The sequence below is a fragment of the Pseudomonas sp. Ps21-P2 genome (assembly GCF_039672565.1).
In the GTDB taxonomy this organism is placed as follows: Bacteria; Pseudomonadota; Gammaproteobacteria; order Pseudomonadales; family Pseudomonadaceae; genus Aquipseudomonas.
This window is the reverse complement of sequence record NZ_JBDFPL010000010.1, coordinates 113,184-287,467: the sequence shown is the minus strand read 5'-3', so window position 1 is coordinate 287,467 and position 174,284 is coordinate 113,184. Positions and strand designations below refer to the sequence as shown.

127 protein-coding genes and 1 pseudogene (1 of these 128 only partly in view) are annotated in these 174,284 nt (G+C 59.5%); 70 read left to right on the top strand and 58 right to left on the bottom strand.

Annotation, left to right across the window (positions count from 1 at the left end; genetic code table 11):
* Positions 1 to 245 precede the first annotated feature (245 nt).
* The 6 genes from msrQ to ABEH28_RS24105 all read right to left on the bottom strand — a co-directional run bounded on the left by msrQ (position 246) and on the right by ABEH28_RS24105 (position 6,228).
* Positions 246 to 866, bottom strand: a complete 621-nt coding sequence (gene msrQ, locus ABEH28_RS24130) for a protein-methionine-sulfoxide reductase heme-binding subunit MsrQ (protein WP_346631273.1) — start codon at positions 864 to 866, stop codon at positions 246 to 248.
* A complete protein-coding gene (gene msrP / locus ABEH28_RS24125) occupies positions 866 to 1,879 on the bottom strand; it encodes a protein-methionine-sulfoxide reductase catalytic subunit MsrP (protein ID WP_192174628.1) in 1,014 nt (337 codons plus the stop codon). Before msrP ends, msrQ begins: the two co-directional genes overlap by 1 nt.
* A gap of 71 nt (positions 1,880 to 1,950) precedes the next feature.
* Positions 1,951 to 2,799, bottom strand: a complete 849-nt coding sequence (gene pssA / locus ABEH28_RS24120; protein WP_192174627.1) for a CDP-diacylglycerol--serine O-phosphatidyltransferase — start codon at positions 2,797 to 2,799, stop codon at positions 1,951 to 1,953.
* 147 nt (positions 2,800 to 2,946) lie between these two features.
* Positions 2,947 to 3,963, bottom strand: a complete 1,017-nt coding sequence (gene ilvC, locus ABEH28_RS24115; protein WP_037018564.1) for a ketol-acid reductoisomerase — start codon at positions 3,961 to 3,963, stop codon at positions 2,947 to 2,949.
* Between the two features lie 46 nt (positions 3,964 to 4,009).
* Positions 4,010 to 4,501, bottom strand: a complete 492-nt coding sequence (gene ilvN / locus ABEH28_RS24110; RefSeq protein ID WP_093469284.1) for an acetolactate synthase small subunit — start codon at positions 4,499 to 4,501, stop codon at positions 4,010 to 4,012.
* 2 nt (positions 4,502 to 4,503) lie between these two features.
* Positions 4,504 to 6,228, bottom strand: coding sequence for an acetolactate synthase 3 large subunit (locus ABEH28_RS24105; protein ID WP_192174626.1), 1,725 nt, complete (start codon positions 6,226 to 6,228; stop codon positions 4,504 to 4,506).
* A gap of 411 nt (positions 6,229 to 6,639) precedes the next feature.
* Here ABEH28_RS24105 and ABEH28_RS24100 point away from each other — a divergent pair, with 411 nt between their 5' ends.
* Entirely contained in the window at positions 6,640 to 7,068 is a 429-nt protein-coding gene (locus tag ABEH28_RS24100; protein WP_346631272.1) for a DUF4124 domain-containing protein, read from the top strand.
* 3 nt (positions 7,069 to 7,071) lie between these two features.
* On the opposite strand, the gene ABEH28_RS24095 is transcribed toward ABEH28_RS24100, so the two are convergent.
* From ABEH28_RS24095 to mrcB, 3 genes are read right to left on the bottom strand one after another with little or no spacing between them, the layout of a single operon-like run.
* Positions 7,072 to 7,401 (bottom strand): YqcC family protein, encoded by a 330-nt coding sequence (locus ABEH28_RS24095; protein WP_346631271.1) that lies wholly within the window; start codon positions 7,399 to 7,401, stop codon positions 7,072 to 7,074.
* Complete coding sequence (locus ABEH28_RS24090) at positions 7,394 to 8,149, bottom strand: hypothetical protein (protein WP_346627726.1); 756 nt, start codon at positions 8,147 to 8,149, stop codon at positions 7,394 to 7,396. Before ABEH28_RS24090 ends, ABEH28_RS24095 begins: the two co-directional genes overlap by 8 nt.
* Before the next feature lie 31 nt (positions 8,150 to 8,180).
* Positions 8,181 to 10,502: a penicillin-binding protein 1B gene (gene mrcB / locus ABEH28_RS24085; protein WP_346627725.1), complete on the bottom strand. Its 2,322-nt coding sequence runs from the start codon at positions 10,500 to 10,502 to the stop codon at positions 8,181 to 8,183.
* Between the two features lie 133 nt (positions 10,503 to 10,635).
* On the opposite strand from mrcB, the gene ABEH28_RS24080 reads away from it, so the two are divergent.
* The 3 genes from ABEH28_RS24080 (at position 10,636) to ABEH28_RS24070 (ending at position 13,139) form a co-directional block, all read left to right on the top strand.
* The gene (locus ABEH28_RS24080; protein ID WP_346631270.1) at positions 10,636 to 12,171 is read left to right on the top strand and encodes an AAA family ATPase; all 1,536 of its coding nucleotides are present in this window, start codon (positions 10,636 to 10,638) and stop codon (positions 12,169 to 12,171) included.
* Positions 12,172 to 12,273: 102 nt separating this feature from the next.
* Complete coding sequence (locus ABEH28_RS24075) at positions 12,274 to 12,618, top strand: pentapeptide repeat-containing protein (protein ID WP_192174620.1); 345 nt, start codon at positions 12,274 to 12,276, stop codon at positions 12,616 to 12,618.
* Positions 12,619 to 12,860: 242 nt separating this feature from the next.
* Positions 12,861 to 13,139 carry a TfoX/Sxy family protein gene (locus ABEH28_RS24070; RefSeq protein ID WP_346627723.1) on the top strand — a complete coding sequence of 93 codons (279 nt, stop codon included), beginning with the start codon at positions 12,861 to 12,863 and terminating at the stop codon, positions 13,137 to 13,139.
* A gap of 190 nt (positions 13,140 to 13,329) precedes the next feature.
* On the opposite strand, the gene deoC is transcribed toward ABEH28_RS24070, so the two are convergent.
* The 4 genes from deoC to ABEH28_RS24050 all read right to left on the bottom strand — a co-directional run bounded on the left by deoC (position 13,330) and on the right by ABEH28_RS24050 (position 16,992).
* Positions 13,330 to 14,106, bottom strand: coding sequence for a deoxyribose-phosphate aldolase (gene deoC, locus ABEH28_RS24065; RefSeq protein WP_346631269.1), 777 nt, complete (start codon positions 14,104 to 14,106; stop codon positions 13,330 to 13,332).
* Positions 14,107 to 14,297: 191 nt separating this feature from the next.
* Positions 14,298 to 15,065: a heme ABC transporter ATP-binding protein gene (locus ABEH28_RS24060; protein WP_346631268.1), complete on the bottom strand. Its 768-nt coding sequence runs from the start codon at positions 15,063 to 15,065 to the stop codon at positions 14,298 to 14,300.
* Positions 15,065 to 16,048 carry an iron ABC transporter permease gene (locus tag ABEH28_RS24055; RefSeq protein WP_346631279.1) on the bottom strand — a complete coding sequence of 328 codons (984 nt, stop codon included), beginning with the start codon at positions 16,046 to 16,048 and terminating at the stop codon, positions 15,065 to 15,067. Before ABEH28_RS24055 ends, ABEH28_RS24060 begins: the two co-directional genes overlap by 1 nt.
* Before the next feature lie 50 nt (positions 16,049 to 16,098).
* Positions 16,099 to 16,992 carry an ABC transporter substrate-binding protein gene (locus tag ABEH28_RS24050; protein ID WP_346631267.1) on the bottom strand — a complete coding sequence of 298 codons (894 nt, stop codon included), beginning with the start codon at positions 16,990 to 16,992 and terminating at the stop codon, positions 16,099 to 16,101.
* Between the two features lie 168 nt (positions 16,993 to 17,160).
* On the opposite strand from ABEH28_RS24050, the gene ABEH28_RS24045 reads away from it, so the two are divergent.
* Positions 17,161 to 17,490 (top strand): Rieske (2Fe-2S) protein, encoded by a 330-nt coding sequence (locus tag ABEH28_RS24045; RefSeq protein ID WP_346631278.1) that lies wholly within the window; start codon positions 17,161 to 17,163, stop codon positions 17,488 to 17,490.
* Here ABEH28_RS24045 and sfsA read toward each other — a convergent pair.
* Positions 17,468 to 18,211: a DNA/RNA nuclease SfsA gene (sfsA, locus tag ABEH28_RS24040; RefSeq protein WP_346631266.1), complete on the bottom strand. Its 744-nt coding sequence runs from the start codon at positions 18,209 to 18,211 to the stop codon at positions 17,468 to 17,470. The genes ABEH28_RS24045 and sfsA overlap by 23 nt on opposite strands.
* A complete protein-coding gene (locus ABEH28_RS24035) occupies positions 18,211 to 19,383 on the bottom strand; it encodes a pyridoxal phosphate-dependent aminotransferase (protein WP_346631265.1) in 1,173 nt (390 codons plus the stop codon). The genes sfsA and ABEH28_RS24035 overlap by 1 nt, the downstream gene beginning before the upstream one ends.
* Before the next feature lie 350 nt (positions 19,384 to 19,733).
* Between ABEH28_RS24035 and dksA the strand changes: the two genes are divergently transcribed.
* The 10 genes from dksA to pgi all read left to right on the top strand — a co-directional run bounded on the left by dksA (position 19,734) and on the right by pgi (position 32,455).
* Positions 19,734 to 20,177, top strand: a complete 444-nt coding sequence (gene dksA, locus ABEH28_RS24030; RefSeq protein WP_346631264.1) for an RNA polymerase-binding protein DksA — start codon at positions 19,734 to 19,736, stop codon at positions 20,175 to 20,177.
* A gap of 176 nt (positions 20,178 to 20,353) precedes the next feature.
* A complete protein-coding gene (gene gluQRS / locus ABEH28_RS24025; protein WP_346631263.1) occupies positions 20,354 to 21,241 on the top strand; it encodes a tRNA glutamyl-Q(34) synthetase GluQRS in 888 nt (295 codons plus the stop codon).
* Between the two features lie 121 nt (positions 21,242 to 21,362).
* Entirely contained in the window at positions 21,363 to 21,539 is a 177-nt protein-coding gene (locus ABEH28_RS24020) for a hypothetical protein (protein ID WP_002552060.1), read from the top strand.
* The gene (locus ABEH28_RS24015) at positions 21,523 to 24,477 is read left to right on the top strand and encodes a sensor histidine kinase (protein WP_192174612.1); all 2,955 of its coding nucleotides are present in this window, start codon (positions 21,523 to 21,525) and stop codon (positions 24,475 to 24,477) included. The genes ABEH28_RS24020 and ABEH28_RS24015 overlap by 17 nt, the downstream gene beginning before the upstream one ends.
* Positions 24,478 to 24,499: 22 nt before the next feature.
* Positions 24,500 to 25,939: a sigma-54 dependent transcriptional regulator gene (locus ABEH28_RS24010; RefSeq protein ID WP_133776134.1), complete on the top strand. Its 1,440-nt coding sequence runs from the start codon at positions 24,500 to 24,502 to the stop codon at positions 25,937 to 25,939.
* A 757-nt stretch (positions 25,940 to 26,696) separates the two neighbouring features.
* Positions 26,697 to 28,097 carry a polynucleotide adenylyltransferase PcnB gene (locus ABEH28_RS24005; RefSeq protein WP_346631262.1) on the top strand — a complete coding sequence of 467 codons (1,401 nt, stop codon included), beginning with the start codon at positions 26,697 to 26,699 and terminating at the stop codon, positions 28,095 to 28,097.
* Positions 28,098 to 28,103: 6 nt separating this feature from the next.
* Positions 28,104 to 28,586 (top strand): 2-amino-4-hydroxy-6-hydroxymethyldihydropteridine diphosphokinase, encoded by a 483-nt coding sequence (gene folK, locus ABEH28_RS24000; protein ID WP_192174610.1) that lies wholly within the window; start codon positions 28,104 to 28,106, stop codon positions 28,584 to 28,586.
* Between the two features lie 210 nt (positions 28,587 to 28,796).
* The gene (gene panB, locus ABEH28_RS23995) at positions 28,797 to 29,597 is read left to right on the top strand and encodes a 3-methyl-2-oxobutanoate hydroxymethyltransferase (RefSeq protein ID WP_192174609.1); all 801 of its coding nucleotides are present in this window, start codon (positions 28,797 to 28,799) and stop codon (positions 29,595 to 29,597) included.
* A complete protein-coding gene (gene panC, locus ABEH28_RS23990) occupies positions 29,594 to 30,445 on the top strand; it encodes a pantoate--beta-alanine ligase (protein ID WP_346631261.1) in 852 nt (283 codons plus the stop codon). The genes panB and panC overlap by 4 nt, the downstream gene beginning before the upstream one ends.
* 345 nt (positions 30,446 to 30,790) lie before the next feature.
* Positions 30,791 to 32,455 carry a glucose-6-phosphate isomerase gene (gene pgi, locus ABEH28_RS23985; RefSeq protein ID WP_192174607.1) on the top strand — a complete coding sequence of 555 codons (1,665 nt, stop codon included), beginning with the start codon at positions 30,791 to 30,793 and terminating at the stop codon, positions 32,453 to 32,455.
* 71 nt (positions 32,456 to 32,526) lie between these two features.
* On the opposite strand, the gene ABEH28_RS23980 is transcribed toward pgi, so the two are convergent.
* Positions 32,527 to 32,814 carry a hypothetical protein gene (locus ABEH28_RS23980; protein ID WP_346631260.1) on the bottom strand — a complete coding sequence of 96 codons (288 nt, stop codon included), beginning with the start codon at positions 32,812 to 32,814 and terminating at the stop codon, positions 32,527 to 32,529.
* Complete coding sequence (locus ABEH28_RS23975) at positions 32,790 to 33,017, bottom strand: hypothetical protein (RefSeq protein WP_346631259.1); 228 nt, start codon at positions 33,015 to 33,017, stop codon at positions 32,790 to 32,792. The genes ABEH28_RS23980 and ABEH28_RS23975 overlap by 25 nt, the downstream gene beginning before the upstream one ends.
* A 401-nt stretch (positions 33,018 to 33,418) precedes the next feature.
* On the opposite strand from ABEH28_RS23975, the gene ABEH28_RS23970 reads away from it, so the two are divergent.
* A complete protein-coding gene (locus tag ABEH28_RS23970) occupies positions 33,419 to 34,600 on the top strand; it encodes an acetyl-CoA C-acetyltransferase (RefSeq protein ID WP_346631258.1) in 1,182 nt (393 codons plus the stop codon).
* Between the two features lie 192 nt (positions 34,601 to 34,792).
* On the opposite strand, the gene mgtA is transcribed toward ABEH28_RS23970, so the two are convergent.
* Positions 34,793 to 37,528: a magnesium-translocating P-type ATPase gene (gene mgtA / locus ABEH28_RS23965; RefSeq protein ID WP_346631257.1), complete on the bottom strand. Its 2,736-nt coding sequence runs from the start codon at positions 37,526 to 37,528 to the stop codon at positions 34,793 to 34,795.
* Between the two features lie 763 nt (positions 37,529 to 38,291).
* On the opposite strand from mgtA, the gene ABEH28_RS23960 reads away from it, so the two are divergent.
* The 3 genes from ABEH28_RS23960 to ABEH28_RS23950 all read left to right on the top strand — a co-directional run bounded on the left by ABEH28_RS23960 (position 38,292) and on the right by ABEH28_RS23950 (position 42,697).
* A complete protein-coding gene (locus tag ABEH28_RS23960; RefSeq protein WP_346631256.1) occupies positions 38,292 to 39,308 on the top strand; it encodes a class I SAM-dependent methyltransferase in 1,017 nt (338 codons plus the stop codon).
* 111 nt (positions 39,309 to 39,419) lie between these two features.
* Entirely contained in the window at positions 39,420 to 42,380 is a 2,961-nt protein-coding gene (locus ABEH28_RS23955; protein ID WP_346631255.1) for a DUF748 domain-containing protein, read from the top strand.
* Positions 42,380 to 42,697, top strand: coding sequence for a DUF2845 domain-containing protein (locus tag ABEH28_RS23950; RefSeq protein WP_346631254.1), 318 nt, complete (start codon positions 42,380 to 42,382; stop codon positions 42,695 to 42,697). The genes ABEH28_RS23955 and ABEH28_RS23950 overlap by 1 nt, the downstream gene beginning before the upstream one ends.
* A gap of 144 nt (positions 42,698 to 42,841) precedes the next feature.
* On the opposite strand, the gene ABEH28_RS23945 is transcribed toward ABEH28_RS23950, so the two are convergent.
* The 3 genes from ABEH28_RS23945 to ABEH28_RS23935 are packed head-to-tail and all read right to left on the bottom strand — an operon-like array spanning position 42,842 to position 47,757.
* A complete protein-coding gene (locus ABEH28_RS23945; protein WP_192174600.1) occupies positions 42,842 to 44,215 on the bottom strand; it encodes an HlyD family type I secretion periplasmic adaptor subunit in 1,374 nt (457 codons plus the stop codon).
* Entirely contained in the window at positions 44,205 to 46,358 is a 2,154-nt protein-coding gene (locus ABEH28_RS23940; RefSeq protein WP_346631253.1) for a type I secretion system permease/ATPase, read from the bottom strand. The genes ABEH28_RS23945 and ABEH28_RS23940 overlap by 11 nt, the downstream gene beginning before the upstream one ends.
* 49 nt (positions 46,359 to 46,407) lie before the next feature.
* Positions 46,408 to 47,757 carry a TolC family outer membrane protein gene (locus ABEH28_RS23935; RefSeq protein WP_192174598.1) on the bottom strand — a complete coding sequence of 450 codons (1,350 nt, stop codon included), beginning with the start codon at positions 47,755 to 47,757 and terminating at the stop codon, positions 46,408 to 46,410.
* A 402-nt stretch (positions 47,758 to 48,159) separates the two neighbouring features.
* Here ABEH28_RS23935 and ABEH28_RS23930 point away from each other — a divergent pair, with 402 nt between their 5' ends.
* Positions 48,160 to 63,750, top strand: coding sequence for a retention module-containing protein (locus tag ABEH28_RS23930; RefSeq protein WP_346631252.1), 15,591 nt, complete (start codon positions 48,160 to 48,162; stop codon positions 63,748 to 63,750).
* An 83-nt stretch (positions 63,751 to 63,833) separates the two neighbouring features.
* Positions 63,834 to 64,172 (top strand): hypothetical protein, encoded by a 339-nt coding sequence (locus tag ABEH28_RS23925; RefSeq protein WP_037018113.1) that lies wholly within the window; start codon positions 63,834 to 63,836, stop codon positions 64,170 to 64,172.
* A 555-nt stretch (positions 64,173 to 64,727) separates the two neighbouring features.
* Here ABEH28_RS23925 and ABEH28_RS23920 read toward each other — a convergent pair.
* From ABEH28_RS23920 to lapG, 3 genes are all read right to left on the bottom strand, one after another.
* Positions 64,728 to 65,048 carry a YceK/YidQ family lipoprotein gene (locus ABEH28_RS23920; protein WP_346631251.1) on the bottom strand — a complete coding sequence of 107 codons (321 nt, stop codon included), beginning with the start codon at positions 65,046 to 65,048 and terminating at the stop codon, positions 64,728 to 64,730.
* A 300-nt stretch (positions 65,049 to 65,348) separates the two neighbouring features.
* Complete coding sequence (lapD, locus tag ABEH28_RS23915) at positions 65,349 to 67,295, bottom strand: cyclic di-GMP receptor LapD (protein WP_346627707.1); 1,947 nt, start codon at positions 67,293 to 67,295, stop codon at positions 65,349 to 65,351.
* Positions 67,296 to 67,303: 8 nt separating this feature from the next.
* Complete coding sequence (gene lapG / locus ABEH28_RS23910) at positions 67,304 to 67,960, bottom strand: cysteine protease LapG (RefSeq protein WP_336620215.1); 657 nt, start codon at positions 67,958 to 67,960, stop codon at positions 67,304 to 67,306.
* Between the two features lie 209 nt (positions 67,961 to 68,169).
* Here lapG and ABEH28_RS23905 point away from each other — a divergent pair, with 209 nt between their 5' ends.
* Positions 68,170 to 69,330, top strand: a complete 1,161-nt coding sequence (locus ABEH28_RS23905; RefSeq protein WP_346631250.1) for a glycosyltransferase family 1 protein — start codon at positions 68,170 to 68,172, stop codon at positions 69,328 to 69,330.
* A gap of 11 nt (positions 69,331 to 69,341) precedes the next feature.
* Here the strand turns inward: ABEH28_RS23905 and ABEH28_RS23900 are convergent, their stop codons facing one another.
* Genes ABEH28_RS23900 through ABEH28_RS23890 form a run of 3 tightly spaced genes read right to left on the bottom strand, consistent with a single transcriptional unit; the run spans position 69,342 to position 73,859 of the window.
* A complete protein-coding gene (locus ABEH28_RS23900) occupies positions 69,342 to 70,754 on the bottom strand; it encodes a TolC family outer membrane protein (protein WP_346631249.1) in 1,413 nt (470 codons plus the stop codon).
* Positions 70,751 to 72,076: an HlyD family type I secretion periplasmic adaptor subunit gene (locus tag ABEH28_RS23895; RefSeq protein ID WP_346631248.1), complete on the bottom strand. Its 1,326-nt coding sequence runs from the start codon at positions 72,074 to 72,076 to the stop codon at positions 70,751 to 70,753. Before ABEH28_RS23895 ends, ABEH28_RS23900 begins: the two co-directional genes overlap by 4 nt.
* A 13-nt stretch (positions 72,077 to 72,089) precedes the next feature.
* Positions 72,090 to 73,859, bottom strand: coding sequence for a type I secretion system permease/ATPase (locus ABEH28_RS23890; RefSeq protein WP_346631247.1), 1,770 nt, complete (start codon positions 73,857 to 73,859; stop codon positions 72,090 to 72,092).
* A 968-nt stretch (positions 73,860 to 74,827) separates the two neighbouring features.
* On the opposite strand from ABEH28_RS23890, the gene ABEH28_RS23885 reads away from it, so the two are divergent.
* The 20 genes from ABEH28_RS23885 (at position 74,828) to ABEH28_RS23790 (ending at position 108,765) form a co-directional block, all read left to right on the top strand.
* Entirely contained in the window at positions 74,828 to 75,649 is an 822-nt protein-coding gene (locus ABEH28_RS23885) for a hypothetical protein (RefSeq protein WP_346631277.1), read from the top strand.
* Between the two features lie 19 nt (positions 75,650 to 75,668).
* The gene (locus ABEH28_RS23880; protein ID WP_346631246.1) at positions 75,669 to 77,102 is read left to right on the top strand and encodes a DUF4214 domain-containing protein; all 1,434 of its coding nucleotides are present in this window, start codon (positions 75,669 to 75,671) and stop codon (positions 77,100 to 77,102) included.
* 146 nt (positions 77,103 to 77,248) lie between these two features.
* Positions 77,249 to 79,717, top strand: a complete 2,469-nt coding sequence (locus ABEH28_RS23875; protein ID WP_346631276.1) for a glycosyltransferase family 2 protein — start codon at positions 77,249 to 77,251, stop codon at positions 79,715 to 79,717.
* Complete coding sequence (locus tag ABEH28_RS23870) at positions 79,717 to 82,107, top strand: glycosyltransferase family 2 protein (protein ID WP_346631245.1); 2,391 nt, start codon at positions 79,717 to 79,719, stop codon at positions 82,105 to 82,107. Before ABEH28_RS23875 ends, ABEH28_RS23870 begins: the two co-directional genes overlap by 1 nt.
* A gap of 79 nt (positions 82,108 to 82,186) precedes the next feature.
* Positions 82,187 to 84,043 carry a hypothetical protein gene (locus ABEH28_RS23865; protein ID WP_346631244.1) on the top strand — a complete coding sequence of 619 codons (1,857 nt, stop codon included), beginning with the start codon at positions 82,187 to 82,189 and terminating at the stop codon, positions 84,041 to 84,043.
* Positions 84,044 to 84,114: 71 nt separating this feature from the next.
* The gene (locus ABEH28_RS23860; protein WP_346631243.1) at positions 84,115 to 88,743 is read left to right on the top strand and encodes a glycosyltransferase; all 4,629 of its coding nucleotides are present in this window, start codon (positions 84,115 to 84,117) and stop codon (positions 88,741 to 88,743) included.
* Positions 88,743 to 89,717, top strand: a complete 975-nt coding sequence (gene galE / locus ABEH28_RS23855) for a UDP-glucose 4-epimerase GalE (protein ID WP_192133595.1) — start codon at positions 88,743 to 88,745, stop codon at positions 89,715 to 89,717. The genes ABEH28_RS23860 and galE overlap by 1 nt, the downstream gene beginning before the upstream one ends.
* Before the next feature lie 70 nt (positions 89,718 to 89,787).
* Entirely contained in the window at positions 89,788 to 91,011 is a 1,224-nt protein-coding gene (locus ABEH28_RS23850; RefSeq protein WP_346631242.1) for a hypothetical protein, read from the top strand.
* A 515-nt stretch (positions 91,012 to 91,526) separates the two neighbouring features.
* On the top strand, positions 91,527 to 92,969 hold the full coding sequence (locus tag ABEH28_RS23845; protein ID WP_346631241.1) for a mannose-1-phosphate guanylyltransferase/mannose-6-phosphate isomerase: 1,443 nt from the start codon (positions 91,527 to 91,529) through the stop codon (positions 92,967 to 92,969).
* Positions 92,970 to 93,224: 255 nt separating this feature from the next.
* Positions 93,225 to 94,019 carry an ABC transporter permease gene (locus ABEH28_RS23840; protein WP_133776109.1) on the top strand — a complete coding sequence of 265 codons (795 nt, stop codon included), beginning with the start codon at positions 93,225 to 93,227 and terminating at the stop codon, positions 94,017 to 94,019.
* Positions 94,016 to 95,233, top strand: coding sequence for an ABC transporter ATP-binding protein (locus ABEH28_RS23835; protein ID WP_346631240.1), 1,218 nt, complete (start codon positions 94,016 to 94,018; stop codon positions 95,231 to 95,233). The genes ABEH28_RS23840 and ABEH28_RS23835 overlap by 4 nt, the downstream gene beginning before the upstream one ends.
* Positions 95,230 to 96,831 carry a methyltransferase domain-containing protein gene (locus ABEH28_RS23830; protein WP_346631239.1) on the top strand — a complete coding sequence of 534 codons (1,602 nt, stop codon included), beginning with the start codon at positions 95,230 to 95,232 and terminating at the stop codon, positions 96,829 to 96,831. Before ABEH28_RS23835 ends, ABEH28_RS23830 begins: the two co-directional genes overlap by 4 nt.
* On the top strand, positions 96,831 to 100,553 hold the full coding sequence (locus ABEH28_RS23825) for a glycosyltransferase (RefSeq protein ID WP_346631238.1): 3,723 nt from the start codon (positions 96,831 to 96,833) through the stop codon (positions 100,551 to 100,553). Before ABEH28_RS23830 ends, ABEH28_RS23825 begins: the two co-directional genes overlap by 1 nt.
* A gap of 250 nt (positions 100,554 to 100,803) precedes the next feature.
* Positions 100,804 to 101,886, top strand: a complete 1,083-nt coding sequence (gene rfbG / locus ABEH28_RS23820) for a CDP-glucose 4,6-dehydratase (protein ID WP_192133584.1) — start codon at positions 100,804 to 100,806, stop codon at positions 101,884 to 101,886.
* Positions 101,883 to 102,698, top strand: coding sequence for an NAD-dependent epimerase/dehydratase family protein (locus ABEH28_RS23815; RefSeq protein ID WP_346631237.1), 816 nt, complete (start codon positions 101,883 to 101,885; stop codon positions 102,696 to 102,698). The genes rfbG and ABEH28_RS23815 overlap by 4 nt, the downstream gene beginning before the upstream one ends.
* A gap of 27 nt (positions 102,699 to 102,725) precedes the next feature.
* On the top strand, positions 102,726 to 103,688 hold the full coding sequence (locus tag ABEH28_RS23810; protein ID WP_192133580.1) for a glycosyltransferase family 2 protein: 963 nt from the start codon (positions 102,726 to 102,728) through the stop codon (positions 103,686 to 103,688).
* Between the two features lie 11 nt (positions 103,689 to 103,699).
* Entirely contained in the window at positions 103,700 to 104,467 is a 768-nt protein-coding gene (gene rfbF, locus ABEH28_RS23805) for a glucose-1-phosphate cytidylyltransferase (RefSeq protein WP_192133578.1), read from the top strand.
* 8 nt (positions 104,468 to 104,475) lie between these two features.
* Complete coding sequence (locus tag ABEH28_RS23800; protein WP_192133576.1) at positions 104,476 to 105,483, top strand: lysylphosphatidylglycerol synthase transmembrane domain-containing protein; 1,008 nt, start codon at positions 104,476 to 104,478, stop codon at positions 105,481 to 105,483.
* A 27-nt stretch (positions 105,484 to 105,510) separates the two neighbouring features.
* Positions 105,511 to 106,821 carry an NAD(P)/FAD-dependent oxidoreductase gene (locus ABEH28_RS23795; protein WP_346631236.1) on the top strand — a complete coding sequence of 437 codons (1,311 nt, stop codon included), beginning with the start codon at positions 105,511 to 105,513 and terminating at the stop codon, positions 106,819 to 106,821.
* Between the two features lie 12 nt (positions 106,822 to 106,833).
* On the top strand, positions 106,834 to 108,765 hold the full coding sequence (locus tag ABEH28_RS23790; protein WP_346631235.1) for a hypothetical protein: 1,932 nt from the start codon (positions 106,834 to 106,836) through the stop codon (positions 108,763 to 108,765).
* 111 nt (positions 108,766 to 108,876) lie between these two features.
* Here ABEH28_RS23790 and ABEH28_RS23785 read toward each other — a convergent pair whose 3' ends face one another.
* A complete protein-coding gene (locus ABEH28_RS23785; protein ID WP_346631234.1) occupies positions 108,877 to 110,010 on the bottom strand; it encodes an acyltransferase in 1,134 nt (377 codons plus the stop codon).
* Between the two features lie 342 nt (positions 110,011 to 110,352).
* On the opposite strand from ABEH28_RS23785, the gene gmd reads away from it, so the two are divergent.
* The 3 genes from gmd to ABEH28_RS23770 all read left to right on the top strand — a co-directional run bounded on the left by gmd (position 110,353) and on the right by ABEH28_RS23770 (position 113,537).
* A complete protein-coding gene (gene gmd / locus ABEH28_RS23780; RefSeq protein ID WP_192174574.1) occupies positions 110,353 to 111,384 on the top strand; it encodes a GDP-mannose 4,6-dehydratase in 1,032 nt (343 codons plus the stop codon).
* A complete protein-coding gene (locus ABEH28_RS23775) occupies positions 111,384 to 112,280 on the top strand; it encodes a GDP-mannose 4,6-dehydratase (RefSeq protein WP_346631233.1) in 897 nt (298 codons plus the stop codon). The genes gmd and ABEH28_RS23775 overlap by 1 nt, the downstream gene beginning before the upstream one ends.
* Positions 112,281 to 112,415: 135 nt before the next feature.
* Complete coding sequence (locus ABEH28_RS23770; protein ID WP_346631232.1) at positions 112,416 to 113,537, top strand: glycosyltransferase family 4 protein; 1,122 nt, start codon at positions 112,416 to 112,418, stop codon at positions 113,535 to 113,537.
* 257 nt (positions 113,538 to 113,794) lie between these two features.
* On the opposite strand, the gene ABEH28_RS23765 is transcribed toward ABEH28_RS23770, so the two are convergent.
* Both ABEH28_RS23765 and yedA read right to left on the bottom strand, forming a co-directional pair.
* Positions 113,795 to 115,132 carry a DEAD/DEAH box helicase gene (locus ABEH28_RS23765; protein ID WP_192133561.1) on the bottom strand — a complete coding sequence of 446 codons (1,338 nt, stop codon included), beginning with the start codon at positions 115,130 to 115,132 and terminating at the stop codon, positions 113,795 to 113,797.
* 60 nt (positions 115,133 to 115,192) lie between these two features.
* On the bottom strand, positions 115,193 to 116,092 hold the full coding sequence (gene yedA / locus ABEH28_RS23760; RefSeq protein ID WP_346627685.1) for a drug/metabolite exporter YedA: 900 nt from the start codon (positions 116,090 to 116,092) through the stop codon (positions 115,193 to 115,195).
* Between the two features lie 546 nt (positions 116,093 to 116,638).
* On the opposite strand from yedA, the gene ABEH28_RS23755 reads away from it, so the two are divergent.
* On the top strand, positions 116,639 to 118,936 hold the full coding sequence (locus ABEH28_RS23755; RefSeq protein WP_346631231.1) for a DUF4214 domain-containing protein: 2,298 nt from the start codon (positions 116,639 to 116,641) through the stop codon (positions 118,934 to 118,936).
* Positions 118,937 to 118,957: 21 nt separating this feature from the next.
* Here the strand turns inward: ABEH28_RS23755 and ABEH28_RS23750 are convergent, their stop codons facing one another.
* The 3 genes from ABEH28_RS23750 to ABEH28_RS23740 form a co-directional block, all read right to left on the bottom strand.
* The gene (locus ABEH28_RS23750; RefSeq protein WP_192174568.1) at positions 118,958 to 119,572 is read right to left on the bottom strand and encodes a 3'-5' exonuclease; all 615 of its coding nucleotides are present in this window, start codon (positions 119,570 to 119,572) and stop codon (positions 118,958 to 118,960) included.
* A gap of 502 nt (positions 119,573 to 120,074) precedes the next feature.
* A complete protein-coding gene (locus tag ABEH28_RS23745; RefSeq protein WP_108121635.1) occupies positions 120,075 to 120,554 on the bottom strand; it encodes an NYN domain-containing protein in 480 nt (159 codons plus the stop codon).
* A gap of 164 nt (positions 120,555 to 120,718) precedes the next feature.
* On the bottom strand, positions 120,719 to 121,528 hold the full coding sequence (locus tag ABEH28_RS23740; protein ID WP_346631230.1) for a DUF2076 domain-containing protein: 810 nt from the start codon (positions 121,526 to 121,528) through the stop codon (positions 120,719 to 120,721).
* A gap of 189 nt (positions 121,529 to 121,717) precedes the next feature.
* Here ABEH28_RS23740 and ABEH28_RS23735 point away from each other — a divergent pair, with 189 nt between their 5' ends.
* Complete coding sequence (locus ABEH28_RS23735) at positions 121,718 to 122,371, top strand: YciC family protein (RefSeq protein WP_346631229.1); 654 nt, start codon at positions 121,718 to 121,720, stop codon at positions 122,369 to 122,371.
* A 4-nt stretch (positions 122,372 to 122,375) separates the two neighbouring features.
* Positions 122,376 to 123,470 carry an endonuclease/exonuclease/phosphatase family protein gene (locus ABEH28_RS23730; protein WP_346631228.1) on the top strand — a complete coding sequence of 365 codons (1,095 nt, stop codon included), beginning with the start codon at positions 122,376 to 122,378 and terminating at the stop codon, positions 123,468 to 123,470.
* 78 nt (positions 123,471 to 123,548) lie between these two features.
* On the opposite strand, the gene ABEH28_RS23725 is transcribed toward ABEH28_RS23730, so the two are convergent.
* Positions 123,549 to 125,612, bottom strand: coding sequence for a TonB-dependent siderophore receptor (locus tag ABEH28_RS23725; protein WP_346631227.1), 2,064 nt, complete (start codon positions 125,610 to 125,612; stop codon positions 123,549 to 123,551).
* 196 nt (positions 125,613 to 125,808) lie between these two features.
* Positions 125,809 to 128,340, bottom strand: coding sequence for an ATP-dependent helicase HrpB (gene hrpB, locus ABEH28_RS23720; RefSeq protein ID WP_346631226.1), 2,532 nt, complete (start codon positions 128,338 to 128,340; stop codon positions 125,809 to 125,811).
* 144 nt (positions 128,341 to 128,484) lie between these two features.
* Here hrpB and ABEH28_RS23715 point away from each other — a divergent pair, with 144 nt between their 5' ends.
* Complete coding sequence (locus ABEH28_RS23715; protein WP_122536914.1) at positions 128,485 to 128,910, top strand: polyribonucleotide nucleotidyltransferase; 426 nt, start codon at positions 128,485 to 128,487, stop codon at positions 128,908 to 128,910.
* A gap of 24 nt (positions 128,911 to 128,934) precedes the next feature.
* A complete protein-coding gene (locus ABEH28_RS23710) occupies positions 128,935 to 129,840 on the top strand; it encodes a cation diffusion facilitator family transporter (RefSeq protein ID WP_192173741.1) in 906 nt (301 codons plus the stop codon).
* A gap of 179 nt (positions 129,841 to 130,019) precedes the next feature.
* Here ABEH28_RS23710 and ABEH28_RS23705 read toward each other — a convergent pair whose 3' ends face one another.
* Positions 130,020 to 130,754: a DUF6515 family protein gene (locus tag ABEH28_RS23705; protein ID WP_192173742.1), complete on the bottom strand. Its 735-nt coding sequence runs from the start codon at positions 130,752 to 130,754 to the stop codon at positions 130,020 to 130,022.
* Between the two features lie 12 nt (positions 130,755 to 130,766).
* On the opposite strand from ABEH28_RS23705, the gene ABEH28_RS23700 reads away from it, so the two are divergent.
* Both ABEH28_RS23700 and ABEH28_RS23695 read left to right on the top strand, forming a co-directional pair.
* Complete coding sequence (locus ABEH28_RS23700) at positions 130,767 to 131,228, top strand: hypothetical protein (RefSeq protein WP_346631225.1); 462 nt, start codon at positions 130,767 to 130,769, stop codon at positions 131,226 to 131,228.
* Between the two features lie 409 nt (positions 131,229 to 131,637).
* Positions 131,638 to 132,117 carry an Lrp/AsnC family transcriptional regulator gene (locus ABEH28_RS23695; RefSeq protein ID WP_074893299.1) on the top strand — a complete coding sequence of 160 codons (480 nt, stop codon included), beginning with the start codon at positions 131,638 to 131,640 and terminating at the stop codon, positions 132,115 to 132,117.
* 181 nt (positions 132,118 to 132,298) lie between these two features.
* Here ABEH28_RS23695 and ABEH28_RS23690 read toward each other — a convergent pair whose 3' ends face one another.
* From ABEH28_RS23690 to ABEH28_RS23675, 4 genes and pseudogenes are all read right to left on the bottom strand, one after another.
* Complete coding sequence (locus tag ABEH28_RS23690) at positions 132,299 to 132,931, bottom strand: rRNA large subunit pseudouridine synthase E (RefSeq protein WP_346631224.1); 633 nt, start codon at positions 132,929 to 132,931, stop codon at positions 132,299 to 132,301.
* Positions 132,932 to 133,013: 82 nt separating this feature from the next.
* A complete protein-coding gene (gene amn / locus ABEH28_RS23685) occupies positions 133,014 to 134,477 on the bottom strand; it encodes an AMP nucleosidase (protein WP_065988354.1) in 1,464 nt (487 codons plus the stop codon).
* Between the two features lie 93 nt (positions 134,478 to 134,570).
* Positions 134,571 to 136,217, bottom strand: coding sequence for an acyl-CoA dehydrogenase family protein (locus tag ABEH28_RS23680; RefSeq protein ID WP_346631275.1), 1,647 nt, complete (start codon positions 136,215 to 136,217; stop codon positions 134,571 to 134,573).
* 227 nt (positions 136,218 to 136,444) lie between these two features.
* Positions 136,445 to 138,373 (bottom strand): annotated as a pseudogene (locus ABEH28_RS23675) (7TM diverse intracellular signaling domain-containing protein); the annotation flags it as partial.
* 401 nt (positions 138,374 to 138,774) lie between these two features.
* On the opposite strand from ABEH28_RS23675, the gene ABEH28_RS23670 reads away from it, so the two are divergent.
* The 4 genes from ABEH28_RS23670 (at position 138,775) to ABEH28_RS23655 (ending at position 142,327) form a co-directional block, all read left to right on the top strand.
* On the top strand, positions 138,775 to 139,572 hold the full coding sequence (locus ABEH28_RS23670; protein ID WP_192173744.1) for a hydroxymethylpyrimidine/phosphomethylpyrimidine kinase: 798 nt from the start codon (positions 138,775 to 138,777) through the stop codon (positions 139,570 to 139,572).
* A gap of 23 nt (positions 139,573 to 139,595) precedes the next feature.
* Positions 139,596 to 140,222 carry a thiamine phosphate synthase gene (thiE, locus tag ABEH28_RS23665; RefSeq protein WP_346631223.1) on the top strand — a complete coding sequence of 209 codons (627 nt, stop codon included), beginning with the start codon at positions 139,596 to 139,598 and terminating at the stop codon, positions 140,220 to 140,222.
* Between the two features lie 56 nt (positions 140,223 to 140,278).
* Positions 140,279 to 141,562: a glutamate-1-semialdehyde 2,1-aminomutase gene (hemL, locus tag ABEH28_RS23660; protein WP_346631222.1), complete on the top strand. Its 1,284-nt coding sequence runs from the start codon at positions 140,279 to 140,281 to the stop codon at positions 141,560 to 141,562.
* 198 nt (positions 141,563 to 141,760) lie between these two features.
* The gene (locus tag ABEH28_RS23655; protein WP_192173747.1) at positions 141,761 to 142,327 is read left to right on the top strand and encodes a tetratricopeptide repeat protein; all 567 of its coding nucleotides are present in this window, start codon (positions 141,761 to 141,763) and stop codon (positions 142,325 to 142,327) included.
* A 6-nt stretch (positions 142,328 to 142,333) separates the two neighbouring features.
* Here ABEH28_RS23655 and ABEH28_RS23650 read toward each other — a convergent pair whose 3' ends face one another.
* Positions 142,334 to 142,660 (bottom strand): DUF1820 family protein, encoded by a 327-nt coding sequence (locus tag ABEH28_RS23650; protein ID WP_065988358.1) that lies wholly within the window; start codon positions 142,658 to 142,660, stop codon positions 142,334 to 142,336.
* Between the two features lie 131 nt (positions 142,661 to 142,791).
* Here ABEH28_RS23650 and miaB point away from each other — a divergent pair, with 131 nt between their 5' ends.
* The 5 genes from miaB to lnt all read left to right on the top strand — a co-directional run bounded on the left by miaB (position 142,792) and on the right by lnt (position 148,302).
* A complete protein-coding gene (gene miaB / locus ABEH28_RS23645) occupies positions 142,792 to 144,120 on the top strand; it encodes a tRNA (N6-isopentenyl adenosine(37)-C2)-methylthiotransferase MiaB (RefSeq protein WP_346631221.1) in 1,329 nt (442 codons plus the stop codon).
* Positions 144,121 to 144,382: 262 nt separating this feature from the next.
* A complete protein-coding gene (locus ABEH28_RS23640; protein ID WP_346631220.1) occupies positions 144,383 to 145,399 on the top strand; it encodes a PhoH family protein in 1,017 nt (338 codons plus the stop codon).
* The gene (gene ybeY / locus ABEH28_RS23635; protein ID WP_192173750.1) at positions 145,392 to 145,907 is read left to right on the top strand and encodes an rRNA maturation RNase YbeY; all 516 of its coding nucleotides are present in this window, start codon (positions 145,392 to 145,394) and stop codon (positions 145,905 to 145,907) included. The genes ABEH28_RS23640 and ybeY overlap by 8 nt, the downstream gene beginning before the upstream one ends.
* 5 nt (positions 145,908 to 145,912) lie before the next feature.
* Positions 145,913 to 146,755 (top strand): HlyC/CorC family transporter, encoded by an 843-nt coding sequence (locus tag ABEH28_RS23630; protein ID WP_037018000.1) that lies wholly within the window; start codon positions 145,913 to 145,915, stop codon positions 146,753 to 146,755.
* A 26-nt stretch (positions 146,756 to 146,781) separates the two neighbouring features.
* Complete coding sequence (gene lnt / locus ABEH28_RS23625) at positions 146,782 to 148,302, top strand: apolipoprotein N-acyltransferase (protein ID WP_346631219.1); 1,521 nt, start codon at positions 146,782 to 146,784, stop codon at positions 148,300 to 148,302.
* Between the two features lie 218 nt (positions 148,303 to 148,520).
* Here the strand turns inward: lnt and ABEH28_RS23620 are convergent, their stop codons facing one another.
* Positions 148,521 to 149,282 carry a YdcF family protein gene (locus ABEH28_RS23620; protein ID WP_346631218.1) on the bottom strand — a complete coding sequence of 254 codons (762 nt, stop codon included), beginning with the start codon at positions 149,280 to 149,282 and terminating at the stop codon, positions 148,521 to 148,523.
* Between the two features lie 86 nt (positions 149,283 to 149,368).
* Positions 149,369 to 149,740, bottom strand: coding sequence for a hypothetical protein (locus tag ABEH28_RS23615; RefSeq protein WP_346631217.1), 372 nt, complete (start codon positions 149,738 to 149,740; stop codon positions 149,369 to 149,371).
* A gap of 300 nt (positions 149,741 to 150,040) precedes the next feature.
* On the opposite strand from ABEH28_RS23615, the gene leuS reads away from it, so the two are divergent.
* The 5 genes from leuS to ABEH28_RS23590 all read left to right on the top strand — a co-directional run bounded on the left by leuS (position 150,041) and on the right by ABEH28_RS23590 (position 156,099).
* On the top strand, positions 150,041 to 152,647 hold the full coding sequence (gene leuS / locus ABEH28_RS23610; RefSeq protein ID WP_346631216.1) for a leucine--tRNA ligase: 2,607 nt from the start codon (positions 150,041 to 150,043) through the stop codon (positions 152,645 to 152,647).
* Between the two features lie 88 nt (positions 152,648 to 152,735).
* Positions 152,736 to 153,341, top strand: a complete 606-nt coding sequence (gene lptE, locus ABEH28_RS23605; RefSeq protein ID WP_192173755.1) for an LPS assembly lipoprotein LptE — start codon at positions 152,736 to 152,738, stop codon at positions 153,339 to 153,341.
* A 42-nt stretch (positions 153,342 to 153,383) separates the two neighbouring features.
* The gene (gene holA / locus ABEH28_RS23600; RefSeq protein WP_346631215.1) at positions 153,384 to 154,421 is read left to right on the top strand and encodes a DNA polymerase III subunit delta; all 1,038 of its coding nucleotides are present in this window, start codon (positions 153,384 to 153,386) and stop codon (positions 154,419 to 154,421) included.
* A 95-nt stretch (positions 154,422 to 154,516) separates the two neighbouring features.
* On the top strand, positions 154,517 to 154,675 hold the full coding sequence (arfA, locus tag ABEH28_RS23595; RefSeq protein ID WP_037017982.1) for an alternative ribosome rescue factor ArfA: 159 nt from the start codon (positions 154,517 to 154,519) through the stop codon (positions 154,673 to 154,675).
* A gap of 86 nt (positions 154,676 to 154,761) precedes the next feature.
* Positions 154,762 to 156,099, top strand: a complete 1,338-nt coding sequence (locus tag ABEH28_RS23590; protein WP_346631214.1) for a lytic murein transglycosylase — start codon at positions 154,762 to 154,764, stop codon at positions 156,097 to 156,099.
* Positions 156,100 to 156,186: 87 nt separating this feature from the next.
* On the opposite strand, the gene lipA is transcribed toward ABEH28_RS23590, so the two are convergent.
* The 12 genes from lipA to ABEH28_RS23530 form a co-directional block, all read right to left on the bottom strand.
* Complete coding sequence (lipA, locus tag ABEH28_RS23585; RefSeq protein ID WP_244655991.1) at positions 156,187 to 157,248, bottom strand: lipoyl synthase; 1,062 nt, start codon at positions 157,246 to 157,248, stop codon at positions 156,187 to 156,189.
* 1 nt (position 157,249) lies between these two features.
* Positions 157,250 to 157,897: a lipoyl(octanoyl) transferase LipB gene (gene lipB / locus ABEH28_RS23580; protein WP_346631213.1), complete on the bottom strand. Its 648-nt coding sequence runs from the start codon at positions 157,895 to 157,897 to the stop codon at positions 157,250 to 157,252.
* The gene (locus tag ABEH28_RS23575; protein WP_074892711.1) at positions 157,897 to 158,172 is read right to left on the bottom strand and encodes a DUF493 domain-containing protein; all 276 of its coding nucleotides are present in this window, start codon (positions 158,170 to 158,172) and stop codon (positions 157,897 to 157,899) included. Before ABEH28_RS23575 ends, lipB begins: the two co-directional genes overlap by 1 nt.
* A 98-nt stretch (positions 158,173 to 158,270) precedes the next feature.
* Positions 158,271 to 159,431 carry a D-alanyl-D-alanine carboxypeptidase family protein gene (locus ABEH28_RS23570; protein ID WP_282367192.1) on the bottom strand — a complete coding sequence of 387 codons (1,161 nt, stop codon included), beginning with the start codon at positions 159,429 to 159,431 and terminating at the stop codon, positions 158,271 to 158,273.
* Between the two features lie 195 nt (positions 159,432 to 159,626).
* Positions 159,627 to 160,676 carry a septal ring lytic transglycosylase RlpA family protein gene (locus tag ABEH28_RS23565; RefSeq protein WP_346631212.1) on the bottom strand — a complete coding sequence of 350 codons (1,050 nt, stop codon included), beginning with the start codon at positions 160,674 to 160,676 and terminating at the stop codon, positions 159,627 to 159,629.
* Positions 160,676 to 161,686, bottom strand: coding sequence for a lytic murein transglycosylase B (mltB, locus tag ABEH28_RS23560; RefSeq protein WP_282367188.1), 1,011 nt, complete (start codon positions 161,684 to 161,686; stop codon positions 160,676 to 160,678). The genes ABEH28_RS23565 and mltB overlap by 1 nt, the downstream gene beginning before the upstream one ends.
* A 17-nt stretch (positions 161,687 to 161,703) precedes the next feature.
* Positions 161,704 to 162,807: a rod shape-determining protein RodA gene (gene rodA / locus ABEH28_RS23555; protein WP_346631274.1), complete on the bottom strand. Its 1,104-nt coding sequence runs from the start codon at positions 162,805 to 162,807 to the stop codon at positions 161,704 to 161,706.
* A gap of 31 nt (positions 162,808 to 162,838) precedes the next feature.
* Positions 162,839 to 164,737, bottom strand: a complete 1,899-nt coding sequence (gene mrdA, locus ABEH28_RS23550; RefSeq protein WP_346631211.1) for a penicillin-binding protein 2 — start codon at positions 164,735 to 164,737, stop codon at positions 162,839 to 162,841.
* A gap of 31 nt (positions 164,738 to 164,768) precedes the next feature.
* Positions 164,769 to 165,236 carry a 23S rRNA (pseudouridine(1915)-N(3))-methyltransferase RlmH gene (rlmH, locus tag ABEH28_RS23545; protein WP_037017961.1) on the bottom strand — a complete coding sequence of 156 codons (468 nt, stop codon included), beginning with the start codon at positions 165,234 to 165,236 and terminating at the stop codon, positions 164,769 to 164,771.
* A 9-nt stretch (positions 165,237 to 165,245) separates the two neighbouring features.
* Entirely contained in the window at positions 165,246 to 165,665 is a 420-nt protein-coding gene (gene rsfS, locus ABEH28_RS23540) for a ribosome silencing factor (RefSeq protein WP_192173763.1), read from the bottom strand.
* A gap of 66 nt (positions 165,666 to 165,731) precedes the next feature.
* Positions 165,732 to 166,376 (bottom strand): nicotinate-nucleotide adenylyltransferase, encoded by a 645-nt coding sequence (gene nadD, locus ABEH28_RS23535; RefSeq protein WP_108121747.1) that lies wholly within the window; start codon positions 166,374 to 166,376, stop codon positions 165,732 to 165,734.
* 82 nt (positions 166,377 to 166,458) lie between these two features.
* Positions 166,459 to 167,733: a glutamate-5-semialdehyde dehydrogenase gene (locus ABEH28_RS23530; protein ID WP_346631210.1), complete on the bottom strand. Its 1,275-nt coding sequence runs from the start codon at positions 167,731 to 167,733 to the stop codon at positions 166,459 to 166,461.
* A gap of 449 nt (positions 167,734 to 168,182) precedes the next feature.
* Between ABEH28_RS23530 and ABEH28_RS23525 the strand changes: the two genes are divergently transcribed.
* On the top strand, positions 168,183 to 168,866 hold the full coding sequence (locus ABEH28_RS23525) for a DNA-3-methyladenine glycosylase (protein ID WP_346631209.1): 684 nt from the start codon (positions 168,183 to 168,185) through the stop codon (positions 168,864 to 168,866).
* Between the two features lie 4 nt (positions 168,867 to 168,870).
* Positions 168,871 to 170,187 carry a bifunctional DedA family/phosphatase PAP2 family protein gene (locus tag ABEH28_RS23520; RefSeq protein ID WP_346631208.1) on the top strand — a complete coding sequence of 439 codons (1,317 nt, stop codon included), beginning with the start codon at positions 168,871 to 168,873 and terminating at the stop codon, positions 170,185 to 170,187.
* A gap of 62 nt (positions 170,188 to 170,249) precedes the next feature.
* Here ABEH28_RS23520 and ABEH28_RS23515 read toward each other — a convergent pair whose 3' ends face one another.
* Genes ABEH28_RS23515 through ABEH28_RS23505 form a run of 3 tightly spaced genes read right to left on the bottom strand, consistent with a single transcriptional unit; the run spans position 170,250 to position 171,941 of the window.
* Entirely contained in the window at positions 170,250 to 170,855 is a 606-nt protein-coding gene (locus ABEH28_RS23515) for an LON peptidase substrate-binding domain-containing protein (protein ID WP_192173767.1), read from the bottom strand.
* 10 nt (positions 170,856 to 170,865) lie between these two features.
* Positions 170,866 to 171,582, bottom strand: coding sequence for an LrgB family protein (locus ABEH28_RS23510; RefSeq protein WP_346631207.1), 717 nt, complete (start codon positions 171,580 to 171,582; stop codon positions 170,866 to 170,868).
* On the bottom strand, positions 171,579 to 171,941 hold the full coding sequence (locus tag ABEH28_RS23505) for a CidA/LrgA family protein (protein ID WP_065988384.1): 363 nt from the start codon (positions 171,939 to 171,941) through the stop codon (positions 171,579 to 171,581). The genes ABEH28_RS23510 and ABEH28_RS23505 overlap by 4 nt, the downstream gene beginning before the upstream one ends.
* 287 nt (positions 171,942 to 172,228) lie before the next feature.
* Between ABEH28_RS23505 and ABEH28_RS23500 the strand changes: the two genes are divergently transcribed.
* Both ABEH28_RS23500 and ABEH28_RS23495 read left to right on the top strand, forming a co-directional pair.
* Positions 172,229 to 172,684, top strand: coding sequence for a MaoC family dehydratase (locus tag ABEH28_RS23500; protein WP_346631206.1), 456 nt, complete (start codon positions 172,229 to 172,231; stop codon positions 172,682 to 172,684).
* A 172-nt stretch (positions 172,685 to 172,856) separates the two neighbouring features.
* Positions 172,857 to 174,284, top strand: partial view of a C13 family peptidase gene (locus tag ABEH28_RS23495; protein WP_346631205.1) — the 5' portion only. It continues 267 nt past the right edge of the window; the window shows 1,428 of its 1,695 coding nt (coding positions 1–1,428); it begins with the start codon at positions 172,857 to 172,859; the stop codon falls past the right edge of the window.

The following is a 174,284-nucleotide window of genomic DNA, read 5'->3' as shown; positions in this document are numbered from 1 at the left end:
CTCATCAACTTCAACCACTTGCGCTTCGTTCGACTTAACGTCTCACGTCAGCGGGAGGCGAATTCTACAGCGTTACAACCTGCTGTCAACTGCCTTTTTCACCGCTGTCGATTCAAGCATCTGAACCTAAGCATTCCTCGCTGCTTACTTCGTCCAACTCTTTGATTATCAAGGAGTTTTCCGTTTCGTCTGCGCCGGAAGTGGGGCGAATTATAGACAGATCCAGAGGAGCGTCAAGCACTTATTTAAACTTTGGTGGCAACATTGCTGCTCTTGGCCCGACGACGCTGGATACGCCCAGCAATTACGGGGATCCTAAGCACAAGAAGCAGTGCGCCGATCGTTGCATATATAGCCCACTCTTTCAGATCAGCCCGCACAATCCACAGCATGTGCAGTAAACCCAGCCCCAAAATCAGGTAACTAAGCCGATGCAGCTTCTTCCACCGCGCGCCCAAACGGCGCTGACTATAGCGATTGGAGGTGACCGCCAGCGACAACAGACCCAGAAAGCCCAGCGCGCCGACAATGATGTAAGGCCGCTTGACCAGTTCAACGCCCAATTGCGCCCAGTCGAATCCAAGGATAAAGAAGCCATAACCCAGCATGTGCAGCGACACATAGGTGAAACACCACAGCCCCAGTTGCCGGCGAACAGCGATCCATCCGGGCCAGCCCGTCGTGCGCTGCAATGGGGTCATCGCCAGCGTGATCAAAAGCAGGGTCAATGTCCCGAGGCCCAAGCGATCAACAAGCACTTTCCCGGGATCCGGCCCCAAAGCAAAAATCCACGCCTGGTAGAGCCAATACATGGGGACTACCGCTGCTGCGATGAAGACCGACACTCGCCAGTAGATGAAGCGCATCAATAGTTTTTCCGGAGATCCAGGCCTGTATAAAGAGAAGCAACCTGCTCCCCATACCCGTTGAACATCTCAGTCTGGCGAATATTCGGGCTGAACAGCCCGCTAGGCAAACGTCGCTCGTGCGCCTGGGTCCAACGGGGGTGGTCAACCGTCGGGTTCACATTGGCGTAAAAACCGTACTCGCTTGCCGCAATGCTTTGCCACGTGGTTTTCGGCTGCTCGCTCGTCAGGCTGATGCGCACGATGGACTTCGCGCTTTTAAATCCGTATTTCCAAGGCACGATCAGACGCAGCGGCGCGCCGTTCTGATTGGGCAGCTCCCGTCCATACATGCCCACCGCCAGAATCGCGAGGGGATTCATCGCCTCATCCAGGCGCAGACCTTCTACATAAGGCCAGTCGATCAATGCAAAGCCGGAGCGCTGGCCAGGCATGGTCTTCGGGTCCTGCAGCGTTTCGAAGCGGATGTATTTGGCATTCGCCGTGGGTTCAACCTGCTTGAGCAGCTCGGAGATCGGGAAACCCAGCCAAGGGATCACCATCGACCACGCCTCTACACAGCGCAGACGATAGATACGCTCCTCCAGCTGATAAGGCTTCATGAAGTCTTCAAGCGCGTAGCGGCCAGGCTTGGCCACCTCCCCGTCGATGACAACGCTCCACGGCTCGGTTTTCAGGGAGCCGGCGTTTTGCGCAGGATCGCCCTTGTCGGTGCCGAATTCGTAGAAGTTGTTGTAGTGGGTCGCATCCTTGAACGGCGTGATCGTCTCGTCCTTGACGGTAACGGCTTGCCACTTGGTCGCAGGCAATTTGCCTTTGAACCAGTCCGGCGCGGCGCCGGCTTCAACGTCGGCGTAGCGCGAGGCTTCCTCGGCTTGGGCCCAACGAGGCATCGCACTGACGGCGAGCCCTGCAAGTGAGCTGCCGAGCAACGCGCGGCGAGAGAGATAAATGGATTCGGGCGTGACATCCGATTCTTTGCAATCAGATGTGGAAGGGATCTTGATCAGCATGATGACTCCGCAGTTATAGAGAACTGAAGCATCTATAGCTGCGGAGTATGCGGGAAATGCAGGCCGACTAACTACCTCTGGCGACGCAGACGCAGCAGGTACTGGATCGGACCAGACGCTGCGTAGCCGAGGAATATCAGCAGCAGAATACGCGGAGGATCACTGAACACGACGGCAAACACCAGAACCACCGCGAGGATCGCAACAAACGGCACTCGCCCCTTGAGATCCAGCTCTTTGAAACTGTTGTATTTGATGTTGCTGACCATCAGCATCCCGGCAGCAGCAACCAATAGAGCGACCAGGAACGACAATTTCGACCCCTGAATGCCGTAATCGCTGAAGGCCCAGACGGTGCCTGCGACTACGCCCGCCGCGGCAGGACTTGCCAGCCCTATGAAGTAACGCTTGTCCGCCTTGCCTACCTGAGTGTTGAAGCGCGCCAGACGCAATGCTGCGCCCGCGACATAGATGAAGGCGACCATCCAGCCGACCTTGCCCATGTCGCCCAGCGCCCAGCCAAATGCCAACAACGCCGGCGCCACGCCAAAAGCAACCATGTCGGAAAGCGAGTCGTACTCTGCGCCGAATGCGCTCTGGGTGTTGGTCATCCGCGCGACGCGGCCATCCAGACCGTCCAGGACCATGGCAACGAAGATGGCGATGGCGGAAAACGCAAAATATTTACTCGCGCTCACCTGATCACCTGCACTCAATGCGCTCTGCGCACTCATGGCGCTGATGATTGCGTAGAAGCCGGCGAACAGATTCGCGGTGGTGAACAGATTGGGCAGCAGGTAGATGCCGCGATGACGGACCTGGCGCCCTTCGGCGTCGTGGCCCTCTTCAATGTGTTCATCGATCGGTAGCAGGCTTTCGGCGTCAGAAGCCTTGTTCGGCTCTTCGGGACGTTCGCTCATGGACAATACCTTGCAGCTGAAGAATTTCGACAAATGCTTGTGGCCGCTGGGCCGACAAACGATGCAGCTTTATACCAGATGAGCCCCCATAACGAAAAAACGCGACCCGAAGGCCGCGTTTTTTCCTGCAAGAAATGATCTGTGATCTTAGTTCTTGGCTTGGTCGACGATCTTGTTCTTGGCGATCCAAGGCATCATCGAGCGCAGTTGCTCACCAATGATTTCCAGACCATGCGCCTTGTTGTTACGACGCTTGGCGGTCATCGACGGGTAGCCGCTGGCGCCCTCGGCGATGAACATCTTCGCGTATTCGCCGTCCTGGATGCGCTTCAGAGCGTTGCGCATGGCCTGACGGGATTCGGCGTTGATAACTTCCGGGCCGGTCACGTACTCGCCGTATTCGGCGTTGTTGGAGATCGAGTAGTTCATGTTGGCGATACCGCCTTCGTACATGAGGTCGACGATCAGCTTCAGCTCGTGCAGGCACTCGAAGTAAGCCATTTCCGGCGCGTAGCCGGCTTCCACCAGGGTTTCGAAACCGGCTTTGACCAGTTCAACGGTACCGCCGCACAGAACGGCTTGCTCGCCGAACAGGTCGGTTTCGGTCTCGTCCTTGAACGTGGTTTCGATGATGCCGGTACGACCGCCGCCAACACCCGACGCGTACGACAGAGCGACGTTCTTGGCGTTGCCCGAAGCGTCCTGGTAAACGGCGATCAGGTCAGGGATGCCACCGCCTTTGACGAACTCGGTGCGCACGGTGTGGCCCGGTGCTTTTGGCGCGATCATGATCACGTCGAGGTCGGCACGTGGAACAACCTGGTTGTAGTGAATCGCGAAGCCGTGGGAGAAGGCCAGTGTTGCGCCCTTCTTGATGTTCGGCTCGATTTCGTTCTTGTACAGCTGAGACTGGAATTCGTCCGGGGTCAGGATCATGACCAAGTCTGCAGCGGCGACAGCGGAAGCCACGTCGGTCACTTTCAGGCCGTGAGCTTCAGCTTTGGCGACAGTGGCCGAACCCTTGCGCAGGCCAACGGTGACATCAACGCCGGAGTCTTTCAGGTTGCACGCTTGAGCGTGACCCTGAGAACCGTAACCGATGATGGCAACTTTTTTGCCTTGGATGATCGAAAGGTCGCAGTCTTTGTCGTAATAAACTTTCATGAAATTCCCCTGATAACTTGGCCGCAAGGCCATTTGCAAAATTAGGTTAGATGCTCAGCACTTTGTCGCCGCGGGCAATGCCCGTGACGCCGCTTCGTACGGTTTCCAGAATGGCGGTGGTGCCAATCGCCTGGATGAAGCTGTCAAGCTTGTCGCTTGTCCCGGTCAACTGCACGGTATAGACGCTGCTGGAGACGTCGACGATCTGGCCGCGAAAGATGTCGGTGGTACGCTTGATCTCGGCACGTTGTGCGCCAGTGGCTTTCACCTTGATCAGCATCAGCTCGCGCTCGATGTGGGCGCTTTCCGACAGATCGACAAGCTTGACCACCTCGACCAGCTTGTTGAGGTTCTTGGTGATTTGCTCGATCACTTCATCATGTCCAACGGTGGTCAGCGTCAGACGCGACAGGGTCGGGTCCTCGGTTGGCGCCACCGTCAGGCTCTCGATGTTGTAATTGCGCTGCGAAAACAGGCCGACCACACGAGACAGCGCGCCCGGTTCGTTTTCCAGCAATAGCGAAATGATGTGGCGCATGGTTATGTCCGCTCCGTCTTGCTCAGCCACATGTCACGCATGGACCCGTCTCTGATCTGCATCGGATAAACGTGCTCGCTGACGTCGACCTGGATGTCGAGGAACACCAGGCGATCTTTCATGGCGAACGCTTCTTCCATCTTCGGCTTCAGGTCCTTCAGATCGGTGATGCGCATGCCGACATGACCGTAGGCCTCGACCAGCTTCACGAAGTCAGGCAGCGACTCCATGTAGGAGTGCGAGTGACGGCCGCTGTAGCTCATGTCCTGCCACTGACGGACCATGCCGAGCACGCCGTTGTTGAGCAGGATGATCTTCACCGGCAGGTTGTACTGCAGGCAGGTCGACAGCTCCTGAATGTTCATCTGAATGCTGCCTTCGCCGGTGACGCAGGCGACATTGTCATTCGGGAAACTCAGCGCAACGCCCATCGCGGCAGGCAGGCCAAAACCCATCGTGCCGAGACCGCCGGAGTTGATCCAGCGATTGGGTTTGTTGAAGCGATAGTACTGAGCCGCGAACATCTGGTGCTGACCCACGTCGGAGGTGACGTAGGCATCGCCTTTGGTCACTTCGCACAGCGTCTCGATCACGGTCTGCGGCTTGATGACGCTTCCGTCGCCACGGTTGTACGGGAACAGGTCACCGCCGGCGCGCCACTCTTCGATCTGCTTCCACCACGTCTCGACCGAATCCTTGTTTGGGGTTTCGGCAAGCTCTTTGAGGGTCGCAACCATTTCGGTCAGGACGCTTTCCACCGGACCAACGATAGGCACGTCGGCCTTGATGGTTTTGGAGATGGAAGCAGGGTCGATGTCGACGTGAATGATTTTGGCGTTCGGGCAGAACTTGGCCGGGCCGTTGATGACGCGATCGTCGAAACGTGCGCCGACCGCAAGGATCACGTCGGCGTGGTGCATCGCCAGGTTGGCGGTGTAGCTGCCATGCATCCCCAGCATGCCGACGAACTGGCGATCAGTGCCCGGGTAGGCACCCAGCCCCATCAGCGTGTTGGTGACCGGGGCGTTCAATTGCTGCGCCAGTTCGGTCAATGGCGCCGAACCGTTGCCCATGATCACACCGCCACCGGCATAGATGACCGGGCGTTTGGCCGCGACCAGCATTTCCACGGCTTTGCGGATCTGGCCGGAGTGGCCACGGACCGCCGGGCTGTAGGAACGCAGCTTGGCTTTCTTGGGGAAGATGTATTCGAACTTTTCCGCCGGGTTGGTCATGTCTTTCGGGATATCGACAACGACAGGACCAGGACGACCGGATTGGGCGAGGTAGAACGCCTTTTTCAGGACTTCCGGGATTTCCGACGGGTGCTTGATCATGAAGCTGTGCTTCACGATCGGCCGGGAGATACCGATCATGTCGGTTTCCTGGAACGCGTCGGTACCGACCATGTTGCTCGGGACCTGGCCGGACAGCACCACCATGGGAATCGAGTCCATGTACGCGGTGGCGATGCCGGTGATGGCGTTGGTTGCTCCGGGACCCGACGTCACCAGTACGACACCTGCCTTGCCGGTGGCGCGGGCGTAACCGTCCGCCATGTGAGTCGCGGCCTGTTCGTGACGAACGAGGATGTGGCTCACAGCCGGTTCTTTGAACAGCGCGTCATATATATGCAGGAGGGCACCGCCAGGGTACCCGTAAATATGCTCTACGCCTTCGTCACGCAAAAAGCGGACGACCATTTCAGCGCCAGATAAAAGCTCCACGTTGTTCACCTCTAAAACGCCAGAATACCGTCCACACAAGCGAGGAGACGGGTCTTAATAGGTTTACTGCAAAGCAGAGCATGAGCGACGGTGGTCGCCGACTACGTCAGCACTGACTGAGCAAGTATTGGGATCGCCCCTTTAAGTGTTTCGGGGTCTTCCCACCCAGCGCGAGGTAACGCGTTGCGGGTGTTACGGGTCGGCGCGGGTGTGCGCCTCATGATCTACCGAGACGGTCTGCTTCTGGCAGTCCCTCTACAGCGAACTTTGGATTGTTCGGATTCGCCCCCCGCAAGTCAAGTCATCGATGCGCTTTCTTCGTTCACCGTCCGCCAAAAGGCACCGAATGAGGTCGTGGCGCCGCGCTTGTGATAGGTTTCCGGCCAATGCCACAGAAGTAAGGAACCGGGAATGCGCTGGATGATGCTTGCAGCGACGCTGACACTTGCCGTCGCCCCGGCGGTAAGCCAGGCCGCGCAGATATACAAATGGGTCGACGCTCAGGGCGTCACGCATTTCGACGCCCAGCCGCCTGCCGGGCAGGCAGCACAGGAAATCAATACAGCGAGCCCCGTCACCGCACCCCCTGCCCCGCCGCCACAGAACCAGGACGGGGTACGGGAGCAGGAGGCGGTCGATGCCAAGGTCAAGAAGCAGGTCGCCGTTCAGGAAGCGAAGCTTAAAGAAGCGTGTGACGGGCAGCGCACCAACCTTGCCCAACTGCAGAACAACCCTCGGGTACGACAGGAGGTGAACGGCGAGTTCCGGCGGTTCACGGAAGAGGAGCGCCAGGCTCGCATTGCCGAGGTCAAGAAGTACCTCGACGATCAATGCAACTGAGGGTCAGACCGCCTCTGTGATCAGGCGGTCAAAGCCTTTCAGCAGGGCAAGCAACTCGCGCGCTTCCCCGATACGGCTGGCGTACACCATCTCGGCCATTTCCAGAATACCGGATGCCGTGGGCAATGGCAGATCACGCTCAAGGATGATCTTCATGCGCGGCAGGAAGATCCATTGCAACCACTGATCAAAATCCAGCGTGTCGACGCAGAAGGGTTCACGGCTGGACAGCGACTTATCGCTGGGCGGCACATCCTTCCACCATCCCAGCACTCGCAACTCGCGCTCGATCAATAGCAACTGGTCGGCGATTTTCGGGAAGCGTTTATCCATTGGCTTTCTGCCGCGCCAGCGCCGCGCCGGCGGCGTCACCCTGTTTTTCACGCGACTGGGCAATCAACCCCCAAAGACTGGCTTGAAGGCTGGCACGGCCATTGGCGTAGGTCAGACCGCGACGCGCCAGTTGCTCGGCCTGAGGCGCATCGCCCTGAGCCAGACGCACTTGCGCCAGACGGTAAAGGACCTGTGGCTCACGGGGAGCAACGCGCTGCGCCCGCTCAAGGCTTGACGCCGCGCCGTTGAGGTCACCACCGGATTGCTGTTGCTGAGCGGTGGTCAGCAAGGCCAGCACCGGGCCATCGAGTTGCTCATCTTCCGATAATCCGCCGCTGGACGCAGACGGAATGCCAGTCGGCGCCGACGCCGGCATGTTGTAGGTATTGCTGGTCGCTGGCGGCGGTGTGTACGTGTTGTTCACCGGAGCCTGATTGACCGGCGACGTGCTAATCGGAGCGGTGCTGATCGGCGCCGTGGTGGGCGGCACGAACGTCGATATCGGCGCGCCACTGGCGTTGGCGCCGCCGGGCACCATGACCGTGACACCGGAATCTTCCTGGATCGATTGGGACTGCGCTGGCGCCTGCACGGGCGCGCGGTAGGTGTTGTTGCGTGTCGACGAAACACGCTCGCCGTTTGAAACGCGTGACCCTGAGTCCACCACCGGAATCGCACTGCGCGTCTGGGACGCGCAACCGTTGAGCAAAGCCAGAGCCGTTACAGCCGGAATCCACCACTTGTTCACGTCACATCCTCTTTGCTTAATTCAACCAGGCTCAGTTCAACCAGCCCTTGACCCAGTCCATCACCGAATCGGCGGGCGCTGCAGGCCCACCGCACGTCGGGCCGGGTTGCGGCTCACTGCCGCGAATATACGGCATCTGTACGGCGTTCGGGCAGCTGGCGTCGGTGCCTTCACCAGTACTGGCATTGACCCAGGCCTGCACGACGTTATCGGGCATCGCCATGTCCAGCGGCAGCGGATCGGCCTTCTTCATGAAGCTGGTCCAGATCTGCAAGGCGCCGGTGGCCCCAGTGAACGGCGTCTTGCCGTTGTCGTCGCGGCCCATCCAGACGATCGCCAGCAAATCCTGACTGAAACCGGCAAACCAGCTGTCGCGGGAATCGTTGGTGGTGCCCGACTTGCCCGCCAGATTCAGGGTGCTCGGCAGCACGTTGTACACCGATTTACCCGTGCCTTCGCGCATCACCCGCTGCATGGCGTTCTGCAGCAGATAGATCGAACCCGGGTCGAAACGTTGTTGAATCTGGAAAGGGTAGCGCTTGAGCGGCTCCCCCTCTGCAGTCAGTACGCTGCGAATCCCGCGCAATGGCGTATTGAAGCCGCCGCTGGCGATGGTCTGATACATCGTCGCCACTTCGATTGGCGTCAGCGCGCCAGCCCCCAGGAGCATCGACGGGAAAGCCGGCCACTCACGGGTCACGCCCAGCTTGGTCAGGGTTTTGAAGACATTCGGAATGCCCAGGTCCAGACCCAGCTTCGCGCTGGACAGGTTGTAGGAATGCGCAAGGCCCTGATACAGGAAAATATTGCCGTGGGCTTTGTGATCGTAGTTCTGCGGCTTCCAGATCTGGCCGTCGGCGCCTTTCACCTGGAAGGGTTCATCGGGTACCCAACTGGTCAGCGTGTATTGCTGCGGACGTTCGAGTGCAGTGAGGTAGATGGCCGGTTTGACCAACGACCCAATCGGCCGAACGGCATCCAGCGCCCGATTGAACCCCGCAAAGCCTGCCTGGCGACTGCCGATCAGCGCCTGAACTTCGCCGGTTTCCGGATTGGTCACGACCATGGCCGTTTCCATCTCGTCCGCGCCTTTTCGGCCCGAAATCTTGGCGAAGCTTTCGCGCACGGCGGCTTCGGATTTCATCTGCAGAATCGGGTCGAAGCTGGTGAAGATCCGCAGGCCTTCCTCGGTCAAGTCTTCGTCACGGTAGTCCTGACGGAGTTGGCGTTTGACCAGATCGAGGAAGTCCGGAAACGAGCTGTCGGCCAGCGATCCGACTTTGCTCACGCCCAGCGGCATCTTCTTCGCCGCCGCCACCACTTCCGGCGTGGCGACACCCTGCTGTTCCAGCAGATCGAGGACCAGATTGCGACGCTCCAGCGCACGCTCGGGATTGCGGCGCGGGTTGTAATACGAAGGCCCCTTGACCAGACCGACCAGCAAGGCGACCTGATGCAGCTTCAACTCCGACAGCGGCTGACTGAAGAAATACTGACTCGCCAGACCAAAGCCGTGGACCGCGCGCTGGCCGTCCTGCCCCACGAACACTTCGTTGAGGTAGGCCTCGAGAATCTCCTGCTTGCTGTAATGAATCTCCAGCAGAACTGCCATCATCGCTTCGGTCAGCTTGCGGGTGATGCTGCGCTCGTTGGTCAGGTAGAAGTTCTTGACCAGTTGCTGAGTCAGCGTCGATCCGCCCTGGCGCATCTGGCCAGCGGATGCGTTGATCCAGAAAGCGCGCACGATCCCCTTTGGCGATACCCCAAAGTGATGGTAGAAATCGCGGTCTTCGACGGTGACGAGCGTGTCGAGCAAATAAGGCGGCGCCTGATCGAGCTTGATCAGAATCCGGTCTTCGAGATTCTTCGGGTACAAGCCGCCGATCATCAGAGGCTCAAGCCGCGCAACAGCCAGCTTGGCGCCATTGGCGGCGGTCAGTTCCGCGACATAATCGCCGGAGAAGCGCACATGGATCTGCTGTGCCGGATCAGCGCCTTCATAGAACTGGAAGCCGCGGGTGTTGAGATCAACATTGTTGCCGTTGACCGCAGCAGCGCCCGGCCCGTTGGCCACGGCTTCGCGGCGATAGCCGAGCGCATCGAGCTCCAGAAGGAAGTCGTCGCGTGAAAGCTTCTGGCCGACGAACAGCTCCAGCGGTCGCGCATAGACCTTGGCCGGAATGGTCCAGCGCTTGCCGGAGAATTTTTCCTGGACGATGGAATCCAGGTAAACGGCGAAGCAGCCAAGGATCACCAGCCCGACAAGACTGAGTTTCAGGGCCCAGCCCAACAGGCTGCGCAGGCGGCTGTTGGTGGGTTTGGGGGATTTTTTCGGGGTGCGGGATCGGGTCATGGCGGCGGATTATACGCACTTTCAAAGCCCCCGACAGACCACCCTTTAAGCGGTTTGCAGCAATGTCTGTAGCGGCCATAATGGCCGCCTTTCGCTACTTCTCTATCGACTTATCACCTTTCAAGGATCGTCCGTGAGCCAGACACTGATAGCCGCGCTGCAAAACCCCGCCCTGTTTCCTCACCCGGTCGAACAGTTTCAGGTCATAGAGACGCATATTTCCTGGGTGCTGCTTACCGGCCCTTACGTTTACAAGATGAAGAAGCCGGTCAATTTTGGCTTTCTGGACTTCACCAGCCTGTCGGCGCGACAGCATTTCTGTGAGCAGGAGCTAATGCTCAACCAGCGCCTGACGGAGGATCTGTACCTGGAAGTGCTGCCTGTCACCGGCAGTATCGACGCTCCGCAGCTGAATGGTGAAGGCGAAGCGATCGAGTACGTGCTGAAAATGCGCCAGTTCCCGCAGGACGGCCTGCTCAGCACGTTGCAAGCCAAAGGCGAACTGACCACCGCGCACATCGACGACATGGCACGGCAGATCGCCGAGTTTCATCTCAAATCGCCCAAAGTCCCGATGGAAAACCCACTCGGCAGTGCTGACAGCGTCATGGCGCCGGTCACGCAGAACTTTGAGCAGATTCTGCCCTTCCTCAGCGAAAAGTCTGACCTCATTCAGCTGGAAGCGCTGGAAGCGTGGGCCAACACCAGCTTCGAGCGCCTCAAGCCATTGATGAACCAGCGCAAGCTGGACGGGTTTGTCCGCGAGTGCCATGGCGACATCCACTTGGGCAACGCAACGCTGATCGATGGCAAGGTCGTGATTTTCGACTGCATCGAATTCAACGAGCCCTTCCGCATGACAGACGTCTATGCGGACATCGGCTTCCTGGCCATGGACCTTGAGGATCGCGGCCTGAAAAGCCTGTCCCGTCGATTCGTCAGCCAGTACCTGGAGCTGACCGGCGACTACGCGGGCCTGCAGCTGCTGAATTTCTACAAAGCCTACCGCGCACTGGTCCGCGCCAAAGTGGCGCTGTTCAGCCTGAATGCCGATGCTGACCAGGTGCAGCGCGCCGCAACCCTGCGCCAGTATCGTAACTACGCCAACCTGGCCGAGAGCTACAGCGCGATCCCGTCCAATTTTCTGGCCATCACCCATGGCGTTTCTGCGGTCGGGAAAAGTCAGGTCGCGATGCGGCTGGTGGAAGCGCTGGGGGCGATCCGTCTGCGTTCGGATGTCGAGCGCAAGCGAGTATTTGCCGACCATAACGACCTGTATTCCGCCGATGTCAGCGCTGCCACCTATCAGCGCCTGAACGAGCTGGCCGGTGTCGTGCTCCGCGCAGGCTTGCCGGTGGTCATCGACGCAACTTATCTGAAGCTCGCACAGCGTCAGGCAGCCGCGCAGATTGCCGAGGCGATGGGCGTTCCTTTCCTGATCATTGATTGCGCTGCGCCAAAGGCAGTTATCGAGGGTTGGCTAGCGCAACGTCGGGCGCAGAATCAGGACCCTTCCGACGCAACGATGGAAGTCATTGAAGCGCAGCTGGCCAGTCGCGAAGCGCTGACCGCCGACGAGATACTGCGCAGCCGGCACGTCGAGACCAACGTCAGCGGCGATCTGGACAAGCTGGTCGCGGACATCCGTCAGCATCTGCCGGGCCTGTAACACGCCGGCCAAACCAGTGGTCGAGTCGTGAAGGATATCGCTTCACGGCTCGCCACTAGTGGCATTATAGTGGCGTCAGAATTCCAACAAAGGAGACGTCAGATGAACCAGCCCAAGCAGCTCGACTCGCCTCTGTTCGCATTGCTGCGAAAAGACGACGTGACCGCCTTCAACCTCGAACGGCCCAAGCAGGGCCCTGTCGATCTTTCGGCTGGGGATTTCCGTGGTCTAGACCTGCGTGAACTCAACGCTGAGGAGGTCGATTTCAGCGACGCCTACTTCAGATCTGCGGACCTGCGTGGCGTTGACTTCCGGACAACCAGGCTCGAGGGTGCAAGCATCGCCCACGCGCAGATATCCGGGGCGTACTTCCCGCCAGAGCTCAGTGCTGACGAAATCCTCATGTCGGTCAATTTCGGTACGCGCCTGCGCTATCGCACCCGCTAACCTCATCACAGCCGCCAAACCTCGCTCTATGCCTCGCCCCGCATGCGCCGCCGTGCCGGGCCCGTGCTCGCCTTTCCTCCTCACCTGACCCCTACCGTTCGGCGGCGTGGCCCGCGTTCCGATGACATTCTCCCGCAGCTTGACTCGAGGTCGTCTACGCTCAAGGGCATGGCTCGCCTTTTCAGTTTGTGTCGAGCCTACGGAGAAGTTATTACACGGAATGACTGGAAAGGGCTGCAATCATGGACGATGAGTTACTGGGGATGAAGAATCTTGGGAAGACCTCGGTTCAATGGCTTCACGCTGCGGGCATTCACACTGTCGCCGACCTGCGCCGTCTTGGCGCGATCCAGGCCTACCGGGCCGTCAAGGTCAGGGGTTTCCGAGCATCCAAAGCGCTGCTGTATTCACTCGAGGGCGCGTTGTCAAATCGCCTTTGGAGCGAGCTGCCTCAAGAATACAAAGATTCCCTGGACACCGAATTGAGGAACGTAAGCCCTGGGGCAATCGGGGAACGCTGAGCTCGCACAGCAAAATAGTCTGCAGAACACTGTTGACTTACAAATGAGAATCACTATGATTATCACATCCGGTCGCGAGACTGGCCGATAACCTGAAAGGCTCCTTGGTTCGGACTCTCAGATTATCTCCTCATCAGGCTAATCACGGTTTTTGACCCGGCTCTTTGCCGGGTCTTTTTTTGCCTGCGATTTAATGGCCCACACCCAGACGGACCAACAGATCATCCAGCAGGCTGGTCGCCCCGAGCCGCAGTCTCCCCTGCTCAAGCCAGCGGGGGCCGAATCGTGCCCTGACCAGATCCATGTGCACCCGCGCTTCATCAAGCGTCCGCACATTTCCGGAAACGTTGATGCCCACATGGGCGCCTGACTCGGCGATGGCCGCAATCAAAATTCGGCTGGCCTGGGGCGTTGCGTTGATGATGTGTTTGCCCGTGCTGGTTTTCAGAAAATTGGCGCCCTCCTCAATCGCCACACAGCTTGCACCGTGAATGACCTGCGGATCACGCAGCACGCCGGTTTCCAGCGTGACGGTCAATGCTGCCCGAGCACACCTGGCTTTGCAGGCACTGATGATGTCTGCGCCAATCTGCCTGTCCCCGCCAAGTAGCGCATGGAAGGGATAAACCAGATCGATTTCGTCGGCACCCGCAAGAATTGCCGCCTGGGTTTCCGACTCGGCGGAGCTGACAGAAGGCGAACCGCTGGGGAAATTGACCGCGGCCACGACCTTGATCTCCCGCGCATGAAGCCTGTCGAGCGTGCGCCGCGCCAGTCCTGCGAATCTGGGCATTACGCAAACCGCGGCAACATGCCCCACAGGTGTCAGAGCTCGATGACACAACGCAGTAATCTTTTCAGGCGTGTCGTCGGCATTTAACGACGCCAGTTCCATCAGTCCAACAGCCAGTTGCGCCAGCGACGCTTCGACCTCATACACGTCAATTGCTTCGTTTAGGTCGTTCATCACACACCCTCAATGTCTTTGCCTGGGGCGACGATAATCGAGAACAGCTGTGCCTGAACGGTCACAAAGACGCAAAAGAGCGGGCCTACGTGATTACAAGAATTGTCCGAAGGACGTTGCCCGCACGGGCATCGAAAATGGGGCTGCTGCGTTGACATGGGCAGCTTATAGCGGTCGATCCGAGCCCCATTTCAGCGAGCGATCACCAGCGGATGCCCACGCTCGGGATGGGGCTGTACCAGAACATCCAGGCCGAATACCGACTTCAGCGCTTCAGGCTTCAGCACTTGCTGGGGTGTGCCGGATAGATGTGCCCGCCCCTGATTCAGCAACAACAGGTGATCGCAATAACGGGCGGCCAGATTCAAGTCATGCAGGATCACCATCACCGCGCCGCCACGGTCGGCGAATGCGCGAACCGCCAACAGCGTGGTGTGCTGATGCAGCGGGTCAAGCGCCGAGGTCGGCTCGTCCAGCAGAAGGATCTGGCCCTCCTCGCCGGGCCACACCTGAGCCAGCACTCGCGCCAGATGGACGCGCTGACGCTCGCCCCCCGACAGCGTCAAATAGCTGCGACCCAGTAGGTGAAGCCCATCGGCGGCCGCAAGAGCGTACTGGATAATTTCCCCGTCACGCTGCTGACCGCTGTCATGGGGCAAGCGGCCCATCGCAACCACTTCCTCGACCTTGAACGCGAAGCTCAACGTCGAACTCTGCGGCAGTACAGCCAGCCGCCGCGCCCGCTCGGGGCCACGCCACTGATTGAGGGGAATGTCGTCCAGCAACACCTGGCCGTGGGTCGGGGCAAGCTCGCCGCACAGGGCAGCCATCAGCGTACTTTTCCCTGCACCATTGGGGCCCAGCACGCCAAGCATCTGACCGGGCGCCAATGCCAAGTCGATGTTGGCGACCACCTGTTTGCCATCACGCATGATGCCCAAGTCATTGGCGATCAACATCAGCTACGCCCTCGGACCAGCAGGAATAGAAAAAACGGCGCGCCAATGAACACGGTGACAATCCCGATCGGCAGCTCCGCAGGGGCCATCACCAGTCGGGCGAAGATGTCCGCGAAGAGCAGCAGCGTTGCGCCTGCCAGCGCCGATGCGGGAAGAACAACGCGGTGGTCCGGCCCGGTCAGCAGTCGCACCAGGTGCGGCACGATGAGGCCGATGAAACCGATCAGCCCCGCCGCCGCAACGGCGGCGCCCACGCCGAGGGCGATGCACAAAATCAGCTCACGCTTGAGGCGTTCGACCTCGATGCCCAGGTGACGCGCCTCCGATTCTCCCAGCAGCAACGCATTGAGCGCCTTGGCTCGGCGCGGCAGCCAGAGAATCACTGCCACGCAAACCAGCAAAAGAGGCCAGAGCCGGGCATAACTGGCGCCGTTGAGCGTGCCCAGATTCCAGAACGTCAGCGTCCGGAGGCTGGCGTCATCGGCCAGATACGTGAACAGGCCGATGATCGAACCGGCCAGCGCAGTCATCGCCACCCCCGCCAGCAGCATGGTGCTGACGCTGGTTCGGCCATCGCGGCGTCCGAGCCGATAGACGATTGCGGTAACACCAAGCCCACCGGCGAAGGCGCAGATGGACAGCAGATACGGCTGGAACACCTCAGGCAAACCTCCCAGGGATGCTCCGGCGACGATGGCTACCGCCGCCCCCAATGCCGCGCCACTGGAAACCCCGACCAGACCGGGATCCGCCAAGGGGTTGCGGAACAGACCCTGCATCGCCACGCCGGACAAGGCGAGCACTGAACCTACTGCCAACCCGAGCAACGTGCGAGGCAGGCGGATCTGGCCCACGATCAGTTCCGCCTGTTGCAGGTTGTCCTCCGCCACGGGCACGCCCACCAGATGAAGAAACGCGCGCAAGGTGTCCATCATTGGCAGACTGACAGGCCCGAGCGCAAGGGACAGCCATATCGCCAGCAAACAGGCCAGGCCCAGTGCGATGAACAGCGTTTTGGGGGCGAGATCAAGCTTCATTGAGCGTTCGAGACCCTGGCGTTGAGCGCTGCGGCGTGAGGATAGAAGGCGTCTGCCAACGACTTCACGGCGTCCGGCAATCGAGGCCCAAGACCGCCCACCAGTAACGTCGGGTCAATCTCGATTACGCGGTTATCCCGGACGGCCCTGGTTGCCCCGAGCAGTGGGTTTTCACGCAGCAATGCCTCGCGAGGCTGGACACCGTTTTGAGCCCGATCGCTGACAACGAGCACTTCAGGATTCAGCCCGCTCAGTGCCTCATTGGAAAACACTTTATAGCCAGTGTGGGTAGCCAGGTTGCGGCCACCCGCCTGGGCGATCAGCCAGTCGCCGACAGTGCCTGCGCCAGCCAGCATCGGCGCGCTGCCTGCATGACTGACCAGCAACAGAACACCGGGCGCGGAACGCTTCAGTTGCATCACTCGCTCATGCTCCGCCGCGAGCCGCTGGATGTATTGGTCGCTCAACTGCCGCGCCTCGCCTTCCTTGCCCAATAACGCGCCAAGGCTTTCAAGATTGGCTCGCAGCGCCGGCAACTCTGCACTCGCCGACAGCACCTCCACCTGCACGCCGGCCGTGCGCAATTGCTGGATGACCGGCGGAGGCCCCATTTCTTCGGTGCCTATCAGAATCTTCGGACGCAACGTGAGAATACCTTCCGCCGACAACTGCCGCTGGTAGCCAATGCCCGGCAGCGATTTGACCGATGGCGGGTGCTGGCTCGTGCTGTCCACGCCCACCAGATGCGATTCCCCGCCCAGCGCGACGATCCATTCCGTCAAGGCGCCGCCGGCACTGACCCAGCGTTGCGGCTCGGGTGAAGCGGCCGTTGCCAGATGGGCAATAAACAGCCCTGTCACGATCGCGATCAGCTGGGCGGTGAAGCGCATAAAAGGTGCGTCCTCTATAAAGGAAGGCGCAGTCGATCACTCAAGGCGCGACTGGCTGGATTTCGTTCATCGACTGACGGGTTTGACTGCTGGCAGAATGCACAGCCTGCTACGGCCAGGCATTTGATAATTATTTGCATTTGAGCGTCAGGCGCCAAGGAGACCACGCTGAAATACCTGTGTGACAGCGCTGCGCTGATTGAAGGCAAAAGCCTCGGGTTTGAGGTTGATGAGCTCAAGATTCTGGCCGTCCGGCGAGGGGGTCAGGTTTATGTGTACGCCAATCGGTGTCCCCATCGTGGAGTGGCGCTGGAATGGCAGCCCGATGAGTTTCTCGATGCCAGCGCCAGCCTGATCCAGTGCGCCACTCACGGTGCGCTGTTCCTGATCGAGAACGGCGAGTGCGTCGCCGGCCCTTGCGAGGGCAAATCCCTGAGGGCTATCGACTGCGGCGAAGACGCTCAGGGCATCTGGATCAGTCCAGTGGCACCGGACTGAGCGGGCGCGTTTCCGTGAGGTGAATCTCAAGGCGCCGATCAATGCGCACTTCGTCAGGGGTCAGCTCCACACCATACGCCAGGACTTCAACCCCTGCCGCAGCCGCCTCAAGCAAGGCAGCGGCGTAGGCCGCGTCAATTTCGGCGGCGGGCCGCACGGCATCGATGTCTGTGAGGTTCACGCAATACAGCAACACGGCGCGCACGCCTTCCCGCGCCAGGGCCGCCAGTTCACGCAGGTGCTTCGCGCCGCGCTGAGTGACCGCATCGGGAAACGCAGCGACACGACTGTCATCAAAGCCCAAAGTCACGCTTTTGACTTCCAAGTACAGCGGGCCATCGGGGTAATCCAGACGGAAGTCGACGCGGCTGTTTTCCTGGCCATAGGCGACCTCGCGCTTGAGCGCCGTAAACCCTTGCAACTCTGTGATCACGCCGGCCAGAAGTGCTTCTTCCACCAGCCTGTTGGCGCGCGCGGTGTTGACGCAGGCGAGCCGCCCCTGTGGTGTTTCGGTAATTTCCCAAGTGCCCGGCAGCTTGCGCTTGGGGTCATTGGAGCGGCTGAACCAGACCCGCCCCCCCGGCATCATGCAATTGAACATCGAACCCGTGTTGGGACAGTGAATCGTCAGCCGCTCGCCGCTGGCGGTCTCGATGTCGGCAAGGAAGCGCTTGTAGCGCTGAATCAGCCGGCCTTCGTCAAGTGGAGGTGAGAAACGCATCAGCCTTGCCAGCTCCGCAGACCCCGACCTATTCGCTCGACCGCCTCCTGAAGCCGAGGCAGGCTTTGGGTGTAGGCGAAGCGCACATGATGGCCGGCGCGGTACCGACCGAAATCCAGCCCGGGAGTAAATGCGACGTGCTCGGTTTCCAGAAAGTGATGACAGAACGCGAACGCGTCGCCACCGAACGCGCTGATGTCTGCGTATAGATAGAAGGCGCCTTCTGGCTCCACGGCAATGTTGAAGCCCAGTTCGCGCAGCGCCGGAAGCAAGAAGTCGCGACGCCGGGCAAACTCGGCACGACGTTGCTCGAGGATCTCCAGGGTCTGCGGCTCGAAACAGGCGAGTGCCGCACTTTGCGCCATGCTCGGCGCGCTGATGTAAAGATTCTGCGCAAGCTTTTCCAGATCACCGACCGCCGCCTCGGGGGCAACCAGCCAACCGAGGCGCCAACCGGTCATGCCGAAATACTTGGAAAAACTATTCAGCACGAAGGCGTCGTTATCGACTTCCAGCACGCTGCTCGCGTCCATTCCGTAGGTCAGGCCGTGATAGATCTCGTCCACCACCAGGTGCCCATCCCGTGCCTTGAGCGACGCCGAAAGCGCGGCAAGCTCGTCGCGGTGCAGCAAGGTCCCGGTCGGATTGGCTGGAGAAGCCACCAGCGCGCCGACGCTGTCCTCGTTCCAGTATTGAGCGACCAGATCGGCCGTCAGTTGATAACGCACTTCCGGCCCCACGGGCACCAACTGCGCAGCCCCCTCCACAAGGCGCAGAAAATGCCGGTTGCACGGGTAACCCGGATCGGCCAGCAGCCAGTGTTTGCCGGGATCGACCAGCAGACTTGCCGCCAGTAGCAGTGCACCTGAACCGCCTGGCGTAATCAAAATTCTGCCCGGATCGACGTTCACGCCGTAACGCTGAGCGTAAAAGCCCGAGATGGCCTCGCGCAGTTCCGGCAGACCACGGGCCGCCGTGTAACGGGTCTTGCCAGCGGCCAACGCCGCCTGACCGGCCTTGATGATCGGCTCGGCCGTGGTGAAATCCGGCTCGCCGATCTCCAGGTGGATAACGTCATGCCCCGCCGCTTGCAGTTCATTGGCCCGCGCCAGCAGCGCCATGACATGAAAGGGTTCGATGGCGCGGCTGCGCGCACTGTAGGGCTGTGGCATGGGCCTTCCTTTGGTGAGGGGTGGCGAGATAAGTCGCCGATTCTACTCATCCGCCCGGGCGGGCTACAGCGTTTATCGGCCTGAGCAGGAGCGACTTGCAGCCGACAGTCCAGAAAACCGGGCGCTCGCGCCGCAGGCACTAAACTCAGCGCTGTGGAAAATAGATAAAACCGGGCGCTCAGGCTGCGGTCATAGTCCACGTGCGTGCTGCGGGCCATCCTCGACAACCGGGAGTAGCGCGCTCCGATTCGATCTGGTAAGTTCGCCCGCTTGCAGCCGCAGGGCCGGCAGGTGTCGGCGATGGATCTTAACCTGTGTAATGGCTTAGAAGAGTGAGAGGCGGTCCGTTCATGCCCACCGAAGAAAAGCAAAAGAGCACCCCGGCAATCAGTGGTTTCGAACCCTACGTCCCGACGAAGGGTGAGGAATACATGGGCGACCCCATGCGCAAGCACTTCACCAAGATCCTGTCCAAGTGGAAACAGGAGTTGATGGTAGAAGTTGACCGCACGGTTGTTCACATGAAGGACGAGGCGGCTAACTTCCCTGACCCTGCAGACCGTGCAAGTCAGGAAGAAGAGTTCGCGCTGGAACTGCGCGCCCGCGATCGTGAGCGCAAGTTGATCAAGAAGATCGACAAGACGCTGCAGCTGATTCAGGACAAGGAATACGGCTGGTGCGAATCGTGCGGCGTCGAGATCGGTATCAAGCGCCTTGAGGCCCGCCCAACGGCCGACATGTGCGTTGACTGCAAAAGCCTCGCTGAAATCAAGGAAAAACAGGTCGGTAAGTGATCCTGTTGATCCAGTAAAAGGACGCCTCGGCGTCCTTTTTTGTTTCCCCGCATTGACCGGCCGAGCACCCGACGGGGTGGGCTGGAAAGCGCCCTACGGGGGCGTCGCGTTTTCCCACACTGCACGACAGGTCGTCCGGTATTTCGTACGTTTTATTTCCAGTACCATCAGCGCCCATGAAAACCCCTTCTTATATAGGGCGCTTTGCGCCGACCCCCAGCGGTTATCTGCACTTCGGCTCTCTGGTCGCAGCGCTGGCCTCCTATCTCGACGCCCGTTCGGTCAGCGGAAAATGGCTGATGCGCATGGAAGATCTCGACCCTCCCCGCGAGGTTCCGGGTGCCCAGGCGGGGATACTCCAGACCCTCGAAGCCTACGGGTTCGAATGGGACGGCGAACTGGTGAGGCAAAGCGACCGGCATGATGCTTATCAGGCGATCATCCATCAGTGGTTCAGCCATGGGCTCGCTTACGCCTGCACCTGTTCGCGCAAGCAACTGGAAGGCTACAACGGCATTTACCCGGGTTTTTGCCGGAACGCCGGGCACTCACCCGAAGACGCGGCCATCCGCATTCGGGTGCCTGAGCTGGAATACCGCTTCGAAGACCGCGCGCAGGGCGAGTTTCGGCAGCATCTGGGGCGCGACGCGGGCGATTTCATCATTCGTCGCCGCGACGGCTTTTACGCCTACCAACTGGCGGTGGTCCTCGACGACGGCTGGCAGGGCGTGACCGACATCGTACGGGGCGCTGATCTGCTCGACTCCACGCCACGTCAGCTGTACCTGCAGGAACTGCTGGGCCTGCCGCAACCCCGCTACCTTCATGTGCCTCTGATCACCCAACCCGACGGCCATAAACTGGGCAAATCCTACCGTTCGCCACCCCTGCCATCCGATCAGGCCACGCCGTTGCTGCTTCGAGGGCTGCGCGCGCTGGGGCAAAAGACGCCGGATGAACTGAAACACGCTACGCCCCGAGAGGTACTGGATTGGGCAATTGCCCACTGGAATGCCGATTCGATACCCCGCCTGGGCTATATCGAGGAAGCTCGAATAGACTGAGCTCGCGCAGCCGATTCACAGGGAGGCAGCACAAAGCTGGCGGAAACGTCGCTTGCAGCCCCATCGCCATCCGTTACCATGCCGCTCCGTCATCTTCTGGTCAGTCAACCTGGGAGGCCAAATGTATATTTATCGATTGGTCCTGCTGCTGGTGGTGGGTATCTACCTGTTTTCCCCGGCCATCATGGACTGGTGGATCGATGCCACCGGCGCCTGGTACCGGCCGTACATGCTGTGGCTGATCCTGATCGTAGTGACCTTCATTCTGCAGAGCCAACGAGATGCCGATGAGCTTTAGCCTGACCCAGATGATTCTGGTCAGTGCCGCCTACCTGACGGTGCTGTTCGGCGTTGCCTGGATCAGTGAACGTGGCCTGATCCCGCGCTGGATCATTCGTCACCCCCTGACCTACACGCTGTCACTTGGCGTCTACGCCAGTGCGTGGGCGTTTTACGGCACGGTGGGGCTGGCTTACGAATACGGCTACGGTTTTCTGTCGAGTTATCTGGGGGTGTCCGGCGCTTTCCTGCTCGCGCCCGTCCTGCTCTACCCCATTCTCAAGATCACCCGCACCTACCAGCTCTCGTCACTGGCCGATCTGTTCGCCTTCCGCTTTCGCAGCACCTGGGCGGGTGCACTGACCACCATCTTCATGCTGATCGGCGTTCTGCCGTTGCTGGCACTGCAGATCCAGGCCGTTGCCGACTCCATCGGCATTCTGACCCGGGAGCCGGTGCGCAACTACGTGGCTTTTGCGTTCTGTGTGCTGATCACGCTGTTCACCATCTTCTTCGGGTCCCGTCACATCGCCACGCGGGAAAAACACGAAGGGCTGGTATTCGCCATCGCCTTCGAGTCGGTCATCAAGCTGGTCGCCATCGGCGGCATCGGTCTGTACGCGCTGTATGGCGTGTTCGATGGGCCGCAGAGCCTTGAGCAATGGCTGCTGCAAAACCAGAGCGCACTGGCGGCCTTGCACACGCCACTGCAGGAAGGCCCGTGGCGTACGCTCCTGCTGGTGTTCTTCGCCTCGGCCATCGTGATGCCGCACATGTATCACATGACCTTTACCGAAAACCTCAATCCGCGCTCGCTGGTCAGCGCCAGTTGGGGTCTGCCACTGTTTCTGCTGCTGATGAGCCTGGCGGTACCCCTGGTGCTGTGGGCCGGTTTGAAACTGGGCGCCACCACCAGCCCTGAATATTTCACTTTGGGTATTGGCATCGCCGCCCACAGCAAGACCCTGGCCTTGCTCGGCTATATCGGCGGGCTTTCTGCGGCGAGCGGGCTGATCATCGTCACCACCCTGGCGCTGTCCGGCATGGCGCTGAACCACTTGGTGCTGCCGCTTTACCAGCCGCCTGCCGAAGGCAATATCTATCGCTGGTTGAAGTGGACACGGCGCGGGCTGATTGTCGCGATCATCATGGCCGGCTTTGGCTTTTATCTTCTGCTTGGCGCCAAGCAGAATCTGGCGAATCTGGGCATCGTCGCGTTCGTTGCGACATTGCAGTTCCTTCCCGGCGTGCTATCGGTGCTGTACTGGCCGGCGGCCAACCGACGCGGCTTCATGGCTGGCCTCATTGCCGGCATCGCGGTCTGGACCATCAGCATGCTGCTGCCGCTGATCGGCGACTTCCAGGGGTTCTACATCCCGCTGCTGAACATGATTTACGTGCTGGATGACACCAGCTGGCACATGGCGGCAATTGCCTCGTTGGCGGCCAACGTGCTGGTGTTCACCCTAATTTCGCTGTTCAGCAATCCCAGTCCCGAAGAGGCGAGTGCGGCCGAGGCCTGCGCAGTGGACAACGTTCGCCGCCCACAGCGTCGCGAGCTGCATGCCGCTTCACCCCAGGAGTTCGCCACTCAACTGGCCAAACCCCTGGGCGCGAAAGCTGCGCAGAAGGAAGTCGAACAGGCGCTGCGGGACCTTTATCTGCCGTTCGACGAGCGCCGGCCTTACGCCCTGCGGCGTTTGCGCGACCGTATCGAAGCCAATCTTTCAGGGCTGATGGGGCCAAGTGTGGCGCAGGACATGGTTGAGACGTTTCTGCCTTACAAGTCCGGCAGTGAGAACTATGTCACCGAGGATATTCACTTCATCGAAAGCCGCCTTGAGGATTACCACTCCCGCCTCACCGGCCTGGCTGCCGAGCTCGACGCCCTGCGCCGTTATCACCGCCAGACCCTGCAAGAGCTGCCGATGGGCGTGTGCTCCCTGGCCAAGGATCAGGAGATCCTGATGTGGAACAAGGCTATGGAAGAGCTGACCGGTATCGGCGCTCAGCGCGTTGTCGGGTCACGGCTCGAAACCATCGTTGATCCCTGGAAGCAGCTGCTGCTGGGGTTCATCAATGTCCCGGACGAGCACTTGCATAAGCAGCGCCTGGGCCTCGACGGTCAGACTCGCTGGCTCAATTTGCACAAGGCGGCCATTGATGAGCCGCTTGCGCCGGGCAACAGCGGGCTGGTGATTTTGGTCGAAGACCTGACTGACACGCAGATGCTGGAAGACAAACTGGTGCACTCCGAGCGTCTTGCGAGCATTGGTCGACTGGCTGCCGGTGTTGCCCACGAAATCGGCAACCCGATCACCGGCATCGCCTGCCTGGCGCAGAACCTGCGCGAAGAACGCGAAGAAGACGCCGAGCTGACGGAAATCAGCAGCCAGATCATCGAGCAGACCAAGCGCGTTTCCCGCATCGTGCAGTCGCTGATGAGCTTCGCCCATGCGGGCGGACATCAACACGCCGACGAACCGGTGTGCCTGGCAGAGGTGGCGCAGGATGCCATTGGTCTGCTGGCGTTGAACCGGCGCAATTTCGAAGTGCAGTTCTATAACCTGTGCAACCCGAACCACTGGGTGGACGGCGATCCACAGCGGCTCGCACAGGTGTTGATCAACCTGCTGTCAAACGCCCGCGACGCATCGCCCGCCGGCAGTGCGGTACGGGTGAAAAGCGAGGCTTCCGAACACACGGTCGACCTGATCGTGGAAGACGAAGGCAGCGGCATTCCGAAAGCCATCATGGACCGCTTGTTCGAACCTTTCTTCACCACCAAGGATCCGGGCGAAGGAACAGGACTGGGGCTCGCGCTGGTCTATTCCATCGTTGAAGAGCATTATGGACAAATCACCATCGACAGCCCGGCTGACCCCGAGCACCAACGCGGAACCCGAATTCGGGTGACCTTACCGCGACATGTCGAAGCGACGTCCGCCGTGAACTGAGACCGTCGAGAGAACCGAATCAATGCCTCACATTTTGATCGTGGAAGACGAAACCATCATCCGCTCCGCCCTGCGTCGACTGTTGGAACGTAATCAGTACCAGGTCAGCGAAGCCGGATCCGTGCAGGAAGCTCAGGAACGTTTCAGCATCCCTTCGTTTGACCTGATCGTCAGCGATTTACGTCTGCCCGGCGCACCCGGCACAGAGCTGATCAAGCTCGGCCAGGGCAAGCCGGTGCTGATCATGACCAGTTACGCCAGCCTGCGCTCGGCCGTGGATTCGATGAAAATGGGCGCGGTGGATTACATCGCCAAACCTTTCGACCACGACGAAATGCTTCAGGCCGTCTCACGCATTCTTCGTGATCGCCAGACGCTGCAAAGCATGCAGGCCGAACGCGCCGCCACCGCAAAAACGGCGACGGGCGACAAGTCCGGTCCGGACAACAGCAATGGTGAGATCGGCATCATCGGCTCCTGCCCGCCGATGCAGGACATGTACAGCAAGATCCGCAAAGTCGCGCCAACCGACTCCAACGTGCTGATTCAGGGAGAGTCCGGTACGGGCAAGGAACTGGTGGCCCGCGCGCTGCATAACCTTTCCCGTCGCGCCAAGGCCCCGATGATTTCGGTCAACTGTGCGGCGATCCCTGAATCCCTTATCGAATCCGAACTGTTCGGCCACGAAAAAGGCGCCTTCACCGGTGCCAGCGCCGGGCGTGCCGGTCTGGTCGAAGCGGCGGACGGCGGCACTCTCTTCCTCGATGAGATCGGCGAGCTGCCCTTGGAAGCTCAGGCGAGACTCCTGCGCGTCCTGCAGGAAGGCGAAATTCGCCGCGTGGGCTCGGTGCAGTCGCAGAAAGTCGACGTGCGCCTGATTGCAGCGACTCACCGAGACCTCAAGAGCCTGGCCAAAGTTGGCCAGTTCCGCGAGGACTTGTACTACCGCCTTCACGTGATCGCGCTGAAGCTGCCCGCATTGCGTGAACGCGGTGCGGACGTCAACGAGATCGCCAATGCGTTTCTGGCGCGGCAAAGCCTCAAGGCCGGCCGCAACGACCTGCGTTTTGCACCGGACGCCGAGCAGGCGATTCGGCACTATTCGTGGCCAGGCAACGTGCGGGAGCTGGAGAATGCGGTCGAGCGCGCGGTGATCCTGTGCGAAAGCCCGGACATTTCCGCGGAGCTGTTGGGCATCGATATCGAGCTGAGCGATCTCGACGTCAACGAGTTCATCGGCCTTGCCCCGCAAACGTCTGGCTCGTCGAGTTCCACCGCCGGCGAGCCAACCGAGGACTTGTCGCTGGAGGACTATTTCCAGCACTTCGTCCTGGAGCATCAGGACCACATGACCGAAACCGAGCTGGCGCGCAAGCTGGGCGTCAGCCGCAAATGCTTGTGGGAGCGTCGCCAGCGTCTGGGCATCCCGCGGCGCAAGACCGGAGTGGCCAGCGAAACGTGAGTCCGTCCCTGCGCGGGCTCTGGCACGCGGGTTACGGGGAATGTGAAAAAACTGTTACCTCAAAAACGGTGGCGTAACAAAACCGGGGCGTACGGTAACGAACCCCCGGTTTTTTTTCGCCTGCGCAAAATAGCGTCAATTTGCCACACCCTTGAATTCAAAGACCTGCAGCTCGTTTTGCAAAAGTTGGCACAGGTACTGCTATAGGTATTCGTACAAGAACAACAAAAATCAGTCACCTGAAACACCAACATAATAAAAACAAGACGAATCGACTCACGCATAACAAAAACAACACGGCGGAGGCGCAGCTAACTGATTCTTTTGGAGAGGCGTTGCATTTGGGACTTGTCCCGCAACCAGGCCGAGAACAACAAAAACTACCCTTAGGTAGAGCCTGAACTGGTTGGATCGATAGATCACTGCCGCACAGCGACCAAAGCAATCCGTTTGCTCTTGACTCCCGATTGGGAGGTTTCACAGGCGAAAGCCGTGAATTGGGCGGTCAACAAAAATAAAAAGCCCATCAGACAATAAAAATAAGAGCACGCACTTTGGGGGAGCTTCGGCTCCCCCAGTAGCATCTGCACTAAACACTTCCCCCCGCTCGACACCCCGCGCCACGCAGCGCATTTAGTACCCGCACGCACCCATCGCGCTGCCTCCTACACCATCCCCCGACTAAATGCTAGAATCCCCGCCCATCGTGCGGTCACTCTTCGAAATTGGCCGAATATTCCTTCAAACAGTGCCTCCCATGCTGAAGAAGCTGTTCCAGTCATTCCGTTCCCCACTGCGCAAGCCGCAGCAACATGTGCGCACAACGCCTGAAGTGCTCAGCAGCAGCCAGCATTCGTTGCAACGCAATCAATTCAGCCGCTATGCGGTGAACATCGTCGAGCGCCTGCAGACCGCCGGCTACCAGGCCTATCTGGTGGGCGGCTGCGTCCGCGACATGATGCTCGGCATCACTCCCAAGGATTTCGACGTCGCCACCAGTGCCACGCCCGAGCAGATCCGCGCCGAGTTTCGCAACGCCCGCATCATCGGCCGCCGCTTCAAATTGGTTCATATCCACTTCGGCCGTGAAATCATTGAAGTCGCGACGTTCCGCGCCAATCACCCGATCGACGACGAAGACGAAGACAGCAACCAGTCTTCACGCAACGAGAGCGGGCGCATTCTGCGTGACAACGTCTACGGCACCCTCGAAGACGACGCCCAGCGTCGCGACTTCACGATCAACGCCCTGTATTACGATCCGGTCACCGAGCGCGTCCTCGATTACGCCAATGGTGTGCACGACATCCGCAATCGCCTGATTCGTCTGATCGGTGATCCGCAGCAGCGTTATAAGGAAGACCCGGTGCGCATGCTGCGGGCCGTACGTTTCGCCGCCAAGCTGGATTTCGGTATCGAGAAGCACAGCGCCACGCCTATCCGCCCGCTGGCGCCCATGCTGCGCGACATCCCTTCGGCGCGTCTGTTTGAAGAAGTCCTGAAGCTGTTCCTCTCGGGTTACGCCGAAGCGACGTTCGAGATGCTCGTCGATCTCGAATTGTTCGAGCCCCTGTTTCCGGCCAGCTCCAAAGCGCTCGAATACAATCCGACCTATACCCACACGCTGATCAGCGAAGCGCTGGCCAACACCGATCTGCGCATCAAGCAGAACAAACCGGTCACTCCGGCGTTCCTGTTTGCCGCATTGCTGTGGCCTGCCCTGCCCGCTCGCGTGCTGCGTCTGCAAGAGCGCGGTATGCCGCCGATCCCGGCCATGCAGGAAGCGGCCCACGAACTGATCACCGAACAGTGCCAGCGGATCGCGATTCCGAAACGCTTCACCATGCCGATCCGCGAGATCTGGGACATGCAGGAACGTCTGCCCCGCCGTTCGGGCAAACGCGCCGACCTGCTGCTGGAAAACCCGCGCTTCCGTGCCGGCTACGATTTTCTGTTGCTGCGTGAACTGGCCGGCGAAGAAACCGACGGGCTGGGTGAATGGTGGACGGATTATCAAGACGCCAACGACTCCGAACGCCGCGACATGATTCGTGACCTGGGCAGCAAGCCAGACGCTACCGGCCAGGCTCCGCGCAAACGCCGTCGCAGCAGCAGCAGCGGCAAGCGCAAACGCGCCGGCGTCGACGGGGCGGAATAACACCCGATGATCGAGCGCGTTTACATCGGCCTGGGTAGCAACCTGGCCGACCCTGCCGAACAGTTGCGAGAAGCGATCAAGGCTATGGGCCTGTTACCGCAGAGCAGTCTGTCAGGCGTTTCCTCCTTTTATGTCAGCGACTCGCTGTTGCCGGGTCAGCCGCGTTACACCAATGCGGTCGCGGCGCTCGACACGTCGCTCCCCCCTCTCACGCTGCTTGATGCCTTGCAGGGCATCGAAAACGATCAGGGCCGCGAACGCCTCGAACGCTGGGGGCCGCGCACGCTGGACCTCGACATCTTGCTGTTCGGCGATCGCCTCATCGATGAGCCGCGCCTGAAGGTGCCGCACTATCAGATGCAGGTGCGCGCGTTTGTGCTGTACCCACTGGCCGAGCTGGCGCCGGGGATCACCTTCGCCGATGGCCGCGCGCTGAATGATTTGCTTGCCCAGTGCCCGTTCGAAGGCCTGGAGCGATTGCCGAGCTGACGCCTTTCTGCAGGTACGTTCAAACCGGTAACACCCGGAATTGACTTCCCGCCCCCTCCTCACGAAGATAAGCGTCCCAAAGCCGGGCGACCGGCCACAAGGCGCGGATCAGGCCGTTGCAAACATCGCGAAACGACGATGTGCCTGCCTCCCAAGATGAATCACGCGTTGCTCGCCGCAGTATTCACAGCGCCTGAATGAGGACTTTCCATGCCCGATATCACCGTTACGTCCCTGCTGGCTCTGAAGCAAAAAGGTGAAAAAATCACCATGCTGACCTGCTACGACGCGACTTTTGCCCACACCGCCAGCCAGGCCGGCGTGGAAGTGCTGCTGGTCGGCGACTCGCTGGGCATGGTCCTTCAGGGCCACGACAGCACGCTGCCCGTCACCACCGCTGAAATGGCGTACCACGTGGCCGGCGTCAAACGCGGCAACCAGGGCGCGCTGATTCTGGTGGATCTGCCGTTCATGTCCTACGCCACCCCCGAGCAGACCTTTGCCAACAGCGCCACGCTGATGCAAGCGGGTGCGCACATGGTCAAGATCGAAGGCGCGGCGTGGCTTGCCGACTCGATCCGGCTGCTGGCCGAGCGCGGCGTTCCGGTGTGTGCGCACATGGGCCTTACGCCTCAAGCGGTCAACGTGCTGGGCGGCTATAAAGTGCAGGGTCGTCTGGAGTCGCAGGCGCGGCAAATGCGGGCCGACGCGATTACCCTTGAGCAGGCCGGCGCCGCGATGATTCTGCTGGAATGCGTGCCGAGCGAGCTGGCTCAGGAAATCACCCACGCCGTGAAGATTCCGGTAATCGGTATTGGCGCCGGCAGCGCCACAGACGGTCAGGTGCTGGTGCTTCATGACATGCTGGGGCTGTCGATCACCGGCCGCGTGCCCAAGTTCGTGAAGAATTTCATGGCCGGTCAGCCGGACATTCAGTCAGCGATTGGCGCGTATGTCAGCGCGGTCAAGGACGTCAGCTTCCCCGCTCCAGAACACGGATTCTCGGCATGAACACAGTTAAAACCGTTCGCGAGTTGCGCGCCGTCGTTGCCCGCGCACGCAGCGAAGGCAAGCGCATCGCCCTGGTGCCCACCATGGGCAACCTGCACAGCGGCCATATCGCCCTGGTCACTAAAGCCGTTCAACGGGCTGATTTCGTGATCGCCAGCATCTTCGTCAACCCGCTTCAATTTGGTCCCACCGAAGACCTTGCGTCGTACCCGCGCACTCTCGCCGCCGATCAGGAGCAATTGCTCCAGGCCGGCTGCCACCTGCTGTTCACGCCGACGGTCGATGAAATGTACCCCCATGGCATGGCTGATCAGACCATCGTGCGGGTGCCGGTGGTGTCCGAAGGACTGTGTGGCGGCAGCCGTCCCGGTCACTTCGACGGCGTTTCGACGGTGGTCAGCAAGCTGTTCAACATGGTGCAGCCGGACATCGCGATTTTCGGTCAGAAGGATTTCCAGCAACTGGCCGTCGTCAATGCGCTGGTGCGTGACCTGAACATGCCCATTCAAATCATCGGCGAACCCACCGTGCGTGCCGCCGATGGCCTGGCCCTGTCGTCGCGCAATGGCTACCTGACTGAAGACCAGCGCGCTACAGCGCCTGCGTTGTACCGCGTGATCAAACAGATCGGCACGGCATTGCAGAATGGCGAACAGGATCATCAGCAGTTGATCGGCGATGGCGTCAAAGCCCTGGAAGCCGCGGGCTTCCGTCATGATTACCTGGAGATTCGCAACGCAGTCAGCCTGCGTCCTGCGACCCCGGATGATCATGATCTGGTGGTGCTGGGCGCGGCGTTCATGGGCAAGACGCGCCTGATCGACAACCTGCATCTGGTCAGGGAATAACCTGCCCGCCCGGCTGAAGAACGCATCCGGTCACGTGTAAAGCAAAAGTCACGTGATCGGATGACCATCTGCGCCTATGCTCACTGCGCGAAACCGAGTGTGAAGCGCAGGCCTCGGCCTTTGCAGGGCCCTGGCGATGAACTTAGCCACACCCGCAATGCCATACCGATACAGTTCGTGTCAGACCAGCAACTCTACTCCGTGAGAAAAAGTACCGAGCAAAGGTAAAGCAAGGCGCAGACATCGGCGTTGCCGGGGACTAGTCTCTGATGCGTCCACGAATTCATGTCCAATCCTGCTTTTCAGTGTCCAAAAGGCAGTTCAAGTACAAGGAAACCCGCAGCGATGGCGTACTACCGCACTCCTCATGACGTCACTACCCTGCCCGCCTGGCAGGCGCTCAAAGATCACCGCCAAGCGATGCAAAATTTCAGCATGCGCGAAGCATTCAACGCAGACCCCAAGCGTTTCGACGAATTCACGCTCAGCAGTGCCGGTCTGTTCCTCGACTATTCGAAGAACCTGATCACTGCCGAGACCCGTCAGTTGCTGGTCAATCTGGCCAATGAAGTCGGCCTGAAAGACGCCATCAAGGCGCAGTACGACGGCGAGCTGGTCAACGCTTCTGAAGGTCGCCCTGCGCTGCACACCGCCCTGCGTCGTCCGGTGGGCGACAAGCTGCTGGTCAACGGCGTCAACGTGATGCCGGAAGTGCACAAGGTGCTGAACCAGATCACGGATCTGGTCGGGCGCATCCACGACGGCCTGTGGCGCGGCTACACCGAAAAGCCGATCACCGACGTGGTCAATATAGGCATCGGCGGCTCGTTTCTGGGCCCTGAGCTGGTGTCCGAAGCGCTGTTGTCTTACGCGCAGAAAGGCGTTCGCTGCCATTATCTGGCGAACATCGACGGCACCGAGCTGCACGAGCTGACTCAGAAGCTGCGCGCCGAGACCACGCTGTTCATCGTTTCGTCCAAGACCTTCACCACCCTCGAAACCCTGAAGAACGCCACCGCTGCCCGCGCCTGGTACCTCGCCCAAGGTGGGTCCGAAGCCGAGCTGTATCGTCACTTCATCGCGGTGTCGAGCAACAACGCCGCGGCGGTTGCGTTCGGGATTCGTGAAGAAAACATCTTCCCGATGTGGGACTGGGTCGGCGGCCGTTACTCGCTGTGGTCGGCCATCGGCCTGCCTATTGCGCTGGCGATCGGCATGTCCAACTTCAAGGAGCTGTTGTCCGGCGCCTACACCATGGATCAGCACTTCCAGAACGCCGAGTTCGAAGAGAACATGCCGGTGCTGCTGGGCTTGCTGGGTATCTGGTATGGCAATTTCTGGGGCGCGCAAAGCCACGCGATCCTGCCGTACGACCATTACCTGCGCAACATCACCAAGCACCTGCAACAGCTGGACATGGAATCCAACGGCAAGAGCGTTCGCCAGGACGGCGTGCCGGTCAAAACTGACACGGGCCCGGTCATCTGGGGCGGCGTTGGCGCGAACGGCCAGCATGCATACCACCAGTTGCTGCACCAGGGCACCCAGATGATCCCGGCCGACTTCATTGTGCCGATCGTCAGCTTCAACCCGGTGTCGGACCACCACCAATGGCTGTACGCCAACTGCCTGTCCCAGAGCCAGGCTTTGATGCAGGGTAAAACCCGCCCCGAAGCCGAAGCAGAACTGCGCGCCAAGGGCGTACCGGAAGACGAAGTGCAGCGCGTCGCGCCGCATAAGGTCATTCCGGGCAACCGTCCAAGCAACACCATTGTCGTCGAGCGCATCAGCCCTCGCCGCCTTGGCGCGCTGGTCGCGATGTACGAGCATAAAGTGTTCGTGCAAAGCGTGGTCTGGGGCACGAATGCCTTCGACCAATGGGGCGTTGAACTGGGCAAGGAGCTGGGCAAAGGCGTTTACAGCCGCCTTGTCGGCACCGACGAAACTGTCGCTGAAGACGCTTCGACCCAGGGCCTGATCAACTACTTCCGCGGTCGTCACCGCGGCTGATCTGCCGTCCTGTAACACCCTCGAAACCCGCTCTCTCGCAAGAGGCAGCGGGTTTCGTGTTTCTGGGTTTCTCAGTCTTCTATGTCGGGAAGCACCGTCGGGTCGAGTTGAACGGTGTGCTGCGCCGGATTGCGCACGCCAAGGAACTGATCGTCACGCGGCCCTTCCTTGGGACCGACGCGGCGCAGGTGCATCAACGATCCGCACCAAGGACATTGCGCAGTCAGACGATTCACCCGCAGCCGTCCGGTCTGGCTGATTTCAAGATAGTGCCGGGAGCCGAAGAAATGCTCGAACTTGCGTCGACGGAGCAAGGCTGACAGTGCGACGGCCATCACCGCAACGATGAATGAAAACATGAACAACGTTGACCACGAGCTCTGCCGCCCAATGGCGGCTGGAACAGGGTGAAGTACAGCCCGATCAGGCTGGCGATTCCCGTGATATACCCAAAGACAGAGGCGTTGCGGCTGTCGAGGCTGCGCCCGCCAAACGCCGGATGGCGCTCAATGTGCAATTGCTCGGGTGTGAAGGTGGGGCGCTCGTTGTGACTGATGTTCACGTTGGCGCCACGAAAGTCGCCGACGCCGACGTTCAGGCTGTGGTCGCCGCTTTAATCGCCATGATTGTCGTCTGGCAAAGGGGGGCTCCTGGGAAATGGACGCTGAAATGGCCGGCGATTGTCCCTGCCTTCACACTTGACAAAAATCAGCCGCTTCCCGGGTTTGAGTGGGAACCTGAGACACTTCCTGTCATATGTTTTCCGTAGGAGCCATCCGCAGACCGGTCCAGGGATGGGGGGCGTTTGATCGCCATCGCTGCAGCATCCGGGCGACAAAGGGCTTAAATTATCATCGTCATTCATGCAACCATGCTCTCCCTTGATCCGGCTGCCCGCGCTGTTTTCTTCACCTTTTCAAGCCCGGGCCGGCGCCGCGTCGCACACCACTGAGGATTCGCACCATGCAAGATGTCGTAATCGTTGCCGCCACCCGCACTGCGGTGGGCAGTTTCCAGGGTTCGCTGGCGCATATTCCTGCAGTGGATCTCGGCGCTACCGTTATCCGTCAACTGCTGGCGCAGACCGGTCTGGACGGTGCGCAAGTCGATGAGGTGATCATGGGCCAGGTGCTGACGGCGGGTGCCGGGCAGAATCCTGCACGTCAGGCTGCGATCAAGGCGGGCTTGCCGTTCACAGTGCCCGCCATGACGCTGAACAAGGTCTGTGGCTCGGGCCTCAAGGCGCTGCATCTGGGGGCCCAGGCGATTCGTTGCGGTGACGCGGAGGTGATCATCGCTGGTGGCCAGGAAAACATGAGCCTGTCCAACTATGTGATGCCGGGCGCGCGGACCGGTCTGCGCATGGGCCACGCGACGATGGTCGACACGATGATCAGCGACGGTCTGTGGGACGCTTTCAACGATTACCACATGGGCATCACTGCCGAGAACCTGGCCGAGAAATACGATATCAGCCGTGAGGCGCAGGATGCGTTTGCTGCTGCGTCGCAACAGAAAGCTGCGGCGGCCATCGAGGCCGGGCGCTTCGTGGATGAAATCACCCCGGTCCTGATTCCTCAGCGCAAAGGCGATCCGCTCTCTTTCAGCATCGACGAGCAGCCACGTGCGGGCACCACTGCTGAATCACTGGGCAAGCTCAAGCCGGCGTTCAAAAAGGACGGCTCGGTCACGGCAGGCAATGCGTCATCGCTGAACGACGGTGCGGCGGCGGTCATTCTGATGAGCGCCCGCAAAGCGGAAGAACTGGGCTTGCCGGTGCTGGCGCGGATTGCGGCTTACGCGAACGCGGGTGTTGACCCGGCGATCATGGGCATCGGCCCGGTGAGCGCAACCCGCCGCTGCCTGGACAAGGCGGGTTGGTCGCTGGAGGAGCTCGATCTGATCGAAGCCAACGAAGCCTTCGCCGCCCAGTCATTGTCGGTTGGCAAGGAACTGGGCTGGGACATGGACAAGGTCAACGTCAACGGCGGCGCCATCGCCATCGGCCACCCGATCGGCGCATCGGGCTGCCGCGTGCTGGTGACCCTGCTGCACGAAATGATCAAGCGCGACGCGAACAAAGGCCTGGCGACGCTGTGCATTGGCGGCGGACAAGGCGTGGCGCTGGCGTTGGCCCGGCCATAACAGCCTGGCCGAGACGCAAGTGTAGGACCAGTCCCACTAAACGCCGCGGTCAGTCAGTGGGACCGGCTTCAGCCGGGAAGAGGCCGGCGTGAACACCCTCACTATCGCGGTGTGACGCCTGACGCATTCCCGGCTAAAGCCAGTCCCACTAAAAGCACGCGGTCAGTCAATGGGGCCTGCGTCACATGGAAATCACTGCCAGCCAAACCTGCGGACATAAAACCCCTTCACCGCCTGGGTCAGCACCACGTACCCGATCAGGATCAGCGGCAGGATGGCGAAGTACAGCGGGGGCAGTGCCTGCAGTTTGAAGTAGTGCGCCAACGGGCCCATCGGGAGGAAGATGCCCACGGCCATGATCACCCCGGTCATCACCATCAACGGCATCGCCGCGCGGCTTTGCAGGAACGGGATTTTCGGCGTGCGGATCATGTGCACGATCAGCGTCTGCGTCAGCAGGCCCACGACAAACCAGCCCGACTGAAACAGCGTCTGATGCTCTGGCGTGTTGGCGCCGAACACGTACCACATCACCGCAAACGTGGTGATGTCGAAGATCGAACTGATCGGCCCGAAAAACAGCATGAAGCGTCCTACATCCGCAGGCTGCCAACGCTGAGGTTTTTTCAGCAGTTCCTCATCGACGTTATCGAACGGAATGGCAATCTGGGAAATGTCGTACAGCAGGTTCTGCACCAGCAGGTGCATTGGCAGCATCGGCAGAAACGGGATGAACGCACTGGCGACCAGCACCGAGAACACGTTGCCGAAGTTGGAACTGGCCGTCATCTTGATGTACTTGAGCATGTTGGCGAAGGTCCGGCGCCCTTCCAGCACACCCTCCTCCAGCACCATCAGGCTCTTCTCCAGCAAAATAATGTCGGCGGCTTCCTTGGCGATGTCCACCGCTGTGTCCACGGAAATACCGATGTCGGCCGTGCGCAGCGCAGGCGCGTCGTTGATGCCGTCGCCCATGAAACCCACCACGTGCCCGTTGGCCTTGAGCAGCCGTACGATGCGCTCCTTGTGGGAAGGCGTCAGCTTGGCGAACACATTGGTCGTTTCGACCGCGACCGCCAGCTCAGCGTCGCTCATGCGCTCGATATCACCACCCAGCAGCAGGCCCTGACGCTCCAGACCGACTTCGCGGCAGATCTTCGCGGTGACGCGCTCGTTGTCGCCGGTCAGCACTTTCACCGCCACGCCATGCTCGGCCAGCGCTTTAAGCGCCGGCGCCGTGCTTTCCTTCGGTGGATCGAGAAACGCGACATAGCCGATCAGGGTCAGGTCGCTTTCGTCTGCCAGGCCGTAGGTGTCGCGGCCCGCCTCCATAGGACGCGCGGCCACAGCCACGACGCGCAGGCCTTCTTCGTTGAATGCAGCGGTGACGTTCAGAATGCGCTCGAGCAGCTCAGGCGTGAGCGCTTCTTCGGCATCGCCATGGCGCACGCGGTTGCACACGCTCAGCACCTCTTCCAGCGCGCCTTTGCAGATCAACAGATGCGGTTCGCGCTGCTGTTGCACCACCACCGACATGCGCCGGCGATTGAAGTCGAACGGGACCTCATCGACTTTGCTGAACGCAGTGCCGACTTGCAGCTCGCGGTGAATCTCGACGTGCTCCAGCACCGCGACGTCCAGCAGGTTTTTCAGCCCGGTCTGGTAGTAGCTGTTGAGGTAGGCCATTTCCAGAACGTCGTCGGACTCATCGCCCCAGACGTCAACATGCCGTGCCAGAAAAATCTTGTCCTGGGTCAGCGTGCCGGTCTTGTCGGTGCACAGCACGTCCATGGCGCCGAAGTTCTGGATGGCGTCGAGGCGCTTGACGATGACTTTCTTGCGCGACAGGAACACCGCGCCCTTGGCCAGCGTCGAGGTGACGATCATCGGCAGCATTTCCGGCGTCAGGCCGACCGCAATGGACAGCGCGAACAGCAGCGCTTCCATCCAGTCGCCCTTGGTGAAGCCGTTGATGAACAGCACCAGCGGCGCCATCACGAACATGAAGCGGATCAGCAGCCAGCTGACTTTGTTGACCCCGGCCTGAAACGAGGTCGGCGCACGATCGGTAGCGCTGACCCGCTGCGCCAGTGCGCCGAAATAAGTGTTGTTGCCGGTCGCCAGAATGACGCCCGTCGCCGCGCCGGACACCACGTTGGTGCCCATGAACAGGATGTTTTCCAGGTCCAGCGGGTTACCCGTGTCGACGTCCTGACGCCGCGCGAATTTCTCCACCGGCATGGATTCGCCGGTCATCGCGGCCTGGCTGACGAACAGGTCCTTGGCGCTCAGCACGCGACAGTCCGCAGGGATCATGTCGCCGGCAGACAGCACGATGAGGTCGCCCGGTACCAGTTGCTTGATCGGCAGCTCGATTCGTTTTTGCGTTGCGTTATCGGCAGCGTCGAACGTGCTGTCGGCGCGGCGCATGACGGTCGCGGTGTTGCTGACCATCGCTTTCAGCGCGTCGGCGGCCTGATTGGAGCGCGCCTCCTGCCAGAAACGCAGCAGTGTGGAGAGCACGACCATGGAGAAGATCACCGTGGCGGCTTTCATGTCTTCGGTCAGCCACGAGATGAACGCCAGCAGCGTCAGTAGCAGGTTGAACGGGTTTTTGTAGCAGTGCCACAGGTGCACCCACCATGGCAGGGGCTGTTCGTGCTCGACTTCGTTGAGGCCGTATTGCTCGCGCAGGCTTTGCGCTTCGGTTTCGGTGAGACCGTCGGCGTGGCTGCTCAGGCGCGCGAGCAATTCAGGCACATCGCTGCTGGCGCCCCGGGTCAGGGTTTGCGCGAGGGTGGGCGGCACTTCGCGGCTGACGGTTGCGTCGGTCACGCTGTCGAGCGTCGCCAGCCGACGAAAGTGCCGGCCGAGTTTGCGGGTGCGGACGAAGTCTGCGAGGAATTCTTTCAGGAGGGTGTACTTCATGGTTATGTCCCCTGGACTGAAGGCTGCTGGAGCTGAAAGCACAGGAACCTTGAGCGGGTACGGCCGACCTCAGGCGCCGCGCTCGTTCATGAGCAGGCGCCGCAGGTTGGCCCGCGCAGCAAAAGCCGCGCGCGTCCGATGCGCAGACGAACGACAGACGCGTCGGTCATCACGCAGGATTGGGCGTCAGGGAAAGGACAGGACAGCGGGCTCTGATCAGAGTCCGCCGGCACTGCCGCTTCTCACGTTGTCGGCGAGATAGCGGCAGTGAAAAAGACTGCGCGTTATCGTGCCGAGGATTGGCCGGTCGTCATCACCGGCTGACGTCTGTCACTCGAACAAGTACCCACTGTGGGTCTCCGCATTGGTTGAAAACGGGCGAAGCATACGCCCGGGTTTTATGAGAGTAAATCGCCAGTACGGAGGGTGTGGGGGTTTTGCAGAAGTCTTCAGGAACGGTTCAGGAACCGGGGATGACGCCCCTTGCAGGGGTGAGCTTGCTCGCACATGCGTCATATCTGAGACCCCAAGGTTGAACTGATTCACCTCAGTTTCTGTAGGAGTGAGCTTGCTCGCGATGGCGTTATGTCTGCGAAGAGGATGTCGTCTGACACGCCGCTATCGCGAGCAAGCTCACTCCTACAGTGGTTTGCAGCGAGGGCAGTGCGAAAGTCCGTAGAAGCTTGCTGGCGAACAGGCGGCAACACCGGCATTGGCCTTGCTGATAAACTCGCACGCCCTCATTCCTGCCCCAAGGCCGAGCATGTCTTCGTTGAATCAGGCGCTCAGCGTCGCCCTCGATAATCGTCAAACCCTGCTGGCGGAACTGCACGCCCAAGGCACCGACTGTTATCGCCTGTTCCACGGCAGCCAGGAAGGCGCGAGCGGGCTGACGGTCGACCGCTACGGCCCGCAACTGCTGGTGCAGAGTTTCCACAACAGCCTGGATCTTGATTCGCTGCTGGCGCTGCATACTGCCGTCAATGCACGTCTGGGTCTGGAGCTGTTGCTGGTCTACAACGACCGCTCCCAGGGCAACTCGCGCGTTGACCGGACTGACCCGATCTATAAAGCCGACGACGCTGCGCTGGCCGATCTGGTCGGCCATGAGTGGGGCCTGAATTACCGGGTGCGCGGTCGTCATGCCGGGCAGGATCCATTGCTGTTTCTCGACCTGCGCAACGCCCGTGGTTGGGTCAAGCAACATGCCGCCGGCAAGAGCGTGCTCAATCTGTTCGCCTACACCTGCGGCGTCGGCCTGAGCGCAGCGGCGGGTGGCGCGCGCGAGGTGTGCAACCTGGATTTCGCCGAGGGCAACCTGGCGGTCGGGCGCGAGAACGGCCTGCTCAATCCGCAGCTGCCGACGATGCAGTTCGTCCAGTCCGATTACTTCCCGGCCATTCGCCAACTGGCCGGGCTGCCCATCGCTTCCCGTCGCGGCCACAAGCTGCCGAGTTACGTACGCCTTGAGCAACGCCAATACGATCTGGTCCTGCTGGACCCGCCGGCCTGGGCCAAGAGCGCCTTCGGCACGGTGGATCTGCTGCGCGATTACCAAAGCCTGCTGAAGCCCGCGCTGCTGACCACCGCCGAAGACGGCGTGCTGATCTGCTGCAACAATCTGGCGAAAGTCAGCCTGGACGACTGGCGCGAGCAAGTGTTGCGATGCGCGAGCAAGATCGGCCGCCCCGTGCGCGACTGCCAGGTGCTGACCCCGGGCGCCGACTTTCCGTCACAGGATCAACAGCCCCCGCTCAAGACATTGATCTTGCAGCTGTGATGCTCAAACGAGCCTGAGGAAATTTCCCACACGGATTGAAGCGACTGGATTCGGAACCAGATTGGCGTGCCATACTCCAAGGACCTCCTATCGAGAGAGTCGGCGACCTACATGCCCAAAGGATTGAAACGCGCCATCGGCGCCCTGCTGGCCGTCTTCGCCATTTACAGCGTGCTGGGGTTTCTGATCCTGCCAGGCGTTGCATTGCGAATCATCAATCAACAGCTGGCCAATTACAGCACGGTGCCGGCCAGGCTCGACCGCCTCGAACTCAACCCCTACAGCCTTGAGGTCACCTTGTGGGGCCTGAACATCGGGGCACCGGGCAAGGAGCAAATCGGTTTCGCACGGCTTTACGCCAACCTGCAAATCGACAGCCTTTGGACCAAGGCTCTGCACCTCAAGGCCGTCGAACTCGACAAACCCAAGACCGAGCTGCTGTTCGCCAAGGACGGAACGCTCAACCTTGCCGGCCTGTTCAAGCTGCCCGCCAGCGAACCCGCAACACCAGACGAACCTCCAGGCAAGCCATTTCCGCTGCGTATCGGCGAGATCAAGCTGGCCGACGGTTACGTGCATTTCCAGGACATGCGCCCCAGCGAGCCCATCGAGTTTCTCTACGACGCGCTGAATTTCGAGCTGAAAAACCTCAGTACACTGCCGGAAGACAACGCCGACATGACCCTCGTCGCCGCCGGTCCTGAAGGCGGTCAGATCGACTGGGTCGGGCGCATCAGCCTGGTGCCGATCGCGTCGGAAGGCACGCTCAAAGTCACCGACGGCAAGATGAAAGTCTGGTGGCCCTACGTACGCGATGCCCTGCCGCTGGTGCTCAAAGACGGGGTACTCAATTTCAACACCCACTACACACTCAGCCTGGCCAAGGAGACCGAGCTGCTGCTGGACAACACGTCCTTGAGCGTCGCGCCCTTCGCCATCGATGCCCCGGACGGCAGACCGCTGGCTCGCCTGAAAAAACTGAGCGTGAGCGAGACGTCGATCGATCTGGCCAAGCAGTTGGTGACCGTCGGCAAGATTCGCAGCGAAGGCCTGGAAACCTGGGCGACGCGTGAGTCAGACGGTGAGCTGGACTGGCAGAAGCTGTTCGCCAGCCAGCCTTCTAAGGCGCAGGCGAAAAAGGTTGAGGCTGAAAAACAGCAGCCCGCCACCGCGAGCAGCGCTGAAACCACCGCCAGCGCAAAACCAGCGGCGCCGAGCAAGCCGTGGCAGGTGTTGCTGCGCGATACGCAGCTGCGCGACTACCGCATTCACCTCACCGACAAGGTGCCTAAAGAGCCTGTCGCGATTGATGTCGGTCCGCTGAACCTCGACCTGACCGGCTTCGACAGCCTCAACAAGTCGCCCTTCAAACTCAAGCTCGACACCGGCGTGGGCAAGCAAGGCAAGCTGACCGCCGACGGCGAGGTGAATCTGGCGCCGGTTCGCGCCAATCTCAACGTCACCACCCGCGACATCGACCTGCGTGTCGCGCAGTCCTACGTCACGCCGTTCATTCGTCTGGAAGTCCGGAGCGGCATGCTCAACAGCGATCTGGCGGTCGACCTGAAAAGCACCGAGCCCTTGGCGCTGGGCATTACCGGCAAGGCGCAGGTCGACCAGTTGCACACCCTCGACACCCTCAAGTCGCGGGATTTCGTGAAGTGGCAACGGCTGAATGTCGACGGCCTGAATTTCCAGCTCGGCGACAGCCTGACCATCGCCACGATCAACATTGATCAACCCTATGCCCGATTCATGATTGCCGACGATCGCTCGACCAATATCGACGACCTGCTGATTCCTCAGCCTGCTGATCAACCCCCTGCCACGCCGAGAGCCAAGGCTGCCGCCAGCAGCGAAAAGCCGATAGGCATTCGCATTGGCGAGGTCAACATCACCAACGGGTCGGCCAATTTTGCCGACTTCAGCCTCACGCCAAACTTTGCCACGGCCGTGCAGCAGCTCAACGGTAAGATCGGCACGCTGGATAACCGCCAGGACAAACCGGCGACGGTGAATATCAACGGCAAGGTGGATCGTTATGCGCCGGTGACCATCAAGGGCGCGCTGAACCCGTTCAACCCGATGGCTAGTCTGGATATCGCTACCAGCTTCAAACGCGTGGAACTGACCACGTTGACGCCCTACTCCGGCAAGTTCGCCGGGTATCGCATCCGCAAGGGGCGTTTGAATCTGGACCTGCATTACCTGATCACCAAAGGCCAGCTCAAAGCCGAGAACAAGGTGGTGGTCGAGCAGCTGCAATTGGGCGAGAAGGTCGACAGTCCGGACGCGGTGAATCTGCCGCTGAAACTGGCGATCGCCCTGCTCAAGGACACCGATGGCAAGATTTCCATCGAGCTGCCCGTAACGGGCGATCTCAACAATCCGCAGTTCAGCGTGATGCCGATTGTCTGGCAGACCCTGCGCAATCTGGTGGTGAAGGCAGCGGCGGCGCCGTTCAAATTCATCGGCGGATTGATCAGCGGCGGTGGCGGCTCTGAAGACCTGGGTACGGTGGCCTTCGCGCCAGGGGTTGATGAGTTGAGCCCTGAAGCCATGGCGTCGCTGGACAAGCTGGCGGCGGGATTGAAAGCGCGTCCGGCGTTGCGCCTGGAGATTGAAGGCACCAGCGCTGAAGCGAGCGATGGGCCACTGATTGCCCAACAGCGCCTGGAGCGCGAATACCAGAGCACGTACTACAAGATTCTCCAGCGCCGTGGCGACAAGGTGCCGGCGCAGGCGAGCGATTTGACCGTGCCTGCTGACGAGAAGGCGCCGATGCTCGAGGGGATTTATCGCACGCGCCTGAAACAGCAGCCGCCGGCCGAGTGGGTGAATCTGGGCAAGGAAGAGCGTCAGAACAAGCTGCGCGAGGCGGTGCTCAAATCCTGGAGTTCGAGCGCGCTTCTGTTGCGTCAGCTCGGTCAGGCGCGGGCCGGAAGCATCAAGGACTATCTGGTCGACAAGGGCCAACTGGCAGACGAGCGGGTGTATTTCATCGACACCACCCTCGGCAAACCGGAAAAGGACGGCCGCGTCATCAGCCCCCTGCACCTCGACAGCGAGTAATGATTTTGAGAAATGCGATAACGAGGGTGGCGTTGGTTCTCGGTGTGACAGCGCTGGCTGGCGTTGCCCAGGCGGATACGTTGCGCTGCGGCAGCCAGTTGATCAGCGTGGGCGACCGGATGTTTGAAGTGCAGCAGAAATGCGGCCAACCGGTCAGCCAGGAGATCATCGGCTACAAGGAGACCGTCAATCACTACCGCCAGGTGGATCAGGTGCAGGTTCAGGAATGGATCTACGGCCCGAGCAACGGGATGTACCAGTACCTGAGATTCGAAGGCGGGCAGTTGGTGAGGATTGATAGCAAACGCGGGAGGTGATGGCGCCTCCTTGTGGGACCGGCTTTAGCCGGGAAGAGGCCCGGGTGAACACCATGCATTTTTGGTGTAATACCCGACGCTTTCCCGGCTGAAGCCGGTCCTACAAAGGAAGAGGCCAGTCTACCGGCCATCAACCATCAGCCATCAACGCTCGTGCAATGCCTCGGCGCGGGCTTTCAGCACGGGTTTGAGCAGGTAGCTCAGGATGGTTTTCTTGCCGGTGATGATGTCCACCGAGGCGACCATGCCGGGGATGATCAGCAGCGGGTGCTCATCAGTACCGAGGTGGCTGCGGTCGGTGCGCAGTTTGATCACGTAGAAGGTGTTCTTCTTCTCTTCGTCCTGAATGGTGTCAGCACCGATCTGCTCCAGCTTGCCTTTCAGCCCGCCGTAGATCGTGTAGTCATAGGCCGTGAACTTGATCATCGCTTCCTGCCCCGGGTGCAGGAAGGCGATGTCTTGCGGACGAATGCGCGCTTCTACCAACAGCGTGTCATCCAGCGGCACCACTTCGGCAATGTCGCTGCCCGGCTGGATAACGCCGCCGACGGTGTTGACCAGCATCTGTTTGACCACGCCGCGCACCGGCGATGTCACCATCGTGCGATTAACGCGGTCTTCAAGGCCCTTGGCCGTCGACTGCGCTTTCGAAAGATTGGTGCGCGCTTCGTTCAGTTGGGTAAGCGCGTCGCTGCGAAATTTGCCACGGGTTTCATCGATCTTGCGCTGCACTTCGGCAATCGCCGCCTGTGCGCGAGGGATCGCCAGCGTGGTGCCGTCGAGCTGACCACGGGTTTCCACCTCGGAGCGTTTCAGCCGCAGGATGTCCACCGGCGACACGGCGCCTTGGGACACCAACGGCTCGGACATGCCGATCTCCTGGCGCAACAGGGCCAGGCTGCTGCGGTATTGCTCCTGCTTGGAGCCGAATTCACGCAATTCCTGCTGACGCTGAATCAATTGCTGCTGCAAACCACCAATCTCATCCACCAGTTGCTGACGGCGGCTTTTGTACAGCGACTCTTCGTTGGCTGCCTGATTCGGCACCAGCTTGCGCGCTTCGGCGCTGATGTTCAGCGGACGGTCATCGACCTCGGCGCTCAGACGCTCAACGCGCAGCTGCATGGCCAGACGATCAGCCTCGGTTTCGCCAACGTTGGACGCAAAGCGCGTGTCGTCGAGACGAATCAGCGGGGCGCCGGCGTCGACGATCTGGCCGTCGTGGGCGTAGATCTGCGCGACGATGCCGCCTTCCAGGTTCTGGATTTTCTGGATCTTGGTCGACGGAATGGCCTTGCCCTCGCCCTTCGTCACTTCATCGATCACGGCGTAGTTAGCCCAGACCAGCAAGAAGACGAAGAACAGGATCACGGCCCAGATGGTCAGCCGCACGATGCGCGGGGCGTCGTCGACCAAAGCCTTTTTGACTTCCGGCAGCGCCTGGCCTTCGAGAGAAGGCGAGCCTTTGAAATAGCCGAAAATGCCGCCACCGGAGTTTTGACCTGACTTAAGCAACACTGATCTGCCCCTTCTTCAACGCTTCCATAACGGCGGCTTTCGGGCCGTCGGCCACGATCTGGCCGCGGTCGATGACCACCAAGCGATCAACCAGGCTGAGCAACGAAGCTCGGTGTGTCACAAGAATCACGGTCTTTTTCTCGATGACGCCATGCAGGCGCTGCTTCAAACGTTCTTCGCCGGTGTTGTCCATGGCGCTGGTGGGCTCGTCGAGCAACAGGATCGGCGGATCGAGCAACAAGGCCCGCGCCAGGGCAACGTTCTGTCGCTGACCACCGGACAAATTCTGCCCGCGCTCACCCACTTGCAGCTCGTAGCCCTGGGGATGCAGGCTGGCGAATTCGTGCACGCCGGCTAATTCAGCGGCCTGCAGCACCATTTCGTCGTCCACGTAACGCGCGCCGGAAATCAGGTTGTCGCGCAGCGTGCCCGACAACAGTTGTATGTCCTGGGCGACGTAGCCGATGTTGTGGCGCACTTCGCTGACGTCGATCTGGCGAATGTCGACGCCATCCACCAGCAGCGAGCCTTCATCCGGCTGATACAAACCGACCAGCAGTTTGGCCAGGGAGCTTTTCCCCGACCCGCTACGGCCGATGATGCCGACCTTCTCGCCCGGGCGGATCACCAGATTGATGTTGCGCAGCGCCAGGTTTTGCTGGTTCGGGTAAGTGAACTCAAGGTTGCGGAATTCCATGGCGCCCTGCAGCACCTGACGGCTGAGGGGACGCTCGTCGAAGTTACGTTCCTGGGGCAGCTCCATCATTTGATCGACTGACACCATGGTCACTTTGGCTTGCTGGTAACGGGTCAGCAGACCGGACAGTTGCGCCAGCGGGCCAAGGGCGCGGCCGCTGAGCATGTAGCACGCCACGAGGCCGCCCATGCTGAGGACGCCGTCCATGATCATGTAAACGCCGAAACAGATCATCGCCACGCCCGCCAGTTGCTGGATCAGCAGGGTGATGTTCATGGCGAGACCGGAAAGGACTTTGACGCGCAATTCCAGGCGGCTAAGCGTACCGATGGTGTGCTCCCACTGGTATTGACGCTCGCTTTCGGCGTTGTTGACCTTCACCGCATCGAGGCCGGCGAGGGTTTCGATCAGGCTCGACTGACGCTCCGCACCCAGCGCCATGGTGCGCTCAAGGGTGGAGGTCAGCGGTTTTTGCAGGAAATGGCCGATGCCCAGCGCCAGCGGGAAGGCGATGATCGGAATCCACACCAGATGCCCGCCCAGCAGCGCAATCACCAACAGGATGATCAGCGTGAACGGCAGGTCGATAAGGCTGGTCAGGGTCAACGACGTGAGGAAGTCACGCATGCCCTGAAACTCATGAATGTTCTGAGCGTAGCTGCCGACCCGCGCCGGGCGAAACTTCATCGCCATGCCGACGATGCGTTCGAACAGCGTGGCGGAAATGATCAGGTCGGTTTTCTTGCCGGCCAGGTCCAGGCACAGACTGCGCAGGCCCTTGAGCAAAAGATCAAACAGAAACGCGCCACAGATACCGGTCGCCAGCACCCACAGTGTGGCGGTGGCCTGGTTGGGCACGACGCGGTCGTAGACGTTCATCACGAAAAGAGGGGTAGCCAGCGCGATCAGGTTGATCACGAAGCTGGCAGCGATCGCGTCGACGTAAAGCCAGCGAGACAGCTTGAGGGTGTCCTTGAACCAGGAACGAGCGCGCGGGATGAGCGAGCCCTGGGTCACGTCAAATTTATGTTGCGGCTGTGCGAAAAACACCCGACCGCTGTAATCCTGCGCCAGCGCTTCGGTCTCGATCAGCACTTCGCCGCCGTTACTTTCGCTGATCAGCAGGCGGGCCGATTGGCCCTCCCAACCGAGCAGAACGGCAGAACGCCCGTCTTTCAGGAGCAGCAAGGCGGGCAATGCGATCTCGGGAATCTGGATGAGTTTGCGTTGCAGTAAACGCCCCTGTAAACCCGCCCGGGCTGCGGCGCGGGGCAGCAAATCCGGGCTCAGGCGCTGGTCGGGCAATGGCAGGCCGGTGGTCAGCATGGCCCGGCTCGCCGGTTTGTGATGCAGGGCACAGAGTGTCAACAGCCCGTCGAGTAGCGGATCGTCGTGCTGGCTGCGTGGATCATGACCTAATTGAGCCGAAGGTAATTCCAAGTCCACGCTGACACTCTCTTTCTTAACGGTTAAAAGAACCTGACTCCGTCAAGAATCAGTTCATGCCCGGCAGCTGAACTGTCGGTTTCACATCGTTCTGCACAACCGATGCCATCGGCGCCACGACACCCTGGCTTTTCAGCAATGTGCCCATGTCCGCCTTGATGCGGTACTGGGTGTACGTCTGCAGGTTTTTCAGCTGCACCAGACGCTGTTGCGCGGTGAACAACTCGTTCTCGCTGTCGAGAAGGTCGAGCAGGGTACGCTCTCCCAGACTGAATTGCTGCTGGTACGAAGTACGCACGCTGTTGGCCCGCTCGACGTACTGCTGAGCGATCGGCACCTGGGCGTTGGCGTTGTTGTAGGCGTTCCAGGCCAGGCCCAGTTCTTCGTTCAACTGACGCAGCGCGTTGTTGCGGATATCCAGGGCCTGACTCGACAGGTACGACTTGGATTGCAGGTCAGCCTTGTTGCTGCCACCGGCGTACAGATTGAAGCGCATGCGGACCATGGCTTCCCAGCCATTGTTGTGGCCTTCGTCGCCGCCAATGTTGTTATCGGCATTGCGGCCCAGTTCTGCATCGAAACGCGGGTAGTAATTGGACTGCGCCGAGGTGTACTGCTTTTCAGCGGCAACGATGTCGGCTTCGGCCGAACGCAGCACCGGGCTGTTCTCGAGCATCTGGCGGCGAGCTTCGTTCAGATCGGCAGGCATCATGGCGAACGGCGACGGCGCTTCCAGCTGGTCAGCTTCCAGACCAACGGCACTGAGGTAGTTGGTCTGGGCGTCGGCCAGGTTCGTTTGTTCGGTGATCAGGTTGTTACGGGCCTGTGCCAGACGAGCATCAGCCTGGTCCATATCGGCCATGCGACCTACACCGCGGGAAGTGCGCAGTTTGATTTGGTCGTAAATACGTTCGTGACTCTTCAGGTTTTCTTCGGCCAGCCGAACCATTTCACGTTGAGTAAGAACATCGAGATAGACCTGCGCAACTGTCAACGCGGTACGTTCGGTTGTATTTAACAGCGAGTATGCCCGGGAATTGGCGGTGGCTTGTTGACGCGCAACTTCGTTACTTGTTGCGAAGCCATCAAAGAGCATTTGCTGAAGACGGATTTGCGACTCGCCACGGTCCAGCGTCTGGTAATCGTGACGACCGGTCGAGGCACGGGTGCTTGGCGTATCGGAACCGGCCCGGCCGTAGCCCGCCGTGACATCGACACGCGGCAGGTAGCCGCCCTTTGCAGCACGGAGTGCGTAGTCCTGGGCGATACGGGCATTGATGCCGGCCTGCACCTCGGGATGCTCGTCCATGGCTTTCTGCATGGCGGACTGTAGCGTCTGGGCCTGAACGAAACCGGCACAAAGGATGAGGGGTACAGCAGTGAAGAGGTGCTTACGCATTTTGGTGATTTCCCGAGAACGTACTTGTTCAAAATGCAGCAATACGCACTGCCGCATCGTAAAAATGGCCATTGAAGTGATCGTCTCGAGAGTGTTCTGAAGGGCGCTTGCGATCACACTGCAGAAATCCGCGATCTCATCAAATATCAATGTGACATTACGGAAGCGATTGTTTAGGATGTCGCCGAATAGGTCAATACTTTGGCAGAAAGTTAATTCCGGTGCCGACCTGCTGTTAATAAATTGACGCCAGATTACGAGCAACTTAATAAGTTCCCTAACTTGTTATCTGGCAATGAAACAAATGCGAATCTTTACGTCATCCAGTAATGAAGCGGCGTTAGTTAAGGCCGGTCGGCATGATGGATACCAACTGAACGGTAATTTCGGAGAGTCACCCCCATGAGCAGTGTTGTTGCCATCGTCAAAAGCATTGTTGGCCAGGTAGTAGCAGTTTCCCCGGAAGGGATTCGTCGTGTGCTCATCGAGGGTGACCGGTTGTTCACCGGCGAGCAGCTTGAGACAGGCCCGGGAGGCGCAGTCACGCTGCAGCTTGCCGATGGCCGTCAGCTGGACATTGGCCGTGACAGCCAGTGGAGTGCCGACGCACCGGCGTCCACTACCAACCTTGCCGAAGCCAGCGCGCAAGCGGCACCGTCAGTTGCCGAACTGCAGCAGGCCATCGCGGCCGGCGCCGACCCGACCAAAGACCTCGAAGCCACTGCAGCAGGTCCGCAAGCAGCCCCAGGTGATGGCGGCAACGCAGGCGGCGGCCACAGCGTGGTGATGCTCACCGAGACGGCGGGCGAAGTGAATCCGACCATCGGCTTCCCGACCAACGGGCTGGGGACGACGACCACGCCGCCGCCTACGCTGAGCAACGGTCTGGCGATCGACAACGGCAACGACAACGGCGGTACCCCCGTCGCGCCGCAACCGACCGGCACCCTGACACTGACCGCCACCCAGACGCTGACCGAAGCCGGCGGCGCGCTGGTTTACACGGCGAACATCACTCAGGCACCGACGTCGGACCTGACGGTCACCCTGTCCAACGGTTCGACCATTGTCATTCGTGGCGGCGACACGTCCGGCTCAACCACTGTTCAACTGGCTGACAACAACACGCCGTACATTGACCCTTCCGTTATCAGCACCACCATCACCGGCACAACGGGCGGTGGCGGTCTGGTCGTGACGACTGATCCGACGCCGGCGGTGACCACCATCACCGACACCATCGACACCACCACGGTCAGCCTCAGCGCTGCGCCGACGTCTGTCGAAGGCACCTCGATCACCTACACCGCTACGCTGACCAACCCGGCACAGACCCCGGTCAACGTCACCTTGTCCGACGGTTCGACCATCACCATCCGTGCGGGCGAGTCCACCGGTACGGTTGTCGTCGCGGCCCCAGCGAATGACGTCTACAACACCAACACCGTTATCAGCACCACGATTACCGGCGCAACCGGCGGCAACTTTGAGAACCTGGTGCCTAACACGGCGCCGGCTGTGGTGCAGATCGTCGACAGCATCGACACCACCGTTGCCAGTATCACCGGCACCCAGTCGGTGGTTGAAGGCCAGGCTGCCACGTACACCATTACGTTGAGCAACCCGGCGCAGACCGAAGTCACGATCAATCTGACCTACAGTGGCACCGCATCCAACGGCTCTGACTACACGCAAGTGGTCAGCGTGAAGATCCCTGCCAACAGCAGCAGCGTCACCTTCGACCTGAACACCCTTAATGACACGATCCCGGAAGGCGTTGAAAACGTCACCGTCGCGATCGGCGCCATCACCGGCGGCAACTTCGAGAACATCGTTGCCAGCGCGACCAATGGCAGCGTCACCACCACCATCATCGACAACGACGCTCTGCCGGTTGTCGATCCGAATGGCGGCGGTAACGGCACCAATAGCGAAACCACGTTCACCGAAGGCCAGGCTGGCGTTTCGATCGCCGACCAGTTGACCGTCACTGACGCCGACAGCCCGACCCTGCAAAGCGCGAAAGTCACCCTGACCAACGCTCAGGACGCCGACACATTAGTGGTGGGCAGCCCGAACGCGAACATCGCGGTCACTACCGCCACCGTCAACGGCCAGATCGTACTGACCCTGACCGGTGCCGCCACCGCTGCCGAATACGAAGCCGTGATCAAGTCGATCACCTTCCAGAACAGCAGCCAGGACCCGAGCGTCGCGGACCGCACCATTACTGTGACCGTCAACGATGGCCAGAACGATTCCGTGCCGGCCACCAGCATCGTGCACGTCGTTGCCGTCAATGACGCCCCGACCGTCTCGTTCACCAGCACCGATTACGTCGAAAACGGCGCACCACAGGCACTGGTCAACAACCTGCAGATCGGCGACGTCGACGGCGGCCAGTTGAGCGGCGCGAAGATCACCGTGACTGGCGTTCAGGCCGAAGACCTGATCGCTTCGCCGTCCTTCCAGGGCGGCAACACCGGCACCACGGCCTCGGGCATCAGCTACACGCTGGGCAATGACGCCAACGGCAACGTTGTCATTCAGTTGAGCGGCAACGCCTCGATCGCCGACTACACCACGCTGATCAACTCGATCACTTACGCCAACAGCAGTGACGCCCCGATCACCACCCCGCGCGGCGTGACGATCGAAGTAACTGACGTGGACACCCACGGCACCAACAACCTGACGGGCAGTGCCACCGGCGAAGTCGACATCACCCCGGTCAACGATGCACCGACCGTCACCGACGCATCGGGCAAAGGCGACGAAGACACCACCATCGCGGTCAAGCTGACCGGCGCTGACGTCGACGGCACCATCGATCACTTCAACCTGGTGAGCCTGGCAGCCAACGGCACGTTCTACGCCGATGCCGCCGGGACCCAGGCGCTGACCAACCTCAGCAACATCGCCGCCACCGCCAACGGCGCGACGATCTACTTCAAACCGAACGCCAACTGGGCGGGCGACACCAGCTTCACCTACACCGCGGTCGACAATCAGGGCCAGCCAGCCGGCGTGCCGGCCAACGGCATCATCAACGTTACGCCGGTGGCCGATGCGCCGACCGTGACCGTTGCCGACGCCCAAGGTAATGAAGACACCGCGATCAAGCTGACCCTGAGCACCGCGCTGGTCGACACCGATGGCTCCGAATCCCTGGGCCCGTTGGTTGTGTCCGGCATTCCGGTCGGTGCCGTGCTGACTGACGGCACCCACAGCTACACCTCGATTCCGACAGGCGACGGCGCCGTCTACATCGACGGTTGGGACTTGAACAACCTGACGATCACGCCGCCGAAAGACTTCAACGGCCCGATCACCTTGCAGGTGAGCTCGACCTCGACCGAAGCCGCCAACAAGGATGCGGCCACCACGACGCAGTCTCTGATCGTCAACGTGACGCCCGTGAACGACGGCCCGGCGGTCAACTTCGACAGCACGACCTACACCGAAAACGGTGCGCCGGTCGCGCTGGTCAACAACTTCAGCATCACCGACATCGACAGCACTCAACTGAGCAGCGCGAAGATCACGCTGACCGGCATTCAGGCTGAAGACCTCGTTGTGTCCCAGTACTACAAAGGTGGCACCACTGGCGTTACCGACCTGGGCATCACCTACACCCTGAGCAACGACGCCAACGGCAACATCGTTATCGACCTGACGGGCAATGCCTCGGTCGCCAACTATGAAACCCTGATCAAGTCGCTGACTTACGCCGACAACAGCGAAAACCCGAGCACCGTCCCGCGCGGCGTGAGCATTTCCGTCACCGACCTGGACGCCAACGGCACCACTAACCTGACCGCCGTGCACGACGGCCAGATCAACGTGATTGCCGTCAACGACGCCCCGACCGTGAACGCGGCACTGGGCCAGGGCGACGAAGACACCGCCATTGCGGTCAAGCTGACCGGCGCTGATGTCGACGGCACCATCGACCACTTCAACCTGGTCACCATGGCCGAGCACGGCAAGTTCTACGCCGACGCAGCTGGTACCCAGGAGCTGACCAACCTCAGCAACATCGCCGCCAGCAACAACAGCGCGACCATCTACTTCAAACCGGATGCCAACTGGGCCGGTGATACCAGCTTCACCTACACCGCTGCCGACAACCAAAACCTGCCTGCAGGCGCGCCGGCGAACGGCATCATCAACGTTACGCCGGTAGCCGATGCTCCGATCGTCACCGTTGCCGACGCACAAGGTAATGAAGACTCCGCGATCAAGCTGAACGTGAGCACCGCGCTGGTCGACACCGATGGCTCGGAATCCCTGGGCCCGTTCGTGGTGTCCGGTATTCCCGTGGGCGCCGTGCTGACTGATGGCACCCACAGCTACACCTCGATTCCGACAGGCGATGGCGCGGTCTACATCAACGGTTGGGATTTGACCAACCTGACGATCACGCCGCCGAAAGACTTCAACGGCTCGATCAACCTGCAAGTGAGCTCGACCTCCACCGAGCTGACCGGCCAATCGGCCACCACGACTGTGCCCCTGACTGTCACCGTCGGTCCGGTCAACGATGCACCGACCGTCACCTTCACCAACCCTGACTACGTCGAAAACGGCGCACCTCAGGCATTGGTCAGCAATCTGCAGATCGGCGACGTCGACAGCGCTCAGCTGAGCAGCGCGAAGATCACGCTGACCGGCATTCAGGCTGAAGACCTGATCGTTTCCCAGTACTACAAGGGCGGCAACAGCGGCACCACCGACCTGGGCATCAGCTACAACCTGAGCAACGACGCCAACGGCAATATCGTTATCGATCTGACCGGCAAGGCGTCGATCGCTGACTACACCACGCTGATCAACTCGATCACCTACGCCAACAGCAGCGATAACCCAAGCACTGCCCCACGTGGCGTGACCATCGAAGTGACCGACGTTGATGCCAACGGCACCAACAACCTGTCGGGCAGCGCCACCGGTCAAATTGACGTGACCGCGGTCAACGATGCACCGACCGTTAACACAGCGTCGGGTGCTGGCAACGAAGACACCACCATCGCCGTCAAGCTGACTGGCTCTGACGTCGACGGCACCATTGGCCATTTCAACCTGGTCAGTGCGCCTGCACACGGCACGTTCTACTCGGACGCCGCCGGTACTCAGCCGCTGACCAACTTGACCAACATCGCCGCCAGCAACAACGGCGCGACGATCTACTTCAAGCCAGACGCAAACTGGGCAGGTGATACCAGCTTCACTTACACCGCTGTCGACAACCAGAACCTGCCAGCCGGCAACACGGCAACTGGCACGATCAATGTCACGCCGGTGGCTGATGCGCCGATCGTTACCGTCACCAACGCCCAGGGCGCCGAAGATTCGGCGATCAAGCTGAACGTTAGCACCGCGCTGGTCGACACCGATGGCTCCGAATCCCTGGGCCCATTCGTGGTGTCCGGTATTCCGGTGGGCGCCGTGCTGACTGACGGCACCCACAGCTACACCTCGATTCCGACAGGCGACGGCGCGGTCTACATTAATGGTTGGGATTTGACCAACCTGACAATCACGCCGCCAAAAGACTTCAACGGTTCGATCAACCTGCAAGTGAGCTCGACCTCGACTGAGATCACCGGTCAATCGGCAACCACGACTGTGCCCCTGACTGTCACCGTCGGGCCGGTCAACGATGCGCCAGTGGTCAACTTCGACAGCACCTCGTACACCGAAAACGGTGCACCGATCGCGATAGTCAATAACCTCAGCATCAGCGACGTCGACAGCACCCAACTGAGCAGCGCGAAGATCACGCTGACCGGTATTCAGGCTGAAGACCTGATCGTTTCGCAGTACTACAAAGGTGGTACCTCTGGCGACACGAGCCTGGGCATCAAGTACACCCTGAGCAACGACGCCAACGGCAATATCGTCATCGACCTGACCGGCAAGGCTTCGGTTGCCAATTATGAAACCCTGATCAAGTCGATTACTTACGCCGACAACAGCGAGAACCCGAGCACTGCGCCACGCGGCGTGACCATCGCTGTGACCGACGCTGATGCCAACGGCACCAACAACCTGACCATCGTTCACGACAGCCAGATCAATGTCATTTCCGTGAACGATGCGCCGGTAGTCAACGCCGCTTCGGGTGCAGGCAACGAAGACACCACCATCGCCGTCAAGCTGTCTGGCTCCGATGTTGATGGCACCATTGGCCATTTCAATCTGGTCAGTGCGCCTGCACACGGCACGTTCTACTCGGACGCCGCCGGTACTCAGCCGCTCACCAATTTGACCAACATCGCCGCCAGCAACAACGGCGCGACGATCTACTTCAAGCCAGACGCCAACTGGGCGGGTGACACCACCTTCACTTACACCGCTGTCGACAACCAGAACCTGCCAGCCGGCACCCCGGCGACCGGCACCATTAACGTCACGCCAGTGGCGGATGCCCCGATCGTTACCGTCACCACCGCCCAGGGCGATGAAGACACCGCAATCAAGATCAGCGTGGGCACTGCACTGGTCGACACCGACGGTTCGGAAAGCCTGAGCGGCCTGACCGTGGGCGGTATTCCGGTCGGCGCTGTGCTGACCGACGGCAAAAACAGCTACACCTCGATCCCGACCGGCGACGGCAAAGTCATCATCGATGGCTGGGACCTGACCAAGCTGACCCTGACGCCGCCGGCTGACTTCAACGGTTCGATCACGCTGCAAGTGAGCTCGACGTCGACTGAGATCACCGGCCAATCGGCAACCACGACCCAGTCCCTGACTGTGAACGTCGCGTCGGTGAACGATGCACCTGTGGTCAACACCGCCACCGGCAATGGCAACGAAGACACTATCGTTGCGGTCAAGCTGACCGGTTCGGACGTCGACGGCACCATTGACCATTTCAACCTGGTCAACACGCCTGCCAACGGCACCTTCTACTCCGACGCTGCTGGCACCCAGCCGCTGACCAACCTGAACGACATCACCGCGACCAACAACGGTGCGACGATCTACTTCAAGCCGGATGCGAACTGGAATGGCAGCACGCCGTTCACCTACACCGCCGTTGACAATCAGGGCCTGGTTTCCACCACCCCGGCCACCGGCACCATCACGGTCACGCCGGTCAACGACGCGCCTGTGGTCAACTTCGGCAGCATCACCTACACCGAAAACGGTGCGCCGATCGCGATCGTCAAAGACTTCAGCATCGCTGATGTCGACAGCACCGAACTGAGCAGCGCGAAAATCACGCTGACCGGTATTCAGGCTGAAGACCTGATCGTTTCCCAGTACTACAAAGGCGGCACCGATGGCACCACCGGTACCACCAGTCTGGGTATCAGCTACAAGCTGAGCAACGACGCCAACGGCAACATCGTCATCGACTTGACCGGCAAGGCTTCGGTTGCGAACTACGAAACCCTGATCAAGTCGATTACTTACGCCGACAACAGCGAGAACCCGAGCACTGCCCCACGTGGCGTGACCATCGCTGTCACCGACGTGGATGCCAACGGCACCAACAACCTGACCGTTGTTCACGACAGCCAGATCAACGTTATTGCCGTGAACGACGCTCCAGTTGTTAACGCCGCCACCGGCAATGGCAACGAAGACACTATCGTCGCGGTCAAGCTGACCGGCTCTGACGTGGACGGCACGATCGACCATTTCAATCTGGTCAACACGCCTGCCAACGGCACGTTCTACTCCGACGCCGCTGGCACTCAGCCGCTGACCAACTTGAACGACATCACCGCGACCAACAACGGCGCGACGATCTACTTCAAGCCGGATGCGAACTGGAACGGCAGCACGCCGTTCACCTACACCGCTGTCGACAATCAAGGTTTGCCCGCCGCCACTCCAGGCACTGGCACGATCAACGTCACGGCCGTCAATGACGCGCCGGTTGTGAACTTCGACAGCACCTCGTATACCGAAAACGGTGCACCGGTTGCGATCGTCAATAACTTCAGCATCACCGACGTCGACAGCACAGAGCTGAGCAGCGCGAAAATCACGCTGACCGGTATTCAGGCTGAAGACCTGATCGTGTCTCAGTACTACAAAGGCGATAACAGCGGCGATACCGGTCTGGGCATCAAGTACACCCTGAGCAACGACGCCAACGGCAACATCGTTATCGACCTGGTTGGCAAGGCTTCGGTCGCCAACTACGAAACCCTGATCAAGTCGATCACCTACGCCGACAACAGCGAGAACCCGAGCACCGCGCCACGCGGCGTGACCATCGCGGTGACCGACGCTGATGCCAACGGCGCCAACAACCTGACCGTCGTTCACGACAGCCAGATCAATGTCATTTCCGTGAACGATGCGCCGGTAGTCAACGCCGCTTCGGGTGCAGGCAACGAAGACACCACCATCGCCGTCAAGCTGTCTGGCTCCGATGTCGACGGCACCATTGGCCACTTCAACCTCGTCACTGCGCCTGCACACGGTACGTTCTACTCGGACGCCGCCGGCACCCTGCCGCTGACCAACTTGACCAACATCGCCGCCAGCAACAACGGCGCGACGATCTACTTCAAGCCAGACGCGAACTGGGCGGGCGACACCACCTTCACCTACACCGCGGTCGACAACCAGAACCTGCCAGCCGGCAACACGGCAACTGGCACGATCAACGTCACGCCTGTGGCGGATGCCCCGATCGTTACCGTCACCAACGCTCAGGGCGATGAAGACACCGCCATCAAGCTGGACCTGAGCGCTGCACTGGTGGACACCGATGGTTCCGAGTTCCTCGGCCCGGTCATTGTGGGCGGCATCCCAGTGGGCGCGGTGCTGAGCGATGGCAACGGCCACAGCTACACCTCCATCCCTGTTTCTGAAGGCGGCGATGGCGAGGCGTACCTCACCGGCTGGAACCTGAGCACCCTGACCATCACGCCGCCGAAAGACTTCAACGGCTCGTTCAACCTGCAAGTGAGCTCGACGTCGACCGAAAGCGCCAACAACGACTCGGCCACCACGGTTAAGTCGCTGACCGTTAACGTCGCATCCGTAAACGATGCGCCGGTAGTCAACACCGCCACAGGCAATGGCAGCGAAGACACCCTCGTTGCGGTCAAGCTGACCGGCTCCGACGTCGACGGCACCATTGACCACTTCAACCTGGTCAACACGCCTGCCAATGGCACTTTCTACTCCGACGCCGCTGGCACCCAGCCGCTGACCAACCTGAACGACATCACCGCCACCAACAACGGCGCGACGATCTACTTCAAGCCAGATGCGAACTGGAACGGCAGCACGCCGTTCACCTATACCGCCGTTGACAACCAGGGTCTGGCTTCCACCACCCCGGCGACCGGCACCATCACGGTTACGCCTGTCAACGACGCGCCTGTGGTCAACTTCGGCAGCATCACCTACACCGAGAACGGTGCAGCGACGCCGATCGTCAAAGACTTCAGCATCACTGACGTCGACAGCACTCAGCTGAGCAGCGCGAAAATCACGCTGACCGGTATTCAGGCCGAAGACCTGATCGTGTCTCAGTACTACAAAGGCGATAACAGCGGCGATACCGGTCTGGGCATCAAGTACACCCTGAGCAACGACGCCAACGGCAACATCGTTATCGATCTGGTTGGCAACGCTTCGGTCGCCAACTACGAAACCCTGATCAAGTCGATCACCTACGCCGACAACAGCAACAACCCGAGCACCACGCCGCGCGGCGTGACCATTGCTGTGACCGACGTGGATGCCAATGGCACCAACAACCTGACCGTCGTTCACGACAGTCAGATCAACGTGATTTCCGTCAACGATGCGCCGGTGACCAAGCCAGCGACGGCGACGGGCGACGAAGACAACACCGTGGCGGTCAAGCTGACCGGCACCGATGTCGACGGCACCATCGACCACTTCAACCTGGTCAACCTGGGTCAGCACGGCACGTTCTTCGCCGATGCCGCAGGCACTCAGGCACTGGACGGCACCAGCGTCATCAAGGCGACCGGCAACAGCGCCACCGTCTACTTCAAGCCGGACGGCGACTGGAGCGGCAGCACCCAATTCACCTACACCGCCGTCGACAACCAGGGTCAGGCAGACACCACTCCGGCAACCGGCACCATCAAGGTCAATCCGGTCACCGACACCCCTGCCCTGTCCCTCGTGGACGACCAGACCGTGGCTTCGCTGAATGTGAACGGCGCGACCACGACTGTGATCGGCAACATCGGCAGTGGCGCATGGCACACCGACAACAGCGGCGGCACCGTTGAGATCCACACCCCGGGTACCTACGGCGTTGCCGGCAACAGCAACAACAGCCAGGTGCTGGAACTGGAGCGAAACAGCGGCGACCCGAGCAACCTGTACACCAACATCGACGCCAAAGCCGGCGCGACCTACACCGTTTCGCTCGATTATTCGGTCCGTGCAGGCGCGGTCGACAACTCGCTGATCAACGTCTTCTGGGGCGGCAAGCTGGTCGGCACGCTGACCAATACCGTGGTGGGTCTGAAGACCTACACCTTCGACGTGCCGGTCACCACCGACGGCAGCGCGAAGCTGGAATTCAAGGCTGGCGACGCGAACTCCCTCGGCGGCGTGATCAACAACATCAGCGTCACCGAGCACCTGAACAGCGGCCTGGAAGACAACGCGATTCTGCTGTCGACCATCAAGGCAGCGACCACCGACGTCGACGGTTCCGAAACCCTGACCGTCAGCATGAAGGGCATTCCGGTTGGCGCTTCCCTGAGCGACGGCACGCACACCTTCAACGCCACCGCCGGTGCAACCGCCACTGACGTGACCGATTGGGACCTGAGCAAACTCAAGCTGACCCCGCCGGCCAACTTCAGCGGCGACATCGCTCTGACCGTCACCGCTACCGCCCAAGACGGCGCAGCGGCTCCGGTCAGCAAAGACCTGACGTTCAACGTCCATGTGGCACCGGTGGCAGACGCCCCGACCGTGATCGCGCCTGCCGTCACCGGCCCGGAAGACACGGCCATCCACCTGAACATTGGCACCACGCTGGTCGATACCGACGGTTCCGAGAGCCTGACCCACCTGACCGTTTCCGGCGTTCCGGTCGGTGCCGTTGTCACCGATGGCACTCACAGCTACACGTCAACTGCCGGCGGCAACGGCACTGCGGCGCTCGACGGCTGGGACCTGACCAAGGTGACCATCACGCCACCGGAAAACTTCAACGGCCAGATCAACCTGACCGTCAACGCGACGTCCACCGAACTGAATGGACCGTCTGCGACGACCCAACAGCCGCTGACCGTTAACGTGACGCCAGTGAACGACGCACCGGTCGTGAATTTCGGCAGCATCACCTACACCGAAAATGACGCCCCGACCGCGATCGTCAAAAACTTCAGCATCACCGACATCGACAGCACCCAGCTGAGCAGCGCGAAAATCACGCTGACCGGTATTCAGGCTGAAGACCTGATCGTTTCCCAGTACTACAAAGGCGATACCAGCGGCGATACCGGTCTGGGCATCAAGTACACGCTGAGCAACGACGCCAACGGCAACATCGTCATCGACCTGACTGGCAAGGCTTCGGTTGCCAACTACGAAACCCTGATCAAGTCGATCACCTACGCCGACAACAGCGATAACCCGAACACCGCGCCACGCGGCGTGACCATCGCTGTGACTGACGCCGATGCCAACGGCACTGACAACCTGACTGTGGTTCACAACAGCCAGATCAACGTGATCGCCGTGAACGACGCGCCGGTCATCGGCCACACCGGGACGGGCAAAGAGTTCGGCAACACCTGGAACGAAACCGCCGTCGGTGGCGATGTCACCGCGCCGGGCAAAGGCCCAGGTCAGATCGCTCGCGATTTCACCCTGAACGACGCCGACAGCACGACGCTGAAAAGCGCGACCGTCACGCTGACCAACTTCAAAGACGGCGACGTCCTGAATGTCGGCAAACCGGGTGCCCTGACCTATACCCTGAGTGATGTAAAAGACGCCTCCGGCGCAGTGACCGGCAAAACCATCACGTTCGGCGCAGGCACAGCTGCCCAGTACCAGACGGCGATTCAGTCGATCACCTTCGACAGCACGTCCCATGATCCGTCGAAAGACAACCGCATCATCAACATCACTGTCGATGACGGCAGCGCGGTCAACAACATCGCGTCCACGACCTCGACGATCCACATCACCACGGTCAACGATGTACCGACCGTGAGCACTGCGTCGGTTGCCTTTACTGAAAACGACGCGGCGGTCTCGATCGTCAAGAACCTGAACCTGGCCGATGTCGACAACACCACCCTGAGCAAGGCCGTGGTGTCGGTCGATGTGAAGGCAGGCGACGTACTGACCTTCACCGGCACTGCGCCGAAAGGCGTCAGCGTGGTGGAAACCCACAACGATGCAGGCCTGGTGAACGGCTTCAAGATCAACGGCATCGCGACCATTGACCAGTACAAAGCGCTGATCCAGTCGATCACCTTCAACAGCCCGGGCGACAACCCTCAGGCGGGTGACCGTGCCGTGACAGTTCAAGTGACCGACTCCGGCGCAAAAGGCGACGGTACCGGTACGCAGGATTCGCTGGTTGCCGGCAGCAAGATCTCGGTCACCGCCGTGAACGACGCGCCCGTCATCGGCCACACCGGCGATGGCAAGGACTTCGGCAACACCTGGAACGAAACCCTGGTCGGCGGCGATGTCACCGCGCCGGGCAAAGGTCCAGGCCTGATTGCTGCAGACTTCACCCTGAAAGACGCCGACAGCCCGACGCTGCAAAGCGCCACTGTCACGCTGACCAACTACAAGGCGGGTGATCTGCTGGCGATCGGCAACACCGCTGGCCTGAGCGTCACCACCACCGACATCGTCACCAACAACGTGGTGACCGGCAAGGTCATCACGTTCGGTGCGGGCACGGCGGCGCAGTATCAGACGGCGATCTCGTCGATTACCTTCGACAGCACGTCTCACGACCCTGTCAAAGACGATCGCATCATCAACATCAGCGTCAACGACGGCAGTGCCACCAACAACATCGCCAACACCACCTCGACGATTCACATCACGACGGTCAACGATGTTCCGGTGGCCAACGCCACGACCGGCAGCGGCAACGAAGACAGCCCGGCCATCGCCGTGACGCTGAGCGCGACCGACGTGGACAGCAAAATCGACCACTTCAACCTGGTCGACATGGCTGCGCACGGCACGTTCTACGCGGATGCTGCGGGCAAGGTCGCGTTGACCAGCCTGAGCAACATCGTCGCCGTCGGCAACGCTGCAACGGTGTACTTCAAGCCAGCCGCCGATTGGGCGGGCAGCACGTCGTTCACCTACAAGGCAGTGGACGATCAGGGTCTGGCGAGTTCGGTCAAAGCCACCGGCACCATCAATGTGGCGCCTGTCGCCGACCAACCAGTGGTGACGCTGGGCTCCGGCATCGTTCAGTCGACCGGCCTGGTGAAAGACGTTTATGTCGGCACGCTGAAGAACATGGGAACCGACGGCAACGGCGCCAACGAAGCGACCATCAAGGCCGGCTTCAACACCACCGTTGCATCGACCTCGCACACCGTCGCCACCGCTGCACAGGACTCCTCCGTCGCGGTCGGCACCGGCACCAAGTTGTCCGGCCTGATCTACATGGAAGCCGGCCACACCTACACCTTCTCCGGTACGGCAGACGACAGCCTGTTGATCACCGTGGCGGGCCAGACTGCGGCCAACGCCACATGGGGTGCGGGCGGCAAGATCCAGAGCGCGGGCTTCACGCCGACGGAGTCTGGCTACTACACCCTGGACATCTACCACTACAACCAGGCGGGCCCGGGCAGCTACAGCATCAATCTGGTCGACAAGACCATCAGCACCGGCGCGACTCAGACCGTGGCCCTGAACGGCAGCAACGTGCTGCTGTTCGCAACGGTCGATGACCTCAAGGCTTCCGGCCTGAACGTCTCGCCATTGCACGAAGGCACGGTTGGCAGCGGTGAGGGTTATTACACCGGCTACGAGCTGAACCACGGCACCGAAGGCGCCGCGATCAAGCTGAGCCCGATCCAGGCGGTATTCGGCGACAGCCTCGACGGTTCGGAGACTCACGTCACCACCCTGAGCGGCGGCGCACCGGCCGGCTCGATCCTGACCGACGCCGCAGGCCACACGGCCACCGTGACGACCCACGTCGAAAACGGCAAAACCGTGATGGACACGATCGACGTCAGCCAATTCGACCTGTCGACGCTGAGCATCACCACGCCTGACTACTTCAGCGGCAAGTTCACGCTGAACGTCACGGCGACGGCGACCGAAGCGACTGTGCCAGGCGTTCCAAGCGCCGTGGCCAGCGCCAGCGACAGCAAGGCGATCACCGTTACCGTCGAGCCTCAGACCTACACCTCGAGCGAAGGCCTGGCCGGCACCGACCCGACGCCAATCAACGGCACCACCGGCGGCGACATCATCGTTGGCGACGTCAGCGGCACGACCATCGTGCAGGGCAAGAGCTACAACATCGCCTTCATCGTCGACAGCTCGGGCAGCATGGGCAAATCCCTCGATACGGCGAAAACGCAGCTGCAGTCGGTCTTCGAGAAACTGGCGAACGGTGCTCAAACGGCCAACGCCGGCAAGATCAACGTGCTGTTGGTGGATTTCGACACCAACGTGCGCTCGACCGTCTCGGTGGACATGTCTGACAAGGCCGCTGCGCTGAAAACATTGGCCGCTGCTCTGGCGACCATGACATCGGGCGGTACCACCAACTACGAAGATGCCTTCAAGACCACGGCGAACTGGTTTGCCGGCTTGAACAGCACCAACCCGACGGGCGAGAACCGCACGTACTTCATCACCGACGGCGAGCCTAACGTTTACCAGAACACCAGCACGGTGCTCGGTACGGTGAACGGCACGGCTGTCACACTGGCGATGGGCCTGGAAAGCTGGCATCTGGGCAGTACGTATTCGGTGAACGGCAAAGTCGCCATCGACACCGTGGGCCATGTTTACAGCTACGCCAGCAGCACGACCGGCAAGCTGGTGGGCACCCTCGCCAGCCACGCCGACGGCAAGGGCGGTCAGGAATACAGCCTGAACTCACCTGAAACCAACGGCAGCAGCGTTGTGCTGGCTGAAGCGGACACCGGTTACGCACTGTTGCTGAAGCAGTCGCCCACCATCGAAGCGATCGGCCTGAACTCGGCGGTCAAGACGAGCACGCTCAATCACTACGACAGCGACGGTCACGCGCAGACCAACGTCAACGCCGATGACCTGGCGAAAGCGGTACTGGGCGACCAGAAAGATATCGCTCCGGGCAGCGACACCCTCAACGGTGGCGACGGCAATGACATCCTGTTCGGTGATCTGATCACCTACAACACGCAGGGCGGCATTACGGCGCTGAAGGCGTTCGCGGCAGATACCTTGCACGTGAATGTGTCGACCATCGATGACAAGACGCTGCACTCGTTCGTGACCAACAATCTTGACGCGGTGGCTCACCTGACCAATTCGTCGTCGACGTCCCAGGACGGCAACGACACCCTGCTGGGCGGCAATGGCAACGACATTCTGTTCGGCCAGGGTGGCGACGACATCCTCAACGGTGGCAACGGCAACGACATTCTGATCGGTGGTAAAGGCAACGACATCCTTACCGGTGGCGCAGGTGCCGATACATTCGCCTGGAAAGCAGGCGACACCAACAGCGGTGGCTTTGACGTGATCAAGGACTTCAACAAGGGCGAAGGCGACCGGATCGACCTGCGTGACCTGCTGCAAGGTGAAGACACCGACACCCTCAGCAAGTACCTGCAAATCACCAACGATGGTCATGACACCATTCTGCAAGTCAGCACCACCGGGCAGTTCGCGTCGAATGTCTCTGCGGCTGCCGCGGCGACCACGGCCGATGTGCACATCAAGGTGGAAGGCGTGACCTGGAGCAATGCCATGGTCAACTCGCTGGTGAGCGGTGCGGATCCGACCATCAAAGTCGATCACCACTGATAGCTGAGTCGCGAGAGCTGTTGTACTGTGCTGGCAGCCGTCCCTGACGGTTGCCAGCACCGTTACTCCCTGAGGAATGAGCCATGTTTTACGTTCAGCGCGATGCCGATGGAACGCTAGTTCGCGTGGAAGCAACGGCGTTCGCCGAAGCGAGCGAGCAACTGCCGCCCGATGACCATCAGGTGCAAGCCTGGTTTGCCAACGAAGTGGTCGAGAAAAGCCTGATCCAGCTCAAGTCCAGCGACATGGACATGATCCGGGTACTGGACGACTTGATTCAGGTCCTGACCAGCAAAGGCATCCTCAACATCACCGACCTCCCCGCCGCCGCACAGGCGAAATTGATGGATCGAACCCAGGCCCGGGAAACACTGGGCGGCCTGAGCGACCTGATCAATGATGATGAACAACGGCTGATCTGAGGCCTCTCTTTCTCGCGCGCCGTTTGGCAACGGCGCGCTGTCGCGCGGCAAACCCCGATGCTTGTTTCTGACAGCCTGCTATCCCCCAGCAAATGGTGCACATGTGGGAGTGACCGGGGTGGCGCTCCACCTTGCTCACGAAGACGGCATTTCAGCCGCTGAAGATTTGGCGGATGTATTGACCTCTTCGCGAGCAAGCTCGCTCCCACAGGATCTGCGCCAGCTGATACATCTCTGGTGGTCATGATTGAGCAGAGCCCATCTTTCAGATGCGCTGCTACTCCGCGGCAAACGATGCACTTGTGGGAGTGACCGGGGTGGCGCTCCACCTTGCTCACGAAGACGGTGTTTCAGCCGCTGAAGATTTGGCGGATGTACCGGCGCCTTCGCGAGCAAGCTCGCTCCCACAGAATCTGCGGCGACTGATACATCTCTGGTGGTCATGATTGAGCAGAGCCCATCTTTCAGATGCGCTGCTACTCCGCGGCAAACGGTGCACTTGTGGGAGTGAACTTGCTCACGAAGCTTTCAACCCCAGGTGACGGCGCAGACCGATCAGTATTGCTTGCGTCGGACCTTGATATCGCCCTGCTGGTATTGCTGATACCCGGTATAGGGCAGCAGCACGGTATCGGCGACGGCGGATAGGGCCATGTCCAGTGCAATGGTGGGCGCAGACCAGTGTGGGCCGGAAACCGGCGGGGCGTTCAAGGTGCAGAACTGGTAAACCGCACCGCTGTACGCACGGGGGATGGACTGGCAATTGGAGCTGTGGCGCGCCAGTGTATCCGCGGCCCCTTTTTCGTCGTTGAGGGTCTTGATGGTGCCGCACCCTGAGAGGGTTGCCATCATTAATACTGCAGTCCATAGCTTCATAAAAGTGCTTCCATTGTTTGATGTGAATAACAGCTCGGTAGGTGTTTCAGCCGCTGAATATTTAGCGGATGTATTGACCTCTTCGCGAGCAAGCTCGCTCCCACAATTTTTGTACTCGCATTCAACATCAACGTCGAACGCAAATCCCCTGTAGGAGCAATCGGAGGTTACGACGGTCGCGAAGCGGCGGGTCGGTGACATCCATGCCGTCTGGCACGCCGCTTTCGCAGGCAAGCGCGCTCCCATACTAGCGCGTCAGCCATCGATATTGAGAAAACAGCGGGCGCGTTCCTTGGTTCGTTACTTCCACGGCGCAGGGTCACCGAACAGCCGCCCTTGCACCCCTTCGATGCCCATTTCCAGGATCACCCGGTGTTCGCCTTCGGTCTCAACCCGCTCGGCAATCAGCGGCAGGTCGATACTGTGTGCCGCGCGCTGGACCGCTTCGATAAACAAGCGCTTGTGGCTTTCCTGATCGATGGTGCGGATGTAGCTGCCATCGATCTTCAAATAGGCCAGCCCCAAATGTGCCAGGTTGCCGATCATGCTGAAACGCCCACCAAACCGCTGCAGCGCCAGGGAGTAGCCGGCTTCCTGCAGACGGCGGGTCAACTTCTCCAGCACCGCCTGTTCGGGCACCTGTTCCTCGCCGATCTCGAAGGTCAGGCGTGCGCCGAGTTTCGGGTGCTGGCGCAGGGCGTTGAATACCTCATTCAGCGCTGACGGATCGTTAAGCGTGGCCGCCGACAAGTTCAGCGCCAGTCGCTCATTGTGCGTGCCCAGATGCGCCAGCACCTGCTGCAACATCAGTAAATCCAGCCGGCTCGACCAGCCAAAGCGTTCCAGCCACGGCAGAAAGCGCCCGGCAGGAATCGTCTCGCCGTCAGCATCGACCAGCCGTGACAGCACTTTGTAATGCAGCACTTTCGCCCCATCACGAGACTCGACCACCGGCTGAAAGAACAGCTGAAAACGCCCGTGCTCAAGGGCATGGTCCAGCGTCCTGTGCCACGCATGCTGATCTTCACCCAGATCACCAATCGCCCCACGCTCGATGCAATACCACGACTGCTCGCCGCCGCTTTCGGCCTGGGACAGCGCCTGATCCGCCAGCGCCAGCAAGGTCAGCGACGCATCGCCCGGGCTGTACGGCGCGAGCCCCATGTGCGCGACAGGCGAGACATCGGAGGCGCCGGTGGCTTCCAGACTTTGCAGCGCCGCCTCAAGATTCTGCACCCACTGCACGGCTTCATCGTGAACCATGCCTGGCGCCAGCACGGCGAACTCCCCGCCACGGCTGCGACTGATGAGGTTGCGGGTTTCAGGGTACTTCTCACAGTGACGCACCAACTGCTCCGCCACCGCCACCAGCAAGGCATCGGTGCGCTTGCCGCCGAGACGCTGGTTCAAGCCGGCGAGGTCGTTGACGCGCAACATCATCAAATACCCCGCACGGCCGTCTTCCAGATGGCTGACGTGGGCGTTGAGCTGCATATCGAAATAACGGCGGTTAGACAGCCCGGTCAGGCTGTCCTGATACGACTCGATGCGCAGTTTCTCGCTGCGCTCGGTGCTTTCCTGAAACAGCGCCTTGAGCTTCTCGACCATCTGGTTCATCGCCTGCACCACCCGGCGCAACTCAGGCGTGCGCGGCAGTTCGGGCAGAACGAGGAACTCGCGACGGCCAATCGCCTGGGACTGCGCCACCATGTAGTCCAGCGGCTTGAGCTGCCGGCGCAACAACATCGCGCCCAGAATCGCACTGACCACACCGCACACCAGCAACCAGCCAAGGCTGCCCAGTGCGCTCTGCCACAACTTCGCGAGCGCGAACATCGGATGGCTGACCACCTCGACCCGCGCCGTCTGCTGCCAGCCACGGCTGACAATCGCCTCGCCGCCCGCCGGCTCAAGCCCGATGGCGTTGATGAACCACTGCGGCACGCCCTGATTGTCCGGCGTCGCACTGCGCTCGACGATCGCGTCGCCACTCGCCAGGTCCACCACGCGGATGCTCGCGTAGTAACCGCTGTCGAAAATCGACGCCACCATCAGCTCGACCATCGCCGGGTCGTCGATATTGGACGTCAGCGACAGCGCCAGCGACGTCGCAGCGTCCTGGGCGTGGGAGCGAAGCTGATTGACGTACTGCGCCCGGGAGCTTTCCAGGCTGACGACAAAACTTCCCGCAAAGGCAACCACCATGAACAGACAGATCGCGATCAACAGCTGTTTGAACAGAGACATCAGTACTCCTAATTCTCGGGCTCGGTGGGGAAGCCTTCTGCGGTCATTTTTTTCAGCACGTCCTGCCACCGGGACAGACGTTTGGTGTCGCTCACTTTCTTGTTGCCCTGCGCACCCGGCAGCCACAGTCCTTCAGCGTTGAAGGCATACACCGGCAACAGGTCCGTGCGTTCGCTGGCAGGTTTGATGTCGTCGATCAGGCTGTCGAGCACCAGCGGCATGGCGTTCGGGCTCGAGTAATAGGTCAGCACCATGTGCGCGCGGTTCAGGCGCAGCGCCTTGACGTAGGTGATCAGCAGCTTCTCGCTAGGCACGCCGAGGCGGCGCAGGCTGAAATACTTGGCGATCGCATAATCCTCACAATCCCCCGCGCCCTTGATCAGCGACTCGATCGGCGTCGCCCAGTAATCGACCTCATGCCACAGGTCGATGTCTTCGGCGTAGCGCATCTGCTTGTTGAAGAACAGGTTCACGACCTTGAGCTTGTCCATTTCGCTGACCTGCTTCTCGGTCGCCAGCAAGTTCTGCCAGGCATCGATGCGCTGCTTACCCGCTCCCAACGGTCCGTACAGTGCTTCGGCACGGCGGCTGATCAGGGAAAAATCCCAATCCGCGCTCAGATAGCCGACACACGCCGTGCACGTCAGTGCAAGCGCCAGAAGCATCCATAATCCAGGGCGCTTTTGAGCCGGGCGTGTCGCCAATTTGTCTAGTCCATCAGGCCATGGATAACGGAAAGGGATGGTGAGGGGTTGAGGGAGGAAACGCAATGGCGCGGTGAGATCATGCGCAGAAGCAAATGCCCGCAAACGCGACTCATGATAGGCTCGCGCCCCTTGATTTCATGACTGGCTGGGTTGGTTTGGAAACGCGTATGGATATTGGTTTGAGCTGCACCGTCTGGGCGATGTGTGAACGTGCCGGTCATCTGGATGGGATTGGCGTGTACACCCGCTCTCTGTGGCAGGCGATGGAAGCGCTCAAACAAAGCGAAGACCCAGGCATCACCGTCAAACCCTACGCGTTTGGCCGCAATCTGCCCCAACTCGCGTGCGGCGTGCCCAAGACGCTCTCGGCAGACTTCCGGATTCAGGTGCTGGCGAGCGGTTTGCTCAGCCTGCCGCTGCCCAACTCCTCCGCCATCGCTCGCGATGTCGACATCGTCCACGCCTCCGATCACCAGATCCCGCGCATCAGCGGCGTGCCCGTCATTGCCACGGTCATGGACGCTATTCCGCTGATCCATCCCGAGTGGATCAGACAGAACCTCAAAACCCTCAAGGGTTGGCTGTTCGCGCGAAGCGTGCACAGCGCCGATCACCTGATCACCATCTCCGAACACAGCAAGCAGGATCTGGTCACGCACATGGGGATTGCCCCCGAGAAAATCAGCGTGACGCCCCTTGGCGTGGACCCGGTCTACTTCGAGCGCATTCCCCTCGAAACCCGTGACGCTGTGCTGAACAAGCATCAGATCAAACCCGGTTTCTTCCTGTTCATCGGCACGCTGCAGCCTCGCAAGAATCTGCCGAAGGTGCTGGAGGCGTTCAACGCGCTGCCGGAGGCAGTGCGCAAAGAGCATCCGCTGATTGTGGTGGGACGTGACGGCTGGGCCAACGAAGACCTGATTCCGCAGCTCAAGGCGCTGGAAGCAAAAGGCGAAGGGCGCTGGCTCAGTTACCTGCCGCAGTCCGACGTGTTCGCACTGCTCCAGAGCGCCAGCGCATTGGTGTTTGCGTCTTTGTACGAAGGGTTTGGCTTGCCGGTGATCGAAGCATTCGCGGCGCAGTGCCCGGTCATTGCGTCGAACACCACGTCCCTGCCGGAAGTCACCGGCAATGCCGCCTGGGCGGTCGACCCGCTGGATGCGTCGAGCATCTCGGCGGCCATGCTCGACGTGTTGAGTAACGATGCGCTCAGGATAGAGCGAGTTGAAATAGGGCTGGAACGCGCCCGTCAGTTTACCTGGCAGGAATGCGCGCGGCAGACCCTGGCGGTGTACCGCAAAGTGTTGGCGGCACACCCCAAGGCGTAAGTCGCTGCAGACTACTTAGGGGTTACTTTGGTGTTACTGGGGGCTGAATTATTCAAGTCCTTTAGCGCTTCCGAATCATCGCCGCCCAGCCACACGTTCACGCTGGCAACGCTCTCTTGCGACAGCTTGCCGGCCCAACGATTCAGGATGAACAGATTGGTGATGAAGTCGTACTGAGATTTCAGCAGGTCGCTGCGCGCCTTGAACTCGTTCTGCACGGCGGTCAGGACGTCGACGGCGTTAACCACACCATAAGTGAACGCCTTCTGCGCCGCGATGCTCGACTGTTTGGCCGAGGACAGCGCGTTCTGGCCTGCGCGGATCTTGTCTACGGCAGATTGAGCAGTGAGATAGGCGTTAGTGGTTTCCTTCACCACTTGCCGGCGCACCCCCTCAAGGTCCTGCTCGGCCGCATATTGGTCGTCATACAGGCCGCGCACACGCGCAGAGGTCGAGCCGCCGCTGTAGATCGGCACTTTCAAGCCGATGGTTGCAACGTAACTGTCGCTTCGTGGGGTCAGCGTGTTGTCGTAACCGACGTCACTCTGTTGAGCGCCCAAGTTAAAACTAAGTGAAGGATAATGCCCGCCTTTGCCTTCACGCACCGCCGCATCGGCCGCCGCCAGGTTGCTTTCATAGGCTTTGAGCAAAGGGTTGCTGTCGAGCGCCTGGGCGATCCAGGCGTCCAGCGGCAACGTCGGCGCTTCAAGCGCGATGTCATTACGGATCCGGCTCAAGCGATCATTAATAGGGCGCCCGACAATTTCCGACAACCCTTCCCGTGAAAGACGCACCTGATTGCGCGCTTCGATTTCCTGGGCCAGCAATGAGTCGACCCGCGCCTTGAGATCCAGCATGTCCGTGATCTTGGCCATCTGCTTGGCATACATCGCGTTGACACGGTCAAGACTGCCCTGAGTGGCGCGCCGTTCGGCCACAACCAACTCCAGCGCATCGTCAGCGGCCAGGGCGGCGAAATAACGCTTGGCCAGATCCACCGTCGCTTCGGCCTGAGAGTCCTCGGACTGGGATGCCTTCTGCAACGTTACACTCTTGGCCTTCTGATACCGCTCCCACGCCTCCTTGTTATAGATGAACTGGCTAAGGTTCAGCCCATAGCTTTTGTTGTCGTAGATCTCTCGCGACTGTTCATCCTTGCGCAAAATCCGGTTGAAGTTGCTGTCCGCCGACACCTGGGGCAGCAGCCCGCCAAAGGCTTCGCGCTCCTGCTGTTTGGCAGACCGCGCATGTGCATAGGCCGAAAGGATGCGCGGATCTTCAAGCCGCGACTCTTTGTAGAGCGTCATCAGATCAAGCGAATAGGTCGAGGCACTAACCTGCTGCGGGGCTACAGGCTGTGCGGCATGAGCATTGAGTGCAAACAAACCAAACAGCAAACCGGGAAGAAAACGTACCACTGTCATTCCTCGATCATCGACTTGGCGAACATGTTGCGCGCAGGCTTAAGCAGGTACTGCAGCATCGTGCGGTCGCCCGCGTTGATCAGCACTTCCGCCGGCATACCCGGCTGCAGTTTGCGGTCGCCCAGGCGCTTCAGGCCGTCATCGGTGATTTTCACTCGCACCAGGTAGTAGCCCTCTCCGGTTTTCTCGTCGGTAAGACGGTCCGCCGAGATTCGCGTGACCTCCCCCTGAATGACCGGGGTGGTAGCGCTATTGAACGCGCTGAAGCGCACGTCCGTGAGTTTGCCAAGGGTGATGCGGTCGATGTCGTTCGTCGAGACGTGCGCCTCCACGACCAGGTCCGAAGACTCCGGCACGATGTCCAGCAACGGTGTTCCTGCGCTGACAACACCGCCGATGGTGTGCACTTTCATGTCCAGCACCATGCCGTCTTCCGGCGCGCGGATGACGATGCGCGACAGCCTGTCCTTGAGCGCGCTGGCCTTTTCCTGCAAGTCAAAGACCTGCGCCTGCACGTCGCTCAAGTCCTTGGCGACATCGGAGCTGAATTTCTGGTTGGTCTGGACAATCTGCATTTCGGTTTCGTTGATCTGCAGACGCGTCTTGGTGATGGTCGACTGGTGGTCAGCGACCTCAGACTTGAGCATATCCAGCTTGCGCTCCTGCTCCAGCAAACGCTGGTTATCGACGAAGCCCTGGCGCAGCAGATCCTTAAGCTCGGTGATCTCGCGGGTATAGGATTTCTCGAGATTGACCTTGGTGCCGATCATGTCGTTAAGGCCAATGATTTGCTGCTTCAACTGGCCTATGCGCTCTTGCTGCACCGAGATTTCGCCCAGGCGCGCGTCATGCCGGGACCTGAAGACCTGGGCTTCACCATCAATGGCTTCACGGGCGCGATCGCTTTCGACGCCATCGATTTTCAGTGCAGGGATGGCTGGCAAGTCGTCACGCTCGGCGCGAAGACGGGCCTCTTTGGCGCGAGCCGTAATGAGCTGGTTACGGGTGGATTCGTACTCTGAACTGAGCTGGCCATCGTCAAGGATGATCAACGGATCGCCCTTGTGCACGGTGTCGCCGTCACGGGCGCGCAGTTCTTTTACGATCCCGCCTTCCAGATGCTGAACGGTTTTGCGGTAGCTCTGCACGGTGACAACGCCGGTGCCGTAGACCGCGTTGCCCAGCGGAGCAAAAGCTGCCCACGTGCCGAACAAACCGAAGGTCACCAGGACAATGGTCATCCCGACCCGGCGGATGCCGCGGTCAGAAGTCGGCATATCATCAGACGGCTCGTCGAGCACGGTAATCGCGTTACTGGTCATTCATGAATTCCTTTCAGGCGCTGGGCTGAATTGCGCCGGTCGCAGCTGGAGCTGGAGCAACACGAGGCGGGGTTTGACCCTGCGTCTGGGCTTGAGCTTTGGCCTGTTGCTGAGCCAGTTCGGCGATCACTTGATCACGCGGGCCATACATCGTCATCGCGCCGCTGTTCAGGACCATGATCCGGTCCAGCCGCGAAAGGACATTGGGGCGGTGCGAAATAATGAACACCGTCGCGCCGGTCTCTTTCATCTTCTGCAGTGCCACGCCCAATGCACGCTCACCGACCTCATCAAGGTTGGAGTTGGGCTCATCCAGCACGATCAACCGAGGGTTGCCATATACCGCACGCGCCAGACCAATGCGCTGGCGCTGGCCGCCGGACAGGTTGACGCCTTCGCTGCCGATCACCGTGTCGTAGCCGTCCGGCAATTGCAGGATCATTTCATGGACGCCGGCAATGCGTGCCGCCAACACGGTTTTCTCGGGATCGACCTTGGTGAAGCGAGCGATGTTATCGCTGATGCTGCCTTCGAACAGCTCGATGTCCTGGGGAAGGTAGCCCAGGTGCGGACCCAGCTTTTGCTTGTCCCACGTACTGATGTCGGCGCCGTCGAGCCTGACCACACCGTGCTGCGGCGGCCAGATGCCGAGCAATGCACGGGCCAGCGTCGATTTGCCCGCCGCGCTTGGCCCGACAATACCGACGATGCTGCCGGCGGGTGTCACAAAACTGATGTTTCTGATCACCGCCGCTTTCGCACCGGGTGGTGCCACAACGAGGTTTTCGACTTGCAGATGGCCTTCCGGGTCCGGCAGAGACATACGCTCTGGCTCGGCGTTGAGCTTGTCCAGCGTGTCGTTCAGCCGCTGGTACTGCACGCGAGCCGCAACGAAGCCTTTCCAGCTGCCGATCATCAGATCGATAGGTGCAAGTGCGCGGCCCAGCAAAAGGGAGCCGGCCATCATCAATCCGGGGTTTATATCGTGAGTGACCACCAGGTACGCGCCCGCCGCCAGCATCATCGACTGCGCCCAGGCCCGGAATGTTTTGGAAATCGACGTGATGATGCCGCTCTTGTCGCTGGCGTCCGACTGCAGCACCAGGACGCGTCGCTGCCTGACCGCCCACTTGCCCATCAGCGTGTCGAGCATGCCCATCGACTCGATGACCTCGGCGTTGCGCAGGCTCTTGGTCGTGTGCAGGTTGGCGGAGAGGCTCTGCTTGTTGGCCTCTGCCAGCGCTTTGCCGGTGTAGCGGTGGTTGAGGTATGCCAGAAACACCAGCACAACGGCCGCGATCACGGTCATCCACCCGAACCATGGGTGAAACATGAACATCACAGCGGTGTAAGCCGGGAGCCACGGCGCATCGAAGAACGCAAACAGCCCGTTACCGGTCAAAAACTGCCTCAGGGAAGTAAGGTCATTGAGCGACTGTGCCGACGCATCCATGCCGCCGCTGCTCAACGCTTTCTTGAAGCTCGCCCGGTAGACATCACGGCTCAGCAGCACATCCAGACGGTTGCTGATGCGCACCATGATGCGCGATCGGACCCACTCGAGAGAGCCCAGCGTAATCATCAGGACGGTGAGAATAAGGGTGAGCATGATCAGGGTGGAGGTGCTGCTGCTCGGCACCACCCGACCCGAAATCTGAATCATGTAGAAGGTAGGGACCAGCATCAACGTGTTGACGAAAAAACTAAAGAACCCGACCGAGAGGAAGCTTGCGCGACAAGCCTTGAGGGCGGCCTGCAGGTTGTTTTCGTGTGAGCGACTCATAGAATCCATTACTGATGAGAAAAGGCTGCGAGCCAGGGAGTGTACCAGCGGAGGATCAGGCAGGCAGCATTAAAGGGCCAGCAGCCACCGAAGAGTTGAGCTTTCTAGATTAATTTTTCTTAATGTTTCCATACTGGACAACAGCCCCCATTCGGATGAAGTTCAAAAAAACCAATAAGTTCATAATCTCGATATTCAATCGGATAAAGTGCCACTGTCTAGCGCGAGTAATGTTGCAGGCATTGTGCGCGTCATGCCACTACCGTTGCTCGTTTTACAACACATCAGCGACGTTAAACCAGTGACCGTATTAGCCATCATTGCAGTGGCCTTGCAGTTACTCAGCCAGGCTGAGTGAGCAACCTTGAAGGCACCCGCAAGGATCTGTCACGACCCGATGGCGCAGCCCCAGGCCATTTGCGGACTCCTCGGGATCCAAAAAAAAAGAAGAGGCAGATAGAAGGCTAGCTTCAAACGCCCGCGCTAGAGCGGCTGACGTTTTATCGACCTTGCGGCAAAGCGGCCGATCGGCTGTCAGTACGCCCTTTCGAAACGACGAGACGAGCTCCTCGCCGACCCATCCCTCGAAGCGAATGGGGCATGAAACCGTGACCGAGATTGCCGGCGAAGCCGTGGTTCGCCCAAGGTTCGGGACAACAGGCGCGCTTCTGACAAACGGTAACCACAATCGAGTGAATCCATATCACTATGCCCACAGCCAACTCGCACTGGGAAAGGGGAATATTCCTACATTCTGAATTGACATTTCTGAGGGATCGATTAACCTCGGCCTTCGGCAGATGCCACCAGTGCGCCACTAAGTTGTGCAGTACGATTACAGCGTTGATGGATCAAATAATCGCTATCAGCTGCTGGTAACTCGGGATAAGAAGGAAGCTTATTGAGTGCAGTCGCAAACATTAGATGGCCTGAAAATTACGTCTCGCGTGACGCTCCTTGAGCCTGGGATGTACATTTTTCGTTATGCCTCACAGCCCATCGGCGAGCGAAGCGTCTGCATCGCGTTGCAACAGGCGCCTCTGGGCAAAGGCGTCATCGACTTCTTCCCTGCCGAAGGCGTCTCCAAGAACATGCTCACCCGACTGGGCGACTGCATTATCGGTCGTGTCAAAGGTGGCGTTTCAACCGTTCTGATCACTGAATATTATCTGGCTGATGTCGAAATCGACCCCGTCGACCTGCGTATAGATCGCATCGACACGTCTTCGGCGATCATGCGCAACTTCATGCCCGCTACCCCAGCACCAGAAGCCGTGGCTTTTTCCGCGACAGTCCCCGTGCGCGCCGTTCTGAAACTCATTGGCCATGTCGAAGGCAAAGGCGATGTTTCAGTAGCAGACGAATGCCTGGGAGATGAACTTGGCACCACTCGCCTGGAAGGTTTCTCTGTCCATTGGGACAACAAACCGACCGGGGTTGACCTTGCGTATACCAGCACTATTGCTGGAGCAGGCCCTAGCCAGAAAGTTCTCACCGGCAGCTTTACCGGCGCGCGCAATAAAGGCGCAGCACTCGTCGCCGTAGGTTTTGGCTTGACGGGGCCGGATCGCGCACTCTACGAATTGACGGGCTATGTGGTTTTTGCAGGCGCAGCGCCGCAAGCCATCGTTGCCGAACAAATGCTTTTTGGACCGAGCGGCAGTGAGCCGCTGGTTGCACTACAGCTTTCAATTACTCCCAAAACCGAGATCAACGCTCTCCGCCATAAGTCTCTCAGGGAAAAACCTGCGATTACGCAGACAGATAGCAACATAGGCCAATTGGCCTGAAACATCAGGAATATGACTCATGGCACTGCAATATGATGCTCCTACCACTGGCGCTGATTTCAAAGACGCTATCGTTGGCAACCCAGACATCTCGGCTGCTACCGCTGCCGCTATCAGCTCGCTGCTGGGTCTGGACAACGCCGGTTCGTCCGTAGTTCTGGCTGGCTGGGATGGCGTTGGCGCTATCACTGCTCCAGAAGGTCAGGCTGTTGACGTTCTGGCAATCAAAACCACCGGCGCTGCCGGCACCAACACTACTCTGGTTCTTCCAGACAGCGTTGCCGATGCAAAAGTCATCATCATTGACAGCGAAGCAAACGTCAGCCTGACCGTTACCGAGCAAGCTGCTCCTGCTGCTGAGGCACGTCTGTTCGCAGTTGAAGCTACTGCTGCAACCGAGCTGGTCATCAACGGCGGCAACGGCAGCGACAAACTGACTTACGCTGGTACTGCGAACGTCACCCTGGATGGCGGCGCGGGTAACGACGTTCTGATCACTGGTAGCGGCGACGACGTCGTCACCGGCGGCGCGGGCAACGATCACATCGAAACTGGCGCTGGCAACGACATCATCAACACTGGCGAAGGCAACGACGTTATTCTGGCTGGCGCAGGCCGTGACGTGATCAACGTATCCGGTGCAAGCACTGATTACACTGTTGACGTCACCGGCAGCTTCCTGAACCTGACCGGTACCAACAACGTCACCATCCAAGGCGGCGAGTTCGTCACTTTCACCGACAACCACACTCTGGCAATCGTTGAAACCGACGCTGAAGCAGCTGCTCTGCGCCTGTTCGATGGCCTGCTGGGCCGCGACGTCGACAACGCAAGTGCCGAGTTCTACAGCACCGCAGTTCAGAATGGCGCTTCGTTGAGCACCATCGCGAGCAGCTTCCTGGCTTCGAACGAGTACAAAGCTTCCGTCAACGACGGTTTCCTTGATCAGACTTACTCGCTGCTGCTGGGTCGCGTAGATGGCGCTGATGATGCTGCTCAGACCTACTGGCAGGATCAGTTGGCTTCGGGCAAAACTCAAGCCGAAGTGGCTGCAGCCATCAGCACCTCCGCTGAAGCTCAAGCTCACGCGCAGTCGAACGACGACTTCATCTCGTCGCTGTACTCCACTGCTCTGGGCCGTGCTGCAGACGCCGCTGACACCAGCTACTGGGTTGGCACTCTGATCGGCGGCAGCACTCGTGCTGACGTTGCAACTTCGATCTACTCTTCTGCTGAAGCGTCTCACCACGCCAACGCCGAGTTCATCGACTCGCTGTACAGCAACGCACTGGGCCGTGACAACGTTCCAGACACCGACGCTGGCAAGGCTGCTTGGATTGCCGCTGTCGACCAAGGCGCTGTGACTCAGGCTGACGCTGTTATCGGCATCGTCGGTTCGCCAGAAGGCGTTGAGCACAACTCCAACGTTGTAGTGGTACACGGCGCAGTCTAAACACTCGCACCGTTGCAACTTTGAATACCCTCAGCCGCAAGGCTGGGGGTACTCGGAAAAAGGGGCACCTTTGGGCGCCCCTCTTTATTTTTATGCGAACCCCCATGGCCCAGTCAGAACACAACGACCTTGAGCGTGGAACGCTCATGGAGCAATTTCACCATGCACGCCAGATTGGCGAACATGGGAGTGCCATGTTTTTAATTGATAAAGCGCTCCAGACACCCGAATACCGACCCGAAGCTCTGATCTGGAAGGGCATCGAGGCCCTGCAACAACAACGCTTGCACCACGCCTTCCTGTTCCTCGGTTCCGCTGCTCAGGCATTGCCGGGCCGCGCCGATGTGCGGGCGCTCGCTGGTCGCAGCGCCCTGGCACTTCAACAGCCAGAACTCGCAACTCGCTTGTTGGCCGCTGCATGGCAACAGATGCCTACGGACCCGGGCCTGCGAATCATGTTGTGGCACGCCCGCAGTCAAAGCATGCCACCTGCCAAACTGCGTCGATTGATCTTCACGCACTTACCTGAGATAGACGACGCTGCCGAACTGGGGCTGGTGCTGAAGATGCTGGCCGCCCAGCCCGACGCACCGGCCGAAGTCGGCGTTGCGCGTTTCGACCCGCAGAGCAATGAGGTCACAGGGTGGGCCGTGAGCCTGCGATCCCCTGCTTCGGTTGTTTCCATTCAGATCGAATCCGGGGGGCAGCGCATCACACACTTCGCTGACCTGCCGCACCCACTGCTCTTTAAAGCAGGCATTTGTGAAGCACACGGAGGTCTGCGCGTTCGAGTGGCCGACCCTGCACCAACGCTGCACGTCCGGTGCACCGACGGCACGCCCCTTATTGGCAGTCCACTTTCCAAACTCCCGCCTTTCAGTCCCCCTTCGCCAGTGGGCAAAAAAACCAGTCGCCTAGAGCCGGTCGACATTCTCGTCCCGGTGTACGACGGTTACGAAGAAACACTGGAGTGCATCAACAGCGTGTTGCGCAACCGAAGCCTGAATCGGACCGCGCATCGGCTGATCGTGCTCGACGATGCGACTCCGAACGCGGAGCTTCGCACAGCCCTGCAAAGGCTGGCCGATGATGGCCAGATTGAACATATCCAACATGCTTCCAATCTGGGCTTCATTCGCAACGTCAACCGCGGAATGGCACTGCACACCGAGCGCGATGTGGTGTGGCTCAATGCCGACACCCGCGTGCATGGCAACTGGCTGGATCGACTACGCGCCGTTGCCTACAGCGACAAGGACATCGCCTCAGTCACGCCTTTCACGAACAACGGTGAACTGATGAGCTTCCCGGTCAGCCGCGTCAGCCATAACATGCCCACCGCCGAACAACAGGCCGAGCTCGACCAACTGGCGCAGACTGCCAATGCGGCCGCTATGGAGATCGAAACAGGTTGCGGGTTTTGCCTTTATATAAAGCGCGATGCGATTACCGAGGTGGGTTACCTCGATGAGGTACACCTGCTGCGCGGCTATGGCGAAGAAACAGACTGGTGCTTGCGTGCTCGCTCACTGGGATGGCGCCACATGGGGGCACCCAATGTGTTCGTGGCCCATCAGGGAGGCATTTCTTTTGGCGAGGAAAAATCGCTGCGGGTGGCCCACAACAACGCCATCCTAAAACGACGCTATCCGAACGCATCCGACCGTTACCAGGCTTTCTGCCTGCGAGATCCGATCAAGCCGGCGCGCCAGGCGTTGCAACGCGCACGCCTCAGCCACCTTTCGGCGCACTTGGCGACATCTTCAGCCGAAAAAGTGCTGACCCTGAAGAGCTTGCACATTCACAGCGCTGACGTTGATGAACCCTTGAGCCTCACGTGGCGCCATCAGGGTTCACGCAGCGTGGCGACCCTGCGCGCAAAATGGGCCCCTCTGGATCTAACCCTGGAATACCAGCTACCGGAACATGCTGACCAACTGGCCACGGACCTCCGCGGCCTGGCGGTTGATGAAGTCGTATACCACCACCTGGCAGGCTGCCCTCCAGAACTGCTGACACTCGCGTCGCGGCTCGATAGGCCTTATCGCATCAGCTGCAGCGATGACGAGCTGCTGGCACGGCGCGAGGATCGTGAATGGACGAAATTTGCGCGCCAGGCACAGAGTGTCAGTCTGCCTTGGCAAGCCCTCCGCCAGCGCTACGCAGCGGCACTGCCGAATGCACGAATTGTGATCGACAAAAAAGCGAAGGTGGTACGTGCAAAAGGGCGACCACCGCAGACCCTGTTGATAGCAGATGACTTGCGCGGCGCGGAAATCGCAGGACGCTGGATCGACTTCGCCAGACGTGTGACTCGGGAAAACCTTCCCGTAGTCCTTCTCGCCGATGGCGACCACCCGTGGTTGAAAACCCTGATCGCCACTGGCGCGGTTCATGCATTGCCTGACGTGCAAGGTTTGGACAAGACCAACTGCCTATTGCTGGCGGGTTGCGAAGCAGCATTGAGCCTCAATGCCGCGCCCGGTGCAGGTTGGAACGCGCCGGCCCTTGCCTCAACCCTAGGACTGCCGTTGTATGCGATCACCAGCGCAGTAGCCAAAGAAGCTGGCGCGCTGCCGATGAACCACCTTCCCTTTTCACTGAGCCGGGCGTGATGTCAGAAGAAGTGCTAACGAAACCAACTGCCACTCGCCAAGCCAGTCAATCGTCCACAATGCGCGGCGCAACTACTGGCCTCTATGGCGATGTTCTGCAAGGTTGGGCGCTGGACGATGCACAGCCGGAGCAGCGCCTGGTCGTCGAAGTGATGGTCGATGGTGCCTGCGTAGCATTAACCCGCGCGGATCAGTTTCAACCGAACGCCGAGATCGGTGACCACTTCCATGGCTTTGCCGTACAACTGCGGCAGAGCTGGCTGGACGGGGCGAAACACATCAGCGCTCGCGTTGCAAATCAGGACTTTTCCCTCGCCGGCGATCTGCAAATGCCGACGCGGCCCAGTAAAGAGCCGGCCCCCGTGGCCTCGCGAGTCTGGCACAGCGGCGGACTGCGCCTGAACGGCTGGTCCTGGGACCCGGATGCGCCTTCGCGTCATGTTGAAGTAGTCGTTCGCGAGGGCGATCGAGTCGTGGGTCGTGCTTCCTGCAACATCCATCACCATGCGCTCGCTGAGCGACCGACCAGCGACCACGGCTTCAATCTCGACCTTCCGTGGGAACTGGCAGATGGTGAGGTCCATACCCTGCACGTTGAGAACGACCTCGGCCATCCTCTTTCAGGCAGCCCGATCAGAATGTGTTGCTGGCCCGAGGGTATTGAAGGGTTGCTGCGTCAACATGACGATCACGGCCCTGACGAACAGACCATGGCGCTGCTCACCCAGATCGCAAGGGAGCAATCACTCCACCTACCGAAAAGCGCCGGCTTCCATCATTACCCGCAATGGTTCGAGGTCTTTCAGCACACGCCTCCACGAAATGCGCGCCCCCTGAAAAACAAGATCGGTGTACTGCTGATCAGTGACGGCGACATGACGCTGGAGGGGCTCAGCCTCGCGAGTTTGCGCGCGCACAGCGCTGCGCCTCTGAAAGTCGCGAGGACGTCGGTGGATAACCTGCTACCAGAGGTGAAAGAGCTGCTGGAAACGGGTTGCGACTGCATCGTTCCCATAAGGGCAGGTGATCACTTCGCGCCTCGCGCATTGGACCATCTGGTTGGCATGCTCGACGAGGGCGTTGCATGGGGTTACGCCGACTGCGACCGCGACGGGCCGCAAGGTGAACGCACCCTCCCCTGGCTCAAACCCGTATGGGACGTAGACCTGTTCGTTGGCGCAGACATCTTTACCCCCGGCGCTATCTTTAGCGCAGACATCGTGCAGGCGGCACTTTCATTGCTGGCGCCTGCCAACGAATTGCACTCGCTGAACTGGGATTTCCTCATCGCAGGCATCGTACTCGCCACCGAGCGGCTTCAAGCCAGCGTGGTCCACTTGCCGCAGGTCGTCTACCACCGACACCACCAGTGCCCGGCCAGCCCTGAACTTGCGTGGCCGGCGATGGATCGGCATCAGGCGATCGGCTGGCTGTGCCAGAGCATGACACCGGGCACAACGGTCAGCGCGCTGCCGAACTACCCGGCATTGCTGCGCGCTCGCTGGCCCCTGCCGCTGACGCTGCCTCGCATCAGTCTCATCGTGCCGACGCGCGACCAGGTGGGACTGTTGCGAACGTGCATCGAAGGTCTGCTCAACAACACTGATTACCCGCAGCTGGAAATCATCGTTGTCGACAATCAGTCGAGCGACCCTGAAGCCCTGGAATACCTGCGTTACCTGCCAACCCAAGGCGTGAAAGTGCTTCCGCACCCGTTCCCGTTCAACTACTCGGCGATCAACAACCGCGCGGTGGAACAGGCGAGCGGGGAAATCATTGGCTTGGTCAACAACGATATCGAGATCATCGAAGCGGGCTGGTTGAAGGAAATGCTCAGCCAATTGCTGCGGGATAACGTCGGAGCAGTGGGCGCCAAGCTGCTATGGCCAAACCGGATGGTGCAGCATGGCGGCGTTGTCGTCGGTATCAATGGCCTGGCTGCCCATGCAGGCAATAATCTTGAAGAAAACGACGCGGGCTACCTGGCGACCAACCAGCTCACTCGGCGCCAAAGCGCTGTGACCGCGGCTTGCTTGTTGATGCGCAAGTCGCTTTTCGAAGACCTCAATGGCCTGGACGAAAAAGCATTCCCGGTGGCGTTTAACGATGTCGATCTTTGCCTTCGTATTCAGCAACAAGGGCTGAATCTAATCTGGACGGCCTTTGCAAAGTTGATTCACGCAGAATCGGCGAGCCGAGGGAAGGATCAGACCCCGGAGAAGCGAGCACGGGCCCATCGCGAGCAGCAGGGGTTTATCGAGAAATGGTCACTGCACGGACAGGTCGATCCTCATTATCATCCGGCGCTGAGTCATGATTATCTAAGCGGGGCTTATGGTGGCCTGGCTTTGCCAGCAAAAGATCTCAAAGCTCGAAAACCAGCTCGTTGAGCACCTCGTACTAAACCGATTTTTGACCTACTTGGCATCTTGTTTTTCAACAAGCTGCGACATAATGAGCAAATGATTGATGAAGAGTAAAAGCACAGTAAAAAAGGCTCAAAAGGCAGAAGTCATTAAAAACTTTTGTATCGTGGGAAACTGTGCCGGGAGGACAGCTTGGTTTGCTGAGCTACTTCACTCCAAAGCTACGCCATTGGGACAGCTCACTGACGTCACCTCAGATTTCGAGCATCTGCAGGATTTTGGTGCCAACGCCCACGGGTTAGATGCTAAGACAGATCTAGAACTTATATTCAAACGCAATAATGCGACTTTTGAGGCTTGGTACTGGCAACCCAAGATGATCGAGGAAGTAGTTAAGTCCTGGGAAGACTTGGGTAAACACACTCAGTTTGTCCTAGTTTACACTTCACCTGTGGAAACATTGAATGCCGTGACATCAGGCTCTGGGCAACTGATAGTCGATGTGGAGGGTACTCTTAAGAAATGGCGTCAGGATACTGAACAGTTGATGTTGTTATCTCAACGAATCCCGGACCGCTGTCTGATTGTCAGCGCGGATACGCCGCAAGCGATTCGAGCAGGCCTTGAAAATCTGAAAAACAAGCTGAAGCTTGTCCTCGAGCATTCTGTTCCATCTGAAAATCCTGTGTCGAATGAGGTGTCTGACAAGTTTGAAAGCTATATAGCCAATGAGTCCAGAATTGCACAGCTGCACAGTCAACTTTACCAAAGCGTGCTTCTGAATACCTCACCCTTAGGCTTGGATATGGTCGGAGTTGGGCATAATGATCGTGCAGCGAAGTCAGTAGACGACGAAGGATGCCCGTCGAAGGGAAGTTATGGCGACGACTACTCAGGCATCGGGGATGAATTGCTAGATTTACAAGAAGAGAATCGAGAGCTGACGCAAAAGCTACATATGATCCAGGAAGAACTTGAACAAAAGCTGGTATCAAATAAAGAATATCTTTCATTAATAACTGCCCAGCGTCTAGCCTTGGAAAAGGTATACAGTGCATTCCCTGATTACTGGAGTGTTGAAGCGATATCCACCAGCATATTGAAAGAGAGTGAGCCCAACAGCGTTGTCGAAATACGCCTCACTAATGCCGAAGTGAACTATAAGATAGTTGAAGGTATTACAATCAGGGTCTCGCTCAACCCAGATATGCCCAGCATTAGCGTTAAGCCGACTACTTTAGACTGGCTTAGCTGCATGAAGAACTCCGCGACTGAGTGGCTGACAATCGAGCCGCGTCAAGGCGCGCTTTACCAAGGGCCGAACGCAGTCATCAGTCGTTTGGGCCCAACGGATTGGTCGTCACTTTTAGAGCTGCTAAAAAAGCTAAAGTCTTATGTCAACTCAGGTGCGAACAAGCACCAATTTCCAACTAAGTTATCTCAGATCAGAAAAGCACTAAGCGCTCTCTACGAGACTCTAAACGCATGGCCTATGGTGCCTAGATACGACAAAATCACTCTAAAGGATACCCTTCAGCAGGGAGACTATCGCAGCTTGGGCATCTCGATATCCAACTTAACTATTGGCACATTCAGCTGGGGCAGGCTGTCTTATCGCCTGGCGACGCTAGACGACTCAGGGGTTACTTTTGGCACTAATCCCCGATTGGAATTTCCACAGGACTCGAAATCTGCACTGCAAAATTGGTTTGCAGAGACAGAGGACGCCAGAGGTCAGCGTTTGGAGTTGCGATTCGCAAAACCTGATGCGATGGATTTACAAGTGTGGAGCGCGCTAGCGGAAAACGACAAATTATTAATCGCGGGACTCATCAGCAGTCTCGGAAACCAGTTAAGTGATCTCGAGCACTCTAACGAGCTGGTTAAAACGGATTGGAACGAGTGGCAAATGTTGGCGAATTCTATCAAACAAATTGCCGCAAAGAAAATAACCGCCTGATAGGCCAACACCATGAATTCCAAAATGATTTATGTGCTCAATAAAGAACTTTTAATGCTGGTGCTGATTAAATGACAAGCGAATATATGACTTCCACCCTATCACAGGCGAACGCAGCTTTTCGAAACGGCGAATACGCGCGTGCGGTCTCATATTATGAGAAAGCTGTACAGGAAAATCCTGAGCTCGCTGAAGTCATTGACATCAATATCAGGATGGGACGTAAGCATTGGCTACGCAGCAACGACCCAGAAGGCACAGCGCAGTCAATATTCACCACCGGTTCTGAACAAGGTAGAACGGAAGAGCGCGCGGCCAACGATATTGGACCTCATTACACCTCCGAGGATCATGAATTGATCGCGCTGAGCGGTCTTTTCAGCCATAACTATTACTACGAAAACTATGAGGACGTAGCGGCATCAGCCGCAGACCCAATAGAACATTACTGTCAACACGGCTGGAAAGAGCACAGGAATCCTAATAAAGAATTTAACACACATTATTATTTAGGAACCAACGCGGACGTTGCACAAGCTGGAGTGAATCCATTTGCTCACTGGGTGCAATACGGGCAATTCGAGCTAAGAAAAATAAAAAAAGTTGAAGTCGATCCTTTATATGACCCTGGCGCTCATCAGCCGACAGTTATTTTTTTGAGCCATGAAGCATCTCAGACAGGCGCACCAGCGGTTTTGTTGTCTCTAATGCGTTGGGTGAAAAAAAATACTAGTATTAAATTTTCAATCATTATTGGTTCCCAAGGGGTCTGGAACAAGCGATTTGAGGAAATCGCCCCTTGTTTTTATTTAGACCACGCACACAAGAATGGCTTGACCGCAGAACTTCGGGACTTTTGCGGCAGCAACGTTCAGTCAATCTATGTCAACACAATCGCATCCGGCTCTTATGCAGAACATTTGAAATATCTAGGGGCTGAATTCATTACTCACGTTCACGAGATGGAGAACGTGTTTGAAGTTTTTGAAGCTCAATTCCTGTCCTTATCGAAAATATGCAATAAATACATTGCGGTTTCCCCAGGATCAGTGGAGTCACTTAGAAAAAGGAATGTAGACGACCGTGAGATTTCTTTTCTAAAGCCCTTCATTGAGCCTTTCGATTTCTATCGTTCAAAAAGGCATCTCAAAAGCAAAAAAACAATAATATTCGGCTGTGGCGCTGTGGAGAAAAGGAAGGGGTTTGATCTATTTTGTGAGACAGCACTGACCTTACTCCGGCGGGGTGTATCTGACTTCAAGATGATTTGGATCGGATCTGCCAGTGGTAAAGACCTTAATCCTGAAAGCGAAATTGAAAGCCGTCATTTAGCAGGTTTCGTGGAGTGGGTTGGGCCAAAAGAAAACCCGCGAGAATATTTTGCATCAGGCGATATTTTCCTACTTACTTCTCGGGAAGATCCTTACCCATTGGTATGCATGGAGGCTGCTGAAGCGGGTATGCCGATTGTGTGCTTTGGTAGCGAAGCAGGCGGGATGCATACCTTTGTAGAAGATGATGCTGGGATCGTCGTTAAATACCTAGATGTCGGAGACATGGCGTCCAGCGTGCTCGAATTAATCAAGGACATTGACAAAAGGTTGTCAATGGCCGAGCGCGCTCGAACAAAGGTTTCTGAACGTCATTATGTAGATAGCGTCGCGCCAAAGATCCTCGAACTTCTACCTGATGGAATCTACCATTCGGACTCGGATTACGAAGCTTTTATCAAAAAAATCGACGAATGCCGAGTCGTATCGTTCGACATATTTGATACGCTGGTAACAAGGCAGTTCCGTGATCCAGAAGTAATTTTTGACCTGATAGAATATCAGCTTACGGAACACGAGCCAGCAGCGCTGCCCTTACTGAAAGAGCGCATGGATACCGCAGGGATGGTACTGGGGCGCCATCTGGGGGAGAAGGATGATGTATCCATCGACTCTATTTACGAGCATATGTCCTTTTTCAACAATTCCGCCATCGAAAAGTCTGTCGAGCTCAGCGTCTGCGTTCCCCATTCCCTCGGAAAGAAACTGTATGACTACGCCAGAACGAAGGGAAAAACAATATACATCGCAAGTGACATGTACTTGGACCAACATACAATAGAAGCTATTTTACGGAACTGCGGCTATTCCCATTGGGACCATTTACTCCTGTCATCGACGCTAGGTAAGAAGAAAGAAACCGGCAAACTTTTCAATTCGCTAATTGATATCGCTGGCAGGTCAAACTATTCCCCAGCGGACATTTTCCATATCGGGGATAACTGGGAAGGTGATGTCCGCCAACCTAAGCTAGCAGGGTTTGACACAAAGAGGTTTTCGCCTATCGGAGAGCACTCCCGGAAAATCTTCAGACTGTCTCTCGATCAAAAAAAGAAGCTCTCTCAAAAGGGCAGAATCTGGGATAGCTACTGTGAACAGCAGAGCGATCTTTGGCACAAGGAAGCGCCAGGCATTTCATGCGACTTTTATACTCAGATCGGGTTCGAGATAACAGGGCCTTTGGCGGCCATGATGGCGATGTACGTAAGGTCGCAAGCTCAGGATGCAGGCATACACAAAATTGTATTCATGGCTCGAGATGGCCGAATCATAAAAAAAGCGTTCGACATACTTTACAAAGATCAGCTAGCGTCGGATGAAATCTCATCGTGCTATATGCATCTTTCTCGTGCGACGGTTATTCCCGCAACTTTTCAAAACCCACTATCATCCAACGACATAGCATTTATTCTTGATGGGCTCCATCTTCAAGAAAAAGACGTCTCGTATTTTCTGAAAAAATCAGGACTCAACCCGCACGATAGTGGAGTCAGAGCAATACTTCTGGATAGTTTTCAATCCGAAGATTACGTGCCTGGATGGCAGGATTACCATAGCCTAAGCCGTTTACTTACTCAGCTTTCAGGCCGCATCCACTCTGCAAACGTAAAAAATCGTGAAAACCTTGAATTATACCTTTCAGAAAATGGCATTCTGAACGAAAAATCCGTGCTGTTCGTAGATGTCGGGTGGCTATTAAATATTCAATCTCGGCTGGAATACTTCCTCGGAAAACTAGCCTCGAAAACAAACGTCAGGGGATGCTATGTTGGTTCTCGCGAAAGGGTGAGCAAGGGTGTAGTTCACTCTGGATTCTTGTTCGAACAGGGAGACCCTTATGTTTATGCTGACTTCATAGAAGCAAATACCACTCTTTTTGAAATTCTTTTTTCTGCACCAGAACCATCGGCCAGGGGAATACTAACAAACCCGGTTTCGGGTAGAGCCAATATATCATTCAAAAAGATTCCAAATCCTCTCTCGAATGAATTCGTCGTTGCCCAGAAAATTCATTTAGGGGCGGAGGCTTTCTTCGAAAGATTTGGCAAAGCTCGGTCCTCGTTCTTCCCTGAAATAATCTCTAGAGATTACTTTTTTCAACTTTTTCAATCCCTTGCACAATCAGAGAACTTGGTTGCCAAGGCTGCCCTGGGTAATTTCGAAGTTTCGCTCGGGGGGGATCATGAGTTTACAGTCAAACAGGAATTAATTAAAAATGATGACCCACATACAAGCTATTGCCTGAAGGAAAAAGCTGACTACTTCGACCCTGTCCATTTCAAAATTCCACTAAAAACCTGTAATGCTCTGATCTTTAGCTCGGCAGGCCTGGATAATGGGTCAACCCGTTACAGATCAATCCACCTGGCTGAATCCCTTGGGAGTATTGGAGTAGAGTGCACCGTTGCGCACGTCGCCTTGGATATCGGCGACGCGGCGCCATTGATAGATCGAACTGATGTCATTGTCTTTCAGCGATGCTTTATGGAGCAAGGGAACGTTGCCGAGTTTTTTGAATATGCTCGAATGAATGGCAAACGGTGCGTCGGAGAAATTGATGACTTAGTGTTCCCTAAGTTTGTAGCTACGATTGGTTCAGTGACAGGCGGCGAGTGGAATATCGATGAAGCAATGTTCGTTGCCAGTGCGTACGAAAACTTCATTAAGCTAATGGACGGATGCATTGTTTCTACCCCACTGCTAAGATCCCACATAGCATCGGAATATAAAATCCCTTGCGAAGTCTACCGCAACAAGGTTAAACCGTTCACTTCAACCGATGCTGTCCTCGCACCAGATTCTTTAAAACTCATCTACGCATCTGGAACGTTTTCTCATAAGGAAGACTTCGACATCATCGAAGAGACGCTGTTTAATTTTTGCCTGAAAAATGCAGACTGCAAGCTTTCAGTACTCGGTGCGGCACAAGTTTCTGAACGATTACTTGCACTCGCGAACGTATCAAGTTACCCCATATTAGATTATAACGGGATGCTAGGATTTATCTCCAAACATGACTTGCTGCTTGTCCCACTTGTCGACAACGTGTTCAACCGCGCAAAATCAAATGTGAAATTTATCGAAGCGGGTTCGGTAGGAGTTCCTGTTCTGGCATCGGAGGTAGGCGAGTTCAAGCTAAGCATCAAGCATAAGACTAATGGCTTCCTTGCGAAAAATCCGCGAGACTGGGCCGCAATTCTTGAGCAGCTTCGGCTGCAGCCCACACGCTTAAAGTCTGCGGGCACTCAGGCCCAGTTGACAGTTTTGAAACGCTACACCACTGCTCAATGTGAATTGAAAACGAAGTTCCTGTGCGGCAATTTAAAGCAACAAACCACTAAGACCACGCTTTCACGGGTTGAAATCTGATGCAAGTACTGATTGTAGGTGGGGCGGGGTATATCGGCTCCCACATGGTGCATACCCTTATACGATCCGGATACGAGGCTATCGTACTGGACGACCTCAGCGGGGGCCATGCAGATGCTGTAATAGGCGCTAAACTCTTCGTCGGTTGCTGTTCAGACAAAGCATTGCTTGAGCAATTATTTAAAGACCACGACTTCTGTGCCGTCATGCATTTTGCGTCATTCATTCAAGTTGGGGAGTCCTCAATAGATCCGGCAAAATACTATGCTAATAACTTCTGCAAAACGGCCAACTTGCTCAATACGATGATATCAGCAGGGGTTAGCAACTTTGTATTTTCGTCAACTGCGGCGGTTTATGGAAATCCCATATCCGCCATCATCCAAGAAGATCACCCGAAACATCCCATTAACCCTTACGGGCGCAGCAAATGGATGGTAGAGCAGTTGCTTGAGGACTACGATACTGCCTACCAGTTCAGATCAGTGTCGTTGCGTTATTTTAACGCTTCTGGCTGTGCACCCGACACTGGATTAGGGGAGCGCCATGACCCAGAAACTCACCTGATTCCGCTGGTCCTGCAAACCGCGTCGGGTAGAAAGAAAGCAATCTCTATCTTTGGTGACGACTACGAAACGCCAGACGGCACCTGTGTTCGAGATTACATTCACGTGCTAGATATATGCAGCGCTCATCTGCTGGCAATGCAATATCTGCTCGACGGTGGAAAAAGCGACCAATTCAACTTGGGAAATGGCTCGGGCTTTTCCGTAAAGCAGGTGATAAACAGCGCCAGGGAGCTAACGGGGCGCGAGATCCCCGTAGTCACCCTGGCGCGTAGGTTGGGTGATCCGGCGCGTTTGGTCGCTGACGCTTCTAAAGCCTCACAAATATTACGATGGCAGCCCGGCAGATCTGATCTGAACACGATTATTTCTGACGCTTGGAGCTGGGAAGTTGATCACTGCTGGTAATTGAAAATTCAGCCCGAGAGGATTGGTGTTAAGATTCTGACAGTAATGATATCTGATAACGGAGAGTTCCATGATAACTGGCTGGATAGAGAGAAATGAAGGCAGCAGATTTTTTGGCTGGTTTTCCTGCAGCGACGAGTTGCTTGTAAAGCACAAAGCCCTTCATATTTACTTTTCCGGCGAGCTAAGATGGATTAAAAAAATAATCATTAAACCAGCTGACAGGCCGGACTTAGCAACATACGCCAATGCCTTTCTGTTCGAATTCGATCTGAGCACGGAAGATTTTCATCAGGGGGCCTCTACCTGTTCAATAAATTTTAAGCTTTCGTGTTCAGATGTCAGCTACCCGCTCTTGGTAACTCCTCATTTAGTGTCGCAGTCTGTTGCGGTTGCGGATAGCCTTAAACAGGGACTCTCGTTTGGCCGAATCTCGTCTGACGGCGCCGCTATTATAGGTGCAGGAGGTAAGATTTTTCTTAGAGAAGGCACTAACAATGTTGAAGGACTTTACAATGGCGAAACCTTTATCGACAGCAGAGGGTGGTTGCAAATCTTTCAGTCAAGACACGCTCGCTCTATCAGCAGCGGCTATGACTATATCCAAATTATCATCCCTGAAAAATCCTCCGTAATGTATTGGAATGCTCCATTCCATGCAACAAAGGGATCTCAAGGCTTACAATCAATAGTGGATGGCGTACAAAATCTACCGGATATTCGTAGAAGCCTAATCTATAGCGCCGACTATATTCCGGATGAAGTCCACGCTGAATCTACTTTCAGGGCATTTGATACTCATATGTCGACGTATGGCAGCAAGCTTCTAATAGATGCTTTGCTCGACCGCCTAGCACCTCAATCCTACTCTGTATATCGGTTGGGCCCTGTTATGCACGGCGATGCTCCTGGTGATCTTGGCATTCGATTTTCCGAAGATGGTTACATCGTCGAACGCCCTCCACTGTACGAGAGTTTGCTGGATCAAAACGGCGACATTCTGACACCTGAGGCAATAGACGAGTTTGACCCATCAGAAGGCAATATTGGACTACGACGCATCTGGCGATGCAGTAATGCACCCATCCAGAAACGTGTCATTTGCTTCGGGGGGTCTTCGTTTGAGCGTGGAGAGGTCTCAACCACTCTTTCTTGGTGGTGCTCACGGCTTTTCGCTGAATTCCATTTCTATTGGGGTCCAGATTGTCTATCTGAGATTGTAGATAGCCTATCGCCAGATATCGTTATATGCCAAACAATTGAAAGGTTTCTGACTGTAGTGCCTAGGCAATAAACTAAAGTAGTCCGACATATAGGCTGGAAACTTCTCATTGACGTTGACCAGCCCCTTCGCGGGACATCTTCATATGTGATAAGCGCTATTCTGATTGTTCCTTTAAGGCTCCATTGCTTCGGATGTAAGGTTCGACCATGTTTGTATCGGGCAAGGTTCATCACGTGTTGCTGCAGCGTTTGCCTGAGGCCCGCGCTCAGCACCCCAAATCACTTTATTAGCGAACACCTGCCATTCCGGGCAACCTTCTGCTTTCCATGACCAACCTGCCCTTCGTGAGCGAACAACGCGTTTCCCTCGGCGAACCAAATCTGCGTACCGTTGCATTGGCAGCTTAGAGTGCGAACCGTTCTCTGGTACCCTTGCGCGCACGAACATCCCGGATTCCAGATAGGTCGCTTTCCCTGGCATGGTTTTCACCCTTGGCATGCCTACCTGCCATAGCGCAAAGCGGAGATGTCCAGTCTCTCCGCCTTATCATCAGTTAGCTGTCAGTTTGCATGAGGTTTACCAAGATGGATTTGATACCCGTAATTTTGTCAGGCGGCGTCGGCAGCCGGTTGTGGCCCGTTTCTCGCGAGGCCCATCCAAAGCCGTTCATGATGCTGCCAGACGGTCAGAACCTGATTCAGAAAACCTTCCTGCGCGCTTCTGCGCTGGCGGGTGTCTCCCAAGTCCTGACAGTGACCAACCGCGATCTGCTCTTCAAGACCGAGGATGAGTATCGCGCTGTGAACAAAAAAGGCCTGGCTCAAGCCTTCATCCTTGAGCCTTTCGGGCGTAACACCGCTGCAGCGGTCGCGATGGCCGCGCTGCAGATCAAGGAATTGCAAGGTCCAGACGCTCACATGCTGGTCCTGGCCGCCGATCACCTGATTCAAGACGAGAAAGCCTTTGCTGCCGCGGTTGATAACGCTGTGCGGCTTTCCGAAAAAGGCTGGCTCGTTACGTTTGGCATTCAGCCGCAGTACCCGGAAACAGGCTTTGGGTATATCGAGGCCGGTGAATCCACGGGTCAAGAAGGCGGCTTGAAAGTCGCGCGGTTCGTCGAGAAGCCCGATCTCAAGACCGCTGAATCCTATGTGGCGGCTGGTAACTATTACTGGAACTCGGGCATGTTCTGCTTCCAGGTCGGCACCGTGCTGGAAGAGTTCGCCACCCATGCTCCCGACGTGCTTGAAGCCGCTGCGGCGTCGATCGCATGCTCCCGTCTGACCGAGGGCACTGATTACCAATGCCTGTCGCTCGACGTCGACTCCTTCGCGAAGGTCCCGGACATCTCCATCGACTATGCCTTGATGGAGCGCTCCAACAAGGTTGCCACTGTTCCCTGTGACATTGGCTGGAGTGACATCGGTTCGTGGAACGCTGTGAGCGAACTGACCGCTCAGGACGATGACGGCAACCGGTTCGAAGGCGAAGTGTTGTCCCATGGCTCGCGTAACAACTATGTGAACAGCGAAGAGCGACTGACGGCACTGGTGGGTGTCGAGGATCTGCTGATCATTGATACGGCTGACGCACTGATGATTGCGCACAAGAACCACGCGCAGGACGTCAAACATATCGTCACGCAGCTGAAGAGCTCAGGGCACACGCTTCACCAGTTGCACCAGACCGTCCACCGCCCGTGGGGGACCTACACCACGCTGGAAAACGGTGAGCGCTTCAAGATCAAGCGCATCGTGGTCAAGCCTAAAGCGTCGCTGTCGTTGCAGATGCACCATCACCGCAGTGAACACTGGATTGTCGTCAGCGGTATGGCCGTTGTGGTCAACGATGATCAAGAGCTCATGCTCAATACCAACGAGTCGACCTTTATTCGTGCTGGTCACACGCACCGACTGACCAATCCGGGTGTCATAGACCTGGTGTTGATCGAGGTGCAGAGCGGCGACTATCTGGGCGAAGACGATATCGTGCGTTTCGAGGATGTCTACGGCCGCGCTGGTCAGTAAATCATCACCCTCCGCGAACGTTATAAACAAGGCGCCTGGCGATTGCCGGGCGCTCTGGCATGCGCTCGACCTCCGCGACACCTGCCTTTCTGCCAGGGGCGATCCCTCAAGACGGGATTACCAGTATTCCCACATTGCCCGGCCACTGCCTTCCCTCTGATTGGTCAGGAGCGTTAGCATTCGACGCCCGCCGCAGGGAAGCCATTGCCAGAAGAGAGAGCCCCATTTGAAGCTTCAGGATTTAAAGGTGAACACATGTTTGGATTGTTGAGAGGGCTGTACAGCTACAGGAGCTTTATCGGCACCTCTATCCGCAACGAATTCGTATCTCGGTTCTCCCGCAGCAGCCTGGGTGGGTTGTGGATGATCATCAACCCGCTGGCGAACGTGCTGATCTACGCGCTGATCTTGTCCAACGTTCTTGCCGCGAAACTGCCCGGCATCGAAAACAAATACGCCTACGCGCTGTACTTGATGGCAGGGACGCTTGCGTGGAGCCTCTTCTCGGAGATCATCAACCGATGCCTGACGCTCTTCATCGAGAACGGCAATCTCATGAAGAAGATGAGATTCCCGCGGATCACCCTCCCCTTCATCGTTTTGGGCTCGGCGTTGCTGAATAATCTGCTGCTGCTGCTCTCCGTGCTTGCTGTCTTCATTTGCCTCGGCCAGTGGCCGACCTGGGAGATGCTGTGGGCCATCCCCTTGATTCTCATCGTCGCGGCGCTGGCAGTCGGGCTGGGCTTGATCCTCGGTGTGCTCAACGTATTTGTGCGTGATATCGGTCAGGTCATCCCTATCGTGCTGCAGATCCTTTTCTGGTTCACGCCGATCGTCTACCCGATCAACATCATCCCCGAAGACCTCAAGTCGCTGATCGCTTGGAACCCGATGTACCCGATCGTGACGGCGTACCACGATGTCTTCGTTTACAACGTGGCGCCTGACTTCTCGCAGATAGGTATCACTGTTCTGATCACATGTCTGCTGCTGGGCTTCGGCCTTTACATCTTCCGCCGAGCAGCGCCTGAAATGGTGGACGCCCTATGAGCCTGTTGCGCGCGAAAGACCTCGGCAAAGCCTACCGAACCTACCGCAGCGAGTGGCAACGTATTGGCCGCTGGCTGGGCATCAAGAGCGCTCCCCGCGAAGAGCATTGGGTGCTTCAGCACATCAATTTCGAGATTAATGCAGGCGAAGCCATTGGCATTGTCGGCCAGAATGGTGCGGGCAAGTCGACGCTGCTGAAGATGCTTACCGGCACCCTGCAGCCGACAACGGGCTCCATTGAGGTGCACGGCCGTATCGCTGCGATTCTGGAACTGGGCATGGGTTTCAACCCGGAGCTGACGGGTCGCCAGAATGTCTATCACGCTGCGGGTTTGATGGGTTTTACCACTCAGCAGATTGATGAAGTGATGGCTGAGATCGAGGCGTTTGCCGAAGTAGGCGAATACTTCGATCAGGCAGTTCGCACCTATTCCAGCGGCATGCAGATGAGGGTCGCGTTCGCTGTTGCGACTGCCAAGCGCCCGGAAATCCTGATCGTGGATGAAGCGCTGTCGGTAGGGGACAGCTACTTTCAGCACAAAAGTTTCGACAGGATCCGTGAGTTCCAGGATCAAGGCACCACGTTGCTGATCGTTTCCCATGATCGAAGCTCGATCCAGGCGCTGTGCGACCGTGTGCTCCTGATTGAAGGGGGCACGGTTATCAAGGACGGTGCACCGGAAGAAGTGATGGATTTTTACAACGCCATTATTTCCGAGAAAGAGAACGCCACCGTTCAAGTGCACAAGCTTGCCGACGGGAGCGTGCAAACGCGTTCAGGCTCCGGCGAAGCGACCATTGACAGTCTTGCGCTCTACAACGAGCAGGACGCCCCAATCGAATTCGTATCCGTCGGGCAATCGCTCAGCCTGAAGATAAAAGTCAGCGTCAACAGCCCCATTCCCGAGCTGGTCGTGGGCTACATGATCAAGGACCGCCTGGGCCAGCCTATTTACGGCACCAACACCCATCATCTGGACAAGAAGATGGGCGCGCTCGAAGGGGGTACCCAGTTGGAGTATGTCTTCAGGTTCGACGCCAATATTGGCGTTGGCTCATACTCCATCGCTGTCGCCCTGCATACGGCGGACACTCACCTCAACGCAAATTACGAATGGCGAGATCTGGCACTGGTGTTTAACGTGATCAACGCGGACAAAATTCCTTTCGTGGGCTCAGCCTGGATACAACCCACTGTGGAGTGCATTCAGTGACCCAGCAGTTCTATCGCGCCTTTGAAGACAAGCATCGCGGTTCTCACGAAACCATCAAGCAGCGATTGCAGGTTTACCTTCCGTTCATCCTTCCGCTGCAAGGTCTGTATGACGACTGCCGCGCGCTCGACGTAGGCTGCGGGCGCGGCGAGTGGCTGGAAACGTTGGTAGAAAACGGCTTTAACGCCACGGGTGTGGATCTGGACGAAGGCATGCTGGAAGCCTGCCAAGCCCGCCACTTGCCTGCTGAGAAAGCCGACGCCCTGCTCTATCTGAAGGCGATGCCAAGCGACTCACTCTGTGTGTTAACCGGTTTTCACATCGTCGAGCACATCCCCTTCGACGACCTGAAACAACTGGTCGCCGAAGCGAACCGAGTCCTTAAGCCTGGTGGCCTGCTGATTCTCGAAACCCCCAACGCAGAAAACCTGATTGTGGGGACGCAGAATTTCTATCTCGACCCCACTCACGAAAAGCCGATTCCACACATGCTGCTGGAATTCCTCGTGTCCTTCAGTGGCTTTACTCGTTCGAAGCTGCTGCGCCTGCAGGAAAACCCAGCGCTGGTGGACAGTCCTGCCGTCGGCCTGATGGACGTGATCGGCGGGACGAGTCCGGATTACGCGATCATTGCTCAAAAGGAGGCAGGGACGCTTGATATTTCGACATTCGATCCAGCGTTTGACGCGGCTTACGGATTGAGCCTTGATGAGCTGGCACGTCGTTTTGAAGAAGGTCAAGCGGCAAAGCTCGGTGAAATGGAACAGCGGCTGGCAACAAACCAAACGGTGACGCTTGGTGAGCTGCAATCCCGTCTCGAAGCCAATCAGGTAGCTAAGCTGGAGGAGCAGCGGGAGATCGTCAGCAGTACAGCCGCGCTGCTGAATCATCGTGTCGATCACGTTGAGCTAGAGTACTCGGCGATGACTAACCAGGTGCAAGACGTCAAAGCTGCGGTCCTCGATTTCAAGGTGGACAAGCTCAAGGCTGCCAATGCCTCCCTGGAAAGTGCCAATACTTCGCTCGAGTTCGCGAACGCCTCAATGGTGAAAATGCTCGATGAGTCCTCCCGAAACGCGCACATGTGGTACACCGAGGCGGAAAGCCGCCTCAGCCAGATCAATGCGTTGAGAGACGATGTCGCTCACAAGGATGAAAGAATCAGAGCGTTAAGCGCCGAGCATCACCAGCTAAACGAGTACGTCAGCCAGCTGAAAAACAGCACATCGTGGCGGGTCACCGGGCCGTTGCGTGGTGGCGCAATGCTGGGCAGATCGGTGACTTCATCGCCGTCGCGGACACTTAAGCGGGCAATCAAGAAAGTCCTGAAAGGCGTTCTGAATCGGCCCGGCCTGCGCAAGAACGTCAAGCGCGTGCTGTTTCGCATCCCCGGCCTGCAAACCAGATTGCAAGCCCTCGCCGCTCGTCTCCGGGCGGAAACAGTGGTGACGCCGCAGACGGTCCAGTACCCAGAGCCTACGCCGACCTTTACGCCTGATCCGAGTGATGTCCCTATTGCTCCGGCTCACCTCACGGAAAATGCGAAAGCTATCTACACCCGCCTCAACAGCAACGAACAACGTAAGGATTCGAATTGATGCGCGTCGTTATTGACCTTCAGGGCGCCCAAGCGGAAAACAGGAATCGGGGCATCGGGCGGTACGCGCTGTCGTTCACCAAGGCCTTCATCAAAAACCGTAGCGACGTTGAAGTCTTCGTCGTCCTGAATGGGCTGTTCGGCGATGCTGTCGATCACATCAGGGACGAGCTTTACGGCCTTCTGCCTGCCAGTCATATCCAGACGTGGGTGCCGAACAGCAAGGTCAGCGCGCTCAACCCGGATAACACATGGAATCGGCATGCCTCCGAATTGGTGCGGGAGGCGTTCATCGCCAACCTGGACCCGGATCTTGTCTTGGTTTCCAGCCTGTTTGAAGGCCTGGTAGACGACGCCGTGACCAGCATCAAGATGCTGAACTCTTCGATTCCTACAGCCACGATCGTCTACGACCTTATCCCTTACATCAATCCTGACGCCTACCTGGGCTCACCGCCGGTTCGCAGCTGGTATGAGACCAAGCTTCAGCACTTGCGCCGTGCCGATCTGGTGCTGGCGATTTCAAGCTCGTCACGATCGGAAGTCATTGACCACCTTGGGTTCGCACCCGAGGAAGTCGTCAATATTTCCACCGCCATCGACACAGATCATTACCGCCCCCTCCCTGACGATCAACGGGATGCCGTTCTCAAGACGCGGCTGGGAATTGACCGGCCATTCGTCATGTACACGGGCGGCATCGACCCGCGCAAAAATATCGAGGGCCTGATCAGCGCATTCGGCAAACTGTCGAAACCGGTGCGTCGTGCTCATCAGTTGGTCATCGTCTGCAACATTCAGCCCGATGAACGCACCCGTCTTCAGGACCTGGTTGTCAGCAGCGGCCTGAAGAAAGCGGATGTATGTTTCACCGGGTACGTCAGCGAAGACGACCTGATTGCGCTCTACAACGCGTGCAAGTTGTTTATCTTCCCGTCGCTGCACGAAGGGTTTGGGTTGCCTGCGCTGGAAGCCATGTCCTGCGGCAAACCCGTCATTGCGTCCAATACATCCAGCCTGCCGGAAGTGCTCGGCAACCCGGATGCGCTGTTCGACCCGTACCAGATCGACTCCATCACGGCGAAGATGGAACAGATACTGGTCGATGATGCGCTCAGGGCTGGGCTGGCAGAGTTGGCCATCGAGCAGGCGCGCAGATTCAGTTGGGACGAGACTGCCATTCGCGCCGTGCAGGCGATCAAGGAACTGATCGCAGGCCGCCGTTCGATCCCGAATCCGGTGCGTGCGCCGAAGCGACCTCGCCTGGCTTATGTGTCCCCGCTCCCGCCTGCCCGTAGCGGGATCAGCGACTACAGCGCCGAACTGCTGCCTGAACTCGCCGCCCACTACCAGATTGATGTGATCGTGGCTCAGGAGTCGGTCTCGCCCGCAGACGCAGGAATCAATTACAAGCTGCGCTCGGTCGCGTGGTTTGAAGAAAACGCACACGTGTTTGATCGCGTTATCTATCACTTCGGCAACTCCAGCTTTCATGAACACATGTTCCACCTGATCGAAAAGATCCCGGGGACCGTCGTCCTACACGATTTTTTTCTGTCGGGCATTGCGGCACACATGGAGGTTCATTTAGGGCATCAGGGTTTCTGGACGCGTGCGCTTTACCTTGGACACGGCTACAAGGCAGTCAGCCAGCGTGTCAGTGGTGCTGACACGGCCGATGCGGTGTGGAAATACTCGTGCAACCTGCGAGTCCTTCAGCAAGCCGAGGGGATCATTGTTCATTCCCATTACTCGATCCGACTGGCACAACAGTGGTATGGAGAAAACTCTGGCCTGAAGTGGGCCGAGATCCCCTTGCTGCGCACACCTCGCTTCCCCAACGCGCGCACCCACGCAGAGACGAAAGCGAAACTGGGTTTCTCTGAAAGCGACTTCGTTGTCTGCAGTTTTGGTCTGCTGGGCCCGTCCAAGCTGAATGATCGCCTGCTGGATGCCTGGCTTGAATCCGAGCTGGCGCAGGACGAGAACTGTCACTTGGTCTACGTCGGGCAGAACAGTGAAGGTGAGTTCGGCGAAAACCTGCTCAAGAAGATCAACGCCAGCCCCTGCCGCGACCGTATCAAAATCACCGGCTGGGCAGATGCCGACATGTTCAAGGCGTACCTGGAGGTCGCCGATGCGGCGGTCCAGTTGCGGACGCTATCGCGCGGCGAAACCTCTGCCGCCGTACTCGACTGCCTGAATTACGGCATTGCCACGATCGTGAATGCTAACGGCAGCATGTCGGACATACCGACCTCCAGCCTGGTCAAACTGCCTGATGATTTCGACGACGCCGAGCTGTCTGACTCGCTGAATCTTCTGCGCCATGACACTGCCGCGCGTGAACGTATCGGCGCGCAAGGCCAGCAATTGATTCACACTCGACACTCTCCTCGGGCCTGCGCATTCCTCTACAGGCAAGCCATTGAGAGGTTTCACGAAGATTCCTACCACTCCGTGTCGGAGGTTGTGACCTCGATTGCAGGCCTCGAAAAACAAGGCTTCAGCTACGAAAGCTCAATGGCTGTTGCAGAGTCCATTGACCAAAGCCTGAAGCCTACGATCTTCAAACCTCAACTGCTCGTGGACATTTCCGAACTGGTTAATCGCGATGCCAAGAGCGGAATCCAGCGCGTTGTTCGGAGCATCCTCGAAACATGGCTGACGACGCCTCCAGGTAATTATCGTGTCGAGCCTGTTTATGCCACCGAGGACGAGGACGGCTACCGGTACGCACGACAGTTCACCCTGGGTTTCCTGGACTGCCCGACTCATCTTCTTCAGGACGAGCCGGTGGTTTTCCACTCCGGCGATCATTTCGTCGGTCTGGACCTGCAGCCCGTCGTTGTTCCAAGACAGCGGCAGGCACTTGCAGACATGAGGCGCCGTGGCGTCACCGTGCAGTTCGTGGTTTATGACTTGCTGCTTAAAAAGCTGGCGCAATGTTTCCCTGCCGGCGCGGCTGACATCCTGGATGAATGGTTGAAAGTCGTTGTCGAGTCGGACGGTGTGATTTGCATCTCTCAAGCAGTTGCGGATGAAATGGCTGAGTGGGTTGCAGAACATCGCAAACCGTCCAAACGGCCTTTCAATATCTCGTGGTTCCACTTGGGGGCAGACATCACCAAGCCGACCAGCGCTGAAGGTACGACGGCCATTCCCAAAAATGTCCTCTCCAGCCTTCAGGCGCGTCCGTCATTTCTGATGGTGGGCACTGTAGAGCCAAGAAAGGGACATGCTCAGGTGCTGGATGCCTTCGAACTGCTTTGGGCAAGCCAGCAGGACGCCAATTTGCTGATCGTCGGGAAGCAGGGCTGGATGGTTGAGGCGCTTGTCGAGAGGCTGAGAGAACACCCCGAATCCGGGAAGCGACTGTTCTGGTTTGAGGGCATCGACGATGATTATCTGTCCAGCCTTTATGCACAGTCCGATGCGTTGATTGCTGCATCGCTTGGTGAAGGTTTCGGCCTGCCACTCATTGAGGCGGCGCAATACAAGTTGCCTTTGATCGCCCGGGACATCCCTGTGTTTCGCGAAGTGGCAGGCGAGCACGCCTTCTATTTCCAGGGAGAGCAGCCTCAAACGCTGTGTGACAGCCTGACTGCCTGGCTTGGTCTGCACCGCAATGCGGAGCATCCGAAGTCTGAATCCATGCCTTGGCTCACGTGGGATCAAAGCGCGAAACAGCTGTTTCTCGCTTCTCAGATGCTGGCCGAATAGGGCTCTAGCCTTGGCCCTCCTCCGGCCCGGAGGAGGCCGGGCATGAGCACTGAAGCTAACGACCAAGCCTACATTTCAAACGAATAATACCTCGCGTGCATACGATCATCGCGGCCCCTCGTCGATCCCCTCCGATCGAGCGGCCCTCGCGTCTGCACAAGCTGCAGCATTCAAGGTATTATTCGCGCCACTTTAAAGGTCGCCCGTGCAAGGGTTGGGACCGATACATACCAATGACGGTGCGAGTTAAATGACATCCAGATTGCAGTTTGAAGACCGACTCGTTGGTAAAAAGATCCTGGTGACCGGCCACACCGGCTTCACCGGAGGCTGGGCCTGTCTTTGGCTGAAGTCTATCGGTGCAGAAGTGGCGGGTTATGCGCTGGCACCTGATACCACCCCTTCCTTGTTCACCCAGCTCAATCTCGAACCGGAAATGACGAGTACGTTGGGGGATATCTGTGATTTCGACGCCCTGTTGAATGCAGTTGAAGCCTTCCAGCCTGATCTGATACTCCATCTCGCTGCTCAGCCCCTCGTCCGTAAATCCTACCGCGAGCCTGTGAACACTTTTCTGGTCAATGCTCAGGGCACGGCGCATGTGCTGGAAGCCGCCCGCTTGGTGAAGAGTGTGAAGGGTGTGCTGTGCATCACGACTGACAAGGTCTACAAAAACAACGAGTGGGCCTGGCCGTATCGAGAAAATGACCCATTGGGCGGCAAAGATCCTTACAGCGCCTCCAAAGCAGCAGCTGAAATGATCATCCAGAGTTACGCAGCCTCGTACCCGGCCTCGGAAGGCAAAGGTCCGGCGATTGCGACCGCTCGCGGCGGCAACATCATTGGCGGCGGCGACTGGTCAGAAGACCGTTTGATCCCTGACTTTGTTCGAGCGGCTATAGACGGTGGTGCAATGACATTGCGCTATCCAGACGCGACTCGACCATGGCAGCACGTTCTGGCGCTGGTTCATGGGTATCTGGTGATTCTGGCTGGCCTGTTATCCGATCAGCCGGAGCGGGTGGCGAAGGCCTGGAACCTGGGGCCTCAAGAGCTGAAACAGTATTCCGTAAGAAACGTACTTGAGCTGATGAGCGCGCACTGGCAGCGTCCGGAGCTTCAATATATGGACAATCCTCTGCCAGAAGCCGGCTCACTGGCACTGGACAGTTCCATCGCGCGAAACCAGCTGAACTGGATTCCCGTCTGGGACACTGACGAGGTCGTGCGGCAGACTGCTGTCTGGTACCGCGACTTCTATGCAGCGCCCGAAAAAACACGGGAAATTACTTTGTCGCAGATTAATGAGTGGCGTGCAGGCATCCAGGAATGATCTTCATCCTGGGTAGCCGAGGTCGCTTGGGGCAGGCGATAGCTGCTCAATACGCGCCAAGCGAAGTCACCTGCGTAGATCGAAGCGTATACGAGCCGTGGTCGATGGCAGGCGAGCACGCCGGGATAAGCGAATACTTCGCCCAGTGCCCGCCTGAACGTTCGGTCGTTTACATTTGCTCCGGCCTTCTGGACCCCCGACTCAGCGCCGAAGAGTTACTGGCGGTCAACTATCATTTGCCTCGCAATGTGATCGGCAGCCTTGCGCGGTCGGGCATCCGGGTCGTGACTTTTGGCACGGCCATGGAGCACACCCTGACCAGCAATAGCTACGTTCAGAGCAAGCTCAAGCTGAGCGAGTATGTCGAGGACGCCAACGCTGACGGGGCACTGGCCACCCACGTGCGTATCCACACGCTGTACGGAGGCGGCGAGCCAAGCCCGTTCATGTTTCTTGGGCAGATCCTGACGGCCATCCGCACGGAATCGCCATTCGCCATGACCCAGGGTCGACAGCTGCGTGAGTATCATCACGTGGATGACGATGCGCGCGCGGTCAAGTCGCTGGTCGACGCAGAACTTATCGGCCTCGTTGACCTCGCCCACGGAAACCCGATCACCCTCAGAAGCCTGGCGGAAGCCATATTTGGCGCATTTGGCAAGACTCACTTGCTGCAACTGGGCGCCTTGCCAGAACCCACTCAAGACAATTTCGATCTTGTGTTCGAGCGGCCGCAGGCGCTGAAGGACTCAACGTTTCGAGAGGCCATACCAGCGGTCATCGAATACTTGAAGTCCAGGATGAATGCTTGAATGCACGGATTTGATAAGGAAATAACAATGTCAGAAAAGCGGCCTCTGATTTCGATATCGATCCCGGTCCTCAACGAGTCAGGCAATCTGGACAACCTCTACAAGCGCCTCGATGCCCTGGCCTTGAAGATGAGCGACCGGTGTGATCTTGAGTTTGTCTTTTCGGACAATCATTCAGACGACAACACGTGGGCCATGCTCGCTGACCTCGCGAGCAAAGACCCCCGCGTGAGAGCGATCCGGTTCTCGCGCAACTACGGCTTCCAGCGTTCAATTCTCGCCAACTACATGCACACACGCGGCGACGCGGTGATGCAAATTGATGCCGATCTGCAGGATCCACCCGAGCTTCTTGAAGAGTTTTTCGCACGTTGGCAGGAAGGCCACGAAGTCGTCTATGGCGTGCGACGCAAACGACCGGAAGGTTGGCTGCTAAACAACTTCAGGCGTCTGGGCTATTGGGCCATCGACAAGGTTAGCGAACACCCGATTCCACGGGATGTGGGCGACTTCCGCTTGATGGACCGCAAGGTCATCGAAGTGCTGTTGAAGAGCAAAACCGCCAACCCGTATCTGCGCGGGATGATCGCTGGCATCGGTTTCAATCAGACCGGGATTGCCTACGACCGTGATGCGCGCATCGCTGGCGAGAGCAAGTTCAACGTAAACAGGCTGATCCGTCTGGGGTTGACTGCGGTTCTCAACCACTCGACGGTTCCCCTTCGTGCGGCCTCTTTCGTCGGCATTTTGATACTGGCGGCCAGTTTAGTGGGCGCCGCTTATTACCTGCTGTTGCGTTTTGCTCATCCCGATCTTCCCCAAGGCCTGGCGAGCATCCACATACTGGTGTTGTTCGGAATAGGGCTTAACTCTTTCCTGCTCGGCATCATCGGTGAGTATTTGTTGCGCATCTATCTGGTCCTGCGCGCAGACCCTGTTGCCGTTATTCAGCAAAGCCTCAACTTTGAACCCGCAGACCTGAAACTATAAGGATTGTTAGCATGAAAGCTGTAATTTTAGCCGGTGGTCTGGGAACCCGCATTGCGGAAGAGTCCGACACTAAACCAAAGCCGATGGTAGAAATCGGCGGCAAGCCATTGCTGTGGCACATCATGCGTACCTACGCCAATCACGGGATCAAGGATTTCGTTATTTGCCTGGGCTACAAGGGCTACGTCATCAAAGAGTTCTTCTTCAACTACTACCGTCACATGTCAGATATGACTATCGACCTGACAACTGGCGATACCCAGATTCTCAACAGTCAGGCCGAAGACTGGCGCATCACGCTGGTAGATACCGGCGCTGAAACCATGACCGGCGGACGTCTCAAGCGCGTTGCCCCTTACCTGAACAATGAGACTTTCTGCCTGACTTACGGCGACGGCTTGTCTGATATCGACATCAGCGCCGAGGTGGCCTTCCACCGTCAGCACGGCAAGCTGGCTACCGTTGCAGCTGTTCAGCCGCCAGGCCGTTTCGGTGTGTTGAATATCAACGAGCACAACAGCGTGTCCAGTTTCGAAGAGAAACCAAGCGACGAGATTGGCTGGATCAACGGCGGTTTCTTCGTGCTGGAACCTGAGGCGATCAAGTACATCGACGGCGACGCGATTTCCTGGGAGCGCGAGCCCCTGATGCAGTTGGCTAAAGACGGGCAGCTGAGCGCGTTCCATCACACCGGTTTCTGGCAGCCGTGCGACACGCTGCGCGACAAGCGCGAGCTCGAGGCTCTCTGGGCCGCAGACAAAGCTCCTTGGCGCATTTGAGAAAAACGATGACAGCAGCAACGCAACCCAAGCAAAAGCGCTGGATCAAGCATGTTATCGGGGCCGCTGTAACCCTCGTCTGCCTGCTGGCCATTGCGCGACTCGTGAACTTCTCGGAAGTCATGGACGCGCTTGAGCACTTCCGCTGGCACTACTTGGTGCTCGGAATCGCATCACTGGCCTTTGGATATGCCGTGCGTATCTTCAGGTGGTCGGTGATGCTCTCCGCCGCTTCACACGCCGTCGGTTTCCGGAACTGCGCCGCACCGTTTCTGGGTGCAATTGCACTCAACAACGTTCTGCCGCTTCGCCTGGGCGATGTGATCCGGGCGCTGGTCTTTCCCGGCGCGATGGGCGTCACCAAAACCGTCGCCACCACAAGTCTGGTCGTCGAGCGCCTGATCGATCTGGTCACACTGATCGCGTGCCTGGCACTGGGCATTCTGGCAGTGAGCACGCTTGATATCCCGCCGGCCATCAGGCAGACGGCTGTCATCCTTGCGGCACTGGGTGGCATTGCATTGGCTCTCGGTTTCTTCTTTTCGGGCGTTTTCGCGCGGCTGTTCACAAAGCTGGGAAATGACCAGCCCACCAGTAAGATTCCGCCTAAATTACAAACCGTTTTCCGCACGGTAGGCGGTCTTTTCGAGAGTTTTGAGGTGATGTCGAGGCCGCGCGTTCTGGGTCTTATGTTGCTGCTCTCGATGCTTGTCTGGCTGGGGGAATCCGGCCTGTTCTATTTTGCGCTGCTGGGACTGGGTCTGGATGCCAGCCCGCTCATGGCGCTGTTGGTCATGGCGATTGCCACGCTGTCGACACTGGCGCCGTCATCGCCGGGTTACGTAGGCCCATTTCATCTGGCGGCGTTTACCGCAGTGACCCTAATAGGCGGTACTTCTGCGCAAGCGGGTAGTTATGCAGTAATCGTCCATTTGGCGCTCTGGCTGCCGACGACGATCGTCGGCGCCTTGGCAATATGGTCCCGCCCTGCCCTGTTCAAAGCAGCCACTCAGTGACTGCGAAAACTTACATTGGAATAACAAATGAATAACTATGATGTTGTGATTGTCGGGGGCGGATTTACAGGCCTCACGGCAGCCTATGTGCTGTCGAAGCAGGGCAAGCGGGTACGGGTTCTTGAAGCAGATTCCACTCCCGGCGGTCTGGCCGGCATCTTCGAATTCGAAGACGGGGTGCGGGTCGAGAAGTTTTACCACCACTGGTTCAACAACGACGTATTCGTCCCGGAGCTCGTTAAAGAACTGGGCCTTGAGGGCGACGTTATCCTGCTGCCAACCCGCACAGGCATGTACTTCAATGGCCGGATGTGGAAGCTGTCGACGCCATTGGATCTTCTGCGTTTCAAAGCCCTTTCGCTGGTGGATCGTATCCGTCTCGGCCTACTGGTGTTTCAAGTCCGTCGCATCAAGGACTGGAAAACCATCGAGCACTTGAGCATTCGTGAGTGGCTGGAAGGGATGTGCGGCAAGTCGGTTTACAAAGTAGTCTGGGAACCGCTGATCAACTCGAAGTTTTCCGTTTATGCAGAGGCTGTCAACGCCGTCTGGATGTGGAAGAAACTCGTGCTGCGCGGCAGCACTCGCAACGACAAAGGCGGCGAAGAGCTGGCTTACTTCAAAGGCGGGTTCGGTCGCCTGGCTGAAGCAATGGTGTCCGCCATCCACGCCAATGGCGGGGAAGTATCGTTTGGCAGCAAAGTGACCGGCCTTGTAACGGCAGGCAAACAGATTTCAGCCGTGATGACTGAAAGCGGTCCGGTCGAGGGCAGCAAGTTCCTGTTCACGCCGTCCTTCCCGCTCATCGCTGACATGTTCCAGAACTCGGCAGATGACGCCTGGCTGGCCAAGCTGCGTCGCGTCAAATATCTGGGCAACATGTGCCTGGTATTGAGGCTCAAGCAGAGCCTGTCCGACACCTACTGGCTGAACGTCAACGACCCTGGATTCCCTTTCGTAGGCGTCATTGAGCACACCAACTTTGACACCCCGGAAAACTACAAAGGCAGCCACATCGCCTATCTTTCCCGCTATTTGGCGACTGAAGACCCGGTATGGCAGTACTCGGACGCGGAGTATCTCGATTTCGCCCTCACTCACCTGAAGCGCATGTTTCCGCATTTTGAAAAAGACTGGATCATCGACTTCAAGGTCTGGCGTTCGGAGTATGCGCAGCCAGTGACCGAGCGTAACTACTCGCAATATGTACCTGATGCTTCCACGCCTTATGACAATGCTCTGATCTCGACCATGGCCCAGATTTATCCGGAAGACCGTGGCACGAACTACGCCATCCGTGAGGGTCGTCTGATCGCCAAAAAGCTAAGCAACGGATAAGGAAGTCTGGACGTGGATCGAATGTGGCTGCTGCCATCGCGTTTTCTGTGCTTGGTACTGCTGTTGGTAGCAGGGCTGATGGTGCTCATCAACCTTGACTCGCTGTGGAGTCAATCGGTGGACCTGGCGCATCACTATGCGCTGACCTATCGCATCTCAGAGCAATTTCATTTGATGGACTCGAATGATCCTACTCTGGGGGAGATGAATTACTACCCGAGGCTGAGCCATGTATTTGCGGCCATCGTCGGGTGGCCACTCAACTCGAACTTGCTGGGTATCCAAGTCGTCACCCTGCTGTCTCTGAGTGCCATATGGGGTGGATTCGTCTACCTGTTGAACACGCTGCCGAAACCGCTTGGGTGGCTATCCACCGCAGCCTTGGCGGCGGCGCTCTTGCTTAACAGGTTCACGCTGAAACTTGAGGTGCACGGCGCAGAAGTCGTCAGCAACTTTTTCTATTCCCAGTTAGTGGCGCAAGCCATCATCGTGCTTGCCATAGCGGGCGCGGTGTATCTGGAATCGAAGAAGGGACGTTGGGCCGCATACGTGTTCCTGATCGGGGTCATTGCGCTCAACACTGGTGTCCATCTGCTGCCTACGCTCGAACTGCTGGCAATGCTCGGGGCCATGACACTGTTCAATGGCTTCCAGGACATCATTCAGAAGAAAAGCCGGACGACCGCTCTCGCAGGCCTCGTCGTTCCGGTGATTGCTCTGTGTGGCGTGGTATTGAACCCGGCATTTTCCGCCATGCGAAAAATCGCCGAGAACGACGGCGGGCTCGAACTTCAACGTGTCAGCTACCCATTGGGGCTGGGGACACTTTGCGTTTTGGCTTTGGTGATCTCAGCGGGATTGATCATCGCCCACATGAAGCCCGGCAGTAGGCTGTCTCATCCCGCCGTAAAATACATTGCGTTGTATGGTGCGGGAGTCGCAGCACTTTGCCTGCTTCAGATGGTGTTAGTGAAGTTCGGGTTCGGCTCCAACTATGCAGTGAAGAAGTATGGATTCGGGATCATCAGCTACCTCTTCGTGGCCATGGCCATCGTTGCAGGTGAGTTTGTGCTGCGGGTGGGTCCGACGGTACTGACAACCCTTCGCATGCCCTCAGCCGCAGAAGCGTTGATTGCTGGCGGCTGCCTGTGGGTAATTATCAAATCTGTGATCATTCCGTATCAGGTGATCGATTTCTCTGAGCTTCTGCAGACTGAGAAAAAGATCATCAACATCACCTCAACCGACATCCCGAAAATACCCGGCAAGGCCAATGCGGTAATCGGCCTGGCGGGCTATTACAAGACATTCAACTATATGTTTTCGCTGGCAATGGCGCACACGCCGCGAACGCTGGCGATCCCCGACGTTCTACTGGCGGACAAGCTGGATGATTATTCCAACTATGGCTACATCGTCAGCAGCGAGGGCTCAGCGAAATACGACATGATTGAGTGCGAGGTAAGTCGGCAAGGGGGTATCACCATCAACAATGCCGGCTGTATCGCCGAGCAACTCAAGCAAACAGATGCGTGTCGGAACACAATTGACTTCTCAAGCGCAGGCCTTGTGGATTCAAACCGTGTCACTGGATTTGGTGCCGCCGAATCTGATGGGCGCTGGATCAACAGCAAGGTGGGGACTTATACCTGCGATGTTCCGAAAAGAGCGCCTGAAGCGCTCGATATCGAGATGCACCCGCTTCTCACCGCGTCGTTGAAAAGCCAACGGATCAAAATTCTCGCCAATGGGCAGCCTGTCTATGACGCGAGCATTGATCACGTTTCGGACGAGCCTGTCAGGGTGCAACTCCCGGCTCCGGATGCTTCGGGCAAGTTGGTTATTACCTTCGAAACGCCGGACGCAACGTCTCCAAAGCAACTTGGGGTGGGACAGGATGACCGTACGCTAGGCTTCTTCGTGAAATCGATCAGGTTTCAGTAACCACTCACTGCGACTCCCAATTCAAGGGTCGTAGGTTCAAAAGAAAGGGGGCCATGATCATGGCCCCCTTTTTTATATCCGTGTCTCGGCATCCCTATCCCTTGGGTTGGATCAGGACGCGCCCACCGTTACCTTACGATCAATCAAAGGCTTGTTGCCCGACAGCCTTTTGCCCAAGTGCATGGTTGGCTTCTCTACCAAAACATGCAGCGCGTACGCCAGCACCAGTACGAAGACTAGCGTGATGAGCCCGGCAATCGGGTAAATGACGCCTTGATCCATCAAGATCCGAATCGACAGATAACCGATGATCGAGTGCAACACATAGACCGAATAGCTGATGTTAGCCAGGAAGTCGATCGGAGGGATCGGTCTGAAATAGCGACGGAACGCGTAGCTGACACTGAACAGAATCAGCCCGTACAGGTAGTTCTGAGGCACGTCAGGGATCTGGTTGACCCACGATGTATGCTGCCAGCACATCATGAATAGGATGACCAATATCGCCGAGTACTGGACTAACTGCCGTGTCGTATAGGTACCGGTGTAATGGTGATAGAAGCCGGTCCCGACGAACATGAAAATGACGCACATTAGCTCTGTCTTCAGCGAATCCATCAACTCGGCGGAGGCGTTCATCTGGCCAAGCCAGTCAGGAAAGGCTTGAGTGGCAGCAAGAACAGCAGCGGAAAACAAAAATATCGGGTAGGCGTTGCCAGTCCTGACTGAGCGATAAAGAAGCGTGGCAACGATGTAAAACTTGATTTCGATCGACAGCGTCCAGTTCACCAGGTCGATCGTCGGGCTGCCAAAGTTGCCCTGCAATAGCAGTAAATTCTCAACGAACCGATCGAGCGGCATGCTGAATTCTTTACCCCAGTAAACGCTGGACAGGTAGACCAGCCCCAGCATTATCAGACTGGCTGCGATATAGGTTGGATAGATTCGTAAAAAGCGGGCAATCAAGAACTTGCCGGGAGCCAGTCTCGCCAGTGAGAAAGGAATCACGAAGCCACTGATCAAGAAGAATATTGAAACCCCGAAAGGCCCGTAGTTGAAGGTCGGAATGGTCAACCACTGAATCATCCGGGATGAAGGTCCCTCGACTAGCGGCGCGTGGATGTACGACGCTACTGTCTCCCGGGCATACCAATAGACACCACACCAATGCACGATGATGACCGCTACAACTGCCAACCCTCTCAGCTGATTGGCAAAGAGGGCTCTGTCCGTGTTTTTCTGCATTATTTCCCCAACTCCCACTTCAAAACCCGGCGCAAACCGCGAGGCGCACTGGGTCATCCTTTTACAGTTCTAACTTCATCAAACCCAGCGAGGTATACCTGAGCATCCACGCAAGTCGATTTCGCTGCCGAGTCGTGACGGTGCAGGCTTCACGCAGTAGGCCTACATGGTCTAACCGGTAATGAGTGCCCGTCTGAAACGCGACTATACGCGACGCAGCTTAGTAACTCATCGTTCTCTACCGTCGTCCGTGACGTTCATTTTCTGTATGATGGCGCACTTGTTAACGCTTGGCGCCCAGCCAGGCTTTGTCTTCGGCGCTATGGGGTTTAGAGGATTCGCATGAAAGCAATTGTTACCGGCATCACTGGTCAAGACGGCGCCTACCTGGCTGAACTGCTGCTTGGCAAGGGCTACACCGTCTACGGCACCTATCGTCGTACCAGTTCTGTCAATTTCTGGCGGATCGAAGAACTGGGCATCCAGAACAATCCAAACCTGCACCTGGTCGAGTACGACCTGACCGACCTGTCGGCCAGCATCCGCCTGCTGCAGACCACCGAAGCCACCGAGGTGTACAACCTCGCCGCGCAGAGCTTCGTAGGCGTTTCCTTCGAACAGCCAATCACCACCGCCGAAATCACCGGCCTGGGCGCTGTGAATCTGCTGGAAGCCATCCGTATCGTTAACCCGAAAGTCCGCTTCTACCAGGCGTCGACTTCCGAGATGTTCGGTAAGGTTCAGGCCATTCCTCAGGTTGAAGACACGCCGTTCTACCCGCGCAGCCCTTACGGCGTCGCCAAGCTGTACGCTCACTGGATGACCATCAACTATCGCGAGTCGTACGGTATTTTTGCGACCAGCGGTATTCTGTTCAACCACGAGTCGCCACTGCGCGGCCGTGAGTTCGTGACACGCAAAATCACTGACACCGTTGCCAAGATCAAGCTGGGTCTGCAGGACTCGCTGGTACTGGGCAACATGGACGCCAAGCGCGACTGGGGCTTCGCCAAAGAGTACGTCGAAGGTATGTGGCGCATGCTGCAGGCTGATCAGCCGGACACCTTCGTTCTGGCCACCAACCGCACTGAAACCGTTCGTGACTTCGTCGCGATGGCATTCAAGGCTGTCGACATCACCATCAACTGGAGTGGCGAAGCGGAAGAAGAAATCGGTACCTGCGCTGCCACTGGCAAGGTCCTGGTCTCGGTCAATCCGAAGTTCTACCGCCCGACCGAAGTTGAGCTGTTGATCGGCAACCCGGCCAAAGCCAAGGAAGTACTGGGCTGGGAGCCTAAGACCAACCTGGAAGAGCTGTGCCGCATGATGGTCGAAGCGGACCTGCGTCGTAACGAAAAAGGGTTCTCGTTCTGATGAGTATCGCCGGCAAGCGAGCGCTGATAACGGGTATTCATGGATTTACGGGGCGCTACATGGCGGCCGAGCTCACAGCCCAGGGCTGCGAGGTCGTTGGCCTGGGCAGCAATCCGTCCGATGAAGCCAATTATTATCAGGCCGATCTCACCGATCTGGTGGGTCTGAGCAAGCTGCTGGCGGACCTTCAGCCGGACATCGTCGTTCATCTCGCGGCATTGGCGTTTGTCGGACATGGCGCGGCGGATGCGTTTTATCAGGTCAACCTGATTGGTACGCGCAACCTGCTCGAAGCCATCGCCAACTGCGGCAAGGCGCCGGAAAGCGTTTTGCTTGCCAGCAGTGCCAACGTGTATGGCAATGCGTCGGAAGGGTTGCTTGATGAAAGCACCACGCCGGCGCCGGCCAACGACTACGCCGTGAGCAAGCTGGCCATGGAATACATGGCCAGTCTGTGGTTCGGGCGGTTGCCGATCATCATCGCGCGCCCGTTCAACTACACCGGCGTCGGCCAGGCGGATAACTTCCTGCTGCCGAAGATCGTCAAACACTTCCGCGAGAAGGCCGGGAAGATCGAGCTGGGCAACCTGGATGTCTGGCGCGATTTCAGCGACGTCCGTTCGCTGGTGGCCGCTTATCGCGGGCTGCTGGAAGCCAAGCCGTTCGGTCAGTACGTCAACGTCAGCTCGGGCAAGACTCACTCGCTGCGTGAAGTGATCGACATGTGTCGCGCTATCACCGGCCACGACCTCACCGTCGAAGTGAATCCTGCTTTCGTGCGGGCCAACGAGGTCAAGACCTTGTGTGGCGACAACAGCAAGCTGAAGTCGCTGGTCCCGGGCTGGCAGACACCCGAGCTGAGCGAAACGCTTGGCTGGATGCTGGCCGACGCGTAACGCCGCAGTACCCAACCCGAAGCGCTGTGAGGCGCTTCGGGTTTTCCTTTATCCTCCGCTCCACACATCCCCGCTCTGCCCGCAACGCACCTATCGCGAGAACAGCGGACGTTATCGTTTCGTCAGAGAATCCTGATGACCAAAGTTTTGCACTTCTTCAAAACCTACTTCCCGGAAAGCAAGGGCGGTGGCGTCGAGCAAGTCATCTTCCAACTGGCACAGGGCTGCCAGGCCCACGGGATCGAGTCCGAAGTGCTTTCGCTGAGCAAACAAGGCGCGGCGCGTAACGAGACGGTGGGCAATCACATCGCACACCGCTCCAAACAGGATTTGTATGTCGCGTCGACAGGCTTTTCGCTGTCGGGTATCCGGGACTTCAAAGAGCTCGCGCGCGAAGCTGACATCGTGCATTACCACTTCCCGTGGCCGTACATGGACATCGCGCACTTTGCCGCGCAGATCAAAAAGCCGACGGTGGTGAGCTACCACTCGGACATCATCAAGCAGAAGACGCTGCTCAAGCTGTATGCGCCGCTGATGAACCGTTTTCTGGGGAGCGTTGATCGGATCGTCGTATCGTCGCCGAACTATGCCGCCAGCAGTGAGGTGCTGACCAGGTTCAGCGATAAAGTCGAGATCATTCCGTTTGGGCTCGATCGCGCCACCTACCCTGCTCCGTCTCAGACGAAACTCGATCACTGGAAGCAGCAACTGGGCGAGCGCTTTTTTCTGTTCGTCGGTGCGCTGCGTTACTACAAGGGCCTGGATTTTCTGCTTGAAGCGGCGCACAAAAATCGCCTGCCGGTGGTGATCATGGGCGGCGGGCATCAGGAGCTGGAACTCAAGGCGAAAGCCAAGGCGCTCGGGCTCAGTAACGTCGTGTTTGTGGGCAGCCTGCCGGACGAGGACAAGAACGCGCTGCTGATGCTTTGTGAAGTGTTTGTGTTCCCGTCGCACCAGCGCTCGGAATCCTTCGGTATTTCGCTGCTGGAAGCAGCGATGTATGGCAAGCCAATGATCTCGTGCGAGATGGGCACTGGCACCACCTTCATCAACATCGCGGACGAGACGGGGCTGGTTGTTCCGCCACGGGATTCGGACGCGCTGGCGGCCGCGATGAATACGCTGTGGAATGACCGAGAGCGGGCGAAGCAGATGGGGTTGAAGGCGGCGCAGCGATTTGAGTCGATGTTTACGTCGGAGAAGATGGTGCAGGGGTATGCGGATCTTTATCAGGATGTGCTGCGCGGGCGTTAGGCCCTTTTGGGTGTGTCGTTGGGACGTGGACTGGCGAGCCATCTTTCGCGAGCAAGCTCGCTCCCACAATTGATTGCGTCGACCGGGCACTATGGATTGAACGCAGAACCTGTGCGAGCGAGCTTGCTCGCGAATAGGCCGGTCCATCCGGTGGATTTTCTGCGCCGGACAAACAGCTTTGCGAGCAAGCTCGCTCCCACAATAAACTCGCTGGTCCGGGCAATGGGATTGGCCGGACCGTACTGCAGTTCTTCCTCTTACGGCTTGCGCTTACGCGGTCCGGTGTTGAATACCGGCACTTTGCGCACTGGCTTGATGGACGGCACTTCTGCCGCCGCTTCACCGCTATCAACCCATTTGCCCAGATTGCGTTTGCCGCCTCCGCCGCTGGTTTTGGGTTTCTTTGGCTTTTTCGGTTTCTTCAGAATCTGCCCGGTCGCGTCGGTGGCCGGCACGCGGTGCTCTGGAATGAAGTCGGGCTCTTCGCGCCGCTGCAGGGTCTGGCGGGTGAGCATTTCGATGGCGCTGAGCAGGTCGACTTCGTCGGCGCACACCAGGGAGATCGCTTCACCGGTTTGCCCCGCACGCCCGGTGCGTCCAATGCGGTGGATGTAGTCTTCAGCAACGATCGGCAGGTCAAGGTTGACCACGGTCGGCAGGTCGTCGATGTCCAGGCCGCGAGCCGCAACGTCGGTCGCGACGAGGATCTGCACGTCACCGCTCTTGAACCGATCCAGCGCGCGCTGGCGAGTGGCCTGGGGTTTGTCGCCGTGAATGCCGTCTGCGTTGAGGCTCAGGCCTTGCAGGCGCTCCACCAACTGGTCGACGCCGACGCGGGTTTTCGCGAACACCAGCACCTGCCCCCAGCGATGCTTCTTGAGCAGATGAATGAACAGCTCGCTCTTGCGCTTCTTGTCGACGGTGACGATCCACTGCTTGACCGACGACGCCGCCACGTTACGCGGGCTGACTTCGATGGTCAGCGGGTTGTCGAGCATCTGCCCGGCCAGCGCGCGGATCGCATCGGAGAAGGTCGCGGAGAACAGCAGCGTCTGGCGGCGCTTCGGCAGCGCGGCGTAGATGTCGCGCAGCTCTTCGGAAAAGCCTAGATCGAGCATGCGATCGGCTTCATCAAGGATCAGGGTCTGCAGCTGCGAGAACTTCACGGCGTTCTGGCGATACAAGTCGAGCAAACGGCCAGGGGTGGCGACCAGCACGTCTACGCCGCGGCGCAGTTTCATCATCTGCGGGTTGATGCTGACGCCGCCGTAAGCCGCGTACGTGGTCAGCGGCAGGTGCTCGGCGTATTGCGCGATGGCTTCGTGAACCTGCTCGGCCAGTTCGCGGGTCGGCACCAGCACCAGCGCGCGCACAGAGTTGGCAGCGACCTTCGGGCCTTCCATGGTCAGGCGTTGCAGCAGTGGCAACGCGAAACCTGCGGTCTTGCCGGTGCCGGTCTGGGCGGCGGCCATCAGGTCGCGGCCTTCGAGCACGGGCGGAATCGCCTGGGCCTGAACGGGGGTGGGAGTCTGGTAGCCCAGTGTTTCGAGGGCACGCAGCAGGGGTTCGATCAGGCCGAGGGAGGCGAATGTCATTTCAGTACCGTTGGAAAAAGGTCAGCGCACAAGAGTCTGTAGAAGACAATGGCGCGCAGTTTACCCTTTCTCCACCGGTTTCTGCTTGCGCCACTGCGGCAGGCCGATGAGCACGACGGCGCTGATGATCACCGCCATCGCCGCACCTTCGGCCCAGCCGATGTGTTCGCCGGCGAACAACACGCCCAGCAACACCGCCACCGCCGGGTTGACGTAGCAATAGCTGGTCGCGGCGGCGGGTCGCACGTTCTTCAGCAAGTACATGTAGGAGCTGAACGCGACGATGGAGCCGAACACCACCAGATACGCCATCACCAACCAGCCGGACAGGCCCGGGGATTGGGTCATGCGTTCGCCGCTCACGAAGCTGCCGAGCAACAGCACCGCGCCGGCCACCAGCATTTCGCAGGCGCTGGCCATCGGTCCGGCGGGCAATGGCAGGTAGCGGCTCCACACCGAGCCGAACGCCCAGGTCGCGGCGGCGAAGATCACCAGCGCGGCGCCCATGGGGCTGGCCTGCAGGTTCGAGCCCAGGTTAAGCAAGGAGATGCCGACGAGGCCGAGCAAAATGCCGGCCCACTCCAGCCCGGTATTGCGATGCCCCCAGAACAGGCCGAACAACAAGGTGAACAACGGCACCACGGCCACGGCCAACGCGGCGACACCCGAAGCGACGCCTGCATGTTCCGCCAGGGTCACGCCGCCATTGCCGCAGGCGAGCAGCAGAAAGCCGATCATCCCTGCGGATTTCCACTGCTTCCAGGTCGGCATCGGCGCGCCTCGATAGCGCATGAAGGCAAACAGGATGGAGCCGGCGATGGTGAAGCGGACCCCGGCCATCATCAGCGGAGGCCAGGTTTCGATACCGATGCGGATGGCGAGATAGGTCGAGCCCCAGATCACATAAAGCGCGAAAAAGGCCCCGATAAGCAGCAGGGGGAAACGGCGGACAGCAGGCATGAAGGGCTCTAGTACAGTCGGTTATTGTGGGACTGATTCTAGAAATGTCCGGGCCGCAGGCGTCAGTTACAAATGTGGTTTATTCGACCCGTACAATTTTTGCTGGCCGGTGTTTGCCGCCGCTGACGCGGGAGCGGCGAGATGATCGGGAAAAGTACGCAAAGCTCTCCAAAGCAGCCTTCCCAACCAGAACGCTTCCTCCACCCTAGTCCAGCTGTATTTCATCGACTCCAGGAAAAACCGCCTTAAGTCGCCAGAAAGCATGCCGACAACTTCATCAGGAATGGGCATCGAGAGTCTTCGACCATGCCCTGCCGTACCTTCTCGAAGAGCCTCACCATCGTCAAGACCAAGGCGGGTCAAACGCGCGTGAAGGTCATGCCGCCAGTTTCCAAAACCGGCTCAGTGGCTTGAACTCATCACCGGTCCGTACCCGATTTTTGCGTCATTGACCTGGCCAGGCCTGCCTTGCCCCGGAGTTTCTACATGTGTTCGATGTGCGATTCACTCACCCAACTCTGGGCTGACGGAGAGACCAGCCAGGGTGTGAGCCAACAGACGGCCACCAGCCAAGCGACGCTTGAGCACCTGACGCTGGACCAGCAAGCCAACTACCTGACTGATGGCTATTGGTACGACGCCTATGGCGGTTCCCAGCACCACTTTGACGTGCACGCCGGCGGGTCGCTCACCGTCAACCTGGCAAGCTTGAGCGCCAACGCTCAGGCTGTTGCCAGATACGCGCTGCAAACCTGGACCAACGTCAGTGGCATCCACTTTGTGGAAACCACCGCTGCCGGGGCGATCAATTTCAGCGAAAACAAGAGCGGTGCGTACACCAGCTCCAATTACGCAGGCAGCGTGATCTCGGACAGCAGCGTCAACATCGCTTCCAATTGGGTGAATTACGGTTGGTATTATCAGCAGACCTACATTCATGAAATCGGCCACGCGCTGGGGTTGGGCCATGCGGGCAATTACAACGGCAGCGCGACCTTCCCCAACAATGCCTTCTACCAAGAGGACAGCTGGAAATATTCGATAATGTCCTACTTCAGTCAGGACCAGAATACCTATTCCAATGCCTCTTTCGGCTATGTCGCTACCCCCATGCTGGCGGACATCGTCGCCATCCAGGCACTGTACGGCACCGCCATCACCCGCACGGGTGACGACACCTACAGTTTTAACAAGGCTTCCATAAACACCGGAACCGACTTCGTGACCGGCCTGGTGGCCACGCTCTATGATTCGGGCGGCAACGACACGATCAACGTCAGCACCTATGTCGGCGCTCAGACGGTCGATCTGAGAAGTGAAGCTTTTTCCAGCGTATACGGCGGTCTATCGAATATCGCCATCGCGCGCGGTACGGTTATCGAGAACGCCATAACGGGTGCAGGCGCGGATACGCTGATCGGCAACGCCAGTGACAACTTTCTCAATGCAAGCGCGGGCAATGACCAGCTGTTAGGCGGCGATGGCAACGATCGGCTGATGGGTGGGGCCGGCTCGGACGTACTCGATGGCGGCAACGGCTTCGACACCGCTTTGTATACCGAGGCCGGTGCTCGCTACTTTGCAGCCTACGATGCCGCGCTTGTGAGCAATGCCACCCTCAGGGTTCATGATGCGCAAACGTCCGATGTGGACACGCTTCTAGGCGTCGAAAAGCTGGCTTTCAGCGACCACGATGCCGGTCTTGACGAACTGCTCATGGCTTTTCGCAGCCAGTATGGCGCCTTCAACGCCCAGAGTGATGCCACTGTTTCGTTGAGCTTTGGCAGGGATCTTCATCACATCGCGCTCACCGAGGATCAGGCTTACGTTGCCAGGCTCTACTCACTGTTCGGTCGGACGCCCGATTATCAGGGCTTGAATTACTGGCTGACGCATCAAGCGATGGGCAGCTCGGATGCAGAGATTCGCGATGGCTTTCTGAATTCCGCTGAAGGGATACAGCGCTACAGCGTGCTGGGTAGTCGGGACTTTGTCCTTGAGCTCTATCAGACCGTACTGCATCGCACAGGCGATGATTCAGGTGTGTCGTACTGGAGCACGCTGCTGCAGGAGGGTTTGAGTCGAACGGCGGTTGCTGATGGCTTCCTGAATTCGCGTGAAAGCCATGACCTCTCGGAGGGCGAGACAGGCTACATCAGGATCGTGGATCATAACGCCTGGAACAATCTTGATATGGTGGTGGGCAAGGGCGTAGCCACCGGCACGGCTGGCGACGATCAGATCAGTGAGCAGGAAGTCAGGCTTGACGGCAATGGGGTTTCGCATCTGGCGGGCAACGCCGGTATCGACACCTTTATGTTCAACGACGCGGCATCCGCCTACACGATCAACGCCCTCGATACCGACACGCTGTCAGTCAGTCGTTCCACGGGAGCTGCGGCGACATTCGAACTGAGTGGCTTCAATCTGCTCGATTTCGCAGATCGCGAGCTGTTCGTTCTGGACTCGGCGCAGGCAAGTATTGGTCGTCTGTATTCCATTCTGGATCGGGCGCCCGATATCGAAGGCCTCAAGTTCTGGCTGTCACAGGGCGCCGCAGGCGAAACCGGTGCCCAGGTGGCGGATGGTTTTGTGCACTCTGCCGAATTTACTCAACGCCTGCCCGATGACAGCAGCAATGCGGCCTTTGTCGAGCAGCTGTACAACAATGTCCTGGGCCGAGGCGGCGACGCTAACGGCGTTGCCTATTGGGTCCAGACGCTGGAAGGCGGCGCAAGCCGTGGGCAGGTCGCATTCAATATCGCCAACTCCCCGGAGTCTGCTGCCCTGACTCAAGGCGATGCCGGCTTCATTCATTTGATCGGGCATGCTGATTGGGCTTGAGGCACCTGCGCCAAAGACTGACTAGAGCCCCCGGTGCTTGCTGATCGCATCCGCAATCTTCTTCGCCGGGACTTTTTGCAGCGTGCACAGCAACTGGTGGGAGACACCGGCGAGACCGTGGGTGTCGCGCAGTTGGTGGCCCAGGTGCAGTGTCAGGTTGGCGGCCATTTCGGCATCGGCCATGGCCCGGTGAGCCTTGCCAGTGTGGGGCAAGCCGGCCCAGCTGGTAAGCGTGCCGAGCTTGTGGTTCGGCGCGTGAGGCAGAAGACGTCGCGCCAGCAGCATGGAGCAGGCGAAGCTTTGCACGCGACTGCGCTTGATGCGCGACAGCTCGAAGTCCCAGAACTTCTGGTCGAACGAGGCGTTGTGCGCCACCAGCGGTGTCAGGCCGACGAACTCGGCAACTTCATTCATGACCCGTTCAGCGGGCGGCGCCGTGCGCAGCATGCTGTTGCTGATGCCGGTCAGGGATTCGATGAAGGACGGGATGCGCACGCCGGCGTTCATCAGGCTTTGATAGCGCTCGACGATGACGCCCTGCTCCACGATCACCACGGCGATTTCCGTCGCGCGGCAGTAGCTGCTGGGGGAAATGCCGGTGGTTTCGAAGTCGATGACGGCGATGCGTTCTTGCATGGAGGAGGCCTTAACAGTGACGATTTTTTTCGGAAAACGCGTGATGTTCAGACATCACACTGTTCTGCAGCAAACTCAATTCCTGTGGGAGCGAGCTTGCTCGCGAAGACTTACTTTCAGCCCCAGAGAAAGTGGCTGAATGTCCCGGCCTTTTCGTGAGCAAGCTCACTCCCACAGGTCCTGCAACAACCGGCGATTTTGAGTCAGCCCACCGTCATGTGGGAGCGAGCTTGCTCGCGAAGACTTACTTTCAGCCCCAGAGAAAGTGGCTGAATGCCCCGGCCTCTTCGTGAGCAAGCTCACTCCCACAGGTCTTGCGCCAACCGGGAATCCCGAGCCGAATCACCCTCCCGTGGGAGTCGAGCTTGCTCGCGAAGACTTACTTTCAGCCCCAGAGAAAGTGGCTGAATGTCCCGGCCTCTTCGTGAGCAAGCTCACTCCCACAAGTCATTCGTCGTCAGTCGCATAGGCGACACAGACGCTGCTGCACCGAGGCGGTGGATCAGGTCTTGAGCAGCAACCCGCCCTCGATCGGCACATAACGACTGGCCGCGCGGATCAACGAATTGGCGGTCAACCCCGGTACGCCGTAGGCAATCGCTTCGACGCCGTGTTTGCTGATGATGCGCTCCAGCAACAGGTCAAAATCGCCATCGCCGGACGCCAGCACGACTTCATCGACATTCGGCGCGACGTCCATGATGTCGATGGTGATGCCCACGTCCCAGTCGCCCTTGGCCGAGCCGTCGCTGCGCTGGATGTAGGGTTTGAGTTTGACGGTGAAACCGAGGTTGCGCAGGATCTGCTGGAATTGCTGCTGCTTGCTGTCGCCACGGTCGATGGCATACGCATACGCCTCGACGATCTGCCCACGCTGGCTGATGTCAGCCCACAGGGCGGCGTAATTGAAGTGACAACCGTGAGCCTGACGCACTGTGTAATACAGGTTCTGTACGTCGGCGAAGACCGCGATTCTTCTCACCCAAAATCCTCGATGCGCTGACAAGCGACAAGGGCCCGAAAACCGGACCGGCGCTCAGTATGCCATTTTGGGAACGGGATTGAAGGATTGGGTGTGGAGGGCCGCAGCGCGCTGTTGGGGCAGCGGGGCACTCCTGGAGGATATGCCGCCGCTGCCTTTCGTTATCAGACGAAAGAATCGTCGTCGTCAAACAAGCCGCCACCGGTGTCACTGCCGTAGTCAGTGTCGGCGAAGCCATTTGAATCACTGCCCCAGCTGTCATTGCCGGTACTGTCATTACCTGTCACGCGCTGCTGGTCGTCACCCCACCCACCGCTGCCGCCCTGATCGTGTTCGGCAGCAGGCTGGGCCGGCTGCTCCTGGATGATCTCGACGATCTCCTGCGGTTGGCTGTTGTGATGGAACAGGCTGCTGATGCCTTCCGCCAGCATCACGCCACCGGCCACGCCCGCTGCGGTTTTCAGGGCGCCGCCCAGGAAACCACTGCCGACCGGGGCCGCCGGTGCCTGTTGCGGCTGGGCATAGTTTTGCTGTGGCTGAGCATAATTTGGCTGCGGTGCGCTTGCCGGACCGCTTTCACGCCAGCCGCCCGAGGAAGGTTGCGGGTTCGACGGACGCGAGAACGACGAAGCTGGCTGCTGAGCCTGGGGCTCACGGGAGCCGCCGCCGAAGATGCTCGACAGAAATCCACCGCCGCTGCCGGACTGGGCAGGCGCGGCGGACTTTGCCCGCTCCAGCTCAGCCCGCAGCTGTTGAATCTGCTCGTCGCGCTGACGGTTCTGGGCCTCCAGCTGCTTGATCGCGACTTCCTGCACGAGGATCGACTGCGCCATGTAATAAGGCGCGGCCGGCTGGCGAGTCAGGTGCTCCTTGATCAGCGCTTCGGCCTGCGCATCACGGGGGGCCGATTCGGTTTCTGCTTGCTTGAGCTTGCCAAACAAGCCATCGATCAGGGTTTGTTCTTCGCTGTTCATGGCGACCTCGTTAGATTGCCGTAGGAATTCTGTTCTGAGCCGTTGCTCGGACATAGCCAGTAATGGGGCTGTTCAAGGGCGTTTCAATAGGATGTAAAAAAAGTTAAGAAAGCCGGCTAGTGGGTGCCGGTTGGCCGGTTCCGCGGCGCTACGTTACAGTGTCGGCCTGCTTATCCCTGTGATCCGTTCATGAATCCGCTGACCATTCTGCAAGACTCGCTGTACTTCTTCCGACGCAACTTCGGCAGCATTCTTACGTTGTGCCTGCCCTTGGTAGTGCTGGAGGCCCTGACCAAACAGCTCATCGGCTTCGGGCAGGGCAACGGCGTCGCGCCACTGTTGGTCGGGCTGCTTTTTTATCCGCTCTACACCGGTGCGCTGATCCTTTTCCTGGATGCGAAAACCCGGGGCGAAGAGCCGGTCAAATCCAGCTTGTGGGCCGTGGCGTTGCGCATGTGGCCCACGTTCGCGGTGCTGACGGCGCTGAGCACCCTGCTGATCATGGCCGGCATGTCGCTGTTCATCCTGCCGGGCGTGTGGGTGATGATCAAACTGCAGCTGTCGGAATACTTGCTGGTATTGCGCGGGATGGGGCCGCTGGAGGCGATGCGCGAAAGCTTCAGAATGACGCAGGGCCACGTGGTGCGGATTTTCGTCTGCGTGCTGTGCGTTTACATCCCGCTGTCGCTGCTCGAGGCGCTCAGTTATTACGTGCTGCCCGACCAGCAAAGCCCGATGCTGTCGATTGCGGTGGACAGTGTTTCCAGCTTCCTGCAGCTGCTTATCAGCGTGATGATGTTCCGGTTGTTCATGCTCATTGACCCGCCCGCGCGGTCGGCCTGAGAAGATGGCACGTCCGACGCGGTATCTGCTTTACCTCGCGGCGTGTGCCGGGCTGTTCGTGATACTGCTTTATGACGTGACCTGGCACCCCGCCCGACACGAGCAGGTGGCGGTATCCCGCAACGCGAAGGACGGAAAGCCACCGGTATTGGCGCCGGGTCAGACGCTCAAGGTGATGACCTGGAACATTCAATACCTGGCCGGCAAGCGTTATGTCTTCTGGTACGACCTGCCCGACGGCAGCGGCCCGGACGAGCGCCCCACCCCGGAAGACCTGGCGTACAACCTCGATGAAGTCGCACGGGTCATCCGCGATGAGCAGCCGGACATCGTCTTGCTGCAGGAAGTCGACGACGGCGCGAAGAACACCGACTACGGCAACCAACTAGCCCTGCTCCAGGCGCGCGTCGCCGACCTGTACCCCTGCAGCAGCGAGGCGTTTGACTGGAAGTCCGACTTCGTGCCGGATCGCCACATCTTCGGCAGCGTCGGCCGCAAACTGGCGACACTGAGCCGCTACCAACTGGACAGCGCCGAACGCCTGCACCTGCCCTCGCCGTCCGGCCATTTCATCAGCCGCCTGTTTCAACCTCAACCTGCGCTGCTGGTCAGCTACCTGCCGCTGAGCGATGGCCGACATCTGGCGATGACAAACACGCACCTGGGCGATCCGGAGCCGGGCGGCGACGTGCGAAAGCGGCAAATGGCGTCGGTTCGTCAGTTGCAACAAACCTTCGAACAGAACGGCACGCTGTGGATAACCGGCGGAGATTTCAATCTGCTGCCACAGGGGCAATATCAGCGGCTACCCGCCGAACAGCGCGTGCCGTTTGCGGCAGAGAGTGAGCTCCGGGATTTGTGGGAAAGCTTCCCGATGATCCCGAGCAATGAAGACGTGGCCGGTGAGGACCGTCGCACGTGGTACACCCGCTTCCCCAATGACCCCCGCATCAGCGGCCCGGACCGGACGCAGGATTTTCTGTTCTACAGCCCGAAGCTGAAACGGGTCGAGGCACGGGTGAGGCAGGCGGATACGTTGTTGATTTCCGATCACATGCCGGTGATTGCGCGGTTCAGAGTGCCGGCGCAGGGTGAGTAAACCCTCTGTACGGATGCACAAAAGAGTCGTTTGATCTGAACCGACCAGTGCCGGATTGCCCGGCACCGATCGCTGCCATCAGAACGTGACGCTGGCAGTCAGCCGCGCAGTTCGGAGCGCTCCCTCCTCCACCTGGAGCGTGCTGCTGCCCGTGGTGGCCGGGTAGTATTCCTTGTTGAACAGGTTGTCGATGTTCAACTGCAGACTGGTCTTGTAGTCATGGGTGGGTAAATCCCAGCGCACAAAGGCATCGGCCGTTGTGTAGCTGTCCAGCCAGAAGCTATTGGCATCGTCGCCCGGCCGCTCTCCGACGTATCGGGCACCTGCGCCGACATGCCACTTGCCGGTTTCGGCGGGCAGCCCGAGTTGATGGCTGAGGTACAGGCTCGCGGTGTGCATCGGCGCATTGGGCAAGCGGTTGCCTTCCTGCTCGGGTGATTCTGCGTTTTTCAGCACTTCCGTGTGGTCATAGGCGTAGGTGCCGATGATGCTCCAGTTACGCGCGATCTCTCCTGTTACATCCAGTTCAACCCCTCGCGAGCGCGCCTTCCCTACCGCCTCGTCAATGCTGTCGCCGTTTGCCTGCAGCACGCTGTTCACAAGGTTTTTCTTGACGATGTCATACACGGCCAGGTTCACGTTGAGCGCCTGGACCGGGCTGTATTTGACACCCACTTCGTAGCTGCGACCTTCGGTAGGCTTGAAGCTGTTGCCTGCATCGTCGGCATCATTCGGCACGAAGGAACGGCTGTAGTTGGCGTAGAGCGCGACGTTGTCGGTCGGCTGATAAACAATCCCGCCGAAGGGGAGAAATTTATCGCCGTTAGAATCCGCACCCGGTGCGTACGCGCTGCCCAGCCCCTGATCGCTGTATTGATCCCAGTGTTCCTGACGACCACCAAACACCAGAATCCAGCGATCGTTAAGGTGCCAGTTGTCCTTGAAGTACGCCGAGGTGGTGACCAGGTTATTTTCGGCGTTGCTCTGGGCCGCACTGACCGTCGCAGGCTCAGCCAGATTGCCGTAGGTGGGGTTCTGGATGTCGAGGTTGCCGGCGGTGCTACTGGCGTTGCGGTAGGTTTTACCGCGGTATTTATCCAGCGACTCGTTGTCCACCCCGACGACAATCTCATGCCGCTGGCCGAACAACTGCTGATCGCCTATAAAGTCCAGCGCGGTGTAGCGGCTCTCGTAGTCATAGTGCCCGCCGTTGGCAATCCGGCGCAGGGTGTCGCCTTTCAAGGTGCTGGGCTGTGCAATCGCCAGGCTGTAACGATCCTCGGTCCATCCATAGGTCAACCGGCTGCGCCAGTCATCATTGAGCTGGTACTCGAACTTCGCGGTGGTGCTTTGGCTGATGCCGACGGTCTTGGCCCAGCGCTCATCCAGACGATCGCGGTAACTGATGTCGGCCGGGTGGCCGTTGGCGAACACCGTGCCGCGGTCAAAGGGGCTCGCGTAATCGTTGTAGGTGTAGGCCAGTGAGAAACTGGCGCGGTCGCCGACCCAGGCGATCGACGGCGCAATAAGCGTGTGCTCATCGACACCATAATTACGCCAGTAGTCCTCGTGGGAGCGCTCGGCAACCAGCCGGTACGCCAAGTTGGTATCGCCGAGCGGCCCGGTGGTGTCCACACCAAAGGTCCCGCCGCCTTCACTGTAACCAGAGCCCGTCAATGTCGTGCTTTCGGTGAACTGCGGTTGTTTGCTGATCACATTGATCAGCCCGCCCGGCTCCAGCGCGCCATACATCAGCGACGCAGGGCCCTTCAACACTTCCACGTGATCAGTAGTGGCGCCGAGATTGCGGCCAATCGCCGAGCGGACCCCGTCCCGCAAAATGGAGTTGTCGTCGTTGCTTCCAAATCCGCGCTTGATCACAGCATCCTTGGTGCCCCCCAACGTGTTCGTCTGGGACACACCACTGACGAAGCGCATGGCGTCGTTGAGATCTTTGACCTGGTAGTCATCCAGGGTTTGCGCAGTGACCGTGTTGACGGTTTGGGCTTCATCTCGATTCTGGGTGGAGGTCTTGCTGGCGGTGCTCCCTTCAGAAACCGTATAGCTTCCCGAGCCGTCAGCCGCATCGCGTGTGGACTGGATGACACTGGGCGCCAACTCGGTGACCGTCTGGGCAGCCATTGCAAAACCAGGTAAGGCAGAACACAGCAGGACTGATGCATGAGTGCGGTTAAAGAGCTTGACCACGAGCTGACTCCGTAATTGAAACGAGTGCAAATGCGATTCGTTACTATTACACGGGTTGAGCTCGCATTTACCTCACATGGCGTGTGAAGTTTTTTTACATCCGCTCGTTGTCATGCCCTTGTGCTGCCTTTCACTTCCTCGGCTTCACCCGCGCGGTCGGCTCGGCGATCAGCGGATCGTCTGGCCAATAGTGCTTCGGGTACCGCCCCTTCAGGTCCTTCTTCACCTCGGCATAGGTGCTGCGCCAGAAGTTGGCGAGGTCTTGGGTGACTTGCACCGGGCGGCGTGCGGGGGACAGCAGGTGCAGCTTGACGATCTGCCGGCCATTGGCGATGCGCGGGGTGTCGGCCAGGCCGAAGAGTTCTTGCAGGCGCACCGCCAGAATGGGCGGGGACTCGCTGTAATCCAGGCGCACCGATGAGCCCGACGGCACGGTCAGGTGGTGCGGCGCCAGTTCATCCAGCCGCTGTGGCAAGGGCCATGGCAGCAGGTTGTGGAGGATTGATGACAGGTCCAGATTGCCGAAGTGGCTCAGCCGGGTGACCTTGCCCAGGTACGGCAGCAGCCAGTGCTCCAGCGTCGCCAGCAATCCGTCGTTGCTCACATCCGGCCACTGGCTTTCGCTCAGCGTTTGCAGATCCATCTGACGCAACAAACCGACGCGCGCCTGCCACTGGCGCAGCTCGGGCGTCCACGGCAGCAGTTCCAGTCCCTTGCGCCGCACCAGCGCCAGCAGGGCCTGACCTCGTGCGGAATCGTCCAGCCCGGTGAGCGGCTCGCGGCTGATGATCAGTTCACCGGCCTTGCGCTGACGTTCGGCGCGAAACACGCCCTCGCGCTCATCCCAGTCCAGTTGATCGAACTGAGTCACCTGTTCGGCGAGCACTGTGTCGAACAGTTCGGGATCGAACTCGGCGGCGAGATAAATACGCTCTTCGCGCTGGCCCTGGCGGCTGCCCAGATCAGCGACCACCAGCCACGGCTGTTTCATCAACGCGTCTGGCTCCGCGAACAAAGCGGCGCGGCCGTTGGCGAGTCGATACTCCGCTCCGCCGGCACGGCGTTGTTGCGCGACGCGATCGGGATAGGCCAGCGCCAGCAGCGCGCCGAGCCAGCGCGGGTGATCTGGATCGGCGACCGGTTTCCGGACGGTGCCCCTCAGATACCCGCGATATTGCCGCGACAATTGCCGCGCTCGCTGCACGCCGCCCTGCGCGCCTTTCGCCGCGCGCTCTGCGCCGGCCAGCAACGTCAGCCGGCTGTGCAGATCGGCCCCGGCGCCGCGCAGAATGTCCCGTTCGCCCAGCAACGCAGCCACGTCGCACGCCAGCGGCCCCAAGCCCAGTTCATGACCGCGCAGGAGCAAATGGGCGATGCGCGGATGGGCGGGCACCTCTGCCATCGATTGGCCGTGAGCCGTGAGTTTCCAGTCTTCACCCGGCTTGCGCGTCAGAGCGCCCAGCCGCGCCAGCAGGTCCTGCGCCTGGGCGTACGCGGCGGCGGGCGGCAGATCCAGCCAGGTCAGTTGCGCCGGTTCGACGCCCCAACGCGCCAGTTGCAGTGCCAGACCGGCAAGGTCGGCCTGAAGGATTTCCGCCGCGCCGTAGGCCGCCAATTGATCGTGTTGCGCCTCGGACCACAGTCGGTAACACACGCCCGGCTCAAGTCGCCCTGCCCGGCCCGCCCGCTGAGTCGCGCTGGCACGGGAGATGCGCTGGGTGTCGAGGCGCGTCATGCCGCTGCCGGGATCGAAACGCGGCACCCGCGACAGCCCCGCGTCGATGACCACCCGCACGCCATCGATGGTCAGGCTGGTCTCGGCGATATTGGTCGCCAGCACTACTTTGCGTTTGCCCTTGGGCGCGGGTTCAATCGCCGCGCGCTGGGCGCTCAGGTCGAGCTCGCCATGCAGCGGGCACAACAGCACGTCGCTGCGATCACCAATGGCATCGGCCAACTGTTGATTGACCCGACGGATCTCGGCCTGGCCCGGCAGGAATACCAGCACGCTGCCGGACTCGTTGCCCAGCGCGTCGAGCACGGTTTGCACCACCCGCGGCTCGATGAACTCCCCCGGCTGAAAAGGCCGCCCCCACTGCATCGACACCGGGAACATGCGCCCTTCGCTGCTGATGACCGGCGCGTCGTTGAGCAAGCTCGACAGACGCGCGCCTTCAAGCGTCGCCGACATCAGCAGAATCTTCAGCGGCTGCTCGTCACGAAACAGCGCACGGCCGTTGAGGCTAAGCGCCAGGGCGAGATCAGCGTCGAGGCTCCGCTCATGAAATTCGTCGAAGATCAGCAGCCCGACGCCTTCCAGCGAAGGGTCTTCCTGCAAGCGCCGGGTGAGGATGCCCTCCGTGACCACTTCAATGCGGGTGTTGGGGCCAACCTTGCTGTCCAGACGAATTCGATAACCCACCGTCTCGCCGACGCTTTCCCCCAACTCGCTCGCCAATCGTTCGGCAGCAGCACGAGCCGCCAGACGCCGGGGCTCAAGCATCAGGATCGTCTGCCCTGCGAGCCACGACTCGTGCAAAAGCGCCAGCGGCACACGGGTGGTCTTGCCCGCGCCCGGCGGCGCTTCGAGCACGGCCTCGTCCCGATCGGCAAGGGCCTGGCGCAAGGCGGGGAGAACGGCGTCGATGGGCAGCGAATTCATGAGAGCTCCTGAAACAGGGCGACGATTATACGGCGAGCCGCTGCGGCTTTGTTCACCCTGCCAACGAACTGTCTTCCCCCACGGATACTCTTATTGATTAGGCATTTGCCTTGTATAGTTGCGACTTCTTATGAGGAGATCCCCATGCGCATTCCATCCCGTTTGATTGGCGGTGTTCTGGTTGCCACGCTGCTGACGCAGCTCACGGCGTGCGGCAGTATTTTCTACCCGGATCGTCGTGGCCAGATTCAGGGCAGCGGTCGAATGGACCCCGCCATCGTGATACTCGACGCCATCGGCCTGTTGTTCTACATCATCCCCGGCGTGATCGCGTTCGGCGTGGACTTCGCCACGGGCGCGATCTACCTGCCAAGCGGCAATCAGGCGCAGATCGATCCGCAGAAACTTGAACCGGCGGTGCGCGCTGACGGCACGGTCGACAACCTCAAGCTGCAAGCCATCATTCAAACCGAGCTCGGCCGCACATTGCCGCTGGATGATCCTCGCCTGATCCAGCACAAAGGCAGCGTGCAGCAGCTCGCTGCTCTGGGCCTTGTCCCGTCCGCTTGAGATTCATGATCTAAAGGAAGCGCCATGAGCACCAGCCCCGAACACGCCCGCTTATTGCGTCTGGCAACCCGCGCCTCGCTGGCGGTCGCGAGCATTCTGATTGTTGCTAAAGCCGTCGCGTGGTGGCTAAGCGGCTCAGTGAGTCTGCTGGCCGGCCTGACTGACTCGATGCTCGACGGCGCGGCGTCTTTTCTCAATCTGCTGGCGGTGCATTACGCGCTGCGTCCCGCGGACGATGATCATCGCTATGGCCACGGCAAGGCAGAAGCGCTGTCGGGCATGGCCCAGGCGCTTTTTATCGCGGTGAGTGCGTTCTTGATCGGTTTTCAGGCGGTTGACCGCATCCAGCACCCGCAACCCCTCGGCGCCCCCGGGTTAGGTTTGCTGGTGATGGTGTTGTCGATCGGCCTGACGATCGCGTTGCTGATGTTGCAGCACCGTGTGGTGAAGGCCACGGGTTCGGCGGCGATTCGTGCGGATTCCCTGCATTACCGCTCTGACCTGCTGCTTAACTTCAGCATCATGCTGGCGCTGGGCCTGGCTTATTTCGGCTATTCCCAACTGGACGCTTATTTTGGTCTGGCGATCGCGTTCTACATTTTGTGGAGCGCGATTTCCATTGCACGGGAAACGGTGTCGGTGCTGATGGACGCTGAACTGCCTGTGGATGTGAGCGCCAAAATGCTCGAACTGGCAGAAGGCGTGCCCGGTGTACTGGGCGCCCACGACCTGCGCACGCGGATTTCGGGCAATCACTGGTTCGTGCAGTTGCACCTGGAGCTGCCGGGCACGCTGACGCTGTCGGTGGCGCACGACCTATGCGAGCAGGTGGAAGCAGCGATTCAGGACGAATTCCCCAAGGCCGAAGTGCTGGTGCACGCGGACCCGCAGGAAGTGGTGGGCCGTGGGGATGGACCGGTTTTGAATTGAAGGCGTCCTGCAGGGAAAGCTAAGCCTGCAGGATTCTTTGAATTTGGCGGCGATGCGCAATGTGTGGGAGCGAGCTTGCTCGCGAAGACAATGTTCCGTCCGCAGAAAATTTCGCAGACTCACCGGCGTCTTCGCGAGCAAGCTCGCTCCCACATAGAGTGGGCAGTGGCTACTCACCTCTACTGCTGAATGCTATACCCCCGCCCTGCATAACAACTGGCCATCGCTTGACGGTACACACCGAGCACTTCCGGTGCCGGCTGATACGCTGCGCCTGCCGGGTCGAAATTGCTTTGCTGCACGGCGTAGCGGTAGCAGTCGTAGCGGTCCTGTTCGATTTCCTGTTGCGGCTTGCCTTCAGGCGGGTAGGCGACAACATCGTAGGGATTCGCTGCCTGCTGAACGGGCTGCGGCTGCTGAGGTGAATACACCGGCTCGACATTCTGCGGAGGCTCGGCGACCACGTATTCCTGGGTGTTCTGCTCGTAGGTGTAGTAGGTCCCGGCCGCGACGAAGAACAAGGCGCTGCCGAGCCAGACCTGTTGCGCGTAGTCGGGCAGGTAACGGACGCGAACGCCCCGTGGAGGCTGGACGACCACATAGCGCGGGCCCTGCGGGCGATACCAGTAACCGCCTGAGTAGAAGTAATCCCCGCCGCGATAAGGCACCCGCGAGTAACCACCCGGCATGCGATCGATCTCGTAACCCGGCCGATAACGCGGCCCCGATCCCCAGCCGTCGCCATGACCACCGGGGCGGCCGGCCTGCCAGTTGCCGTTATCGGGACGACGGTCGCCGTCGCGCCAGCGGTTGTCTCGGGGCTGGTCGCGGTAGAAGCCCTGACGCGGCTCCTGGGTCTGAACCACCGTGTCCGGCCGTCCCTGAATCGGCAGACCGCCCTGACGGTCCTGCAACTGGCGCTGCTGTTGCTGCTGCTCTTGCTGGCGTCGTTGCTGATCCTGCTGTTGCTGGCGTTGCTGCTGCTGGCGCTGATCGTCACGCTGCTGATTGCGCTCGCGATCCTGCTGCTGGCGCTGCTGATTGGCGCGCTCCTGCTGGTTCTGCTGAATCTGGCGCTGTTGCTGCACCTGTTCCTGCTGGCGCTGCTGTTGTTGCTGATTCTGCTGTTGCTGGCGTTGTTGCTGCTGCTCACGCTGCTGGTTGTCGTTGAAGCCGCGCTGGTTCTCCTGCTGCTGGCGCTGCATCTCGAACCCACGTTGCTGCTGTTGGCGCTGCTGCTGCTCGTTACGCTGCTGTTGCTGCTGTTGATTGTTGTCGTCGGCCAACACCTGAGCACTGATGCTCAAGGCCAAGAGACTGACACCTGCCAAACGCCAGATGCGCGTGTTCATGCTTTCCTCACTACGGCGCGGATACCTATGGGATAGGACTGCGAGTCGGGTGCGCCGTTCGCCGCACTCTATCAGCGTGGCGAGTGAAACTATAGAAGCGCTCGCTGCGCTGCTGGACAAAAGCCGGGCACAAAAAAAGAGGGCTCGATGGCCCTCTCTGGAATACTTCGTCCTGGCTCGACACTTGTGGCATCGGCTCACCTCGCATCGTCTTCTGGACAGTGCGTAGCCCGGTGGCCTGATCAACCCTGTCGGGCTGGAGGCCGCGGCTGGCCTGATTCGGCGGGCCGCGCTGGACGCTGTGTCCGGGCAGTGATTCTGGTTAAAAGAATAGGCCTTGGCGGACGACAGAGGATTGCGAATATTGCTGGTGAAAACACCACTTGCGCAATAATTCACTTCAGATTAATAATTCTGCGCAATACATTCAATAAAGGCGCTTATCGTGAGCAAGCTCGACAGATATGACTTGAGTATTTTGGCCGAACTGCAAAAGGACGCGCGCATCTCCAATCAGGAACTGGCCGAACGCATTGGCCTGTCGCCTTCACCCTGCTCGCGCCGCGTCAAACAGCTGGAAGACGACGGTTATATCGTGGGTCAGGTCGCGCTGCTGGACCGCAAGAAGCTGGGCCTTAGCCTGACGGCCTACGTGCTGATCGGCATGGACCGCCACACACCCGACCGCTTCGAGAATTTCGAGCAGCACATCCGCAACCTGCCGCAGGTGCTGGAGTGCAGCCTGGTGACCGGCATCGACGCCGATTACCAACTAAAGGTCGTCGTTCCGGACATGGATCACTATCAGAAATTTCTGCTTGGCCATCTGACCCGCATCGACGGCGTAACCAGCGTGCGCTCCAGCTTCGTGCTCAATCAGGTACTCGCGAGCACCGAACTGCCGCTGGTGCATTTGCGCGGCTGAAGCGCGTCCGCAGAGGTACAGGTTTTTGTCAGAGCGACCGGGGCGCCGATCTACCCTGCTCGCGAAGAGGCCCGTTAAGACGCTGAATAACTGCCGGTAGAGATGACGCCTTCGCGAGCAAGCTCACTCCCACAATGGAACTCAGCAGCATTCTAATTCGGGTCTTGCTGCAGTTCTTCAATCAAAGCTTCGCCGGCACTTCCCGCCACTGCCCCTGGTCCAGCCCTTCTAGGCTCCAGTCGCCAATCCGCACGCGCACCAGTCGCAACGTCGGCAGGCCGACTGCCGCGGTCATCCTGCGCACCTGGCGGTTTCGGCCTTCCTTGATGACAAGCTCCAGCCAGCTCGTCGGCACGCTTTTGCGAAACCGCACCGGCGGGTTGCGCGGCCACAGCTCCGGTTCGTCCAGTTGCCGGGCCTGTGCGGGCAGCGTCGGGCCGTCGTTCAACTCGACGCCGTTGCGCAGCTTCTGCAGTTGCTCTTCCGTCGGCTCACCCTCTACCTGCACCCAGTAGGTTTTCGCCAGCTTGTGCTTGGGGTCGGCGATGCGCGCCTGCAATTGGCCGTCGTTGGTCAGCAGCAGCAAGCCCTCGCTGTCGCGGTCCAGGCGCCCGGCCGGGTAGATGCCGGGGATGTCGATGAAATCCTTGAGCGTCGCCCGGCCTTCGCCATCACTGAACTGGGTCAGCACGTCGAAGGGTTTGTTGAACAGAATCAACCGCGGTTCGGCGGGCGGTGCTTTGGCGACACGCCGGGGCGCGCCCGTGCGATCAGGCGAAGGACGGCGGGAATCGGGACGTTGATTGCGGGGCATGGGAAACCGGTAAAAAAATGACAGAAACAGAAAGGGCCACTTTAGTGGCCCTTTCGTTGAACGCCTAGCGCCTTAACGAGCCTTAACGGAACGGCGGCTCGTCGAAGCTGCGCAGTTTGCGCGAATGCAGCGAGTTGAGCTGCGTGCGCATCAGGTCCAGCGCGGCGATACCGATCTTCAAATGCTGGGTGACCGCCCGCTCATAAAACGCGTTGGCCGAACCCGGCAGCTTGATTTCGCTGTGCAGCGGTTTGTCCGAGACGCAGAGCAAGGTCCCGTAAGGCACCCGAAGGCGATAACCCTGGGCCGCGATGGTGCCGCTTTCCATGTCCACCGCCACGGCGCGAGACAGGTTGATCAGCGGCCGTTCCTGGGCCCAGCGCAGTTCCCAGTTGCGATCGTCGTAGGTCAGGACCGTGCCGGTGCGCAGACGCTTCTTCAGATCGTCGCCGCGTTCGCCGGTGACTTGGGCGGCTGATTCCTGCAACGCCAGTTGCACTTCGGCCAGCGCCGGGATCGGAATGTTCGGCGGCAGCACGCGATCAAGAATACCATCGCGGCGCATGTAGGCGTGGGCGAGCACGTAGTCGCCGATGGTCTGCGACTGACGCAGGCCGCCGCAGTGCCCGATCATCAACCAGCAATGCGGACGCAATACCGCGAGATGGTCGGTGATGTTCTTGGCGTTGGACGGGCCGACGCCAATGTTGACCAATGTCACGCCATGGCCGTCTTCGGCGATCAAGTGATAGGCCGGCATCTGGTAGCGGTGCCAGACCACACCGGAGACGATGGCCTGGGCTTCGCCGTAATCCATGCTCTTGTCGACGACGACGTTGCCCGGCAGGACCATTTTCACGAAGCGCGGGTCGTCGCGCAGTTTTTCCAGACCATGCACGATGAACTGGTCGACGTAGCGGTGATAGTTGGTCAGCAGGATCCACGGCTGAACATGGCGCCAGTCGCTGCCGGTGTAATGCACCAGACGGCGCAGCGAGAAATCCACACGGGCAGCGTCGAACAACGCGAGCGGCAGCGGATCGGTGTTGGCCCAGTCGTACAGACCGTCAGCAATGCCATCGGTGGCGGCCGACAAATCCGTGCTCGGGAAGACGCGGGCCAGGGTCGCAGCGGTCACACCGGTACCGGCCAGCTCATCGCCCTGCTCAACCACGTAAGGGTAAGGGATGTTCTGCTCGCTGACGCCCACTTCCACCGTCACGGTGAAGTCGTTCATCAACGGTACAAGTTGTTCGAGCAGGTATTTGCGGAACGCCGCCGGGTGGGTGACGGTGACACTGTAAGTGCCCGGCAACTGAACCTTGGCGTAGGCGCGGGTGGTCAGCGGCACTTCGCCCTGGCAGTGGTAGGTCAGACGCAGCTCGGGGTAGCGGAATGTCAGACGCTCGGCGGCAGTAGGTTCGACGCGGTCTTTCAGGTAGCGCTTGAGCGCCTGGCTCAAGGCGGTGGTTGCCCGTGCGTGCAGCTCAGCGAGCCGGTCAACGGCGTGTTCGGCAGTTTCTACGACAATGAAAGCTTCGGTCACGATGCATATCCTTCTTATCTTGCAAGCGCATATCTTGCCTGCAACAGATGACGAAGGCACGATTTGCCTGCAGCCGACGCGGCAATGGACGCGTTATACCTGCGGCGATGACCGCGCGACCAGCGCCTGAACATCCACCCCGCGCGGCAAGGCGCCGTAGACACGCCCCGGCCGTTCCAGGCGCCCGGCAATAAACCCGTCGCTGACCACTGTATTGCCCGCTTCCAGCAGCAGTTTTGCCTGCAGCGCCACGGCGATGTCTTCGGTCAGTTGACGGGCGCGGTACTGGATGTCGCTGGTGTCCTGAAACGCCTCCTTCAAGCTATGAATATGCGCGGCCAGTCGCCTGTCGCCATGACCGTCGCCCAGCTCATCGAACAAAGCATCCAGCACGCCGGGCTCTTTGGACAGCGCGCGCAGGACGTCCAGGCACTGCACGTTGCCGGAACCTTCCCACGTCGAATTGACCGGCGCCTCACGGTAAAGGCGCGGCAGGATGCTGTCCTCGACATAGCCTGCACCGCCCATGCATTCCGCCGCTTCGTTGATCATTGCCGGCGCGCGCTTGCAGATCCAGTACTTGCCCACCGCCGTTACGAGTCGTGCGAAACGGGCTTCGTGGCCGTCATCCAGACGCTCCAGCGAGCGTCCCATGCGCAAGGTCAGTGCGAGGGCCGCTTCGCTTTCCAGCGCCAGATCGGCGAGCACATTTTGCATGAGCGGCTGCTCGCTCAGCACACGACCGCTGACGCTGCGGTGGGCGCAATGGTGCGCGGCCTGGGTCAGGGCCTGACGCATCAGCGCGCTGGAACCGGTCATGCAATCAAAGCGCGTCATCGCCACCATTTCGATGATGGTCGGCACGCCGCGCCCCTCCTCGCCCACCATCCAGGCCAGAGCGCCGCGGAATTCCACTTCGCTTGAGGCGTTGGACCAGTTGCCGAGTTTGTTCTTCAGCCGCTGTATGTAGAACGCGTTGCGGGTGTCGTCCGGGCGATGGCGTGGCAGCAGGAAACAGGTCAGGCCCTTGTCGGTCTGCGCCAGGGTGAGAAAGGCATCGCACATCGGCGCCGAACAAAACCATTTGTGCCCGACCAGTTCATAGGCCTGACCCGGTCCAGGCTGGCCGACCGGATAGGCCCGGGTGGTGTTGGCGCGCACGTCGGTGCCGCCCTGCTTCTCGGTCATCGCCATACCGATGGTCGCGCCGGCCTTATGCGCGATGCCGACGTTGCGCGGGTCATAGTGGGTGGCGAGGATCTTCGGCAGCCAGGTCTCGGCCAGGTCCGGTTGAAGACGCAGGGCCGGCACGCTGGCGAAGGTCATCGTCAGCGGACACCCGCTGCCTGCTTCGGCCTGGGTGTGCAAGTAGCTCATCGCCGCGCGGGCGACATGGGCGCCTTCTCGGGGATCGGTCCACGGCAGCGACGGGATGCCGTGTTCGACCGCCGTCTGCATCAGTTGGTGATACGCAGGATGAAACTCCACCAGATCGATTCGATGGCCGTAGCGATCATGGCTGGCGAACACCGGTTTGTTCTGATTGGCGAGGAAACCCGCTTCCATCAACGGGCCACCGGCCAGTGCGCCATAGGCATCAATTCGGTCCCGTGCCCAACCCGCGCCGAAACGCTGCGACCACTCTTGCAGCGGCAGGTCGATGCGGTACAGGTTAGTGCCGTCCAGAGAAGGCGGCTGATTGGTGACCTCGTGGGTCTCGGCGAACTGATGCAGATTGATGCGCTGGTCCATGAGGCGACTCCGGTCCGGGCAGCACGCGGCGGTCGTGCAGATGACCTAGTGAATCATGCACCCCGCCCCGGCTACAGCGCCATAGAAGACGAAATCACGGCGGTTTTGCCTTGTCGATGGCTGGCATCAGAGTTGATGCACATCCCGCGGGATGCGCGGCCCATGTAGGAGTGACCGGGGTGGCGCTCCTACACCATTTGCGTCGCGGTCTGCACATCCAGGCTCAAGCGGAACTGACTGCCGTTGCCCGGCTCGGATTGGTGGCTCAGGCGCCCGCCCTGCAATTCAATCAACTGTCGGCAAATCGCCAGACCGATGCCCAGCCCGCCGTATTCCCGCGTCGTCGAGCCATCCACCTGGAAGAAGTTGGCGTACAGCGTTTCTTCATCAAGACGGCTGAAGCCGATGCCGGTGTCGATGACGTCAATCACCAGCCGCACCTGCTCGGCGTCTGGGCGCTGGCCATTGACGCGGATTCTGATCGAACCGGTCTTGGTGAACTTGATCGCATTGTCCAGCAGGCACTCCAGGCACTGGCGTAACTTGACGCCGTCACCGTGCAGGCTGTCCGGCAACGTCTCGTCCAGTTCCACACTGAACGCCAGCGCCTTGCTGCGGGCCAGCGGTTCGAAGCCACTGCGCAGTTGAAACAGCACATGACGCAGGCTAAATGGCTCGTTGCGCACGGTGATGCGGCCTGCTTGCAGTTCAGTCAGCGTGAGAATGCCGTTGACGATACCCATCATGTTTTGCGCCGAATCGGCGGCGGTCTGGCGATACAGCTCGATCTCGCTGTCGGCCACATCCATCTGCATCAACTCCAGCGAACCGATCACGCCGTTCATGGGGGTGCGCAGTTCATGGGTCAGCGTGGCGAGAAACTCGTCCTTCAACCGGTTGCTCACGGCCAACTGCTGATTGAGGGCTTCGAGCCCCTGCTGCGACTCCGCCATGATCTGCGCCTCGCGCTCACGCATGGCATTGATGCGGTCGGCCAGCGCCAGCGAAAGCAGCGCCACCTCGATCACCGAGCCGATCTGGCTGGCGTACATGGTCCAGAAGTTGTTGGGCAGATGCCCGAGGAGCATGGTCGCGTTGACCACTCCGCCGATCAGAAACGCCGACCAGCCGATAATGAAATACCGCGCGACCCGCCGCCCCTTGAACCACGCCGCCAGCCCGATCAGCAGCACCACCGGCGTGAACAGCAAGACCAGCCCTGTCACCAGCCGCAGCGCTACGCCGTAATCCATGCTCAACGCGAGGGTCATGATCACCGCGGCGCAGACCATCATCACCAGAAGCGGCACATCCAGCCAGCGACCCAGGCTCGGCGTCTGCAGGAATTTACGGGTGAACTGGCTGGCAAACAGGATCGCGGCGGCAATCAGGAAAGTGGTCGAGGTATTGGCCCACCACGGGTTGTCGGGCCAGAAATACTCGATCGCCGCGCCATTGACCGACACCTGATACAGGCCGAAGAAGGTGATGTAGAGGATGTAATGCAGGTAAGCGGTGTCGCGCACGCTCAGGTAGATGAACAGGTTGTAGACCAGCATCACCGCCAGCACGCCGTAAATCATGCCGAGGATGTACAGGCGCGACGGCTGCTCTTCTATATACGCATGACTGGCCCACAGATTGAGCGGCGCCTGCACCGAGCCGTGACTGGCGACGCGCAGGTAAACGGTCTTGGTCTCGTGGGCGTTCAGGTTGAGATCGAATACGTAGTTGTTCTGCTTAATCTGCCGGCTGGCAAACGGCAGCATGTCGCCGGTCTGCCAGGCCAGACTGGGGCGCGCGTCGCCATCGCCGAGATAGAGATCGACGTGGTCCATCGGCGGGTAGGCGAGTTCGAGCAACCAGTCGGCTGACGCCAGCGGGTTGGCCGGTCGATAGGTCAGACGCACCTTTAGCCAGAACGCCGAGCGCGAGTAGCCAGCGTTGAGCGACGGACCGGCAAGGGGTTTGAAGCGTGCAGCGCCCTCGGGAGATGAGACTTGCTGGATGGTCGCATCGCCGGTGGGGTCTTCGAACACCTGGGTGTCGCGCCCCAATGCAAGGGTGCGGGTGTTTTCATCGAAGTCCACGGCGCTGGCGAACATCGGAAACAGGCAGAACAGCGCAATCAGCACCAGACGCATGGGGCACCGCCTTGGCACTGGTGACAGGCACAAGCCGCCGTGAAATCGTGGAACGGCTTCGCAATTCTGCGAGCGACCGCTGTATCGGTCGAAGGGGTCAGCGGGCAACGCACTTGCATTTACTCTTTTGGCGGAACAGATGAAGCGCCACAGGATAGCGATTGATAGCTCGATGACACCATCTAAATCTGTGCATTGGGTGAGACGGGGTCGTTCACATGCAGGAGTGGCTTTGGCCAGATTGCCAAGCAGTACAGGCTGATCGCAATGCACCTGGTGGGACCGGCTTTAGCCGGGAAGGCGTCAGGCGTCTCGCTGCAAAATGAGGGATGTTCGCACTGGCCCCTTCCCGGCTGAAGCCGGTCCCACTGGCAAAAAGTTTAGTGGTAAGCTCGCGCACCATGAATATCTATAGCTCCCGCCCTGTTGTCCTCTGTCTCTCCGGTCACGACCCCAGTGGCGGCGCCGGTTTGCAGGCAGATATCGAAGCCCTGCTTGCTCAGGGTTGCCACGCCGCTCCCGCCGTCACCGCCCTGACCGTTCAGGACACCGTGAACGTCACTGACTTTCGCGTGCTGGATCGCGAGTGGGTGCTGGCGCAAGCCAATGCCGTGCTCAACGACTCCACCGTCGCGGCAGTGAAGCTGGGGATGTTGGGTTCGCTGGAGATGGTCGACACCGTCGTTGAACTGCTGGCAGCGCATCCGCATCTGCCCATGGTCTGCGATCCGGTGTTGCGTGCCGGTGGCGGCGGTCGGCTGGGCAAGGACGAAGTGGGTTACGCCATGCGCGAGCGTCTGTTGCCACTCGCCACCATCGCCACGCCAAACCTGCCGGAAGCGCGCATCCTCGCCGAACTGCCTGAAGGCACCGCCGATGAATGTGCCGAAAAGCTGCTGCCGTTCTGCGAGCACTTGCTGATCACCGGCGGTCATGGCGATGAGCACGAAGTTCACAACCGTCTGTACATCCGCGGCGGTCAGTCACGCACTTTCACCTGTCAGCGTTTGCCGGGCAGCTACCACGGCTCCGGATGCACACTGGCCAGCGCCTTGGCGGGAAGACTGGCGCAGGGCCAGGACCTGATTGGCGCTGTACAAATGGCGCTGGACTACACTTGGCGCACGCTGCGCGATGCCGAACAGCTGGGCCGGGGACAATTCGTTCCGCGCCGCCTGCCGCTGGATTTCTGCTCGTAACGCCACGAAAAAGAGGCACCCTGATGAGATTACGTGGCTTGTATGCCGTGACCGACAGCCAGCTGTTGGCCGGCAAATTCCTGTCTTACGTCGAAGCCGCCCTCGATGGCGGCGTGACCCTGCTGCAATACCGCGACAAATCCGGCGACGAGACCCGCCGCCTGCGCGAGGCCTCGGCGCTGCTCAAGCTGTGCGAGCGCTACAAGACCCGTCTGATCATCAACGACGACGCCGAAGTGGCCGCGCGCCTGGGCGTCGGCGTGCACCTTGGGCAAACCGACGGCTCGCTGCCTGACGCCCGCGCCCTGCTCGGTCACAAAGCCATTGTCGGCGCGACCTGCCACGCACAGCTGGAACTGGCCGTCAAGGCCAAGACCGACGGCGCTTCGTATGTCGCCTTCGGACGCTTCTTCAATTCCCAGACCAAACCCGGCGCACCGACCTGCAGCCTCGACCTGCTCAGCCAGGCACGCAAACGCATCAAGCTGCCCATTGCGGTGATCGGCGGCATCACCCTGGAAAACGCCGCGCCGCTGGTGGCCCACGGCGCCGATCTGCTGGCCGTCGTGCACGGGCTGTTCGGCGCTGAAACCACTCAGGAAGTTACTCGCCGCGCCCGGGCTTTCAACGATTTGTTCAAACCCGCCTGATTCTGCATCAGGCCGGTTACGCACTCATTCATTCCGATTCAAACAGAGACCTCATCATGTCCCGTTCTGAAACCCTGTTCGCCAACGCCCAGAAACACATCCCCGGCGGCGTCAACTCGCCGGTCCGCGCGTTCAAAAGCGTCGGTGGCACGCCGCTGTTCTTCAAACACGCGGTCGGCGCCTACGTCACCGATGAAGACGACAAGCGTTACGTCGATTACGTTGGCTCGTGGGGCCCGATGATTCTGGGCCACAGTCATCCGGACGTGCTGGATGCCGTGCGCAAGCAGCTGGAACACGGTCTGTCGTACGGCGCACCGACCGCGATGGAAACCGAGATGGCCGATCTGGTCTGCTCGATCGTGCCGTCGATGGAAATGGTGCGCATGGTCAGCTCCGGCACCGAAGCGACCATGAGCGCGATCCGTCTGGCCCGCGGTTTCACTGGCCGGGACAGCATCATCAAGTTCGAAGGCTGCTACCACGGCCACTCCGACAGCCTGCTGGTGAAAGCCGGTTCCGGCGCGCTGACCCTGGGCGTGCCGAGCTCGCCCGGCGTACCGGCGGCTTTCGCCAAGCACACGCTGACGCTGCCGTTCAACGACATCGACGCGGTCAAAACGATGCTCGCTGACGTCGGCCAGGAAGTGGCGTGCATCATCGTCGAGCCGGTGGCGGGCAACATGAACTGCGTGCCGCCTGCGCCGGGCTTCCTGCAAGGCCTGCGCGAGGCCTGCGACGAGCACGGCGTAGTGCTGATTTTCGACGAAGTGATGACCGGTTTCCGCGTCGCCCTCGGCGGGGCCCAAGCCTATTACGGCGTGAAGCCGGACCTGAGCACCTTCGGCAAGATCATCGGCGGCGGCATGCCGGTCGGCTGTTTCGGCGGCAAACGCGAAATCATGTCGCACATCGCGCCGCTGGGCCCGGTGTATCAGGCCGGCACGCTGTCGGGAAACCCGCTGGCAATGGCGGCGGGACTGACCACCCTGCGTCTGATCAGCCGCCCGGGTTTCCACGATGAGTTGAGTGCGTTCACCACGCGCCTGCTGGAAGGCCTGCAACAGCGCGCCGACGCCGCCGGCATCCCGTTCGTGACCACTCAGGCGGGCGGCATGTTCGGCCTGTACTTCAGCGACGCCAAAGAAATCGTCACCTTCCAGGACGTGATGACCAGCGACGCCAATCGCTTCAAACAGTTCTTCCACCTGATGCTGGAAGGCGGCGTGTACCTGGCGCCGAGCGCATTCGAAGCCGGCTTCACCTCGATCGCCCACGGCGACGCCGAGTTGCAGCAGACGCTGGATGCCGCAGAAAAAGCCTTCGCCCAACTGAAATGACGGGCAGACCGGGCGGAACGGATTCCGCCCGCGTCTCTACAGCTCGCTCAACCTCCCTGAATTCAGGCTAATCAAGCCCGCGCAGCAGAAAATCAGTAAAGACTTTGTAAGGTTGCCCTCGCTTATTTCATAATGCGCAGCCAGCACGTTTCGCTGGACGGGCATGCCCGCACCTTTTTCAGAGGTAAGTCGACTTCCATGAATCGCACCGGCCGCACCCTTGCATTGGGCTGCCTGTTGCTTCTTCATCCCCTGCTGGCTAATGCAGGTGGCAACTCGTTGTTGATCCCGGCGGTGGGTCGTTGCACCCTCAATACCCAGCCAGACAACCTGCCAGCAGCGTTGTCCGCTTGTCAGCAGGCGGCTCAGGATGGGGATGCGCAGGCGCAATACGAGTTGGGGGAGTTCTACTACGAGGGCAAAAGTGCGCCACGTGACTTGACCCAGGCACTTAACTACTTCGAAAAAGCTTCGTTGCAGGGGCATGCCCAGGCGCAGTACCAACTGGGCTTGATGTTCTTTCGTGGCGAAGGGGTGCAGGCCAACAACATTCAGGCGTATATCGTGCTGAAGATGGCGGCGGTCAACGGTTCGGAAGATGCGCTGGATCAGGCGGACGAAGTGTCCGCGCAAATGAAGCGCGAAGATCTCGAAGTGGCCACCCAAGTGCTCGGGCAGATTTTCCGCAAATACCTGCTGGAGCTGCAGACCGCTGAAGGACGCACGCCGTTTGCGCCCTTCCCTGCCGACAGCGACAAGCCTTGATCTGAATTACTTGTCCGGCATGGGCATCGGAAACGGCATGACATTGCCGGTGTGACGCGCCTCGGTGATCTTCGCTGTGCCCATACGCTCCACTTCATCGATCCGCACGATCGAGTGCATCGGCACGAAGCTGCGCACTACGCCATCGAACTGCGCCTTGAGCTTCTCTTCGCTGGGGTCGACCACGACGGTGGTGCGCTCGCCGAAGACGAATTCTTCCACTTCCAGAAAGCCCCACAGATCACTCTGATAGATCTGTTTGGCGTACATCTCGAACACCTGTCCCTGGTTGAGAAAAATCACCTTGTAGATTGGAGCTTCGCGTTTGGTCATAACAGGCAGGCAGTGATCAGAGTTTTGAAAAGGGCGCGAACTATAGCATGCCGCTGGTTAGACGACGCTAGGAAGCCGGGGCCCGCATCCCTATAATGCGCGGTTCTTTGAATCACCTGATGAACCCCCGCATGGCCAAGAAGCTTTACATCGAAACCCATGGTTGCCAGATGAACGAGTACGACAGCTCGCGCATGGTCGACCTGCTGGGCGAACATCAAGCACTGGAAGTCACCGCACGGGCGGAAGACGCTGACGTCATCCTGCTCAACACCTGCTCAATCCGCGAGCGGGCGCAGGATCGGGTGTACTCCCAGCTTGGCCGCTGGCGCGAATTGAAGCTGGCGAACCCGGAAATGGTCATCGCCGTCGGTGGCTGCGTGGCGAGTCAGGAAGGCGCGGCCATCCGCGATCGCGCGCCGTACGTCGACGTGGTGTTCGGCCCGCAGACCCTGCACCGTCTGCCGGAAATGATCGACGCGGCGCGCATCACCCGCCTGCCCCAGGTCGACGTCTCGTTCCCTGAAATCGAAAAATTCGATCACCTGCCCGAGCCCCGTGTCGATGGCCCGAGCGCTTATGTATCGGTGATGGAAGGCTGCAGCAAGTACTGCACGTTCTGCGTGGTGCCTTATACCCGTGGCGAAGAAGTCAGCCGGCCGTTCGACGACGTTATCAACGAGGTGCTTCATCTGGCTGAGAACGGCGTGCGTGAAGTGACCCTGCTGGGCCAGAACGTCAACGGCTATCGCGGCACCACCCACGACGGGCGCCTCGCTGACCTGGCCGAACTGATCCGCGTGGTCGCCGCCATCGACGGCATCGACCGCATTCGCTACACCACTTCGCACCCGCTGGAGTTCTCCGACAGCCTGATTCAGGCCCACGCCGAAGTTCCGGAACTGGTGAAGCATCTGCACCTGCCCGTGCAATCAGGTTCCGACCGGATTCTCGCGGCCATGAAACGCAATCACACGGTGCTCGAATACAAGTCACGCCTGCGCAAGCTGCGCGCGGCGGTGCCGGACATCTGCATCAGCTCCGACTTCATCGTCGGCTTTCCGGGCGAAACCGAGAAGGATCACCTGCAGACCATGAAGCTGGTGGAAGACGTCGGCATGGATTTCTCCTACTCCTTCGTCTACAGCGCACGTCCCGGCACACCCGCGGCCGATCTGGCCGACGACACGTCGGAAGAAGTGAAGAAAGAACGCCTGAAACAGCTGCAGGACCTGATCAACCGCCAGGGTCTGGACATCAGCCGCAAGATGGCCGGTACCGTGCAGCGCATTCTGGTCACCGATTATTCGAAGAAGGACCCTGGCGAACTGCAGGGCCGTACCGAGAACAACCGGATCGTCAATTTCCGCTGCGACAACCCCCGGCTGATCGGCCAGTTCGCCGATGTCTATATCGACAGCGCCCAACCCCACTCGCTGCGCGGGTCGTTGTTGCAATAAGCCAAAGCGCCCCAATCTAATCGCCACGCATGATGTTTATGCGCAGGACCGGGCGCTGAATCTGCTGTCGGACAGCCGCCATACGTCGGCTGCACCGGCGCACGATTCAGCTCGCAGGCCCGGCGGGCTGTCTGTTATCGGCTGCCCCGCCGGGCGTCTGCGCAGCTCATTTATCCATTCGTGAGTGAACCCTTCCTGACACTGCCTGCAGGGGTTATCCTTCACGTCACTTCACATTGCCGTCGGGCGGCCCAAAACCACTTTGAACGCACCTATCGAACCACATCGCTTCAGCCTCGAACCTATCGAGGCTCACCGCTTCGCCAATCTGTGCGGGCAATTCGACGAGCATTTGCGCTTGATCGAACAGCGCCTGGACATCGAGATCCGCAATCGCGGAGGCCAGTTCGAGATGATCGGCGAGCGCAAACAAACCACCTCGGCAGAAAACCTGCTGCGCCGGCTGTATCGGGAAACGAAAGCGACCGAACTGTCACCGGACATGGTTCATCTGTTCCTGCAGGAATCCGGCGTTGAAGAGCTGGATAACCACCCTGCTGCCGAAGTCGGCGTCGCTCTGCGTACCAAGAAAGGCATGATTCGCCCCCGTGGCTTGAATCAGCAGCGGTACGTGAAGGAAATCCTCGCCAACGACATCAACTTCGGCATCGGTCCGGCCGGTACCGGCAAGACTTATCTCGCCGTGGCCGCTGCGGTTGATGCCCTTGAGCGCGAGACCATCCGCCGCATCCTGCTGGTGCGTCCTGCCGTAGAAGCGGGCGAAAAGCTCGGCTTCCTGCCCGGCGACCTGTCCCAGAAAATCGACCCGTACCTGCGCCCGCTGTATGACGCGCTGTACGAAATGCTCGGCTTCGAATACGTCGCCAAGCTGATCGAGAAGCAGGTGATCGAAGTCGCGCCACTGGCGTACATGCGCGGTCGCACGCTTAATAACAGCTTCATCATTCTCGACGAGAGTCAGAACACCACCGTCGAGCAGATGAAAATGTTCCTGACCCGTATCGGCTTCGGCTCCACCGCCGTGATCACCGGTGACGTCACCCAGATCGACTTGCCCAAGGGCACGAAATCCGGGTTGAACCACGTCATCGACGTGCTCAAGGACGTGCCGGGCATCAGCTTCACCCACTTCAAGCCCAAGGACGTCGTGCGCCATCCGTTGGTGCAGCGCATCGTCGAAGCCTACGAGCGCTACGAGGAACGCAACGACAATCCGGCCGCTCCCCAGGGTTCACGGGACACTCGCAGCGATGCTTGAGCTGGATCTGCAACGTGCGAGTCAGGCCAGCGCCCCGAGCGAAGCCCAGTTCCGCCTCTGGTGTGAAATGGGCCTGCGCCAGCGTTCGGCTGACTCGGAACTGACCATTCGCCTCGTCGACGAAGCCGAAGGCCGAGAGCTGAACAACACCTGGCGGCACAAGGATTACGCCACCAACGTGTTGTCATTTCCCGCCGACGTCCCCGACGAGATGCTGGACATCCCGCTGCTGGGCGATCTGGTCATCTGCGTGCCTGTCGTCACCCGTGAAGCCGCTGAACAGGGCAAGTCATCGGACGCTCATTGGGCGCATCTGGTGATTCATGGCTGTCTGCATCTGTTGGGCTACGATCACATCGATGACGACGAAGCCGAAGAGATGGAAGCGCTGGAACGGGAGTTGCTTGCAGAGCTTGGCTATCCGGATCCATACGCCGACGACGAATCCGTCGACAGTCCGCATTCCGACACACCTCATTTAGAAACATCAGCCAAGGACCACGAGTAAGGGCTATGAGCGAAGACCGATCGAGCAACGGGCAAAAGTCATGGTTGGGCAAACTGACCCAGGCATTTGCCCATGAGCCGAAAAACCGCCAGGAGCTATTGGAGCTGCTGCGCGAAGCCCATCAGAACAAGCTGCTGGACAGTGAAGCGCTGGCCATTGTCGAAGGCGCCATTCAGGTCGCTGACCTGCAGGTCCGCGACATCATGGTGCCGCGCTCGCAGATGATCAGCATCAAGGCCAGCCAGACCCCACGCGAATTCCTGCCTGCCGTGATCGATTCGGCGCACTCGCGCTACCCGGTCATCGGAGAAAGCCACGATGACGTGCTGGGCGTCTTGCTCGCCAAGGACCTGCTGCCGCTGATTCTCAAGGAAGACGGTGGCAGCGGTGACGTGAAAAGCCTGCTGCGCCCGGCGACCTTCGTCCCTGAATCCAAGCGCCTGAACGTGCTGTTGCGGGAATTCCGCGCCAACCACAATCACATGGCCATCGTCATCGACGAATACGGCGGCGTGGCGGGTTTGGTGACCATCGAAGACGTGCTCGAGCAAATCGTCGGCGACATCGAAGACGAGCACGACGTCGAGGAAGACAGCTACATCAAGCCGCTGCCCAGTGGCGACTTCCTGGTCAAGGCGCTGACCCCGATCGAGAGCTTCAACGAGTTCTTCGACAGCGGGTTCTCAGATGACGAATTCGACACCGTCGGCGGTCTGGTGATGAATGCGTTCGGGCATCTGCCCAAGCGTAATGAAATCACCGAAATCGGCGCGTACCGTTTCCGCATCCTGAATGCCGACAGCCGTCGTATTCACTTGCTGCGCCTGAGCCCGATCAACCGCTCGTAACGCCCTACCCGTTTTAAGGAATGTAAATGCGCTGGATCACCCGCCCCGGCTGGCCCGGTAACCTGCTGGCCATGGTGGCCGGCGCGTTGATTACCCTGGCCCTGGCACCCTTCGATATCTGGCCACTGGCGATTGTCGCGCTGGTGGTTTTCTATCTGGGTCTGCGCGACCTCACACCCCGTCAGGCCCTCTGGCGCGGTTGGTCCTACGGATTTGGCCTGTTCGGCGGCGGCACCAGCTGGATTTACGTCAGCATCCACACCTATGGCGAGGCGCCGGTCTGGCTGGCGGCTTTCCTGATGGTGCTGTTCTGCGCGGCGGTGGCGTTTTTCTTCGCCCTGCCGGCATGGATCTGGGCCCGCTGGATCCGCCGCAACGAAGCCCCGCTGGCGGATTCACTGGCCTTCGCGGCCTTGTGGTTCGGCCAGGAAATGTTTCGCGGCTGGTTCCTCACCGGTTTCCCCTGGCTCTATTCCGGCTACAGCCAACTCGACGGTCCTCTCAAAGGGCTCGCGCCATTGGGCGGCATGTGGCTGATCTCCTTTGTGCTCGCGCTGACTGCAGCGCTGCTGTGCAATCTGCCCCGTTTGCGGACACGCGCGCCGAAATTGGCGGCAGGCATCGTGTTGCTGCTGGCGCCGTGGGCTGCCGGGCTGGCGCTGAAGGATCACGCCTGGACCGAGCCTTCGGGCAAGCCGCTCACCGTTGCGGCCATGCAGGGCAACGTCGAGCAGAGCATGAAGTGGGACCCGGCGGCGCTCAACGCGCAACTCGCGCTGTACCGCGACATGACCTTCACCTCGAAAAAAGCGGACCTGATCATCTGGCCGGAAACCGCCGTGCCGGTGCTTAAAGAGTCGGTTGAAGGTTATCTGTCGGTGATGGGCAAGTTTGCGGCCGAGCGGGATTCGGCGCTGATCACCGGGGTACCGCTGCGAGAAAAAGGCACCCATGGGGAATACCGTTACTACAACGCCATTACCGTAACGGGCGAAGGCGACGGCACCTACCTCAAGCAGAAGCTGGTGCCGTTCGGTGAGTACGTGCCGTTGCAGGACCTGCTGCGTGGGCTGATTACCTTCTTCAACCTGCCGATGTCTGACTTTGCGCGCGGCCCATCCGGGCAGTCGTTGTTGCAAGCCAAGGGTTACGAGATCGCGCCGTTCATTTGTTACGAAGTGGTGTACCCGGAGTTCGCCGCCGGGCTCTCGGCGCAAAGCGATCTGCTGCTGACGGTGAGCAACGACACCTGGTTCGGCACCTCGATCGGCCCGCTGCAGCATTTGCAAATGGCGCAAATGCGCGCACTGGAAGCCGGCCGCTGGATGATCCGCGCCACCAACAACGGCGTCAGCGCGCTGATCAACCCGTTCGGCGAAATCACCACCACCGTGCCGCAGTTCGAGCGCGCCGTGATGTACGGCGAAGTCACCCCGATGCAAAACCTCACGCCCTACCTGCACTGGCGCTCATGGCCGCTGATCGTGCTGTCGCTGCTGCTGATCGGCTGGGCGTTCTTTGCAGGCAGGATGGCGAAGGCGGTGTGAGCCGGTTGCTGGCTCTCTGCAATAGAGGTCACGGCGTCCTGACACAGCGCCGTCGTGCAGCGAACGCGACCCTGTGGGAGTGAGCTTGCTCACGAAGACGGCATTTCAGCCGCCGAAGATCTAGCGGCTGCCCCGGCCTCTTCGCGAGCAAGCTCGCTCCCACATGGACATTGCCTACCGCGCCACCGCGGGTCTTACTCGACGCCAAGGCAATTCTGTCACCGGTAAAACAAGCGATAGCCCACCAGTCCCGCCGCTTCATTGATCAATTGCCCGTTCTGCCACACCGCCCTCGCCTCCGGGGTCCAGCCACCGAACGGGCGGGCGTTGTCCACGCTCAGGAATCCGACCGGCGCCGGAACCACGTCAAATCCGGCCTTCTCGAAACTCCACACCGAACGCGGCATGTGCCAGGCCTGGGTGACCACGACCACGCGCTTGATGCCCTGGGGCAACAAGATCGCGGCGGTCATGTTGGCGTTTTCCCAGGTCGTGCGGCTTTCGCCTTCCTGCCAACGGGCATTCACCCCAAAGTCATCGCGCAGGGAGTCGGCCATGATCGCCGCCTCGCTCGGTGGCTCGCCGTAATGCAGCCCGCCCGTGGTGAGGATCGGCAAACCGGACGCCTTCGACAAACGCGCGGCGTACCTCATGCGCTCCAGCGCCACGCCCGTTGGGATATCAGTGCCCCAGCTCGGGTCATTGCGTTCACGGCCAGAACCCAGAATCACGATCGCATCTGCACGTTGGGCCAGCGTGGCCCACTCGCTACGCGGCAGCGGCGGAATGCTCTCGATGCCCTTCGCCGACCACTCCACCACAATGGGCAGACTCATTGCGGTCATGCCGCCAACGCCGATGACGAACAGTACCCGCGCCAACACCGGCCGGCGATTTTTCAACCACCAGGCGAGCACCAACAACAGCAGGAAAAGGCCCGGAGGCAGTAGCAGGTTTTTGATGAAATAACGAAAGGGCATCGGGCATCTCCAAAGATGCCCGAAGCCTAGAAGCAATGACGCTAAGCAGCAATGCTCGATTGGCCGGGGTCAGCCCCCCGCAGAAGTTAACGCTTGAAATGTTTGGTGGAACTGTAGCGACTCAACTTTGCCGACACCTTGGCTCGGCGCTGCTCCTTGAGCCAGATGACATTGGCTTGAGGATGCGGCGCTCGCATCGACTCGGAAGGCTCCCGTGAGGTGCTGGAACTTCCCCTCGTGATGATTGAAGAATCTTCTTTGATAACGATTTCGGTCCTGCCCAGATAAGCCTCGATCAACTGAAACTCGGCGTGGCTCAATCCACGCAACTCAAGCTCGGCGGGGGATTCGTTTCGAAGCCGCACCGCCGTTTTTGCTGTGTCCAGAGCCAGGCCCAGACGATCGATCAAACGGTCATACACATCAGGTTGCTCTACTTCATGCTGCAGCTCTGCCATCCGCTCACCTCACTGAAGATAAACACTTACCCCCGTCAGTGAGCTTAGCGCCACTGCAAAAACCGGCGCGGTGCCGCGACCAACGGCGGATGCCGCAGATGCCGAGTCTTGAGCACGCAATCAGGGTTTCCCTCGGCTTGGTAGCCTCATGTATGCTACGGCGCTTCCTGTAAATCCACTTCCGCCCAACCGGGCATGGATGCATCGCAATGCGGACGGCCTCGTCTGGCATGCGAAGGCTTCCTGATCCGGTCACGCCGAGAAGCGGTCAAGGGTCACTCATTTCAGCCAAAAGTAGCCATGCACGAACTCTACCAGCCCCGCGAAATCGAAGCCGCCGCCCAGACCTTCTGGGACGAGCAAAAGTCTTTTGAAGTCAGTGAACAGCCAGGCAAGGACACCTTCTACTGCCTGTCGATGTTCCCTTACCCCAGCGGCAAGCTACACATGGGTCACGTGCGCAACTACACCATTGGCGACGTGATCGCCCGCTATCAGCGCATGCAAGGCAAAAACGTGCTGCAGCCGATGGGCTGGGACGCGTTCGGCATGCCGGCGGAAAACGCCGCGATGAAGAACAACGTCGCCCCTGCCAAGTGGACCTACGAAAACATCGCCTACATGAAGAACCAGCTCAAGAGCCTGGGTCTGGCGATTGACTGGTCCCGCGAAATCACCACCTGCAAACCCGATTACTACCGCTGGGAACAATGGCTGTTCACTCGCCTGTTCGAAAAAGGCGTGATCTACCGCAAGAACGGCACCGTGAACTGGGACCCGGTCGACCAAACCGTTCTGGCCAACGAGCAAGTCATCGACGGGCGCGGCTGGCGTTCGGGCGCGGTGATCGAAAAACGCGAAATTCCGATGTACTACTTCAAGATCACCGCCTACGCGGATGAGCTGCTGGAGAGCCTCGACGAGTTGCCGGGCTGGCCTGAACAGGTCAAGACCATGCAACGCAACTGGATCGGCAAATCCCGTGGCATGGAAGTGCAGTTCCCGTACGACCAGGCGTCGATCGGCGAAGCCGGCACCCTGAAAGTCTTCACCACCCGCCCCGACACCCTGATGGGCGCGACCTACGTGGCCGTTGCCGCCGAGCACCCGCTGGCGACCCTGGCTGCGCAGAACAATCCCGAGCTGCAAGCGTTCATCAACGAATGCAAAAGCGGCAGCGTCGCCGAAGCCGACGTCGCCACCCAGGAAAAGAAAGGCCTGCCGACCTCGCTGTTCGTCGAACACCCGCTGACCGGCGAGAAGCTGCCGGTGTGGGTCGCCAACTACGTGCTGATGCATTACGGCGACGGCGCGGTCATGGCCGTTCCTGCACACGACGAACGCGATTTCGAGTTCGCGACCAAGTACAGCCTGCCGATCAAAGCCGTTGTGCGCACCAGCGCGGGCGATGAAACCCCTGCGCCCTGGCAGGACGCATACGGCGAGCACGGTCAACTGATCAACTCCGGCGAGTTCGACGGCCTGGATTTCGCGGGTGCTTTCGACGCGATGGAAGCCGCGCTGCTGAAGAAAGAACTCGGCAACTCACGCACCCAGTTCCGCCTGCGCGACTGGGGCATCAGTCGCCAGCGCTACTGGGGCTGCCCGATCCCGATCATTCACTGCGACACGTGCGGCGACGTGCCTGTCCCGGAAGATCAACTGCCGGTCAAGCTGCCTGAAAACGTGGTACCGGACGGCGCGGGCTCACCACTGGCGCGCATGCCCGAGTTCTACGAGTGCAGCTGCCCGACCTGCGGTGCGCCGGCCAAGCGCGAAACCGACACCATGGACACCTTCGTCGAGTCCTCGTGGTACTTCGCCCGCTACGCCTCGCCTCACTACGAGGGCGGCATGGTCGACCCGAAGGCCGCGAATCACTGGCTGCCGGTTGATCAATACATCGGCGGTATCGAACACGCGATCCTGCACCTGCTGTACGCGCGCTTCTTCCACAAACTGATGCGCGACGAAGGCCTGGTCAGCTCCAACGAGCCGTTCAAGAATCTGCTCACCCAAGGCATGGTCGTGGCCGAGACGTTCTATCGTCTGGAAGCCAACGGCAGCAAAACCTGGTTCAACCCGGCGGACGTCGAGTTCGAACGCGACAGCAAGGCCAAGATCATCGGCGCCAAACTGATTGCCGACGGCCAGCCGGTTGAAATCGGCGGCATCGAAAAGATGGCGAAATCGAAGAACAACGGCGTCGATCCTCAGTCGATGATCGACCAGTACGGCGCCGACACCTGCCGCCTGTTCATGATGTTCGCCTCGCCACCTGACATGAGCCTGGAATGGTCTGACTCCGGCGTGGAAGGCTCGCACCGCTTCCTCAAGCGCGTCTGGCGCCTGGCTCAGGCCCACGTGACGGCGGGCGCTGCAAGCGCACTCGACAAGAGCGCGCTGAACGACGATCAGAAGGCCGTTCGCCGCTCGATTCATCTGGCCATCAAGCAGGCCGGTCAGGACGTTGGGCAGCATCACAAATTCAACACCGCTATCGCTCAGGTGATGACGCTGATGAACGTGCTGGAAAAAGCGCCACAGGCTTCGGCTCAGGACCGCGCGCTGTTGCAGGAAGGTCTGGAGACGGTCGCGCTGTTGCTGGCGCCGATCACCCCGCACATCAGCCACGAGCTGTGGGCGGCACTGGGCCACTCCGACCCGATCATCGACGCCGGCTGGCCGGTGGTCGATGACTCGGCACTGGTGCAGGACACGTTGCAGCTGGTGATTCAGGTCAACGGCAAACTGCGTGGTCATATCGAGATGCCGGCCAGCGCCACCCGCGAGGAAGTCGAGGCGGCTGCACGGATCAACGAAAACGTGCTGCGCTTCATCGACGGCCTGACCATCCGCAAAGTGATCGTGGTGCCGGGCAAACTGGTTAACATCGTCGCCAGCTGACGCAATCATCGGGCGCCTGTCTGCAGGCGCCGCATCAATTTCAAGAACCCGGGATGCCGGGTTCTAACGGATTCAAGGGAGCAACAAGATGATCAAACGCAATCTGCTGGTAATGGGACTCGCGGTTCTGCTGAGCGCCTGCGGTTTCCAGCTGCGCGGCACCGGCACCAACGCCCTGTCGATCAAGGAACTGGACGTGAGCGCGCGCGATGCTTACGGCGACGTCGTCACCCAGCTGCGTCAGACCCTGACCAGCAGCGGCGTGCACGTCTACACCGGCGCCCAGTACAAGCTGTTCATTGCCCGTGAAGACGAAACCCAGCGCACCGCGAGCTACGCAGGTTCCGGCCGCTCCGCCGAATACGAGCTGACCACCGTGCTGAAGTACGAAATTCACGGCAGCAAAGACGTCCTGCTGCTTGATGACTCAGTGCAGTCGCAGAAAGTCTTCGTCCATGACGGCAACAACCTGATCGGTTCTGACCAGGAAGCCGCGCAGATCCGTAAGGAAATGCAAAGCGACCTCGTGCAAAAAGTGCTGGCCCGTCTGCAGCAGCTGACGCCTGAGCGCCTCGATGAACTGCAAGCCAAAGCCGACGCCGCTGCCCGCGCCCAGGCTGATGCCGAAGCTGCAGCTCAACGCATTCGCGACGAGACGCCACAGCAGTCGCCTATCGAAATCCCGTCCAAGTGACGGCATCGGGGCCGGTTCGCCGGCCCTGATCTTTTCTGACCCATGAAACTCGCCCCCGCCCAGCTTTCCAAACACCTGCAAGGCACCCTTGCGCCCGTCTACATCGTCAGCGGCGATGACCCGCTGCAGTGTCAGGAGGCCTGCGACGCCATTCGTGCGGCTGCCCGCCAGCAGGGCTATGACGAACGTCAGGTGTTCAGCGCCGATTCGAGCTTCGACTGGGGCACCCTGCTCCAGGCGGGCGCGAGCATGTCGCTTTTCGCCGAGCGCCGGCTGTTGGAGTTACGCCTGCCGTCCGGTAAACCCGGCGACAAAGGCGCCGCCGCGCTGCTGGAATACTGCGGCCGTCCCGCCGAAGACACGCTGCTGCTGATCAGCCTGCCCAAGCTCGACGGCTCGGCGCAGAAAACCAAATGGGGCAAGGCGCTGGTTGAAGGGCCGCAGACCCAGTTCGTGCAGATCTGGCCGGTGGACGCCAGCCAGTTGCCGCAATGGATTCGTCAGCGCCTGTCACAAGCCGGCCTGGCAGCAACGCCGGACGCCATCGAACTGATCGCTGCGCGGGTGGAAGGCAACTTGCTGGCCGCTGCGCAGGAAATCGAAAAGCTCAAGCTGATGGCCGAGGAAGGCCAGATCACGGTCGAAACCGTGCAGGCGGCGGTGGCTGACAGCGCGCGCTTCGATGTTTTCGGTCTGAATGACGCCATCCTTAATGGCGAAGCGGCCCACGCACTGCGAATGCTCGAAGGCCTGCGTGGCGAAGGCGTCGAACCTCCGGTCATTCTCTGGGCGCTGTCCCGCGAGCTGCGTGTGCTGGCCAATCTGGCGTTGCAGTTCAGTCAGGGCATTCCGCTGGACAAAGCCTTCAGTCAGGCGCGTCCGCCCATCTGGGACAAGCGCAAGCCGTTGATGAGCAAGGCCCTGCAACGCCACTCCGCGCGACGCTGGGGTCAGCTGTTGATGGACGCGCAACACATCGACGCGCAAATCAAAGGACAGGCCCAAGGCTCGGTCTGGAGCAGCCTGAGTCGACTGACGCTGCTGATGGCGGGACAACGGCTGGCATTGCCAGCGGAATAATCTGTAACCTTTCGATAGCTCAGGTTAATTGGACAGCGGCGCCGAAGTGGCCGAATATCCCCGCTGCTCCACCCCACCACTTGAGCGAGAACGCCATGAGCAAAGCCAAAAAGCGGCCGAACAAGGCCAAATCCATCATCGCCCAGCCACTGTTCCGCAGCCGTCAGGAACAACCCGGCAAAGGCAAAGGCAGCTACCGCCGCGAAGCCTTCCAGTCTAAAAGCTGGGAGGCTTCTTCCGTTATGGCGGCTTGAAAACTTCAGGTTACTGACTGACGCCCCACCAACAGGGCCGGCATGTTAAGGTCTGCACCTTCCGGTTTAGCCCTGTGGACCCCAGAATGCCCCCAAGCTTTCCCCGTCGCTGGCACCTTCGCCAGTTGATCGCCGCCTCCAGCCTCTTCGCGCTGGTTGCCTGTGCCGAGCAGCCTACCGCTGCCGTTGCCACCCCCCTCCAGTCCGCGCCCGCGGCCCAAGTCGTCAAGAACCTGCCCACGCCTTCTGGCGCTGTTGCGCAACCCGACGACGGCAACTTTGAAATCCAGCCCGCAATGACCTTCAGCGAGTGGCAGAGCCAGTTCCGTGCTCTGGCGCTGAACGCGGGTGTGCGGCCCGATGTGTTCGATAGCGCGTTTGCCGGCGTCACCCCGGACATGAGCGTGGTCAAGGCCGATCGCAGCCAGCCGGAGTTCAGCCGCCCGGTGTGGGAATACCTCGATGGCGCCATGTCGGCTGTACGCGTGCGCAAGGGTCAGGCCCTGCTCAACCAATACGCCGATGCGCTGAGCGCCATCGAGCAGCGTTATGGCGTCGATCGCCAGGCACTGATCGCCGTGTGGGGCATGGAGAGCAGCTTCGGTCAGTTCCAGGGCACGCAATCGGTGATTCGCTCACTGGCGACGCTGGCCTATGAAGGCCGCCGACCTCAGTTTGCCCAGGACCAGCTGATCGCCGCGCTGCAGATCATCCAGCACGGCGATATCGATGCGCCGAGCATGCTGGGCTCGTGGGCCGGCGCCATGGGCCAGACGCAGTTCATACCGACGACCTACAACACCCACGCGGTGGATTTCGACGGCGACGGTCGCCGTGACATCTGGAACTCCCCCACCGACGCCCTCGCCTCCACCGCACATTACCTGCAAAGCTCGGGCTGGCAGAAAGGCCAGCCGTGGGGCTTTGAGGTGCAACTGGCTCAGGGTTTCGACTACGCGCTGGCCGACGCTTCAACCCGTAAATCCATCAGCGAATGGCAACAGCTGGGGCTGAAGCTGCCAAACGGTTCAGCGTTGCCGGCCAATTTGCTGCAACAGCAGGCGGCCTTGCTGTTGCCCGCCGGCTACAAAGGCCCAGCCTTTCTGGTGATGGACAACTTCCGCGCCATCCTCAAGTACAACAACTCGTCGTCCTATGCACTGGCCATCGGGTTGCTGTCCGAGCGGTTCAGTGGCGGCGGTTATGTGCAGGGCAGCTGGCCGCGGGGTGATCGTCCGCTGAGCCGCTCCGAGCGTATCGAGTTGCAGACGCTGCTCTCGGCCCGACAGTACGACGCAGGCGCCCCGGACGGGATCATCGGCGCCAACACGCGTAAGGCGATTCGCAGTGCGCAGCAATCCTTTGGCTGGCCGGCGGACGGGTACCCGACGCAAGAGCTGCTGCAGCAGTTGCGCCAGCCGTAGATTCCGGCACAGCTAAACGCAACGCAAAAAAACGGGCCGGATATTTCTATCCGGCCCGTTTTGCTTTCTGCATCAACGACGCTGTGATCAGCCCGCCGTGAGCAGCGACTTGACCAGCTTGGCTTGTTCGTCCGCGTGGTACGAGGAGCGAACCAGCGGGCCAGAGGCGACATTCTTGAAGCCCATCTTGTAGCCTTCTTCGGCGAACCAGTCGAAGACGTCCGGGTGGACGAAGCGCTGGACCGGCAAATGGTTACGCGATGGTTGCAGGTACTGACCCAGGGTCAGCATGTCGATGTTGTGCTCGCGCATGCGCTGCATGACTTCGATGACTTCTTCGTCGGTCTCGCCCAGCCCCAGCATCAGCCCGGATTTGGTCGGGACGTGAGGGACCATTTCCTTGAAGCGCTTGAGCAGGGTCAGCGACCACTGGTAATCCGAACCCGGGCGCGCAGCCTTGTACAGGCGCGGCACGGTTTCCAGGTTGTGGTTGAAGACGTCTGGCGGCGTCGCCGCGGTGATTTCCAGCGCGATGTCCATGCGGCCACGGTAATCCGGGACCAGGGTCTCCAGCTGCACGTTCGGCGACAGCAGGCGGATCTCGCGAATGCAGTCGGCAAAATGCTGAGCACCGCCGTCGCGCAGGTCGTCACGGTCCACGGAAGTGATCACGACGTACTTGAGTTTCAGGTCGGCGATGGCGACGGCCAGGTTCTTCGGCTCATCGGTGTCCAGCGCTTTCGGGCGGCCATGACCGACGTCGCAGAACGGGCAGCGACGGGTGCAGATGTCGCCCATGATCATGAAGGTCGCGGTGCCGCCGGAGAAGCATTCGCCCAGGTTCGGGCAAGACGCCTCTTCGCACACGCTGTGCAGCTTGTGCTTGCGCAGCAGCGCTTTGATGCGGTCGACTTCCGGCGAGACCGGGATGCGCACGCGAATCCAGTCCGGCTTCTTCGGCAGATCGACCGTGGGTATGATCTTCACCGGGATGCGCGCGACTTTTTCCGCGCCGCGCAGCTTCACGCCGGCCTCCACTTTCGGACGCGCCACACGCTCGGGCGTGGTCACGCTCACCGTCGGGATCAGGGTCTGTACGGCATTCTCTGTATTCACGACAGTGTCAGCTGCCTCATACGCAGTAGTCATATCAATCGATTCCGCCCGTTAGGGTCGTCTGCTCAGCGTAGTCGAGGTGTTTGACGAGCTGCGCACGCAGCCGGGCACTAACCTCGGCAAATTCAATCGGACCTGCCTGTTCGCGCAGCTGGGTCATCGCCAGCCCCGCATACCCGCAGGGATTAATCCGTTTAAAAGGGTCCAGATCCATATCGACGTTCAACGCAAGGCCGTGAAACGAACAGCCGTTGCGGATGCGCAGCCCCAGCGAGGCAATCTTGGCGCCGTCGACATAAACCCCCGGTGCATCGGGCTTGGCTGCGGCGTCTACGCCGTAACTGGCCAGCAGATCGATCAGGCTGCGCTCGATCCGGGTGACCAGTTCGCGAACACCGAAGCCCAGACGGCGCACGTCCAGCAGCAAGTAAGCGACCAGTTGGCCGGGGCCATGATAAGTCACTTGGCCGCCGCGATCGACCTGCACCACCGGGATATCCCCCGGCAGCAACAAATGCTCGGGCTTGCCGGACTGGCCCTGGGTGAAGACGGGCGGATGCTGCACAAGCCAGACCTCGTCGGCGGTTTCGCGGTCGCGGCCGTCGGTGAAGCGTTTCATGGCCTGCCAGGTGGGCTCGTAGTCGGTCAGCCCGAGTTCACGAAAGCCCAGAACCGCGCCCATCACAGCACCATGTGCACGAAGCCGGTGGCCCGCAATTCGCTATTGATGTCGTACAGCTGGTCTTGACCAGTGGCGATGATGTGCAGCTGAACGGTGGTGTATTTACCGTTGCTGCTCTGGCGCTCCGCCAGGGTCTTCATGTCGACGGTGGCGTGCTTCTCGAGGATCTCGATGACCCTGTCTTTGAAGCCCACGCCCGTGTCGCCGATGATCTTGATGGGATAGTCGGCGCAGGGAAATTCGATTTTTGGCGCTTTTACTTCGGTATCTGTCATGGCAGTAACGGCCTCGTAAGCCGGAAAACGGACAGGCCCCCGGCGCGTTCGGCGACGGGGGCGTACGGAGCAACGGTCAGTTTTTGATCAATCGTTGATCAGTTGAACAGACCGTAGAAGAACAGGCGGATGCTATCCCACAGGCGGCGGAAGATACCACCTTCGTCGACGGCATCCAGAGCGATCAGGTTGGCGCTGTGCACGACCTTGTCGTCCAGTTTGACTTCAACCTTGCCGATAACGTCGCCTTTGGCGATCGGTGCAACCAGTTGCGGGTTCATGGTCATGCTGGCGGCCAGCTTCTTCAGCTCGCCTTTTGGCATGGTCATGGTCAGGTCTTCAGCCAGGCCGGCTTTGACTTGACGCTCTGTGCCTTTCCAGACCGGCGCCTGAGCCAGCTCGGTGCCCTTCTGATAGAAGGTCTGGGTTTCGAAGAAGCGGAAACCGTAGGTCAGCAGCTTCTGGGTCTCGGCAGCACGAGCTTGCTCGCTGTTGGTGCCGAACACGACCGCAATCAGACGCATGCCATCACGAACGGCCGAGGACACCATGCAGTAGCCGGCTTCTTCGGTGTGACCGGTTTTCAGACCGTCAACGGTCTTGTCACGCCACAGCAGCAGGTTGCGGTTCGGCTGTTTGATGCCGTTCCAGAAGAACTCTTTCTGCGAGTAGATCGCGTAGTGAGCCGGGTCTTCGTGGATGATCGCGCGCGCCAGCAAGGCCATGTCATGGGCCGTGGCGTAATGATCAGGGTTCGGCAGGCCGGTCGGGTTCATGAAGTGGCTGTTGACCATGCCCAGGTCGGCAGCGGTCTTGTTCATCAGGTCGGCGAAGGCGTCTTCGCTGCCGGCGATGTGCTCGGAAAGCGCAACGCTGGCGTCGTTACCCGACTGAATGATGATGCCGTGCAGCAAGTCGCTGACGGTGACCTGGCTGCCCACCTTGATGAACATCCGCGAACCGCCGGTGCGCCAGGCGTTTTCGCTGACGGTGACAGGGTCGTTTTCGCCAATCTGGCCGCGACGGATTTCCAGCGTGGCGATGTAGGCGGTCATCAGCTTGGTCAGACTGGCCGGTGGCAGGCGCTGGTCGCCATTGTTTTCGACCAGAACGTTGCCGCTGTTGGCGTCCATCAGCACATAAGCCTTGGCAGCCAGTTGCGGTGGCGATGGCGTCATCTGTTCTGCCGCAAACACGGCAGGCGCGGTGAATAGCGGGATTAGCAGGCAAAGGCGTTTTGCAAAGCTGGTGATGTTCATCCGTCTCTCGAAAATGCTAATGGGCAAACATGCCCTTGCGGGCAAAGCGGGTGCCGGGCTACCCCGGCAAACGGGCTCACATTCTACAGAACGTGCCGTGAAAAGCTGCTGACAACGACAAACCCGGTCGGCACGTCGTCGGTCAGGCAGCGAAACTCGCCTCCGTTTCCGGGGCGGGTATCGCTGATAAAAGCGTTACTGGTCCGACGTGACGACGCTTGGCGAGCCGAGATTGGCCGACCTTACGCTGTTTTGCAGTTGCTGGGCTTCACCCGGCGTGTCGACCGGTCCCATCCGCACGCGATAGAGCGTCTGTTGATTGCGTGCGATCGAACTCACGAACACCGGCGCCCGGACCATCCCGCTCAATTTCGACCTCAGGAGTTCCGCAGCGTCCGGGTTGGCGAAGGCTCCCACTTGGAGAAACAGCCCAGACGCTTGTCCGGAAGCGTTTTTTTTTGCGTCGATCGGCACGGGTGTGACCGGGGCGGCATGTTGCTGCGGCGGCGGTGTCCATTGTTCGATCGTACCCGCTGATGCGGTAATCACCGGAGCGCCCGGTTGCGGCTGACGCGCCGGAGGATTGCTGCTCGCCATCTGCGGCTGATCCAGCATCAGCGGCGCCGGTTTGCCGCGCTGCGCCCAATACTGAGAAGGGTCGATGCCTTCGACTTTTACCCGTGCCGTCCCGGTCTCGGCATAACCCAGCTTTTTGGCTGCGGCGTAGGACAGGTCGATGATGCGGTCGGAATAGAACGGGCCGCGGTCGTTGACCCGCAGGATCACCGTGCGGTTGTTGTCCAGATTGGTCACGCGAACATAGCTGGGCAGCGGCAGGGTCTTGTGGGCCGCGCTCATGCCGTACAGGTCATAGACCTCGCCATTGGCGGTGTTCTGGCCATGGAATTTGGTGCCGTACCAGGACGCCGTTCCCGTCTGGGAATAGGTCTTGGAATCGCTGAGCGGGAAATAGGTCTTGCCCAGCACGGTGTACGGGTTGGCCTTATAGGGGCCGGTGTGCAGAGTCGGAATGGCGTCGGGGATGCGCGAAACGTCAACATCCCACCAGGGCGCGCCGTCTTTGTGCGCCCTGTTGATGTCCAGCCCGGGCTGCGAACGAATGATGTTGCCCTGCTGCCGCTGCGTCGTGGTCGTCGGGCGGCTGGTCGAGCAACTGACGATCAGCAAAGTCAGCGCCGTGAAGGCCATCAGTTTCAATGGTTGTTGCATCGGCAGTGGCCGCATTACTTGACGTCCCGGGCTTGAACAAGCATTTCAGACAGCTGATGCACGGCCATGGCGTACATCACGCTGCGGTTGTACCGCGTGATTGCGTAAAAATTCTTCAGACCCATCCAGTATTCAGGGCCTTTGTCACCATCGAGGCGAAACGCCGTGACCGGCATGTCGTCGCGCAGCGCATCATGACTCGCCCAGCCCAACGCTCGCAACTCCCCAACGTTTTTCACCGGATCGATGCCGGGGCTCAAGCCCTCGTCAACGCGGTCACCGCGAACGTCCGCGCGGCTGACAACCGGCTGACCGGCCACCCAGCCGTGACGCTGAAAGTAGCTGGCCACGCTGCCGATTGCATCGTCCGGGTCGTTCCAGATATTGATGTGGCCGTCGCCGTCGAAATCCACTGCATAGGCGCGAAAGCTGCTCGGCATGAACTGGGGCAGACCCATGGCGCCGGCGTAGGAGCCTTTGAGCGTCAGCGGATCGACCTGCTGTTCGCGGGACAGGAGCAGGAATTCACGGAGCTCCTTGCGGAAGAAATCAGCGCGCTGGGGATAGTCGAACGCCAGCGTCGACAATGCGTCCATCACCCGGTAATTCCCGGTGTTGCGGCCGAAAAACGTCTCGACGCCGATAATCGAAACGATGACCTGAGCGGGCACGCCATACTCTTGCTGGGCGCGCGCCAGAGCGGCCTCGTGCTGACGCCAGAAGTCGACGCCCCGGGCAACGCGCGCGTCGGTGAGGAACATCGGGCGATAGTCCTTCCACGGCTTCACACGCTCGGCAGGTTTCGAAATGGCATCGAGAATTGCCTGCTTGCGCTGCACATCGCGGAACACATCGATCAGTTGCTCGCCCGCAAAACCATAATCGCGGGTCATTTCGCTGACGAACTGGGCGACTTGAGGAGAGCCGTCATAGTCACCGGCAAGTGATTCCTGCACTGAGCCGAAGATGCCCATCAGACCGACCAGCGGCGCATATCGAGCAGCCCAGCCACGCACTACTTGCATTGAGTTCTTCACCTTAATCAAACCTGAGCGATCCACTTGCGATGCGTGTGGATCGACATCAAAACACCAAACGCTGACAGCAGCGTCACCAGCGAAGTTCCGCCGTAGCTAATGAAGGGCAACGGCACGCCTACGACCGGCAGCAGACCGCTGACCATACCGATATTGACGAAAACGTAAACAAAAAAGGTCATGGTCAGGCTGCCTGCGAGCAGCTTGCCGTAGAGCGTCTGCGCCTGGGCGGTGATCACCAGCCCGCGGCCGATCAGCAGCAGGTAGATCAGCAGCAGCGCGCAAATCCCCACCAGCCCGAATTCTTCGCCGAGCACCGCAATGATGAAGTCGGTGTGGCTTTCCGGGAGGAAGTCCAAGTGCGACTGCGTGCCCATGAGCCAGCCTTTGCCGAACACGCCGCCCGAACCGATCGCTGCCTTGGACTGAATGATGTTCCAGCCGGTGCCGAGCGGATCGCTCTCCGGGTCGAGGAAGGTCAGGATCCGCTGCTTCTGGTAATCGTGCATGAAGAAGAACCACATGCCGACCGCCACCGGTACTGCGGCCGCCACCACGCTGATGATCCAGCGCCAGCGCAGGCCGGCCATGAACAGCACGAAGGTGCCGGACGCCAGAATCAGCAGCGAGGTGCCGAGGTCCGGCTGACGCACGATCAGAATGAACGGCAGACCAATCAGCCCGAGGCTCACCGCCACGTGCCTGAGGTGCGGCGGCAGCGTGCGCTTGGACAGGTACCAGGCGATGGTCGCCGGCATGATGATCTTCATGAATTCCGAGGGCTGAAAGCGAATGACCCCGGGAATGTTGATCCAGCGCGTGGCGCCCATGGCGTTGTGGCCCATGACGTCCACCGCCACCAGCAGCAAAACGCCGATCACGTAGGCGGCGGGCACCCAGCGGGCCATGAACCTGGGTTCGAGCTGGGCGATGACAAACATCGACACCAAGCCGATGCCGAAGGAGGTCGCCTGCTTGATCAGCAGGTCCCAACTCTTGCCGCTGGCCGAATAGAGCACGAACAGACTGCCCGCCGCCAACGTCAGAAGCAGGATCAGCAATGGGCCGTCGACGTGAATTTTCTGCAGAAACGTGGCGCGACGGCGCATCACATCTTCGCTGGACAAGATGCGGTCGAAATTACTCTTCACGGGCCGCGTTCTCCGGAGGCTGTGCATTGCTGGCGTATTCGGGTTTCAAGTGGCCCTGTGGATCAAGCAGCCAGGCGTCCATGACCTGCCGCACCACGGGCGCGGCAACGCCCGACCCGGACTCGCCGTTTTCGATCATCACCGCAACGACAATCTTCGGGCTGTCGGCCGGCGCGAAGCCGACAAACAAAGCGTGGTCGCGGTGGCGTTCCTGGACTTTCGAGCGGTCGTATTTCTCGCCCTGCCGAATGGCCACGACCTGAGCCGTACCACTCTTGCCGGCGATTCGGTATTGGGCACCGATGGCGGCTTTGCGCGCGGTACCGCGAGCGCCGTGCATCACTTGCTGCATGCCGTGGTTGACCTTGCCCCAGTCCGAGGGATCACGCAGGACAATGTCCGGCATCGGGTTTTCGTCCACCGGCTTCTGCCCTTCGACGGTTTTTGCCAAGTGCGGACGGTTCCATTTGCCCTTGTTCGCCACCAGCGCGGTGGCCTGGGCCAGCTGCAACGGCGTGGCCTGCATATAGCCCTGGCCGATCCCCAGAATGAGTGTTTCCCCCGGGAACCAGGCCTGCCGCCGGGTGACACGCTTCCAGTCACGGGACGGCATCAGGCCGGGGGATTCTTCAAACATGTCCAACGACACCTTCTGGCCGATGCCGAACTTGTTCAGGTACGCCGACAGCCGATCGATCCCGACCTTGTGGGCCAGATCGTAAAAGTAGGTGTCGTTGGAGCGCATGATCGCCGTGTCCAGATCCACCCAGCCATCGCCGGTGCGGTTCCAGTTACGGTATTTGTGATCGTAGTTCGGCAGCATGTAGTAGCCGGGGTCGAAAACCCGTGTGCTGGCCGTGACCACGCCGGTGTCGAGACCGGCAATCGCCACCGCCGGCTTGATGGTAGAACCCGGCGGGTACAGACCCCGCAGAATACGGTTGAACAGCGGGCGGTCAACCGAATCGCGCAGTTCGGAATAGGCCTTGAAGCTGATGCCGGTGACGAACAGGTTCGGGTCGAAGCTCGGCTGACTGACCATCGCCAGTACCTCGCCGGTGTTCGGATCAAGGGCCACCACCGCGCCGCGACGCCCGGCCAACGCGGCTTCGGCGGCTTCCTGCAACTGGATGTCGAGGCTCAGGACGATGTCCTTGCCGGGCACCGGATCGGTCCGTTTGAGCACGCGCAGTACGCGGCCGCGGGCATTGGTTTCGACTTCTTCGTAACCGACCTGACCGTGCAGCTCGGGCTCGTAGAAACGCTCGATCCCGGTTTTGCCCATGTGGTGGGTGCCGCTGTAGTTCACGGGATCGAGGCTTTTCAGCTCTTTCTCGTTGATCCGGCCCATGTAACCCACCGAGTGGGCGAAGTGCTCGCCCTGTGGGTAGTGGCGAACCAGCTGCGCCACCACTTCAACCCCCGGCAGGCGGAACTGGTTAACGGCGATACGGGCGATCTGCTCTTCGGTGAGTTCGAACAGGATGGGCACCGGCTCAAACGGCCGGCGACCCTGCTTCATGCGTTTTTCGAAGATGATCCGGTCGTCAGGCGTCAACTCAAGGACCTGGACGATGGTGTCCAGCACCTGGGTCCAGTCACCCGAGCGTTCGCGGGTCATGCTCAGGCTGAAACTGGGCCGGTTATCGGCAATGACCACACCGTTACGGTCGTAAATCAGCCCGCGGCTCGGCGGGATCGGCTGCACGTGAACGCGATTGTTCTCGGACAGCGTCGAGTGGTACTCGTACTGGATGACCTGCAGGAAATACAGCCGCGCGACCAGCACGCAGATCAGCACGACGACCGCGACTGCGCCGACCACGACTCGGCTGCGCACCAGGCGTGCGTCCTTTTCGTGGTCTTTCAGGCGAATCGGCTGAGACATTTAGGGCAGGTTCACAGTGAAGGCAGCGGCGCTACTTGTGATAAGGGTGACCGGACAGCACGGTCCAGGCACGATAAATCTGCTCACCGATGAGAATGCGCACCAGCGGGTGCGGCAACGTCAGCGGCGACAACGACCAACGCTGCTCGGCCCGTGCACAGACTTCCGGCGCCAGCCCTTCCGGACCGCCGACCATCAGGTTGACCGTGCGCGAATCCAGACGCCAGCGATCGAGCTCGCCCGCCAGTTGCTCGGTGCTCCATGGCTTGCCATGCACTTCAAGCGTGACGATCCGCTCGCCCGGCTGCACTTTCGCCAGCATGGCCTCGCCTTCCTGACGGATGAGGCGTGCCACGTCGGCGTTCTTGCCACGGGTGTTGAGCGGGATTTCCACCAGCTCCAGCGCCAGTTCGGATGGCAGACGCTTGGCATATTCATGCCAACCCTCTTCCACCCACTTGGGCATGCGGGAACCAACGGCGATCAGACGCAAACGCACAACGAAGCCTTAGGCCTGGTCTTTGTTCAGCTTGTCAAAATGCACGTGAGCGTTTTCCGGGCTGTGGTGTGCAGCGCTGGCCGAACGGCTCTGCTCGGCACCGGCCCACAGACGCTCGAGGTCGTAAAACTGGCGAGCGGAGGCGGTCATCATGTGGACGATGGCGATGTCCAGGTCCAGCAGCACCCAGTCGCTGTCGCCCTTGCCTTCTTCGCCCAGCGGCTTGAGGCCCTGTTTTTTGACTTCTTCACGGACCTTGTCGAGCATCGCGTTGATCTGGCGATTGGAAGTACCGGTCGCGATGACCATGTAGTCGGTGATGCTTTGTTTGTCACGAACGTCCAGCACCTGGATATCCTGGGCCTTGACGTCGTCCAGGGCAGCCCTGATCACTTCGATGATTGGGTTTACAGCGCGTTTGTCAGTCATAAAAAACTCTTTCAACTCGTATGTTTGGGCGTTTCTTCGCGCACTTGGCTGCGTAGCAACACACCTTCAGTTCGACGCACGGTACAGCCCGTGCGTATCGATATAGGCCAGTACCGCGTCTGGCACCAGAAAACGTACCGACTTACCGCTGGCCAGCAGTTGACGGATCTGGGTGGCAGACACCGAAAGCGGCGTCTGCCAGACGAACGTAATCTTTCCGCCGGGCCCTTTGAGGGCCTTCGGATCACTGACGGCACGTCCCGCGAGCAGATTTCGCATCGCATCCGGGGACTCGCTGTCGGCGTCCGGGCGTTGCAGCACCACGATATGGCAGTGCTCCAGCAACTCTTCCCACCGATGCCAGGAAGGCAGCCCGCAAAAGGCGTCCCAACCCAGCAATAAAAATAGCTGGTCATCGGCGGCGAGTTCCGCGCGCATCGATTCCAGCGTGTCGATCGTGTACGACGGCTTGTCGCGCAACAGCTCGCGATCATCCACCGTCAATGGCGGCACACCGGCCACCGCGCACTGGACCATCGCCAGACGGTCCTGCGCCGAAACGCTCGGCGTGTCGCGATGAGGCGGTCGGGCGCTGGGCGTCAGACGCAGCTCATCGAGTTTCAGCAGCTCGGCGACTTCCAGTGCGCCACGCAAATGGCCAATGTGCACCGGGTCGAACGTGCCGCCGAGTATGCCGATGCGCTGGGGCACCCGTGCAGTGTTCAGCGGAACCGCAATCGGATCGGCCACTGCCTGGGCGCCGCTCACTGAAGCCTGACCGACGTCGGCCAAGTCAGACCGGCCCCTGCCCGCGCAATTGTGTGCCATCGCCGACGACGATGTATTTCTCGCAGGTCAGGCCTTCGAGCCCCACGGGACCCCGCGCGTGAATCTTGTCGGTCGAAATGCCGATTTCCGCACCCAGGCCGTATTCGAAACCGTCGGCAAAACTGGTGGGCGCGTTGACCATCACCGAACTCGAGTCGACTTCAGCCATGAAGCGGCGAGTCTGGGCTTGCGAGTCGGAGATGATGGCGTCGCTGTGATGCGAGCCGTAGTGATTGATGTGTTCGATGGCCTGATCCAGACCGGTCACGACGCGGATCGAGAGGATCGGCGCCAGGTACTCGGTGTGCCAGTCTTCTTCAGTAGCCGGCAAAACGTCGATCAGGTCGCGGGTGCGCTCGCAGCCGCGCAGCTCGACGCCTTTTTCGCGGAACTGGGCGGCCATGGGCGGCAGGAAGTCTGCGGCGATGGTTTGATCGACCAGCAGGGTTTCCATCGCGCCGCAGATGCCATACCGGTAGGTCTTGGCGTTGAAGCTGATGCGTTGGGCGGCGGCCAGGTCGGCGTGGGCACTGACGTAGACGTGGCAGATGCCGTCCAGGTGTTTGATGACCGGGACTTTGGCGTCGCGGCTGACGCGTTCGATCAGGCCTTTGCCGCCGCGCGGGACGATGACGTCCACGTACTCGGGCATGGTGATCAACGCACCCACGGCGGCGCGGTCGGTGGTTTCGACAACCTGTACGACGGCGGCAGGCAAGCCGGCTTCGTCGAGGCCACGCTGGATGCAGGCGGCGATGGCGCGGTTGGAATTGATGGCTTCGGAACCGCCACGGAGGATGGTGGCGTTACCGGATTTGAGACAGAGGCTGGCGGCGTCGATGGTTACGTTGGGGCGCGACTCGTAGATGATGCCCACGACGCCCAGTGGCACGCGCATTTTGCCGACTTGTATGCCGGACGGCTGGAAGTTCATGTCACGCAGGGTGCCGATGGGGTCTGGCAGGCTGGCGACCTGACGCAGGCCGGCGATCATGCTGTCGATGCGGGCCGGGGTCAGGGAGAGGCGTTCGAGCAGAGCGGGTTCGAGTCCATTGGCGCGGCCAGCAGCGAGGTCTTGTTCGTTGGCGGCGGTCAGCTCGGCACGGGAAGCGTCCAGCGCGGCAGCGGTGGCTGCGAGGGCGCGGTTCTTCTGTGCGGTGCTGGCACGGCCGATCACGCGGGAGGCTTCGCGGGCGGCGCGACCCAGGCGGGTCATGTAGTCAAGAACGGACTCAGTCATGGTCTCGGGGGTCTTGGCAAATGGGAAAGCGGCGGATTATAGCTGTCGGGCGTGCTGAACGACAGCGGCGACGGGCGGATGGTCAGAATAAGGGGGTTTTGTTGTTCTCAATGCGGTGGTTTGGTTGCTCCTTCGTCGCAATACCCTCCCTCCGGTCCCGCTGCGTGGGCCCTGCGTTCAGCCTGCACCCAAGTCGCGTTTGGCGGTGTCTGGAATTTTTGCGTACGAAGATCAAGATCAAAAGCGCGTTGAGGCAGATCAAAAGCTTCCCGGCTGAAGCCGGTCCCACTATGTGAACACGGTGCTTTTAGTGGGACCGGCTTTAGCCGGGAAGGCACCCGTGTGAGCAATGGGATTTTTGATCTGCCCCCGGTGCGTGCCTAGCCATTCAGCTCCAATTAAGGCCGATGTTGATATGATCGCGGTCCATTCTCTGACTGCCGTTGTTTATGCCTGACCAATCGCCACGCGCCCTGCCGGACAGTTTCTTTCATCGCGATGCTCAGACGCTTGCCCGGGAGTTGCTCGGCAAGGTGATCCGCCACAAGGTCGACGGGTTGTGGTTGTCGGCGCGGATTATTGAGACGGAGGCGTATTACGTGGCCGAGAAAGGCAGTCATGCGTCCCTCGGTTACACAGAAAAACGTAAGGCTTTGTTTCTGGAAGGCGGGCACATTTATATGTATTACGCCCGTGGCGGGGATTCGCTGAACTTCAGCGCGGAAGGTCCGGGCAATGCCGTGTTGATCAAATCGGCTTATCCCTGGGTCGACGCGGTGTCCGATGAGAACGCCCTCGCCCGCATGCTGCTCAATAATCCCGACGCCAGCGGCAACGTGCGCACGCCAGAGCGGCTGTGCGCCGGGCAGACGCTGCTGTGCAAAGCGCTGGGCCTGAAAGTGCCGATGTGGGACGCCCAGCGCTTCGATGAAGAACGGCTTTTCGTCGAGGACGTGGGCCAGCGACCGCCGCGCATTATCCAAACGACACGCCTCGGCATCCCCGCCGGACGCGACGAGCACCTGATGTACCGGTTCGTTGACGCCGCCTATGCCCGCTTCTGCACACGGAACCCGGTCAGACGCGGGCAAGTCGAAGGACGCGACTATATTTTCATCGAGCAAGGAAACTGAACCCATGGGCGCGTGGCTCGACAGCATCACCTCCTGGCTAAGCGCCAACCCCTCCTGGCTCGGCGCGGCGATTTTCATCGTTGCATTCATCGAGTGCCTGGCGATTGCCGGCATCGTCGTCCCCGGGACCGTTGTGCTGTTCGCGATCGCCGCACTGGCCGGCAGCGGCATACTCCCGTTGAGTGAAGCGCTGTTGCTGGGGTTCCTCGGCGGGATATTGGGCGATCTGGTCTCGTACTTCCTCGGCCGGCGCTTTCATCAGAAGATTCGTCAATTGCCCGGCCTGCGCAATCATCCGGAATGGATCGGCGGCGCCGAGACCTACTTCCAGCGCTACGGCATCGCCAGCCTGCTGGTCGGCCGCTTCATCGGCCCGCTGCGCCCGATGCTGCCGATGGTGGCCGGGATGTGCGACATGCCGTTCGTGCGCTTTGCCGGTGTGAGCTTGATTGCCGCTGCCGGCTGGTCTGTGGCCTACATACTGCCGGGCTGGGCGACCGGTGCGGCCATCCGCCTGCCGCTGCCGGAAAACTTCTGGCCCCAGGCTGCAGTGGTGGGCGGCGGGCTCGCGCTGCTGCTGGGCATCAGCGTGCAGAGCAGCCTTCGGCAAAAGCCCTACGCGACCAAGGTCATCGCCCTGACCTGCTTCGTGCTGCTGGGAAGTGTTTTTCTGGGCTGGCCATACCTGGCCGATTTCGATCAGGGCATCATGACCGTGGTCCAGGCCAGCCGGAGCGCTGCGGCCGAGAACTTAGTGGTGATGGTGACGGGCCTGGGGGATTTCCGCACGCAGTTCTGCGCAGCCGCCCTGCTGACCATCCTGCTGGTCGTCACGCGGCAATGGCGCCATGCGATCTTCGCGGTCGGTACCACCCTGGGCGCGGCGCTGATCAACCAGAGCATGAAATACACCTTCGCCCGCGCCCGGCCTGACGTACTGACGGAGGCCCTGGGGACCTACAGCATGCCGAGCGGACATGCATCGGCCTCGTTTGCGCTGTTCATGACGCTGGCGGTGCTTGCCGGTCGCGGTCAGCCGGTGCGGCTGCGCCTGACGTGGCTGCTGCTGGGCGGGATTCCGGCGCTGGCGATCGCGATGTCACGAGTCTATCTGGGCGTGCATTGGCCGACGGATGTCACGGCGGGGATGCTGCTGGCGTTTTTCACCTGCGCGGCGAGCCTTGCGTTCGTGCAGAACAAAAAGCCGTTGGAGGCCCTGCCGATTAAAGTCTGGTGGCTGGTGCTACCGGCAATGGTGGCGCTTTTCGGCGGGTTCGGCCTGCACTCGTTCCCCCACGGTTTGATCCGCTACCAGTACTGAAACAGCTCAGGCGCGGCCTGCCGGAAGAACGATCCGGTCCGCGCCGCGCAAAACAACAGCATTCAGGCCTGCATGTCGCCCTGCATTTCGTCGAGCAGGTCCTGAATCGCATCGAGCCGTTGTTCGGCGTCTTCGATTTCCAGCAGCTCGATCTTGTCTTCTTCCGCGAACGGCAACAGGTAGGCCAGTTGATTGGCCAATGAATGCTGACCGCTCGCGGTGAGGCCCATGTTCAGCGCGGCCACCATCGGGTGCTCGGCCAGCGCGGCGAGTAACGCGACCAGGTCGTCGTCCTCCTCTTGCAGCGGTTGTTCCTCGGGATCGTCGAGCCACTCGACCTCGCCGATCAGCAGGTTGTCGCGCTGGGTGCTGTAGTCCTTCACCCGAAAGCGTCGAGCGCCCACCACCCGAATGCCGAGCAGGCCGTTGTCCTGCTTCTGGAAATCGGTCACCCGCGCTTCGCAGCCGATCATCGAGAAACCGTCCGGCACGTCGCCCGTTTCACTGCCCTCAGTGATGCAGACCACGCCAAAGCCTTCGCCCTGCTTCATGCAGCGGCTAATCATGTCGAGGTAGCGCGCCTCGAATAGCTGCAGATCGAGCACGCACCCCGGGAACAGCACGGCGTTCAGTGGAAACAGCGGCAGCGTAAACAACGGCAACGACATAAACCTATCCTCAAGCAACCAGAGACACCGCCAACGGCAGGAACAAGGCCGTGGCGACACCCATCAGACTCATCGCCAACGCCGCGAAGGCGCCGCATTCCTCACTTTCCTGCAGGGCCGCCGACGTACCCACCGCGTGGGCCGTCAGCCCAAGGGCCATGCCGCGGGCTTCCGGGCTGGTGACCCGCGCCAGCGTCAGCAGGCCGGGGCCGAATATGCCGCCGATCACCCCGGTTATCAACACAAAGACTGCGGCCAGCGCCGCCACACCGCCAATCTGCTCGGCGACCAGCATGGCGATCGGCGAGGTCACGGACTTGGGCGCCATGGTCATCAGGATCATGTGATCGGCGCCGAGCATCCAGCCCAGCCCGACGCACAGCCCGGTGGCCAGCACGCCGCCCACCACCAGCGTAGTCAATACCGGCCAGAACAGCTGCCGGATGCGCCGCAGGTTCAGATAAAGCGGCACGGCCAGCGCAACCGTTGCCGGGCCCAACAGAATGCTAAGGATTTCGGTGCTTTTGCGGTACTCAACGTAGGACAGCCCGCAGCTCACCAGTATGCCTATCACCACCAGCATCGAAATCAGCACCGGTTGCAAAAACACCCAGCGGGTTTTCTCGTAGCCGGCCAGCACCAGTTGATACGCGCCCAGCGTGATGGCGATACCGAACAAGGGGTGATGAATCACCGACAGCCAGGCGCCGTGCCAGTCCAGACTCATGATGGCTCCCGGCGATTGGCCTGACGGTCGATGAGTTTCTGCATCAGCCAGCCGGCGAAGGTCAGCGACACCATCAGGGAAATCACCAGCGAGCCGACGATCGCCCAGAAATCCTCGGCGATCTGGTCGGCATACACCATCACACCCACGGCGGGCGGCACCAGCAGCAATGGCAGGTATCGCAGCAGACTGCTGGCCGCCAGGCTGATGGGTTCACTGACTTCGCCGCGGGTCATGAGGTAGATCATCAACAGCACCAGCCCGATGATCGGGCCGGGCAGGATCGACAGAAACAGGTGATTGAGCGCGGTTCCGATCAGTTGGAACAGCACAAGCCAGGTCAGGCCTCTTAGCAACATAAAAAACTCCAGCAGATTCGCGGCGACATTATAGGCACGCCACCCGCGCTGCCTATGGGGTGGTATTCGCCAGTTGAGACCACGTTGACCCGCGCAGTGGGGCGTGCTGATCTTCAATGCCAAGCAATAACAGCGCCGACGTCACCTCGTCGACTGCGGTTCAAACTTTAGGAGTGAGCTTGCTCGCGATCTGACGCGAAGCGGCAGCAAAGCTGCGAGCGCGTTGTGTCAGGGGGCCTGCCCGTGAAGATCCAGCGCAAAAACAATCACCCACAAGGAGAGTAGCGATGCCCCGTGTACCCGTTGCAGAACTCAAGAGCTATGAAGGCAAGGACCTGGGATGCTCCGAGTGGCTGACCATTGATCAGGCACGCATCAATCTGTTCGCCGAAGCCACCGGCGACTTCCAGTTCATCCACGTCGATCCGGTAAAAGCAGCGCAAACCCCGTTCGGTTCGACCATCGCCCATGGCTTTCTGTCGCTGTCGCTGATGCCCAAGCTGATGGAGTCCTTGATGGTCGTGCCCGAAGGCATGCAGATGGCGATCAACTATGGCCTGGACAGCGTGCGATTCATTCAGCCGGTGAAAGTGGATTCGCGCGTTCGTCTAAAAGTCACGCTGGCGGAGGTGACCGAAAAGAAGCCCGGCCAATGGTTGCTCAAAGCCTCCGCAACCCTTGAAATCGAAGGCCTGGACAAGCCTGCGTTCGTGGCTGAACCGCTTTCGCTGTGCTTCGTGTAACCCCCGCCGTCCCTCCATAACGCCTGCGCAAACCTTCCCGAAACATGAAACAGTCGTAACAGACTGTTTCATGAGCGTTCCTCGCTGCGGCATACTCGCTGCGGCTGTGTGAGCGACTCGATACACGTACGCGATCAGATCACGCCGAAACATCTTATTTTCGGGATTTACCATGCGCGCGTTTGCTCCTTTGGCCCTGACCTTCCTTCTTACCGCTTGCGGCGATGGCGAATCGCTGTTGCCCCCGGACGCTCGCCTGCCCGACGGCGGACGCTATCGTGGCGACGTGATCAACGGCGTGCTGCAAGGCAAGGGCCGGATCGATTATCCCAATGGCAGCTGGTACGCCGGGGAATTCAAGAACGGTCAGTGGAACGGCCAGGGTGAGTGGCACGCCAGCAACGGCGACGTGTACAAGGGCGGTTTCCAGGACGGGCTTTTCCATGGCCAGGGCTCGCTGACGACCAGCGCCGGCAGCTACGTCGGCGGCTACAAGCTGGGGCGGCGCGACGGCGAAGGCACGCTGAAAGAGCACGGCATGAGCTATCGCGGCGAGTTCAAGGCCGACCTGTACGACGGCGCCGGTCATCTGGAACTGGATGACGGCAGCGAGTATCAGGGCCAGTTCGCCCACGGCAAACCCAACGGCGAGGGCCAGCGCAGCGATTCGGCCGGCAACCAGTTCAGCGGCAAGTTCGTCGACGGGCAGCTTGAAGGCACGGGCAATTTCAACAGCGCCGATGGCGATCAGTACGTTGGCGGCTTTCACAACAATCAGCTCAACGGTCGCGGTCGCTACGAAAACGCCGATGGCGATGTCTGGTCGGGGCAGTTCAAGGATGGCGCGTTCACCGGCAAGGGCGAGTTGATCGGCGCGGACGGCACGCGCTACCAAGGCGACTTCAAAAACTGGCGCTTCGCAGGCTCAGGCAGCCTGAAGCTCCCGGACGGCAGCGTGTACATCGGGCAGTTCGAGAACGACAACTATCAAGGCAGCGGCGTGCTGACCACCGCGGAAGGCGAAGTCCAGAGCGGCACCTGGTCGAACGGCCAACGGGTGCGCGATGCCGCCGGCAAGCTGCTGCCCGATCCCTTGGAAATCGGCTTGCTCGCCCAGGGTGCCCTCGTCGAAAAGGCCCTCGCCGCCGTGCCCGCCTCCACGCCGGCCATCGAGCTTTACAGCCTCGTCGTGGGTGGCGATGGCAAGCAGAGCGTTTTTCTGCGCGAGGCCGATTACGTCAACAAGCTGCTCGCGACGCGCTTCGGTGCTTCGGGTCAGATCACCTTGGTGAACCATCGCGATCATATGGCTGATCGTCCGCTGGCCACCCGCGAGACCATCAGCCGCGCCGTGCAAACGTTGGCCAAGCGCAGCGGCCCGGAAGATTTGATCTTCATTTACCTGACCAGCCACGGCACCCACGAACACGAGTTGGTGCTGGATCAGCCGCGTCTGGAGCTGTCCGACCTGCCTGCCAACGAGATGGCCGGCGTGCTGGCTCCGCTGAAGAATCGCGACAAGGTGGTGGTGATTTCTGCGTGCTACTCGGGCGGTTTCATTCCGGCGATCAAGGACGAGCGGACGATGGTGATTACCGCT

Coding starts and splice junctions, on each gene's coding strand:
- panC (WP_346631261.1), top strand. CDS start 29,594: ATGAACACAGTTAAAACCGTTCGCGAGTTGCGCGCCGTCGTTGCCCGC.
- hemL (WP_346631222.1), top strand. CDS start 140,279: ATGTCCCGTTCTGAAACCCTGTTCGCCAACGCCCAGAAACACATCCCC.
- ABEH28_RS24015 (WP_192174612.1), top strand. CDS start 21,523: ATGCCGATGAGCTTTAGCCTGACCCAGATGATTCTGGTCAGTGCCGCC.
- ABEH28_RS23880 (WP_346631246.1), top strand. CDS start 75,669: ATGGCACTGCAATATGATGCTCCTACCACTGGCGCTGATTTCAAAGAC.
- ABEH28_RS23925 (WP_037018113.1), top strand. CDS start 63,834: ATGTTTTACGTTCAGCGCGATGCCGATGGAACGCTAGTTCGCGTGGAA.
- ABEH28_RS23765 (WP_192133561.1), bottom strand. CDS start 115,132: ATGACATTCGCCTCCCTCGGCCTGATCGAACCCCTGCTGCGTGCCCTC.
- ABEH28_RS23775 (WP_346631233.1), top strand. CDS start 111,384: ATGAGTATCGCCGGCAAGCGAGCGCTGATAACGGGTATTCATGGATTT.
- ilvC (WP_037018564.1), bottom strand. CDS start 3,963: ATGAAAGTTTATTACGACAAAGACTGCGACCTTTCGATCATCCAAGGC.
- rsfS (WP_192173763.1), bottom strand. CDS start 165,665: ATGACTGACAAACGCGCTGTAAACCCAATCATCGAAGTGATCAGGGCT.
- pgi (WP_192174607.1), top strand. CDS start 30,791: ATGGCGTACTACCGCACTCCTCATGACGTCACTACCCTGCCCGCCTGG.
- ABEH28_RS23785 (WP_346631234.1), bottom strand. CDS start 110,010: ATGCAGAAAAACACGGACAGAGCCCTCTTTGCCAATCAGCTGAGAGGG.
- pssA (WP_192174627.1), bottom strand. CDS start 2,799: ATGAGCGAACGTCCCGAAGAGCCGAACAAGGCTTCTGACGCCGAAAGC.
- ybeY (WP_192173750.1), top strand. CDS start 145,392: ATGCTTGAGCTGGATCTGCAACGTGCGAGTCAGGCCAGCGCCCCGAGC.
- mrcB (WP_346627725.1), bottom strand. CDS start 10,502: ATGACCCGATCCCGCACCCCGAAAAAATCCCCCAAACCCACCAACAGC.
- ABEH28_RS23905 (WP_346631250.1), top strand. CDS start 68,170: ATGGATATTGGTTTGAGCTGCACCGTCTGGGCGATGTGTGAACGTGCC.
- ABEH28_RS23935 (WP_192174598.1), bottom strand. CDS start 47,757: ATGCGTAAGCACCTCTTCACTGCTGTACCCCTCATCCTTTGTGCCGGT.
- ABEH28_RS24100 (WP_346631272.1), top strand. CDS start 6,640: ATGCGCTGGATGATGCTTGCAGCGACGCTGACACTTGCCGTCGCCCCG.
- ABEH28_RS23510 (WP_346631207.1), bottom strand. CDS start 171,582: ATGAGTCTGGACTGGCACGGCGCCTGGCTGTCGGTGATTCATCACCCC.
- ABEH28_RS23825 (WP_346631238.1), top strand. CDS start 96,831: ATGCGCGTCGTTATTGACCTTCAGGGCGCCCAAGCGGAAAACAGGAAT.
- ABEH28_RS23980 (WP_346631260.1), bottom strand. CDS start 32,814: ATGTTTTCATTCATCGTTGCGGTGATGGCCGTCGCACTGTCAGCCTTG.
- galE (WP_192133595.1), top strand. CDS start 88,743: ATGCAAGTACTGATTGTAGGTGGGGCGGGGTATATCGGCTCCCACATG.
- ABEH28_RS23615 (WP_346631217.1), bottom strand. CDS start 149,740: ATGGCAGAGCTGCAGCATGAAGTAGAGCAACCTGATGTGTATGACCGT.
- lptE (WP_192173755.1), top strand. CDS start 152,736: ATGATCAAACGCAATCTGCTGGTAATGGGACTCGCGGTTCTGCTGAGC.
- ABEH28_RS23840 (WP_133776109.1), top strand. CDS start 93,225: ATGTTTGGATTGTTGAGAGGGCTGTACAGCTACAGGAGCTTTATCGGC.
- ABEH28_RS23725 (WP_346631227.1), bottom strand. CDS start 125,612: ATGGCTGCCCAGACGGTCACCGAGTTGGCGCCCAGTGTCATCCAGTCC.
- miaB (WP_346631221.1), top strand. CDS start 142,792: ATGGCCAAGAAGCTTTACATCGAAACCCATGGTTGCCAGATGAACGAG.
- ABEH28_RS23835 (WP_346631240.1), top strand. CDS start 94,016: ATGAGCCTGTTGCGCGCGAAAGACCTCGGCAAAGCCTACCGAACCTAC.
- lapD (WP_346627707.1), bottom strand. CDS start 67,295: ATGTCTCTGTTCAAACAGCTGTTGATCGCGATCTGTCTGTTCATGGTG.
- ABEH28_RS24020 (WP_002552060.1), top strand. CDS start 21,363: ATGTATATTTATCGATTGGTCCTGCTGCTGGTGGTGGGTATCTACCTG.
- ABEH28_RS23715 (WP_122536914.1), top strand. CDS start 128,485: ATGCGCATTCCATCCCGTTTGATTGGCGGTGTTCTGGTTGCCACGCTG.
- ABEH28_RS23670 (WP_192173744.1), top strand. CDS start 138,775: ATGAATATCTATAGCTCCCGCCCTGTTGTCCTCTGTCTCTCCGGTCAC.
- arfA (WP_037017982.1), top strand. CDS start 154,517: ATGAGCAAAGCCAAAAAGCGGCCGAACAAGGCCAAATCCATCATCGCC.
- ABEH28_RS23845 (WP_346631241.1), top strand. CDS start 91,527: ATGGATTTGATACCCGTAATTTTGTCAGGCGGCGTCGGCAGCCGGTTG.
- ABEH28_RS23920 (WP_346631251.1), bottom strand. CDS start 65,048: ATGAAGCTATGGACTGCAGTATTAATGATGGCAACCCTCTCAGGGTGC.
- ABEH28_RS23810 (WP_192133580.1), top strand. CDS start 102,726: ATGTCAGAAAAGCGGCCTCTGATTTCGATATCGATCCCGGTCCTCAAC.
- ABEH28_RS23870 (WP_346631245.1), top strand. CDS start 79,717: ATGTCAGAAGAAGTGCTAACGAAACCAACTGCCACTCGCCAAGCCAGT.
- ABEH28_RS23960 (WP_346631256.1), top strand. CDS start 38,292: ATGTCTTCGTTGAATCAGGCGCTCAGCGTCGCCCTCGATAATCGTCAA.
- gmd (WP_192174574.1), top strand. CDS start 110,353: ATGAAAGCAATTGTTACCGGCATCACTGGTCAAGACGGCGCCTACCTG.
- ABEH28_RS23655 (WP_192173747.1), top strand. CDS start 141,761: ATGAATCGCACCGGCCGCACCCTTGCATTGGGCTGCCTGTTGCTTCTT.
- msrQ (WP_346631273.1), bottom strand. CDS start 866: ATGCGCTTCATCTACTGGCGAGTGTCGGTCTTCATCGCAGCAGCGGTA.
- ABEH28_RS24010 (WP_133776134.1), top strand. CDS start 24,500: ATGCCTCACATTTTGATCGTGGAAGACGAAACCATCATCCGCTCCGCC.
- rfbF (WP_192133578.1), top strand. CDS start 103,700: ATGAAAGCTGTAATTTTAGCCGGTGGTCTGGGAACCCGCATTGCGGAA.
- ABEH28_RS23515 (WP_192173767.1), bottom strand. CDS start 170,855: ATGTCGTTGCCGTTGTTTACGCTGCCGCTGTTTCCACTGAACGCCGTG.
- lapG (WP_336620215.1), bottom strand. CDS start 67,960: ATGCTTCTGGCGCTTGCACTGACGTGCACGGCGTGTGTCGGCTATCTG.
- ABEH28_RS23500 (WP_346631206.1), top strand. CDS start 172,229: ATGCCCCGTGTACCCGTTGCAGAACTCAAGAGCTATGAAGGCAAGGAC.
- holA (WP_346631215.1), top strand. CDS start 153,384: ATGAAACTCGCCCCCGCCCAGCTTTCCAAACACCTGCAAGGCACCCTT.
- ABEH28_RS24005 (WP_346631262.1), top strand. CDS start 26,697: ATGCTGAAGAAGCTGTTCCAGTCATTCCGTTCCCCACTGCGCAAGCCG.
- ABEH28_RS23620 (WP_346631218.1), bottom strand. CDS start 149,282: ATGCCCTTTCGTTATTTCATCAAAAACCTGCTACTGCCTCCGGGCCTT.
- folK (WP_192174610.1), top strand. CDS start 28,104: ATGATCGAGCGCGTTTACATCGGCCTGGGTAGCAACCTGGCCGACCCT.
- ABEH28_RS23650 (WP_065988358.1), bottom strand. CDS start 142,660: ATGACCAAACGCGAAGCTCCAATCTACAAGGTGATTTTTCTCAACCAG.
- ABEH28_RS24095 (WP_346631271.1), bottom strand. CDS start 7,401: ATGGATAAACGCTTCCCGAAAATCGCCGACCAGTTGCTATTGATCGAG.
- ilvN (WP_093469284.1), bottom strand. CDS start 4,501: ATGCGCCACATCATTTCGCTATTGCTGGAAAACGAACCGGGCGCGCTG.
- mgtA (WP_346631257.1), bottom strand. CDS start 37,528: ATGAAGTACACCCTCCTGAAAGAATTCCTCGCAGACTTCGTCCGCACC.
- lipA (WP_244655991.1), bottom strand. CDS start 157,248: ATGACTACTGCGTATGAGGCAGCTGACACTGTCGTGAATACAGAGAAT.
- ABEH28_RS23590 (WP_346631214.1), top strand. CDS start 154,762: ATGCCCCCAAGCTTTCCCCGTCGCTGGCACCTTCGCCAGTTGATCGCC.
- ABEH28_RS23710 (WP_192173741.1), top strand. CDS start 128,935: ATGAGCACCAGCCCCGAACACGCCCGCTTATTGCGTCTGGCAACCCGC.
- ABEH28_RS23895 (WP_346631248.1), bottom strand. CDS start 72,076: ATGACCAGTAACGCGATTACCGTGCTCGACGAGCCGTCTGATGATATG.
- ABEH28_RS24050 (WP_346631267.1), bottom strand. CDS start 16,992: ATGCGCTTCACCGCCCAGCTGATCGCGATCGTGACAGGGCTGTTTATT.
- ABEH28_RS23690 (WP_346631224.1), bottom strand. CDS start 132,931: ATGCCCCGCAATCAACGTCCCGATTCCCGCCGTCCTTCGCCTGATCGC.
- ABEH28_RS23900 (WP_346631249.1), bottom strand. CDS start 70,754: ATGACAGTGGTACGTTTTCTTCCCGGTTTGCTGTTTGGTTTGTTTGCA.
- ABEH28_RS23750 (WP_192174568.1), bottom strand. CDS start 119,572: ATGCAAGAACGCATCGCCGTCATCGACTTCGAAACCACCGGCATTTCC.
- ABEH28_RS24035 (WP_346631265.1), bottom strand. CDS start 19,383: ATGCCACAGCCCTACAGTGCGCGCAGCCGCGCCATCGAACCCTTTCAT.
- ABEH28_RS23860 (WP_346631243.1), top strand. CDS start 84,115: ATGACAAGCGAATATATGACTTCCACCCTATCACAGGCGAACGCAGCT.
- ABEH28_RS23565 (WP_346631212.1), bottom strand. CDS start 160,676: ATGCGGCCACTGCCGATGCAACAACCATTGAAACTGATGGCCTTCACG.
- ABEH28_RS23630 (WP_037018000.1), top strand. CDS start 145,913: ATGAGCGAAGACCGATCGAGCAACGGGCAAAAGTCATGGTTGGGCAAA.
- ABEH28_RS24075 (WP_192174620.1), top strand. CDS start 12,274: ATGAACCAGCCCAAGCAGCTCGACTCGCCTCTGTTCGCATTGCTGCGA.
- gluQRS (WP_346631263.1), top strand. CDS start 20,354: ATGAAAACCCCTTCTTATATAGGGCGCTTTGCGCCGACCCCCAGCGGT.
- ABEH28_RS23740 (WP_346631230.1), bottom strand. CDS start 121,528: ATGAACAGCGAAGAACAAACCCTGATCGATGGCTTGTTTGGCAAGCTC.
- rfbG (WP_192133584.1), top strand. CDS start 100,804: ATGACATCCAGATTGCAGTTTGAAGACCGACTCGTTGGTAAAAAGATC.
- ABEH28_RS23885 (WP_346631277.1), top strand. CDS start 74,828: ATGTACATTTTTCGTTATGCCTCACAGCCCATCGGCGAGCGAAGCGTC.
- ABEH28_RS23800 (WP_192133576.1), top strand. CDS start 104,476: ATGACAGCAGCAACGCAACCCAAGCAAAAGCGCTGGATCAAGCATGTT.
- ABEH28_RS23770 (WP_346631232.1), top strand. CDS start 112,416: ATGACCAAAGTTTTGCACTTCTTCAAAACCTACTTCCCGGAAAGCAAG.
- ABEH28_RS24070 (WP_346627723.1), top strand. CDS start 12,861: ATGGACGATGAGTTACTGGGGATGAAGAATCTTGGGAAGACCTCGGTT.
- ABEH28_RS23865 (WP_346631244.1), top strand. CDS start 82,187: ATGAAGAGTAAAAGCACAGTAAAAAAGGCTCAAAAGGCAGAAGTCATT.
- ABEH28_RS23735 (WP_346631229.1), top strand. CDS start 121,718: ATGAATCCGCTGACCATTCTGCAAGACTCGCTGTACTTCTTCCGACGC.
- leuS (WP_346631216.1), top strand. CDS start 150,041: ATGCACGAACTCTACCAGCCCCGCGAAATCGAAGCCGCCGCCCAGACC.
- msrP (WP_192174628.1), bottom strand. CDS start 1,879: ATGCTGATCAAGATCCCTTCCACATCTGATTGCAAAGAATCGGATGTC.
- lnt (WP_346631219.1), top strand. CDS start 146,782: ATGCGCTGGATCACCCGCCCCGGCTGGCCCGGTAACCTGCTGGCCATG.
- yedA (WP_346627685.1), bottom strand. CDS start 116,092: ATGCCTGCTGTCCGCCGTTTCCCCCTGCTGCTTATCGGGGCCTTTTTC.
- ABEH28_RS23970 (WP_346631258.1), top strand. CDS start 33,419: ATGCAAGATGTCGTAATCGTTGCCGCCACCCGCACTGCGGTGGGCAGT.
- ABEH28_RS24060 (WP_346631268.1), bottom strand. CDS start 15,065: ATGTTGATCGCCAATGACTTGGGCATCATGCGTGATGGCAAACAGGTG.
- panB (WP_192174609.1), top strand. CDS start 28,797: ATGCCCGATATCACCGTTACGTCCCTGCTGGCTCTGAAGCAAAAAGGT.
- hrpB (WP_346631226.1), bottom strand. CDS start 128,340: ATGAATTCGCTGCCCATCGACGCCGTTCTCCCCGCCTTGCGCCAGGCC.
- ABEH28_RS23955 (WP_346631255.1), top strand. CDS start 39,420: ATGCCCAAAGGATTGAAACGCGCCATCGGCGCCCTGCTGGCCGTCTTC.
- ABEH28_RS23525 (WP_346631209.1), top strand. CDS start 168,183: ATGCCTGACCAATCGCCACGCGCCCTGCCGGACAGTTTCTTTCATCGC.
- ABEH28_RS23795 (WP_346631236.1), top strand. CDS start 105,511: ATGAATAACTATGATGTTGTGATTGTCGGGGGCGGATTTACAGGCCTC.
- ABEH28_RS23815 (WP_346631237.1), top strand. CDS start 101,883: ATGATCTTCATCCTGGGTAGCCGAGGTCGCTTGGGGCAGGCGATAGCT.
- deoC (WP_346631269.1), bottom strand. CDS start 14,106: ATGAACGACCTAAACGAAGCAATTGACGTGTATGAGGTCGAAGCGTCG.
- ABEH28_RS23950 (WP_346631254.1), top strand. CDS start 42,380: ATGATTTTGAGAAATGCGATAACGAGGGTGGCGTTGGTTCTCGGTGTG.
- ABEH28_RS23850 (WP_346631242.1), top strand. CDS start 89,788: ATGATAACTGGCTGGATAGAGAGAAATGAAGGCAGCAGATTTTTTGGC.
- ABEH28_RS23520 (WP_346631208.1), top strand. CDS start 168,871: ATGGGCGCGTGGCTCGACAGCATCACCTCCTGGCTAAGCGCCAACCCC.
- ABEH28_RS23570 (WP_282367192.1), bottom strand. CDS start 159,431: ATGAACATCACCAGCTTTGCAAAACGCCTTTGCCTGCTAATCCCGCTA.
- lipB (WP_346631213.1), bottom strand. CDS start 157,897: ATGGGCGCGGTTCTGGGCTTTCGTGAACTCGGGCTGACCGACTACGAG.
- ABEH28_RS23930 (WP_346631252.1), top strand. CDS start 48,160: ATGAGCAGTGTTGTTGCCATCGTCAAAAGCATTGTTGGCCAGGTAGTA.
- ABEH28_RS23575 (WP_074892711.1), bottom strand. CDS start 158,172: ATGACAGATACCGAAGTAAAAGCGCCAAAAATCGAATTTCCCTGCGCC.
- sfsA (WP_346631266.1), bottom strand. CDS start 18,211: ATGCGTTTCTCACCTCCACTTGACGAAGGCCGGCTGATTCAGCGCTAC.
- mrdA (WP_346631211.1), bottom strand. CDS start 164,737: ATGTCTCAGCCGATTCGCCTGAAAGACCACGAAAAGGACGCACGCCTG.
- ABEH28_RS23730 (WP_346631228.1), top strand. CDS start 122,376: ATGGCACGTCCGACGCGGTATCTGCTTTACCTCGCGGCGTGTGCCGGG.
- thiE (WP_346631223.1), top strand. CDS start 139,596: ATGAGATTACGTGGCTTGTATGCCGTGACCGACAGCCAGCTGTTGGCC.
- mltB (WP_282367188.1), bottom strand. CDS start 161,686: ATGCAAGTAGTGCGTGGCTGGGCTGCTCGATATGCGCCGCTGGTCGGT.
- rodA (WP_346631274.1), bottom strand. CDS start 162,807: ATGCGCCGTCGCGCCACGTTTCTGCAGAAAATTCACGTCGACGGCCCA.
- dksA (WP_346631264.1), top strand. CDS start 19,734: ATGCCCACCGAAGAAAAGCAAAAGAGCACCCCGGCAATCAGTGGTTTC.
- ABEH28_RS23890 (WP_346631247.1), bottom strand. CDS start 73,859: ATGAGTCGCTCACACGAAAACAACCTGCAGGCCGCCCTCAAGGCTTGT.
- ABEH28_RS23875 (WP_346631276.1), top strand. CDS start 77,249: ATGGAGCAATTTCACCATGCACGCCAGATTGGCGAACATGGGAGTGCC.
- ABEH28_RS23505 (WP_065988384.1), bottom strand. CDS start 171,941: ATGTTGCTAAGAGGCCTGACCTGGCTTGTGCTGTTCCAACTGATCGGA.
- ABEH28_RS23530 (WP_346631210.1), bottom strand. CDS start 167,733: ATGACTGAGTCCGTTCTTGACTACATGACCCGCCTGGGTCGCGCCGCC.